Source organism: Stenotrophomonas sp. TWI809 (genome assembly GCF_039673205.1).
Lineage (GTDB): Bacteria > Pseudomonadota > Gammaproteobacteria > Xanthomonadales > Xanthomonadaceae > Stenotrophomonas.
In genome coordinates, this window is sequence record NZ_JBDJLE010000004.1 from 1 (window position 1) to 230,686 (window position 230,686).

188 protein-coding genes, 1 tRNA gene and 2 pseudogenes (1 of these 191 cut by a window edge) are annotated in these 230,686 nt (G+C 67.3%); 127 read left to right on the forward strand and 64 right to left on the reverse strand.

Annotated features, from left to right (window positions below; genetic code table 11):
* Nucleotides 1-85: 85 nt before the first annotated feature.
* Nucleotides 86-979, forward strand: a complete 894-nt coding sequence (locus ABE472_RS04305; RefSeq protein ID WP_346465795.1) for a D-2-hydroxyacid dehydrogenase family protein — start codon at nucleotides 86-88, stop codon at nucleotides 977-979.
* Between the two features lie 6 nt (nucleotides 980-985).
* Here ABE472_RS04305 and ABE472_RS04310 read toward each other — a convergent pair whose 3' ends face one another.
* From ABE472_RS04310 to hemH, 3 genes are all read right to left on the reverse strand, one after another.
* On the reverse strand, nucleotides 986-2,722 hold the full coding sequence (locus ABE472_RS04310) for a methyl-accepting chemotaxis protein (RefSeq protein WP_346465621.1): 1,737 nt from the start codon (nucleotides 2,720-2,722) through the stop codon (nucleotides 986-988).
* Between the two features lie 364 nt (nucleotides 2,723-3,086).
* Nucleotides 3,087-3,935 (reverse strand): alpha/beta hydrolase, encoded by an 849-nt coding sequence (locus ABE472_RS04315; protein ID WP_313211937.1) that lies wholly within the window; start codon nucleotides 3,933-3,935, stop codon nucleotides 3,087-3,089.
* The gene (gene hemH / locus ABE472_RS04320; RefSeq protein WP_313211936.1) at nucleotides 3,932-4,894 is read right to left on the reverse strand and encodes a ferrochelatase; all 963 of its coding nucleotides are present in this window, start codon (nucleotides 4,892-4,894) and stop codon (nucleotides 3,932-3,934) included. Before hemH ends, ABE472_RS04315 begins: the two co-directional genes overlap by 4 nt.
* Before the next feature lie 187 nt (nucleotides 4,895-5,081).
* Between hemH and ABE472_RS04325 the strand changes: the two genes are divergently transcribed.
* From ABE472_RS04325 to tatC, 4 genes are all read left to right on the forward strand, one after another.
* The gene (locus tag ABE472_RS04325) at nucleotides 5,082-5,978 is read left to right on the forward strand and encodes a YSC84-related protein (protein ID WP_313211935.1); all 897 of its coding nucleotides are present in this window, start codon (nucleotides 5,082-5,084) and stop codon (nucleotides 5,976-5,978) included.
* Nucleotides 5,979-6,053: 75 nt separating this feature from the next.
* Nucleotides 6,054-6,281: a Sec-independent protein translocase subunit TatA gene (gene tatA / locus ABE472_RS04330; protein WP_019185586.1), complete on the forward strand. Its 228-nt coding sequence runs from the start codon at nucleotides 6,054-6,056 to the stop codon at nucleotides 6,279-6,281.
* Nucleotides 6,282-6,296: 15 nt separating this feature from the next.
* The gene (gene tatB, locus ABE472_RS04335; RefSeq protein ID WP_346465624.1) at nucleotides 6,297-6,839 is read left to right on the forward strand and encodes a Sec-independent protein translocase protein TatB; all 543 of its coding nucleotides are present in this window, start codon (nucleotides 6,297-6,299) and stop codon (nucleotides 6,837-6,839) included.
* Nucleotides 6,836-7,585 carry a twin-arginine translocase subunit TatC gene (gene tatC / locus ABE472_RS04340; protein WP_102788725.1) on the forward strand — a complete coding sequence of 250 codons (750 nt, stop codon included), beginning with the start codon at nucleotides 6,836-6,838 and terminating at the stop codon, nucleotides 7,583-7,585. The genes tatB and tatC overlap by 4 nt, the downstream gene beginning before the upstream one ends.
* 44 nt (nucleotides 7,586-7,629) lie before the next feature.
* Here tatC and ABE472_RS04345 read toward each other — a convergent pair whose 3' ends face one another.
* The 3 genes from ABE472_RS04345 to ABE472_RS04355 all read right to left on the reverse strand — a co-directional run bounded on the left by ABE472_RS04345 (nucleotide 7,630) and on the right by ABE472_RS04355 (nucleotide 11,194).
* Nucleotides 7,630-8,529 (reverse strand): BPSS1780 family membrane protein, encoded by a 900-nt coding sequence (locus ABE472_RS04345; RefSeq protein ID WP_313219253.1) that lies wholly within the window; start codon nucleotides 8,527-8,529, stop codon nucleotides 7,630-7,632.
* Between the two features lie 135 nt (nucleotides 8,530-8,664).
* Nucleotides 8,665-9,384 (reverse strand): glutamine amidotransferase, encoded by a 720-nt coding sequence (locus tag ABE472_RS04350; RefSeq protein ID WP_313211932.1) that lies wholly within the window; start codon nucleotides 9,382-9,384, stop codon nucleotides 8,665-8,667.
* A complete protein-coding gene (locus tag ABE472_RS04355) occupies nucleotides 9,356-11,194 on the reverse strand; it encodes an ATPase, T2SS/T4P/T4SS family (RefSeq protein WP_313211931.1) in 1,839 nt (612 codons plus the stop codon). The genes ABE472_RS04350 and ABE472_RS04355 overlap by 29 nt, the downstream gene beginning before the upstream one ends.
* Before the next feature lie 81 nt (nucleotides 11,195-11,275).
* Here ABE472_RS04355 and glyQ point away from each other — a divergent pair, with 81 nt between their 5' ends.
* From glyQ to ABE472_RS04385, 6 genes are all read left to right on the forward strand, one after another.
* On the forward strand, nucleotides 11,276-12,187 hold the full coding sequence (gene glyQ, locus ABE472_RS04360; protein ID WP_102788722.1) for a glycine--tRNA ligase subunit alpha: 912 nt from the start codon (nucleotides 11,276-11,278) through the stop codon (nucleotides 12,185-12,187).
* On the forward strand, nucleotides 12,184-14,280 hold the full coding sequence (glyS, locus tag ABE472_RS04365; protein WP_313211928.1) for a glycine--tRNA ligase subunit beta: 2,097 nt from the start codon (nucleotides 12,184-12,186) through the stop codon (nucleotides 14,278-14,280). Before glyQ ends, glyS begins: the two co-directional genes overlap by 4 nt.
* Nucleotides 14,281-14,543: 263 nt before the next feature.
* Nucleotides 14,544-16,349: an autotransporter assembly complex family protein gene (locus tag ABE472_RS04370; protein WP_346465626.1), complete on the forward strand. Its 1,806-nt coding sequence runs from the start codon at nucleotides 14,544-14,546 to the stop codon at nucleotides 16,347-16,349.
* Nucleotides 16,346-20,191, forward strand: coding sequence for a translocation/assembly module TamB domain-containing protein (locus tag ABE472_RS04375; RefSeq protein WP_346465628.1), 3,846 nt, complete (start codon nucleotides 16,346-16,348; stop codon nucleotides 20,189-20,191). The genes ABE472_RS04370 and ABE472_RS04375 overlap by 4 nt, the downstream gene beginning before the upstream one ends.
* A 107-nt stretch (nucleotides 20,192-20,298) precedes the next feature.
* Nucleotides 20,299-22,446 carry a S46 family peptidase gene (locus tag ABE472_RS04380; protein WP_346464592.1) on the forward strand — a complete coding sequence of 716 codons (2,148 nt, stop codon included), beginning with the start codon at nucleotides 20,299-20,301 and terminating at the stop codon, nucleotides 22,444-22,446.
* A 78-nt stretch (nucleotides 22,447-22,524) separates the two neighbouring features.
* A complete protein-coding gene (locus ABE472_RS04385; protein ID WP_346464591.1) occupies nucleotides 22,525-25,974 on the forward strand; it encodes a PAS domain-containing hybrid sensor histidine kinase/response regulator in 3,450 nt (1,149 codons plus the stop codon).
* Between the two features lie 24 nt (nucleotides 25,975-25,998).
* Here ABE472_RS04385 and ABE472_RS04390 read toward each other — a convergent pair whose 3' ends face one another.
* The 3 genes from ABE472_RS04390 to acs form a co-directional block, all read right to left on the reverse strand.
* On the reverse strand, nucleotides 25,999-26,577 hold the full coding sequence (locus ABE472_RS04390; protein ID WP_313211923.1) for a manganese efflux pump MntP family protein: 579 nt from the start codon (nucleotides 26,575-26,577) through the stop codon (nucleotides 25,999-26,001).
* 365 nt (nucleotides 26,578-26,942) lie between these two features.
* Nucleotides 26,943-27,608, reverse strand: coding sequence for a response regulator transcription factor (locus ABE472_RS04395; protein ID WP_121040978.1), 666 nt, complete (start codon nucleotides 27,606-27,608; stop codon nucleotides 26,943-26,945).
* A gap of 205 nt (nucleotides 27,609-27,813) precedes the next feature.
* Entirely contained in the window at nucleotides 27,814-29,757 is a 1,944-nt protein-coding gene (acs, locus tag ABE472_RS04400) for an acetate--CoA ligase (RefSeq protein ID WP_346464590.1), read from the reverse strand.
* 519 nt (nucleotides 29,758-30,276) lie between these two features.
* Here acs and ABE472_RS04405 point away from each other — a divergent pair.
* The 3 genes from ABE472_RS04405 to ABE472_RS04415 all read left to right on the forward strand — a co-directional run bounded on the left by ABE472_RS04405 (nucleotide 30,277) and on the right by ABE472_RS04415 (nucleotide 35,023).
* Complete coding sequence (locus ABE472_RS04405; RefSeq protein ID WP_313211921.1) at nucleotides 30,277-31,704, forward strand: DcaP family trimeric outer membrane transporter; 1,428 nt, start codon at nucleotides 30,277-30,279, stop codon at nucleotides 31,702-31,704.
* Between the two features lie 66 nt (nucleotides 31,705-31,770).
* On the forward strand, nucleotides 31,771-33,426 hold the full coding sequence (locus ABE472_RS04410; protein WP_313219263.1) for an MFS transporter: 1,656 nt from the start codon (nucleotides 31,771-31,773) through the stop codon (nucleotides 33,424-33,426).
* A gap of 181 nt (nucleotides 33,427-33,607) precedes the next feature.
* Nucleotides 33,608-35,023, forward strand: a complete 1,416-nt coding sequence (locus tag ABE472_RS04415) for a coniferyl aldehyde dehydrogenase (RefSeq protein ID WP_346465630.1) — start codon at nucleotides 33,608-33,610, stop codon at nucleotides 35,021-35,023.
* A 163-nt stretch (nucleotides 35,024-35,186) separates the two neighbouring features.
* Here ABE472_RS04415 and ABE472_RS04420 read toward each other — a convergent pair whose 3' ends face one another.
* Complete coding sequence (locus ABE472_RS04420) at nucleotides 35,187-35,522, reverse strand: hypothetical protein (RefSeq protein ID WP_346465632.1); 336 nt, start codon at nucleotides 35,520-35,522, stop codon at nucleotides 35,187-35,189.
* 156 nt (nucleotides 35,523-35,678) lie between these two features.
* Here ABE472_RS04420 and xth point away from each other — a divergent pair, with 156 nt between their 5' ends.
* A complete protein-coding gene (gene xth, locus ABE472_RS04425) occupies nucleotides 35,679-36,446 on the forward strand; it encodes an exodeoxyribonuclease III (RefSeq protein ID WP_313211915.1) in 768 nt (255 codons plus the stop codon).
* A gap of 63 nt (nucleotides 36,447-36,509) precedes the next feature.
* Here xth and ABE472_RS04430 read toward each other — a convergent pair whose 3' ends face one another.
* Nucleotides 36,510-36,761, reverse strand: a complete 252-nt coding sequence (locus ABE472_RS04430) for a GlsB/YeaQ/YmgE family stress response membrane protein (protein WP_123729793.1) — start codon at nucleotides 36,759-36,761, stop codon at nucleotides 36,510-36,512.
* Nucleotides 36,762-36,851: 90 nt separating this feature from the next.
* On the opposite strand from ABE472_RS04430, the gene ABE472_RS04435 reads away from it, so the two are divergent.
* From ABE472_RS04435 to ABE472_RS04495, 13 genes are all read left to right on the forward strand, one after another.
* Nucleotides 36,852-37,451: a 4'-phosphopantetheinyl transferase superfamily protein gene (locus tag ABE472_RS04435; protein ID WP_346465634.1), complete on the forward strand. Its 600-nt coding sequence runs from the start codon at nucleotides 36,852-36,854 to the stop codon at nucleotides 37,449-37,451.
* 50 nt (nucleotides 37,452-37,501) lie between these two features.
* Entirely contained in the window at nucleotides 37,502-38,140 is a 639-nt protein-coding gene (rsmG, locus tag ABE472_RS04440) for a 16S rRNA (guanine(527)-N(7))-methyltransferase RsmG (RefSeq protein WP_346465636.1), read from the forward strand.
* 201 nt (nucleotides 38,141-38,341) lie between these two features.
* Nucleotides 38,342-39,139, forward strand: a complete 798-nt coding sequence (locus ABE472_RS04445; RefSeq protein WP_019185613.1) for a ParA family protein — start codon at nucleotides 38,342-38,344, stop codon at nucleotides 39,137-39,139.
* Nucleotides 39,139-40,062: a ParB/RepB/Spo0J family partition protein gene (locus ABE472_RS04450; RefSeq protein WP_313211910.1), complete on the forward strand. Its 924-nt coding sequence runs from the start codon at nucleotides 39,139-39,141 to the stop codon at nucleotides 40,060-40,062. Before ABE472_RS04445 ends, ABE472_RS04450 begins: the two co-directional genes overlap by 1 nt.
* 35 nt (nucleotides 40,063-40,097) lie before the next feature.
* Nucleotides 40,098-40,406, forward strand: coding sequence for a helix-hairpin-helix domain-containing protein (locus tag ABE472_RS04455; RefSeq protein WP_019185615.1), 309 nt, complete (start codon nucleotides 40,098-40,100; stop codon nucleotides 40,404-40,406).
* 87 nt (nucleotides 40,407-40,493) lie between these two features.
* Nucleotides 40,494-41,459, forward strand: a complete 966-nt coding sequence (locus ABE472_RS04460) for an SDR family NAD(P)-dependent oxidoreductase (protein ID WP_313211909.1) — start codon at nucleotides 40,494-40,496, stop codon at nucleotides 41,457-41,459.
* A gap of 87 nt (nucleotides 41,460-41,546) precedes the next feature.
* Nucleotides 41,547-42,269 (forward strand): glycosyltransferase family 2 protein, encoded by a 723-nt coding sequence (locus ABE472_RS04465; protein ID WP_313211908.1) that lies wholly within the window; start codon nucleotides 41,547-41,549, stop codon nucleotides 42,267-42,269.
* Nucleotides 42,269-42,610: a lipid-A-disaccharide synthase N-terminal domain-containing protein gene (locus ABE472_RS04470; protein ID WP_088432293.1), complete on the forward strand. Its 342-nt coding sequence runs from the start codon at nucleotides 42,269-42,271 to the stop codon at nucleotides 42,608-42,610. Before ABE472_RS04465 ends, ABE472_RS04470 begins: the two co-directional genes overlap by 1 nt.
* Nucleotides 42,611-42,783: 173 nt before the next feature.
* Complete coding sequence (locus ABE472_RS04475; RefSeq protein ID WP_346464277.1) at nucleotides 42,784-44,571, forward strand: DUF885 family protein; 1,788 nt, start codon at nucleotides 42,784-42,786, stop codon at nucleotides 44,569-44,571.
* 99 nt (nucleotides 44,572-44,670) lie between these two features.
* A complete protein-coding gene (locus ABE472_RS04480) occupies nucleotides 44,671-45,051 on the forward strand; it encodes a DUF2946 family protein (RefSeq protein ID WP_346465638.1) in 381 nt (126 codons plus the stop codon).
* Between the two features lie 55 nt (nucleotides 45,052-45,106).
* Nucleotides 45,107-46,387 (forward strand): TolC family protein, encoded by a 1,281-nt coding sequence (locus ABE472_RS04485; RefSeq protein WP_346465639.1) that lies wholly within the window; start codon nucleotides 45,107-45,109, stop codon nucleotides 46,385-46,387.
* On the forward strand, nucleotides 46,384-47,361 hold the full coding sequence (locus ABE472_RS04490; RefSeq protein ID WP_346465641.1) for an efflux RND transporter periplasmic adaptor subunit: 978 nt from the start codon (nucleotides 46,384-46,386) through the stop codon (nucleotides 47,359-47,361). Before ABE472_RS04485 ends, ABE472_RS04490 begins: the two co-directional genes overlap by 4 nt.
* Nucleotides 47,362-47,396: 35 nt before the next feature.
* Complete coding sequence (locus tag ABE472_RS04495; RefSeq protein WP_346465642.1) at nucleotides 47,397-50,570, forward strand: CusA/CzcA family heavy metal efflux RND transporter; 3,174 nt, start codon at nucleotides 47,397-47,399, stop codon at nucleotides 50,568-50,570.
* Nucleotides 50,571-50,831: 261 nt separating this feature from the next.
* Here the strand turns inward: ABE472_RS04495 and ABE472_RS04500 are convergent, their stop codons facing one another.
* Nucleotides 50,832-52,049 (reverse strand): glycosyltransferase, encoded by a 1,218-nt coding sequence (locus ABE472_RS04500; RefSeq protein ID WP_346465644.1) that lies wholly within the window; start codon nucleotides 52,047-52,049, stop codon nucleotides 50,832-50,834.
* Nucleotides 52,050-52,355: 306 nt separating this feature from the next.
* On the opposite strand from ABE472_RS04500, the gene rpmB reads away from it, so the two are divergent.
* The 7 genes from rpmB to ABE472_RS04535 all read left to right on the forward strand — a co-directional run bounded on the left by rpmB (nucleotide 52,356) and on the right by ABE472_RS04535 (nucleotide 59,945).
* Nucleotides 52,356-52,592 carry a 50S ribosomal protein L28 gene (gene rpmB / locus ABE472_RS04505; RefSeq protein WP_019185625.1) on the forward strand — a complete coding sequence of 79 codons (237 nt, stop codon included), beginning with the start codon at nucleotides 52,356-52,358 and terminating at the stop codon, nucleotides 52,590-52,592.
* Nucleotides 52,593-52,602: 10 nt separating this feature from the next.
* Nucleotides 52,603-52,770: a 50S ribosomal protein L33 gene (gene rpmG, locus ABE472_RS04510; RefSeq protein ID WP_172407465.1), complete on the forward strand. Its 168-nt coding sequence runs from the start codon at nucleotides 52,603-52,605 to the stop codon at nucleotides 52,768-52,770.
* Between the two features lie 155 nt (nucleotides 52,771-52,925).
* Entirely contained in the window at nucleotides 52,926-54,344 is a 1,419-nt protein-coding gene (cls, locus tag ABE472_RS04515; protein WP_313212587.1) for a cardiolipin synthase, read from the forward strand.
* A gap of 54 nt (nucleotides 54,345-54,398) precedes the next feature.
* The gene (locus ABE472_RS04520; protein WP_346465646.1) at nucleotides 54,399-55,781 is read left to right on the forward strand and encodes an FAD/NAD(P)-binding protein; all 1,383 of its coding nucleotides are present in this window, start codon (nucleotides 54,399-54,401) and stop codon (nucleotides 55,779-55,781) included.
* A 125-nt stretch (nucleotides 55,782-55,906) separates the two neighbouring features.
* A complete protein-coding gene (gene bla / locus ABE472_RS04525) occupies nucleotides 55,907-56,908 on the forward strand; it encodes a subclass B3 metallo-beta-lactamase (RefSeq protein ID WP_346465648.1) in 1,002 nt (333 codons plus the stop codon).
* A gap of 34 nt (nucleotides 56,909-56,942) precedes the next feature.
* Nucleotides 56,943-59,132 carry a DNA helicase II gene (uvrD, locus tag ABE472_RS04530; protein ID WP_313212581.1) on the forward strand — a complete coding sequence of 730 codons (2,190 nt, stop codon included), beginning with the start codon at nucleotides 56,943-56,945 and terminating at the stop codon, nucleotides 59,130-59,132.
* Nucleotides 59,133-59,390: 258 nt separating this feature from the next.
* Complete coding sequence (locus tag ABE472_RS04535) at nucleotides 59,391-59,945, forward strand: hypothetical protein (RefSeq protein WP_346465651.1); 555 nt, start codon at nucleotides 59,391-59,393, stop codon at nucleotides 59,943-59,945.
* On the opposite strand, the gene ABE472_RS04540 is transcribed toward ABE472_RS04535, so the two are convergent.
* Complete coding sequence (locus ABE472_RS04540; RefSeq protein ID WP_346465652.1) at nucleotides 59,946-60,677, reverse strand: ThuA domain-containing protein; 732 nt, start codon at nucleotides 60,675-60,677, stop codon at nucleotides 59,946-59,948.
* Between the two features lie 223 nt (nucleotides 60,678-60,900).
* Here ABE472_RS04540 and ABE472_RS04545 point away from each other — a divergent pair, with 223 nt between their 5' ends.
* The 3 genes from ABE472_RS04545 to ABE472_RS04555 all read left to right on the forward strand — a co-directional run bounded on the left by ABE472_RS04545 (nucleotide 60,901) and on the right by ABE472_RS04555 (nucleotide 62,299).
* Complete coding sequence (locus ABE472_RS04545; protein WP_313212579.1) at nucleotides 60,901-61,158, forward strand: hypothetical protein; 258 nt, start codon at nucleotides 60,901-60,903, stop codon at nucleotides 61,156-61,158.
* Between the two features lie 49 nt (nucleotides 61,159-61,207).
* Nucleotides 61,208-61,777, forward strand: coding sequence for a sugar O-acetyltransferase (locus ABE472_RS04550; protein WP_346465654.1), 570 nt, complete (start codon nucleotides 61,208-61,210; stop codon nucleotides 61,775-61,777).
* A 75-nt stretch (nucleotides 61,778-61,852) separates the two neighbouring features.
* Nucleotides 61,853-62,299 (forward strand): universal stress protein, encoded by a 447-nt coding sequence (locus ABE472_RS04555; RefSeq protein WP_313212577.1) that lies wholly within the window; start codon nucleotides 61,853-61,855, stop codon nucleotides 62,297-62,299.
* 50 nt (nucleotides 62,300-62,349) lie between these two features.
* Here ABE472_RS04555 and ABE472_RS04560 read toward each other — a convergent pair whose 3' ends face one another.
* The gene (locus ABE472_RS04560) at nucleotides 62,350-62,589 is read right to left on the reverse strand and encodes a hypothetical protein (protein ID WP_121040913.1); all 240 of its coding nucleotides are present in this window, start codon (nucleotides 62,587-62,589) and stop codon (nucleotides 62,350-62,352) included.
* A gap of 83 nt (nucleotides 62,590-62,672) precedes the next feature.
* Nucleotides 62,673-62,954, reverse strand: coding sequence for a DUF2782 domain-containing protein (locus ABE472_RS04565; RefSeq protein WP_070470027.1), 282 nt, complete (start codon nucleotides 62,952-62,954; stop codon nucleotides 62,673-62,675).
* Nucleotides 62,955-63,051: 97 nt separating this feature from the next.
* Between ABE472_RS04565 and polA the strand changes: the two genes are divergently transcribed.
* Together polA and ABE472_RS04575 are read left to right on the forward strand one after the other, a co-directional pair.
* A complete protein-coding gene (gene polA, locus ABE472_RS04570; RefSeq protein WP_346465656.1) occupies nucleotides 63,052-65,823 on the forward strand; it encodes a DNA polymerase I in 2,772 nt (923 codons plus the stop codon).
* A gap of 375 nt (nucleotides 65,824-66,198) precedes the next feature.
* On the forward strand, nucleotides 66,199-66,675 hold the full coding sequence (locus ABE472_RS04575; protein WP_313212574.1) for a YetF domain-containing protein: 477 nt from the start codon (nucleotides 66,199-66,201) through the stop codon (nucleotides 66,673-66,675).
* An 87-nt stretch (nucleotides 66,676-66,762) separates the two neighbouring features.
* Here the strand turns inward: ABE472_RS04575 and hemF are convergent, their stop codons facing one another.
* From hemF to ABE472_RS04600, 5 genes are all read right to left on the reverse strand, one after another.
* Entirely contained in the window at nucleotides 66,763-67,659 is an 897-nt protein-coding gene (gene hemF, locus ABE472_RS04580; protein ID WP_313212573.1) for an oxygen-dependent coproporphyrinogen oxidase, read from the reverse strand.
* 52 nt (nucleotides 67,660-67,711) lie between these two features.
* Nucleotides 67,712-69,343: a hypothetical protein gene (locus ABE472_RS04585; protein ID WP_346464257.1), complete on the reverse strand. Its 1,632-nt coding sequence runs from the start codon at nucleotides 69,341-69,343 to the stop codon at nucleotides 67,712-67,714.
* A gap of 51 nt (nucleotides 69,344-69,394) precedes the next feature.
* On the reverse strand, nucleotides 69,395-69,901 hold the full coding sequence (locus tag ABE472_RS04590; protein ID WP_346465658.1) for a hypothetical protein: 507 nt from the start codon (nucleotides 69,899-69,901) through the stop codon (nucleotides 69,395-69,397).
* 123 nt (nucleotides 69,902-70,024) lie between these two features.
* Nucleotides 70,025-70,444: an NUDIX domain-containing protein gene (locus ABE472_RS04595; RefSeq protein WP_313212585.1), complete on the reverse strand. Its 420-nt coding sequence runs from the start codon at nucleotides 70,442-70,444 to the stop codon at nucleotides 70,025-70,027.
* 28 nt (nucleotides 70,445-70,472) lie between these two features.
* A complete protein-coding gene (locus tag ABE472_RS04600; RefSeq protein WP_346465659.1) occupies nucleotides 70,473-72,839 on the reverse strand; it encodes a S9 family peptidase in 2,367 nt (788 codons plus the stop codon).
* A 392-nt stretch (nucleotides 72,840-73,231) separates the two neighbouring features.
* On the opposite strand from ABE472_RS04600, the gene ABE472_RS04605 reads away from it, so the two are divergent.
* On the forward strand, nucleotides 73,232-74,629 hold the full coding sequence (locus tag ABE472_RS04605) for a cytochrome ubiquinol oxidase subunit I (protein ID WP_346465661.1): 1,398 nt from the start codon (nucleotides 73,232-73,234) through the stop codon (nucleotides 74,627-74,629).
* A gap of 1 nt (nucleotide 74,630) precedes the next feature.
* A complete protein-coding gene (cydB, locus tag ABE472_RS04610) occupies nucleotides 74,631-75,644 on the forward strand; it encodes a cytochrome d ubiquinol oxidase subunit II (RefSeq protein ID WP_313212568.1) in 1,014 nt (337 codons plus the stop codon).
* A 463-nt stretch (nucleotides 75,645-76,107) separates the two neighbouring features.
* Here the strand turns inward: cydB and ABE472_RS04615 are convergent, their stop codons facing one another.
* Entirely contained in the window at nucleotides 76,108-77,130 is a 1,023-nt protein-coding gene (locus ABE472_RS04615; RefSeq protein WP_346465663.1) for a pteridine-dependent deoxygenase, read from the reverse strand.
* Between the two features lie 180 nt (nucleotides 77,131-77,310).
* On the opposite strand from ABE472_RS04615, the gene ABE472_RS04620 reads away from it, so the two are divergent.
* The 21 genes from ABE472_RS04620 (at nucleotide 77,311) to ABE472_RS04720 (ending at nucleotide 98,046) form a co-directional block, all read left to right on the forward strand.
* Nucleotides 77,311-78,045, forward strand: a complete 735-nt coding sequence (locus ABE472_RS04620) for a beta-ketoacyl synthase chain length factor (RefSeq protein WP_313209528.1) — start codon at nucleotides 77,311-77,313, stop codon at nucleotides 78,043-78,045.
* Nucleotides 78,038-78,841 carry a lysophospholipid acyltransferase family protein gene (locus ABE472_RS04625; protein WP_313209526.1) on the forward strand — a complete coding sequence of 268 codons (804 nt, stop codon included), beginning with the start codon at nucleotides 78,038-78,040 and terminating at the stop codon, nucleotides 78,839-78,841. Before ABE472_RS04620 ends, ABE472_RS04625 begins: the two co-directional genes overlap by 8 nt.
* A complete protein-coding gene (locus ABE472_RS04630) occupies nucleotides 78,828-79,088 on the forward strand; it encodes a phosphopantetheine-binding protein (protein ID WP_019185497.1) in 261 nt (86 codons plus the stop codon). Before ABE472_RS04625 ends, ABE472_RS04630 begins: the two co-directional genes overlap by 14 nt.
* Before the next feature lie 20 nt (nucleotides 79,089-79,108).
* Nucleotides 79,109-79,366, forward strand: coding sequence for an acyl carrier protein (locus tag ABE472_RS04635; protein WP_019185496.1), 258 nt, complete (start codon nucleotides 79,109-79,111; stop codon nucleotides 79,364-79,366).
* A 22-nt stretch (nucleotides 79,367-79,388) separates the two neighbouring features.
* Nucleotides 79,389-79,940: a membrane protein gene (locus ABE472_RS04640; RefSeq protein WP_019185495.1), complete on the forward strand. Its 552-nt coding sequence runs from the start codon at nucleotides 79,389-79,391 to the stop codon at nucleotides 79,938-79,940.
* Nucleotides 79,933-81,618: an AMP-binding protein gene (locus tag ABE472_RS04645; RefSeq protein WP_346465665.1), complete on the forward strand. Its 1,686-nt coding sequence runs from the start codon at nucleotides 79,933-79,935 to the stop codon at nucleotides 81,616-81,618. The genes ABE472_RS04640 and ABE472_RS04645 overlap by 8 nt, the downstream gene beginning before the upstream one ends.
* A complete protein-coding gene (locus tag ABE472_RS04650; protein ID WP_346465667.1) occupies nucleotides 81,611-82,396 on the forward strand; it encodes a glycosyltransferase family 2 protein in 786 nt (261 codons plus the stop codon). The genes ABE472_RS04645 and ABE472_RS04650 overlap by 8 nt, the downstream gene beginning before the upstream one ends.
* On the forward strand, nucleotides 82,393-83,340 hold the full coding sequence (locus ABE472_RS04655) for an acyltransferase (protein ID WP_313209506.1): 948 nt from the start codon (nucleotides 82,393-82,395) through the stop codon (nucleotides 83,338-83,340). Before ABE472_RS04650 ends, ABE472_RS04655 begins: the two co-directional genes overlap by 4 nt.
* The gene (locus ABE472_RS04660; RefSeq protein ID WP_346465669.1) at nucleotides 83,330-84,886 is read left to right on the forward strand and encodes an aromatic amino acid ammonia-lyase; all 1,557 of its coding nucleotides are present in this window, start codon (nucleotides 83,330-83,332) and stop codon (nucleotides 84,884-84,886) included. Before ABE472_RS04655 ends, ABE472_RS04660 begins: the two co-directional genes overlap by 11 nt.
* A complete protein-coding gene (locus ABE472_RS04665) occupies nucleotides 84,873-85,295 on the forward strand; it encodes a thioesterase family protein (RefSeq protein WP_313219306.1) in 423 nt (140 codons plus the stop codon). The genes ABE472_RS04660 and ABE472_RS04665 overlap by 14 nt, the downstream gene beginning before the upstream one ends.
* The gene (locus ABE472_RS04670) at nucleotides 85,292-85,912 is read left to right on the forward strand and encodes an outer membrane lipoprotein carrier protein LolA (protein ID WP_346463428.1); all 621 of its coding nucleotides are present in this window, start codon (nucleotides 85,292-85,294) and stop codon (nucleotides 85,910-85,912) included. Before ABE472_RS04665 ends, ABE472_RS04670 begins: the two co-directional genes overlap by 4 nt.
* Complete coding sequence (locus ABE472_RS04675) at nucleotides 85,905-88,250, forward strand: MMPL family transporter (RefSeq protein ID WP_346465671.1); 2,346 nt, start codon at nucleotides 85,905-85,907, stop codon at nucleotides 88,248-88,250. Before ABE472_RS04670 ends, ABE472_RS04675 begins: the two co-directional genes overlap by 8 nt.
* Nucleotides 88,251-88,293: 43 nt before the next feature.
* On the forward strand, nucleotides 88,294-89,535 hold the full coding sequence (locus ABE472_RS04680; RefSeq protein ID WP_313209496.1) for an NAD(P)/FAD-dependent oxidoreductase: 1,242 nt from the start codon (nucleotides 88,294-88,296) through the stop codon (nucleotides 89,533-89,535).
* The gene (locus ABE472_RS04685; protein ID WP_313219313.1) at nucleotides 89,523-90,074 is read left to right on the forward strand and encodes a DUF3261 domain-containing protein; all 552 of its coding nucleotides are present in this window, start codon (nucleotides 89,523-89,525) and stop codon (nucleotides 90,072-90,074) included. The genes ABE472_RS04680 and ABE472_RS04685 overlap by 13 nt, the downstream gene beginning before the upstream one ends.
* A complete protein-coding gene (locus tag ABE472_RS04690; RefSeq protein ID WP_346465673.1) occupies nucleotides 90,071-91,258 on the forward strand; it encodes a beta-ketoacyl-[acyl-carrier-protein] synthase family protein in 1,188 nt (395 codons plus the stop codon). Before ABE472_RS04685 ends, ABE472_RS04690 begins: the two co-directional genes overlap by 4 nt.
* Nucleotides 91,259-91,260: 2 nt before the next feature.
* Nucleotides 91,261-91,716 carry a hotdog family protein gene (locus ABE472_RS04695; protein ID WP_313209488.1) on the forward strand — a complete coding sequence of 152 codons (456 nt, stop codon included), beginning with the start codon at nucleotides 91,261-91,263 and terminating at the stop codon, nucleotides 91,714-91,716.
* Nucleotides 91,713-92,444: a 3-ketoacyl-ACP reductase FabG2 gene (locus tag ABE472_RS04700; RefSeq protein WP_313209486.1), complete on the forward strand. Its 732-nt coding sequence runs from the start codon at nucleotides 91,713-91,715 to the stop codon at nucleotides 92,442-92,444. The genes ABE472_RS04695 and ABE472_RS04700 overlap by 4 nt, the downstream gene beginning before the upstream one ends.
* Nucleotides 92,444-93,685, forward strand: a complete 1,242-nt coding sequence (locus ABE472_RS04705; RefSeq protein ID WP_313219317.1) for a beta-ketoacyl-ACP synthase — start codon at nucleotides 92,444-92,446, stop codon at nucleotides 93,683-93,685. The genes ABE472_RS04700 and ABE472_RS04705 overlap by 1 nt, the downstream gene beginning before the upstream one ends.
* Nucleotides 93,686-93,761: 76 nt before the next feature.
* Nucleotides 93,762-94,205 (forward strand): excinuclease ATPase subunit, encoded by a 444-nt coding sequence (locus tag ABE472_RS04710; protein WP_346465675.1) that lies wholly within the window; start codon nucleotides 93,762-93,764, stop codon nucleotides 94,203-94,205.
* Between the two features lie 246 nt (nucleotides 94,206-94,451).
* Nucleotides 94,452-94,718 carry a YcgL domain-containing protein gene (locus ABE472_RS04715; RefSeq protein WP_019185480.1) on the forward strand — a complete coding sequence of 89 codons (267 nt, stop codon included), beginning with the start codon at nucleotides 94,452-94,454 and terminating at the stop codon, nucleotides 94,716-94,718.
* Complete coding sequence (locus ABE472_RS04720) at nucleotides 94,711-98,046, forward strand: ankyrin repeat domain-containing protein (RefSeq protein ID WP_346465677.1); 3,336 nt, start codon at nucleotides 94,711-94,713, stop codon at nucleotides 98,044-98,046. Before ABE472_RS04715 ends, ABE472_RS04720 begins: the two co-directional genes overlap by 8 nt.
* Before the next feature lie 72 nt (nucleotides 98,047-98,118).
* Here ABE472_RS04720 and ABE472_RS04725 read toward each other — a convergent pair whose 3' ends face one another.
* Nucleotides 98,119-99,924: a monovalent cation:proton antiporter-2 (CPA2) family protein gene (locus ABE472_RS04725; protein ID WP_313209476.1), complete on the reverse strand. Its 1,806-nt coding sequence runs from the start codon at nucleotides 99,922-99,924 to the stop codon at nucleotides 98,119-98,121.
* Nucleotides 99,925-100,269: 345 nt separating this feature from the next.
* Between ABE472_RS04725 and mgtE the strand changes: the two genes are divergently transcribed.
* Genes mgtE through ABE472_RS04740 form a run of 3 tightly spaced genes read left to right on the forward strand, consistent with a single transcriptional unit; the run spans nucleotide 100,270 to nucleotide 105,169 of the window.
* Nucleotides 100,270-101,640: a magnesium transporter gene (gene mgtE, locus ABE472_RS04730; protein WP_070469987.1), complete on the forward strand. Its 1,371-nt coding sequence runs from the start codon at nucleotides 100,270-100,272 to the stop codon at nucleotides 101,638-101,640.
* A 53-nt stretch (nucleotides 101,641-101,693) separates the two neighbouring features.
* Nucleotides 101,694-104,423 carry a bifunctional acetate--CoA ligase family protein/GNAT family N-acetyltransferase gene (locus tag ABE472_RS04735; RefSeq protein WP_346463416.1) on the forward strand — a complete coding sequence of 910 codons (2,730 nt, stop codon included), beginning with the start codon at nucleotides 101,694-101,696 and terminating at the stop codon, nucleotides 104,421-104,423.
* A gap of 47 nt (nucleotides 104,424-104,470) precedes the next feature.
* The gene (locus ABE472_RS04740) at nucleotides 104,471-105,169 is read left to right on the forward strand and encodes an alpha/beta hydrolase (RefSeq protein WP_313209471.1); all 699 of its coding nucleotides are present in this window, start codon (nucleotides 104,471-104,473) and stop codon (nucleotides 105,167-105,169) included.
* Between the two features lie 57 nt (nucleotides 105,170-105,226).
* On the opposite strand, the gene dkgB is transcribed toward ABE472_RS04740, so the two are convergent.
* Nucleotides 105,227-106,030, reverse strand: a complete 804-nt coding sequence (gene dkgB / locus ABE472_RS04745) for a 2,5-didehydrogluconate reductase DkgB (protein ID WP_346465679.1) — start codon at nucleotides 106,028-106,030, stop codon at nucleotides 105,227-105,229.
* Nucleotides 106,031-106,166: 136 nt separating this feature from the next.
* Nucleotides 106,167-107,381: an MFS transporter gene (locus ABE472_RS04750; RefSeq protein WP_313219325.1), complete on the reverse strand. Its 1,215-nt coding sequence runs from the start codon at nucleotides 107,379-107,381 to the stop codon at nucleotides 106,167-106,169.
* 126 nt (nucleotides 107,382-107,507) lie between these two features.
* Here ABE472_RS04750 and ABE472_RS04755 point away from each other — a divergent pair, with 126 nt between their 5' ends.
* Nucleotides 107,508-108,410 (forward strand): LysR family transcriptional regulator, encoded by a 903-nt coding sequence (locus ABE472_RS04755; RefSeq protein ID WP_102788681.1) that lies wholly within the window; start codon nucleotides 107,508-107,510, stop codon nucleotides 108,408-108,410.
* A 75-nt stretch (nucleotides 108,411-108,485) separates the two neighbouring features.
* Here the strand turns inward: ABE472_RS04755 and ABE472_RS04760 are convergent, their stop codons facing one another.
* Complete coding sequence (locus tag ABE472_RS04760; protein WP_346463412.1) at nucleotides 108,486-110,618, reverse strand: methyl-accepting chemotaxis protein; 2,133 nt, start codon at nucleotides 110,616-110,618, stop codon at nucleotides 108,486-108,488.
* A gap of 181 nt (nucleotides 110,619-110,799) precedes the next feature.
* On the opposite strand from ABE472_RS04760, the gene ABE472_RS04765 reads away from it, so the two are divergent.
* Together ABE472_RS04765 and ABE472_RS04770 are read left to right on the forward strand one after the other, a co-directional pair.
* Nucleotides 110,800-111,252 carry an Rrf2 family transcriptional regulator gene (locus ABE472_RS04765; RefSeq protein WP_313219329.1) on the forward strand — a complete coding sequence of 151 codons (453 nt, stop codon included), beginning with the start codon at nucleotides 110,800-110,802 and terminating at the stop codon, nucleotides 111,250-111,252.
* On the forward strand, nucleotides 111,242-112,150 hold the full coding sequence (locus ABE472_RS04770; RefSeq protein ID WP_346465681.1) for an NAD(P)/FAD-dependent oxidoreductase: 909 nt from the start codon (nucleotides 111,242-111,244) through the stop codon (nucleotides 112,148-112,150). Before ABE472_RS04765 ends, ABE472_RS04770 begins: the two co-directional genes overlap by 11 nt.
* Nucleotides 112,151-112,243: 93 nt before the next feature.
* On the opposite strand, the gene ABE472_RS04775 is transcribed toward ABE472_RS04770, so the two are convergent.
* Nucleotides 112,244-113,203, reverse strand: coding sequence for an aldo/keto reductase (locus tag ABE472_RS04775; RefSeq protein WP_313209455.1), 960 nt, complete (start codon nucleotides 113,201-113,203; stop codon nucleotides 112,244-112,246).
* Between the two features lie 225 nt (nucleotides 113,204-113,428).
* On the opposite strand from ABE472_RS04775, the gene ABE472_RS04780 reads away from it, so the two are divergent.
* Both ABE472_RS04780 and ABE472_RS04785 read left to right on the forward strand, forming a co-directional pair.
* A complete protein-coding gene (locus ABE472_RS04780) occupies nucleotides 113,429-114,238 on the forward strand; it encodes a methyltransferase (protein ID WP_313209539.1) in 810 nt (269 codons plus the stop codon).
* Between the two features lie 139 nt (nucleotides 114,239-114,377).
* Nucleotides 114,378-114,917 (forward strand): pseudouridine synthase, encoded by a 540-nt coding sequence (locus ABE472_RS04785; protein WP_102788674.1) that lies wholly within the window; start codon nucleotides 114,378-114,380, stop codon nucleotides 114,915-114,917.
* Between the two features lie 59 nt (nucleotides 114,918-114,976).
* Here the strand turns inward: ABE472_RS04785 and ABE472_RS04790 are convergent, their stop codons facing one another.
* Together ABE472_RS04790 and hrpB are read right to left on the reverse strand one after the other, a co-directional pair.
* Nucleotides 114,977-115,366, reverse strand: coding sequence for a hypothetical protein (locus ABE472_RS04790; protein ID WP_102788673.1), 390 nt, complete (start codon nucleotides 115,364-115,366; stop codon nucleotides 114,977-114,979).
* A 182-nt stretch (nucleotides 115,367-115,548) separates the two neighbouring features.
* On the reverse strand, nucleotides 115,549-118,053 hold the full coding sequence (gene hrpB, locus ABE472_RS04795) for an ATP-dependent helicase HrpB (RefSeq protein WP_346465683.1): 2,505 nt from the start codon (nucleotides 118,051-118,053) through the stop codon (nucleotides 115,549-115,551).
* A gap of 89 nt (nucleotides 118,054-118,142) precedes the next feature.
* On the opposite strand from hrpB, the gene ABE472_RS04800 reads away from it, so the two are divergent.
* Together ABE472_RS04800 and ABE472_RS04805 are read left to right on the forward strand one after the other, a co-directional pair.
* Nucleotides 118,143-118,664 carry a hypothetical protein gene (locus ABE472_RS04800; RefSeq protein WP_346465685.1) on the forward strand — a complete coding sequence of 174 codons (522 nt, stop codon included), beginning with the start codon at nucleotides 118,143-118,145 and terminating at the stop codon, nucleotides 118,662-118,664.
* Between the two features lie 52 nt (nucleotides 118,665-118,716).
* On the forward strand, nucleotides 118,717-119,514 hold the full coding sequence (locus ABE472_RS04805; protein ID WP_313219337.1) for a TatD family hydrolase: 798 nt from the start codon (nucleotides 118,717-118,719) through the stop codon (nucleotides 119,512-119,514).
* Nucleotides 119,515-119,594: 80 nt separating this feature from the next.
* Here ABE472_RS04805 and ABE472_RS04810 read toward each other — a convergent pair whose 3' ends face one another.
* Genes ABE472_RS04810 through ABE472_RS04825 form a run of 4 tightly spaced genes read right to left on the reverse strand, consistent with a single transcriptional unit; the run spans nucleotide 119,595 to nucleotide 123,191 of the window.
* Nucleotides 119,595-120,491 carry an NAD-dependent epimerase/dehydratase family protein gene (locus ABE472_RS04810; RefSeq protein ID WP_346465687.1) on the reverse strand — a complete coding sequence of 299 codons (897 nt, stop codon included), beginning with the start codon at nucleotides 120,489-120,491 and terminating at the stop codon, nucleotides 119,595-119,597.
* A 5-nt stretch (nucleotides 120,492-120,496) separates the two neighbouring features.
* On the reverse strand, nucleotides 120,497-121,435 hold the full coding sequence (gene panE / locus ABE472_RS04815; RefSeq protein ID WP_346465688.1) for a 2-dehydropantoate 2-reductase: 939 nt from the start codon (nucleotides 121,433-121,435) through the stop codon (nucleotides 120,497-120,499).
* Nucleotides 121,435-122,235, reverse strand: coding sequence for an ABC transporter permease (locus ABE472_RS04820; protein WP_259261992.1), 801 nt, complete (start codon nucleotides 122,233-122,235; stop codon nucleotides 121,435-121,437). Before ABE472_RS04820 ends, panE begins: the two co-directional genes overlap by 1 nt.
* The gene (locus ABE472_RS04825) at nucleotides 122,232-123,191 is read right to left on the reverse strand and encodes an ABC transporter ATP-binding protein (protein WP_121040818.1); all 960 of its coding nucleotides are present in this window, start codon (nucleotides 123,189-123,191) and stop codon (nucleotides 122,232-122,234) included. The genes ABE472_RS04820 and ABE472_RS04825 overlap by 4 nt, the downstream gene beginning before the upstream one ends.
* Nucleotides 123,192-123,295: 104 nt before the next feature.
* On the opposite strand from ABE472_RS04825, the gene ABE472_RS04830 reads away from it, so the two are divergent.
* From ABE472_RS04830 to ABE472_RS04855, 6 genes are all read left to right on the forward strand, one after another.
* Nucleotides 123,296-124,045, forward strand: coding sequence for a ferredoxin--NADP reductase (locus tag ABE472_RS04830; RefSeq protein WP_313209440.1), 750 nt, complete (start codon nucleotides 123,296-123,298; stop codon nucleotides 124,043-124,045).
* Nucleotides 124,046-124,174: 129 nt separating this feature from the next.
* A complete protein-coding gene (locus tag ABE472_RS04835) occupies nucleotides 124,175-125,344 on the forward strand; it encodes a GGDEF domain-containing protein (RefSeq protein ID WP_346465691.1) in 1,170 nt (389 codons plus the stop codon).
* Nucleotides 125,345-125,460: 116 nt separating this feature from the next.
* Nucleotides 125,461-126,978: an alpha/beta hydrolase gene (locus tag ABE472_RS04840; protein ID WP_346463394.1), complete on the forward strand. Its 1,518-nt coding sequence runs from the start codon at nucleotides 125,461-125,463 to the stop codon at nucleotides 126,976-126,978.
* 34 nt (nucleotides 126,979-127,012) lie between these two features.
* Complete coding sequence (locus ABE472_RS04845; protein WP_313209434.1) at nucleotides 127,013-127,759, forward strand: ATP-binding cassette domain-containing protein; 747 nt, start codon at nucleotides 127,013-127,015, stop codon at nucleotides 127,757-127,759.
* On the forward strand, nucleotides 127,756-128,940 hold the full coding sequence (locus ABE472_RS04850; protein ID WP_121040808.1) for an ABC transporter permease: 1,185 nt from the start codon (nucleotides 127,756-127,758) through the stop codon (nucleotides 128,938-128,940). The genes ABE472_RS04845 and ABE472_RS04850 overlap by 4 nt, the downstream gene beginning before the upstream one ends.
* Nucleotides 128,941-129,155: 215 nt before the next feature.
* Entirely contained in the window at nucleotides 129,156-129,821 is a 666-nt protein-coding gene (locus ABE472_RS04855) for a LysE family translocator (protein ID WP_070469951.1), read from the forward strand.
* A gap of 82 nt (nucleotides 129,822-129,903) precedes the next feature.
* On the opposite strand, the gene ABE472_RS04860 is transcribed toward ABE472_RS04855, so the two are convergent.
* Both ABE472_RS04860 and ABE472_RS04865 read right to left on the reverse strand, forming a co-directional pair.
* Nucleotides 129,904-130,899, reverse strand: coding sequence for an energy transducer TonB (locus ABE472_RS04860; protein ID WP_313209428.1), 996 nt, complete (start codon nucleotides 130,897-130,899; stop codon nucleotides 129,904-129,906).
* 187 nt (nucleotides 130,900-131,086) lie between these two features.
* Nucleotides 131,087-131,722: a TIGR00645 family protein gene (locus ABE472_RS04865; protein WP_346463390.1), complete on the reverse strand. Its 636-nt coding sequence runs from the start codon at nucleotides 131,720-131,722 to the stop codon at nucleotides 131,087-131,089.
* A 106-nt stretch (nucleotides 131,723-131,828) separates the two neighbouring features.
* Here ABE472_RS04865 and ABE472_RS04870 point away from each other — a divergent pair, with 106 nt between their 5' ends.
* The 5 genes from ABE472_RS04870 (at nucleotide 131,829) to ABE472_RS04890 (ending at nucleotide 138,800) form a co-directional block, all read left to right on the forward strand.
* Nucleotides 131,829-132,518: a glutathione binding-like protein gene (locus tag ABE472_RS04870; RefSeq protein WP_313219347.1), complete on the forward strand. Its 690-nt coding sequence runs from the start codon at nucleotides 131,829-131,831 to the stop codon at nucleotides 132,516-132,518.
* 170 nt (nucleotides 132,519-132,688) lie between these two features.
* Nucleotides 132,689-134,917: a S9 family peptidase gene (locus tag ABE472_RS04875; RefSeq protein ID WP_346465694.1), complete on the forward strand. Its 2,229-nt coding sequence runs from the start codon at nucleotides 132,689-132,691 to the stop codon at nucleotides 134,915-134,917.
* Between the two features lie 39 nt (nucleotides 134,918-134,956).
* Nucleotides 134,957-135,457, forward strand: coding sequence for a cytochrome c oxidase assembly factor Coa1 family protein (locus tag ABE472_RS04880; RefSeq protein WP_346463386.1), 501 nt, complete (start codon nucleotides 134,957-134,959; stop codon nucleotides 135,455-135,457).
* Between the two features lie 159 nt (nucleotides 135,458-135,616).
* Nucleotides 135,617-136,879: a M12 family metallo-peptidase gene (locus tag ABE472_RS04885; protein WP_313209418.1), complete on the forward strand. Its 1,263-nt coding sequence runs from the start codon at nucleotides 135,617-135,619 to the stop codon at nucleotides 136,877-136,879.
* Nucleotides 136,880-136,988: 109 nt separating this feature from the next.
* Nucleotides 136,989-138,800: a DUF885 domain-containing protein gene (locus ABE472_RS04890; RefSeq protein WP_346465696.1), complete on the forward strand. Its 1,812-nt coding sequence runs from the start codon at nucleotides 136,989-136,991 to the stop codon at nucleotides 138,798-138,800.
* Nucleotides 138,801-138,883: 83 nt separating this feature from the next.
* On the opposite strand, the gene ABE472_RS04895 is transcribed toward ABE472_RS04890, so the two are convergent.
* Nucleotides 138,884-139,342, reverse strand: coding sequence for a hypothetical protein (locus ABE472_RS04895; RefSeq protein WP_019185443.1), 459 nt, complete (start codon nucleotides 139,340-139,342; stop codon nucleotides 138,884-138,886).
* Nucleotides 139,343-139,523: 181 nt separating this feature from the next.
* Here ABE472_RS04895 and ABE472_RS04900 point away from each other — a divergent pair, with 181 nt between their 5' ends.
* From ABE472_RS04900 to ABE472_RS04915, 4 genes are all read left to right on the forward strand, one after another.
* Entirely contained in the window at nucleotides 139,524-139,772 is a 249-nt protein-coding gene (locus tag ABE472_RS04900; RefSeq protein WP_019185442.1) for a hypothetical protein, read from the forward strand.
* 134 nt (nucleotides 139,773-139,906) lie between these two features.
* Complete coding sequence (locus ABE472_RS04905; RefSeq protein WP_313219351.1) at nucleotides 139,907-140,824, forward strand: bestrophin family ion channel; 918 nt, start codon at nucleotides 139,907-139,909, stop codon at nucleotides 140,822-140,824.
* Between the two features lie 39 nt (nucleotides 140,825-140,863).
* Nucleotides 140,864-141,853 carry a porphobilinogen synthase gene (hemB, locus tag ABE472_RS04910; RefSeq protein ID WP_313209399.1) on the forward strand — a complete coding sequence of 330 codons (990 nt, stop codon included), beginning with the start codon at nucleotides 140,864-140,866 and terminating at the stop codon, nucleotides 141,851-141,853.
* A 34-nt stretch (nucleotides 141,854-141,887) separates the two neighbouring features.
* On the forward strand, nucleotides 141,888-142,157 hold the full coding sequence (locus ABE472_RS04915) for an SHOCT domain-containing protein (RefSeq protein WP_284128632.1): 270 nt from the start codon (nucleotides 141,888-141,890) through the stop codon (nucleotides 142,155-142,157).
* A gap of 67 nt (nucleotides 142,158-142,224) precedes the next feature.
* On the opposite strand, the gene ABE472_RS04920 is transcribed toward ABE472_RS04915, so the two are convergent.
* On the reverse strand, nucleotides 142,225-143,097 hold the full coding sequence (locus tag ABE472_RS04920) for a TolB-like protein (protein WP_346465698.1): 873 nt from the start codon (nucleotides 143,095-143,097) through the stop codon (nucleotides 142,225-142,227).
* Nucleotides 143,098-143,149: 52 nt separating this feature from the next.
* Between ABE472_RS04920 and aroE the strand changes: the two genes are divergently transcribed.
* From aroE to dinG, 3 genes are all read left to right on the forward strand, one after another.
* The gene (gene aroE / locus ABE472_RS04925) at nucleotides 143,150-143,995 is read left to right on the forward strand and encodes a shikimate dehydrogenase (protein ID WP_152152162.1); all 846 of its coding nucleotides are present in this window, start codon (nucleotides 143,150-143,152) and stop codon (nucleotides 143,993-143,995) included.
* 10 nt (nucleotides 143,996-144,005) lie between these two features.
* Complete coding sequence (locus ABE472_RS04930; RefSeq protein WP_313209390.1) at nucleotides 144,006-144,368, forward strand: hypothetical protein; 363 nt, start codon at nucleotides 144,006-144,008, stop codon at nucleotides 144,366-144,368.
* A gap of 141 nt (nucleotides 144,369-144,509) precedes the next feature.
* Complete coding sequence (gene dinG / locus ABE472_RS04935) at nucleotides 144,510-146,612, forward strand: ATP-dependent DNA helicase DinG (protein ID WP_346465699.1); 2,103 nt, start codon at nucleotides 144,510-144,512, stop codon at nucleotides 146,610-146,612.
* A 122-nt stretch (nucleotides 146,613-146,734) separates the two neighbouring features.
* Here the strand turns inward: dinG and ilvD are convergent, their stop codons facing one another.
* The gene (gene ilvD / locus ABE472_RS04940; RefSeq protein ID WP_313209533.1) at nucleotides 146,735-148,573 is read right to left on the reverse strand and encodes a dihydroxy-acid dehydratase; all 1,839 of its coding nucleotides are present in this window, start codon (nucleotides 148,571-148,573) and stop codon (nucleotides 146,735-146,737) included.
* 204 nt (nucleotides 148,574-148,777) lie between these two features.
* On the opposite strand from ilvD, the gene ABE472_RS04945 reads away from it, so the two are divergent.
* Both ABE472_RS04945 and ABE472_RS04950 read left to right on the forward strand, forming a co-directional pair.
* Nucleotides 148,778-149,341: a DUF1190 domain-containing protein gene (locus ABE472_RS04945; RefSeq protein ID WP_259262015.1), complete on the forward strand. Its 564-nt coding sequence runs from the start codon at nucleotides 148,778-148,780 to the stop codon at nucleotides 149,339-149,341.
* A gap of 3 nt (nucleotides 149,342-149,344) precedes the next feature.
* The gene (locus ABE472_RS04950) at nucleotides 149,345-150,523 is read left to right on the forward strand and encodes a glutathionylspermidine synthase family protein (RefSeq protein ID WP_313219357.1); all 1,179 of its coding nucleotides are present in this window, start codon (nucleotides 149,345-149,347) and stop codon (nucleotides 150,521-150,523) included.
* Between the two features lie 3 nt (nucleotides 150,524-150,526).
* Here ABE472_RS04950 and ABE472_RS04955 read toward each other — a convergent pair whose 3' ends face one another.
* From ABE472_RS04955 to ABE472_RS04995, 9 genes are all read right to left on the reverse strand, one after another.
* Nucleotides 150,527-151,825, reverse strand: coding sequence for a DUF58 domain-containing protein (locus ABE472_RS04955; protein WP_346463382.1), 1,299 nt, complete (start codon nucleotides 151,823-151,825; stop codon nucleotides 150,527-150,529).
* Between the two features lie 31 nt (nucleotides 151,826-151,856).
* Entirely contained in the window at nucleotides 151,857-152,864 is a 1,008-nt protein-coding gene (locus ABE472_RS04960) for a MoxR family ATPase (protein ID WP_313209381.1), read from the reverse strand.
* Nucleotides 152,861-154,039 carry a DUF4350 domain-containing protein gene (locus ABE472_RS04965; RefSeq protein WP_346465700.1) on the reverse strand — a complete coding sequence of 393 codons (1,179 nt, stop codon included), beginning with the start codon at nucleotides 154,037-154,039 and terminating at the stop codon, nucleotides 152,861-152,863. Before ABE472_RS04965 ends, ABE472_RS04960 begins: the two co-directional genes overlap by 4 nt.
* Nucleotides 154,036-155,730, reverse strand: a complete 1,695-nt coding sequence (locus tag ABE472_RS04970) for a DUF4129 domain-containing protein (protein WP_346465702.1) — start codon at nucleotides 155,728-155,730, stop codon at nucleotides 154,036-154,038. The genes ABE472_RS04965 and ABE472_RS04970 overlap by 4 nt, the downstream gene beginning before the upstream one ends.
* Complete coding sequence (locus ABE472_RS04975) at nucleotides 155,720-156,712, reverse strand: stage II sporulation protein M (protein WP_313209374.1); 993 nt, start codon at nucleotides 156,710-156,712, stop codon at nucleotides 155,720-155,722. Before ABE472_RS04975 ends, ABE472_RS04970 begins: the two co-directional genes overlap by 11 nt.
* Nucleotides 156,709-157,398 (reverse strand): RDD family protein, encoded by a 690-nt coding sequence (locus ABE472_RS04980; RefSeq protein WP_346465704.1) that lies wholly within the window; start codon nucleotides 157,396-157,398, stop codon nucleotides 156,709-156,711. The genes ABE472_RS04975 and ABE472_RS04980 overlap by 4 nt, the downstream gene beginning before the upstream one ends.
* Before the next feature lie 121 nt (nucleotides 157,399-157,519).
* Entirely contained in the window at nucleotides 157,520-158,050 is a 531-nt protein-coding gene (locus ABE472_RS04985) for a gamma carbonic anhydrase family protein (protein ID WP_313209370.1), read from the reverse strand.
* Nucleotides 158,051-158,185: 135 nt separating this feature from the next.
* Nucleotides 158,186-160,075, reverse strand: coding sequence for a tRNA uridine-5-carboxymethylaminomethyl(34) synthesis enzyme MnmG (gene mnmG, locus ABE472_RS04990; RefSeq protein ID WP_346465706.1), 1,890 nt, complete (start codon nucleotides 160,073-160,075; stop codon nucleotides 158,186-158,188).
* Between the two features lie 492 nt (nucleotides 160,076-160,567).
* A complete protein-coding gene (locus ABE472_RS04995; RefSeq protein WP_346465708.1) occupies nucleotides 160,568-161,095 on the reverse strand; it encodes a hypothetical protein in 528 nt (175 codons plus the stop codon).
* A 148-nt stretch (nucleotides 161,096-161,243) separates the two neighbouring features.
* On the opposite strand from ABE472_RS04995, the gene ABE472_RS05000 reads away from it, so the two are divergent.
* Together ABE472_RS05000 and ABE472_RS05005 are read left to right on the forward strand one after the other, a co-directional pair.
* Entirely contained in the window at nucleotides 161,244-162,203 is a 960-nt protein-coding gene (locus ABE472_RS05000; RefSeq protein WP_346465710.1) for a pyridoxal-phosphate dependent enzyme, read from the forward strand.
* Complete coding sequence (locus ABE472_RS05005) at nucleotides 162,188-162,799, forward strand: YdcF family protein (protein WP_313209362.1); 612 nt, start codon at nucleotides 162,188-162,190, stop codon at nucleotides 162,797-162,799. The genes ABE472_RS05000 and ABE472_RS05005 overlap by 16 nt, the downstream gene beginning before the upstream one ends.
* 84 nt (nucleotides 162,800-162,883) lie before the next feature.
* Here ABE472_RS05005 and bioC read toward each other — a convergent pair whose 3' ends face one another.
* From bioC to bioB, 5 genes are all read right to left on the reverse strand, one after another.
* Complete coding sequence (gene bioC / locus ABE472_RS05010; protein WP_346465712.1) at nucleotides 162,884-163,768, reverse strand: malonyl-ACP O-methyltransferase BioC; 885 nt, start codon at nucleotides 163,766-163,768, stop codon at nucleotides 162,884-162,886.
* Between the two features lie 37 nt (nucleotides 163,769-163,805).
* Entirely contained in the window at nucleotides 163,806-164,588 is a 783-nt protein-coding gene (locus tag ABE472_RS05015) for an SDR family oxidoreductase (RefSeq protein WP_313209358.1), read from the reverse strand.
* A gap of 60 nt (nucleotides 164,589-164,648) precedes the next feature.
* Nucleotides 164,649-165,410 carry a pimeloyl-ACP methyl ester esterase BioH gene (gene bioH, locus ABE472_RS05020; protein ID WP_313209356.1) on the reverse strand — a complete coding sequence of 254 codons (762 nt, stop codon included), beginning with the start codon at nucleotides 165,408-165,410 and terminating at the stop codon, nucleotides 164,649-164,651.
* A gap of 16 nt (nucleotides 165,411-165,426) precedes the next feature.
* Complete coding sequence (gene bioF / locus ABE472_RS05025) at nucleotides 165,427-166,638, reverse strand: 8-amino-7-oxononanoate synthase (RefSeq protein WP_346465714.1); 1,212 nt, start codon at nucleotides 166,636-166,638, stop codon at nucleotides 165,427-165,429.
* 62 nt (nucleotides 166,639-166,700) lie between these two features.
* Nucleotides 166,701-167,735 carry a biotin synthase BioB gene (gene bioB / locus ABE472_RS05030; RefSeq protein WP_346465716.1) on the reverse strand — a complete coding sequence of 345 codons (1,035 nt, stop codon included), beginning with the start codon at nucleotides 167,733-167,735 and terminating at the stop codon, nucleotides 166,701-166,703.
* Nucleotides 167,736-167,805: 70 nt separating this feature from the next.
* Here bioB and ABE472_RS05035 point away from each other — a divergent pair, with 70 nt between their 5' ends.
* The 3 genes from ABE472_RS05035 to ABE472_RS05045 all read left to right on the forward strand — a co-directional run bounded on the left by ABE472_RS05035 (nucleotide 167,806) and on the right by ABE472_RS05045 (nucleotide 169,699).
* Entirely contained in the window at nucleotides 167,806-168,519 is a 714-nt protein-coding gene (locus ABE472_RS05035; protein WP_346465718.1) for a ComF family protein, read from the forward strand.
* A gap of 71 nt (nucleotides 168,520-168,590) precedes the next feature.
* Nucleotides 168,591-169,151, forward strand: coding sequence for an HdeD family acid-resistance protein (locus ABE472_RS05040; RefSeq protein ID WP_313209348.1), 561 nt, complete (start codon nucleotides 168,591-168,593; stop codon nucleotides 169,149-169,151).
* A 47-nt stretch (nucleotides 169,152-169,198) separates the two neighbouring features.
* Entirely contained in the window at nucleotides 169,199-169,699 is a 501-nt protein-coding gene (locus ABE472_RS05045; RefSeq protein ID WP_346463366.1) for a hypothetical protein, read from the forward strand.
* 23 nt (nucleotides 169,700-169,722) lie between these two features.
* Here the strand turns inward: ABE472_RS05045 and ABE472_RS05050 are convergent, their stop codons facing one another.
* The 6 genes from ABE472_RS05050 to ABE472_RS05075 are packed head-to-tail and all read right to left on the reverse strand — an operon-like array spanning nucleotide 169,723 to nucleotide 176,946.
* Nucleotides 169,723-171,528: an MFS transporter gene (locus tag ABE472_RS05050; protein ID WP_313209344.1), complete on the reverse strand. Its 1,806-nt coding sequence runs from the start codon at nucleotides 171,526-171,528 to the stop codon at nucleotides 169,723-169,725.
* Nucleotides 171,529-171,581: 53 nt separating this feature from the next.
* On the reverse strand, nucleotides 171,582-172,697 hold the full coding sequence (gene nagA / locus ABE472_RS05055) for an N-acetylglucosamine-6-phosphate deacetylase (RefSeq protein ID WP_346463362.1): 1,116 nt from the start codon (nucleotides 172,695-172,697) through the stop codon (nucleotides 171,582-171,584).
* Nucleotides 172,694-173,470 carry a DeoR family transcriptional regulator gene (locus ABE472_RS05060; protein WP_123729905.1) on the reverse strand — a complete coding sequence of 259 codons (777 nt, stop codon included), beginning with the start codon at nucleotides 173,468-173,470 and terminating at the stop codon, nucleotides 172,694-172,696. The genes nagA and ABE472_RS05060 overlap by 4 nt, the downstream gene beginning before the upstream one ends.
* Before the next feature lie 33 nt (nucleotides 173,471-173,503).
* Nucleotides 173,504-174,832: a D-tagatose-bisphosphate aldolase, class II, non-catalytic subunit gene (locus tag ABE472_RS05065; protein WP_346465720.1), complete on the reverse strand. Its 1,329-nt coding sequence runs from the start codon at nucleotides 174,830-174,832 to the stop codon at nucleotides 173,504-173,506.
* A gap of 23 nt (nucleotides 174,833-174,855) precedes the next feature.
* Nucleotides 174,856-175,782, reverse strand: a complete 927-nt coding sequence (locus tag ABE472_RS05070) for an ROK family protein (protein WP_346465722.1) — start codon at nucleotides 175,780-175,782, stop codon at nucleotides 174,856-174,858.
* A gap of 6 nt (nucleotides 175,783-175,788) precedes the next feature.
* The gene (locus ABE472_RS05075; RefSeq protein ID WP_313209334.1) at nucleotides 175,789-176,946 is read right to left on the reverse strand and encodes an SIS domain-containing protein; all 1,158 of its coding nucleotides are present in this window, start codon (nucleotides 176,944-176,946) and stop codon (nucleotides 175,789-175,791) included.
* 333 nt (nucleotides 176,947-177,279) lie between these two features.
* Between ABE472_RS05075 and ABE472_RS05080 the strand changes: the two are divergent.
* From ABE472_RS05080 to ABE472_RS05095, 4 genes and pseudogenes are all read left to right on the forward strand, one after another.
* Nucleotides 177,280-180,645, forward strand: a pseudogene (locus tag ABE472_RS05080) (TIM-barrel domain-containing protein).
* A gap of 138 nt (nucleotides 180,646-180,783) precedes the next feature.
* A complete protein-coding gene (locus ABE472_RS05085; protein ID WP_346465725.1) occupies nucleotides 180,784-183,756 on the forward strand; it encodes a TonB-dependent receptor in 2,973 nt (990 codons plus the stop codon).
* A 53-nt stretch (nucleotides 183,757-183,809) separates the two neighbouring features.
* Nucleotides 183,810-185,165 (forward strand): Gfo/Idh/MocA family oxidoreductase, encoded by a 1,356-nt coding sequence (locus ABE472_RS05090; protein ID WP_346465726.1) that lies wholly within the window; start codon nucleotides 183,810-183,812, stop codon nucleotides 185,163-185,165.
* A gap of 107 nt (nucleotides 185,166-185,272) precedes the next feature.
* Nucleotides 185,273-185,728 (forward strand): hypothetical protein, encoded by a 456-nt coding sequence (locus ABE472_RS05095; protein ID WP_346465729.1) that lies wholly within the window; start codon nucleotides 185,273-185,275, stop codon nucleotides 185,726-185,728.
* Between the two features lie 3 nt (nucleotides 185,729-185,731).
* Here ABE472_RS05095 and ABE472_RS05100 read toward each other — a convergent pair whose 3' ends face one another.
* A complete protein-coding gene (locus tag ABE472_RS05100; protein WP_346465730.1) occupies nucleotides 185,732-186,079 on the reverse strand; it encodes a hypothetical protein in 348 nt (115 codons plus the stop codon).
* Nucleotides 186,080-186,282: 203 nt separating this feature from the next.
* On the opposite strand from ABE472_RS05100, the gene ABE472_RS05105 reads away from it, so the two are divergent.
* The 10 genes from ABE472_RS05105 to ABE472_RS05150 all read left to right on the forward strand — a co-directional run bounded on the left by ABE472_RS05105 (nucleotide 186,283) and on the right by ABE472_RS05150 (nucleotide 209,682).
* Nucleotides 186,283-186,915, forward strand: coding sequence for an STN domain-containing protein (locus ABE472_RS05105; protein ID WP_346465736.1), 633 nt, complete (start codon nucleotides 186,283-186,285; stop codon nucleotides 186,913-186,915).
* The gene (locus ABE472_RS05110; RefSeq protein WP_346465738.1) at nucleotides 186,915-187,445 is read left to right on the forward strand and encodes a sigma-70 family RNA polymerase sigma factor; all 531 of its coding nucleotides are present in this window, start codon (nucleotides 186,915-186,917) and stop codon (nucleotides 187,443-187,445) included. Before ABE472_RS05105 ends, ABE472_RS05110 begins: the two co-directional genes overlap by 1 nt.
* Nucleotides 187,442-188,467, forward strand: coding sequence for a DUF4880 domain-containing protein (locus ABE472_RS05115; protein WP_346463345.1), 1,026 nt, complete (start codon nucleotides 187,442-187,444; stop codon nucleotides 188,465-188,467). The genes ABE472_RS05110 and ABE472_RS05115 overlap by 4 nt, the downstream gene beginning before the upstream one ends.
* A gap of 189 nt (nucleotides 188,468-188,656) precedes the next feature.
* A complete protein-coding gene (locus ABE472_RS05120; protein ID WP_346465740.1) occupies nucleotides 188,657-202,288 on the forward strand; it encodes a filamentous hemagglutinin family protein in 13,632 nt (4,543 codons plus the stop codon).
* Between the two features lie 151 nt (nucleotides 202,289-202,439).
* Nucleotides 202,440-204,068, forward strand: coding sequence for a ShlB/FhaC/HecB family hemolysin secretion/activation protein (locus ABE472_RS05125; protein WP_346465742.1), 1,629 nt, complete (start codon nucleotides 202,440-202,442; stop codon nucleotides 204,066-204,068).
* A gap of 37 nt (nucleotides 204,069-204,105) precedes the next feature.
* Nucleotides 204,106-205,917, forward strand: coding sequence for a DUF2341 domain-containing protein (locus ABE472_RS05130; RefSeq protein ID WP_346463339.1), 1,812 nt, complete (start codon nucleotides 204,106-204,108; stop codon nucleotides 205,915-205,917).
* A 10-nt stretch (nucleotides 205,918-205,927) separates the two neighbouring features.
* Nucleotides 205,928-206,341, forward strand: a complete 414-nt coding sequence (locus ABE472_RS05135; RefSeq protein ID WP_088433529.1) for a biopolymer transporter ExbD — start codon at nucleotides 205,928-205,930, stop codon at nucleotides 206,339-206,341.
* Nucleotides 206,342-206,345: 4 nt separating this feature from the next.
* Nucleotides 206,346-207,038 carry an energy transducer TonB gene (locus ABE472_RS05140; protein ID WP_346463337.1) on the forward strand — a complete coding sequence of 231 codons (693 nt, stop codon included), beginning with the start codon at nucleotides 206,346-206,348 and terminating at the stop codon, nucleotides 207,036-207,038.
* A 50-nt stretch (nucleotides 207,039-207,088) separates the two neighbouring features.
* A complete protein-coding gene (locus ABE472_RS05145) occupies nucleotides 207,089-208,819 on the forward strand; it encodes a putative porin (protein ID WP_346463335.1) in 1,731 nt (576 codons plus the stop codon).
* 68 nt (nucleotides 208,820-208,887) lie between these two features.
* Entirely contained in the window at nucleotides 208,888-209,682 is a 795-nt protein-coding gene (locus ABE472_RS05150) for a SapC family protein (RefSeq protein WP_346465744.1), read from the forward strand.
* A gap of 186 nt (nucleotides 209,683-209,868) precedes the next feature.
* Here the strand turns inward: ABE472_RS05150 and ABE472_RS05155 are convergent.
* Nucleotides 209,869-209,945: transfer RNA gene (locus tag ABE472_RS05155), tRNA-Arg, on the reverse strand.
* A 158-nt stretch (nucleotides 209,946-210,103) separates the two neighbouring features.
* Between ABE472_RS05155 and ubiA the strand changes: the two genes are divergently transcribed.
* The 3 genes from ubiA to ABE472_RS05170 all read left to right on the forward strand — a co-directional run bounded on the left by ubiA (nucleotide 210,104) and on the right by ABE472_RS05170 (nucleotide 213,017).
* Entirely contained in the window at nucleotides 210,104-210,997 is an 894-nt protein-coding gene (gene ubiA / locus ABE472_RS05160) for a 4-hydroxybenzoate octaprenyltransferase (protein ID WP_346465746.1), read from the forward strand.
* A 184-nt stretch (nucleotides 210,998-211,181) separates the two neighbouring features.
* Entirely contained in the window at nucleotides 211,182-212,606 is a 1,425-nt protein-coding gene (locus ABE472_RS05165) for a TIGR00366 family protein (protein ID WP_346463332.1), read from the forward strand.
* Between the two features lie 267 nt (nucleotides 212,607-212,873).
* Entirely contained in the window at nucleotides 212,874-213,017 is a 144-nt protein-coding gene (locus ABE472_RS05170; protein ID WP_019185247.1) for a hypothetical protein, read from the forward strand.
* Nucleotides 213,018-213,081: 64 nt separating this feature from the next.
* Here the strand turns inward: ABE472_RS05170 and ABE472_RS05175 are convergent, their stop codons facing one another.
* The gene (locus ABE472_RS05175; protein WP_346463330.1) at nucleotides 213,082-213,753 is read right to left on the reverse strand and encodes a VOC family protein; all 672 of its coding nucleotides are present in this window, start codon (nucleotides 213,751-213,753) and stop codon (nucleotides 213,082-213,084) included.
* Between the two features lie 766 nt (nucleotides 213,754-214,519).
* On the opposite strand from ABE472_RS05175, the gene lanKC reads away from it, so the two are divergent.
* Genes lanKC through ABE472_RS05200 form a run of 5 tightly spaced genes read left to right on the forward strand, consistent with a single transcriptional unit; the run spans nucleotide 214,520 to nucleotide 222,197 of the window.
* A complete protein-coding gene (gene lanKC / locus ABE472_RS05180) occupies nucleotides 214,520-217,228 on the forward strand; it encodes a class III lanthionine synthetase LanKC (protein ID WP_019185249.1) in 2,709 nt (902 codons plus the stop codon).
* A 16-nt stretch (nucleotides 217,229-217,244) separates the two neighbouring features.
* On the forward strand, nucleotides 217,245-218,906 hold the full coding sequence (locus tag ABE472_RS05185; protein ID WP_346463329.1) for an ABC transporter ATP-binding protein: 1,662 nt from the start codon (nucleotides 217,245-217,247) through the stop codon (nucleotides 218,904-218,906).
* Nucleotides 218,906-220,225, forward strand: coding sequence for an ABC transporter permease (locus tag ABE472_RS05190; RefSeq protein ID WP_346463441.1), 1,320 nt, complete (start codon nucleotides 218,906-218,908; stop codon nucleotides 220,223-220,225). The genes ABE472_RS05185 and ABE472_RS05190 overlap by 1 nt, the downstream gene beginning before the upstream one ends.
* Nucleotides 220,226-220,236: 11 nt before the next feature.
* Entirely contained in the window at nucleotides 220,237-221,451 is a 1,215-nt protein-coding gene (locus ABE472_RS05195; RefSeq protein ID WP_346463327.1) for an FtsX-like permease family protein, read from the forward strand.
* A 50-nt stretch (nucleotides 221,452-221,501) separates the two neighbouring features.
* Complete coding sequence (locus ABE472_RS05200) at nucleotides 221,502-222,197, forward strand: ABC transporter ATP-binding protein (RefSeq protein WP_346463325.1); 696 nt, start codon at nucleotides 221,502-221,504, stop codon at nucleotides 222,195-222,197.
* Nucleotides 222,198-222,285: 88 nt separating this feature from the next.
* Here ABE472_RS05200 and ABE472_RS05205 read toward each other — a convergent pair.
* Nucleotides 222,286-222,919: pseudogene (locus tag ABE472_RS05205) on the reverse strand (ATP-binding protein); the annotation flags it as partial.
* A 236-nt stretch (nucleotides 222,920-223,155) separates the two neighbouring features.
* Here ABE472_RS05205 and ABE472_RS05210 point away from each other — a divergent pair.
* The 4 genes from ABE472_RS05210 (at nucleotide 223,156) to ABE472_RS05225 (ending at nucleotide 226,241) form a co-directional block, all read left to right on the forward strand.
* Nucleotides 223,156-223,437 (forward strand): hypothetical protein, encoded by a 282-nt coding sequence (locus ABE472_RS05210; RefSeq protein ID WP_346465748.1) that lies wholly within the window; start codon nucleotides 223,156-223,158, stop codon nucleotides 223,435-223,437.
* Between the two features lie 358 nt (nucleotides 223,438-223,795).
* The gene (locus ABE472_RS05215) at nucleotides 223,796-224,812 is read left to right on the forward strand and encodes an ImmA/IrrE family metallo-endopeptidase (RefSeq protein ID WP_346465750.1); all 1,017 of its coding nucleotides are present in this window, start codon (nucleotides 223,796-223,798) and stop codon (nucleotides 224,810-224,812) included.
* Nucleotides 224,809-225,441: a C1 family peptidase gene (locus tag ABE472_RS05220; RefSeq protein WP_346465752.1), complete on the forward strand. Its 633-nt coding sequence runs from the start codon at nucleotides 224,809-224,811 to the stop codon at nucleotides 225,439-225,441. Before ABE472_RS05215 ends, ABE472_RS05220 begins: the two co-directional genes overlap by 4 nt.
* A gap of 2 nt (nucleotides 225,442-225,443) precedes the next feature.
* Nucleotides 225,444-226,241, forward strand: coding sequence for a hypothetical protein (locus ABE472_RS05225; RefSeq protein WP_346465754.1), 798 nt, complete (start codon nucleotides 225,444-225,446; stop codon nucleotides 226,239-226,241).
* An 11-nt stretch (nucleotides 226,242-226,252) separates the two neighbouring features.
* Here the strand turns inward: ABE472_RS05225 and ABE472_RS05230 are convergent, their stop codons facing one another.
* From ABE472_RS05230 to ABE472_RS05240, 3 genes are all read right to left on the reverse strand, one after another.
* The gene (locus ABE472_RS05230) at nucleotides 226,253-226,765 is read right to left on the reverse strand and encodes a uracil-DNA glycosylase (RefSeq protein ID WP_346465756.1); all 513 of its coding nucleotides are present in this window, start codon (nucleotides 226,763-226,765) and stop codon (nucleotides 226,253-226,255) included.
* A gap of 155 nt (nucleotides 226,766-226,920) precedes the next feature.
* Complete coding sequence (locus ABE472_RS05235) at nucleotides 226,921-228,129, reverse strand: nucleoside triphosphate pyrophosphohydrolase family protein (protein ID WP_346465758.1); 1,209 nt, start codon at nucleotides 228,127-228,129, stop codon at nucleotides 226,921-226,923.
* 27 nt (nucleotides 228,130-228,156) lie between these two features.
* Nucleotides 228,157-228,444, reverse strand: coding sequence for a DUF4031 domain-containing protein (locus tag ABE472_RS05240; protein WP_346465760.1), 288 nt, complete (start codon nucleotides 228,442-228,444; stop codon nucleotides 228,157-228,159).
* A 95-nt stretch (nucleotides 228,445-228,539) separates the two neighbouring features.
* On the opposite strand from ABE472_RS05240, the gene ABE472_RS05245 reads away from it, so the two are divergent.
* The 3 genes from ABE472_RS05245 to ABE472_RS05255 all read left to right on the forward strand — a co-directional run.
* Nucleotides 228,540-228,827, forward strand: coding sequence for a helix-turn-helix transcriptional regulator (locus ABE472_RS05245; RefSeq protein WP_346465762.1), 288 nt, complete (start codon nucleotides 228,540-228,542; stop codon nucleotides 228,825-228,827).
* 112 nt (nucleotides 228,828-228,939) lie between these two features.
* A complete protein-coding gene (locus tag ABE472_RS05250; RefSeq protein WP_346465764.1) occupies nucleotides 228,940-229,551 on the forward strand; it encodes an SLATT domain-containing protein in 612 nt (203 codons plus the stop codon).
* Nucleotides 229,552-229,883: 332 nt separating this feature from the next.
* Nucleotides 229,884-230,686, forward strand: partial view of a hypothetical protein gene (locus ABE472_RS05255; protein WP_346465766.1) — the 5' portion only. The gene runs 460 nt beyond the window's last position; only the first 803 of its 1,263 coding nucleotides appear in the window; it begins with the start codon at nucleotides 229,884-229,886; the stop codon falls past the right edge of the window.

The window sequence follows — 230,686 nt, forward strand, 5'->3', positions numbered from 1 at the left end:
AGTGAAACGCAGCTGCGCCGATGGTAGTGTGGCCTAAGCCATGCGAGAGTAGGTCATCGCCAGGGTTTTTACCCCGAAAACCCCGCTGCTCACGCAGCGGGGTTTTCTTTTTGTCTGCGTTTCAGCCCCTCCCACCACGGACGCACGGGTCGCCGCGCTCGGCGATGCCGACATCCTGGTGGCCATGCGCGAACGCACACCGATCACCGCGGCACTGTTGGCCCGCCGGCCCTGTCTACGCCTGCTGATCACCAGCGGCATGCGCCATGCGGCCATCCATGTCGCGGCAGCGAAAGCGCAGGGCGTCATCGTCTGCGGCACCGACAGCCATCCCGAGCCTGCCGTGGAGATCACCTGGGCGCTGATCCTCGGCCTGATGCGTCACCTGGTGCCTGAGGCCAATGCGTTGCGCAGCGACGGGCCGTGGCAGCAGACGGTCGGCCGCGACCTGCATGGTGCGCGGTTGGGACTGCTGGGAGTGGGGAATATCGGTCAGCGCGTGGCGCAGATCGGCCAGGCGTTCGGGATGCAGGTGAGTGCAGGGGGGCCGAATCTCCACGCGCCACGTGCGGCGGCGGCGGGGGGGCAATGGGCTACATCGCAGCAGGCCCTGTTCGCTGGCAGCGAGGTGGTGTCGCTGCACCGGGTCCTGGGCGAACGCAGCCCCGCGATCGTGGATGCCGACACGCTGGCCTGCATGCCGGCACACGCATGTCTGATCAATACCTTACGCGCGGGCCGGATCGATCAGCAGGCGTTGATCGACGCCCTGACTGACAAGCGCATCGCCGGTGCTGACCTGGATGTCTTCGACATCGAACCCCTCCCGGCCGGGCATCCGCTGCGCACATTGCCCAACGTATTGGCGACGCCCCCTCTGGGCTACGTCACCGCGCGCAATTACCGGGACTATTTCGGCCAGGCGGTCGAGACTATCGCCGCCTGGCTGCAGGGCGCGCCGAAACGCGTGCTGGACTGACGCCGGTCAGGCCACCGCGGCCGGGCGGTACGCCTGTTCCTGGTGACGGAACACGGCCACTGCCTGGGTCAGGTCGGCAGCCTGCGCCTCCAACAGGCGTGCCGCTGCACTCGCTTCTTCGACCAATGCCGCATTCTGCTGGGTGGCATCGTCCATCTGCGCCACCGTCCGGTTGACCTGATCGATGCCGGCGGCCTGCTCCTGCGAGGCCGAAGAGATCTCGGCCATGATGCCGCTGACACCGGCCACGCTGCTCACAATCTCGCCCATGGTCTGCCCGGCGTCCTGGACCAGGCGCGCGCCGTCGGCAACCTGTACCACGGAGGCATCGATCAGGCCCTTGATCTCCCTGGCGGCCTCGGCCGAACGCTGGGCCAGGCTGCGTACCTCGCTGGCCACCACCGCGAAGCCGCGGCCCTGCTCGCCTGCACGTGCTGCTTCCACGGCGGCGTTGAGGGCAAGAATATTGGTCTGGAAGGCGATCCCGTCGATGACGCGCGTGATGTCGCCGATGCGGTGAGAGGCGGTCTGGATGGCGTCCATGGTGGTCACCACCTCGCTCACCACCCGACTGCCGCGGGTGGCGACGTCATGCGCGCCGTGCGCCAACGCACTGGCCTGGCGCGCGTGTTCGGCATTCTGTCGCACGGTGGAGGTCAGCTCCTCCATCGAGGCGGCGGTTTCCTCCAGATGGGCAGCCTGGCGTTCGGTACGCTCGGACAGATCATCGTTGCCACTGGCGATCTCACTGGCGGCCAGCGAAATGGAGCCGGTGCACTGCTTGATCCGTTCGACCATCGCGGTCAGTTGCTCCGCCGTCGCATTGGCATCGCGCTGCATGGCCTGGAACGACCCGTGGAAGTCGCCCCGCATGCGCTGGTCCAGATCGCCATCGGCCAGTGCCGAGAGCATGCGGCGGATCTCACCGACCGTGCCACCCACGCTGTCCAGCAGCTGATTGATGCCGCCGGTCAGGCCGTTGAGGAAGCTCGCGCCTCCGTCCGTGGCCTGCAGCCGGCGATCAAGATCGCCCTTGCTGGCGGCCTCGACGATATCGGCCACGGCATGTTCCAGCAGCAGTTCGTGGGTGCGGTCATGCCATTCCACCGCGAAGCCCTGGCGCTGGCCCTTCGCATCGAATACCGGCGTGACAACCTGGGCGAAGTGCACCGGGCCGATCCGCACACGCCCGTGATGGGTGACCATCAGCGTATTGAGGATGGCGCGGATGCGGTCCGGATTGGCATGGAAACGGTGGATGCTGCTGCCGACCAGGCGCTCGGCGTCGAAGTCGGGGAAGGCCTCACGCAGGCTGGTCTGCTGGTTGCGCAGCAAGCTCACCACCGACTGGTTCACGTAGCGGATCACGTGGTCGTTGTCGGCGATCATCATTGCGGTGCGGGAGACATCCAGTGCCTGCCGGACCTGGGCATCGTGCGTATGTTCGACACTGTCGCGCGCCTGCGCGCGGGCTGCCTCCGCGGCCAGCGAGACCGACCGCACCTCTGCCTGCCGCAACGCCTGGCCCTGCTGCCGCACGCGCAGTGCCACCACGCCCAGCAGCAGCGCCGCGACTGCCACCGGAAGCAGCGCCCAAGGCTGCCGCTGCCAGATCGCGGCGGTTACCGCGGCGGCAAGCAGCACCCCGGCGGAGATCAGATAGGCGGCATCCGTGGACGGCCGGGACGTGCGCGTGCGCAGCAGATCGGGTGGGCGGGAGGTGGCATCGGGCATGGCGGACATGAGGGCTCCAGAATCAGCAGAAAACGGAAGGCCCGCGGCGTGATCGCGCGCAGGCGGATGCCACACCCGTCACCGGCGAAGCGGTGGGTGCAGCAGCGGAAGGAAGTAGGTGGGCACGCGCAGAGCAGGTGACGGCAGGTGCCGTGTCGGCGGTGGCGATCACCGCCGGCATGGCCCGGTCCTGTGGGCGATGGCACGGCCAATCCGGCATTGCGACGACGTTCCCTGGAAGCCTGGGTGATCCGCGGCTTCGCAACGGCGGAGCAAGCGACGACAGTGCGGCCGACGAAGATCGGCCTGCATCATCGGTATCGGTCGCTGCCGGGATAAGTTGAGTGCGACCGTGTGTCGCACCGTGCAGTGCTTACCCGGCGAGGAAGCCCTGGATCACCTCAGCGACCACCTGCGGATGCTCCATGTGCAGATGATGCGTGCCCGGGAACACCGCCAAGCGGCCTTCGCGCAGCAACGAGATGCGCTGGCTGCGCAACGGCTCCGGGTAATACGACTGCGCTGGCGTGGCGTAGATCACCTGGGTCGGGCATTCGATCGCGGCGAGCAGGTCGTCGATCTGCGCTTCGCTCAGGCGCATCGCGGTGGGCAGCATCAGGCGCTGATCGCTGCACCAGCTGAAACCCCCTTCAACCGGCTTGACGCCGCGTTCGACCAGCAGGCGCGCGCACGGCTCGCTGAGCTGGTTGGCCATCATGCGGGCGCGGATCGGCGCGGCCAGATCGGGGAACACGCGCAGTCTGCGGGTGGGCAGCGCCCGCGCGGCACGCACATGCTCACGCAGGCGCTGTGCGGTTTCATTCTCCGGGCCCCGCAGACCGCCGAGGGCCTCGATCGCGATCAGGCGTTCGACGCGTTCGGGTGCGGCCGCCGCGGTAAGGCTGGCAATGCCGGCGCCCATCGAGTGGCCGAGCAGCACGAAGCGGTCCCAGCCCAGCGCATCAGCGACGTCGAGCACGTGGCAGATCGCACCGGGCGTGTTGTATTGCGTGCCGGGCGGCAGATGCGCGCTGTGGCCGTGGCCGGGCAGATCGATCGCGACCAGCGCCAGATCCGGTAGTTGCGCGGCCAACGGTACGAAGCTGGCCGCGTTGTCGAGCCAGCCATGCAGCGCCAGGACGCGCGTGCCGCCGGTCTCACCCGACCGCAGGCCGGCCACGGTGCTGCCGGCCACCGGCAGCGAGAACGGCTGCAGCGTCATGCCAGCGCCGCGATGCTCAGCCGCGACAGGGCCAGTGCATGCGCGTGCGCGTCGTTGAGGCAGGGGATGTAGCGCATTGTCGCGCCGCGCTCGGCCACGGTCTCGGTAAAGCCCATCGCCACTTCTTCCAGGGTTTCCAGGCAGTCGGTGGCAAAGCCGGGGCAGACCACGTCCATGCTGCGCACGCCCTTCTCGGCCATCGCCCACAGGGTGGGTTCGGCGTAGGGCTGGAGCCACTTCTCACGGCCGAAACGCGATTGGTAGGTCAGCTGCCAGGCATCGTCGGCCAGCTCCAGCGCGTGGGCGATCGCGTGGGCGCTGGCTTCGCAGCGCTGCGGATACGGATCGCCGGCGTCGGCCAGGCGCTGTGGAATGCCGTGGAAGGAAAACACCAGTTTCTCGCCGCGCCCATGCTGCTCCCACCACTGGCGGATGCTGCCGGCGACGGCGGCGACCCAGTCCGGATCGACCGCGTAATCGCGCACCAGGGTCACGGTGACGCCGGGATGCTTCGGCTGCCACTCGCGCACCTGGTCCTCGATCGAGGCCGTGGTGGTGGTCGAATACTGCGGGTACAACGGCAGTACCACGATCCGTTTCATGCCTTCGGCGGCCAGCCGGTCCAGCTCGGCCGGCAGCGCCGGGGCGCCATAACGCATCGCATGGCGCACCCGCAGATCGGGCATCAGGCCCTGCATGGCCTCGGCCAGCCGGCGCGTGTAAACCATCAGCGGGGAGCCCTCCGGCAGCCAGACCTGGGCGTACTTGGCGGCCGAGCGACCACTGCGTAATGGCAGGATCAGCCCGAACAGCAAGGGTTTCCAGAACAGCGGCGGAATCGCGACCACGCGTGGATCGCTGAGGAACTCAGCCAGGTAGCGACGCACCGCCGGGGCGGTTGGCGTCTCGGGCGTGCCTAGATTGACCGCCAGCACGGCGGTGTCGGGTGCGTCGAGCATGCCGCCATTCTCGCAGGTCTGCGCGATTGGCGGGATGGATTTGGATGATGAACGCGATCCAGCGTGCATATCGATAGCCAGGAATACTCATTGCCGATTCATCGCCGGCCTTCTAACGTCGAGAAGCGTATCGACCCCGGTCGTACCTGCCGCTATCTTGTATGAATCGACTTTCTGGAGCCCACCCATGCGCCGCCTCAGCCTTGTTCTGCTGATCTCCGCCAGCCTGCTGTCGACCCAGGCCATGGCCGGGCCACAGGAGGACCAGCGCGCCCGCAATGCCGTGCGCGTCCTGAATGAAATCCAGGACATCCCCGAGCAGGGGATTCCCGACAAGCTGCTCGACGAAGGCCGAGCGGTCATCGTCATTCCCGATACGATCAAGGCCGGCCTGGTGATCGGCGGCCGTCGCGGCCATGGCTTGATGTCCGTCAAGACGCCCGATGGCAGCTGGTCCAACCCGGTGTTCGTGAAGCTCACCGGCGGCAGCATCGGCTTCCAGGCCGGCGTGCAGTCCTCCGATGTAGTGCTGGTGTTCCGCAACGACCGCAGCCTGGACAATCTCGTCAACGGCAAGTTCACCCTGGGCGCCGATGCCGGCGTCGCCGCCGGACCGGTCGGTCGCAACGCCGCCGCCGCCACCGATGGCCAGCTGAAGGCTGAGATCTGGTCCTGGTCGCGCGCCCGTGGCCTGTTCGCCGGTGTGGCGCTGGATGGCGCCGTGCTGCAGATCGACGATGCCGCCAACCTGGACGCCTACGGCAGCAACACCACGCCGCGCATGGTGTTCGAAGGCCGTGTCGGCGAGCCGCCCTCGGTGGACGTGGTCGCCTTCCGTGATCGCCTGGAGGAAGCCACCTATACCGCCCGCGAGAAGCGCGGCACTGCGGGCAATGCCCCAGCGCCGGCCGCTGCGCCGCGCGCCGCCGCCGTACCGGTTCGACCTGAACAGGCACCTGCCCCGGCCCCTGCTGGCGCGACCACGGCCCCGCTGCAGTCCGTGCCGGCGCAACCGGCCCCGCAGCAGGGCTTCCAGCCGGTTGGCGACGGTGAAGTCCGGACCGAATCGCTGGACGGCAACTGACTTTTGTCACGCGCGCCGGCTTACCGCCGGTGCGCTATGCTCAACCGTCTGATCACTACGTAACGCGAGCGAGTCATGGGCAGTTTCAGCATCTGGCATTGGTTGGTCGTGCTGGTCATCGTTCTGCTGGTGTTCGGCACCAAGAAACTGACCAGCGGCGCCAAGGACCTTGGCAGCGCCGTCAAGGAATTCAAGAAGGGCATGCGCGACGAGGACAAGCCGAACGCGCAGCTCAGCGACAGTTCGCGTCCGCAGGACTCGACGACGACGTCGCAGACCGAGCACGACCGCGACCCGCGCTGATCCGGGCGGCTTGGCGTGTTCGATATCGGTTTCAGTGAACTGCTGGTCATCGCGGTGGTGGCCTTGGTCGTCCTCGGCCCCGAGCGGCTGCCCAAGGCGGCCCGCTTTGCCGGGCTGTGGGTGCGCCGTGCCCGCAACCAGTGGGATTCGGTGAAGCAGGAGCTCGAGCGTGAACTGCACGCCGAAGAGATCAAGCGGCAGTTCGATGATGTGAAAACCTCGATGCGCGATACCGAGTCGCAGCTGCGCGCCAGTGGCGAAGCGGTGCGCCGCGAGGCCGAGCAGATGCGCCAAGACGTGGCACGGCAGGGCGATGACGTCGCCGCGGCTGCGGACGACGAACCGGTGATGACCGGCCCCGCACCAGGTTCCCCGGCCAGCGTGGCCCAGCATGTGGTGGCCCCCGAGGAGGCCGAGCCGCCGCGCGATGCGATGGCGCCGCCGGGCATCGATGGCAGCGCGCCGCGGGCGGACGTCCCGGCGGCTCTGCCGCCGTCGACTGACATCGCGCCACCGACGCCTGCGCCCACGCTGCCGAACGATGAGGCAACGCGATGAGCGAGCATGAGAGCAACGAGAGTTCGCTGGTTGAACACCTGATCGAGTTGCGTGCGCGCCTGGTGCGCGCGTTGATCGGGCTGGGCGTGGTGTTGCTGGGCCTGATGCCGTTCTCGCGGCAGATCTACACGATGATCGCCGAACCGCTGATCTCGCAGCTCCCGAACGGGCAGACGATGATCGCGACCAACCCGGCGGGCGCGTTTTTCGCGCCGTTGAAACTGACCTTCTTCGTGGCGGTGTTCATCGCCGTGCCGTGGCTGCTGTTCCAGCTGTGGTCGTTCGTGGCGCCGGGCCTGTATGCCCGCGAAAAACGCCTGGCGGTGCCGTTGCTGGCCTCGTCGGTGCTGCTGTTCTATCTGGGCTGCGCGTTCGCGTATTTCCTGGTGTTGCCGGCGGTGTTCCACTTCCTCACCACGTTCCGCCCGGAGGTGATTGCGATCACGCCGGATGCGACGGCGTACCTGGATTTCGTGCTGGCGATCTTCTTCGCCTTCGGCACCAGCTTCGAGCTGCCGGTGGCGATGGTGATCCTGGTGCTGCTGGGCTGGATCACGCCGCAGCAGTTCAAGGAAGGTCGCGGCTACGCGATCGTCGGCATCTTCGTGCTGGCCGCGGTGCTGACGCCGCCGGACGTGGTTTCGCAGCTGATGCTGGCCATTCCGATGTGCCTGCTCTACGAACTGGGCATCCACGCCGCGCGCTGGCTGGTGCCACGCCCGGGCGGGAAAGAGCAGCCGGAGTAAGGCACAAACAAAAACCCCGGCCAAGGCCGGGGTTTTTGTTTGGATCAGGCCGCGAACACGTTGTTCGGGCCCGGCATCGGCGGCGGGGTCTGCGGCCCCTGCTGGCCGAACATCTGCTTCCACGCCGTGTAGATGGCACCGGCGAAGACCGGCATCACCACGCCCATCAGCAGCAGCTGCGCAACGAACAGCGCGAGCATCGTGCCGCCGATCAGCTGCGCGATCAGGGCCACCAGCATCACGCCGAAATAGATCGCAAACACCGCCACGAAGGCGAGCAGGAAGAACACCAGCATCGCCAGCACGTTGTGCAGGCAGGCGCGCAGGCTCAGGCGCATCGCCTGCAGGCCGTTGCGATGCTCGAACATCACCTGCGGCGGCAGGGTGAACAGCGCCAGCGCCATGGCCAGGAAGGTGACCACCACCAGTGCCAGCCAGAGCAGGATGCGCATCGCCGGCAGGCTCGCCATCAGCTCTTCGATCTGCGCCGGGTCCGGCTGCGCGCCGGACTGGCTGATCGCGTTGAGCTGCACCATCACCTCGCTCAGGTGCTGCAGGCCACTGCTGCCGATCAGCACCAGCAACAACACGCCCAGGAACAGGCCGGCCACCAGCTGCGGCAGCAGCGAGGCGAGCAGGTTCAAGGCGCGGCCTTCCTGCAGGCCCTGCAGCAGGTGCGCAGGCTGCGCCACGCGACCCTGGTCGACTTCGCGCACGGCCCACACCAGGCCGCCGAAGAACAGCGGGCCGGCCAGCGCCATCAACAGCTGCGCCAGGGTACTCAGCGCCGGGCTGACCATCGCCAGCGACATCACCAGCAACGCGGCCACGGCCCAGATCACGCCGAGCAGGCCCAGCGCCAACGGCGCCTTGCGCAGCAGGGTGAAACCCGACACCAGCCATTCCGCGCCGGCGGAGGCCGGCAGCTTGCGAATCTCGCTCATAACATTCCGGGACAGGGGAGAAGGCGCGAACGCCCGATTGCGGTCGATTATCCCTGTTTTCCCGGCGCGTGACCTGAAGGCCGCCCTGCGCGGCGCGGACGCTGCGTTGCGTCCGGGGGCATGCCGGTGCAGCCCTCAGGCGTTGCGTGCCTGGCGGACGAAACGGCGCAGCAGCTGGCGGGCCAGCGGGGCGGCGCTGACGTCGCGGGCGACACTGCGCGCGCAACCGCCGTGCTGGCGGATGCACTCGGCGCGGGCGCGGACGTAGCCGCGCATGTGGTGGGTGGCGAACTCCGGATGGAACTGCACGCCCCAGGCATGTGCGCCCCAGCGGAAGGCGTGGCAGTTGTCCTGCGCCGAGCGTGCCAGGATCGCCGCGCCCTCGGGCGCGCGCAGCACGGTCTGCAGGTGGGTGGCGTGGGCCGGGAAGCGCGCCGGCAGGCCGCCGAACAGCGGATCGTCCACCGCCGAAGGATCCAGCGCCAGCTCGATCGTGCCGGACTCGCGGCCGGCCGGGTTGTAGGCCACTTCGCCGCCCAGCGCGTGGGCGAGCAGCTGGTGGCCATAGCAGATGCCGAACACCGGCCGGTCGTCGTGGGCGGCAGCGCGCAGCCACTGCGCGCTGCGTTCGCTCCACTCGGCGCGGTCGGTGACGTAGGCGGCCGAACCGCTGACGATCACCCCGGCAAAATCGCGGTGGCTGGGCAGGGTGCCGCCCTGCTCGACATCGACCACCACGGTCTCGTCGGCGTCCAGCCCGGCCGCGACCCGGATCCAGTGCGAAAACCGCCCGTAACGGCGCAGCGAGGCGACGGGTTGGCCGGTTTCAAGAATCAGGAATGGGGCGGAATTCATCCGGGGGAGGCAGGACCGAGAGGACTTCCTCGATTGTAGTCAGCCCTGCCGCTACCTTTTCAAGTCCCGCGCGACGCAGGGTTCGTACCCCTTCAGCACGTGCGGCACGGTTGAAGGCGGCCAGATCCATGTCCGCGCGGATGTGTCGGCGCAGGCTGGAACCCAATGGCAGCAACTCATACAGGCCCACGCGGCCCAGGAAACCGGTGCGTCGGCAGTCGATGCAGCCGACCGGTGCATATGGCGTGGGCGCCTCAGGTAATGCTGCATCGGCATCAGTCAGCACCGCCCATTGCTCGGCCGAGAGCACCGTGGGCACCTTGCAACTGCTGCACAGGGTGCGCACCAGGCGCTGGGCCAGCACCCCGTTGAGGGTGGAGGCGAGCAGGTAATGCGGCACGCCCAGGTCGAGCAGACGGGTGATCGCCGAGGGCGCATCGTTGGTGTGCAGGGTGGACAGCACCAGGTGGCCGGTGAGCGAGGCCTGGACCGCCATCTGCGCGGTCTCCAGATCGCGGATCTCGCCGATCATGATGATGTCCGGGTCCTGCCGCAGCAGGGTGCGCACGCCGCTGGCGAAATCCAGGTCGATGTTGGTCTGCACCTGCATCTGGTTGAACTCCGGTGCGATCATTTCGATCGGGTCTTCCACCGTGCAGACATTCACGTCCGGGGTGGCCAGCCGCTTCAGCGTGGAATACAGGGTGGTGGTCTTGCCCGAGCCGGTCGGCCCGGTGACCAGCACGATGCCGTGCGGGCGCTCGACCAGGGCGGTCCAGCCGGCCGCCTCCTGCGGGCTGAAGCCGAGCTGGTCGATGCTCTTGAAGGCGGCATCCGGGTCGAAGATGCGCATCACGCACTTTTCGCCGAACGCGGTGGGCATGGTCGACAGGCGCATTTCCACTTCGCGCCCACCCGGGGAGCGGGTCTTGATGCGGCCGTCCTGCGGGCGCCGGCGCTCGGCCAGGTCCATGCGGCCCAGCACCTTGATCCGGCTGACCACGGCGGTCATCACCGCCGGCGGCACCTCGAACACCTTGTGCAGCACGCCATCGATGCGGAAGCGCATGCGGCCCATGTCGCGGCGTGGCTCCAGATGAATGTCCGAGGCGCGCTGCTCGTAGGCGTACTGCAGCAGCCAATCCACGATGTGCACGATGTGCTGGTCGTCGGCGTTGACGTCGCCGGCGCGGCCCAGTTCGACCAGCTGCTCGAAGCTGGGCAGGGTGCTGCTGGTCTCGCCGCGGACATCGCCACGGGCGCCGCGCACCGAGCGCGTCACCCCGTAGAACTCCATGGTGTAGCGGTGCAGATCGAGCGGGTTCACCATCGCCAGCTCGATCCGGCGGCGGCTCAGGTGTTGCAGGTCGCGCAACCATTCCTGGGCCAGCGGCTCGCTGGTGGCGACCAGCACGCGCTCGCTGTCCACCGCCAGCGGCAGGAAGCGGTGGCGGCGGGCATAGGCGTGGGAAACCAGGGCGGTGACCGCCGAGACGTCGACCCGGGTCGGGTCCACCCGCAGGTAGCGCACGCCCGCGCGCTGGGCCAGCCACTCGCTCAGGCGCTCCAGGCCGAGCTCACCGCCTGCGCTGGCGCCCAGTTTAAGGTTGGCCAGCAGCACCAGCGGGTGGACCTCGCTGGCATTGCGTGCGCCCGGGGCGGAAAAGCGGATGCGCTCCAGATCGGCGGCGGCGACCAGGCCATCGGCAACCAGGGCCGCGGCGACCTGGTCGAAATCCAGCCGCCCGTGCGGCAGGGGCACGCCCCCGGCAGGGACGCTGGCATAAGCCGCTGGCAGGCGTGGATCCATCCTCCATTTCCCCAGGCACGGAAGGCCCGTGCGGTCGGTCGCTATACTAGCGCACCCCTTCTGCAGGCAAGAATCCGCCGCATGTCCGCGATCCCGAACGTTCCGATCACTTTCCAGGGCCTGATCCAGACCCTCAACCAGTATTGGGCGCAGCAGGGCTGCGTGCTGATCCAGCCGCTGGACCTGGAGGTCGGTGCGGGCACCTTCCACCCGGCCACGTTCCTGCGCTCGATCGGTCCGGAAAGCTGGAATGCCGCGTACGTGCAGCCTTCACGCCGCCCGACCGACGGCCGCTACGGCGAGAACCCCAACCGCCTGCAGCGCTACTACCAGTACCAGGTGGCGATGAAGCCGAGCCCGGACAACATCCAGCAGCTGTACCTGGATTCGCTCAAGGCGCTGGGCATCGATCCGCTGGTGCATGACCTGCGCTTCGTCGAGGACAACTGGGAATCGCCGACCCTCGGCGCCTGGGGCCTGGGCTGGGAAGTGTGGTTGAACGGGATGGAAGTCACCCAGTTCACCTATTTCCAGCAGGCCGGCGGCCTGGAGTGCAAGCCGGTGCTCGGCGAGATCACCTACGGTCTGGAGCGCCTGTGCATGTACCTGCAGAACTGCGACAACGTCTATGACCTGATCTGGACCTATGGTCCGGATGGCACCCCGGTGACCTACGGCGATGTGTACCTGCAGAACGAGATCGAGCAGAGCACCTACAACTTCGAATACGCCGACGTGGACGAAATGTTCCATCGCTTCGATGCCTGCGAAAAAGAGGCGCAGAAGCTGGTCGATGTCGGCCTGCCGCTGCCGGCCTATGAGCAGGTCTGCAAGGCCAGCCATGCCTTCAACCTGCTGGATGCGCGCCGCGCGATCAGCGTGACCGAGCGCCAGCGCTACATCCTGCGCGTGCGCGCGCTGGCCCAGGCCGTGGCCAGGCTCTACGAGGCCAAGCGCCTGGAAGCCGTGGCCGCCAAGGAGGTGCAGGCATGAGCACGATGCAGCCGCTGCTGATTGAACTGGGTACCGAAGAACTGCCGGTCAAGGCGCTGCCGGGCCTGGCCCAGGCCTTCTTCGATGGCGTCGTGGACGGCCTGACCAAGCGGGGCGTGACCATTGAACGCGGCGATGCCAAGCCGCTGTCGACCCCGCGTCGCCTGGCCGTGCTGCTGCCCGGCGTGGCGGTGGAACAGCCGGAACAGCACAGCGAAGTGCTGGGCCCGTACCTGAACATCGCGCTCGACGCCGAGGGTCAGCCGACCAAGGCGCTGCAGGGTTTCGCCGCCAAGGCCGGGATCGACTGGACCGCGCTGGAGCGCACCAGCGATGCCAAGGGCGAGCGCTTCGTACACCGCTCCACCACGCCGGGCGCGCGCACCGCGACGCTGCTGCCGGAGATCCTGCGCGAGGCGATCGCCGCGATGCCGATCCCCAAGCCGATGCGCTGGGGCAGCCACACCTATGGCTTCGCCCGCCCGGTGCATTGGCTGGTGCTGCTGCACGGCCCGGACATCATCGAGGCCGAGGTGCTGGGCCTGAAGGCTGACCGCATGAGCCGCGGCCATCGCTTCATGCATGACAAGACCGTGTGGCTGAGCGCGCCGGAGGACTACGTCGCCTCGCTGCAGGCCGCCTACGTGCTGGTCGATGCCGACGCGCGCCGTACCCGCATCGTCGAGCAGGTCAACGCGGCGGCCGCGCAGGCCGGTGGCCAGGCGCGCATCACCCCGGACAATCTCGAGCAGGTGGTCAACCTGGTCGAATGGCCGGCGCCGGTGCTGTGCAGTTTCGAGCGCGAGTTCCTGGCGGTGCCGCAGGAAGCGCTGATCGAGACGATGGAGATCAACCAGAAGTTCTTCCCGGTGCTCGATGCCAGCGGCAAGCTGACCGAGAAGTTCATCGGCATCGCCAACATTGACTCCAAGGACGTGGCTGAAGTGGCCAAGGGCTACGAGCGCGTGATCCGTCCGCGCTTCTCCGATGCCAAGTTCTTCTTCGACGAAGATCTGAAGCAGGGTCTGGAATCGATGGGCGACGGCCTGAAGACCGTCACCTACCAGGCCAAGCTGGGCTCGGTCGCCGACAAAGTGACCCGTGTGGCCGCCCTCGCCGAGGCCATCGCGCCGCAGGTGGGCGTCGAGCCGGTGCTGGCCAAGCGCGCCGCGGTGCTGGCCAAGAACGACCTGCAGTCGCGCATGGTCAACGAATTCCCGGAGTTGCAGGGCATCGCCGGCCGGCATTACGCCGTGGTCGGCGGGGAGTCGCCCGAGGTCGCGCTGGCCATCGACGAGGCCTACCAGCCGCGCTTCGGTGGGGATGACATCGCGCTGTCGCCGCTGGGCAAGGTGCTGGCCATCGCCGAGCGTCTGGATACGCTGGCCGGTGGTTTTGCCGCAGGCCTGAAGCCGACCGGCAACAAGGATCCGTTCGCGCTGCGCCGCAACGCGCTGGGCCTGGCCCGTACGGTGATCGAGAGCGGGTTCGACCTGGATCTGCGCGCGCTGATCGCGACCGCCGTGGCGGGCCTGCCGGCGGGCGTGCAGCCCAGTGCCGAACGCAAGACCGAGGCGCTGCCGCAGGAGCTGTATGACTTCATCATCGACCGCCTGCGCGGCTACTACGCCGACAAGGGCGTGCCGGCCACGCATTTCAACGCGGTGGCCGAGCTGAAGCCGGCCTCGCTGTACGATTTCGACCGCCGCATCGATGCCATCGGCACCTTCGCCGCGCTGCCGGAAGCCGAAGCGCTGGCCGCGGCCAACAAGCGCATCCGCAACATCCTGCGCAAGGCCGAGGGCGAGATCCCGGGCATGATCGACCCGGCGCTGCTGGCCGAGCCGGCCGAAAGCGAACTGGCCGAAGCCGTGGAAGCGGCCATCGATGACAGCAACGCCAGCCTGCACCAGAAGGACTACGTGAGCGTGTTGAACCGGCTGGCGCGCCTGCGCCCGCAGGTGGACGCGTTCTTCGATGCGGTGATGGTCAATGCCGAGGATCCCGCGCTGCGGGCCAATCGCCTGGCCCTGCTCAAGCGCCTGGGCGACCGCCTGGGCAGCGTGGCGGCGATCGAACACCTGTCCAACTGACGCGGCGGGGCCGCGCGCCCCACGGTGGACCGGAAGGCGCGACGGCTTCGGCTGTTCGCGCCTTCTGCGTTTCCGGGAGGGCGGCGCGCTCCGATACTCGTGCCGGAAGCGTCATATGGTGTCGCCCCGGTGTCGCGGACGCTTCTGTCCGATGACGTGTTGTCATCGATCTCGCCGCGTGTGATGCAAGCGACTTTCTCGCGGAATTTAACGGCTTCTTCACCGCCGTTCTGAAACAGCCACGCCGATTTCGCATGCTCGCGATGGCCCGTTATGCTGTCGCCATGCAGCCAACGAAATTCGCCCTTCCGCTGATGTTCCTGTCCCTTGCCACCGTCTCGGTGGCACATGCACGGGGGACCATCGAGAAAGTGGACATCAAAGGATTGGACAAGGGCGACGATGCCGAGATGATCGAGAACATCGAGGTCTCGCTGTCCCTGTACGACACCATCGGCAAGGTCCAGGGCGAGTCGCGGCTGGAATATCTGTTGTCCCAGGCAGAGCGCCAGACCCGCGAGGCGCTGGAGCCGTTCGGGTACTACAACCCGACCATCACCGTGGAAAGCCCGCGCGAAGGCGAGAACCTGCGCGTGGTGATCCAGGTCGAGAAAGGGCCGCCGACCCTGGTCCGCCGCGAGCACATCGACATCACCGGCCCGGCCCAGCTGGACCAGTACCTCCAGGAAGACCTCGAGAAATTCAAGCCGCGCAAGGGCCAGCGGTTCGAGCACACCGAGTACGAAGCCAGCAAGATCCGGGTCACCCGGCGCCTGGCCGAGCGTGGTTATTTCGATGCCGACTTCACCCAGCGCCAGGTGCAGATCACCCGCGCCGAGAACGCGGCCGATGTCGATCTGACCTGGGACAGTGGCCGCCGCTACAACATGGGCGAGATCCGCTTCCATCAGGATTACTTCGTCGACAAGCTGTTCGACCCGCTGGTGTACTGGGACGAAGGCAGTTACTTCCACGAAGGTAAACTGGACCGCCTGCGCGAATCGCTGACCAAGCTCGATTACTTCAGCGTGATCGACATCCAGCCGCGCCCGGACCAGGCCGATGACAACGGCGATGTGCCGGTGGACGTCAACCTGACCCGCGCCAAGCGCACGATCTACACCGCCGGCCTGAGCTACGGCAGCGAGAGTGGCGCCGGTGTGCGCGGTGGCCTGGAGCGGCGCTTCCTCAACAGCCGCGGCCACAAGATGAACACCCAGCTCGACTATGCGCAGAAGCGCAAGAGCCTGGTCACCAGCTACCGCATCCCGGGCTTTGCCTGGCTCGATGGCTGGTATGCGTTTACCGCCAGCGCCTATGACGAGCAGACCGATTACATCGACCTGCGCAACTTCAAGCTCTCGGCCAGCCGCAGCGGCGAGATCAACGAGTACTGGACCGCGATCGCTTCGATCAACGCCCTGCGTGAGCGCTGGCGCTACGCCTCGGGCACCGAGTTCACCGATGCGGTCTACAACACCTCCACGCTGGTCTACCCGCAGCTGGTCGCCGACTACGTCAACGTGGACGATGAGATGTTCCCGCGCCGTGGCCTCAGCGGCAGTGCCACCCTGCGTGGCGGCGTCGAAGGTGCGGGCTCGGACACCAGCTTCGTGCAGGCCAACATGGTGCTGCGCTGGTATGTGCCGATCGGCGACAGCGACCGCCTGATCCTGCGCGGCGAAGGTGGCACCACCTGGACCAGCGATCTGGTGGCGATGCCGCCGAGCCTGCGCTTCTTCGCCGGTGGCGACCGCAGCATCCGCGGCTATGCCTTCCGCGAAGTCGGCCCGCGTACCGCACCACCGGACAAGTACGCGCTCGGCGCGAAGAACCTGGTGGTCGGCTCGGCCGAGTATGAGCATTACTTCAAGGGCGGGCCGTGGGGCGCGGCGGTATTCGTCGATACCGGCAGCGCGTTCGACAACACCATCGACCTGCACACCGGCGTGGGCTTCGGCGTGCGCTGGAAATCGCCGGTGGGCCCGGTGCGCGTGGATATCGCGCACGGTCTGAACAACCCGGATTCGCAGTTCCAGCTGTACCTGAACATCGGAGCGGACCTGTGAGCACGCCGACGCCTTCCGCCCCCGCCACCCCGCCGCCCCCGCGCGTGCGTTTCTACCGCAAGCGCCGCTTCTGGGCGTGGTCCGGTTTCACCGTGCTCGGCCTGGTGCTGTTGACCTTGCTGCTGGTGTACTGGCTGCTGCAGACCGTGGCGGGCCGCGATGTGCTGCTGGCCCAGGTGGTCGCGCGGTTGCCGGTCGGCGCCTCGCTCACCTGGAGCAAGGTCGATGGCCCGGTCGCCGGGCCGCTGGTGCTGCACGATCTGGACTTCCGCTACGACGACATCCATTTCACCGCCGAACGCGCCTACCTGGATCCGGACATCCGGCCGCTGCTGGGCCGCAAGCTGCAGCTCGATGCACTGCAGATCAAGAACGCCACGTTGAACCTGGCCAAGAGCGATGAGCCGTTCGAGCTGCCCTCGTGGCCGGACTCGCTGCCGCAGATTGAAATGCCGCTGGCGATCCAGGCCGACACCATCATCATCGATGGCTTCCGGATCACCCAGGCGCAGCAGCCGCTGATCGACATCGCCAAGGTGCGCGGTGGGCTGGAGATCGCCAATGGCGAATTCCGCGCGCGCCAGCTGATCGTGGACAGCAGCTACGGCGATTTCCGCGTGGACGGGCATTACCTGCCGCGCAGCGATTACGACACCGACATCACCCTCGGCGCGCTGATGCCGGCGCCGCGCGGGCGTACCCCGGCGCGCCTGGGCCTGGTCGCCCGCGGTGACCTGGGCCATATGGAAGTGGCGATCGCCGGCAATGCACCGGCACCGCTGCAGGCCAGCCTCGTGTTCGATGGCCGCACCGACCCGGTGTGGAAACTCGCTGCGCGCAGCAAGGAACTGGACCTGGCCCTGCTGGTGCCGGGGATGGACGCGAGCACCAGCACGCCGATGGCGCTGGAGGTGCAGGCCGACGGCAAGGGTGGCCAGGCCAATCTGCAGGGCAGCTTCAAGCAGGGCGACATCGCGGTGGAACTGGCACCGTCCAAGGTCGGCCTGGCCGACCAGGTACTGACCGTGTCGCCGCTGCAGGTTAAGGGCTTTGGTGGGCAGGCGCGGCTGGAAGGCATCGCTGATTTCACCGACAAGGAAAACGCCAGCCTGCGCTTCTCCATCGTCGCCAACGACCTCACCTTCGTGCCCGCCGCCGATACCACCACCCCGGGCGCGGCTGCGCCGGTGCCGGTGACGTTGAAAGAAGCGCGCATGGGCCTGGCCGGCACGCGCAAGGCGTGGGCGGCGGTTGGCCGTGCCTCGGTGGAACGCGAGAAGCAGGTGGCCGATCTGCAGTTCGACGTGCGCGGCAATGACCAGGCCGCCGTGATCAAACAGCTGCAGGCCAGCACGCCGGGCGGTTCGCTCGACGTGACCGGGCAGGTGGCCTGGGCGCCGCAGTTGGATTGGGACGTGGCCGCCAAACTGGCCGGCTTCGATCCGGGCTACTTCGCGCCGGGCTGGGACGGCAAGCTGTCCGGTTCGTTTGCCTCGAAGGGCCGCCAGTTGCCGCCGCCCGCCGGCAGTCCGGCCGGTACCGCTGGCAGCTACGAAGCCACCGTCGATGTGCCCGGCATCAAGGGCACGCTGCGCAAGCGCGCGCTGGATGCACAGGGCAAGTTCGCGCTGCGCGGCGAGCAGGGCGAGGGCAACCTCCGGCTGGCGCTGGGCAACAGCCGCCTGACCGCCAAGGGCTCGGTCGGCGACCGCCTGGATATCGATGCGCAGCTGGAGCCGGTGCAGCTGGACGACCTGCTGCCCAACAGCAGCGGCAGCCTGCGCGGCCACGTGCTGATCAAGGGCGCGCGTACCGCGCCGGACATCACCGCCGATCTGGTCGGCAGTGGCCTGCGCTGGGACGACTGGAGCGCCGAGGCGATCAGCATCAAGGGGCGCCTGCCGTGGCAGGGCGACAGTGGCACGCTGGCGGTGCAGGGCAGCAAGGTCCAGGTCGGCATGCTGCTGGACACGCTCAACGTCAATGCACGCGGCAGCCTCTCCAATCTGCGCCTGGATGCACAGACGAAGAACGAGCTGGGTGCTGTCGCGCTGGAAGGCGGCGTGCGCCAGCAGGGCCAGACCTGGCGTGGCGATCTGACCGCGCTGCGCATCGCACCGATGAAGGGCGATGCCTGGAGCCTGCGCGCACCGGCCACCTTCAGCGTGCAGGGCAGCAACTTCACCCTGAGCGACGCCTGCCTGGGTGCCGCCACCGGCGGCGCGCTGTGCGCCAGCGCGAACTGGCCGCGCGAAGGGCTGCTGGTGCGCGGCGATGCCTTGCCGTTGTCGCTGGTGCAGCCGTGGCTGCCGCCGCAGTCCGGGCGCCGCATCTTCCTGCGCGGTGAAGTGAATCTGGATGGGCGCATCCGCCCCCGCGGCAACGCGTGGGAAGGCAGTGCCTCGGTCACCTCGCGCGAAGGCGGGGTACGCCTGGGCGACAACGCGCGTGGCGAGCTGGTGCGTTACGACCAGTTCTCGGTGAATCTGGAGATGACCCCGCAGCAGATCAACGCCAAGCTCGGTGTCGGTTTCCAGGGCGACGGCTTCGTCGATGCCAAGGTTCAGACCGGCTGGGATGCCAACGCGCCGCTGACCGGCGAGCTGTACATGAACATCGCGCGGCTGTACTGGCTGGAACTGTTCTCGCCCGACATCGTGCGCCCAACCGGCCTGATCGAAGGCCACGTGAGTCTGCGCGGCACCCGTGGTACGCCGTCGTTGGGCGGTGAGGCGACGCTGAGCAAGTTCAATGGCGAGTTCCCTGCGCTCGGCCTGACCTTCGCCGAAGGCAAGGGCAGCTTCACCGCGCAGCCGGACGGCTCGGCCAAGATCACCGCGCAGGCCAACTCCGGCAAGGGCACGCTGTACGTGGATGGCGGGCTGTCGTGGTTCGGCGATGCACAGCCGCTGCAGCTGCATATCCACGGCGAAAACGTGCTGCTGGCCAACACCAGCGAGCTGCGCGTGATCGCCAACCCGAACCTGGACTTCACGTTGGCCGGCAGCGCGATGCAGCTGCGTGGCACCGTGCACGTGCCCGAAGCGGATCTGGACCTGGAGCGCCTGGATCGTGGCACCTCGGTCTCCGAAGATGTGGTGGTGCTGGACCCGGTCGATCCGGAAGAGGGGCCCAGCTCGCCGCTGGACATGGACCTGACCGTGAGCCTGGGCGACAAGGTCAAGATGGCCGGGTTCGGCCTGAAGGGTGCGCTGACCGGCAAGATGCAGGTGTGGGCACGCCCGGGGCGTGAGATGACCGCCAACGGCGGGCTGGAAGTCAGTGGGCGCTACAAGGCCTACGGCCAGGACCTGACCATCACCCGCGGCAACTTGAACTGGAACTACAACGCGGTCTCCGATCCGCGCATCAACATCCGTGCCCAGCGCGCCGTCGGCGATGTCACCGCCGGCATCGACGTGACCGGGCGGGCGCAGTCGCCGCGCGTGGATGTGTGGTCGGAACCGGCGATGTCGCAGTCCGAAGCACTGGCCTACCTGGTGCTGGGACGCAGCCTCACCGGTGCCAGCAGCGATCAGGCCCAGCAGGTCAACGCGGCCTCGGCGGCGCTGTCGGCCGGCAGCGGCCTGCTCGCCTCGCAGCTGGGCGCCAAGCTTGGCCTGGACGACGCCGGCGTGAGCCAGTCGCGCGCGCTGGGTGGCTCGGTGATCGGCTTCGGCAAGTACATCTCGCCCAAGCTGTACATCGGCTACGGCGTCTCGCTGGTCGGCAGTGGCTCGGTGCTGACGCTGAAGTATCTGCTGCGCCGTGGCTTCGATGTGGAGCTGGAATCGAGCACGGTGGAAAACCGTGGGTCGCTGAACTGGCGAAAAGAAAAGTAGATCACGACCGTTGGTCGTGATGCGGGTGCTTGCCCAACCATCGGCCGTTGCCCCTGCCGGGCGCAGCGGCTAAGGTCTCGGGCTGTTCTGACGTACCGGATGTGCCCATGTCTTCACGCAAACCCCTCACCGCCGCGCTGGCGCTTGGCCTGACCCTCGCTGCCGGCGCCCATGCCGACGAAGGCATGTGGATGCCGACCCAGCTGCCGGACCTGGCCAAACCGCTGAAGGCGGCCGGCTTCAAGGGCAACCCGGGCGACCTGGCCAACGTCACCGCGCCGCCGCTGAGTGCGGTGGTGCGTGCCGGTGGCGGGACCGGTTCGTTCGTCTCCGACGACGGCCTGCTGCTGACCAACCACCATGTGGCCATGGGCGTGATCCAGTACAACACCTCGCCCGAGCACAACCTGATCAACGACGGCTTCATCGCCAAGGGCCGCAGCGATGAGCGCGCGGCCAACCCGGATTTCCGCGTGCTGGTCACGGTCGGGTTCGACAAGGTCACCGATGAAGTGCTGCGCGATGCGCGCGGCAAGACCGGACGGGCGTATTTCGATGCGGTCGACCGCGCCAGCAAGCAGCTGGTGGCCGAGTGCGAGAAAGAAGGCAACATCCGCTGCAGCGTGGCGGACATGTACTACGGCACCGATTTCTATCGCATCCGCCAGCTTGAGCTGAGCGATGTGCGCCTGGTCTACGCGCCGCCGCGCGCGATCGGCAATTATGGCGATGAGATCGACAACTTCATGTGGCCGCGCCACACCGGTGATTTCACCCTGCTGCGTGCCTACGTGGGCAAGGACGGCAAGCCCGCGCCGTACAGCGTGGACAACGTGCCGTACCACCCGCCGGCGCACCTGAAGATGGCGATCGACGGCCCGAAGACCGGCGACTACGCGATGCTGGCCGGTTACCCGGGCATCACCTACCGCCATCGCACCGCCGCGGAATTCGCCGGCCAGATCGATGCCGTGCTGCCACGCCGCGTGGCGGTGTTCCAGCAGATGATCGACACCATCGAAGCGGCCAGTGCGAAGGATGCGCAGGCACGCACCCGTTACGCCTCGCAGCTGCAGTCGCTGAAGAACAACCGCAAGCGCGCCGCTGGCGAGCTGGAAGGCCTGCTGCGCAGCGATGCCAAGGCGCAGCGTGCCGCCGATGAGGCAGCGATGCTGCAGGCCACCGACGCGACGTACCGGGGCGACATCCAGTCCCTGCTGAGCTCGCTGTCCAGCGGCGCATCAGTGGGCGAGCGCGATCTGCTGCTCGATCTGCTCGCGGCGCAGAGCCAGCTGCTGCGCTCGGCACTGACCCTGGAGCGCCTGCGCATCGAATCGGCCAAGCCCGATGCCGAGCGTGACACGGGCTACCAGCAGCGCGATCTGGCCTTGATCGAGGGCGTGCTCAAGCAGGTCCAGCGCCGCTACGATCCGGCCATCGAAAAAGCGCTGTTGACCACGCTGCTGACCCGCTACCAGCAGCTGCCCGACGCGCAGCGCGTGCCCGCGTTCGACGCGGCCTTCGGCCGCACCCCGGCCGCGCTGGCCAAGACCCTGGATACGCTGTACGCCACCACGCGCCTGGGCGACGAAGCCGAGCGGCTGTCGCGCTTTGCCGCGGCGAAAGAGGGCAAGGCGCTGGCACGCGATCCGCTGATCGATCTGGCCGGCCCGCTGGTCGCCGCGCAACTGCGCCTGGATGACGAGCGCAAGACCCGCGAAGGCGAGCAGCTGCGCCTGCGCCCGGCGTACATGCAGGCGCTGTTCGCCTGGCGTGCCAAGCAGGGCCGCGCGGTCTACCCGGATGCGAACCGTACCCTGCGCATCAGCTACGGCAAGGTCGAGGCGCTGTCGCCGCGCGATGCGGTGCATTTCGACCCGGTGACCACTGTGGCCGGCATCGTCGAGAAGAACACCAACGCCTACCCGTTCGATGCGCCCAAGCCGCTGCTGGACGCGATCGCCAAGGGTGATTTCGGCTCCACCGCCGATCCGGTGCTGAAGACCCAGACGGTCAACTTCCTGACCAACCTGGACACCACCGGCGGCAACTCCGGTTCGCCGGTGCTCAACGCACAGGGCGAACTGATCGGCCTGAACTTCGACAGCAATTGGGAGTCGGTCAGCGCCAGCTGGTGGTTCGATCCGCGCTTCAAGCGCGCGGTGCACGTGGACATGCGCTACCTGCGCTGGCTGCTGGCCAAGGTCTACCCGGCGCCGGAGCTGTTGAAGGAAATGGGCGTCCCGGCCGAATAAGGCACGGCGGCCCGCCCTGGAACGCCACGACCAACGGTCGTGGCCTACACTGCGGGCTGCTCTCACGGAAACACCCGCGTGGTCTCCAGCTGGATCCTGCTGTTGGTGTCAGTGGCCTATGCCGCGCTGCTGTTCGGCGTGGCGTGGTGGGGCGACCGTCGCCCGATGTACCCGGATCGCCCGTGGCTGCGCCCGGTGGTCTACAGCCTGGCACTGGCCGTGTACTGCTCGTCATGGACGTTCTACGGTGCGGTCGGCACGGCGGTGCGCAATGGCATCGGCTACCTGCCGATCTACCTGGGGCCCCTGCTGCTGTGGGTGTTCGGCTGGCGGATCATCGAGCGCCTGGCGCTGATCGCACGCAGCCAGAACGTGGTCTCCATCGCCGATTTCATCTCCTCGCGGTTCGGCCGCTCACGCCGCCTGGCCGCACTGGTGGCGGTGATCGCGTTGATCGGCATCGTGCCGTACCTGGCCCTGCAGTACAAAGCCGTCGCGATGAGCCTGCAGGTGCTGACCGGCAACGTCGGCCCGACTGGCTTCTTCACGGATCCCGCGTTGTACGTGGCGTTGCTGATGGCGCTGTTCGCCACGCTGTTCGGTACCCGCCAGGTGGATGCCACCGAGCACCACCACGGCATGATGCTGGCGATCGCGCTGGAATCGATGATCAAGCTGATCGCGATGGTCGCGCTGGGCCTGTTCGCCTACCTGTGGCTCAACGACCGCACCGATGCGGTGATCGAGTCGGCGCATACGCTGTTCACCGGCTTGCCACCGGTCGGGTTCATTTCCCAGACGCTGCTGAGTTTCCTGGCCATCATCTGCCTGCCGCGCCAGTTCCATGTGGCGGTGGTCGAGTGTGGCGATGTGCGTGATATCCGCCGCGCGCGCTGGATGTTCGGGGCCTACCTGGTGATCATCTCGGCGATGGTGATTCCGATCGCCACCGCCGGCGTGACCCTGTTCGGCACCGGTGGCAGCGTCGCCGACGACAGCATGGTGCTGGCCCTGCCGCTCGCCGAAGGCCGCAAGTTCCTGGCGCTGGTCGCCTATGTCGGCGGCTTCTCGGCCGCGACCGGCATGGTCATCGTGGCCTCCATCGCGCTGGCGACCATGGTCAGCAACGATCTGGTGATGCCGGTCCTCCTGCGCCGCAGTGGCGATCATCAAGAGGCGGCGGATGTCGCTTCGCGCGTGTTGTGGATTCGCCGTACCGCGATCCTGCTGCTGGCGCTGGTGGCCTACAGCTATTACCGCGGCAGCAGCAACGACAGTACCCTGGCCTCCTACGGCCTGATGGCCTTCGCTGCAGTCGCGCAGTTCGCCCCGGGGCTGATCGGCGGGCTGTACTGGCGCGGTGCCAGCCGCCGCGGCGTCGAAGTCGGCATGCTGCTCGGCTTCGGCACCTGGGTATACACGCTGCTGTTGCCGGCGCTGACCCAGGCCGGCTGGATGTCGTCGGCCTGGCTGGTGCAGGGCCCGTTCGGGATCGGCTGGCTGCAGCCGCAGCACCTGTTCGGCATGAGCGGCTGGGACCCGCTGACGCACGGCACGTTCTGGTCGCTGCTGGTCAATGTCGCGGCGATGGTGCTGGTCTCGGTGCGCTGGCGCCCGGGCGTGGATGAACGCCTGCGTGCGGCGCCGTTCCTGGATCCCTACGCGCAGCGCCCATCGGTGGCCGGTGCGTGGCCGGGAAACGTGCATGTCGGTGACCTGTTGGCGCTGGCCTCGCGCGTGGTGGGCGACCGTCATGCCCGTCGATCGTTCTTCGAGCAGGCGCAGTCCATGGACCGCGAGCTGCAGGCCTCCGCGCCGGCGGACCGTGCCTGGGTGCAGTTCACCGAGCGCCTGCTGGCGGCCTCGATCGGCGCGGCGTCGGCCCGCCTGCTGCTGACCAGTCTGCTGCGCGGTTCGGGCATGGACCTGGGCGAAGTGGTGGCGGTGCTCGACGAGGCAGGCCAGGAACTGCGCTTCAACCGCGAGATTCTCTCCACCACCCTGGAGAACATCAGCGCGGGGGTCAGCGTGGTCGATCCGGACATGCGCCTGACCGCCTGGAACCGCCGCTACCAGCAGATGTTCGGGTACCCCGACGGGATGCTCTACGTGGGCCGGCCGGTCGCCGACCTGATCCGCTACAACGCCGAGCGCGGTGAGCTCGGCGAGGGCGACATCGAGCTGCAGATCAACCGCCGCATCGGCTACATGCGAGCCGGCTCGCCGCACATCTTCGAGCGCACCCGCAGCGACGGCAAGGTGATCGAGATGCGCGGGCAGGCGCTGCCCGGCGGTGGCTACGTCACCAGTTACAACGACATCACCGACTACAAGCACGCCGAGCGCGCGCTGCTGGAAGCCAACGAAACGCTGGAACAGCGCGTGGCCGAGCGCTCGCATGAAGCCGAAGTGGCCCAGCAGTCCAAGACGCGCTTCCTGGCCGCGATCAGCCACGACGTGCTGCAGCCGCTCAATGCTGCCCGTCTGTTCGCTTCAGCGCTGCGTGAGAGCCACCACAACAACGAAGAGCAACGGCATCTGGCCGAGCGCGTGGATGCCTCGTTGCGTGCAGCCGAGGAACTGCTGGATGGCCTGCTGGATGTCTCCCGTCTGGATGCCGGTGGCCTGCATCCGGTGATCGGTGAATTCGATGTCAGCCTGCTGATGCGCGAGCTGGCGGCGCAGTACTCGCCCGTCGCAGCCGGCCGTGGGTTGCGCATGGATCTGTTCGCGCGGCCGGCCTGGGTGCGCAGCGATCGCCGCCTGCTGCGCCGCGTGCTGCAGAACTTCCTGGCCAATGCGCTGCGCTACACGCGCCAGGGCCGCATCGTGCTGGCCGTGCGCCATCGCGGGCCGGAAGTGGAACTGCAGGTATGGGATACCGGCCCGGGCATTCCCGAACACCACATGCAGCAGATCTTCGATGAGTTCCATCGCTACCAGCAGCCGTTCGACTGGGGCGAGCAGGGCCTGGGGCTGGGCCTGTCGATCTGCCAGCGTATCTCGCGCCTGCTCGATCACCGCCTCAACGCCCGCAGCCGGGTCGGCAGCGGCAGCATGTTCTCGATCCTGCTGCCTCTCGTGGCGGCCCCGGCCTTGCCGACCGCAGACGCACTGCCGGCACCGAGCCCGGTCACCCGCGCCGATTCACTGGCCGGCATGCGCGTGCTGTGCGTGGATAACGATCAGGAAATCCTGGATGGCATGCGGGCGCTGCTGGGCCGTTGGCAGGTGCAGGTGATCACCGCCAGCACCGTCGACCAGGCACTGGAGAAAGTGGTCGAACGGCCGGACGTGATGTTGGTGGATTACCACCTGCATGACCGCCTGGACGGGCTGGATACCTTGGTGGCGCTGGGCCAGAAGGCCGGGCGTGCGATTCCGGGGGCGCTGCTCACCGCCGACGGCCGCGACGAGCTCAAGCGGATGGCGCGTGACCGCGGCTATCGGTTGTTGACCAAACCGATCAAGCCGGCCTCGCTGCGGGCCTTCCTGGCCGCCTTCCACGACACCCGCGGCGATCTCTAGCCGTGGGGCGGGCGTGACCGCCGGTCAGGCCACGGCGCCGCTGAGATGTTCGTACAGGATGGTCGAGCCGATGATGATCAGGATCAGGCCGCCGATGATCTCGGCGCGCTTGCCGACCATGCCGCCCAGCACGCGGCCGAGCATGATGCCGGCGGTCACCATGGTGAGCGTGCACAGGCCGATGATCAGCGCCATCACACCGATATGCACGTCGAGGAAGGCCAGGCCGATGCCGACTGCCATCGCATCGATGCTGGTGGCGAAGCCGGTCATTGCCAGGCGCCAGAAGCCATGGTGCTTGCTGGTGTCTTCCTCGTCGCCGCCCTCGTCGGGGCGCAGGCCGTTGATGATCATGTGCACGCCCAGCGCACCGAGCAGGCCGAACGCGATCCAGTGATCGAAGGCCTCCACATACGCCAGCGCAGCGCGGCCGAGCAGCCAGCCGATCACCGGCGTGATGCCTTCGATGACACCGAAAATCAGGCCGGCGCGCAAGGCGTCGGAAAAGCGTGGCTTGCGCATGGCCGCGCCCTTGCCGATGGCAGCAGCGAAGGCATCGGTGGACATGGCAAAGCCGATCAGCAGGATCGAAATGGGGGACATTGGGATACGCGACAGGTCGGGCGAGAGCGAGCAACGGACCGCGGACGCGCCCAACCTGTCGTTGCGCACGCGGACCGCTGGTCTCGCCAACCAAGATGGTTGCCCGCACCACGGCGCACTGGCCGAGTATGTTGATACGGGCGATTCCTTCAGCAGGAATCCGGCTACTCCCCAAGGGGACGCGAAGCTTAGCACCGGGGTTGTGGCGTGGCGCGTTTACCGGCAATTGCGCAGGTAACGCTGGATTTCATAGCCCCGGCTATAAGCCGTGGCGGGTAGAGCCGACCGTTGGTCGGCTGCACGGCGTGATCGGGCTCTGCAGCCGACCAACGGTCGGCTCTACGCCACCGATCCGCGTGGTGCCCTCACTCCTCTTCGGGCGGCAACACGATCTGCTCGTCATCGATGGCCAGCTTGCCGGCCATCAGCACCGCCTGGGTGCGGTTGGTGACGCCCAGCTTGCGCAGGATCGCGGTGACGTGGGCTTTGATCGTCGCTTCGGAGACATTGAGGTCGTAGGCGATCTGCTTGTTGAGGCGGCCGGCGCCGAGCATCTGCAATACCCGGAACTGCTGCGGGGTCAGCTCGCGCAGGCGCTGGCCGATCTCGCGTTCCTCGCGCCCGGTCTGGGGCACGTTGTGCGCTTCCGGCGGTGCCCAGGTCTCACCATCCAGGATGGTGCCCAGTGCATGGCCGATCGTGTCCGAATCGGCGGATTTGGGGATGAAGCCGAAGGCGCCATGGTCGAGCGCGCGGCGCATCACCGTCGGCTCTTCGCGTGCGGACACCACCACCACCGGCAGCTGCGGGTGCAGGGCACGCATATGCACGAGCGCGTTGAAGCCCTGCGCACCGGGCATGTTGAGGTCCATCAGGACCAGGTCGGCGTCGGTGTGCTGGTCGGCCAGCTGGTACAGCGCTTCCACGCTGTCCGCTTCGTACAGCTGCACGCCGGGGATGACGCGTTGCACGGCCCCGCGAAGGGCTTCGCGGAACAGCGGATGGTCATCGGCAATCAGGAGGGTCGTCATGGTGGGGGCCATGTTGCGGAGGCGTGCAGCGACGCAACGAAAAGGTCTATCGAGATGACAGCCCCCTGAGTCAGGGGGCGGCCGCGAAGCGGCGGGGTGTGGGTGCTGGTGAGGCGGGGCCCACGATCCGCTTGCGGATCGTGGGAGCGACAGCGCGAAGGCGATGACGCGGCCCCATCCTGCGCCTGCACGGTGAAGGGTTACTTCACTTCACTTTGCGTTCTTCCACCAGCGAGGCCACGACCGACGGATCGGCCAGGGTCGAGGTGTCGCCGAGCTGGTCCGGGGCGTTCTCGGCGATCTTGCGCAGGATGCGGCGCATGATCTTGCCCGAGCGCGTCTTGGGCAGGCCCGGTGCCCACTGCAGATGGTCGGGCGCGGCGATCGGACCGATTTCCTTGCGCACCCAGGCCACCAGCTCCTTGTGCAGTACATCGCTCGGCGTCTCGTCGGCGATCAGGGTCACGTAGGCATAGATGCCCTGGCCCTTGATGTCGTGCGGGAAGCCGACCACGGCCGCTTCGGCCACCTTCGGGTGCGAGACCAGCGCGCTTTCCACCTCGGCGGTGCCGATGCGGTGGCCGGAAACGTTGATCACATCGTCCACGCGGCCGGTGATCCAGTAGTAGCCATCCTCGTCACGACGGCAGCCGTCTCCGGTGAAGTAGCTGCCCGGGTAGGTGCGGAAGTAGGTATCGATGAAACGCTGATGGTCGCCGTAGACGGTGCGCATCTGGCCCGGCCACGAATCGCGGATGATCAGGTTGCCTTCGGTGGCCCCCTCCTGGATCTCGCCATCGGCATTGACCAGCGCCGGCTGCACGCCGAAGAAGGGCAGGGTGGCCGAGCCCGGCTTGAGATCGACCGCGCCCGGCAGCGGGGAAATCAGGATGCCGCCGGTTTCGGTCTGCCACCAGGTATCCACGATCGGGCAGCGACTGTCGCCGACCACTTCGTAGTACCAGCGCCACGCTTCCGGATTGATCGGCTCGCCGACACTGCCGAGCAGGCGCAGCGAACTGCGCGAGGTGCGCTTGACCGGTGCATCGCCTTCGCGCATCAACGCGCGGATCGCGGTGGGGGCGGTGTAGAAGATGGTGACCTGGTGCTTGTCGATCACTTCCCAGAACCGCGAGGTGTTCGGGAAGTTCGGCACGCCTTCGAACATCACCGAGGTCGCGCCATTGGCCAGCGGACCGTACACGATGTAGCTGTGGCCGGTGACCCAGCCGACATCGGCGGTGCACCAGTAGATGTCGTCCTCGCGCAGGTCGAACACCGCTTCATGGGTGTAGGCCGCGTACAGCAGGTAACCGCCGGTGGTGTGCAGCACGCCCTTGGGCTTGCCGGTGGAGCCGGAGGTGTAGAGGATGAACAGCGGATCCTCGGCGTTCATGCGCTCGGGCTCGCACTGCGTCGGCTGCGGATCCACCACGTCGTGGAACCAGCGGTCGCGCGGGGCCTGCATGTCCACCGCGCCGCCGGTGTGGCGGACCACCAGCACCGTTTCCACGGTGGTGGTGCCGGGCAGCTTCAGCGCCGCATCGACGTTGGCCTTGAGCGGAATCTTCTTGCCGCCGCGCAGACCTTCGTCGGCGGTGATGATCAGCTTGCTGCCGCAGTCGATGACGCGGTCGGCGATCGAGTTCGGGGCAAAGCCGCCGAACACCACCGAGTGGATCGCACCGATACGCGCGCAGGCCAGCATGGCCACCGCGGCGTCGACGATCATCGGCAGGTAGATGGTGACCCGGTCGCCCTTCTTGACGCCGAGGTTGCGCAGCGCGTTGCCGAGGCGGCAGGTGCGCTCATACAGCTCGCGATAGGTGACGCCCTGCGACGGTGCATCGGGGCTGTCCGGTTCGAACAGCAGGGCGATCTTGTCGCCGCGTTTGTCGAGCTGGCGATCCAGGCAGTTGACGCTGGCGTTGAGCTCGCCGTCTTCGAACCACTTGATGCGGAAATCGTCGAGCTGGTAGCTGACGTTCTTGATGCGGGTCGGTTTCTTGAACCAGTCCAGGCGCTCGGCGGCCTTGCCCCAGAAGGCATCCGGATGCTCCACCGATTCGCGGTAGAGCTGCTGGTACGTGTTCTTGTCGATCCGCGATGCCGCGGCGAACGCGGCGTCGACGGGGTAAAGATCAGCCATGGCACCCTCACTTGCACGTTGACTTGGGGTTGTGCGGTCGCAACATAAGTGGCGACCTCTCCCCCTCAGTTTGCCGCATCCACCCGTCTGCGCGGTATCGGGGTGGTTAGACCATGGTCGAACGCCGACCACCCCGATATGACATGGCCGTTGACCCCGGTAGCCCACGACCGTTGGTCGTGAGGCTCACGGCCGTTCGCCCCGGTAGCTCACGACCGTTGGTCGTGAGGCACACGGCCGTTCGCCCCGGTAGCTCACGACCGTTGGTCGTGAGGCACACGGCCATTCGCCCCGGTAGCTCACGACCGTTGGTCGTGAGGCACTGCGTACCGACCAACGGTCGGTACCTACACGGTGCCTTCGGCACCTGCCGGCCGCCTGCCGGCGCCCGGGTCGTACTCGCCCCGCTGGGGCGAGTACGACTAATGGCCAATAGCTTCGGTGCGTCAACCCGCCGCACCCTCGGCTCGACCGTGCCCCATGCGCGGCATCACCTTGCCACCCGGGAGAGAGGGCAACATGAGCCACCGTTTGCTGAGGACGACACGCCGGCCGTTGGCCGCCGCCATGTTCGTCGCATTGATCGCGCCAGGCATGGCGTTCGCCGAAACCGCAAAAGAGAAAGCACTGGAAGCCCGCGTCGTGGAACTGGAGCGCCAGGTCCAGCTGCTGCTGAACAACCAGCAGCAACAGCAGGTCCAGATCAGCCAGGCCCAGACCGATGTCACCGCGGTGCGCACCGTGCAGGCGCAGCAACCGGTGGCGGCCACCGTGCCGGCCGGCAAGCAGCCGATCCAGGTCACCACCATCACCCCGGGCGCCGCGCCGGGGACCACGGTCAAGATCGGCGGCTTCATCAAGGCCGATTTCCTCGCCACCCAGACCGGCGACGGTCAGCTGGCCGACGATGCCACCGGTCGCGCGCTGTACCTGCCGGGCCAGACCCCGGTGGCCGGTGCCGGCGGCAGCGGCAAGCGTTCGGACGTGGACTACAACGCCCACGCCAAGTTCTCGCGCTTCAATCTTGGCATCGACAATGTCAGCGAGGCCGGCAACAAGTCCGGTGCGTTCTTCGAGATGGACTTCTTCGGCAACTCACTGGGCAACCAGACCGCGACCAATACCTACGGTGCGACCCTGCGTCACGCCTACATGTACTGGAACAACTGGATGGCCGGCCAGACCTGGTCGAACTTCATGGACGCCGCGTCGCTGCCGGAAGCGGCGGACTTCGTCGGCCCGACCGATGGTGTGATCTTCGTGCGCCAGGCACAGATCCGCTACACCCAGGGCGGCTTCAGCGTCGCGCTGGAAAACCCGGAAACCACGCTGCTCACCGGCACCCGCAACCCGGTCACCGGCGCGTGGACCAACGTGGCCAGCAACTCCGATCGCGGCGCGCTGCCGGATCTGACCCTGCGTTATGGCTGGAAGGGTGACTGGGGCACCTTCGGCGTCGGCGGCGTGGTCCGCCAGCTCAAGGTCGACAACCAGACCACCGGTGCCGATGCGGACAAGATCGCCGGCGGCCTCACCCTGGGCGGCAAGTGGGTGATGGGCCCGACCGATACGCTGCACTACCAGGTCACCGGTGGCGAAGGCATCGCACGTTACATCGGCCTGGGCGTCACCGCCGATACCGCGTATGACATCGCCCGCGACGAACTCAACCCGACCGGCGTGCTGGCCGGCTATGTGGGCTGGCGCCATGCCTTTACTCCGAAGCTGCGCACCAACCTGATCTACGCGCGCAGCGATTACGACAACGACGGCAGCCTTGGCCCGCTGGTCACCAAGAGCGTGCAGAGCATCCGCGGCAACGTGTTCTACACACCAATGCCCAAGGTCGATGTCGGCGCCGAGCTGATGTACGGCGTGCGCGAGATCGAGGATGGCCGCAAGGGCGATATCAGCCGCCTGCAGTTCACGACGAAATACAGCTTCTAAAAGAAAAAACGATTGCCGGTGTACAGCCGGCACAACACAACGATTGCTTCGGAGGGGAAGCGTCTTATGTCCACCACACCCGCACCAACAAAAGCCCAACTTACCCAGGGACACAAGAAGGTCATCTTCGCGTCCAGCCTGGGGACCGTCTTCGAGTGGTACGACTTCTTCCTGTACGGCTCGCTCGCCGCGATCATCGCCAAGCAGTTCTTCAGCGGCGTAAATGAAACCACGGGCATGATCTTCGCCCTGCTGGCGTTCGCGGCCGGCTTCTTCGTGCGCCCGTTCGGCGCGGCCTTCTTCGGCAGCCTCGGTGACCGGATCGGCCGTAAGTACACCTTCCTGGTCACGATCCTGATCATGGGCATCTCGACCTTCCTGGTCGGCGTGCTGCCCAACTATGCGTCGATCGGTTTCGCCGCCCCGGTGATCCTGATCATCCTGCGTCTGGCCCAGGGCCTGGCGATGGGTGGCGAATACGGTGGCGCGGCGACCTACGTCGCCGAGCACGCACCGGCCGACAAGCGTGGCCTGTACACCAGCTTCATCCAGTGCACCGCGACGCTTGGCCTGTTCATGTCGCTGCTGATCATCCTGGCCTGCCGTTACTTCCTGGGCAATGAAGCGTTCGAAGCCTGGGGCTGGCGTATTCCGTTCCTGGTCTCGATCGTGCTGCTGGGCATCTCGGTGTGGATCCGCCTGCAGCTGAGCGAATCCCCGCTGTTCCAGCAGATGAAGGCTGAAGGCAAGGGCTCCAAGACCCCGTTCCGTGACAGCCTCAAGGACGGCAACCTCAAGCTGATGCTGCTGGTCCTGCTCGGTGCCGCAGCCGGTCAGGCCGTGGTGTGGTACGGCGGCCAGTTCTACGCGCTGTTCTTCCTGAGCAGCATGCTCAAGGTCGACGCCACCACCTCCTATCTGCTGATCGCCGCAGCCTTGGCACTGGGCGTGCCGTTCTTCATCTTCTTCGGCTGGCTGTCCGACCGTATCGGCCGCAAGAAGATCATCCTGGCCGGCTGCCTGCTGGCCGCCATCACCTACATCCCGATCTTCAAGGGCCTGACCCACTTCGCCAACCCGGCCATCGAAGAAGCCCGCACCAACTCGCCGGCGCTGGTCAATGCCGACCCGAACACCTGCTCGTTCCAGTTCGATCCGGTCGGCCTGCGCAAGTTCACCAGCTCCTGCGACGTGGCCACCGCGGCCCTGACCAAAGCCGGTGTGCCCTATGAAGTGAAGCCGGCACCGGCCGGTACGCTGGCGACGGTCAACGTCGGGACCACCGCCGTGACCTCCTACGAGGCTGCAGGCCTGACCAAGGAAGAACTCAAGGCCAAGGGCGATGCCTTCGGCGGAGAGCTCAAGGGTGCGTTGGGTGCCGCCGGTTACCCGGCCAAGGCTGACAACGCGCGCATCAACATCCCCGGCACGATCTTCATGCTGTGGCTGCTGGTGCTGTACGTGACGATGGTCTATGGCCCGATCGCCGCCTACCTGGTCGAGCTGTTCCCGACGCGTATCCGCTACACCTCGATGTCGCTGCCGTACCACATCGGCAACGGCTGGTTCGGTGGCTTCCTGCCGGCGATTTCCTTCGCGCTGGTGGCCGGTACCGGCAACCTCTACTACGGCCTGTGGTACCCGATCATCATCGCGTTGATGACGGTCGTGGTGGGCGGCCTGTTCCTGCATGAAACCAAGGATGTGGACATCACCAAGTAGCGGTGCGCCACACGGTATGACCAAGGGGCCGCGATGCAGATCGCGGCCCTTTTTTGTGTCCTGGGTAGTGCCGGCCGCTGGCCGGCTCCCGATCAATCGACGGGCACGCGTGCGAGGCTGCCGGCCAGCGGCCGGCACTACCCTGACCCGCTCTCACGCAGCCTGCCGTTATAGTCGGGCCATGAGCGATGCCCACACCGATCCCGCCGCGCTTCCCGCGATCCTGCAGACCCTGCGCACCGCCTGGCAGGCCAACCGCCCGACGCTGGAACAGCGCCGCGACGACCTGCAGCGCCTGCGCGCGGCCCTCAAGGCGCGCCTGCCGGAAATGGCCGCGGCGATCTCGGCCGACTTCGGCCACCGCTCCACCCACGAATCGCTGATCGCCGATGGCATGACCGTGCTCGGCGACATCGATCATCTGTGCGGCCATCTGCGCGGCTGGATGCGGCCGCGCCGGGTCGGTGTCGGCTGGCGGTTCTGGCCGGCGCGCGCGCAGACCCGGCCGGTGCCGCTGGGCGTGGTCGGGGTGATCTCGCCGTGGAACTACCCGGTCAACCTGGCCCTGATTCCGCTGGCGACCGCGATCGCCGCCGGCAACCACGTGATCCTCAAGCCGTCCGAGCACACGCCGCGCACCAGCGCCTTCCTGCAGTCGCTGCTGGCCGAGGTTTTCCCCTCCGATCGCGTGGCGGTCGTGCAGGGCGATGGAGACCTCGCCAGCGCCCTGGCCGGCTCGCCGCTGGACCACCTGGTGTTCACTGGCTCCACCACCATCGGCCGCAAGGTCATGGCGGCCGCCGCCGAGCACCTGACCCCGCTCACGCTGGAACTGGGCGGCAAATCCCCCGCCATTGTCTGCAGCGACTACCCGCTGGAGAAGGCGGCGGCGCGCCTGGCCACCGGCAAGTTCTTCAATGCCGGCCAGACCTGCATCGCGCCGGACTACGTGCTGATCGACGGCCATCGCCAGCGCGAGCTGGTGCAGCAGCTGCAGACCCAGGTGCAGGCGCGCTACGGCGATTTCAGTGACACCGCCGATTACACCCGGATCATCCACGACGGCCAGTACCAGCGCCTGCGTGGCTATCTCGATGAAGCCCGCGCGCGGGGCGTGCCGGTGATCGAACTGGCGACGGTCGATCCCGAGCGTGCGCAGCGCGAGCGGCTGATCGTGCCGACCATCGTGCTCGATCCGCCGGCCGATCTGGCCCTGATGCGCGAGGAGATCTTCGGTCCGATCCTGCCGGTCTGCGCATATCCGGATCTGGACGCTGCCATCGCGGCCGTGCAGTCCCGTGACCGCCCGTTGGCGCTGTACGTCTTCAGTCACGAACATGTGCAGGTAGAACGGGTGCTGGCGCAGGTCGTGGCCGGCGGCGTCACCGTCAACGACACGCTGCTGCATTTCGCGGTCAATGGGCTGCCGTTCGGCGGTGTTGGCCCGAGTGGCATGGGCGCGTACCACGCGCGCGCCGGTTTCGATGCGATGAGCAAGCAACTGCCGATCCTGTGGCAGTCGCGCTGGGCCGCCAGCGATCTGCTCAAGCCGCCGTATTCGAAGATCGCCGGGATGTTGAAGATGATGGTGCGGTGAACCTTAGCGTGTTGCACGGTAACGTCGAGACTTGCTCGACTGCCCGGGTCCCGCGCAAAAAATCGAACCGATGCGCTGGTGAGCCGATTACCACGTCTATTCGGCTCACGCGGCCGTGCCTAAGCATCGGGCCTGCTCGAGCTTGACGTTGAGAAAAGAACGATCAACGCCCCGGCTGTGACGATCGGCCTTCGTGGAACCACGCATAGGCCGCAGCTTCAAGATCGCCCTCCTCGGCAATCACCGAACCGTCCTCGTCCAGCAGGGTGTAGTGGCGCTGGTCGCCGCCCAGCGCGGCGCTGCCATCCAACCCGAGCAGCAGGGTGTAGAGGGTGTCGGTGGTGAAGACGTCGAGCATCTCCCGCAACAGCTGGGTCTGCTCGGGCGACAGGTCCATCGCGGCAATCCTTGCTGCGCACGCCGTGCCTGGGGTCCATGCCATGGCGAGCAGGTTCGCTTTCTCCGCGTACCATTTTGCTACGAAGGCATCTGCGTTCATGGGATATCTGCGCTAGCGGGGGTGGGCCAGAGCCTAGCGGGAGACGCAGGCGTGCGGCAAAAATCTGCGTGCCCGGACGCGAGAGGCTGCCGGCCAGCGGCCGGCACTACCGGCTCCACCGACCAACGGTCGGTGGCTACCGGTAGAATGGCGCGCATGAAAATCGCCTCCTGGAACGTCAACTCGCTCAACGTGCGCCTGCCGCACCTGGAACAATGGCTCACGGCGTTCGCGCCGGACGTGGTCGGCATCCAGGAAACCAAGATGGAGGACCACAAGTTCCCCGACGCGGTGCTGGCCGGGCTGGGCTACCGCAGCGTGTTTGCCGGGCAGAAGACCTACAACGGCGTCGCGCTGCTCTCGCGCGAGCCGGCGCAGGACGTGCAGATCGGCATCCCCGGCTTCGAGGATGAGCAGAAGCGCGCCATCGCCGGCACCGTCAACGGTGTGCGCATCATCAACCTGTACGTGGTCAACGGCCAGGACGTGGGCACCGACAAGTACGCCTACAAGCTGCGCTGGCTGGAGGCCGTGCATGCCTGGGTCGAGGCCGAGTTGGCGAAGTACCCGGAGCTGGTGGTGATGGGCGACTTCAACATCGCGCCCGATGCCCGCGACGTGCACGACCCGCTGGTCTGGAACGAGAACCACATCCTGACCTCCACCGCCGAGCGCGGTGCCCTGAACAAGCTGCTGCAGCTCGGCCTGCACGATGCCTTCCGCCTGCACAGCGAGGAAGAGGGCGTGTTCAGCTGGTGGGACTACCGGGCGGCCGGCTTCCGGCGCAACCTGGGCCTGCGCATCGACCTGACCCTGGTCTCCGACGCGCTCAAGGCGCGCGCGCTGGCCTCGGGCATCGACCGTGAGCCGCGCACCTGGGAGCGCCCCAGCGACCATGCCCCGGCCTGGGTGCAGTTGGGCTGACCGCGGAAACAACAAGGCCCGGCAGTGCCGGGCCTTGTCGATCAAACCTTGTACGTGCGTTCGTTACCGCACGTTTCTGCGCGTAAACAGATTCACGATCGCGAGCAGGATCACTGCGCCGATCAACGAGAACAGGAACGTGCGGATGGTGATCGCTTCATTGATGCCACCGCCGAACAGCCAACCGGCCAGCAATGCGCCGACGATGCCGACCACGATGTTGAGGATGATGCCTTGCTGCGCGTCCCGCTTCATGATGATGCTGGCAAGCCAGCCCACGATGCCGCCGACGATCAACCAGATGATGATGCCCATAACGTTGACTCCCTCTGTGCGGTTGCAACCCCTGCAGTGGACGGCACACCCTGTGAAATCGTCGTGCAGCCGCGACGGCGGAGCCGTGGCGTGACCCTGCCGGCGACGCTGGACGGCCCTTGGCGCTTCGGCCCGGTCACGGTCTGGCGCCTGCCGCATGTGCCGGGCACCCGGGGCGAGCCCCAGGCCCGGGTGCTGCTGGCCGAGCAGCTGGGCGGGGCGCCGGAGGACGTGCCGTTGCAGCGCGACCCGCGCGGCCGGCCAGAGCTGCATGGCCCGTTGGCGCATATCGGGACCGGCTGGAGCCACAGCCATGGGCAGCTGCTGGTCGCCCTCGGTGAAGGCGTCCGCCTCGGCGTGGACCTGGAGCCGCTGCGCCCGAGGCCACGGATGCTGGAAATCGTGCAGCGCTTCTTCCACCCGGCCGAGATCGCCTGGCTGGAATCGCTGGACGAGAACGCCCGCAACCATTGGTTCTTCCGCGTGTGGTGCGCCAAGGAAGCGCTATTGAAGGCGCAGGGGCAGGGCATCTCCTTCGGTCTGCACCGGCTGCAGCTCGCGCCCGGCATCGACGGTGGCCTGCATCTGGCCTGGTGCGATCCGGAACTGGGGCCGGCCGGGCGCTGGCACCTGCATGAGTGGCAGGCAGCCGATGATTTCCGCGCGGCGCTGGCCTGGCATGCGATGTGAGATGGGGCGCCGACCAACGGTCGGCTCTACCGACCTGCGATAATGGTGCCATGACAGAACACACCCTCCCCGCTGGCGTGGCCGATGCGCTTGAGCGCGGCCTGGCCGCCCTGCAGCTGGATGCCGCGCTGGCACCGCCGTTGCTGACCTACCTGACCCTGCTCGACCGCTGGAACCGCACCTACAACCTGACCGCCATCCGCGACCCGCTGGAGATGGTCACCCGCCATCTGCTCGATTCGCTGGCGATGCAGCCGTACCTGGAGACCGGCACCCTGGCCGACCTGGGTACCGGCCCCGGGCTGCCGGGCATCCCGCTGGCGATCGCGCGCCCGCAGCTGCAGGTGACCCTGGTCGAGAGCAACGGCAAGAAGGCCCGCTTCATGCGCGAGGCTGTGCGCCAGATGGGCCTGGGCAACGCCCGCGTGGCCGAGTCGCGCGCCGAGGCGCTGGCCGAACCGGCCGCCTATGACCATTTGACCGCCCGCGCGATGGATACCCTGGCCGGGATCATCCGGGTCGGTGGGCATCTGCTGCGCCCGGGTGGCCGCCTGTTGGCGATGAAAGGCGTGTACCCGCACGACGAGATCGCGCAGCTGCCGGCCGGCTGGGCGGTGGAGAAGGTGGTGCCGCTGAGCGTCCCCGGATTGACCGGCGAGCGCCATCTGGTGGTGGTCACCGGCCCGTGAGCCGGTGATCTCACCGCCTGCATCGCCCGCCCCACGGTCGTCCCGCCCCCCTCCTGCGGTGGCCCCACGCGGCGCCATCGGCATGCCCGTGGGCGTCGCTGCGGTATTGCGGCGCGTGCCTTCCGCGCATCTCACAGTGCATGACACGCCCCATATACGCATAATGACCAGTCCCACTCCCTGCCGATGAGGCTCACCCGCATGGCCCGCATCATCGCCATCGCCAACCAGAAAGGTGGCGTCGGCAAGACCACGACCGCCGTCAATCTGGCCGCCTCCCTGGCTGCTGCACCCAAGCGCGTGCTTCTTGTCGACCTCGATTCCCAAGGCAATGCGACCATGGGCAGCGGCGTGGACAAGCGTGAAGTCGCCGCGTCCACCTGTGATCTGCTGCTGGGCGAAAGCACTGCGGCCGAGGTCCGGGTCAAGACCCCGGAAGGCTTCGACCTGCTCCCGGGCAACATCGACCTGACCGCCGCCGAGATCCAGCTGATGGACCAGAGCGAGCGCGAGCAGCGCCTCAAACGCGCGCTGGCCCCGATCCGCGACGAATACGACTACATCCTGATCGACTGCCCGCCGGCGCTGTCGCTGCTGACGCTCAACGCACTGGCCGCCGCCGATTCGGTGATCGTGCCGATGCAGTGCGAGTACTACGCGCTGGAAGGCCTGAGCGCGCTGGTGGAAACCATCGAAGCACTGCGTGCCAACCTCAATCCCGCGCTGGAGATCGAGGGCGTGCTGCGGACCATGTTCGATGTGCGCAACAACCTGGCCAATGCCGTGTCGGCCGAGCTGACCGAGCACTTCGGCGAGCAGGTGTTCCGCACCATCGTGCCGCGCAACGTGCGCCTGGCCGAGGCACCCAGCCATGGCCAGAGCATCGTCGGGTACGACCGTGCCTCGCGCGGTGGCGTTGCCTATCTCGGCCTGGCCGGCGAGATCATCCGTCGCAACAACCAACGCAAGAAGGCCGACAAGGCCATGGAGACCGCCTGATGAGCACCAAGCCTGCCCTCGGCAAGAAACGCGGCCTCGGCCGCGGCCTCGACGCGCTGTTGGGGCCCAAGGGGGCGGTGACACAGGTGCAGGCGGCGGCCGTGGTCGAACCGCTGCCGGGCGAACGCCTGCGCAAGCTGCCGGTCGGCCATCTGCAGCCGGGCAAGTACCAGCCACGCCGCGACATGGACGAGACCAAGCTTGCCGAGCTGGCCGAGTCGATCAAGGCGCAGGGCGTGATCCAGCCGATCCTGGTCCGCCAGCTGGGCCCGGACAGTTTCGAGATCGTGGCCGGCGAACGCCGTTGGCGCGCTTCGCAGCTGGCCGGCCTGGACGAAGTGCCGGTGGTGGTGCGCGAGCTGGAAGACCGCACCGTCATCGCGATGGCGCTGATCGAGAACATCCAGCGCGAAGACCTCAACCCGCTTGAGGAAGCCGAAGCGCTGCAGCGGCTGATCAGCGAGTTCGCCCTGACCCATGCCGAGGCCGCCCAGGCCGTTGGCCGCTCGCGTGCGGCGGTGTCCAACCTGCTGCGCCTGCTGGAGCTGCCGATCGCGATCCGCCTGCTGCTGGAAACCCGCCGGCTGGAAATGGGCCATGCCCGCGCGCTGCTCACCCTGGCGCCGGAACTGGCCAGCAAGCTGGCCCAGGAAGCGGCCGACCAGGGCTGGTCGGTGCGCGAAGTGGAACACCGCGCGCAGCAGTTCGCTGCTGGCAAAGTGCCCGGCGCGCTGCGCAAGAAGCCCACCGCCGCCGCGCCGCAGGCCGATATCGCGTCGCTGGAAACCGAGTTGTCCGAGTCGCTGGGCGCCCGCGTGGCGATTGCCCATGGCCGTGGCGGCAAGGGCAAGCTGATCATCCATTACACCGACCTGGACACGCTGGATGGCGTGCTCGACCGACTTCGCGCACAGAAGGGCTGAGTCCCCCGCAGGCGTCAGAGGATTTCCCCCAACCAATGAACCCCACCAAGGTCGACCGCAACCATCTGTTGCGTCTGACCGACCTGCCGAATGTCGGGCCGGCCTGTGAGAAAGATCTCCGTCTGATCGGCATCCGCGTGCCAGCGCATCTGCGCGGCCGCGATGCCTACGACATGTACGCGCAGCTGTGTCTGCGCACCGGGGTGATGCACGACCCCTGTGTGATCGATGTATTTTTGTCGGTGCTGCGTTTCATGCAGGGCGAAGCGCCGCGACCGTGGTGGGATTTCAGCAAGGAACGCAAGGCCACCCTGGCCAAGGAAGCGCCGCTCAGCCTCTGGTGAAGCGGACCATCGGGACGTGTGCAACGCCACGCGGGCGTCCCGGGAAAGCACTGTATTGATACGTGGCAAGTATGACGGACGGACCCCATGACGATTCTCGTGACCGGCGCAGCCGGTTTCATCGGTGCCAACACCTGCAAGGCCCTGCTCGCGCGCGGTGAGCGCGTCGTCGGCCTGGACAACTACAACGACTACTACGATCCGCAGATCAAGCGCGATCGCGTGGCCGCGCTGTGCCCGGACGCCGACATCCGCGTGCTCGACCTGACCGACCGCGACGGCCTGGCCGCGCTGTTCGACGAGGTCCAGCCGACCCGGGTCATCCATCTGGCCGCACAGGCCGGCGTGCGTTACTCGCTGGAGAACCCGCATGCCTACGTCGACAGCAACCTGACCGGCTTCGTCAACATGCTGGAGCTGTGCCGCCATCGCGGCGTGGCCCATCTGGTGTATGCCTCGAGCAGCTCGGTGTACGGCGATTCGGCGACCCCGCCGTTCTCCGAAGACCAGCGCATCGACAAGCCGCGCTCGCTGTACGCCGCGACCAAGGCCGCCAACGAGCTGATGGCCTACACCTACGCCCAGCTGTTCGGCCTGCATGCCACCGGCCTGCGCTTCTTCACCGTGTATGGCCCGTGGGGCCGCCCGGACATGGCACCGCTGCTGTTCTCGCGCGCGGTGCTGGCCGGCCGCCCGATCGACGTGTTCAACGACGGAAAAATGCAGCGCGACTTCACACATGTCTCCGACATCGTGGACGGTATCCTCGGCGCGCTGGCGCATCCGTCCAGCGAGGTCGTTCCGCATCGCGTCTTCAATCTCGGCAATCACACGCCGATCGAGCTGGAGCACTTCATCGGTGTCATCGAGGCCGCCGCCGGACGTCCAGCGCAGAAGGTCTACAAGCCGATGCAGCCGGGCGACATGGTCCGCACCATGGCCGATACCACGCGGGCGCATGACGCGTTCGGCTACGCGCCGGCCATGCCGATCGAGCGCGGTCTGCCGCCGGTGGTGGCCTGGTGCCGCGATTATTTCGGTGCTCACGCCTGACACACGCGGACCCATTCATCTTCGGATAACCTCGGGTGCGGAAAATGCGCGCTCTTTTTCGATCCTGGCCATTCGCAGAGTCCGACCATGAGCCAACCCCAGTTGTCGGTCGTCGTCCCGGTCTTCAATGAACGCGACAACGTCACGCCCCTGATCCACGAGATCACCACCGCGCTGCGCGGACGGATCGAGTTCGAAATCGTCTATGTCGACGACCATTCGCGCGACGACACCCTGGCGGTGCTGCAGGCCCTGAAGGCCACCACCTCGGAACTGCGGGTGCTGCACCATGTCACCCAGAGCGGGCAGAGCACCGCGGTGCGCAACGGCGTCAAGCACGCGCGCGCGCCGTGGATCGCCACCCTGGACGGTGACGGCCAGAACGATCCGGCCGACATCCCCGGGCTGCTCGCCGCGCGCGCTGCCGCCGCCAGCGAGGTAAAGCTGTTCGCTGGGTGGCGCGTCAATCGCCAGGATTCGGGCAGCAAGCGCTGGGCCAGCAAGTGGGCCAACGCGATCCGCGCGCGCATGCTGCGCGACGACACGCCCGATACCGGCTGCGGCATCAAGCTGTTCGAGCGTGCCGCGTTCATGGACCTGCCGTATTTCGACCACATGCACCGCTACCTGCCGGCGCTGATGCAGCGTGCCGGCTGGAAGACCATCAGCGTGCCGGTCAATCATCGGCATCGCACCGCGGGCGTATCCAAGTACAACAATCTCGGCCGCGCCCTGGTCGGCATCCGCGACCTGCGCGGGGTCGCCTGGCTGATCACGCGCAGCAAGCGCACCGCCGTGGAAGAACGCTGATGGAACTGCACTGGCTCGACCAGCCGCTGACCTGGCTGTACTGGACCGGCCTGCACGTCACCGGCTGGAAGCTGATCGGCTACACCGGCGCACTGATGTTCGGCGGGCGCTGGCTGGTCCAGTTCGTGGCCTCGCGCCGCGCCGGCAAGCCGGTGATCCCGCGCCTGTTCTGGTACATGAGCGTGGTCGGCAGCCTGATGACGCTGAGCTACTTCCTGTTCTCGGCCAAGCAGGACTCGGTGGGCGTGCTGCAGAACCTGTTCCCGGCCTTCACCGCGTTGTACAGCCTGAAGCTGGATATCGCGCACCGTGGTTGGAAGCGGGACAAGGCGGCGCATTGAGGGCGTGCCCACCGACCAACGGTCGGTGGCTACCTCGCGCCTTCGGCGCTGGGGTCCCAGCCTGCGGCCGGTCCCCGGTCCTGCCCGCGGGGCGGGCAGGACCTTTGATCCATGCGCAGCCCCTTCGCCGGGTGCCATGATCGGGGTTTGCCGCCCCTCGGGAACCCTTGACCGTGAAATCACCGCTCGTTGCTGCGCTGCTGCTCGCCCTGGCCCTTCCCGCCGGCACTGCCCTGGCTGTGCCTCCGGCCGCCCCGGCTGCCGCCCCGGCCAGCCTGGCCACTGAAAGCCCTGCCGACGCGCAGTTCCGTGCCATCTACGAGAAGGAATGGGCCTGGCGCGAAGCCGGCGGCGGTGAGGCCAGCGAAGACGGCGACGGCCCGGCCAACGCCACCCGCATGCCCGATGTCGGCGCGGCCGCGCAGCAGGGCCGGTTGAAGGTCTGGGACGACGTCCTGGCCCAGCTGGACAAGGTCGACACCCAGGCCCTCTCGGCCGAGAACCGCATCAACTACGCGATCTACCGCGACCAGGTGTTCAACCTGGCTGCCGATGTCCGCCTGCGCGCCTACGAAATGCCGTTCAACGCGGACTCCTCGTTCTGGTCCAACCTGTCCTTCATGGCCCGGCGCGAGATGAAGACCGTGCAGGACTATCGCAACTACATCGCGCGCCTGAACGATGTGCCGCGCTACTTCGAGCAGCAGACCGAGAACATGCGTGCCGGCCTCAAGCGCGGCTTCAGCGTGCCGCGTGCAGTGCTCGATGGCCGCGAGGTCTCGATCGCCACCGTGTCCGAACTGAAGGACCCGACCCAGTCGCCGCTGTACGCGCCATTCAAGAAGCTGCCGGCCAGCATCCCGGCCGCCGAGCAGGCGCAGCTGCAGGAACAGGCGCGCCAGGCCATCGGCGGCAGCGTGGTGCCGGCGTTCGGCACGTTGCGCACCTTCTTCGTCAGCGAGTACGTCCCGCAGGCGCGCACCACCCTGGCCGCCGAGGCGATGCCGGGCGGCAAGGCGTACTACAAGCAGCAGATCCACGAATACACCACGCTGGACCTGACCCCGCAGCAGATCCACGAGATCGGCCTGAAGGAAGTCGCACGTATCCAGGCCGAGATGAACGGCATCATCCAGCAGGTCGAGTTCAAGGGCAGCTTCGCCGAGTTCTTGACCTTCCTGCGTACCGATCCGCAGTTCTACGCCAAGACCCCGGATGAGCTGCTGCATCGTGCGGCGTGGATCTCCAAGCGCGTGGATGGCGTGATCGGCAAGTACATGACGCTGCCGCGTGCGCGCTTCACCATCGTGCCGGTGCCGCCGGACATCGCCCCGTTCTGGACCGCCGGCCGCGGTGGCATGGGCACCTACTGGCTCAACACCTACAACCTGCCGGCGCGGCCGCTGTACAACCTTCCCGCGCTGACCCTGCACGAGTCCGATCCGGGCCATGCCCTGCAGGGCGCGCTGGCGGCAGAGCAGGGCGAGCAGCCCGCGTTCCGCCGCAACAACTACATCTCCGCCTACGGCGAAGGCTGGGGCCTGTACTGCGAGAAGCTCGGCGTGGAGATGGGCATCTACGAAACCCCGTACGAGGATTTCGGCCGCCTGACCTACGAGATGTGGCGTGCCGCGCGCCTGGTGATCGATACCGGCGTGCACCACAAGGGCTGGACCCGCGAGCAGGCGCTGTCCTACCTGCGCGACCACACCGCGCTGAGCGAGCACGAAGTGACCACCGAAGTGGATCGCTACATTTCCTGGCCGGGCCAGGCGCTGAGCTACAAGCTCGGAGAGATCGCGATCGTGCGCCTGCGCGCGCAGGCCGAGCAGGAGCTGGGCGACCGCTTCGACGTCAAGGCCTTCCACGACGCGGTGCTCAGCCAGGGCTCGGTGCCGTTGCCGGTCCTGGAGGAACAGATCCAGGCCTTCATCGCCCAGCGCAAGGCTGCGGCCAGCTGAGGTGCGCGGGGCCGGCCATCGCGCCGGCCCCGGCCAACGTGAACCAAGCGGCCGGGCTGCGATTGTGTAACGGCTTCACGCCCGGCTACCCTGCGGGCCATGTTCCGTCGTGCCCGCCCGCGTCCGTCCCTGCTGCTCCGCCTGCTGATGCTGGTGGTGGTCGGTGTGGGCGTGTTCGGCAGCTCGCTGGCCTCGGCCCTGGCCGATATCCACCTGAGCGTGCATGCGGACAGCAGCGACGTGCATGGCAGCCTGGATGACGCCGCCGCCGATGTACCGGGCGATGACGACGGCAACGAAGACTGGCTGCATGCCCTGGTGCATTGCGGCCACTGCCATAGCCACGGCGGCGTGCTGCCGATGGCCGCGATGGCCTGGAGCCTGCCCGCCGCGCCCAGCCACGGCGTCCCTGCCGGGTTGATCGCGCAACTGCGCACCCAACCGCCCGAGAACCTGCTGCGTCCTCCGATAGCGATCTGATGCCCTGCGGCCGCGCGGCCGCCGTTTGCCCTCTGATCGCTTTCTGGAGACTCCCATGTGGATGCGTCTGGCAGCCTTGGCTGCCATTGCATTCGTGCCGTGCGTGTACGCACAGGGCACGACACCTGCTGCACCGTTGACCCTCGACGACGCCATCGCGCGCGTCGCCCAGTACCACCCCGACCTGCGCCTGGCGCAGGCGCAGCGCCCGGTGTGGGAAGCCCGCCGTGACGCGGCCGGCCTGTCGCCCCCGCTGACCCTTGGCGTGGAGCTGGAGAACGCACTCGGCAGCGGTGACACCCGTGGCTTCGATGCCGCCGAAGTCACCGTCACCCTGGCCGGCGTGCTGGAACGCGGCGGCAAGCTGGATGCCCGCCGCGCCGTGGCCCAGGCCAATCTGGACAGCCTGGCCCCGCAGCGCGAAACCGCGCGGCTGGATCTGATGGCCGAGGTCGCCCGCCGCTATCTGGCAGTGACCGACGCGCGCCAGCAGCTGCGCATCGCCGAGACCGATATCGAGCAGCGCCGGCGCGCCGTCGCCGCCGCGCGACTGCGCCTGCAGGCCGGTGCCTCGCCCGAGTCGGTGCTGCTGACCGCGCAGGCGATGCAGGCCCAGGCCGAGCTGGACCGCGATCGCGCCCGGCAGATGGATCAGTCCGCGCGTGCGGCGCTGTCCGCACTGTGGCGCCAGCGTGAGCCCGGTTTCGACGTGGTCACCGGCGACCCCCTGCAGCTGCCCGCGCTGCAGGACTTCGCCGTGCTCGCCGAGGAACTGCAGCGCACCCCGGAACTGGCGGTGCTGGCCGGTGAGCGTCGCATCCGCGAAGCGCAGGTGCAGCTGGCCCGCACCCAGGCACGGCCCGATGTCAGCTGGCAGGTGGGCGTGCGCAATTCGCGCGATACCCGCGACACCTCCCTGGTCGCCGGTTTCAGCCTGCCGCTGGGCAGCGTGCGCCGTGCCGACCCGGAGATCCGTGCGGCCGAGGCCGAACTGGCGCTCAACAGCGTGGAGCGCGACGCGCGCGCGCTGCAGCTGTACGCCACCCTCGCCGAAGCGCATGGCCGCTACCTGACCTCGCGGCTGGAAGTGACCCGCATGGCGCGCGACGTGCTGCCGCAGCTGCAGCGTGCCGAGAACGCTGCCGAGAAGGCCTGGCGTGCCGGCGCGATCAGTTACATGGAATGGGCCCAGCTGCAGGCGATGCGGATCGACGCACGCCAGCGCCAGCTCGACGCGGCCATCGCCGCACAGACCGCCCTGATCGAACTCCAGCGCCTGACCGGCCAGAGCATGGTCGCCGCCACCGACACCGTGTCCACGGAGGACCGCCGATGACCCTTTCCCAGACCCGTACCGCGCTGGCCGCCAGCCTGTTGATCGCGCTGATGGCGCTCACCGGCTGCGGCGGCGCTGAGCCCGCTGCGGCGCCGGCCAACGCCGCCGACGAGGACGCCGGCCATGGTGAGGCTGGGCACGACGATCACGACGCCCCGGAACGCACCACCATCGCCGCGGCCATGGCCGAGCAGGCGGGCATCCGCGTGGCACCTGTCGTCGCCGGCACCATCGCCGACGAACACGATGTGCAGGGGCTGCTGACCCCGGTCGATGGCCGCGTTGCCCAGGTGATGGCGCGCTTTCCCGGCCCGATCCGTTCGCTGCGCGCCAATGTGGGCGACCGCGTGCGCGCCGGCCAGGTAGTGGCCAGCATCGAGAGCAACCTCAGCCTCACCACCTACACCGTGACCGCACCGATCGGTGGCGTGGTGCTCGCGCGCCAGGCGCAGGTCGGTGGGGTGGCAGGCGAGGGCACGCCGTTGTTCGAGATCGGTGATCTGTCCACGTTGTGGGTGGACCTGCATATCTTCGGCAACGACACCCAGCACATCACCGCCGGCGTGCCGGTCACCGTGTCACGCATGACCGACGGCGTCAGCCAGGCCACCACGCTGGAACGCGTGCTGCCCGGCACCGCGACCGCCAGCCAGAGCACGGTCGCGCGCGCCACGCTGCGCAACGACGACGGCCAATGGCGGCCCGGTGCGGCCGTCAAGGCGCGCATCGTGGTGGCCACCACGCCGGCCGCGCAGGTGGTGCCGTTGAGCGCGCTGCAGACGATGGACGGCAAAGACGTGGTGTTCGTGCGCGAAGGGGACACCTACACCGCGCGTGCGGTGACCCTGGGGGCGCGCGATGCCGGCAAGGTCGAAGTGCTCAGTGGCCTGGCCGTCGGCGAAGACGTCGTGGTCGAGCAGAGCTACGTGGTCAAGGCCGACATCGGCAAGGCAGGGGCATCGCATGAACATTGATGCGTTGCCGCGCCCCGCACACGGAGGGCGCTCCCATGCTTGAGCGCATCCTCCGCGCCGCCATCGCCCATCGCTGGTTGATGATGGCCCTGACGTTGGTGCTGATCGTCATCGGCAGCTGGAGCTTCACCAAGCTGCCGATCGATGCCACCCCGGACATCACCAACGTCCAGGTGCAGATCAATACCGCGGCCCCCGGTTACTCGCCGCTGGAAACCGAACAGCGCATCACCTACCCGGTGGAGACGGTGATGGCCGGCCTGCCGGCGATGGAGCAGGCCCGCTCGCTGTCGCGCTACGGGCTCTCGCAGGTGACCGTGGTCTTCAAGGACGGCACCGACATCTACTTCGCCCGCCAGCAGGTCGCCGAACGCCTGCAGCAGGTCAAATCGCAGATTCCCGATGGCCTGGATCCGCAGCTGGGCCCGATCTCGACCGGCCTCGGCGAGATCTTCATGTACACCATCGACGCCGATCCCAAGGCGCGCAAGGCCGATGGCACGGCGTACACCGCCACCGACCTGCGCACCCTGCAGGACTGGGTGATCCGGCCGCAGCTGCGCAACGTGCCCGGCGTGACCGAGGTCAACACCATCGGTGGCTTCCAGCGTCAGGTGCACATCACCCCCGACCCGGCCCGCCTGCGCGCGCTGGGCTTCACGTTGGAGGACGTGGCACAGGCGGTGGAGACCAACAACCAGAACGTCGGCGCCGGCTACATCGAACGCAACGGCCAGCAGTTCCTGGTCCGCATTCCCGGCCAGGTCGCCAACCTGGAGGAGATCGGCAACATCGTGCTGGCCCGCCGTGAAGGCGTGCCGATCCACGTGCACGACGTCGCCCAGGTGCAGGACGGCCCGGAGCTGCGCAGTGGCGCGGCCACCCAGAACGGCCATGAAGTGGTGATGGGCACGGTGGTGATGCTGATCGGGGCCAACAGCCGCGATGTGGCCCAGGCCGCGGCGGCGCGTCTGCAGCAGGCGCAGGCCAGTCTGCCGGAGGGCGTCACCGTCACCGCCAGCTACGACCGCACCGCCCTGGTCGACCGCACCATCGCCACGGTCGCCAAGAACCTGATCGAAGGCGCCTTGCTGGTGATCGTGGTGCTGTTCCTGCTGCTCGGCAACTTCCGCGCGGCGTTGATCACCGCGGCGGTGATTCCACTGGCGATGCTGTTCACCCTGACCGGCATGGCCCGGGGCGGTGTGTCGGCCAACCTGATGAGCCTGGGCGCGCTGGACTTCGGCCTGATCGTCGATGGTGCGGTGATCATCATCGAGAACTGCCTGCGCCGCTTCGGCGAACGCCAGCACGCGCTCGGCCGCGACATGACCCGCGACGAACGCTTCGCCGAAACCGCCAGCGCCACCGCCGAGGTGATCCGCCCGAGCCTGTTCGGGCTGGGCATCATCACCGCGGTGTACCTGCCGATCTTCGCGCTCACCGGCGTGGAAGGAAAAATGTTCCACCCGATGGCGATCACCGTGGTGCTGGCCCTGACCGGTGCGATGGTGCTGGCACTGACCTTCGTGCCTGCCGCGATCGCGCTGTTCCTCGGTGGCCGTGTGCAGGAGAAGGAGAACCGCCTGATGGCCTGGGTGCGCCGGCGCTACGAGCCGATGCTGGCCTTTGCCCTGCGGCGCGGCCGCTGGATGGTCGCCGGTGCGCTGGTGCTGGTGATCGGTTGTGGTCTGCTGGCGACGCGGCTGGGCAGCGAGTTCGTACCAAACCTGGACGAAGGCGATGTCGCCATGCACGCCATGCGCATCCCCGGGACCAGCCTGACCCAGTCGATCGAGATGCAGAAGCAGATCGAGAACCGGCTGGTGCAGTTCGCCGAGGTGGACAAGGTGTTCTCCAAGATCGGCACGCCGGAAGTCGCCTCCGATCCGATGCCGCCCTCGGTCGCCGATACCTTCATCATGATGAAACCGCGCAAGGCCTGGCCGGATCCACGCAAATCGCGTGCCGCGCTGCTGGCCGAGCTGGAAGACGCGGTGGAGCAGCTGCCCGGCAACAACTACGAGTTCACCCAGCCGATCCAGATGCGTACCAACGAACTGATCTCCGGCGTGCGTGCCGACGTGGCGGTGATGCTGTTCGGCGATGACCTGGAGACGCTGCTGTCGGTCGGCAAGCGCATTGCCGCGGTAGCCGGCACGGTGCCGGGCGCGGCCGACGTGCGGGTGGAGGAAACCAGCGGCCTGCCGCTGCTGACTGTCACCCCCAACCGCACTGCGTTGGCCGGCTATGGCTTGAATCCCGGCCAGGTGCAATCGACCGTGGCCACCGCCGTGGGCGGGCAGGTGGCAGGGCAGTTGTTCGAGGGTGACCGCCGCTTCGACATCGTGGTGCGCCTGCCCGAAGCACTGCGCCAGGACCCGGCCGCACTGGCGGACCTGCCGGTGTCGCTGGAGACGGCGCTGGCCGACGACGCCGACGAGTCCAGCCGCACCGGCAGCTGGACCAGCGGCAGTGCACGCACCGTACCGCTGCGTGAGCTGGCGACGCTGAGCAACAGCGAAGGGCCGAACCAGATCAACCGCGAGAACGGCAAGCGCCGGATCGTGGTCACCGCCAACGTGCGCGACCGCGACCTGGGTGGATTTGTCGGCGATCTGCAGCAGGCGATCGGGCGCGATGTGCAGGTGCCCAACGGCTACTGGATCGAATACGGCGGCAGCTTCGAGCAGCTGATCTCGGCCAGCCAGCGCCTGTCGATCGTGGTGCCGGTGACGCTGGCGATCATCTTCGCCCTGCTGTTCTGGGCGTTCGGCTCGGTCAAGGATGCGGCCATCGTGTTCAGTGGCGTGCCGCTGGCGCTCACCGGCGGCGTGCTCGCGCTGGCCCTGCGGGGCATTCCGCTGTCGATCTCGGCCGGCGTGGGCTTCATCGCGCTGTCCGGTGTGGCGGTGCTCAACGGCCTGGTGATGATCAGCTTCGTGCGCAGCCTGCGCGAGCAGGGGATGCCGTTGCCGCAGGCGGTGCGCGAGGGCGCGCTGGGCCGTCTGCGCCCGGTCCTGATGACCGCGCTGGTGGCCTCGCTCGGCTTCGTGCCGATGGCCTTCAATGTCGGCGCCGGCTCGGAGGTGCAGCGCCCGCTGGCCACCGTGGTGATCGGCGGTATCGTCTCGTCCACGCTGCTGACGTTGCTGGTGCTGCCGGTGCTGTATCGGTGGTTGCACCGGAAGGGGCCTGACGCGGTTTGAAGGGTGGGTCCGCACGTGATGCCACGTGCGGACCTGGCTGCCTCACCAATGCGCTGGCTTGTCGATGGGCTTCTTCCCGGTCTGGATCCAGTGAGGCAACTGACATGAAAAAACCGCCGTTCGGCGGTTTTTTCGTCCCAAGCCGTTTAGCCAACTGAATGACGACGGCGAGGGCGGGGTCGTGTGGCCACTACAGCAGTCCGTTGCCATGGCGGTCAAATGACGGGGTCACACCTTGAGGTCGCCTCATCCACTTGGCGTTTATCGATTTCCTGCCAGCCATTGCTGGATCAGATCGGCTGCTTTGGCCACGCCAGTTTCCATGCCCATCGCCCTTCCCAGAGCAGCAGCCCGTTCACGCGTTCCGGCGTGTTCGACGAAGCCAATGGCCCGCGCCAGCGTGTTGGCATCCAACCGCTTCGGCGACAACGCCGCCGGCGCCACGCCCAACGCCTGCAACCGCGCCGCCCAGAAAAACTGGTCGGCCGCGAACGGCATCACCAGCGATGGCACCCCGGCCCGGCAGGCCGAATGCGTGGTGCCGCTGCCGCCGTGGTGGATCACCAGCGCGCAGCGCGGGAACAGCGCCTCGTGTGGGGTTGGCCCGACCACGAACACGCGGGCGGGCAGGGGGGTGCTGGGCAGCCCCGCCCAACCGGGGAACAGCAGCACCCGGCGGGGTGCCAGGGCGTCCAGCAGCGCTGGCAGCACGCGGTCGCGATCAAAGCCGGTCATGCTGCCAAAGCCCAGGTACACCGGGGCGGGCCCGGCATCGAGGAAGGCCTGCAGGTCCGGCGGTGGTTGCCAGGGGCTGTCCGGCAGGCGCCATTGGCCGCAGATGCGATGGTTGGCGGGCCAGTCCGCCGGTTGCGGCAGCAGGCTGGGCGAGATGCCGTAGAGCATCGGCAGGTCGCGCCAGAGGCTGCGTCGCGGCGACATGCCCAGCGCGTGCCGGGCCTGGTTGATCGGCTGCCGGAAGGTGCGCCAGACCGCCTGGTTGACCAGCCCGTAGCTGAGCCGGTTAAGCACACCCGGCAGGGGCAGCCGGGGCAGGAACGGGGACGGGAAGGCGGCCGTGGGCGTCAGCGGGATCATGCCCAGCCCGATCGCGGGCAGGCCATGCCGCTCGGCCACGGTCATACCCACGAAGGCGGCCAGCCCACCGGTCAGCACCGCATCGCACCCGGCGGCAGCCGCATCGGCCTGCCGGGTCCACGCCGGCACGTGCCGGCGCGCCATCCGGGCCAGTCCGCGCGAGGCGGCCAGCGTGTTGTTGCCACGCGACACCAGCGCCACCACCTCGTCGTGGATGTCGCCTTCCAGCGCGGCGTGCGGCACGCCCAGGGCGCGCGCGCTGCCCAGGGTGCCGCCCTCGGCCAGCAGCATGACCTCGTGTCCGGCGGCCATCAGGCCGTGGCAGAGCATGACCAGCGGGCGGGTGTCGCCTTCGGTGCCGTAGGTAAGTGCCAGCAGCCGCATCGAGGGGTCCAGGGGAAAAGGGGCGGCCAGTATCGCCATCGCCCGTGGGTGGCGATGCGAACACGGGAGGCCGTCCCGGCACTGACAGACCACCATGGCCCTGTGGACAACTTGCGCCAGCCACCGGCCTGCGGCATAATGCGCGGCTCGCTGTGTCCAGAAATCTCTGGATCGGCGGCCGGGAACACGTCATCCGGTCCGCCCTCGACAGCGTAACCCTTTGATTCTCATGACGTGTGGCGGGAAACCGTCGAGGCCGCCGTCGCCCGGGCTATGGGCTGACAACTACTTTTATCGAGGTGCGCAATGTCCCGCGTATGCCAAGTTTCCGGCAAGCGAGTGCAGACGGGTAACAACGTCTCGCACGCCAACAACAAGACCCGCCGTCGTTTCCTGCCCAACCTGCACGAGCGCCGCTTCTGGGTTGCCAGCGAAAACCGCTGGGTCAAGCTTCGTGTTTCCGCGCATGCCCTGCGCACCATCGACAAGAACGGTATCGACTCCGTTCTGGCTGAGCTGCGTTCGCGCGGCGAAAAGGTCTGAGGAGTAAACGATCATGGCAGGCAAGCGCGATAAGATCCGTCTGATTTCGACGGCCAACACTGGCCACTTCTACACGACGGACAAGAACAAGAAGAACACCCCCGGGAAGATGGAATTCCTGAAGTACGATCCGGTCGTGCGCAAGCACGTCCTGTACAAGGAAGGCAAGATCAAGTAATCCGCAAGGGTTCTTGAGCTTCCCGACGAAAAACCCGCCCTCGTGGCGGGTTTTTTTGTTGGGCCGGCGATACGTGGCGCCGGCCAGCGGCCGGCACGACCGGTTGCATGCAGCGGCCCATGGCAGAATGCGTTTCCCTCCCGACGGGCGACGCGATGCTGTTCGAGTGGCTGCTGGGTTCGTGGTTGTTGATGCTGGATTGGCTGATCCGGCTGGCCGCGCTGTTGTGGATTCCCAGCCGCACCACGCCCGGTGCCGCGCGCAGCTGGCTGCTGCTGGTCGGCTTCGTGCCGCTGCTCGGGCTGCCGCTGTATCTGCTGTTCGGCCACCCGTGGCTGTCGCGCCAGCGCGTGCAGCGCCAGGCCGAGGCCTCCCAGGTGATCCGCGAGGAGCAGGCGCTGCAGCCGCCGCTGCGCTGGACGCCGCCGCCGGAGACGGCCACCGCCGAGATCGTGCCGCTGATCGAGCGCCAGGGCGATTTCATGCCCATCCACGGCAACGCGGTGGATCTGCTCAATGACTACGACGCCTCGCTGCAGGCCCTGATCGAAGACATCGACCAGGCCCGTGAGCGCGTGCACCTGCTGTACTACCTGATGTTCGACGATGCCGTCGGCGAGGCCATCGTGGAGGCGCTGCAGCGGGCGGCCGCGCGCGGTGTGCATTGCCGCGTGCTGCTCGATGCAGTGGGGGCCAAGCGTGGGCTGCGCCACTATCGCCATCGCCTGCAGGCGATAGGTGTCGACGTGCGCGCGATGCTGCCCGGTGGTCTGCGCTGGCGGCGCAGTGGCCGCATGGACCTGCGCAACCACCGCAAGATCGCGGTGATCGACAACCGCGTCGGCTATATCGGCTCACAGAACCTGGCACGCGCGCAGTTCGTCGCCGGGTTCCCGAACAAGGAGCTGGTCGCGCGCGTGCGCGGGCCGGTGGTGGCGCACCTGGAAGCGGTGTTCGCCAGCGACTGGTACATGGAAACCGGGCAACGCCTGGATGTGCTCACCGCCGTGCCGGTGTGCTCGGCCGATGTGCCGACCCAGCTGCTGCCCAGTGGCCCGGCATACCCCTTCAGCAATGCGCGCGATGCGGTGAACGCGCTGATCCATCTGGCGCGCCGGCGCATCGTGCTGGTCACGCCGTACTTCGTTCCCGATGAAGCGACCTTGAGTGCGCTGCGCATCGCAGCGCTGTCCGGCGTGCAGGTGCAGCTGATCCTGTCGGCAAGCACCAACCAGCGGCTGACCTCCTGGGCGCAGGAGGCCTACTACGATGAGCTGCTGCGCAGCGGGGTGCGCATCGCGCTGTACGAACCGCATTTCCTGCATGCCAAGCACCTGACCGTCGATGAAGACATCGCCCTGGTCGGCTCGATCAACCTGGATATCCGCTCGTTCGCGCTCAATGCCGAGATCGGCATGCTCTGTTATGACCCCGGCATGGTGCGGCAGCTGGCGCAGATCGAAGCCGACTATCTCGAGCAGTCCCGTCAGCTCGATCTGGCGACGTGGCGCCAACGGCCGGCGTGGAAGCGCAGCCGCGAAGGCATCGCACGGCTGGCCGATGCCTTGATGTAGCCCGCTGTGACGCACGTGGACGGGCGGTCCACGCGCATCGCCTACAATCGAGGCATGACTGCGTCCGATACCCACCGCCAGTGTGATCTGGCCATCGTCGGCGGCGGCGCTGCCGGCGTCCTCGTTGCCCTGCAGGCCCTGCGCCATGCTGCGCGACCGTCACGCATCGTGCTGTTCGAGCCGGCTTCGGCGCTGGCCGAAGGCATCGCCTACGCCACGCCTTGGCCCGAGCACCTGCTCAACGTGCCGGCCGGCAAGATGAGCGCGCTGCCCGATCAGCCTGCGGATTTCCTCGACTACCTGATCGACAGCCAGGCGATTGCCGATGTGGCGCGCGAGGTGCTGGCGGACCAGTTCGTGCCGCGCCGCCATTACGCCGCCTACCTGCGTGAGCGCCTGGAACAGGCGTGCGAGCGCAGCGTGGCAGTGCTGGAGGTGGTCGAGCAGCCAGTGTTCGCGCTGGAGCCGACCGAACACGGTGTGCAGTTGCGGCTCGACGACGACGTGGTGTGGCGCGCGCAGCGCGTGGTGCTGGCCTGTGGCAACAGCATGCGACCACTGCCGGTGCCCGGTGCCGATGCCCTGCCGCCGGCGCAGGCGGTGGAGGCCTGGGATTACGACGGCGTGCGCGTGCTGGCCGGCGATGACGATCTGGCCATCATCGGCTCGGGCCTGAGCATGGCCGACAGCGTGGTGGCCCTGGCGGCCGCCGGACACCGCGGGCGCATCTTCGTGCTGTCGCGACATGCGCTGCTGCCATTGCCACAGGCGCACGGCGCAGCGGTCACCTTCGATCCGCAGCCCTTGTTGACGATGTCGCTGCGTCAGCGCGTGCGTGAACTGCGTGGGCAGGCCCGTGCCGCCGTGGCGCAGGGCATCCCTTGGCAAAGCGTCATGGACCGCATCCGGCCGATGGGCCAGGCATTGTGGTTGAGCCTGGGCGAGGCCGACCAGCGTCGTTTCCTGCGCCACGTGGTGCGCCATTGGGACGTGCACCGCCACCGCATCGCCGAATCGGTGCATGCCCAGGTCAGCGAGCTGGAGCGCAGCGGCCAGCTGCAGCGCCACCGCGCCCGGCTGGACACGCTGCTGGTGCAGGAAGGCGGGCTGCAGCTGCACGGGCACGGCCCGGCCGGCGGCCTGCCGCCACTGACGGTCAGCGCGGTGATCAATGCCACCGGCGTGGAAACCCGCGCGCTGTGCATGCGCAATCCACTGATCCAGCAGCTGCTGGCCGATGGGCATGCGCGGCCTGGTCCGCACGGGCTGGGGCTGGATACCTCGGTGGAGAACGGCGAACTGCTCGGTGCCGACGGCCAGTGTCAGACCCGCGTGCTGGTGGTGGGCAGCCTGCGCATCGGCACGCTCTGGGAAAGCCTGGCCATTCCCGAGTTGCGGATGCAGGCCCAGCAGGCCGCGCTGCGCGCGGTGGGCTGACTGCGACACCGTGCCTCGCGGCCGTGCGCGAGGCACACAAACACCTCATGCCTTCCCCTCGAACGGCTCGGTGGTGGCGGCATGACGACGGCACTAGGCTCGTGTCTTTCTCACAGGAAATGACCATGACGCTACGTCCCGACAGGACCGCCCCCCGTGTCACGGCGACGACCCCATGGCGCCCGCTCGTCGTGCTGGGCGCAACACTGGTTCTGGCCGCCTGCCAGCGCCACGCCCCGGTCGATCCCGCTGCCTCGACCGATGCGACGGTCGCGGCGCCCGTCGCCGTCACCGCACTGCGCGACATTCCCGCCTGCCCGGCGGGCGCCAGCGTGATGGAGGGATGGAACGACCGCGCCCCGCCGCGGCGCATTTTCGGCAACACATGGTATGTCGGCACCTGTGGGCTGGCTGCGGTGCTGGTGACCTCCGATCAGGGCCATGTGCTGATCGATGGCGGCACGACGCCTGCCGGCCCCCTGATCGAGGCCAATATCCGCACGCTTGGCTTCGATCCGCAGGACGTGAAGTATCTGCTGAACTCGCACGAGCATTACGATCACGCCGCCGGCCTGGCGCACCTGCAGGCGGCCACCGGCGCACCGCTGCTGGCACGCTCGCCCGCTGTGGCCACCCTGCGTAACGGCCGGAGCGATCGCAGCGATCCGCAGTTCCTTGAGGAAGGCTCGGCATTTCCAGCGGTGGCCGAGGTCATGGCCATCGGCGACGACGAGGTCGTCCGCGTCGGTCCGCTGGCGCTGACCGCCCATGCCACCCCGGGCCACGCGCCGGGCGGCACCAGTTGGACCTGGCGGTCCTGCGAGGCAGGGCGCTGCCTGGACATCGCCTACACCGACAGCGTGAGTGCGATCTCCGATGCCCAGTACCGCTATCTCGATCACCCGCAGATGGTGGAGGCCTTCCGGCGCGGTCTGGATACGCTGGCGGCGCTACCCTGCGACGTGCATGTGACGCCGCATCCCCTGGGCAGCAACCTGTTCATCCGTCTGCAGGGCGACGCAGCCACCCCGCTGGTCCAGCCAGGCGCCTGCCGTCGCTACGCGCAGATGGGGCACACCCAGCTGGACACACGGCTTGCCGAGGAAGCCGCCGGACGCGCGCCCTGACGCAGGGAGGGTGCAGAGGGCGTAAAATGGGGACATGGATGTTTCCCACTTGCTCGACGGGTTGAACCCCGCCCAGCGCGAAGCTGTGTCCGCCCCGCCCGGCCACCATCTGGTGCTTGCCGGTGCCGGTTCCGGCAAGACCCGCGTGCTTATCCACCGCATCGCCTGGCTCAATGAAGTCTGCGGCGTGCCGACCCATGGCATTTTTGCGGTGACCTTCACCAACAAGGCCGCCGGGGAGATGCGTCACCGCATCGACCTGCAGCTGTCGCAGGGCAGCCGTGGCGCCTGGATCGGCACCTTCCACGGCCTGGCCCATCGCCTGCTGCGCCTGCATTTCCAGGACGCCAAGCTGCCCGACAGCTTCCAGGTGATGGATTCGGACGACCAGCTGCGGCTGGTCAAGCGCGTGGTCCAGCAGCTGGAGATCGACGACGGCAAGTTCCCGCCGAAGCAGATCGCCTGGTGGATCAACGAGCAGAAGGACGAGGGCCGTCGCCCGCAGCATATCCAGCCCGAGCCGCATGACGCGTGGCTGGAAACCATGCGCCAGGCGTATATCGCCTACCAGGAGCGCTGCGATCGCGCCGGTCTGGTCGATTTCGCCGAACTGTTGCTGCGCGCGCATGAACTGCTGCGCGACAACCCGGCCTTGCTGGCTCACTACCGTTCGCGCTTCCGCGAAATCCTGGTGGACGAGTTCCAGGACACCAACGCCATCCAGTACGCCTTCGTGCGCGTACTCGCCGGCGATACCGGCCACGTGTTCGTGGTCGGCGACGACGACCAGGCCATCTATGGCTGGCGCGGCGCCAAGGTCGAGAACGTGCAGCGCTTCCTGAAGGATTTCCCGGGTGCGCAGACCGTCCGCCTGGAGCAGAACTACCGCTCCACCGCCAATATCCTCGGCGCGGCCAATGCAGTGATCGCGCACAACCCGGACCGTATCGGCAAAGAGTTGTGGACCGACAGCGGCGACGGCGATCCGATCGATCTGTATGCGGCCTACAACGAGATGGACGAGGCGCGTTACGTGGTCGAGCGCGCGCGCCAGTGGGTGCGTGATGGCGGCAGCTACGGCGATGTCGCCGTGCTCTACCGCAGCAATGCGCAGTCGCGTGCCTTCGAAGAATCCCTGCTCTCCGAGCAGGTGCCGTACCGCGTGTACGGCGGCATGCGCTTCTTCGAGCGTGCCGAAATCAAGGACGCGCTGGCGTACCTGCGGTTGATGACCAACCGCAACGATGACGCGGCCTTCGAGCGCGCGGTCAACACGCCGACGCGTGGCATCGGCGACCGCACCCTGGATGAAGTGCGCCGCTTGGCCCGTTCCCACGCGATTTCGCTGTGGGAGGCCACCATGCTGACCACCCAGGGCAATGAGCTCGCTGCACGTGCGCGCAACGCGCTGGCCGGCTTCCTGGTGCTGGTCAATCAGCTCCAGGCTGAAGCCGACACGATGACCCTCGCCGAACGCATCGACCATGTGCTGATGCGCTCGGGCCTGCGCGAGCACTGGTCCAAGGAAAGTCGCAACGCGCTGGATTCGGAATCGCGCGCGGACAACCTGGACGAACTGGTCTCGGTGGCCTCGCGCTTCGTGCGTCGCGAAGACGATGTCGAAGAAACCCAGGACATGAGCGAGCTGGTCGCCTTCCTCGCCTATGCCTCGCTGGAGGCCGGCGAAGGCCAGGCCCAGGCCGGCGAAGAGGGCGTGCAGTTGATGACGCTGCACGCCGCCAAGGGCCTGGAGTTCCCGCTGGTGTTCCTGGCCGGCATGGAAGACGGCCTGTTCCCGAGCGCGCGCTCGCTGGAAGAAAGCGGCCGGCTGGAAGAAGAACGGCGCCTGGCGTACGTGGGCATCACCCGCGCGCGCCAGAAGCTGGTGCTCTGCTACGCCGAATCACGTCGCATCCATGGCCAAGACAACTACAACGTGCCCTCGCGCTTCCTGCGCGAGATCCCGCGTGAGCTGGTCAATGAAGTGCGCCCGAAGGTGCAGGTCTCGCGTGGCACCTCGCTCGGTGCCAACCGGGTGATGGGCCACGCGGCGCTGGAAGCACCGCCACTCAAGCTGGGCGCGATGGTCAACCATCCCAAGTTCGGCGAAGGCATGGTCACCGACTACGAAGGCAGCGGCCAGCACGCCCGCGTGCAGGTCGAATTCATCGAGGCCGGCAGCAAGTGGCTGGTGATGGCGTATGCCAATTTGACGGTGCTCTGAGCAGCGCTCGTGATCCGGTAGTGCCGGCCGCTGGCCGGCTGCTCCTTGCCGCGGCGTTGTCGCGAGCCGGCCAGCGGCCGGCACTGCAACGGGCGGCATCCTTTGTCGGGAGCCGGCCAGCGGCCGGCACTACAATGGGCGGCATACCTTGTCGGGAGCCGGCCAGCGGCCGGCACTGCAATGGGCGGCATACCTTGTCGGGAGCCGGCCAGCGGCCGGCACTACAATGGCGGCATTCCTTTCGCGCAGGCCCCCGCCATGACCGATTCGCCGCTGCACCTCACCGTCAAATTGAACGCCAGGCTCCAGCCCGAGCATCGCCATGAGCTGTTCGAAGATCCGCTGGATGCGCTGCTGGGCAGTGCCGAGCTGGGCGAGATCACCGGCGGTGGCACCGCGCTGAGCGAAGAAGGCGAAGTGGATTACGGCGATATCGAGATCGCGTTGAACGATCCGGCCGCGCTACCTGGCGTGATCGAGCTGCTGGAGCAGCTGGGTGCGCCGAAGGGCTCGCTGATCCAGCGCGAAGGCGCCCCCGATCAACCGTTCGGCGTCACCGAAGGCCTGGCCTTGTATCTCAACGGCACCGACCTGCCCGATGAGGTCTATGAGCAGTGCGACTCGAACTATGTGTTCGAACAGATCGTCGAGCGCATCGAAGGCCACGGCGAGATCTGCAGCTGGTGGCAGGGCCCGACCGAGACGGCGCTGTATCTGTATGGCGCCTCGTTCGACACCCTGCACGCGCGCATCGCCGATCTGCTGGCGAGCTACCCGCTGTGCCAAGGCGCGCGCGTGGTGCGTACCGCCTGATCAGCAGTCCGGCGCGTGGCCTGCTGCATAGCGCAGGCCACGGCGCAGCTGCGCCCGCACATTCGGGTCGGCATACACCGCCGCGTCGTGGCCCAGCCCGGTGTACCAGCTGCGGCCGCCATCGAAGGGCCGGCACCAGGCGATGGGATGATCGGCGCCCATGGTGCCGCCGTCGTAACGCGATTCGTCCACTGTCGCGATGACCTTCACCATTCCACGCGGATTGCGCCGGTAGTTGTAAAGCTCATCGCGGATCGGCCACGCCGGGCCTGACGGCCTGCCGTCACGTTCGGGCTGCACAAGCGTCTCCTGCAGACCCTTGGGATGCTTGTGGAACCACGCGCCGACCAGTTCGCCGTACCACGGCCAGTCGTACTCGGTGTCGGCCGCGGCGTGCACGCCCATGAAGCCGCCGCCGTTGCGGATGAACTGTTCCATCGCCGCCTGCTGCGCGGCGTCGAGTACGTCGCCGGTGGTATTGGCGAAGACCACGGCGCGGTAGCGGGCGAGGTTGTCGGGGCGGAAATCGCGGGGATCGTCGCTCGGGTCCGCCGTCATGCCGGCCTCGGCACTCAGCTCGCGCAGCGTTGCCACGGCCACAGGAATCGAGTCGTGGTGGAACGTGGCGGTGCGGCTGAAGATCAGCACGCGGTCCGGACCCGGCGCGGCGGCAAGGCCGGGTAGCGGCAGCAGGGCCAGCGAGCACAGCAGGGCGATGAGCAGAGGGCGCATGCGCGAAGTCTGTCATGGGCGCTGCCCGTCTCCGTCCTGCGCTGCAGCACAGGCATCCCAGGCAGCGCATGCCTGCGCTATCCGTGTTGTGGTGGGCCAGGGCGCCTCGCTTCATCCCCGATCGCCCCCGGCTCATCCCGGATTTCACACAGTTCGTCGCGTGCCGCTTGTCGCTCCCCCGGCCGGCGCCCAGAGTCTGCCCCTGTCCGCTGGGAGCGCACTCGTGAACAAGGGAATTCCGTATCTGCTTGCTGCACTGGTTCTGCTGACATGGTCGGCAGGCTGGGCCGAGCCGGTGCTGGCCCTGTTCCAGCACGCGCAGACCTGCCTGGCCGACGGCGGCGACTTCGATCTGCTGCGCCTGCGCTGCCAGCCGCAGCCCAGTGGGTTGTGCATCGGCCAGGCAACGCTGTGGTTCTGGCTGAGCGGCATCGTCTTCGCACTGGTGGCGCTGCTGGGCACGCGACGCGGCACGCGCTGACACGCGAGCGGCCAACCGGCATCATCACCCTCTGTCTGAGGGAGGCCACATGGGTCCGAGCGAAAAAGAAAAGATGCTGTCCGGGCTGCCCTACCGCCCCGGTGATCCGGCGCTGCAGGCCGACATGGCCGCCGCCAAGGTCTGGATGGTCCGCTACAACGCCGCCCTGGCCGAAAGCCCGGCCGTGCGCCGCGCGCTGTTGCGCGAGCAGCTCGGCGCGGTCGGCGAAGGCGCGGTGATCCGGCCGCCATTCCATTGCGACTACGGCTACAACATCCGCCTGGGGCAGGGCGTGTTCCTCAACTACAACTGCGTGATCCTGGACGTGGCCGAGGTCAGCATCGGCGATGGCACCCAGATCGGTCCGTCAGTGCAGCTCTACGCCGCCGACCATCCGCGTGATCCCCAGGCGCGGGCGGAAGGCCTGGAGTCGGCCAGGCCGATCCGGATCGGGCGCAATGTCTGGATCGGGGGCGGCGCGATCGTGCTGCCCGGCGTCACCATCGGCGATGACGCGGTGGTGGGCGCGGGCAGTGTGGTCACCCGCGACGTGCCTGCGGGCGCGACCGTGGTGGGCAATCCGGCGCGGGCGGTGCCTGCCCGCGGCCACGGCGATTGATCCAGCTCAAGGCACTGCGTCCACACCGGGTGTGCAATGGTGATGTTCCCATTGCCCACCCCAAGGAGCTCTGCCATGTACAAGCGCATCCTGATTGCCACCGATGGTTCGGAGCTGGCCGAGAAAGGCCTGGCCAAGGGCCTGGAGCTGGCCAAGGACCTCGATGCCGAGGTCGATATCGTGACCGTCTCCGAGCCATGGGCCGTCGGTATGTACGACGCGATGGGCTGGAGCGTGGGCTACATGAACACGCCCGAATACAAAGCCGATCGCGAAGAGACCGCGCAGAAGGTGCTGCAGCCGGCCAAGGCCGCCGCAGAGGCGCAGGGCCTGCGCACTGAAACCGTGCATGTGCTGGACCGCTATGCCGCCGACGGCATCATCGATACCGCCACCGAGCGCGGCAGCGACCTGATCGTGATGACCTCGCATGGCCGCCGTGGTGTGACCCGCGTGCTGCTCGGCAGCCAGACCGCCGAAGTGCTGGCACGCAGCACGGTACCGGTGCTGGTCATCCGATAACGGAGAAGCGGTAGTGCCGGCCGCTGGCCGGCAGTGCCCCTCAGTGCCCGTCAATCGCGCAGTTTCAACGTCTGCGATTCATCCAGCGTGCCATCCGGCTGCAGCACCACATAACGCTCGCCGCTGCGGTCGAACAGCACCGGGATCGGGTCGCGGAACAGCGGGCGGCGCACGAAGCGCAGCTGCCAGCCGAAATGCTCCAGCGTCTCCACCGCCTGGCGTTGCTCTGCAGTAAGGCCGGCGCGCAGTTCAGCCGGATTTGGATCGTGGCGGCGTTCGGGTGTAGTCATCGAGCGTGGGCAAGCGGGGACGGGGGTCAGTGCCTTGCCGGCCCCGTGCGGTCACGGGGCGGCAGTGCGGTCGACGCCCGGAATCACCAGCTGTAGAGCTTCCAATACACCGGCGAGACGCCGTCCTTGTCGCTATCCATGCGGCCATCGCCGTTCTGGTCGTACATGTAGAACGGGGCACCGCGCGACGGGGTCACCTTGACCATCCGCAGCTGGCCGCCCACCCGGTATTCCTCGATGGTGTCGCCGTTGTCCTGCACCGTCTTGACCACATCGGCACCAGTGACATCAACCGGGGGCCTGCCGCCGCCACCGGTGGCACAGCCGGCCAGCGCGAGCACGCCTGCGAGCAACAGAATCTTCATGGGCCGGGAGTCCTTGGGCGAAGAGGGCCTGATTATGCCCGATGGATCGTGAGGCCGGTGCCGACGACGGTCAGGGCCGGGCGCGTAGAATCGCCCCATGAGCCGATTAGTCCTGATTGACGGGTCCAGTTACCTGTATCGCGCGTTCCACGCGCTTCCGCCGCTGACCAACGCACACGGTGAACCCACCGGCGCACTGTTCGGCGTGGTCAACATGCTGCGCGCCACCTTGAAGGAGCGCCCCGAGTACGTCGCCTTCGTGGTCGATGCGCCCGGCAAGACCTTCCGTGACGACCTGTATGCCGACTACAAGGCCAACCGCCCGCCGATGCCCGACGACCTGCGCCCGCAGATCGAGCCGATGTGCCGCATCGTCGAGGCGCTGGGCCTGAGCATCCTGCGCATCCCCGGCGTGGAAGCCGATGATGTGATCGGCACGCTGGCCCTGCAGGGCCACCGCGATGGCCTGCAGGTGACCATTTCCACCGGCGACAAGGACTTCGCCCAGCTGGTCCGCCCGGGTATCGAGCTGGTCAACACCATGACCGGCAGCCGCATGGATTCGGACGCGGCGGTCATGGAGAAGTTCGGCGTGCGCGCCGACCAGATCGTCGACCTGCTGGCACTGATGGGCGACGCCGTGGACAACGTGCCCGGCGTGGAAAAGTGCGGTCCCAAGACCGCCGCCAAGTGGCTGGCCGAGTACCAGCACCTGGATGGGGTGATGGCGGCGGCCCCGACCATGAAGGGCAAGATCGGCGAGAACCTGCGCGCGGCGCTGGGGCGCCTGCCGCTCAACCGCGAGCTGGTCACGATCCGCACCGATGTGCCGCTGGAGGTAACGGCGCAGACCCTGCCACTGCGCGAGCCGGACGTGCCGTCGCTGAGCGAGCTGTACCTGCGTTACGGCTTCACCCAGGCGCTCAAGGAGCTGGGCGGTCCCGTGCCGGCCCCGGCCGCTGCCAGCGAGGCCCCGGTCAGCCTGCGTGGCACCGCGGCCGGCTACGCCCGTGCCACGCCGGAGGCGGCGGTGGTGCCGGTCGACCCGGCGCTCTCCGCCCCCGGCGAGTACGAGATGGTGCTGACCACCGAGCAGCTCGACGCCTGGGTGCAGCGCCTGGCCGATGCCGAGCTGATCTCGTTCGATACCGAGACCGACGCGCTGGACGCCATGCGCGCCAATCTGGTCGGCATCAGCCTGGCGGTCGAGCCGGGCCGGGCCGCCTATATCCCGGTCGGCCATGATTACCCCGGCGCGCCGGCCCAGCTGCCACGCGAGCAGGTGCTGGCCGCGCTGCGTCCTGCCCTGGAAGACCCCTCCAAGAAGAAGCTTGGCCAGCACGGCAAGTACGACCTGCACGTGCTGCGCCGCCACGGCGTGAACCTGCAGGGGTACCACGACGACACCATGCTGGAGAGCTTCGTGCTCAATTCCACCGCCACGCGCCATGACATGGACTCGCTGGCGATGCGCTACCTGGGCTACACCACGATCAAGTTCGAGGAGGTGGCCGGCAAGGGTGCCAAGCAGATCTCGTTCTCGCAGGTGGGCCTGGACGAAGCCTGCCGCTACGCCGCCGAAGATGCCGACGTGACCCTGCGCCTGCACCACGCCCTGCAGCCACAACTACAGGCCACGCCCTCGCTGGACAGCGTCTACCGCGACATCGAGATGCCGCTGGTGCCGGTGCTGACGCGCATCGAAGCCAATGGCGTGCACATCGACATGGCCGAACTGCGCCGGCAGAGCCAGGACCTGGGCTCGCGCATGCTGGCTGCCCAGCAGAAGGCCACCGAGCTGGCCGGGCGCACCTTCAACCTGGATTCGCCCAAGCAGCTGCAGGCCGTGCTGTTCGACGAACTGCAGCTGCCGGCACTGGTGAAGACCCCCAAGGGCCAGCCCAGCACCAACGAAGAGGCGCTGGAGGCGATCGCCGAGCAGCATGAACTGCCGCGGGTGATCCTGGAGTACCGCGGGCTGGCCAAGCTGCGCAGCACCTACACCGACAAGCTGCCGGAGATGATCAACCAGGACACCGGGCGGGTACACACCAGCTACCACCAGTCCGGCGCCGCCACCGGTCGGCTGTCCTCGTCCGACCCGAACCTGCAGAACATCCCGATCCGCACCGAGGATGGCCGCCGCATCCGCCGCGCCTTCGTGGCCCCGCCGGGCCGCAAGATCCTGGCCTGCGATTACTCGCAGATCGAACTGCGGATCATGGCCCACCTCTCCGAGGACCCCGGCCTGGTGCGGGCCTTCGAGCAGGGCGTGGACGTGCACCGGGCGACGGCGGCGGAAGTCTTCAGCCGCCGCCTGGAAGAGGTGACCTCCAACGAGCGCCGGGCCGCCAAGGCGATCAACTTCGGCCTGATGTACGGCATGAGCGCGTTCGGCCTGGCCCGCAACCTGGGCATCGACCGCGGCCAGGCCCAGGATTACGTGGCGCTGTACTTCAGCCGCTACCCGGGCGTGCGCGATTTCATGGAGCGGATGCGCCAGCAGGCCCGCGACCAGGGCTATGTGGAAACCCTGTTCGGCCGCCGTCTGTACCTGAACGACATCAACGCCCGCAACCAGGGCCTGCGCGCCGGTGCTGAACGGGCCGCGATCAATGCCCCGATGCAGGGCACCGCGGCGGACATCATCAAGCGCGCCATGGTCAAGGTGGACAGCTGGCTGGAGGATCACGGCGACCAGGCCAAGATGATTCTGCAGGTGCACGATGAACTGGTCTTTGAAACCGAAAGTAGTTTCCTCGATACCTTGCGTTTGAAAGTCGTGGAACTGATGTCCTCGGCCGCCGAACTGCGTGTACCGCTGGTGGTGGATGCGGGCGTGGGCGACAACTGGGATGAGGCCCATTGAGGCCTGAATCACAGTCAAAAGGCTGAATTGGTTCAGTACGCCACGATAATCTGACTGTTGGATGAATGTTTCTGGGAGGAGGCCCGAATTAATTGGGCCCCTTCACGAACTATCAATGTTCGGAGTGCTTTGATAGACCTCGACAGGCGCAATGCCTGTTGTGGATCTCTCCCATCCCCTGGAGCAGATCTCGGAACGGGGGCTCCTCCCCAAGCACCCGTTCCCCGGCCCCGCTAACCTCCCCCTGGTTGGCGGGGCTTTTTATTTGTGGCGCCGAAAACCCCGCGCGGCCCGCCGCACGAGAGACCCCGCGCTGCCGATTGCCGTTTGCCCTGCGCGCGGCCCATGCTGTGGGCTGGACCCGGGGAGAACCGCATGAGCGACCTGTTTGCATTGGCCATGCCGTGGTGGGAATTCATCCTGCGCGCGGTGGTGGTGTACGCGGTGGTACTGGGCATGGTCCGGCTCTCCGGCAAGCGCGCGCTGGGCCAGATCACCCCGTTCGATGTCTTGCTGATCGTGCTGCTCGGCAACGCGGTGCAGAACGCGCTGCTCGGCGAAGACACCTCCCTGGGCGGCGGCCTGCTGCTGGCGGCGACCCTGATCTCGATCAACTACGGCGTGGGCTGGCTCAGCACGCGCAGTCGGCGCGTGGAAACGCTGGTCGAAGGCGAGCCGATCCTGATCGCCCGTGATGGCAAGGTGCTCGATTCCGTGCTCAAGCGCGAGCTCGTGACCCCGGCCGATCTGGACGCAGCGATGCGTCAGCAGGGCTGCCTGTCCATCGACGATGTCGCCCTGGCGGTGCTGGAGATCAACGGGCACATCACCATCGTGCCGAAGAAGGCGTAGAGCCACCCCATGGGTGGCTCTACCCGACGGGTGCCACCCATGCACCGCATGCGAAATCCATGCCGGCCCATGCGGTGGCGCGCTGGGTTACACCCAGTCGCGCGGAACCAGGTAGTCGGCCAGGCGGGCTTCGTCGCTGCCGGTTTCAGGTTGGAAACCGTATTCCCAGCGCACGCGCGGGGGCAGGCTCATCAGGATGCTCTCGCTGCGCCCGCCGCTCTGCAGGCCGAACAGCGTGCCGCGGTCATAGACCAGGTTGAACTCCACGTAGCGGCCACGGCGGTAAAGCTGGAACTCGCGTTCGCGCTCGCCATACGGCGTGTCCTTGCGGCGCTCGACCAGCGGCAGATAGGCATCCAGGAAACCATCGCCGACCGCCCGCAGATACGCAAAATCGCGCTCGAAGTCGCCATGCAGGTCGTCGAAGAACAACCCGCCCACGCCGCGCGTTTCATTGCGGTGGCGCAGGAAGAAATACTCATCGCACCAGCGCTTGTGCGCCGCATAGCGCTCTTCGCCGAAGGGCGCGCACAGATCGTGCGCAACCTGGTGCCAGTGCCGCACGTCTTCGTCGATGGGGTAGAACGGAGTGAGGTCAAAGCCGCCTCCGAACCACGAGGCCACCGCCACGCCATCACGCTCGGCGCGGAAGTAGCGCACGTTGGCGTGCGTCGTCGGCAGGTAGGGATTGGCGGGATGGAAGACCAGCGAGACGCCGGTCGCGCGCCATGACGCGCCGGCCAACTCTGGCCGGTTCGCCGAGGCCGATGGCGGCAGGCGCGTGCCGGCCACATCGGAGAACCCGATCCCGGCCTGCTCGAACACCGCCCCATCGCGCAGGATGCGGGTCCGGCCACCGCCGCCCTCCGCGCGCTGCCAGAGATCTTCGGTGAAGCGGGCCTGGCCGTCGGCGGTTTCAATCGCCGCACAGATGCGGTCCTGCAGGTCGGTCAGATACGCGCGGACGCGGTCGAAGTCGTTCATGGGCGCTACTTTACCGCAGGCCGGTGCACGGCCTGCGTGTGCTCACTGGCGCTCAGTGACCGCTTTTGCGGGTGCTGCTCTTGCTGTTCTTCGCCGCGGCGGGCGCCTCGGCCGGTGCGGCGTCGTCTGCCTCGGCATCGGGCTCGGTCGCCATGCGCTCGGCGATCTGTTCCAGCCCGGCACTGACCCGCATCAGGCCCCAGTTGCGGGTCGCGTGCACATCGCAGGCCACGTGCGTGCCGTTTCCATCCTTGGCGCAGATCGAGGCCATCTGCTCGGGCAGCGCCTCGTCACCGGTGTGTTCGTAGACGCTGGCCAGGTTCTCGCAGCCCTCGCGTACCCCGGCGGCGCAGAGCTTGAGATAGAACGGCGCCGCCTCGGCCCAGCGGTTGCGCAGCGCCAGCTGGTGACCGGCGGCATTGCAGCCCTGCAGCTTGCCGGCCGCGCAGCACGCCTGCGCACCGCCCTCGCGGCCCAAGGTCGGGCAATCCTGCGGCAGCGGGGTTTCGACGAAGACCACCGGCGCGCTGCACTGCTGCGCCTCGCCGGTGCGCTCGTAATAGCTGAAGCGGTTCCAGCTGTCCATGCCGATCAGGTTGCCGTTGGCCAGGCGCTTGAACACGAAGTCGTCGCCCTGGTCATGGCGCACACGGATGTCGCCATCGACCAGCCGCGCGCGCAGCTTGCCGCCGAAGCCGCTGTCGAGCATGCCGCCATCGCCGAACGGCAGATGGTCCATCAGGCCCTGGCTGGCGACATAGCTGCCGCAGGGCAGGGCGGTGGCTGCCACCGGGGTCAGTGCCTTGGCCTCCAGCGTGGCCAGCGGCGCCGCACGCTCGCAGGCGCGCGGGTCCTTGCCCAGGGTGCACGCCCGCTGCAGTGCATCGCGGGCCGGGATCAGGCGGCCGGCGTCCCACAACGCCTCGGCAGCGTTGGCGCAGAACGTGCCGCCGGTCTGTGCCCGGCACAGGGTGGTGATCTCATCGAGCTGTATGGCCGGCAGCGGTGACGCCTTGGCTGCGCTGAGCCCGCCAAGCAGCGCCTTGGCCAGCGCTTGCCCCATCGCGTCGCGCGCGGCCTCCAGACAGGCAGCCTGGTCGTACTGCGTGGACGCAGGTTTGCAGACCTCCGGCTCGGGCAGCTCCGGCGCATCGTCCCGGGTCGCCGCCAGCGTCCTGGCCTCGCGCGCTTCGGTCTGGAAGTTGGCCAGCAGGCGCTTGCAGGCGGCCGGCACATCCTCCCGACACCATTGACGCAGGCGGTCGTTGCTGGCGAAGAGCGTGTCGTTCAGGCAGGTGCCGATCTCGGCCCGGCACGATGCCGCCGGAAAGACCGTCGCGCGGCGGCAGGTGGCCGCCTTCTGCAAGCGGTAGTCGTTGAAGCGGTCACTGAGCAGGCGACCGCCCTCCTGCACGTTCAGCGAGCTGACGCCGCCGTTGTCCAGGTCGGCCAGCTTCAGCTCGTCGCCGAGGCGGCTGAGGAGGTAAGGCTCGGGCGCTTGGCCGGGAATCTGCCGCACCCCCTCGTTCGCACTGTGCAGGGTCAACGTGGTGCCGCTGTCCTTGGCAACGAACGTGCCACAGACCATGGCCTGGGCCGCCGCCGGCAGGCTGACCGCCGTGAGCAGGGTGAACAGGGTCGCGCGCCAGCCGTGGCGGCGCAGAAGGGGGAGGGAAACAGTCACACGATCATCCTTGCAGGTCGTGCAGCGCACCGTGGCGCTGCGGGAAACAGGTCAGCGGCGGAACAGCGCACGTACATCGGCCGCGCACAGGCGCACGATCAGCCAGCCCTGCAGCACCGCGAACGCCAGTGCGGTCACGCCGGCGAGGCCGCTGCAGATCACGCGCTGTACGCGCAGCTCACTGCGCAGCTTGAGCAGTTCGATCGACAGGGTGTCACCGGGTATCTGCGCCAGCAGGTGGCGGAACGCATCGTCCAGCAGCCACGCGGCGACCACGTTGAGCACGGCGGTGACCGCCAGCAGCACGATGAACAGTGCCCATGCCCAGCGCCAGCGACGCAGCATGCCCCAGCATGCGGCAACGCCCAAGAGGCTCGACACGCACAGCAGCACGTTGGCCAGCACCGGGTGGGTGAGCAGCCAGCGCAGCGAGCCAGGCAGCCAGTGCAGGTCCTCATCGGCCAGCAGCGCCTGCAGCGCCTCCGAGCCCGACAGAGGTATCGCAATCAGGGCCAGTACCCCCCACATCGCGGCCGTGACCAGGCAGACCAGCAGCACGGACTTGAGCAGGGGGGCGAGAAACGCAGGCGCACCCTCCCTGCTGGGGCGGGGCGTGCAGGAAGGCAATTGCGGGGGAAGCGAGGCTGACATCCGGTGTCCTGGTTGGGCAGGCCGCGACGTCTAGGTCCCAGCCACCGCGTTCGCGGCCGCGGGCAGGATATGGTCTGCGCTCAGCGGTGCCAAGCAAACGCCATGCGGCGGGCGCAGCGGCACCCAGGCCAGTTCGGCGATTTCCGCCTGTGCGCGGGGCGAACCGGTCACCGTCACCAGATAGGCGTGGGCCCGTACGCGGTGTCCGGCTTCGTGCACCGCCCAGGCCTCGAACCGGCCCAACGGCACGGCACTGGCGGGGTCCACCGTGACCCCGAGTTCTTCTTCCAGCTCGCGCGCCAGCGCGGCCAAGGGCGCTTCGCCGGGCTCGGGTTTGCCGCCGGGCTGGATGAAGGTGTCCGAGCCGTGCTTGCGCACCACCAGTACGCGGCCGTCGGGATCGAAAACGACCGCGGCGACGATATCGATCGTCGCCGCGGCGTGCTGCACGTCAGTGGGCACCGACGTCATCGCTGGATTACTTCAGGTTCTCTTCGAACAGCTTGAGGATGCGCTTGTACTGGTCCAGCCAGGAATCGGCACGCACATAGCCGTGGCGTTCCAGCGGGTACGGCGCGATCGACCAGTTGTCCTTGTGCAGTTCGATCAGCTTCTGGGTGAGGTTGACCGAATCCTGGAAGAACACGTTGTCATCCATCATCCCGTGCGCGATCAGCAGGTGGTCCTGCAGCCCGTCGGCGTACTCGATCGGCGACGATTTGCGGTACGCCTCCGGGTCGATGTCCGGGGTATTGAGGATGTTGGCGGTGTAGCCGTGGTTGTACTGGTGCCAGTCGACCACCGGGCGCAGCGCGGCACCGGCCTTGAACGTGCCCGGCGAGCGGAACAGCGCCATGAAGGTCATGAAGCCGCCGTAGGAGCCGCCGTAGATGCCGGCGTGGTCGCGGTCGCCCTGCTTGGTGGCCACCAGCCAATCCAGGCCGTCCTTGTAGTCTTCCAGTTCCGGGTGGCCCATGTTGCGGTAGATCGCCGTGCGCCAGTCGCGGCCGTAGCCGGCGCTGCCGCGGTAATCCATGTCCAGCACCACGTAGCCCTTCTGCACCAGCAGGTTGTGGAACATCTGCTCACGGAAGTAGGCCGGGTACTGCTGGTGCACGTTCTGCAGATAGCCGGCGCCGTGCACGAACATGGCGATCGGGTACTGCTTGCCCGGCTCGAAGGTCTCCGGTCCGTAGTACTTGGCCCAGACCACGCCCGCGCCGTGCTTGGACGGCACCTGTACCAGCTTGGGCTGGATCCACTCGCGCGCCTTGAACTCGGCCGTGCGGGTGTCGGTCAGCACCTTGGCCTGGCCACCGGCAGCGGGCACCACGGCCAGCTGGGTCGGCAGGTAGGCGCCGGAGTAACGCACCAGCAGCTGCTGGCCATCCGGGGACAGCGAGAAGTCTTCCACGCCGTTGAGCGAGGTCAGCTCACGCACCTGCTTGCTGGCGGTGTCGACCGCGCACACTTCGTAGTCGCCCGGCGACTGCTGGTTGCACAGGAAGTAGAAGCCGCGGCCGTCGGCGCTGGGCACCGGCATCGAGCTTTCCCACTTGCCGCCGGTCAGTGCCTGAGGCTTGGCCGTGCCCTGCTGGGTGTACAGGTGCGAATAGCCGGATTCTTCGGACAGCAGCCACAGCGTGCGGTTGTCGTTGGACCAGCCGAAATCGTTGAAGCTCCAGTTGATCCAGGCGCTGTCGGTCAGGCGATGACGCGTCTCCAGCTTGGCGCTGGCCGGGGTCACGCTGGCGATCCAGCGGTCCTTGTTGTCGTTGGCGCGCAGCATGATCGCGGCCTGCTGGCCATCGGCGCTCCAGCGGATGCCGGGCGTGCCGGGGCCACCGAGTACTTCCACCGGGCGGTTGCCCTTCAGGGCGTCCTTGCCGGCGGCCTTGCGCAGCGCGGCCAGCGGGTCGGTGCCGATGCCCGGCAGGCCGTCCAGCGACAGCGGCTTGACCGTGCCGGCGACGGCATCGACCAGCCACAGCGCGTTCGGCTCCGGATCGTTGCGGCCCACGCGGGTGCGGGTCTCTTCGAACTCTTCGTAACCCGACTCGGTCACGTACTTGGGCATCTTGCCGCCGCGGCCTTCATCGAAGCTCTTCGGCTTGGTGACCACGATCAGCGTGCGCGCATCCGGCGAGAGCACACTGTCGACGATCTCCACATCCGCGCCCAGATACACCGGGCCCGGTGCGCGGGTGCCATCGGCGCGACGCCAGCTGGCTTCCTGCGCCTTGAGTGCCTCGCGCTGGGCGCGATCGTTACGCAGCGTGGCCAGGGTGCGCAGCTGCTGCTCGCGCAGGGTATCGGCCTTGGGCGCGTCGTCCGGATTCTTCTCGGCCTTCAGGCTGGCGACCTGCTGCACGCCGGCGGCGGCGGTCCAATGGAACCAGTTCTGGCCGGTGCGCCAGATCACGCCGCCGTCGCGGGCGAAATTGACCGCGCCGGACTTCTCGGTGCTGCGGGTCAGCTGGGTCAGCGCGCCGCTGCGCAGGTCGCGCACGAACACATCGCCATTGCGCACGAAGGCCGAGCGCTGGCGCGCGCTGTCGTAGACCGGGCTGTCCACATCCAGGGTGCCGCGCTGGTCATCGCCAACCTGTGCGGCCACGCCGCCGGCCACCGGCTGGCGGAAGGTGTCGCGCACCGGGCTGCCGTTGCGCTTGAGCTGGTACTCGACCTGCTGGCTGTTCCAGGACCACCACGCGCTTTCGACCGGCGGGCCGATCCAGTCGGGGTCGGCCATGGCCTGCTCGATGGTGATCGGCGTGGGCGCCGCGTGGGCGGTCCCGCCGAGGGCGGCGAGCAGCAGCAGGGACAAAGGCAGCGTTCTGGGCATTGCGGGCGGCACCGTAGTAGAAAACCCGGCAAGCGTAGCAGCCGCAAGGACCGCAGGAAGGGGCCACAGGTCATGGGCGTGCGCTCGCGCGGAAGGCAAGCGGTGGTCGGTGGGTTGGGCGCTGGGGCCCCATACCCTTTCCGGCGAATGTCCCCCGGCGTCGGCCTGCGGCCGACCCCTCCTCCTTTATTTCGCCTCCAAGGGTATGGCGCCCCAGCGCCCAACCCACCGACAGGCCCTGAAAAGCCTGGCTTCCCCTACCGGCCGCTAAGGGGCTCGGCTTGCGGTAGCCCCTGCGACAAAGTGAAGCAGCGCGTCACCGGGTCGCATGTGCCTTTCACGGATACAGGCCCAGACTGGTGCGGATTTCAGAAGCCAGTCGGAGGCGTCTCTTGGACGCGTTGTTGTTGTCCCGGATCCAGTTCGGGTTCGTCATCAGTTTCCACGTGCTGTTCCCGGCCTTCACGATCGGTACCGCCAGCTGGCTGGCCTTTGTCGAATCGCGCTGGCTGCGCACCGGCAATCCGGTCTGGCGCGAGCTGTATTTCTTCTGGCAGAAGATCTTCGCGGTCTCCTTCGGCATGGGGGTGGTCAGCGGCATCGTCATGGCCTTCCAGTTCGGCACCAACTGGCCCCGGCTGAGCGAGGTCGCCGGCACGGTGATCGGCCCGCTGCTGACCTATGAAGTGCTCACGGCGTTCTTCCTGGAAGCCAGCTTCCTGGGCGTGATGATGTTCGGCTGGGGCAAGGTCTCGACGCGCCTGCATTTCTTCTCCACCTGCATGGTGGCGCTGGGCACGCTGGTCTCCACGTTCTGGATCCTGTCCTCCAACAGCTGGCTGCAGACGCCGGCCGGTTACGCGATGGTCGATGGCATCGTGCACCCGCAGAACTGGTGGCAGATCGTCTTCAACCCGTCGTTCCCGTACCGCTTGGCGCACATGGCCCTGGGCTCGTTCATCACCACGTGCTTCGTGATCGGCGGCGTGGGGGCGTGGTACCTGCGCAAGGACGTGCACCGCGAAGCCGGCCGCAAGATGCTGCTGGCGGCGGTGGGCTTCGCCGCGCTGACGGTGCCGGTACAGATCTTCGTCGGCGACATGCATGGCCTGAATACCCTCAAGCACCAGCCGATGAAGATCGCGGCGATGGAGGCGCACTGGCATTCCGAAGGCGAGGGCAAGGGCGTGCCGCTGGTGGTGTTCGCGGTGCCCAATGAAAAGGCAGAGCGCAACGATTACGAAATCGCGATCCCGCGCCTGGGCAGCCTGATCCTCACCCATTCGCTGGAGGGCACGTTCGATCCGCTGACCTCGGTGCCAGCCAGCGACCGGCCGCCGGTGGTGCCGGTGTTCTTTGCGTTCCGGGTGATGGTCGGGCTGGGCACGCTGATGCTGCTGCTGGCCTGGGTCTCGGCGTTCCAGTGGTGGCGCGGCAAACTGCTGCAGTCGCGTTGGCTGATCCGCGGCTGGAACTGGATGCTGCCCAGTGGCTTCATCGCGCTGATCTCCGGCTGGTTCGTGACCGAGATGGGGCGGCAACCGTGGGTGGTCTATGGCGTGCTTCGCACCGCCGATGCCGTGGGTCCGCAGAGCGCATGGATGACGGCGCTCTCGCTGGGCGTGTACATCGTCGGCTATGCGTTCGTGTTCGGCTGGGGTGTCTGGTACCTGGTGAAGATCATCCGCACCGGTCCCAAGCCGCATGACCCGGCCCCGGCCCTGGATGCCGGCAGCCACACCCCGGCGCGGCCGCTGTCCGGTGCCGATGAACCGCTGGAGGAGCGCTGAGATGGAGATGACGACCTGGCTGCCGGTGGCATGGTTCGCGGTGATCGGCTTTGGTGTGCTGATGTACGTGGTGCTGGATGGCTTCGTGCTTGGCATCGGGATCCTCGCGCCGATGGCCGAGGATGAAGAACAGCTCGACATCATGATGAACACCGCCGCCCCGATCTGGGACGGCAACGAAACCTGGCTGGTGCTGGGCGGGGCCGGGCTGATGGCGGCCTTCCCGAAGGCCTACGCGGCGCTGCTGTCGGCGCTGTACCTGCCGGTCCTGTTGCTGGTGGTCGCGCTGGTGTTCCGCGGCGTGGCCTTCGAATTCCGCTTCAAGGCGCACCGCTCGCGCAAGCTGTGGAGCGTGGCATTCGGCCTGGGCTCGCTGCTGGCCGCCTTCGCGCAGGGCGTGATCCTCGGCGCACTCGTGCAGGGCCTGCAGGTCGTGGATGGCCGCTATGTCGGCGGCGCCTTCAGCTGGTTCAGCCCGTTCTCGATGCTGACCGGCGCAGCCGTGGTGTTCGGTTACGCGCTGCTCGGCAGCACCTGGTTGATCCTCAAGACCGAAGGCCGCGAGCAGACCTTCGCACGCACCTTGACCCGCCCGCTGGTGGTGGCGGTGATCGTGTTCATGGGCTTGGTGAGCGCGTGGCTGCCGTTCCTGGATTCGCGCCTCATGGCGCGCTGGTTCAGCGATGGCAACTTCTGGTGGCTCTCGCCGGTGCCGTTGCTGACGTTGGCGGTCGCCACCGCGCTGTGGCGCAGCGCGATGCATCCCAAGCGCGATCTGCCGCCGTTCCTGTTGACGCTGGCCCTGTTCATCCTCGGCTTCATCGGCCTGGTGCTGGGCATGTGGCCGTACCTGCTGCCGCCGAGCATGACGTTGTGGCAGGCCGCGGCGCCGGCCTCGTCGCTGAGCTTCAGCCTGGTCGGGCTGGTGATCCTGCTGCCGGTGATCCTGGGCTATACGGCCTGGTCGTACCGGGTGTTCCGCGGCAAGGTGCGGGCGGATGTGGGGTATCACTGAGGAAAGCACGGTGGCTATTCCCGGTTCCGTGTGCGCGAGGGCGGTCAGACCCTGCCGGGACGCGCCGTAAACCCATCCCTGGGGGCTCGACGGGCGCCATCCATGGCGCCCGACGGTCCCGGCAGGGTCCGACCGCCCTCGCCCTGAAAGGTCTGCGTCGTCGGTGGGAAGAGTCAACCGCATAAAAACGGGTCAAGAGCAGCCGACCAACGGTCGGCTCTACCCCAGCATGAAAGCTGCTTGATTGATCAAGAAGAAACGTCAGGCGGCCGATTCGACCTGCCGTTGATCTTTCCGATGCGCACCAGCCAACTGTCGAAGGGGCGGTGTGGGTGGGGTGGCGGGACCATGTGTTGCCATGGATGGCAACACATGAGCTTACAAGTACGTACTTGCAGCGGGTCCCGACACCCCACCCACACCGACCCAGGCCAGGCGCGCCCGGCAAACCAAGGCTGTTGACTCAGCCGTGCAGCCCCTCGATCTCCACCAGCAACTCCGCCCGGCACACCTCTGCATGCAACACCACGAACGGCGGGGCCGTCGGCAGCGCCGCCATCTGCGCCGCCACCGCCGCCATATCCTCCGCGCGCCGCACATACACCTTCAGCACCGACGTCGACCCCAACGCCGGTGACAGCGACGGCCGCTGACCGCGCGCCGTATCCACCAGACTCTGCAGATTCGTCAACGTCTCCCGCAACTGCTCATCCACCGCCCCCGTGTGCTGCGACACATGCCCCACGATCGCCGCCGTCCCGGACTGCAGCAACGGCAACCCCGTTGCCAACGGCGGCAACAGCGCCCGCGAAAAACTCGGCGACTGCGGCCCGTACTGGCGTGGATAACGGAACGCGCTCACCTGACGCGGATTCTCCAGCGGCAGGCCCGGCTCGCGGGCTGCCAGCCAATACACCTGCAGCCGGCGCTCACCGTCGAAGCGGCCAATGCAGGTTGCCGCCGGCAGTGCGGCTTCATCCAGTTTCCGCAGGCCCCGCACGCGGCCCACGCAGAAACGTCGGTAGCGTTCATCGTCGCCATCGCCCTCGGTCACTGCGTCCAGATAGTTCCAGGTGCGCAGCAGATGCGGATAGCCGCAGCGCGACAGGAACGCGCTCATCCGCGCATAGGCCTCGGCTGCGGCGGACTCGATATCGCTGTCGACCTCGTCAATCTCCAGCACCCCGAACAGCAGGCTGTCGGTGTGCGACCAGCGCACCCCATCGGTGGTGCCGTGCGCGACCGGCGTGCCGCCACGCCAGACCTCGATCTGCGCCGGACCCTGTTCGGCCAGCGGGACCTGCAGCCAGCGCGGGTCGTCCAGCGCGGCGTGGCGCAGGCCGAAGCCGAACACCGCCAGCGTCTGCGGGTCGGCCAGCGCGGCATCACGGTGCGCCGCCGGGGCGTAGGCGACATGGAACCACGCAGGTCCGGAGGAAGGGAAAGCGATTGCCGGGGACGTTGCGTGGTCGATCGTGTTGCTCATTTCAGAATGTGAATGCTGCCAGTGCCGAGAGTGTCATGATAGCGTGCGCTCCTTTCTCGGCACCGCGTCCGGCGCCGGACGATGTCGATGACAGGCGCGGTCCGGCTGGCATGGGGAGCCGATCCGCGTGGCCACCCTGGCTCGTGCCCGTCCTGGTACCCATCCATCATGTTGGCGTGAATGATCGAGTTTTCAGTAGTGGATTGGTCGGCCTGGGCGCCAGGCATCACCACCCGGGAGCAGTGGCAGGCGTGGGCAGAGGCCCCTTGGCTGCCGACCGGTGAGGACACGCCGGCGCTGTCCGAAGTGCCGGCCATGCAGCGCCGCCGGATCGAGCGGCTGGGGCGCATGGCGATCCAGACCGCGTGCTGGTGCGAGCAGCCCGACGACGGTGGCCAGGTGCCGCTGGTGTTCGCCTCGCGGCATGGCGACGTGGCCCGTTCGATGGAACTGCTCAATACCCTGAGCGCAGACCAGCCGATGTCGCCAACCGGCTTCGGGCTGTCGGTGCACAACGCGATCGCCGCGCTGTATTCGATCGCCCGCGGCCATCGCGGCAACTATCTGGCCCTCGCGGCCGGCCGGGCCACGGTCGAGACCGCCTGCATGGAGGCCTTCGGCCTGCTCGCCGATGGCGCGCCCGAGGTGCGACTGGTGGTCTATGAATCGCCCTTGCCACCGATCTACGCCGGCTTCGCCGACGAGCCCGATCCGTTCTTCGCCTGGTGCTGGCGGCTGGGACCGGCCGACGGTCCGGGCACCCGGCTGTCGCTGGGTTGGGGGGCAGGCGGCGAGGATCGCCCCTCCGACGGTCTGCCGCATGGCCTGGAAGCCTTGCGTTTCCTGCTGGCCGGTGCGCCTTCGCTGGGGCTGGAGGCCGATGGCCAACGCTGGACCTGGCAACGCCATGGCTGAGCGCTGGCCGGCCCGGATCAACCATGCCTGGCGGGTGCTGGGCACGGGGCTGAGCTTTGCCGCCTTCGGGCTCGGCGGGCTGGTGCTGGGCGGGCTGCTGTTCCTGTCGCTGCTGCTGATCCGCGACCCGGTGCGCCGGCGCGTGCTGGCGCGGCGCCTGGTCCAGGGCAGCTTCGCCACGCACGTCGGCCTGATGCGCCGGCTCGGGCTGATGACCTATGAGATCCGCGGGGGGGAGCGCCTGCAACGCAACGGCCTGCTGATCCTGGCCAACCACCCGACCCTGATCGACGTGGTGCTGCTGATCGCCCAGCTGCCCAATGCCGATTGCGTGGTCAAGCAGGCCGTGGCGCGCAACCCGTTCATGCGCGGCCCGGTCCGCGCGGCCGGCTATGTCTCCAACGACGACGGAGCGGGCCTGATCGATGACTGCATCGCGGCGGTCCAGGCCGGCGGCAACCTGGTCATCTTCCCGGAGGGCACCCGCACCGTGCCGGGACAGCCGCTGCGCCTGCAGCGCGGGGCGGCCAACATCGCGGTGCGGGGCCGGCTGGACATCACCCCGGTGCGGATCACCTGCACCCCGCTGACCCTGACAAAGGGCCAGAAATGGTATCGTGTGCCATCACGGCGATTTCACGTTCAGCTGGAAGTCGGGGAGGATCTCCCGATTGCCCCGTTTCTGAACGAGACCGGCGATGCGCCCAGGGGGGATGCCTTGGCCGCCAGGCGTGTGACCGATCATCTTGCCCATTACTTCGACTTCGCTGGAGACCCGACCCGTGCAGGCACTTGAGCACGAGATCAAGGAATTGATCATTTCATCGCTTTCACTGGAAGACATCACTCCCGAAGACATCGATTCCGCCGCGCCCTTGTTTGTAGAGGGGTTGGGCCTGGATTCGATCGACGCGCTGGAACTTGGATTGGCCCTGCAGAAAAAGTACGGTGTCAGCCTGTCAGCCGATTCGGAAGAGACCCGTCGCCATTTCTCCAGCGTGCGTGCCCTGAGCGAGTTTGTCGCCGCACGCCAGCCGTCCTAACGGCGCGTCAGGATTTACCCATGACCAAGAACGAACTTTTCGAGCGCATCGTCAAGATCCTCAAGGACAGCTTTGAGATCGAGCCGAGCCGTATCACGCCCGCCGCGCGGCTGTATGACGACCTGGACATCGACAGCATCGACGCGGTCGACCTGATCGTGCAGCTCAAGCCGCTGCTCGGCCGCAATCTGCAGCCGGAAGCGTTCAAGCAGGTGCGCACCGTGCAGGACATCGTGGATGTGGTGCACGGGCTGTTGCCTGGTCAAGCGGCCGCCTGACGGCCATCGCTGAAGACTGACCATGGTCCGGGTACGCGTCGCGGCGTTTGCGTTGCTGTCGCTGGCATACCCGCTGGTGGTCTACCTGTCGCTGGGCCGGTTCGAGCCGCGCTGGTTGTCGCTGCTGCTGTTCACCCTGGCCGCGCTGCGCGCGCTGACCACCCGCCAGGCGGTGTGGTGGGTGGCCGCACTCGGCACCGGTGTGCTCGCCCTGGTGGCTACGGCCTTCAACCAGGCCCTGCCGCTGAAGCTGTACCCGGCGCTGGTGAACGCGGTGATGCTGGTCATCTTCGCCACCAGCCTGCGCTTCGGGCCCAGTGCCGTGGAGCGCCTGGCGCGGCTGAGCGAGCCGGACCTGCCGCCGTTCGCCGTGATCTATACCCGTCGCGTCACGTGGATCTGGTGCGGCTTCTTTGTTCTCAACGGAAGTCTGGCCCTGGCCACGGCGCTGTGGGCGTCCAACCAGGTCTGGGCGTTCTACAACGGATTGTTGGCCTACGTGATGATGGGTGCTCTGTTTGGCGGGGAATGGCTGGTCCGGCGACGGGTCAAGGCGGCGCATGCCCATGGCTGAGTGGATCGCACTGGACCGGTTGGCGCTGGCCCCGCGCCCGGGCCGCATCGTCGGCATCGCCGGCGACACCGTGGTGGAGCACCCGCAGTTCCGCGCGCAGGTACTGTGCTGGCAGCAGGTGTTCGCGCGTGCCCCCGGCACCGACTGGGCGCTGTATTTCGATGACACGCTGACCTTCGCCGCCGCCCTGTTGGGGGCCTGGCATGCCGGCAAGCGTGTGTTCCTGGGCGGTGACAACCTGCCGGCCACGCTGGAAGGACTGAGCCCGCGCGTGGCCGGGTTCGCCGGCGACGTGCCGGCCCGGTATGCGCCGCTGCAGCCCGATGCGGCGGCCGATCCGGAGCAGGTGCTGCAGCCGTTGGACGACGCGGCGCTGGAACTGGTGGTGTTCACCTCCGGCAGCACCGGCGCGCCGAGCGCCATCGTCAAACGCATGCGCCAGCTGACCCGCGAGGTGGATGCGCTGCAGGCCGCCTTCGGCGAGCAGTTCGACGGCGCCCAGGTGCAGGGCACGGTCTCGCACCAGCACATCTACGGGCTGCTGTTCCGGGTGCTGTGGCCGCTGGTGGCCGGACGCGCGATCCAACCGCGCCGGTTCTTCCACGAAGACCTGGTCAGCGCGCTGGGCGGCCAGCCGTCGGTGCTGGTGGCCACCCCGGCCCATCTCAAACGCCTGCCCGAGCAGCTGGACTGGTCCTCGCTGGGCGGTCAGCTGCGCGCGGTGTTCTCCTCTGGCGGTCCGCTGCCGACCGAGGCGGCGCTGCAGGTGCGCGCCTTGATGGGCGTGGCCCCGACCGAAGTCTTCGGCAGCAGCGAAACCGGTGGCGTTGCGTGGCGGCGCTGGAGTGCAACGCGGCCGCAGTGGCATCCGTTGCCCGGCGTCGCCTGGCGGATCGAGGAGGGCTGCCTGGCGGTCCGCTCGCCGCACCTGGCGAGCGAAGACTGGTGGCTGACCCAGGACCGTGCCGTGGCCGATGACGGCCACAGCTTCCGCCTGCTCGGCCGCGCCGATCGCATCGTCAAGATCGAAGAGCGGCGCGTCTCGCTGGATGCCCTCGAGCAGCAGCTGCGCGCGCACCCGGCCGTGCAGGAGGTGCGCGTGCTGGTGTTGCCGGGCGCGCGCGAACAGCTGGCCGCCGTGGTGGTGCCGCAGGCGACGGGCGCCGCGCAGTGGGATGACGCCGAGCGCCGCCGCCAGGCGCAGCAGCTCAGCGCGCATCTGGCCCGCAGCCATGACGCGGTGACCCGGCCGCGCCGCTGGCGCTTCATCGACGAACTTCCCTTCAATGCGCAGGGCAAGGTCACCGCCGCGGCACTGGCGGCGCTGTTCCGCCCGTTGATGCCGATGGCCGAGTGGCAGCAGCGCGATGACACCACCGCGTCGCTGCAGTTCGTTCTGGATCCTGACCTGGTCGCGTTCGACGGGCATTTCCCGCAGGCGAAGATCCTGCCCGGCGTGGTCCAGCTGGACTGGGCAATCCACTACGGCCGTAGCGCCTTCACGATGCCGCCGCGGTTCGTACGGATGGATGCGGTGAAGTTCCAGCACGTGGCGCGGCCGGGCGACTGCCTGCAGCTGAGCCTGGGTTGGGACGCGGCCAAATCGGCGATGAGCTTCCGATACGTCTCCGACCATGGCGTGCATGCCAGCGGCCGGGTGGTGTTCGGCGATGCATGATGACACCGGTAGTGGCGTGAGCAGGCCGGCCTTCGCCCCGTTGGTGGTGATCCCGGTATACGACCACGCGCATGCGATCGGCGCGGTGGTGCAGGGCGTGCTCGCCAGTGGCCTGCCGTGCCTGCTGGTGGACGATGGTTCGCATCTGGACTGCGCACGGGTGCTCGATGCCCTGGCGCACGCGCACGCACCGCAGGTGACGCTGCTGCGGCTGCCGGTCAACCAGGGCAAGGGCGGCGCGATGGTGGCCGGCTTCGCCGAGGCCGCGCGTCTGGATTACAGCCACGTGCTGCAGATCGATGCCGATGGCCAGCACAACACCGGTGACCTCCCGCGCTTCGTCGCGTTGTCGCAGGCGCAGCCGGACGCGGTGATCTGCGGCACGCCCGCCTACGATGCCAGCGTGCCCAAGGCGCGCCTGTACGGCCGTTATGCCACGCATATCTGGGTCTGGATCAACACACTGTCGCTGCAGATCCGCGACTCGATGTGCGGCTTCCGCCTGTATCCGCTGGCGCCGGTGACGCGCCTGATCGGTGAGGAAACCATCGGCCGTCGCATGGATTTCGACAGCGAGATCCTGGTGCGGTTGTTCTGGCGCGGGGTCAAGGTGATCAACGTGCCGACGGCCGTCACCTATCCCAGCGATGGCGTCTCGCACTTTGATGTGTGGCGCGACAACGTACGCATCAGCCGCATGCACGCGCGCCTGTTCTTCGGGATGCTGTGGCGCGCGCCGCGGCTGCTGTGGCAACGCCTCGCAGGTCCTCGCCCATGACCACGCCTGCACCTGGGAGCGCCCCGCACTGGGCCGACATCGGCGAGTCGACCTCGGCCGCCGGCGTGCTGTTCCTGTGCTGGGTACACCGCTGGTTCGGGCGTTGGCCGTTCCGCCTGTGCGTGTATCCGGTGGTGCTGTGCCACTGGCTGACCAACCGGCTCGCGCGCGAGTCTTCGTTGCAGTATCTGCAGCGTCTGCAGGCGCACACCGGCGTGTTTGCCACGCCGCCGGGCCGCTGGCAGAGCCTGAAGCACTTCGCGCTGTTTGCCGACACCATGCTCGACAAGCTGCTGGGCCTGGGCGGCCGCTATCCGCCCGAGCGCATCTATCTGCAGCGTGACCTGGTGCTGGACAGGATCGCGCGCCGCGAAGGTGGCCTGATCCTCACCGCGCATATCGGCTGCCTGGAGTTGTGCCAGGTGCTGGCCGAGCAGGTGCCCGGCTTCCACATCACCGTGCTGGTGCACACCGCGCACGCGCAGCGTTTCAACCGGCTGATGCAGCGGCTCGATCCACTGGCTTCGGTGGAACTGCTGCAGGTGACCGACATGGGCCCGGCCACCGCCGTCGAGCTGCAGCGCCGGGTCGAGGCGGGGGGCTTTGTGGCCATCGTCGGCGATCGCGTGCCGCTGCGCGGCGGGCGCACGGTACCGGCCTCGTTCCTCGGCCACACCGCGCAGTTCCCGATCGGCGCCTATGTGCTCGCTGCGGCGCTGGCCTGTCCGGTCTACACCATGGCCTGCCTGCATCATGGCCGCGGCTACCAGGTGCGCTTTGAACAGTTCACCGATCGCATCGTATTGCCGCGCGGTTCGCGTGACGCCGCGCTGACCGCGCAGGCTGAACATTTCGCCCGGTGGCTGGAAGTTCAGGTCACCCAGGCACCCTTGGACTGGTTCAATTTCTTCCCCTTCTGGGATCAGGCATCTCATGGCAAGTAAGGCCGATCAGGCACCCTCCGTCCGCTTCGGCGATGCGCCGCTGACCATCGAAGACGTGGTCGCGCTGTCGCAGCGCCACGCCCAGGCCGTCGTCACCGACGATGCGGCATTCACCGCGCGCATCCAGCGCGGCGCGGATTTCCTTGATCGCCTGCTGCGCGAGGATGGCGTCATCTACGGGGTGACCACCGGCTACGGCGATTCGTGCACGGTGAACATTCCGCCGGCGCTGGTGGCCGAGCTGCCGCACCACCTGTTCACCTACCACGGCTGTGGCCTGGGCCGTTTCCTGGATCCGCAGGAGACCCGTGCGGTGATCGCAGCACGCCTGGCCTCGCTGGTGCGTGGCATGTCCGGCGTCAGCCATCCGCTGCTGCAGGGCCTGGCCACGCTGCTGCGCCACGACGTGCTGCCGCTGATCCCGGCCGAGGGTTCGGTCGGTGCCAGTGGCGATCTGACCCCGCTGTCCTACGTGGCTGCGGTGCTGTGTGGCGAGCGCGAGGTGATGTACCAGGGCGCGCGCCGCGCGGCGGCCGAGGTGCTGGCCGAGATCGGCATGACCCCGCTCCGGCTGCGCCCCAAGGAAGGCCTGGCGATCATGAACGGCACCGCCGTGATGACCGCGCTGGCCTGCCTGGCCTATGACCGTGCCGATTACCTGACCAGGCTGGCCACGCGCCTGACCGCGTTCAACGTGCTGGCCAGCGACGGCAACGCGCACCACTTCGATGAAATGCTGTTCGCCGCCAAACCGCACCCGGGGCAGACGCAGATCGCCGCGCGTCTGCGCCAGGACCTGCACAGCGACCGCCCGCCGCGCAACGAACAGCGCCTGCAGGACCGGTACTCGCTGCGCTGCGCGCCGCACGTGATCGGCGTGGTGCAGGACGCACTGCCGTTCTTCCGCCAGCTGATCGAAACCGAACTCAACAGCGCCAACGACAACCCGCTGATCGATGTCGAGGGCGAGCGCATCCTGCACGGTGGCCATTTCTACGGCGGCCATATCGCCTTTGCGATGGATGCGCTGAAGAACACCATCGCCAACCTGGCCGATCTGCTGGATCGGCAGATGGCGCTGGTGGTGGATGCGCGCTTCAACCACGGCCTGCCGGCCAATCTGTCGGCGGCCACCGGTGAGCGTGCGGCGATCAACCACGGCTTGAAGGCGCTGCAGATCAGTGTCTCGGCGTGGACCGCCGAAGCGCTCAAGCAGACCATGCCGGCCTCGGTGTTCTCGCGTTCCACCGAATGCCACAACCAGGACAAGGTCAGCATGGGCACCATCGCCGCGCGCGATTGCCTGCGCGTGATCGAACTGACCGAACAGGTCGTCGCCGCGCTGCTGATCACTGCCCGCCAGGGCGTGGCCCTGCGCGAGCGTGTCGGCATGAAAGCGACGTTGCACGGCGATCTGGCCGCGATGTACCAGGACCTGTCCGAGCGCATCGCGCTGATCGAGGAAGACCGCGCGCTGGATGGCGAGCTGCGCGCCCTGCTGGACGATATCCGCGCACAGCGCTGGGAGTTGTATGTCCACGCCTGATCTGAGCTTCGAGGTGACGCTGTCGCCGGCGTTCCATGACTGCGACGCCATGGAAGTGGTCTGGCATGGCAATTACTTCAAGTATTTCGAGATCGCGCGCTGCGCACTGCTGCAGCGCCACGATTACGACTACCCGCAGATGCGCGATTCGGGCTACCTGTGGCCGGTGGTCGATGCGCGGGTCAAGTACATCCGGCCGTTGCTGTACGGCCAGGCGCTGCGCGTGCGCGCCACGATCACCGAGTGGGAAAACCGCCTGAAGATCGCCTACGACATCGTGGATGCGGAAAGCGGTACCACGCTGACCCGCGCCCACACCATCCAGGTCGCGGTCGACGCGGCCACCAATGAAATGCTCTACCTGTGCCCGCCGGTGCTGTGGGAGCGTCTGGGAGTGCAACCGCAATGAACCGTTTGCTGCGCACGCTGTGCGTGCTGGTGATGCTGGCCGTGGTCGCCCCGGCGCTTGCCGCCACCGATGTGGAGGCCGTCAAACAGCGCGTGGCCAAGGTCGACGTGCTGCGTGGCGAGTTCACCCAGGAGAAACAGGTCGCCGGCTTCAAGAACCCGCTGCGCTCGCAGGGCCGCTTCGTGCTGGCCCAGGACCACGGGGTGATCTGGACCACGCTCAAGCCGTTCCCGTCCGAGGTGGTGGTCACCCGTGACCGCATCCTCAGCCGGCAAAGCGATGGCAGCAGCCGGGTCGAACTCGATGGCCGCCAGCAACCGGCGATGCGCTCGGTCAACGCGATCATGTTCGCGCTGATGAGCGGCGATGCGCAGGCGCTGTCGGCGCAGTTCACGGTCAAGGTCGAGGTGCTGCCCGGCAACGCCTGGAAAATGCAGCTGACCCCGCGCTCGGCGATGCTCGGCAAGGTGTTCGCGCAGCTCACCCTGAGCGGCGACCGTTACGTGCGCGAGGTCCAGATCAACGAGGCCAACCAGGATGTCACCCGCATCCATTTTGCCGGCATGAGCGATACGCCGGCCACGCTGAGCACCGACGAGGGTCGCAGGTTTGAATGACGTGCTGACCTCGAACGGCCGCCTGCAGCGCCTCTGGCGCTGGCTGGCCATCGTTTGGCTGCTGGTGCTGGTCGGCCTGGGCGTGCAGCAGTGGCAGCTGTGGAAGAGCGAATCGCGGATCGACACCGACATCCTCGCGCTGCTGCCGCAGGACGCGCATGATCGCCTGCTGTCCGATGTCACCCGGCGCATCGCCGATGCCAATGCGCGCCAGATCGTAGTGCTGCTGGGCAGTACCGATGCGGTGCAGACCAAGGCGGCCGAGGCGGCCTTCCGCACCACCCTGCGCGACAGCGCCGACGGCAAGGCGCTGCTCCACGAGAGCGGCTCGATCGAAGGCTGGTTCGATCAGGCGCGTGCGTTCTACGCTCCCTACCGCGACCGTCTGCTGACCAGCGCACAGCGCGAGCGGCTGCAGAACGAACCCACCCAAGGCCTGGCCGAGTCGGCACTGGCGGCGCTGTACGGTCCGATGGGCGCACCGCGCCTGACCGAGTGGCGCCAGGATCCGCTCTCGCTGTGGCCGCAGTGGTGGCAGGAACGCGCGCTGGGCTCGGGCCTGCAGATGGGCGACGACGGCCTGCTGGAGGCCGATGGCAAGCATTGGTCGATCGTGCAGTACGACACGGTCGGTTCGGCGTTCCAGCTCGATGGTGAGCGCCATATCGATCTGCTGCTGGACACCGCTGCCGAAGCCGCCGCCAGGCAGGCGCCGGGGTTGGAGGTGCTGCGTGCCGGTGTGCCGCTGCATGCCGAGGCCGCTGCGGTGCAGGCCAATTGGGAAATCAACACGATCGGCTGGGGCTCGCTGGCCGCGGTGCTGCTGCTGGTGTGGCTGGCATTCCGCTCGCTGCGCCCGATCCTGCTGGTGGCCGCCTCGCTGCTGATCGGCTGCGGTGTCGCGCTGGCGGTGACGGTGCTGGTGTTCGGCAAGGTGCATGTGCTGACGCTGGTGTTTGGTGCGTCACTGGTCGGTGTTGCCGAGGACTACGGCATCCACTGGTTCGCCTCGCGCCAGGCCGAGCCGGCTGACCGTCGCTGGAAGCTGCTGCGGCATCTGCTGCCGGGCCTGTGGCTGGCGTTGCTGACCAGCGCGCTGGCGTATCTCGCGCTGGGGCTGGCCCCGTTCCCGGGGCTGCGCCAGATGGCGCTGTTCTCGGTGGTGGGCCTGGCCGCCGCCTTCCTGACCGTGATCTTCTGGTTCCCGTGGCTGGATGGCGGCGAAATCCGTCGTACCGGCTTCGCCCGCTGGCTCGGCGCCACGCTGGAGCGCTGGCCGCGCCTGCATGGGCGCAAGGCCGCGATGTTCCTGGGCGTGGTGACGCTGCTCTCGGCGATCGGCATCGCGCGCCTGCAGACCAACGATGACCTGCGCAGCCTGCAGTCGTCGCCACCGGAGCTGATCGCCCAGCAGATCCGCATCAGCCAGATGCTGGGCATGCCCAGCCCGGCGCAGTTCTATCTGGTCCAGGGTGATACCGCCGAGCAGGTGCTCGAGCGCGAAGAAGCGCTGATCGACCGCCTGCGCGTGCTGGAAGCAGACAAGCAGATCGGCGGCTACCGCGCGATCAGCGATTGGCTGCCTTCGCAGAAGCGCCAGCATGCTGATGCCGCGCTGACGGCCAAGGTCGAGCCGCAGGTGCTGGCCCGGGTCGGAGAGGCCGTGGGCGAGCCATTGCTGCGCCCGGCCTATGCCGCGCAGGATCTGCAGGCCGAGGCCTTCCTCGCATCGCCGGCGGCGATGCCGTTCCGCCACCTGTGGCTGGGGACGGTCGGGCAGGGCGTGGCCTCGGTGGTGATGGTCGATGACCTCTCCCGCGCCGATGCACTGGCTGTGCTGGAAGCACAGGCCAAGGGCATTGATGGGGTGCGCTGGGTCGACCGTACCGCCGATTTCTCGCAGCTGCTCAAGCACTATCGCAAGCTGATGAGCGGCTTGCTGCTGATCGGCATCGCGCTGGTGTTCGCGGTGCTGTACTGGCGCTACCGCGGGCAGGCCTGGCGCGTGCTCGCCCCGACCCTGGTTGCCGGTGCGCTGACGCTGGCCCTGCTGGGCCTGTTCGGGCAACCGCTGCAGCTGTTCAACGTGCTCGCGCTCATGCTGCTGCTGGGCATGGGCATCGACTACGGCATCTTCCTGATCGAGCACCGCGGCGATGCCAGTGCCTGGCTGGCCGTGTGCGTCGGCGCGGCCAGTACCTGGCTGTCGTTCGGCCTGCTCGGGCTGTCGGCCACGCCGGCGCTGCGCGCGTTCGGTCTGACCCTGTTGTTCGGCATCGGCCTGGTCTGGCTGATTTCGCCGCTGTTCCGCCCACCACCGCACGACGCCCCGCACTGAGCGACCGCGTTTTTCCTTTCATGCACTGATCAAGGATGTATCGATGAACCCGCAGGTGGAACGTACTGAAATCCTGGTCATCGGCGCCGGCCCGGCCGGCTCCGTGGCCGCCGCGATGCTGCGCAGGCAGGGCCGCCAGGTGCTGATCCTGGAGCGCCAGCAGTTTCCGCGCTTCTCGATCGGCGAGAGCCTGCTGCCGCAGAGCATGGAGTACATCGAGGCCGCCGGGCTGCTGCAGGATGTGGTGCAGGCCGGGTTCCAGTACAAGAACGGCGCCGCGTTCGTGCGCGGCGAAGCGACCACCGAGTTCGACTTCCGCGACAAGTTCTCGCCGGGCTGGGGCACCACCTACCAGGTGCAGCGCGCCGACTTCGATGATGTGCTGGCGCGCGGTGCCGAGCGCATGGGTGCCACGCTGCGCTTCGGCGATGAAGTGCTCTCGGTGCAGCCCGGCCGCCCGGCACAGGTGCAGGTGCGCCGCCCGGATGGCAGCGAGTACACCATCGAGGCCGGTTTCATCCTCGACGCCAGCGGTTTCGCCCGGCTGCTGCCGCGCCTGCTGAAGCTGGAGTCGCCGTCGAACTTCCCGGTGCGCGGCGCGATCTTCTGCCACGTGCGTGACCACATTCCGGCCGGCGCGGGGTTTGACCGCAACAAGATCCTGATCACCACCCATCCCGAGCACGTGGACGTGTGGTACTGGACGATTCCGTTCTCCAATGGGTGCTGCTCGCTGGGCGTGGTCGCCGAGCCGAGTTTCTTCGAGCGCTACCCCGGTACCGATCTGGAGAAGCTGCAGGCCATCGTCGGCGAAGACCCGAACCTGACCCGCCTGCTCAGCAACGCCGAATGGGCGGTGCTGCCGGTGCGCACCATCACCGGGTACTCGGCCAACGTCTCCTCGTTGTGGGGCGAGGGCTATGCGCTGCTGGGCAATGCCGGCGAGTTCCTGGACCCGGTGTTCTCCTCGGGCGTGACCATTGCCTTCAAGTCGGCGCAGCTGGCCAGCGAGTGCCTGGCGCGCGAGCATGCCGGTGAGACGGTGGATTGGGAGCAGGCGTTCTCGGTGCCGCTGCGCGCCGGGGTGAAGACCTTCCGTCGCTTTGTCGAAGCCTGGTACGCCGGTGGCTTCCAGAAGATCATCTACCATCCCGATCCGCAGCCGGAGGTACGCCGCATGATCTCCTCGATCCTGGCCGGCTACGCCTGGGACACGCAGAACCCGTATGTTGCCGATGCCAGCGGCCGGCGCCTGCGCGTGCTGGAGGAACTGTGCAGCGCCTGATCCTGACCCTGTTGCTGAGCCTGCTGCTGGCCGCGTGTGCCAGCACCCGCATGCCCACACCGCTGGTGCAGCTGCCCACGCTGCAGCTGGCGCCGTCGGCATTGCCGCAACCGGTGCAGCTGCAGCAGCGCCTGCAGTTCCGCTTCGGCAGCCACCAGCGAGAGCTGGATGCGCTGCTGGAAGTGGATGCCGAGCAGGTGCGGCTGGCGGTGCAGGCGATGGGCCAGACCGGCGTGCGCATGGTCTGGGACGGGCAGCATCTTGAACAGACCCGTGCCCCATGGCTGCCGCCGCAGGTGCGCGGCGAGCGCGTGCTGGACGACCTGCAGTTCGCGTTGTGGCCGGCGGCGGCGATCCGTGCCGCGCTGCCCGCCGGCTGGACCCTGCAGGAGACCGATGGCGTGCGCAGCCTGGAGCAGGGCGGCAAACCCTGGCTGGTGCGCGACAGCCTCCCCGACGGCCGCGTGCGCCTGCGCAACTTGGCCGAGGGCTATGAACTGGTGATCGAATCGATGGACATGGGGCAGGGCCAAGAGTGAGCAGTAGCGCGGTCTATCTGAACGAGCTGGGGGTGATCTGCGCGCTGGGTGCCGACCGCGCCCAAGTACGCGACGGCCTGTTCGCGGCGCAGCCCGGTGGTTTGCGCGACAACGCTGAGATCCTCCCCGGGCGCACGCTGGCGCTGGGCGAAGTGCATGCGCCGCTGCCGGACCTGGCCGCCTTGCCGGTGGCCCTGCGTGGCCGCAACAACGGCCTGCTGGAGGCCGCACTGGAGCAGATCCGCGAGGGCATCGCTGCCGCCGTGGCCCGTTTCGGTGCCGATCGCGTGGCGGTGATCATCGGCACCAGCACCTCCGGCATCGGCGAATCGGAGAATGCACTGCGTACGCATCACCGCGATGGTGTGTGGCCGGCCGATTTCCATTACGCCCAGCAGGAAATGGGCACCGCCGCGCGCTTCGTGCGCGAGCGGATCGGCAGCACCGGCCCGGCGTGGACGATCTCCACCGCATGCTCGTCCAGCGCCAAGGCGCTGATGTCGGCCGCGCGCCTGCTGCAGGCCGGCGTGGTCGATGCGGTGGTGGCCGGTGGCGCCGATTCGATGTGCCGGTTCACCGTGGCCGGGTTCAGCGCATTGGAGTCGGTCTCGGCGGCGCGCTGCAATCCGTTCTCCGTCAACCGCAACGGCATCAACATCGGTGAGGGCGCGGCGCTGTTCCTGATGACCCGCGAGCCGGGCCCGGTGCGGCTCTCCGGCTGGGGGGAATCCTCCGATGCGCACCACATGTCCGCGCCGGATCCGCAGGCACGCGGGGCGATCGATGCGATGCAGCAGGCGCTGGACCGGGCCGGCCTGACGCCCGCGCAGATCGACTACGTGAACCTGCACGGCACCGCCACCGGCCACAACGATGCGATGGAAAGCCAGGCGGTCGCCGCTGTGCTTGGCACGCAGGTGCCGGCCAGCTCAACCAAGCCGCTGACCGGGCACACGCTGGGTGCCTCCGGCGCGATCGAAGCGGCGCTGTGCTGGATGACGCTGGCCGACAACCCCGACCAACAGTTGCCCACCCACTGGTGGGATGGACAGGCCGATGACGCCTTGCCGGCACTGGCGCTGGTGGCGCCGGGGACGCGTGCCGCGCAGCCGCTGCAGCACGTGCTCAGTCACTCATTTGCCTTTGGCGGCAGCAATGCCGTGCTGGCACTGGCCAAGGGATGAGCATGCCGCTGCCCCCCGACATCGACGCCGTGCTTCCGCACCGCGACAGCATGCGCCTGATCCACCGCGTGGTGGCCTGGCAGGACGAATCCATCGCGGTCGAGGTGGACGTCCCGACGCAGGGTCTGTTCTGCACCCCCGACGGCGTGCCCGCCTGGGTCGGGGTTGAATACATGGCCCAGGCGATCGCCGCCTGGGCCGGGTGCCGCGCCTGGCAGACCGGTGCGGAACCCTCGATCGGCTTCCTGCTCGGCAGCCGTCGTTACACCGCCCACCGGCCATACTTTGCCGCCGGCAGCTGCCTGCGGGTGGAGGCGAACTGCGAGCTGTTGGGCGAGAATGGCCTGGGCATGTTCGCCTGCCGGATCCTGGCGGACGATATCGAAGTGGCAGTTGCCAACGTTTCCGTGTTCCAACCCACGGATGCAGCGGCTTATCTGGAGAGTGGAGAGGCATGACAGGGAATTTGACCGTGCTGGTGACCGGCGCCAGCCGTGGCATCGGCCGTGCCGTGGCGCTGCGTTGCGCGCGCGACGGCTTCGACGTGGTGGTGCATTGCCGCAGCCGCATCGAAGACGCACAGGCCGTGGTGACCGAGATCCAGGCGCTGGGCCGGCAGGCCCGGGTGCTGATGTTCGATGTGGCCGACCGCGATGCCGCGCGCACCGCGCTGGAAGCGGACATCGCCGAGCACGGCACCTATTACGGGGTGGTCTGCAATGCCGGCATCGCCCGCGACGGTGCCTTCCCGGCGATGCCGGCCGAGGATTGGGATGCGGTCATCCACACCAACCTGGACAGCTTCTACAACGTGCTGCACCCACTGGTGATGCCGTTGGTGCGCCGGCGCAAACCGGGCCGCATCGTGACCTTGTCCTCGGTGTCCGGCCTGGTCGGCAACCGCGGCCAGACCAACTACAGTGCGGCCAAAGCCGGCATCATCGGCGCCACCAAGGCGCTGGCGCTGGAGCTGGCCAGCCGCGCGATCACCGTCAACTGCGTGGCCCCCGGGCTGATCGAGACCGAGATGGTCAATGAAGAAGTGGTCGAGCACGCGCTCAAGCTGATTCCCGCCAACCGCCTGGGCCAGCCGGAAGAGGTCGCTGCGGCCGTGTCCTTCCTGCTCTCCGAGTCGGCCGGCTACATCACCCGCCAGGTGATCTCGGTCAACGGAGGCATGGTCTGATGGCCGGCTCCGATCGTCGCGTGGTGGTGACCGGCGCCGCTGCCATCAGCCCGCTCGGGCAGGATTGGGCGAGCATCCGCGCGCGCCTGCAGGCGCGGACCAACGCGGTGCGCTACATCCCCGAGTGGGAAGTGTTTGATGGCCTCAATACCCGCCTGGCCGCGCCAGCCGAGGATTTCGAGCTCCCGGCCAACTACAACCGCAAGACCACCCGCAGCATGGGCAAGGTGGCGGTGATGTCGGTGCGTGCCACCGAGCTGGCGCTGGAGGCAGCAGGTCTGCTCGGCCACCCTGTGCTGCGCAGTGGCATGGCCGGCGTGGCCTACGGCTCGTCCTCGGGCAGCCACGAGGCCACCGCCGAGTTCGGCCGCATGCTCCATGAGCACACCACCGAAGGCATCAGCGCCACCACCTACCTGAAGATGATGAGCCACACCTCGCCGGTGAACATCGGCGTGTTCTTCGGCTTGTCCGGCCGCGTCTACACCACCTCCAGCGCCTGTACCTCGGGCAGCCAGGGCGTGGGTTCGGGCTATGAAGCGATCCGCAGCGGCAAGCAGACGGTGATGGTCACCGGTGGTGCCGAGCAGCTTGATGCCACCGCCGCGGCGGTGTTCGACACCCTGTTCGCCACCAGCGTGCGCAATGACGCGCCGCAGACCACGCCCAGCCCGTTCGATGCGCACCGCGATGGCCTGGTGCTGGGCGAGGGCGCCTGCACGCTGATCCTGGAAGAGCTGGAGCATGCACAGGCGCGTGGTGCCACGATCCTGGCCGAAGTGGTCGGCTACGGCACCAACAGCGACGGCCAGCACGTCACCCAGCCCAGCGCCGGCACCATGGCCCAGGCGATGCGGCTGGCATTGGAAGACGCCGACCTGGCCGCCGATCGGATCGGCTACGTCAACGCGCACGGTACCGCCACCGAGCACGGCGACATCGCCGAAACCCAGGCCACCCACCAGGTGTTCGGCCCGGGCATGCCGATCAGTTCGCTCAAGAGCTACGTCGGCCACATGCTCGGTGCCTGCGGCGCGTTCGAGGCCTGGCTGAGCATCGAGATGATGCGTGACGGCTGGTTCGCCCCGACCCTGAATCTGCACGAGGTCGATCCGCGCTGCGGCGTGCTGGATTACATCGATGGCGAAGGCCGCGCGTTGCAGACCGACTACGTCATGAGCAACAACTTCGCCTTCGGTGGCATCAACACCTCGTTGATCTTCCGCCGCTGGCAGGACTGACCGCTGTTTCCGGCCTGCCGTGCGGGCCGGCCGTTTCCGTAGACCCCTCGCGTCCCACCAACAAGGAGAAAGTTGAATGCGTCGTTTTGCCCTGATGGCCGCCACCGCCCTGCTCGCCGTCGCCGTCGCCGGCACCGCCCAGGCCCGCGATACCCGCGTGGAGCAGTCGCTGCATGAGCTGGTCAATTCCGCCGAAGCCCGCAACGTCGGCATCGACGGCAGCGTGAAGTTCTATCTGGCCGGCGAGAAAGTCAGCGTGCTGCAGCGCCTGGGCGAGGATGTGACCAACAAGAAGACCAACGCCGCCAACAAGAGCGATGCCGACGCTTGCCGCTGGGTGGCCCTGTCGGCGCTGCGCGCGCTGCAGGACGGTGCCAAGTCGCGCGGTGCCAATGCGGTGGTCGACATCGTCAGCTATTACAAGAAGAACGAGTTCAAGAGCACCACCAACTACGAATGCTATGCGGGCGCGATCCTGGCCGGCGTGGCACTGAAGGGCACCTACGCCAAGGTGAAGTAAGCAGACACGGCCACCGCCTCACCCGGCGGTGGTCGGCTGCCCCTGCCAAAGCCGCCGCAGATACGCATTCATCACGGCGGCGCGGGCAGACTGCAGCGGCGCCCAGCTGAACGACATCGCGACATTGATGAACCTGACGCTGTCGCGCGACGGAAAACCGACGGTGGACAGTGCACGCGGCTTTCACCTGTGTCGGCTTTCCTCCACAATCATTGTCATTCACTACCCTGGGCAAAGCCCTGCGGCATGCAAGCCTACGTCTATAAAAGCCAACGCAAGCAGGACAGCTTCGTCTATCTCGCCGTTCGTGATGACTTCTCGGTCATCCCTGACGCGGTAAAGGCCTCGCTGGCGCCGTTCCAGTTCGTTCTCGAAGTGGCCCTGACTCCCGACCGTCGCCTTGCCCAGGTCGATGCCGCACAAGTGCGCCAGAACCTGACCGAGCGTGGATTCCACCTGCAGCTGCCGCCGCCCCCGTTGGCGCCGGTCCGGTTCCCGCGACGCAATGACTGACTCCCAACGCCCTCGCGCTGTTGCCTCCGCTGCCGCGCTCGGTGTGCTGCTGGCCCTGGCCGCGGCCGTCGGTGGCGTGCCCGGTGCGGTGTGCGCCGCGCTGGCCCAGCCGGCGTTCGCGCTGGCGGTATCGTGGTGGCGCCGGACGCGCCCGCTGCAGCCATTGCCCCAGGTGGCCCGCCACGACGCGCCCGCGCTGTTGGCGCTGTGGTCCCTTGGCCCGCTGCTGCTGACCCTGCTGGTGGCCTGGCCGCTGAGCGCACTGCACGACAGCGGCAGCCTGGCCGCCGTGCTTGGCCTGAGCGTGGCGGTCAGTGCCGCGCTGCTCGGGGTCTGGCGAACCTGGCCGTTGTGGAATGACGTGGAACGCAGCGAGGGCAGTCTGGCCCGGCATTGGCAGACCCTGGCCGGGCGCGACCTGACCGCCTGGCGCGGCTTGGCCGTGGCCGCACTGGTGGTGCTGGTGTGCGCGCTGGTGGTGCTACCGGCGTGGCCGGGCCTGGTGTCGGACGCGCTGCATTGGCCGATCGCCGCTGCGGTCGTGCTGCTCTCGCCCTTGGCGCACGTGCTGCTGCAGGCGATCTCGCCGGCGACGAGCCTGGGTGCGCCGGTGCCGGCCGAGACGCGCGGCGACCGCGCCGATCCCTTTGCCGAGCCATACCCCGAGTCCAAGCCGCTCGAATCGATCGGCCTGCACGAACAACAGCCGGCGCTGTATGACGCCGCGCGCAGCGGCCGGGTCGACCGCGCCCTGCAGCTGCTGCAGGCCGGCGCCGATCCGCACGGCCTGCCCGACCCGGCCTGGCGCGACCAGCGCAGCCTGGCGGTGCTCGCCGCGGTGCTGCCTGACCTGCGGCTGCTGCGTGAACTGATTGCCCGCGGCGTCGGGGTCAATGCGCCGCACCGCGGCATGACCCCGCTGCTGGCCGCCACCCGCGACAGCTGGCACGGCCGCCCCGAGGCGGTGATGACCCTGCTCGCCAACGGCGCCGACCCGCGTGCAGTGGACAGCGAAGGCAACACCCCCCTGCACCACGCCGCGCGCAGCTCCGATCCCGGCGTCGCCGCGTTGCTGCGCGACGCCGCTGCCGAAGTGGACGCGCTGAACGACGATGGCTGGTCACCGCTGGCGGTGGCCTGCCAGGTGGGCAACTGGCGCCTGGCCAAGTTCCTGCTGGAACGCGGGGCCAAGACCGAGCCGGCCGAGGGAACGCCCGTGCTGCTGGCGGCCGCGGGCACCGAAGAAGACGATCCCGCCGGTGTGCAGCTGCTGCTCAAGCACAAGGCCCGCGCCGATGCGCGCGACCGCCAGCGCCGCAGCGCGCTGCACGAAGCCGCGTTGGCCGGCCATGTCGACATCATCGATGTGCTGCTCGCCGCCGGCGCCAATCTGGAAGCCCGCGACGGACTGGCGCGCACGCCGTGGCTGGAAGCCGCGCGCGGTGGTCGGGCCGGCGTGGTCGAACACCTGCTGCCGCACCACCCCGATCTCAATGCGGTTGATGGCGAAGGCCGCAACGCGGTGCTGCTGGCCTGCATGGCCGACAACGTCTCGCCACTGCTGGTGCGCCGCCTGCGTGATCTGGGCATCGCCGTGGACGTGGCCGACCCGCAGGGCCGCCGTGCCGTGGATATCGCCGCCGGTGCCGGGCGCTGGGCGATCGTCTCGCTGCTGGATCCCGCCTATCCGCTGCCGTCCGCGGTCAGCGATGGGCTGGTGATGTCCGGCGACGGGGACACAGCCTCGCCCTCGCTGCCGGACCGTCCGCCACTGGAACTGCTGCGTGAAGCGCTGAGCTTCGGCAACGTGGAGGGCATGGCCGCGCTGGCCCGCCTGTGCGCGCCGGAGGAACTGGGTGCGCTGCTGCACGACGCCGAACTGGCGCTGGATCCGCAGGCGCTGGACTGGCTGCTCGCGCACGGCGCGGCGCCGGAAGTGCTGGATGCGTGCGGTGATACCCCGATGTTCGCGCTGCTGGCGCGGGGCATCGACGCGGTGCCGGCGCTGCAGGTGCTGCTGCGCCGTGGCGTGTCCCCGGCCGGTCGCGGTGGCCTGGCGCGTCTGCTGAGCGCCTGCGCCCAGCACGACCACGCCTCACGCGGGCTGGAACAGCTTGCACTTGAACTGCTGGAACGCGGCGCGGATCCGTTCGCGCCATCGCCGGCCGGCGATCCGCCGCTGTCGCTGGCCGTGCGGCTGGGCTGGCTGCGGCTGCAGCAGGCGCTGCTCACTCAAGGCGTGGACCGCGAAGCGCGCGACAGCCATGGCATGACCGCCCTGCATCTGGCCACCGCGCTCGCGCGCGAAGGCTCGATCAAGCTGCTGGTGCAGCAGGGCGCCTCACCCGAAGCCCGCGCCGCCGACGGCCAGACCCCGCTGGGCGTGGCGCTGTCGATCGGCCGCCGCGATCTGGCCGACTGGCTGGACTGGCGGGTGTGGCCGCTGCCGCGCCGCGCGTTGCGCGACGGCGACCTGCCGGCGGCCGCGATGGCCGGTGACGCCGATGCCGTGCGTCGCCTGATCGATCTCGGTTTCGCCGTGGATGTGGTCGACGCCCAAGGCTGCACCGCGCTGCTGCGTGCCGCCGGTGGCGGGCACCTGGCCGTGGTCGACCTGCTGCTCACCCGTGGTGCGAATCCGCAGCACGCCGCGGCCAGCGGTGCGACGCCGCTGTCGGCGGCGGTCAGCATGCGCCAGATCGATATCGTCTCGGCCCTGCTCGATGCCGGTGCCGAACTGGAATACCGCCTGCCGGGCGGGGTCACCGTGCTGATGCTGGCCTCGGCGCTGGGCCTGCCGGACATTGTTTCGCGTCTGCTCACCGCCGGTGCCAACGTCCATGCGGGCGATGCCCAGCAGCTCGGCCCGCTGCACTGCGCCGCGCTATACGGTTTCAGTGCGCGCGACCGCTCGCGTCTGCTGGCCCTGCTCGACACCCTGCTGCTGGCCGGCGCCGAACCGGACCAGGCCGCCGCCGGCTCGGTCACGCCGTTGCTGCTGCTGCTCGGCGCCCGCGCCGAACCGGGCACCGCCTGCGACGAGCAGATCGTGCTCGCCGCGGTGGAGCGCCTGCTGGACGAAGAGGTCTCGCTGGACGTGCGGGATCCGCGTGGCTTCGGCCCGCTGCATCTGGCGGCCCTGCACGGCCTGCCGCTGCTGGTGCAGCGCCTGCTGCGTGCCGGCGCCGACCCGGACGTGCGCGACGCACTCAACCGCAGCCCGCGCGAGATCGCGGTGATGCGTGGTTTCATCGACGTCGCCGGCGAATTCGAACCGCTGGTACCGGGCGTGTCCTCGATGGCCCGGTTCCTGCGCGATAACGGCTGAGCCCCGCCTGGTAGTGCCGGCCGCTGGCCGGCAGCGCTCAATGAGGCACGGGCAGGTGCACCTGCAGGTTCATCAACGCGGCGGGTTGCCGTCCACACCCTTCCCATCACTCTCCGCATCCGCCTCGAACAGATGCATCAGGTCCGCGCGCGCATCGCGCGAGGTCTGGATCACCGCCGCTTCGTCGTCGTAGACCAGGTACTGATCGCGCAGCAGCTTCTCGTCATGCTCGCGGAAGCGCTGCACATGGCTGCGTGCGGTCTCCACCGACATGCCGAGCGCGATCAGCATCCGTTCGCTCAGTTCCAGGCTGGTGCCGAACACCTCGCGGAACGGCTCGGCGGACATGTCCATCAGCCGCCACGCATGCTGGCGGTTGCGTGCGCGCACCAGCACCACCGCATCGGGATACATGCGCCGGATAAGCCGCGTGGCCCGCATGTTGGCGTCCGGATCATCCAGTGTGACCACGTATACGCGGATGTGCTCGCCGCCGGCGGCGCGCAGCATCTCCGGCCGGGTGGGGTCGCCGTAATAGAGTTTGTTGCCGAAGCGGCGCAGGTCCGAGACCGTATCCGGATTGGACTCCAGCGCCACGAACGGGATCTTCTGCGCGGTCAGCAGGCGCGCCACCACCTGGCCGAAGCGGCCCATGCCGGCGATCATCACCTGCGGCTGTACATCGGTGATGTCGACCTTGTCGGCGGGCTGGGCCGGCGCCTTGGGACCGTCATCGCGGCCCAGCAGGCGGATCAGGCCGATCATCAACAGCGGCGTGATCGCCATCGACAGGCCGACGATCGCCACCAGCCGATCATGGTTGGCACTGCCAAGCAGGTGCGCGCGCTGGGCTTCGTTGAACACCACGAAGGCGAACTCGCCGCCCAGCCACAGCACGCTGCCCAGCAGCACCGCGTGGCGCGTGCGCAGCTTGGCCAGCTTGCCGATGCCGAACAGCAGGCCGAACTTGACCACCAGCAGGATCGCCACGCCGGCGGCGATCATCATCGGCTCGGCGACGATGCGGTCCAGGTCGATGCCCATGCCCACGGCGATGAAGAACAGGCCGAGCAGCAGGCCCTTGAACGGTTCGATCTGCGATTCCAGCTCGTGGCGGAATTCCGAATCGGACAACAGCACACCGGCCAGGAACGCGCCCAGGCTCGGGCTCAGCCCGGCCTCCTGCATGAACCATGCGGTGCCGAGCACGACCAGCAGCGCGGTGGCGGTGAACACCTCCGGGCTGCGCGTGCGCGCGATGATGTTGAACAGCCGGCGCAGCACCGGCCGTCCGCACAGGATCACCACCGCCAGCGCGCCGATCGCGATCGCCACGTCGTTCCACTGCAGAGTGTCGTTGCGCGCACCGCCGAGCAGCGGAATCGCCGCCAGCAACGGGATCGCGATCAGATCCTGGAAGAGCAGGATGGCGAAGCCCAGGCGCCCGTAATCGCTGTTGATCGCTTTGTGTTCGGACAGCAGCTGCAGCCCGACCGCCGTGGAGGACAGTGCCAGCGCGATGCCGACGATCAACGCGCTCTTCCACTGGAAGTGATCCAGCATCAGCAGGCTGCCCAGCACGAGGGCACTCAGCGCGACCTGCAGTGCGCCGGCACCGAACACCGAGCGGCGCATCACCTTCAGGCGGGCGGGCGACAGCTCCAGGCCGATCACGAACAGCAGCATCACCACGCCGATCTCGGCGGCGCTGAGGATGCGGTCGGCGTCCTGCACGAAACCCAGGCCATCCGGGCCGAGCACCACGCCAGCCGCCAGATAGCCAAGCACCGCGCCCAGGCCGAGTTTTTTGAACACCGGCACCGCGATCACCGCGGCCAGCAGCAGCACCAGGGCCAGCTCGAGCGCGCCGCTATGCATGGGGGAACCTGCTCATGGGGTCGTGTGCCGTGCGGGTGGAAAGCCTCCCCGGGCGGACCGGGGCCTGTGGCCGGGGCCACGCGCCATTATGCGACCGCGATGGGTGCGGAAGGCGACTCCCACCGGAACGGCGTCCCGCACAAGGGTTGACCTGCGTCACACCCGGGTCCAGACTGCCCGCCGCTGCTGGCGTCCGCCGTCGGCAGTAAACCCTTCCGGAGTCCCCAACCCATGTCCAGCGACAGTAGAAGTCGACCTTGCTCGACGCCAGCGATGGCCACCGCCTGACACGGGTCGGTTCGCCAGCGTTGGCGTCGCGCAATGCGATACCCACAGGCGAATACGATGAACCAGAAAGACCTGCTGCGCCCGGTGGCCGATGCCGCCTCGTTGAGCGCACCCCTCGATAATTTCAACACCGCCGATGCGGTGGAATTCCTCAACACGCTGAGCCTGTCGCGCGCCGCCGACACGCTGGCCGCGTTGCCGTTGCCGCGCGCGGTGAAGATGCTCGAGCAGCCCGAGCTCAACCGCGGCGGCGATCTCGTGGCGGCCATGCCGGTGGCCCGCGCCGCCGCCCTGCTCGGGCTGATGGCCGATGACCGCGCCACCGATATCGTCCACGAGCTGGACGAGGACGAGCGCGCGCGCCTGATCCCGCTGCTCAGCCCGGAGGCGCGCAAGGCGATCCAGCAGTTGCTGAGCTACCCGGCGCACACCGCCGGCGCGCTGATGACCACCGAGTTCGTCAGCGTGCCCTCGGACTGGACGGTCGGCCGCACCCTGCAGCACATCCGCGAGGTCGAGCGCACCCGCGAGACCGTCTACGCGATCTATGTGCTGGACCCGCACACCCGCGCGCTGGTGCAGGTGGTGACCATGCGCCGGCTGATCACCGGGCTGCCCGAGGAACCCATCCTCGACGTTGCCCAGGTCAACCCGCCGGTAACGGTGGAGGTGCAGCTGGATCAGGAAGAGGTGGCGCAGCTGATCCGCCGCCACGACCTGCTCGCGATTCCGGTGGTCGACGCGCAGCACCATGTGCTTGGCATCGTTACGGTGGATGACATCCTCGATGCCCTGATCGAAGAATCCACCGAGGACGTGCACAAGTTCGGCGGTATGGAGGCGCTGGAAAAGCCGTACATGCAGATCGGCTTCTTCGAGATGCTGCGCAAGCGGGCCGGCTGGCTGAGCGTGCTGTTCCTCGGCGAAATGTTGACCGCCAGCGCGATGCAGCACTACGAGGACGAGCTGGCACGCGCGGTGGTGCTGACGCTGTTCATCCCGCTGATAATGAGCTCGGGCGGCAACTCCGGCTCGCAGGCCACTTCGCTGCTGATCCGCAGCCTGGCCCTGCGCGAGCTGCGCCTGCGTGACTGGTGGAAGGTGGCGCTGCGCGAGGTGCCGACCGGCATCACCCTGGGCGCGATCCTGGGCGTGCTGGCGATCATCCGCATCGTGTCCTGGCAGCTGCTGGGCCTGCACGACTACGGCGAGCACTGGCAGCTGCTGGCACTGACCATCGGCGCGGCCCTGGTCGGCATCGTCACCTTCGGCTCGCTGTCCGGCTCGATGCTGCCCTTCATCCTCAAGCGCCTGGGCTTCGACCCGGCCAGCGCCTCGGCCCCGTTCGTGGCCACGCTGGTCGATGTTACCGGCCTGGTCATCTACTTCAGCATCGCCGCGATGATCCTGCGCGGCACCCTCCTTTGACAGGGACGGGGGGTGGTTAATAACCACCCCCGTCCCTGTTACTGTCTGATCGCATGAGCACCTACCACCTGCAAGCCGTCTTCCGCCCGCAGTCGGTCGCCGTGATCGGCGGCAGCCCACGTGAACGCTCCGCTGGCCGCGCAGTGATGCGCAATCTGCGCGGCACCGGCTTCACCGGCAAGGTGGCCTGGATCAATCCGCGTTACAGCGAGATCGACGGCATCCGCACCGTGAAGCGGCTCAAGGATCTGGACTGGGTGCCCGAGCTGGTGGTGATCACCGCCCCGGCCAGCATCGTGCCGCAGGTGGTGGCCACGGCCGCCGAGCGCGGTGTCAGCGCGGCGATCATTCTGACGGCCAACCTGGGCGAAGGCCCGGGCTCGCTGGCCGCGCAGGTGGAGGCCGCCGCCCGGCCCAAGGGCCTGCGTATTCTCGGCCCGCACTGCCTGGGCGTGATCGCGCCGCATGCACGCTTGAACGCCAGCATCGCCGCGCACTTCCCGCAGGCCGGCGATCTGGCCCTGATCTCCGAATCCAGTGCGATTGCCGCGGCCCTGGTGGAGTGGGGCGTGGCGCGCTCGGTCGGTTTCTCCGCCGTGGTCTCGCTCGGCGACACCCTGGATGTCGACTTCGGCGATCTGCTCGACTACTTCGCCACCGATTACCGCACCCGCGCGATCCTGCTGTACGTCGAGCACATCCGCGATGCGCGCAAGTTCATGTCCGCCGCGCGTGCCGCTGCGCGCGCCAAGCCGGTGGTGGTGGTCAAATCCGGCCGCCACATCCGCATCAATCCCGATGCCGATACCCACGTGCAGGCGCTGGCCAGCGCCGATGCGGTGTACGGTGCGGCATTCAACCGTGCGGGCCTGCTGCGCGTCAGCGCGCTGGATGAGCTGTTCACCGCGGCCGAAACACTGGGCCGGCTCGGCACCTTCCCGGGCCGTCGCCTGGCGATCCTGAGCAACGGCGGTGGGGTGGGGCGGCTGGCGGTGGACCAGCTGCTGGCCCTGCGCGGCAGCCTGGCCGAGCTGTCGCCGGCCACCGTCGCCCAGCTCGATGCGGTGCTGCCGCAAGGCTGGTCGCGCAGCAATCCGGTCGACATCGTGGTCGATGCCGATGGCGACCGCTACGCCGCGGCGATCGAAGCGCTGATGTCCGATACCGAGAACGACGCCGTGCTGGTGGTCAACGTGCCGACCGCGTTCACCTCCTCGGCCGATGCCGCGCAGGCCCTGACCCGCACGCTCGGCCTGCGCCCGCGCCACCACCGCGACAAGCCGGTGTTCGCGGTGTGGCTGGGCAACGACGATCGTGCCACCGCCACGCTCAATGCCGCGCGCGTGCCGACCTACCCGACCGAAGCCGAGGCCGTGCGCGGCTTCCAGCATCTGGTGCGCTACCGCGACGCGCAGGCCGCGTTGATGGAAACCCCGCCCAGCCTGCCCGAGGATTTCGTGGTCGATACCGCCGGCGCGCGCGCGCTGGTGGAGACCGCACTGGCCGCCGGCCAGCAGTGGCTGGACCCGATCGCCACCCACCAGCTGCTCAGCGCCTACGGCATTCCGTCCGCGCCGGTGATGCAGGCCAGTGATGCCCACGAGGCGATGGACCTGGCCCAGCCATTGCTGGAGCAGGGCGCCACGGTGGCGATCAAGGTGTTCTCGGCCGACATCCCGCACAAGTCCGATGTCGACGGCGTGCGTCTGAACCTCGGTACCCTGCAATCCGTGCATGCGGCGGCGACCTCGATCATCGCGCGCGCGCATGAAAAGCGGCCCGATGCGCGTATCGATGGCGTGCTGGTGCAGCCGACCATCGTGCGGCCCAAGGCGCGCGAGTTGATCGCGGGTATTGCCGATGACCCGACCTTCGGCCCGGTGATCGTATTCGGCCGTGGCGGCACTGCGGTCGAAGTGATCGACGACAAGGCGATCGCCCTGCCACCGCTGGACCTGCGCCTGTCGCATGAACTGATCGGCCGCACGCGGGTCTCGCGCATCCTCAAGGCGTACCGCGATGTTCCGGCCGCCGACGAACGCGCGGTTGCGCTGATCCTGGTCAAGCTCGCCCAGCTTGCCGCCGACATCCCCGAGATCCGCACGCTCGACATCAATCCGCTGCTGGCCGACCGCGACGGGGTGATTGCACTCGATGCGCGCGTGGCGATCGAACCGTCGCGCAAGCTGCACAAGGGCCGCGGCCACCCCCGTTTCGCGGTGTTTCCGTACCCGAAGGAGTGGGAGCGCACCATCACCCTGTCCGACGGCGCCCCCGCCTTTGTACGCCCGGTCCGCCCCGAGGACGACGCGCTGTTCCGTGCCTTCTTCGCGCGCGTCACCGATGACGACCTGCGGCTGCGCTTCTTCCAGTCGGTGAAGCACTTCAGCCACGAGTTCATCGCGCGCCTGACCCAGCTCGACTACGCGCGTTCCATCGCGCTGGTGGCCATCGACCCGCGCAGCGGCGACATGCTCGGCGCGGTGCGCCTGCACGCCGATGCGGACTACGACCGTGGCGAGTACGGCATCCTGATCCGCTCCGACCTCAAGGGCCACGGCATCGGTTGGCGGTTGATGGCGATCATGATCGAGTACGCCCAGTGGCTGGGCCTGAACATCATCGAAGGCCAGGTGCTGCGCGAGAACAGCACCATGCTGGCGATGTGCCAGAGCCTGGGCTTCAAGACCCGGCTCGACCCGGACGATTCGACGGTGATGGTGGTGACCCTGCCGGTGCAGGACGTACAGGTGCCGCAGGCGCCCGATCCTGCAACGCACTGAGCCGATCGCGGTACGGCGCGTGCACGTGGGCGGGGCGACAATACGGGATGACCGACCGCCTCCCCCTGCTGCTGCTCCCCGGCCTGCTCAACGACGCTGAACTCTGGCGTGCGCAGATCGCCGACCTGTCCGATATCGCCGACTGCATCGTGGGCGACCAGACCCGCGGCGAGACGATGCAGGCTGTGGTCGATGACGTGCTGGCGCAGGCACCGGCGCGCTTTGCCCTGGCCGGGTTCTCCCTCGGCGGTTTCGTCGCCCAGCAGATTCTGCGCACCGCGCCGGAGCGGGTGCTGCGGCTGGCCCTGATCGATACCTCGATCCATGCCGACTCGCCCGAGCGCGCCGCGCAACGGAGGACGCAGCAGGCAAGCGTGCGGCTGCCCGGAAAATTCCACGGCTTCGGTGACACGTTGATGCGCAGCTACATCGATGCCTCGCGGCTGGATGACGATGTGCTGGTGCAGCGCGTACGCGACATGACCGCGCGGCTGGGCGCGGAGGTGTTCCTGCGCCAGAGCGCACTGGACCGGGTGGATGGCCATGACGTGCTGGCCGGATACCGCGATCCGCTGTTGATCGTATGCGGTGCGAACGACCGCATCACCCCGCTGGCGATCAGCGAGGCGATGCATGCGCTGGTGCCGGATTCAACCCTGGTGGTGCTGCCCGATTGTGGCCATCTGGCCCCGATGGAGAAGCCCGACGAGGTCAGCGCGGCACTGCGCGCGTGGTTGCAGGGGTAGGTGCCGACCGTTGGTCGGCATGCCCACCACGCCCGACCAACGGTCGGGCGCTACCGGTCAATCCCAGGCTGGCGCAATCGCCTCAGGGTTCGCCAGGCGATGCCCGCGATCCAGCGTGGCGATCTGCGCCATGTCCTCATCGCTCAAGCGCAGATCGGCGGCCAACAGGTTGCCGGCCAGGTTGTCGCGCTTGGTCGAGGACGGAATCACCGCAAAGCCCTGCTGCAACGCCCACGCCAACGCGACCTGGGCCGGGGTGGCCTGGTGGCGCGCGGCGATGGCCTGGATCACCGGGTCCTTGAGCACTTCGCCGTAGGCCAGGCTCATGTAGGCGGTGACAGCGATGCCCTGTTCCTTCAGGAACGCGATCAGCGCGCGGTTCTGCAGGTAGGGGTGGACTTCGATCTGGTTGGTCGCGATCGCATCGGCACCGAGGATCTCGATGGCCTGGCGGGTCTGGGCGATGGTGAAGTTGGAGATGCCGATCTGGCGGGTCAGGCCCTGCGACTTGGCCTCGGCCAGTGCACCGAGATACTCGGCCATCGGCACCGCATCCTTCGGCGACGGCCAGTGGATCAAGGTCAGCTCGACGTGGTCGGTGCGCAGCTTGCGCAGGCTCTCGTGCAGGCTCTCCAGCAGCGCGTCGTGGTGGAAGTTGGCGATCCAGATCTTGGTGGTCAGGAACAGAGCTTCGCGCGCCACGCCGGACTCGGCGATGGCCTGGCCGACCTCGGCTTCGTTCTCGTAGATCTGTGCGGTATCGATGGCGCGGTAGCCGACGTCCAGTGCGTTGCGCACCGAGTCGATCACGGTCTGGCCCTTCAGGCGGAAGGTGCCGAGGCCGAAGGCGGGAATGCTCATGGAAACTCCTTCATGGGGTGAGGTGCAGGCTACGCCGTGCACCGTAAAGCGACGGTAGAGCCGACCGTTGGTCGGCTGTGGTTGCGTGGAACGAATCGTTGGTCGGCTGCTGTCACGGGTCCGCGACCGGGATCCCTCAATGCGCACTCACGGCGATGCCTTCGGCGCGGTCGGCCACCCCATCGCGGCGGTCCAGGCGGCCGCTCAACGCGGTCAGGCCAAAGGCGCCCATCACCACCAGCGCGCCCAGCCACGGGGTATGCATCAGGCCGAAGTGGTCGACCACCAGGCCCCCCAGCGAAGCACCGAGCGCGATGCCGACGTTGAAGGCGGCGATGTTCAGGCCCGACGCCACGTCGGCGGCCTGCGGGGCGAACCGCTGTGCCTGCTTGACCACGTACACCTGCAGGCCCGGCACGTTGCCGAACGCCACCGCACCCAGCGCGAGCACGGTCAGCAGCACCAACCAGGTGTTGTAGGCGGTGAAGGTAAGCAAGAACAGCACGGCGGCCAGCAACGCGAAGATCAGCTTCAGGGCCGGGATCGGGCCGCGGCGGTCGGCCAGGCGGCCGCCCCACAGGTTGCCGATCGCCACCGACACGCCGTAGACCAGCAGCACGCCACTGACCGCATTGGCCGAGAAACCGGTCACGTCCTGCAGGATCGAGGCCAGGTAGGTGAAGGAGAGGAAGGTGCCGCCGTAGCCGAGTGCGGTGATCGCATACACCAGCAGCAGGCGCGGCTGTGCGAGCACGGCGAGCTGCTGGCCGAACGTGGCCGGCGCGCTGCGCTGCAGGTTGCGCGGCACGAACAGCAGGCTGCCGATCAGCGCGATCACGCCGAGCGCGGCCACGGCCAGGAAGGTGGCCCGCCAGCCCAGGTGCTGGCCGATGAAGGTGCCCAGCGGCACGCCGGTGACCAGCGCCACGGTGAGGCCGGTGAACATGATCGCGATCGCGCTGGCGGCCTTTTCCTTGGGCACCACCGAGGTGGCGATGATCGAGCCGATCGAGAAGAACACACCGTGCGCCAGGCCGGTCAGCACGCGCGCCACGATCAGCGAGCCGTAGCCCGGAGCCATCCAGGCGATCACATTGCCGAGGGTGAACAGCAGCATCAGCGCGACCAGCAGGGTCTTGCGTGGCACCCGGCCGGTCAGCGCGGTGAGCACCGGCGCACCGACCGCCACGCCAAGCGCATACAGCGACACCAGCAGGCCGGCCGAGGGCAGGGTGACGCCGAGGTCGGCGGCGATCGTCGGGATCAGGCCGACGATGACGAATTCAGTCGTGCCGATGGCGTACGCACCCAGCGTCAACGCCAACAAGGCCAAGGGGATACCGCGGGACATGGACGGATACCGGTGGGGAGTGAGGCTGCGCAGTCTGCGCGCCGCACTCTTGCGGAAAAAGCGGCCTTCACGCCAATCACTGTTGCTCCATGGTCAATAATGGAGCCTCTCCGCCGGGCCGCCGCCATGAAAACCACCCTCGATGAGATGCAGGCCTTCATCGCCGTGATCGACAGCGGGTCGATCACCGCCGCCGCCGAACAGCTGGGCCAGACCACCTCCGGGGTCAGCCGCGCGCTGGGTCGGCTGGAAGAAAAGCTCGGCACCACCCTGCTCACGCGGACGACCCGTCGCCTGCAGCTGACCGAGGAGGGCGACGCTTTCCTGGCCCAGGCCCGCGCGATCGTGGCCTCGGTGGAAGCGGCCGAAGAGCAGATCGCCGCACGCCGTCAGCGACCGGCCGGGCGCCTGCGCGTGGATGCGGCGATGCCGTTCGTCCTGCACGTGATCGCCCCGCTGGTGGCCAGCTACCGCGCGCGCTATCCCGAGGTGGCGCTGGAGCTCAACAGCAGCGAGCGCTACATCGATCTGCTGGAGCGGCGCACCGATGTGGCCATCCGTATCGGGCCATTGGCCGATTCCACCCTGCATGCGCGGCCGCTGGCCCACAGCCGGCTGCGCGTGATGGCCAGCCCGGCGTATCTGGAGCAGCACGGCACCCCGCGCGACGTGGCGGCACTGACCGAGCACACCCTGCTCGGCTTCAACGAGCCTGACTCGCTCAACCACTGGCCGCTGCCCGGCGCGACCGACGCGCTGCTGCACGTGCGCCCGGCGGTGGCGGTCTCCAGCGGCGAAACACTGCGCCGGCTGGCGCTGGAAGGGGTCGGGATCGTCAGCCTGTCTGATTTCATGACCCACCGCGACCGCGAAGCCGGCGCCCTGGTGCAGGTGCTGCCGGATATCACCGTGGAGGTCCGCCAGCCGATCCACGCCGTGTACTACCGCAACACGGCGGTCTCGGCGCGGATCAGCTCCTTCCTCGATCACCTGGCCGAGGCCATGGTGGGTACCCCCTACGTCCGGTAGTGCCGGCCGCTGGCCGGCGCCATTCCGATGCGTGCTGCGTGCGGTTGCCGGCCAGCGGCCGGCACTACCGCTGCATCACGCCGCGCGGGCCAATCCGCTCACCACACCGCGCCCGGCATCCAGCACGAACACATCCACCGCCGCATTCAAGGCGACGGCCTGCTCTTCCATGCTGCGCGCTGCCGCCGAAGCTTCTTCCACCAGCGCTGCGTTCTGCTGCGTGGTCTCGTCCATCTGCACCACGGTCTGGTTGACCTGCTCGATCCCGGCGGACTGTTCCTGCGAGGCCGCTGCGATGTCGGCCATGATGTCGGTGACGCGCTGCACACTGCCGACGATCTCGCCCATGGTCTGCCCGGCCTGCTGCACCAGCGCGGCACCGCTGTCGACATCGGCGACGGATTGATCGATCAGCCCCTTGATCTCCTTGGCCGCGCTGGCCGAGCGCTGCGCCAGCGTGCGCACTTCGCTGGCGACCACCGCAAAGCCGCGGCCCTGCTCGCCGGCGCGCGCCGCTTCCACGGCAGCGTTGAGCGCCAGGATGTTGGTCTGGAACGCGATGCCGTCGATGACGCTGATGATCTCGGCGATCTGCCGCGACGAGGCCTGGATCGCCCCCATCGTCGTGACCACCTGGCCGACCACCTCACCGCCTTGCGAGGCGACCGAGGCGGCGTTGAGCGAAAGCTGGTTGGCCTGGCGCGCGTGCTCGGCGTTCTGGCGCACGGTGGAGGTGAGTTCCTCCATCGAGGCGGCGGTTTCTTCCAGGTTGGCGGCCTGCTGTTCGGTACGGCGCGACAGGTCGCTGTTGCCCGCGGCGATCTCGCCGGCGGCGGTCTGGATCGATTGCGCGGCGTGCTTGATGTCGCCGACGATGGTGGTCAGCTGACCGGTGGTACGCGCCATGTCATCGCGCATGCGCGCGAACACCCCGTGGAAGTCGCCGCGCATGCGCGCGCTGAGATCACCCCCGGCGATCGCCTGCAGCACGCGCGAGACCTCGCCCAGATCCTGCTCGGTGGTCTGCATCAGGCGGTTGAGACCGCCGACCATCTCGCCGAAGTCGTGCTGGTAGCGTGCCTCATCGCCGCGCTGGCTGAAATCGCCCACGGCCGCTGCCGCCGCCAATCGTTTGATCTCGGCATTGATGGCACCGAGGTTGGCCTTGGCGGTATCCAGCGCCTGGGTGATCACCGCCTTCTCGCCGGGCAGGCGTTCCATGTCCACCGATAGATCACCGACCGCGTAGTGGCCCATGATCTCGATCGCCCGCAGCTTCACCTGGATGTGGTTGGCGACCAGGGTGTTGGTGTCGCTGACCATCTGCCCATAGCCGCCCGGGAATGCCGTGGCGTCCATGCGGTAGCTGATCTCACCGGCGTCGTGGCGCTGCGCCATCGTCGCCTGCGCGGCCAGCACGCCCTTCAGGGTCTGGGTAACCTCGCGCATCGCGGTGCCAAGGCGACCGATCTCATCGCCGCTGCGCACCACCACCACATGCTCCAGATCGCCGCGTGCCACCGCGCGGGCTGCGGCTTCGACCGCGACCACCGGGGCGATCACCGCGCGCCGCAGCCACAGGGTGAGCACGGCCAGCAGCACCAGCGCCGCCAGCGCCGTGACCATGGCCGAGGCGACCAGCGCGGCGCGGGCGCGCTCGGCCGTTGCACCGGTCTCGTACTCGGCTCGTTCGCTGGCGCGCGCGGCCAAGGCATCCAGCGTGGCGCCCACGGCGCGGTCGGCGCCGCGCACCAGCGCGTCGCCGGCCTGGGTGTCATAGCCACTGGCCGCGAATGCCTCCAACGCGCCGCGGTAGCGGGCCTCCAATGCGCGGTGCTCGGCCAGGAACCGGTTGGCCAGCGTGCGTGTCTGTTCATCGCGGCTGGTCGCCAGCGTGCCGGCCAGGGCTTCAATGCGGCGTCCTTCCGCATCGAACGCCGCCAGGTGGCGCTCGCGCAGCGCCTCATCGGCGCCCCGGATCAACACGTTCTTCCACTCCTGCACCTGCAGCCGGAACTCGCGCTGCAGCAGCTCGGCCTGCGCTTTGCGGGCGACCTCGACGGGCACCTCGGCCGACAGGTTCCGCCAGGCCGACCCCAGCCCGGCCAGGGCCGCCAGCACGATGATGACCAGGCCGAGCGACAGCGCGCCCAGCAGTTTGAATTGAAGACTCAGGGCGCGTGGACGCGCCGGTGCGGAGGACGTCATGGGAAATGAAAAGTGGGGAAGGGCAATGCGGTATCGGTCTGCCTAAAGCAGGCTGAAGTGCGACGCCAATCACGGTTGCCGTTCCATTAAACGTTGTGACGATGGCGTGTAGATTAATTTTGGTCGCATATGGAACGAAACAGGACTGGACACGCAACCAATATGTAACTAATGTAGTTACATGAAATCCAGCAACCAGTTCTCAGACGCCTTGCACGTGATGGCCCATCTGGTCGGCCAGGACGGTCCGCGCACCTCCGAGCAGCTCGCCACCTGCCTGCCGACCCATCCCGTGGTGATCCGCCGTCTGCTGTCGGCCCTGAACAAAGGCGGCCTGGTGACCACCGTGCGTGGCCACGGGGGCGGCGCCCAACTCGCCCGGGAGCCGGCGCAGATCACCCTGCACGACGTGTATGTCGCCATCGGTGCGCCCGCCCTGCTGCACACCGGCGCGCGCGAGACTGGGCGCGGCTGCCCGGTGCAGCGCGTGGTCAACGAGGCGCTGGACGACAGTTACCGCCAGGCCCAGGCGCTGCTCGAGGCCCGCCTGCGTGACACCACCCTGGCCACGCTGGGCGAGGAATTCGCCCGCCACCTGGCCCACCATGCTGCAGGAGTTCCCCATGAGGTTTGATGCGATTGTCGTCGGCGGCAGCTTCGCCGGCCTGTCCGCTGCCCTGATCCTGGCGCGTGCGCGCCGCGAGATCCTGGTGATCGACAGCGGCCTGCCCCGCAACCGCTTCGCCGCCCATTCCCAGGGCGTGCTGGGCCAGGATGGCATCGCCGGTGCCGAGCTGCTGCGCAACGCCAAGGCGCAGCTGTTGGACTACCCGACGGTGCGCTGGGTCAACGATACGGTCAGCACGGCCGAGCCGACCGTGGATGGTTTCGTGGTCGGCACCGCGAACGGTGACACCTGGGGCACGCGCAAGCTGCTGCTGGCCACCGGCATCGCCGATGAACTGCCCGAACTGCCCGGCCTGGCCGAGCGCTGGGGCCACAGCGTGGTGCACTGCCCGTACTGCCATGGCTATGAAATCGGCGGCGGCGCGATCGGCCTGCTGGGCGGGCATGAGAAATCCGCGACGATGGCCGCGTTGCTCGCGGACTGGGGCAACGTCACCCTGTTCGCGCACGGCATGACACTGGCACCGGAAGAACGCGCTGCCCTGCAGCACCGCGGGGTCAGCATCGAGCACGAGGCTGTGATCGGTCTCGAAGGCGAGGCACCGGCGCTGAGCGCTGCCGTGCTCGCCGATGGCCGCCGGCTTGAACTGCGCGCGCTGTTCGTCACCGCGCGCCAGCACATGGCGACACCCCTGGTGGAACAGCTGGGCTGCGTGCTGGAGAACAGCCCGATCGGCGTGCTGGTCCAGGTCGACCCGGGCAAGCAGACCAGCGTGCCCGGCATCTATGCCGCAGGCGATGCAACGCTGGTCGGCAACATCAGCCTGGCCAGTGCCGAAGGCGTGCGCGCCGGCGTCAGCCTGCACCACGCGCTGGTCGCCGAAGACAGCCGGGCCAGCCGATAAGGCGAGGGCGCTCGGCCGGGCCGGAAACCGAGCGCCCGCCCCACACGGAAACAGCCGCCCTGCGGCGGCTGTCCGTCATACGTGGCGGTGGGCTCAGGCCTGTTCGGCGCTCGCCGCATCCAGCTGCTGCACATCCTGCGCCGACAGCGCGACCTTCGCGGCGGCCAGCACATCGTGCAACTGCTCGACACTGGTGGCGCTGACGATCGGCGCGGTGATGCCTGGACGGGCGATCAACCACGCGATCGCGATCTGCGACGGGCTCACGCCATGCGTGCTGGCGATGTCGTCCAGTGCGCCCAGGATGCGCAGGCCACGCGGATTGACGTACTTGTCCACCACGCTCTGGCCGCGCGCGCTGCTCTTGCCCGCATCGGCGGCACTGCGGTACTTGCCGCTGAGGAAGCCGCTGGCCAGCGAGTAGTAGCTGATCACGCCGAGCTGCGCTTCGCGCACTACCGCTTCCAGCCCGGCTTCGTAACCGGCGCGGTCGTACAGGTTGTACTCCGGCTGCAGCGTTTCATAGCGCGGCAGTTTGTAGTCGGCCGAGACCCTCAAGGCATCGCGCAGGCGCTCGGCGCTGTAGTTGGAGGCACCGATCGCGCGCACCTTGCCCTGTTCGATCAGGCGACCGAAGGCGGCCAGCGTGGATTCCAGCGGGGTGGATTCATCATCTTCGTGCGCCTGGTACAGATCGATCACGTCGGTCTGCAGGCGGCGCAGCGAATCCTCCACGGCGGCGGTGATGTTGTCGGCCGACAGGCCCGGGTGTTCGGACCACTTGGCCACCTTGGTCGCCAGCACCACCTTGTCGCGCTTGCCGCTGTGCTTGAACCAGCGGCCCAGAATGGTTTCCGACTCGCCCCCCTGGTTACCGGGCACCCATGCCGAATAGACATCGGCGGTATCGACCAGGTTGAAGCCGGCCTCGACGAAGGCATCGAGCAGGGCGAAGGAGGTCTTCTCGTCCGCACTCCAGCCGAAGACATTGCCGCCGAAGGCGATGGGGGCGACATGGAGGCCGGAACGACCGAGTTCGCGCGTAGCAGTCATGGGTGATGTTCTCCCTGGGAATCGTTTCCACAGAATACGGCCGGGGGGGTGACAGCGTTGCGGCAGCAGGCACAAAACAGTGTTCTGGATTGCTGCGTCGCACTAACGCTTTGTGAACACCTGTGCACGCTTGGCTGCTAGTCTCGCCGCATCCCGTTACTGGAAGCCCCGCCGATGAAAGCCCGTTCGTTGACCTGTGCCTGCCTGTTCACTGTCTCCACCCTGATGCTTGCCGCGCCCGCGATGGCGATCAAGCCCGCCGGCCCGAACGCGCAGGTCGCGATCACCCCGGCCGTGCAGAAGGCCGTGCAGGACAATCGCCGCGATCCGGCCAACGTCAAACGCGACGCGTACCGCCATCCGGCGCAGACGCTGTCGTTCTTCGGTGTCGCGCCGGGCCAGACCGTCATCGAAGTCACTCCGGGCAGCGGCTGGTATTCGGAAATCCTCGCGCCGCTGCTGCACGACAAGGGCCAGTACGTCGCCGCCGTGGTCGACCCGATGGCCGTGGCGGAGGGACGTGGCCGCGACTACCAGCAGCGCAGCCGAGATGGGCTGGACAAGAAGTTCGCCGGCAACGCTGCTGTGTTCGGCAAGAGCCGCGTGGTCGCCTATGACCCGAAGGCCCCGGTCTTTGGCCCGGCCAACTCGGCGGACGTGGTGCTGACCTTCCGCAACGTGCACAACTGGCGCAGCAGCGGCCAGGCCGAAGGCATGTTCAAGGGCTTCTTCTCGGTGCTCAAGCCGGGCGGCGTGCTCGGCGTGGTGGAACACCGTGCCAAGGCCGATGTACCGGCAGACGACAAGACCGGTTACGTGGGCCAGCAGCAGGTGATCGCGATGGCCAAGGCCGCCGGTTTCGAACTGGCCGGCAGCAGCGAGATCAACACCAACCCGCGCGACACCAAGGATTATCCGAACGGCGTGTGGACGCTGCCGCCGACCAACCAGCATGACGCGGCCGATGAGGCCAAGTACCAGGCGATCGGCGAAAGCGACCGCATGACGCTGCGCTTCGTGAAGCCGGGCAAGTAAGCGACCCGCATAAGACACCGCGCGCGGGCCATGGCCTGCGCGTCCTGTTCGAGATGAAGACCATCGGCTGACGCCGTCTGGATCGCGGCGGCGGCACGGGGATGGGACAATGGGCCATCCCCGTGCCGCTGTTGCCCCGATGCTGATCGCCTTCAACAAACCGTTCAACGTGCTGTGTCAGTTCACCGACCGCAGCCAGCCGCCGCGCGCGACCCTGGCCGGTTTCGGGCTGCCACCGGCGGTATACGCGGCTGGCCGGCTGGATTACGACAGCGAAGGCCTGCTGTTGCTCACTGATGACGGCGGCCTGGCACACCAGTTGACCGATCCGCGTCACAAGGCGGACAAGACCTATTGGGTGCAGGTGGAAGGCACAGTGACCGATGCGCAGCTCCAGGCGCTGCGCCGTGGCGTGCTGCTCAACGATGGCCCCACATTGCCGGCCGGTGTCGAGCGCTTGGAGCCGCCACCTGAACTGTGGCCGCGCACGCCGCCGGTGCGCTTCCGCAAGACGGTGCCCGATGCGTGGCTGGCGATCACGCTGCGCGAGGGCCGCAACCGGCAGGTGCGACGCATGACCGCGGCGGTCGGCCTGCCCACGTTGCGCCTGGTGCGTATCTCGATGGGCGCGCATGCGATCGGCGATCTGCAACCCGGCCAATGGCGGCAGATCGGATAATAAAAAACCGCCGGCAGAGACCGGCGGTTTCGATGCACGTGCGGTAACGCGTCAGCGGATCAGGCGTCGCTGCCGATATCGCTGGTTTCGTCCACCACGGTGTCGTTGCGGCGGTTGCGGGCGCTGATGCGCTGCGCCTGGCCGTTCACCACCCCACCGTTGGCGAGCTTCTTCTTCTGCTGCTTGCGGTACAGCGCATAGCCCAGCAGGCCCACGCCGACAGCGGCGGCGGCGATGGTCACGGCCGGATTGCGGCGCACCACCTTGGCGGCGACCTTGCTGCCGGTCTTGACCGCGCCGAGTGCGGCACCGGTCTTGATCCAGTCGGTCGCCTGCGGCCCGAAGTGACGCAGGTTGCTGCCGGCATGCTTGAGGCCGTCACCAGCGCTGCTGGCAATGTCCAGGGCACGCTCGAGGGCGCGGTCGGTAATCACAGTCAATCTGCTCATGGGGGGTCCTTGCCTAAAGGTTCTGATCCAGTGTCGCGCGGTGGCCGTGTAGGGCGTGTTATCCATTTGCTACGGCCGGATCACGACTGTAGCCGGTTCCCCGCGCTGCGCGCGCCACGTGCCAGGCGATGGTCAGGTGACAGCCATGAATGCGCGCATCGGGTGAGGAATGGGCGGCCTGCTCACGTGCCGCGCGGCTTGGCGCGGTGTGTTGCGTTCGCCGTCCAAGGATCGTCCGGCCACGGATGCCGGGGATACCGCCCCTTCATTTCCTTCTTCACCTCGGCGTAGGTGTTCGCCCAGAAATTGCGCAGGTCCTGGGTGACCTGCAGCGGGCGGCCGCCCGGGGAGAGCAGATGCAGCGTCAGCGGGATGCGGCCATCGGCGATGCGCGGGGTGTCGCTCAGGCCGAACAGTTCCTGCAGCTTGACCGCCAGCACCGGCGCCTGCGGCGTGACGCCATCGGCATCGAGCGTGTAGTGGATCGGGCGCTCCATCCCCGAAGGCACGGTGATGCGGACCGGGGCATGGCGATCGATCAGCTGGCGTTGCGCCCACGGCAGCGGTGACTTCAGCGCTTCACCCAAGCTGGATTCGTCGAGCGCGTCCAGGCGGGTCCTGCCGTTGAATGCGGGAGTCAGCCAGGTCGGCAGCGTCGCCAACAGCGCTGCGTCGGAGACATCCGGCAGTTCCAGCGCCGGCATCCATGCGCGCACCGCCAGTGCACGGGCCTGCCACTGGCGCAGCCCTTCGGTCCACGGCAATGCGTCCAGCCCCAGTTCGGCAACCGCATCGGTCAGCGCCTGCGCGGCGTGCGCAGGATCCACGCGACCGGCCGAGCGGCTGTCCAGCACGATGCGATCGAATCGAGTCTCGCGTCGCGCGACCAGCGCACGCTTCTCAGCATCCCAGCGGACCACGTCTTCCTGTTTGAAGCGATCGGGGAAATCACGGCGCAGGCGGTTCTCGTCCACCGGCGCGGCGCGCAGCAGCAACGCGTCGCGTGCTTCGTAGCGCAGCTCCACCGCGACCAGCCACGGCTCGCCACGCAGATCGCTGGGATCGAACAGGCGCGCGCTGCGGCCATTGGCCAGCAGATAGCGCAGCGGATCGGTCGGATGGCGGGCAGCAATCCGGTCCGGAAATGCATGGGCGAGCAGGTCACCGAGTTGATGCGCCTCGACCGACGCAGGGGGCGCGGCCTCACAGCGCAGGCGTCGCCGCCATTGCTTGCTGGCCGCATCGATCGCAGCCAGGCCCCCGCGGTTGGCATCGTGCGGCACGCGCCCCTGGCGGAACGCCGCCAGCGCACGCCACCGCGCAGCGAGTGCATCCCCCCCTTGCCGCAGCGGGTCGCGCGCTTCCACCAGCGCGGCCAGATCGCAGGCCAACGCCTGTTCGACACCCGCGCCGGCCGCCATCAGCATCGCGGCCAGCCGCGGGTGCGTACCGAGGGTCAGCATGCGCCGGCCCAGCGGGGTCAGCGTGCCGCTGCCGCTGAGCGCGCCCAGGCGCTGCAGCAGTTCACGGGCGGCGGCCAATGCACCGGCCGGCGGGATATCGACGAAGCGCAGGTCGTCACTGCCCCAGGCGGCCAGCTCCAATGCCAGCGAAGCCAGTTCCACCTGCGCGATCTCGGGCCGCCGCTGCGTCTCCAGGCGTTGCGACTGTGGCCACAGCCGCCATGCCCAACCCTCCGCAACGCGGCCGGCGCGGCCGGCACGCTGATCGGCCGAGGCCTGCGCGATGTTCACCACATCCAGACGCGCAAAGCCGCTGTTGGGGTCGTAGCGCGGCTCGCGTGCCAGACCCGCGTCGATCACCACCCGCACGCCGGGCAGGGTCACCGATGACTCGGCCACGTTGGTGGCCAGCACCACACGCCGGCGACCGCCGGGATCGGGCTGCAGCACCTGCGATTGCTGGTCCACCGGCAGTTCCCCATGCAGCGGCAGTACCTGCACGGCCGAATCCAGCACGGCCTGCAGCGCAGTCTGCACGCGCGCGATCTCGCGCTGCCCGGGCAGGAACACCAGCACGTCGCCAGGATGTTCGGCCAAGGCCTGCTCCACCGCGCGCCGTGCCTGCGGTTCCAGTGCCTCGTCGCGACGGGCGGGGAAATGCGCGATCGTCACCGGGAAGCTGCGGCCTTCGCTGCTCAATCGGGGCGCATCGAGGAACTGCGCCAGCCGCTCGCCATCCAGCGTGGCCGACATCACCACGATGCGCAGGTCCTCGCGCAGCTGCGACTGCACATCCAGCGCCAGGGCAAGGCCGAGATCGGCGGCCAGATGGCGCTCGTGGAATTCATCGAACAGCAGCGCCCCCACGCCTTCCAGCAACGGGTCGTCCTGCAGCATCCGGGTCAGGATGCCTTCGGTCACCACCTCGATGCGGGTTCGCGCCGAGATCTTGTTCTCGAAGCGGATGCGGTAACCGACGGTCTCACCGACGTCCTCGCCCCGCTGGCGCGCCATGAACTGCGCGGCGCTGCGGGCCGCCACGCGGCGCGGCTCCAGCATGAGGATCTTGCGGCCTTCCAGCCACGGCGCTTCCAGCAGGGCCAGCGGTACCTGGGTGGTCTTGCCGGCGCCAGGTGGCGCTTCCAGCACCAGTCGGGTGCCGCGCTCCAGCGTGGTCAGGATCTGCGGCAGCAGTGTGGAGATGGGAAACATCGGGGTACGCATGACACAAGGATACGGCGTCCGCCGCGCGCGCATTGCCAGCGGGCGTTCGGCGTGTTCCCCTGTGCCGCCCTGGAACCCTGGAGACCCGGATGCGCTGCGCGGTAGGTGTGCTGTTGTGGTTGACCGCAGGCGCGATGGCGTCGTTCACGGCCCTCGCTGCCGCGCCTGCCGCCACGGAGGCGGATACGGCGCTGCACGCGCCGTACGATGGCAATCACTGGGCGGTGCTGGCGCGGGCGCAGATCCAGGCGCGCTACCTGCCGGCGGGGTTGAGCGATGACGGCGCGATCCTGCGCGCCGTGGCCGATGGCACGTTGCGCGAAGCGGTGTACCCGAGTCTGCAGTTGGCCGACGATGTTGCCTTCATCACCTTGAAGGCACTGGCGCGCAGCACCTTGGACCGGCGCAAGGACATTCTGGGGCTGTGCCGGCGGACGGTCGGTTTCCATCTGCTGCTCGACGACACCGGTGACTGTGCTGACGATGCCGCGCGCCGCCTGCGGTTCGAGGCCGCCGCCGGCGGAGCGGTGACGTGCCGTGACTGCGCAGCGCTCGGCCTGCCCACGCGGTGGGAGCGCCATGATCGCCCCACGCGCGGGGCGTCCGATTGAGCCTGCCGGGGCGCAGGTACAATGGCCGGGTTTCCCGTCCTGCAGCAGCCCCATGCAACTGATCGATATCGGCGCCAACCTCACCCATGATTCCTTCGATCGCGACCGCGACGCCGTGCTGGCGCGTGCGCGCGAGGCCGGGGTGGTGCAGATGGTGATCACCGGCGCCAGCCGCGAGCACTCGCCGATGGCGCTGGATCTGGCCCGCCAGCATCCGGGGTTCCTGTACGCGACCGCGGGCGTGCACCCGCACCATGCGGTGGAATACACCGACGAATGCGATGCAGAAATGCGCGCGCTGCACGCCCATGCCGAGGTGGTGGCGGTAGGTGAGTGCGGGCTGGATTACTTCCGTGATTTCTCCCCGCGCCCGGCGCAGCACCGTGCCTTCGAGCGTCAGCTGCAGCTCGCCGCCGAGAACGGCAAGCCGCTGTTCCTGCACCAGCGCGACGCGCATGCCGATTTCATGGCGCAGATGAAGAATTTCGAGGGCCGGCTTGGCCCGGCGGTGGTGCACTGCTTCACCGGCGAGCGCCAGGAGCTGTTCGATTACCTGGACCAGGACTGGTACATCGGCATCACCGGCTGGTTGTGCGATGAACGCCGTGGCGCGCACCTGCGCGAGCTGGTCAAGCACATCCCGGCCAACCGGCTGATGATCGAGACCGATGCACCGTACCTGCTGCCGCGTACGCTCAAGCCATTGCCGAAGGACCGTCGCAACGAGCCGATGTTCCTGTCGCACATCGTCGAGGAACTGGCACGTGATCGGGGCGAAGACGTGGAGACCACGGCCGCCAACGCGACGGCGGCTACGCGCGCCTTCTTCCGGTTGCCTGACGCGGCCTGAGCGGGCAGGTACCGACCGTTGGTCGGTACGCGTGTCGGACCCCGCATTGGTACACCGCACCCACGACCGACGGTCGTGGGCTACCGCAGCGCGGAGCGTCCGTCGCCGTGAACCCAGGCGTCGTCCAGCCCTTCGCGATAGGTCGTGAAGCGCGGCTGCCACCGCAATGCGGCGCGCGTGGTGCGGCCGTCGATGCGCTTGTGGCTGGTGTAGAAGCGGCGCAGTGAGGCGGCCACCGCCGGTGCGTCCCACGCCTGCGCGGCGGGCGGCGGCAGCCCACTCAGCGTTGCGGCGTAGCCCAGCACGTCCTGCGGCGGCGCCGGTTCGTCATCGCTCAGCAGGTATAGCGCATGGCCGTCGGCCCGCTGCATCGCCGCCAGCACGCCGCTGGCCAGATCCTCCACATGCAGCCGGTTGAACACCAGCCCCGGCCGTACCACGTGCTTCGCCTTGCCCTGCGCCAGCTGGACCAGCGCATTGCGCCCGCGCCCATACAGGCCAGGCAGCCGGAACACGGCCGAGGCGAGGCCGCGGGCCTGCGCGAGGGCCTGCCACTGCTGTTCGGCATGCAGCCGTTTCAGGGCGGTCTCATCAGTCGCATCGGCGATGGACGTCTCAGTGACCCGGCCGCCAGCGCGGTCGGCGTACACCGCCGTCGAGGAGAGATAGCCGACCCAGCGCAGGGCAGGGCTGTCACTCAGCGCCTCGGTGAGCAGGCGCAAGGCCGGGTCGCCCTCGGCATCCGGTGGCACGGTGCAGACAAGGGCCTCGGCCGTGCGGATCGCCTCGCGCAGGTCCGCGCTGATCGGTTCGCCGGCGACGAGGCGGTGGCGGACCCATCCATCGTCCGGCGCATTCGCAGGATCACGCACGGTGCCGCTGCAGGCCACGCCGTGCGCGTGCAGCAGCGCGGCCAGATGCCGGCCGCTGTAGCCCAGGCCCAGCACCAGCACGCGGGAGGGCAGCGTGGCAGGCATGGTGCTCAGGCGCTGCGCAGGCGCTGGTAGGCCTGCAGGTGCGCATAGGCCACCGCCAGCAGCGGCGCCGCCTGTCCGGCTGCGCGTGCACGCACCAGCATGTCGCCGACGATATGCTCGGCCTCCACCTGCTGGCCGGCCTCCAGATCGCGCAGCATCGAGGCCTTCAAGGCCGAGCCGGCCTGGGTGGTCGCCGTCAGCGCGATCTCGCGTGCCTTGGCCGGAATCGGCTCGCCAGCCGCCTCGGCAACGGCCACGCATTCGTCGTACAGGCCGCGCACGATCGCCGCACCGTCATCGGTGGCCACGATCGTGCCGACATCGGCGCGCATCAGGCACGTCGCCGCCGCCAACGTGGTCAGGAAGGTGTACTTGATCCACTGCTCCTGCCCGATGGCATCGGTGGCGACGTGGTCCACCCCGGCCTGCACACAGGCTGCCGCCAACGCCAGCACGCGCGCGCTGCTGCCGGTGCCGTCGCGCTCGCCGAAGGTCAGCTTGGCCGCCGGCGCCAGGTGCAGCACCGCACCATCGGCGGCCTTGGTCGCGCTGATGAAGCACAGCCCGCCCAGCACCGCGTCGCGGCCGAAGCGCGCGTCGAGATCGGCGTAATGGCGCAGCCCGTTGAGGATCGGCAGCACCGTGGTGCGCGGGCCGACCGCCTGGGCGATCGCCTCGATCGAACTGGCCAGGTCGTAAGCCTTGCAGCTCAGGATCACCAGATCGAACGGCTCGGCGCTCGCCAGTGCGGGCAGCGCCTCGGCGGTGACGTGCTTGACCGGGAACGTCGCATCGCCCAGCGGGCTGCGCAGCACCAGGCCCTCGCGCGCCAGCTGCGCCGCACGCGCGGGACGCACAAGAAACGTCACATCCACACCGGCCTGGGCCAGCCGACCACCGAAGTAACCACCGGTTCCGCCGGCGCCGAGGATCAGGAGGCGCATCAGCTGCGCATCCCCACGCCCCGCTTCAACAACCACAGCGCCAGCGCGGTCAATGCGACCACGAAGCCGATCATCAGCGCGTAGGCCACCCACAGCGGCACGTCGCTGGTGCCCAGCAGCCCGTAGCGGAACGCGTTGACCATGTAGAAGATCGGGTTGGCGTGCGTGGCCGCTTCGGCCCAGGTCGGCAGCAGCTTCACCGAATAGAACACGCCGCCCAGGTAGGTCAGCGGGGTCAGGATGAAGGTCGGCACGATCGCCACATCGTCGAACTTCTTCGCGTACACCGCATTGATGAAGCCGGCCAGCGAGAAGATCGTCGCGCCCAGCAGCACCGTGGTCAGCGTCACCAGCGGATGCGGGATGCGCACGGGGGTGAAGAACATGGCGATGATCAGCACGATCACGCCGACCATCAGCCCGCGCAGCACCGCACCGGACACATAGCCCCACAGGATCACCCAGTTCGGCATCGGGCTGACCAGCAGCTCTTCCACGTGGCGGCCGAACTTGGCGCCGAAGAACGAGGAGCTGATGTTGCCGTAGCTGTTCTGGATCACGCTCATCATCACCAGGCCCGGCACGATGAACTGCATGTAGCTGTAGCCGCCCATCTCGCCCACGCGCGAGCCGATCAGCCCGCCGAAGATCAGGAAGTACAGCGTCATGGTGATCGCCGGCGGCACCAGGGTCTGGCCCCAGATGCGCAGGATGCGCGCCACTTCGCGGCGCACGATGGTCATCAGGGCGATGCGGTTGCGCTGGCCGTCGGTGATGACCGGGGTCGGGGTGCTGCTCATGCCACGTTCTCCTGGTTGCCGGTGAGGCGCACGAACAGCTCCTCCAGGCGGTTGCTCTTGGTGCGCATCGAACGCACGCGGATGCCAGCGGCGTTCAAGGCGTCGAACACGCGGTTGAGGTCCATCGCACGCGGCATGTCCACATCCAGCGTGTGGCTGTCGGTGGCGATCAGGATCGCGCCGTCGATCTCCGGCAGCTGGGCCGGCAGGCTGCCGTCGATGTCGAACAGGAAGCCCTCCACGTCCAGCTTGGCCAGCAGCTCACGCATCGGGCCCTGGGTGACGATCTGGCCGTGATTGATGATGGCCAGGTTCCGGCACAGGTGCTCGGCTTCTTCCAGGTAATGCGTGGTGAGGATGATCGTGGTGCCGGCGGCATTGATCTCCTTGAGCACCCGCCACATGTCGCGGCGGATCTCGATGTCCACCCCGGCGGTCGGCTCATCCAGGATCAGCAGGCGCGGGCGGGTCATCATCGCGCGGGCGATCATCAGCCGGCGCTTCATGCCGCCGGACAGCGTGCGGCTCATCACCTGCGCCTTCTCCCACAGGTGGGCGCGCTTGAGCTCCTCTTCGGCCATCTTCTCGGCCTCGGCACGGGCCACGCCATAGAAACCGGCGTAGTTGACCAGGATGTCGAAGGGCTTTTCGAACAGGTTGAAGTTGATCTCCTGGGGGACCAGGCCGATCAGGCGCATGGTGGCGCTGCGGTTGCGCACCAGGTCGCTGCCGAACACCTCGACCTGGCCCTCGCTGAGGTTCACCAGCGAGCTGATGATGCCGATCAGGGTCGACTTGCCGGCGCCGTTGGGGCCCAGCAGGGCGAAGAAGTCGCCCGGGGCCACGTCCAGCGAGACGCCCTTCAGCGCCTGGGTGCCGTTGTCATAGGTTTTGCGGAGGTCACGCACCCGCAGGGCGGGCGCGGCGGTGGGCGCGGGAGTGTTCTGGGAAGCCAAGCTCTTGCCTTCGCGCCCATGGGCTGGCGCTGGATAGGGGCGGGGAGGGGCTATTATAGAAGACCCCGAGGGCTTGCCCCGGCTACACACTGTCCCGAAAAGCCGTGCCTGTTCAATTCCCCCTCAAACTGGTCGACCGGCGCATGCTCGCCCCGACCGTCGGCCACTACCAGTTCCTGCGTGATGACGGCCAGCCGCTGGATTTCCAGCCCGGCCAGTTCATCCAGGTCCATTTCGAGTACGCCGACGGCACCGCCACCAAGCGCAGTTACTCGCTGGCCACCATTCACAACCACGCCCTTGGCGCGGGCGAAGCGGTCGATATCGCGGTCAGCTTCGTCCCCGGCGGCGCCGCCACGGCCCTGTTCGAGGGCCTGGACATCGGCGGCCACGTCAGCGCCAGCGGCCCGTTCGGCCGGTTCTGCCTGCAGCCGGGCGACCACAACGCCCGCTACCTGCTGATCGCCACCGGCACCGGGGTCACCCCGTACCGGTCGATGCTGCCGCTGCTGGCCACCGCCATGGCCGAGCGTGGCGTGGAGGTGGTCCTGCTGCAGGGCGCGCGCACCCCCGCCGAGCTGCTCTACAGCGACGACTTCTATGCCTTCGCGGCCGCCCACCCGGGCTTCCGCTATGTGCCGTGCCTGTCCCGCGAGCTGCCGGAGAACCCGCATCCTGACGTGCGCCACGGCTACGTGCAGCAGCATCTGGCCGAGTTCGCCCCGAACCCGGCCACCGACATCGCCTACCTGTGCGGCAACCCGGACATGGTCGATGCGACCTTCGAGGCGCTGAAAGAGGCCGGCCTGCCCACACCGCAGGTGCGGCGCGAGAAGTACGTCAGCAGCAAGTAACCCCGCTTCCCGGCGCGCCGCTGGCCGGTGCGCGGCAGCCAGGTGCCGCTGCCCGGTCCCGGACCGGGCAGCGGAGCGTCGTGGCGAGCGGTAAGATGCGCCGCGCGCCGCTTCCGCCTGGCTGACTCGATGCCCCTGCATTTCCCCACCATTGCCGTGCTCGGCTTCCTGCTGTGCCTGGGCATCGCCATGGGTTTTTCGTTGCTGCTGCTAGTGCTGCGTCGGCAGCCGGCGCTGCGGCTGTGGACGGCCAGCCTGTGGATGCTGTCGGTCAGCCTGACCCTGGTCGCGCTGCGGCCTTACCTGCCGCAGGTTGCCGGAATCCTGTCGGGCAACGTCGCGGTCGCGCTGTCCGGCGTGCTGATGCTGTACGGCGTGGCGCGCCATCTTGGCCGCCGACTGCCGGCGTGGCAGCCGGTGGCATTGACGGCCACCTATCTTGGCGCGATCGCATTCTTCCTGGTGGTCCATCCCAGCCTGGTCATCCGGCTGCACGTGTTCAGCGTGTTCGCGGTACTGCTCAACGGCTGGATGACCTGGCTGCTGCTGCGCCACGCACCGCCGGCGCAGCGCACCAGCTGCCGGCTGGCGGCGGCGGTGTTCGCCGCGCAGACGCTGCTGTACCTGGCCCGCCTGTTCCTGCCGGTGGCCCCGGATGCGGGTGACGACCTCCTGCGCGCGGGTGCGCCGGTCTTTGCCACGTATCTGGTCGGGCTGATCCTGGAGCTGGCGCGGTGCTTCGCGCTGGTGCTGCTGCTGGTGGAACGCATGCTGGTGGACCTGCAGCGACTGGCACGCACCGACGTGCTGACCGGCCTGCTCAACCGCGGGGCGGTGCTGGCCGACGGTGCCAGCCTGCTGGAGCTCAACCGCCGCCCCGGCCGGCCACTGGCGTTGCTGCTGCTGGACGTGGATCACTTCAAGCAGATCAATGACCGCTGGGGACATCTGGCCGGCGATGCGGTACTGCGGCATGTCGCCGACGTGCTGAGCAGCTGCGTCGCCGATCGCGAGCACCTGCTGGGCCGCTATGGCGGGGAGGAGTTCGTCCTGCTGCTGCCGGGGGCCGATCAGGCCCAGGCGCGGCAGTGCGCCGATCGCCTGCGCCAGGCGCTGCGTGAGTCGTCCGCGCGGCTGGACGGCATGCCGGTGCCGGTGACGGCGAGCATCGGCCTGGCGATCGATCAGGGCACAGGCGACATGGCGCGCCTGCTCGGTGCAGCCGATGCCGCGTTGTACCGGGCCAAGGCCGAGGGCCGCGACCGCACCATCAGCGCGGCGGCCTTGACGGTGCAGTGAGGTGCGCGGCGACGCCGCCGCCTTCCCCGGCACGGGGCCAGCCGTGTAAGTTGGGTCACATCGGCCACGCCCGCGCGTCGTGGTGGCATGACCTTCAACAAGGGGAAGTAAGGAAGATGTCTACACACCACCTGAGGCTGGCCGGTGCGCTGGTCGCCGCCCTGTGTGCCGGCTGTGCGCCGGTACCGGAAGATGCATCCGGCGCCGCCGCCGCTCAACGCCTTTTCGGCACGCTCGCGTTCCAGCCCTGCACCCTGACCAGCGCGCAGGCCAGCGCGAACGTGGAGGCACAGTGCGCCACGCTGCAGGTGCCTGAAAATCCGGCCGAACCCGACGGCCGCCGGATCGGGTTGAACATCGCCTGGCTGGAGGCCGGCAATGACGGCGCTGGCAAGGCCGACCCGGTCTTCTTCCTCGCCGGTGGCCCCGGCCAGGCCGCGACCGAGGTCGCCGCACCGGTGAACATGGCACTTCGCGATGTGCGCAAGCAGCGCGACATTTTCCTGATCGATCAACGCGGCACCGGCAAATCCAATCCGCTCACCTGCCTGGATGCCCAGGGCAAGGAGCTGCCGCTGGATGAGAACGCGGCGCCGAGCGCGCGCCTGATCGAAGACTATGCCCGCCGCTGCGCGCAGTCGCTGACCGGTCGCGCCGATACCCGCTTCTACACCACCACCGAAGCCATCGGCGACCTCGATACGGTGCGCAAGGCACTGGGCGTGGACAAGATCAACGTGATCGGTGGCTCCTACGGCACGCGCGTGGCACAGCAGTACGCCGCGCACTATCCGCAGCACACCCGCACCGTCGTGATCGATGGCGTGGTGCCGAACGACCTGGTGGTCGGTGGCGACTTCGCCAACACCTTCGAAGATGCGATCACCCTGCAGTCGGCGCAGTGCCGCCAGGATCCGATCTGCGCCAAGCGCTTCCCGGTGGACACCCGCACCCAGCTGCGCAACGTCATGGCCACGCTGGCCAGGGCGCCGGTCGAGGTCGAGTACCGCAATCCCGGCACCGGCCAGGCCGAGCGTGATGTGCTGACCGCCGATTCGGTGACCGGACTGGCCTTCATGTTCTCGTACATGCCCGAGCTGTCCTCGCTGCTGCCGGTGATGCTTGATGAGGCCGCGCAGGGTCGCTATGCGCCGCTGATGTCGCTGAGCAAGATGGCCAGCCGCACGCTCGGGGTGCAGATGAACCGTGGCATGCAGTGGTCGGTGCTGTGCGCCGAAGATGCCGATCGCTACCAGGAAGGCGCCCAGGGCGACCGTGTGCTCGGCCCGGAAGTGGCGCGCATGTTCTTCGCCGCCTGCCCGGCCTGGAACGCCGGTTCGCGACCGAAGGATTTCACCGCGCCGTTCGCCTCGACGCTGCCGGTGCTGCTGCTGTCGGGCCAGTTCGATCCGGTCACGCCGCCGCGCTACGCCGAGCAGGTGCTCAAGCAGCTGCCCAACGGGCGTCACCTGCTCGCCAAGGGGCAGGGCCACGGCACGATCAACGCCGGCTGCATGCCGCGCATCCTCGGCCAGTTCATCGACACGGCGGATGCCAAATCCCTCGACGCCACCTGCCTGGATACCCTCAGCCCGGTGCCCGCCTTCACCTCGTTCAACGGATGGGCCCCATGAACCGTTTCTCCCACCGCACCGGGGAGGTGCGCGCATGATCGTCGCCGAGAACCTGCATAAAGCGTTCAAGACCAAGACCGGCCTGATCCAGGCCGTCCAGAACGTCGGCTTCCAGGCCGAAGACGGCCGCATCACCGGCCTGCTCGGGCCGAACGGTGCCGGCAAGACCACCACCATGCGCATGCTGTACACGCTGATGAAGCCCGACCAGGGCCGCGTGCTGGTGGATGGCATCGACGCGGCGGTGGACCCGGTCGCGGTGCGTCGCCAGCTGGCGGTCCTGCCGGACGCGCGCGGGGTGTACAAGCGCCTGACCGCGCGCGAGAACATCGCCTACTTCGGCCAGCTGCACGGCATGAGTGCCGCGCGGATCCGCGAGCGCACCAAGGTGTTGTGCACGGCGCTGGAGATGGAGGACATCCTCGACCGCCAGACCGAAGGCTTCTCGCAAGGCCAGCGCACCAAGACCGCGATCGCCCGCGCCCTGGTGCACGACCCGCGCAACGTGATCCTGGATGAGCCCACCAACGGGCTGGACGTGATGACCACGCGCGCGCTGCGCGGGTTCCTGCGCGGGCTGCGTGACGAAGGTCGCTGCGTGATTTTCTCGAGCCACATCATGCAGGAGGTGGCCGCGCTGTGTGACCACGTGGTGATCATCGCGCAGGGCACGGTGATGGCCGCCGGCAGTGCCGATGAGCTGCGCGCACAGACCGGGGAAAGCAACCTGGAAGATGCCTTCGTCAAGGCAATCGGTACCGAAGAAGGATTGCACGCATGAGTTCGTTCGCCACGCTGTTGACCGTGATGCGCAAGGAACTGCGCGATCTCTCCCGTGACCGCCGCACGCTCGCGCTGACGCTGCTGCTGGGGCCGCTGTTGTACCCGGTACTGATCCTGGGCATGAGCAAACTGGCCGAAAGCCGGGTCAAGACGCAGATCGAGCAGCCGCTGGAAATCCCGATGATCGGCGGCGAGCATGCCCCCAATCTGGTGCGTTTCCTGGCATCGCAGGGTCTGAATGCGACCGAGGCACCGAAAGACCTCACCGAGGCGATCCGCAGCCAGCGCATTGATGTGGCGCTGCGCATCAGCCCGGACTTCGGCAAGGACTGGGCCGACGGCCGCCCGGCGCTGGTCGAGATCATCAAGGACAGCACCCGCCGCGCCGCCGATATTCCCAGCAGTCGCCTGGAGGCGGCACTGGGCGGCTACAGCCAGCAGGTCGGTGCGCTGCGCCTGCTGGCGCGCGGTATCGATGCACAGGTGGCGCGACCGCTGGACGTCGCCGCACAGGATCTGGCCACCGCCGAAGCCAAGCGCGGCATGATGCTGTCAGTGCTGTTGCCGATCCTGCTGACCATCACCTCGTTCCTGGGCGGCGCCTACCTGGTGATGGACACCACGGCCGGCGAGCGTGAGCGGCAATCGCTGGAGCCGCTGCTCGCCACCCCCGCACCGCGCAGTGCGATCGTCAGCGGCAAGATCGCCGCAGCCTGCGCTGTCGGTGTGGCATCGCTGTTGCTGACCCTGGCGGCCTTCAAGATCAGCGCGCAGCTTTCCTCGGGCGGGGTAGGCCGGCAGCTCAACATGGGTTTCCTGCCGATGCTGCAGATGCTGCTGATCATGCTGCCGATGCTGTTCATCGGTACGTCGCTGCTGACCTTCCTCTCGGCCGCCGCCAAAAGCATGAAAGAAGCCCAGAGCCACATGACCTGGCTGATGCTGCTGCCGATGCTGCCGGGGTATGCGCTGATGGTGTACCCGATCAAGAGTGAGCTGTGGCAGTTCGCGGTGCCGTTCCTGGCACAGAACCAGATGCTGCTCAAGATCATCCGCCACGAAGCGATCAGCCCACAGATGTGGGCGGTCTACCTCGGTGCGGGCTTCGGGCTGGCGGCGCTGTTCTGGTATGCCGCGGTGCGCCGCTACCATCAGGAGCGGTTGGCGATTTCGGGTTGATCCACGAAGAGCTCCGAAAGGGGCCCTTCTTCAGGGGTGGATTCGCATGACGACAGCGCGCCTCAGCGCTTGACCGGTGAGGCGCGGTCCGTGTTGGATACGACACATGGGATCACTGGTAGAGGCTGCACTCGCAGGCGATCTGCGCTTACCGCGATGCTGTCCGGCTAGATTGATGGGTGACGAGCTTTCGGAGATGGAGAGCGAGCCCGCCCATGCATATCGATGCCAATCTTGTCGTGTTGTACGTTTTCAGCGTGGTCGTGATGATCGCCATGCCAGGCCCTGTTGCGGTGTTCGTGGCAGGCACCGGCATCGTCGGTGGACCGAAGCTGGCGCTTCGGGCGATTGCCGGCACCAACGCTGGCTCCCTCGTACTGATCGTGCTGTCGATGCTGGTCGTCCAAGGGCTGCTGTCCATCAATGAGACGGTGTTTACCTTGCTCAAAGGCGGCGGCGCCCTCTACATCGGCTATCTCGGCTACCAGATGCTGCACGATGCCGGAAGGGCGGCGGCGGCCACGCCGGTGGCGACGCACGGGAGTTTCACAAAGGGCTTCGTGATGTCGATCTCGAACCCTAAAGACATCATCTTCTTCGCATCGTTCTTTCCGCAGTTCCTCGAGATCACGCCTCAGCCAACGGTGAGCCTGGGGCTGCTGACCGGACTGTGGATCGTGCTGGACTTCGCCACCCTGATGACGGTCTGCCTGTTGGTCCGGCGGTTGGTGAAACCAAACGTGCACCGGGGGATGCTGCGCGTCTCAGGCGTCTTGCTGATGCTGATTGCCCTGCTCGGCGTGGGGATGGCAGGGCGTGATCTCGTCAGCGCTGGGTTGCCCGCCACCATGGCGTTGCAAGAACCTTCGACTGCCCTATAGCGGCAGTGCTGCATGCGCCACTGAAATCAGAAAAAAGGCCCGGATCACTCCGGGCCTTTCGTCATACCAGCTTACGTCGCGATCAGCCGCCTTCCGGCGCGAAGGCAAGCGTGCGTCGGGTCGTAACCGGTGCGCCGACCGGCTCGAACTTCCAGCGTTTGACGGCATTGAGTGCTTCGCGGTCGAACACGCGGGCCGGGGTGGCGCGCAGCACGCGGGCGGCGGTCACCGAGCCGTCGGTGCCGACGGTGAGTTCGACCAGGACTTCGCCGGAGGTGCCCGAACGCAGCGCGTCGGCCGGGTAGCGCGGGGCGGGCGTGCTGACCGGGCGCAGGCTTGGTGCGGCGGCGGCCTGGCGGGTCGCCGCAGCCTGCTGGGCGGCCGCCTGCTGCTGGCGCTGTTCGGCCTCGCGACGGGCGTTGGCCTGGCGCTCGGCATCCTGCGTATCACGGCGCGCGGCTTCCTGCTGGGCAGCAATCTGGCGCGCGGCCTCGGCTTCGGTGGTCTGCTGCTGCGCCAGGCGCTGTTGTTCCACCAGCTGCTTGGCGCGGGTCTCGGCGTCCTTCTTGACCTTGTCGGTCTCTTCCTGGGTGCGCTTGAGCGCAGTCTGCATGCTGCCGCTGATGCCCTGCTTCAGGCGGGGCAACGCCGGGGCGGTCGGGTCGACTTTCTCGATCAGCGCGACCAGGCGCTGGGTCTCAGCGAAGTCTTCGCGGCCCAGGTTCTGCTCGGCGGCAATCAGGGTGTACGGCAGCAGATCGGTCAACGCGCTCTTGACCGAGGCATCATCCGGGGTCTTGTCACGCAGCGCCAGGTAATACTCGATGGCGTTGTCGCCGGCCGGGGCGTACATGCGGTTCTCGCGCAGCGCCTTGCCGGCCAGCTCGCGCAGTTCTTCGGTGCCCAACGATTGGACCTTGGCCGACACCGCCGGTGCGGCCGGCGCAGCAGTGGGGGCTGCCGGTGCCGCAGGCGCGGCCGGTACGGTTTCGTCCTTGCCCGAGCAGGCGGACAGGGCCACCAGCAGGATCATCGGCGCGAACAGCCGCGCCGGGCCATGAGTCTTGACGTGCGACATCCAACTCCCCTTTGAAGACGACGATACGTAGGGCCTGATGCGGTCAGGCCGACCGAAGGCCATGGACGTTTCCCGACGTCCACGGCGGACCCGCAGGTGTGCAATCTAGCATCACCCCGCCCGGCCCGGGGGCCGGGCGGCCAGGGCAGGGGGCATCCTCACCGATGCCGCTGCTGCCGGGCAAGCCTCAGTGAGACAACGTCTTGCTCGGCGTCCCGTTCATCAGCTTGTCGGTGTAGGCGATACCGATCGCCGACAGGATGAAGGCGGCATGGATGATGGTCTGCCACATCACGCCGGTGGAGGTCATGGCCGAGCACTTGAAGGCTACGGCGGCCGTGGGCCCGGCGGCTGCGACAGCGGCCGAAACGGCCTGCAGGTACGCGTCGCTGTTGCACGATGGCAGCCCATCCAGATTGCCAGCTGCAATGAAGGTCTTCAGCAGGTGGATCGAGGAGATGCCGATGATCGACAGCGCCAGCTTCACCTTCAACACGCTCGCATTGACGTGGCTCAGCCACTCCGGCTGGTCGGGGTGGTTCTCCAGGCGCAGGCGCGATACGAAGGTCTCGTAGCCGCCCACGATCACCATCACCAGCAGGTTGGAGATCATCACCACGTCGATCAGGCCCAGCACCAGCAGCATGATCTCCTGCTCGCCCATGCTGTTGGCCTTGTGCAGCAGGTGCCAGAGTTCCTTGCCGAACAGGAACACGTAGACGCATTGCGCCAGGATCAGGCCCAGGTACAGCGGCAGCTGCAGCCAGCGCGAGGCGAAGATCAGGGAGGACAGGGGACTGATGGGGGTCTGGGTCGAGCTCATGCTGGAATGCTGCGTTGCGGGGACGGCGCAGCGTAACGGTCCGGCTTGACCCTGCCAAGCCGAATGACGGACTAGACTCGGTATTCCCAATCCGCGAGCCGTCGCCATGATCGACCTGTACTACTGGCCTACCCCGAATGGCCACAAAGTCACGCTGATGCTGGAGGAGACCGGCCTGCCGTACCGGATCCAGCCGGTGAACATCGGCGCCGGGGACCAGTTCACGCCCGACTTCCTGGCGATCTCACCCAACAACAAGATGCCGGCGCTGGTCGACCACCAGCCCACCGACGGCGGCGCGGCGCAGAGCGTGTTCGAGTCCGGCGCCATCCTGCTGTACCTGGCCGAAAAGACCGGCCGCTTCCTGCCGGCCGACAGCCGCGGCCGGGTGGCGGTGCTGGAATGGCTGTTCTGGCAGATGGCCGGCCTTGGCCCGATGAGCGGTCAGATGGGCCATTTCAACGTCTACGCGCCCGAAAAGATTCCCTATGCGATCGAGCGCTACAACAACGAAGTGCGCCGCCTGCACGGCGTGATGGACAAGCGCCTGGCGCAGAGTGCCTACCTCGGCGGCGATGACTACAGCATCGCCGACATGGCCAGCTACCCGTGGATCGGGGCCTACGACACGCTTCCGGTCGATTTCAGCGCCTTCCCGAACCTCAAGCGCTGGCATGACGCGATCGCTGCGCGCCCGGCCACCCAGCGGGCCTACGCCCTGCGCGAGAAGGTGAACCCGCAGGCCGGCAAGCCGCTCAGCGAAGAAGAGCGCAAGCACCTGTTCGGCCAGCGTTGAAGCGGTGCTCACCTGCCAGGTCGTGCCGGCCGCTGGCCGGCTCCCCGCAGCGGTGGGCGCGCCCGGACGCCCGCCATCCCCGGCACGACCGGAACGGTTTTGGTTAGGATGAAGCGTTCCCCGTGCCGTTTTCCTGGCCGGGGACTGCCCAGACGCTCCCGGAACCCTCCATGCGCCACCTGTTTGCTTCGCTCGCCCTGATGCTCGCCTCGACCTCGATCGCCCACGCTGAAAAACTGACCCTGAATGCCATCACCGGCCCGCTGCCGTTGTCCGGCCCGACCCTGATGAAACCCAAGGTGGCCCCGGATGGCTCGCAGGTCAGCTTCCTGCGCGGCAAGGATGCGGACCGCAACCAGCTGGACCTGTGGGCGTACGACATCGCCAGCGGCCAGACCCATCTGCTGGTGGATTCCAAGGTGGTGCTGCCCGGCACGGAAACCCTGAGCGACGCCGAGAAGGCCCGCCGCGAGCGCCAGCGCATCGCCGCGATGACCGGCATCGTTGATTACCAGTGGTCGCCGGATGCACGCACGTTGCTGTTCCCGCTCGGCGGCGAGCTGTACCTGTACGACCTGAGCAAACAGGGCAAGGCCGCGGTGCGCCAGCTCACCCATGGGGAAGGCTTCGCCACCGATGCCAAGCTCTCGCCCAAGGGCGGCTTCGTCAGCTTCGTGCGCGCCCGCAACCTGTGGGTGATCGATCTGGCCAGTGGCCAGCAGATCCAGCTCACCGGCGATGGCAGCGACACCATCGGCAACGGCGTGGCCGAGTTCGTCGCCGATGAGGAAATGGATCGCCACACCGGCTACTGGTGGGCGCCGGATGACTCGGCGATCGCCTTCGCCCGCATCGACGAATCGCCGGTGCCGGTGCAGAAGCGCTACGAGATGTATGCCGACCGCACCGAGATGATCGAGCAGCGCTACCCGGCCGCCGGCGATCACAACGTCACCGTGAAGCTGGCCGTGATCGCGCCGCGCCGGAACGCCACGCCGCGCTGGATCGACCTGGGCCGCAACCCCGATATCTACCTGGCCCGCGTCGATTGGCGCGACCCGAAGCACCTGACCTTCCAGCGCCAGTCGCGCGACCAGAAGACGCTCGAACTGATCCAGACCGAACTGGCCAGCGGCCAGCAGCGCACGCTGGTGACCGAAACCTCGCCGACCTGGGTGCCACTGCACAACAGCCTGCGCTTCCTCAAGCAGGGCGGCTTTGTGTGGTCGTCCGAGCGTAGTGGCTTCGAGCACCTGTACCGCATCTCCGATGACGGCAAGACCGTCACCGCACTGACCGCCGGTAACTGGCCGGTGGACGAACTGCTGGCCGTGGACGAAGATGCTGGCAAGGTCTACTTCCGCGCCGGCATGGACAGCCCGCGCGAAAGCCAGCTGTACGCCGTGTCGCTGCAGGGTGGGGTGCCGCAGCGCCTCTCCCAGGCCCCGGGCATGCACACCGCCAGCTTCGCGCGCAACGCCAGCGTCTATGTGGACAGCTGGTCCAACACCACCACGCCGCCGCAGATCGCGCTGCACCGTGCCAACGGCGAGAAGATCGCCACCCTGGTCGAGAACAATCTTGAAGACCCGGCGCATCCGTACGCACGCTATCTCGATGCGCAGCGCCCGGTCGAGTTCGGCGCCCTGACCGCCGCCGACGGCAAGACAGAACTGAACTACAGCCTGATCAAGCCGACCGGTTTCGATCCGGCCAAGCGCTATCCGGTCGTGGTGTACGTCTATGGCGGCCCGGCCTCGCAGACGGTCACCAACAGCTGGCCCGGCCGTGGCGATCACCTGTTCAACCAGTACCTGGCCCAGCAGGGCTACGTGGTGTTTTCGCTGGACAACCGCGGTACCCCACGCCGTGGCCGTGATTTCGGCGGTGCGCTGTACGGCGTGCAGGGCACGGTGGAAGTGGCTGACCAGCTGCGCGGCGTGGCCTGGCTGAAGCAGCAGGCCTGGGTTGATCCGGCGCGCATCGGTGTGCAGGGCTGGTCCAATGGCGGCTACATGACCCTGATGCTGCTGGCCAAGGCCTCGGACAGCTATGCCTGCGGCGTGGCCGGTGCACCGGTGACCGATTGGGGCCTGTACGACACCCACTACACCGAGCGCTACATGAACCTGCCGGGCAACAACCCGAAGGGCTATGAAGAAGCGCGCGTGCTGGCGCATATCGACGGCCTGCGCTCGCGCTTGCTGCTGATCCACGGCATGGCCGATGACAACGTGCTGTTCACCAACTCCACGGTGCTGATGAGCGCCCTGCAGAAACGCGGCCAGCCGTTTGAACTGATGACCTATCCCGGCGCCAAGCACGGCCTGTCGGGCAGCAACGCGCTGCACCGCTACCGCCTGGCCGAGGACTTCCTGGGGCGCTGCCTGGCGCCCTGATCCGCCGTTGCTGCCACCGGCCTGACAAGGAGTTTGCCGATGACATTGCCGCCCGCACTTCCTGGTACCACCGTGCGCACCGGTTGGTGGCGCCGTCACTGGCGCTGGGCCATGCCAGTGGCGGTGGTGGTCGGCATGGCGGCGGCAGCGGGCGCGGTGTGGTTCGCGCTGTCCCAGTGGGCGTACTGGAGCAAATCCAGCACGCCCTACCAGGAGGCCATGCGACGCGCGCGCTGCAACGTCGAGCTGGTTGAAGCGCTGGGTGAGCCCCTGCGCGATGGCTACCTGCCGGCCGGCTCGATGCATTCCAATGGCCAGAGCCAGTTCGTGATCGGGGTGAGCGGTCCACAAGGGAAGGGCCGCCTGTTCCTCAATGCCAAGCGCAGTGGCGAGCACTGGGACTACCCGATGCTGTATGTGGTCACCGATGCCAACGACGCCATCGATCTGACCGCGCTGGATGATGCCGAGGCCGCCGAGCGCTGTGCGTTGGCTGAGTGCCGCGCCAAGGGCGAGTGTCCGCCGTCGCTCAGTCTTTGAGAGGCGAAGCTGACGTTGCTGCCTTCTGGATTCGCAATGACTGCTGTTTTCGTTGATACCGTGATGCCACGCTGGGTTCTGCGTACCCGCGGTCTCTAGTCTCGATGCACCTGCCCGTTTGGGCAATGCTGCGGGCGAGGTGGAGCGGTGGAACGAATCTTGAGTGGCTTGATGGCTGTGTTGTGTGGTTTGTTTTTAGCGCCGACAACCTTTGCGGCGCTACCGTTCATCGAGGTTCCCACTGGTGGGTGGGATCCCGGGCTGGAGGCGCGCAAGCACTATGCCGGCGGAATGTATGACTGGGTGCGCCGGGTCAAGGTAGATCGCACGGCACTGGCGTCCGATCGGATCCAGGTCGATCTGTTCGACGACGTGTTCATTATCGAGCGCACGCCCCTGATCGCCAGAGAGCCGGAGGATGTTCCTCTATATGTGGCGGATGTCAGCACGCATGATGTCCAGCGCTCGCCCACGTCGCGGCAACTGTGGGCAGGGACGATCATCGGCGTGCGGGGGCCTGGGGGAATGTCGAGCACTGTCGAAATCACCGAGCTGGGCAACGGCGACCTCATGTCCAGTTTTTCACGTGGCCATTTGCTGTATCAGCTGTTTGGGGATCTACTGGTGCGCATCGATCTGCGCCGGGTTCCCAATGAAGCACCCACGGTGCGTGATCCCTATCCGGCGGACCCGCTCATCCTGGATAAGGCTGCTTCCCCATCAACCGCGGTATCGACGATACGCGTGGCTTTTGGGTACGGAAATGGTGCGCTTGCCAACGGTAGGGAGCAGGTTTTCAGAATGATGGAGGGAGCGGTCGAACACGCAACTGCTGGCTTCCTCGCTAGCGGTATTCGGGTTGAACTACAGCGGGCTGGAAATGCGCTGCCCGGCTACGCTGAATCCAGCGTGGTACAGACGCTGGATGACCTTGTTCTGGGCTCTAACGGCCCGCTCTGGCTGGTGCATAGGATGAGGCATCTCGAAAAGGCGGATTTGATGCTGATGATCATCGACACGAAAGATCCGGAATCCGTCTGCGGTCAAGCACAACGGCTTCTGGCAACGAAGGAAACGGCATTTGCGGTGGTTGAACGTCGCTGCCTTCCTAATGAGATCAACAGCCTCGCCCATGAAATCGGCCACCTCTTGGGCGCCGACCATGATCCTGCACACGCGTCCATCAGCCCTCCAAAATTCCAATACGGGCATGGCTATCAATCACCATTGAATACACCTGACCGGTGGAGGACAGTGATGGCTTACGATTGCAGTGATCGTGCATGCGGACGGGTCAACCGCTGGTCATCTCCGCGGGTGAGCCACAACGGATTGCCGGCTGGAACGGCGCGTCTGCATGACAACGTCCGCGTGTTGAATGAGACACGAGCCACAATAGCTGCATTCTATCCAGACCCGTGAGCAGACTGACCCGGGCCGGGAGGTTAACAATCAAGCCATGACCTCCGGCCAATTGCCCCCGACCCGCCAAGTGCGTAGGGTCGCAGGCATCCTGCCCTGGAGTTCCTGCATGAAGCCGCTTGTCCTTGCTGTTGCGTTGGCCCTGTCCGTTCCCGCCGCGCTGTCGGCCCCGCCGGCGTTGGCCGCCCCGGCTGCCGCCAAGCCCGCCGCTTCGCCCGCATGGGTCACCCGCAGCAACCAGCTGGCGCAGATCCTGCTGGATGCGCAGGGCCCGTTCCAGCCGGAAGAGACTGGCTTCTTCGGCGTGCCGGGCTATGACGACAAGGTGGCCGACTTCGGCCCCGACAACGGTGCCCGCTACCGCGCGGCGATGGCCAAGGCGCGCAGTGAACTGCAGGCCAAGCTTGCCACCGAGCGCGATCCCAACGTCCGCCAGGACCTAGCGATCATGATCGCCGCCGCCAACCAGAACATCGAAGGCAGCGAACTCAACGAGAAGTACCTGCTGCCGTGGAGCGACACCCCGCAGACCGTGTTCAGCGGCCTCAACCTGCTGCTGTCCGACCAGGTGCCCACCGAGCGCCGGGCCAAGGCGCTGGATCGCCTGAAGGCCTACGCCGGGCTTGCCCCGGGCACGCAGCCGGTGACCACCCTGTCGCGCCAGCGCTATGAAGAACGCCTGGGCGACAAGACCCTGCTGCAGCCGACGAAGATCGAAGTCGAGCAGTCGCTGGCCAACGTGGACACCTACATCACCGGCATCGAACAGCTGTTCGGCAAGTACAAGGTGGCCGGCGCCGAGCAGGCGCTGCAGACCATCGCCAGCCAGCTGCGCGAGTACCGTGATTGGACCCGCCGTGAAGTGCTGCCCAAAGCCCGCACCGATGCGCGCCTGCCCGAGCCGCTGTATGCCTACCAGCTCAAGCGCGTGGGCATCGACATCGCCCCGGCGCTGCTGATGCAGCGTGCCCAGCTGGAGTTCATGGAGACCCGCTCGGCGATGCGCCAGCTGGCGCCGCTGGTGGTGCAGGCCAAAGGCCTGAAGGTCGCCGACAGCACCGATCCGGTGGCGGTGGTGCGTGCGCTCAAGGGCGACAAGATTCCCGACGATCAGCTCGAGCACCACTACCGCGGCGTGATCGATGCGATCGACCCGATCATCCGCAAGGAAAAGATCGTCGACGTGCCGCAGCGTCCGATGCAGATGCGCCTGGGCTCGGCCGCCGAAAGCGCCGCCTCGCCGGCACCGCATTTCCTGCCGGCGCCGCTGGTCGGCAATACCGGGCAGCAGGGCACCTTCGTGTTGCCGCTGGGCAACCCGGCCGCCGGCGACAAGGCCGCGCAGTACGACGATTTCAACTTCGGCTCGGCCGCCTGGACGCTGAGCGCGCATGAAGGCCGCCCGGGCCACGAACTGCAGTTCACCGCGATGGTCGAGCGCGGCATCTCGCTGGCCCGCACGATGTTCGCCTTCAATTCGGTCAACGTGGAAGGCTGGGCGCTGTATGCCGAAGCGGAGATGGTGCCGTACGAGCCGCTGGACGGTCAGCTGATCGCGCTGCAGTTCCGCCTGCTGCGGGCCGCGCGCGCGATGCTGGACCCGATGCTCAACCTGGGTCAGATCGACCGGGCCAACGCCGAGCGCGTGCTGATCGATGAGGTTGGCCTGTCCAAGGCGATGGCCACGCAGGAGCTGGACCGCTACATGGTGCGCATGCCCGGCCAGGCCGGCAGCTACTTCTACGGCTACACCCGGATTCTTGAGCTGCGCATGCAGACCGAGCTGGCGCTGGGCGATCGCTTCGACCGGCTGGCGTTCAACAACTTCCTGCTCGACCAGGGTCTGCTGCCGCCGGACCAGCTGGCCAAGGCCGTCAATGACGTGTTCGTGCCGAAGTACAAAAGCGCGGCCAAGCGCTGACGCGTTTGCGGTAGGCACCGACCGTTGGTCGGTGCGCTATCCCAGCAGCCACGACCAACGGTCGTGGCCTACCGCGGCCTTCGTTAGCGCTGCGGCGTGATCGTCTGCGTCGGCAGACGCGGCGCCGGCGGCGGATTCGGTACCCAGATCGCCACACCGGCCGCGCGCTTCTGCGTGGTCGGGATGCCGATGCCCACACCACCGCCCACGTGCGAGCCGTAGCTGCCCGCACCGACGGACATGCCGACTGGCGAGCCGCTGGAACCCACGCCCATCAGGATCACGCCGTTGGCCCCGAGGGCGGCGGCCTCACGCTTGAGCCGCATGACCGCGGCATCGGTCTGGCCCTGCGTGCCGAAACCCACCGCGCTGGCCGATTCGAGCTGGGCGATTTCCTGCGACCCGGCCGGCGGAGTGGAGTAGATCTGCACCGTGGCCGGATCGACCGGCGCACGCGCCTGGCCGAGCATGACCTTGGAGGTACTGGCGCAGCCGGCGCTGAGCAGCGCCAGGCCCAGCAATGCAGCGCATCGGATGTTCATGGCGTTACCCCTGTGTGTGATGGCTGGGATGATCGGCGCTGGCGACTGAATCGGTCCCAACCCCTGCCAGCGCACCCTAGCACCGGCCCGGTGAGGCCCCCGCCAACGGCGTCTCGCTGCCGCTTGCGCCTGCGCCGGGAACCGCTATGGTGGGCCACGCATTCACCTCAAGGAGCCGGGCATGGGATTGATCAGTCTGTTGTGGGGCATCGTCGCGCTGCTCTGGATGATTGTGGCCCTGATCCCGCTGCTGGGGTGGGGCAACTGGTTCCTGATCCCGTTCGCGGCGGTGGGCGCGGTCATCGCCGCGATCGGCATCCTGTTCACCCACGCCAGCAAGCGCGGCCGGGCCTGGACCGGGCTGGTGCTCAACGGCATCGTGGTGGTGGTGGGCATCGTCCGGCTGGGGCTGGGTGGCGGCATCATCTGAGCGGCCCGTGCGCGGCCCGGGTGCGACCGACCGTCGCAGCTCACGGCCGCCCGGTACCATCGGCGTAGAATGACCGGCTGCCGCATCCGGCTCTGCCGGCGGTCCACGCCCGTCCGGGCGCTCTCCCTGCACCGATGATCATTCGTCCTCGTCCCCACGGCTGGCAACTGCTCTACATCCTGCGCGGCTCCATCGTTCCGGCGGTGGCCCCGAAGGTGGTGGCGATCCTGCTGCTGTCGATCGCGGTGGCTGCCCTGGCCGAGCTGTGGCACCCGCCGGGCATCGAGCGCGTCTCGGTGGCACCGTTCACGCTGCTGGGCCTGGTGCTGTCGATCTTCCTGAGCTTCCGCAACAACGCCTGCTTCGAGCGCTGGTGGGAAGGCCGCAAGCTGTGGGGCCAGCTGATCTATGAATCCCGCAGCCTGGCCCGCCTGTGCCAGGCGCTGCTGGTCGACGATCCTGCGCTGCGCGACCGCGTGTGCCGGCTGTGCATCGGCTTCGCGCATGCGTTGGCCGCCCGCCTGCGTGGCCGCGACATGGCGCTGGCGGCGCTGCCGTGGGTGCCCGAGGCCGATCGCGCGCGGTTCGGCCAGCGCCTCAACGCGCCCGACCAGCTGCTGGCGATGATCGCCGCCGATCTCGCCCAGGCGCTGCGCGCCGGCCAGCTTGATCCGTTCCTGTACACCCAGTTCGAAACGCGCCTGCATGCACTGTCCAGCATCCAGGCCGGTTGCGAGCGCATCCTGACCACGCCGCTGCCGTTCGCCTACACGCTGCTGCTGCACCGCTGCGCATGGCTGTTCTGCGTGCTGCTGCCCTTCGGCCTGGCCAGCTCGCTGGGCTGGGCCACTCCCGTGGTCTCGGCCGTGCTCGCCTATGCGTTCTTCGGCCTGGACCAGCTCGGCGAGGAGATGGAAGAACCCTTCGGGCTGGAATCCAACGACCTGCCGCTGGATGCCATGGTGCGCATCATCGAGATCGACCTGCTCGACAGCCTGGGCGTCCAGCCGCTGCCCGAGCCGCTGCAACCGCGGCACTACCTGCTGCAGTAGTTCCTGCACTCCTTCCTGCATTCCGTTCCGGAGTTCCTCATGGCACACCCCGACTACCGCCCCCGCCGCATGCGTCACGACGAGTTCTCGCGCCGTCTGATGCGCGAGAACACGCTGACCACCGACGACCTGATCTATCCGGTGTTCGTGCACGAGCTGGCCGGCCGCGCGCCGGTGGCCTCGATGCCGGGCGTGGAACGGCTGTCGATCGACGAGCTGCTGAAAGTGGCGGAAGAAGCGCTGGAGCTGGGCATTCCGGTGATCGACCTGTTCCCGGTGATCGATCCGGCCGGCAAGTCGCTCGATGCCGCGGCGGCATGGGACGAGAACGGCCTGGCACAGCGCGCCATCCGCGCATTGAAGTCGCGCTTCCCCGAGCTGGGCGTGATGACCGATGTCGCGCTGGATCCGTACACCACGCACGGCCAGGACGGCATCATCGATGACAAGGGCTATGTGCTCAACGACATCACGGTGGAGGCGCTGGTCAAGCAGTCGCTGTCGCATGCCGAAGCGGGCGTGGACATCATTTCGCCCTCGGACATGATGGACGGCCGCATCGGTGCGATCCGCCGTGCGCTCGATGCCGCCGGCCACGTCAATGTGCGGATCATGGCCTACTCGGCCAAGTACGCCTCGGCGTTCTACGGCCCGTTCCGCGACGCGGTCGGCAGCTCCACCGGCCTCGGCAAGGCGGACAAGAAGACCTACCAGATGGACCCGGCCAACGGCGACGAGGCCATGCGTGAGATCGCGCTGGATCTGGAAGAAGGGGCGGACATGGTGATGGTCAAGCCGGGCATGCCCTACCTGGACCTGGTGCGCCGGGTGAAGCAGCAGTTCGGCGTGCCGACCTTCGCCTATCAGGTCAGTGGCGAGTACGCGATGATGAAGGCGGCCTTCGCCAATGGCTGGCTGGACGAGCGGGCGTGCGTGATGGAGTCGCTGATCGGCTTCAAGCGTGCCGGCGCCGATGGCGTGCTGACCTATTTCGCCCCGCAGGTGGCGCGTTGGCTGCGCGAACGCTGACAATACGCGCCCACCCCGATACAGGACGACGATGATGCAGACGATGGGATGGCTACAGTGGGTGACCTGGACGGCTGGCGTGCTGGCCTTTGCCGTGGTGATCGGGCTGGTGATCCGTGGCGTGCGCCGCGCCGCGCGGCAGGCACCGGAGCAACCCTCCGCCGCGGCCCGCATCGCCCGTGAGGCGCAGCTGTCGCCCGCCTTGCAGGCACAGCTGGCCGCGTTGAACCAGCGCAAGGATCACGGCGAGATCAGCGAAGCGCAGTACGAGCAGCTGCGCGCGGAGCTGCTGCAGGGCCATTGACCCTGGGCGGCGCCGCCTCCACGGGTAGAGCCACGCCACGCGTGGCTGCCTTGCGGCAACCGCAGCATCAACCGCAGCCGGTACCTCGCGGCGCTGACGGCGCCTTGATCCGGTACAGATCCAGCCCGCCGGCACGCGGTGCGCGTGCCATGCCAGCCAGGACCATCTCCGACGGCTTCGACGCGTCCACCACCGGCGCACCGGTCTGGCCGTCGGCGGTATTGAAGGACAGCATCAGCGGCACCGCCGCCTGGCGGTGATCGCAGCTCGCCAGCAAGACCTGCGAATGCCCGTCGCTCGCGCGGGTGAACGCCAGTGCGCCGTCATTGTCCAGCCACGCCGCCCCAAGTTCGGCGGCGGCCGTGTTGAGCGGGGCCGGCAGGGCCTGCGCGGTACCGAATCCCTCGCCCTGCACGGGCGCCAGATACAGATCGAAGCCGCCCTGGGTCTGCCTGCCGTTGCGTGAGAACAGCAGCGTGCGCCCATCCGGACGCAGCGCGGGCGCCCGTTCGTCGTCGCGCGTGTTGAGCGCCGGCAGGGCCTGCACGGCCTCGATGGTGCCGTCGGCGGTCACCGGGGCACGGTACAGATCGAAGCCGCCTTTTCCGCCGCTGCGGTCGGAGGCGAAGTACAGCCAGCGGCCATCGTGGCTGAAGTACGGGTCGCGCTCGTCATTGGCGCTGTTGAGCGCGAGCGGGGCAGGGTCCTGCCAGCGCCCCTCGCGCAGCACCGCCTGCCACAGGTCCCAGCCCCCCTTTCCGCCGGGTCGGTCGCTGGCCCAGACGATGCGCTGGCCATCCGCTGCGATCGTGGCCTGCGCCTCGTTGGCCTTGGTGGAGACCACGCCCATGCCCTCGATGCCGAATTCGGAAAGCGCCATCGCGGCGGGTGTGCAGAGTAAACTGGCGCTCAGCGCGAGCAGAGACAATGGAATGCGCATCATCGCGTCCGTTGGGGTTTGCGTTCCATTCTAGGCCCGGAGCAGGAAACCCATGACCGACCGTTACGCCGTATTCGGCCAGCCCATCGCGCATTCGCAGTCGCCGCACATCCATGCCACGTTCGGCCGGCAGGAAGGCCTGGCGCTGGACTACCGTGCGATCGAGGCATCGCCGGGCGAGTTCCTGGCGGCCCTGGAGGCCTTTGCCGCCGAGGGTGGCGTGGGCGCCAACATCACCGCGCCGCACAAGGAAGCCGCCTTCGCGCTGTGCACCACGCTGACCTCGCGCGCGCGCCGCGCCGGTGCGGTCAACACGCTGCTGCGCAAGGGCGATCGCTGGCATGGCGATACCACCGATGGTATCGGCCTGGTCCGGGATCTCACCGACCGTCACGGCCTGGACCTGCGTGGCCGCCGCACCCTGTTGATCGGCGCCGGTGGCTCGGCCCGCAGCGTGGCCCCGGCCCTGCTGGATGCCGGCATCCTGGAGCTGGTGGTGGTCAACCGCACCCCCGAGCGCGCCGACGCGCTGATCGATGCGATGGGTGAGCCGGGTCGCGCCATCACCCGCTACTGGGAAGACATCCGCGAGCTGGGCGATTTCGAGCTGATCATCAATGCCACCTCGGCCGGCCGCGACCGCGCCGCGGAGTTCAAGCTGCCGCTGTCGCTGGTCAACAGCATGACCACCGCGGTCGACCTCAACTACGGCGAGGCCGCGATTGCCTTCACTGCGTGGGCGCGCTCGGCCAGCTGCCGCAACATCGTTGATGGCTTGGGCATGCTGGTCGAACAGGCGGCGGAGAGCTTCCTGCAGTGGCACGCCGTGCGCCCGCAGACCGATGCGGTCTACACCGAGCTGCGGACCCAACTGGCCCCGCTGGCCGGCGAGGACTGAGCCGGTGGACATGGATCTGCTGATCTCGATGCTGACCATGGTGGGCGTGCGCCTGCCGGTACTGATCGCGCTGGCGATCGCGGTGGTCTGGGTGGTGGATACCCCGCGCGGCGCGATCCGCAGCGTGGCCTTGGCTGCGCTGGGCGTGATGGCGCTGACCACCCTGGCCGGCCTGGTGCTGAACCTGGTGCCGATGTGGATGGTGCAGCAGGGCAACTACGAGAATCTGCAGCTGATGTCCAAGCTGCTCGGTGCCGGCCACTTCGCGCTCAATCTGTTCGAGGCGCTCGCGCTGGTGCTGCTGGTCTGGGCGATGACGCGCGCGCTGCGCGGCCGCGCCGTTCCCCCCGCTGCGCCGCTGCCGCCACGCTGAGCGGGTGCAGCAGGCTGTCGCAGTCCACCGTGTTGACGTGGGCCGCGTCACGGATATGAACCGGCGCGGAAAATGGCGCCGGTCACGGCCCCCGGGTCGTGAGAAAATGGGGGCCGTGATCCAGTCAGGCAGTCCCCCGGCGTGACCGAAAAAGTTGAAGCTCCCCGCGCCCTGAACGACGAGCTCAAGGCCGGCATCCGCGATGCCTACGCCAAGCTGCAGGCCAATACGCCCGGCTTCAGCACCCGGCGTTCGCAGAGCCAGATGATCGGCGTGGTGTCGCGTGCGCTCTCGCACAGCGGCGGCGTCGGCGTGGTCGAAGCACCCACCGGCGTCGGCAAGTCGCTGGGCTACTTGACCGCCGGCGTGCCGATCGCACTGGCGACCAAGAAGAAACTGGTGATCAGCACCGGCACCGTGGCGCTGCAGTCGCAGTTGGTCGAGCGCGACATCCCCAATTTCCTCAAGGCCACCGGCATTGAAGCCACCGTGGCGCTGGCCAAGGGCCGCACCCGCTACCTGTGCACCCGCAACGCGGCCGAGGCGCATGGCGATGGCGCGCAGGAAGGCATGTTCGACGACGAACAGCCTTTGTTCGACCGGCCGTTGGCGCCGATCGAGATGGACCTGGCGCAGTCGCTGAGCAAGGCCTTCCTGGAAGGCCGCTGGAACGGTGACCTGGACAACGCGCCGGAAACGATCAGCAACACCCTGCGCTCGCGCATCACCACGCCGGCCTCCGGCTGCGCCGGGCGCAAGTGCGCCTACTCGGCGCAGTGCGCGGTGCTGCGCTCGCGCAACACCGTGCGCGAGGCGCAGATCGTGGTGACCAATCACGCGCTGCTGTTGTCGGCGCTGTCGATCGGCGAGAGCGACAACGGCCAGCCGCTGATCGCCCCGCCCTCGGACATGCTGCTGGTGCTTGATGAAGGGCATCACATCGGCAACGTCGCCATCGACCAGGGCGCGGCCAGCCTCGCGCTGGACGAAATGGCCAAGCGCACCGGCCGCCTGCAGGTGCTGATCGCCGCGTCCTACCGCGCGGTGGACAAGGACAAGCTGGGCAACCTGCTGCCCAACGAGGCCATCGAAGCCGCCGCCAAGGTCAGCAAGCAGCTCAAGGCCTTCCGCGATGTGATCGACCGCAGCTGGCGGCCGGATCCTTCCGCACAGGAGCCGATGTGGCGCGCTCCGAATGGCCGCTTGCCGGACATCTGGATGCCGGATATCGAGGCCATCGCCGACGACACCCGCGCGCTGTTCAACTGGGCGCACGCCGCGCTGACGCAGGTGGCCAAAGGCAAGCCCGAGGATGCCGCGCGCGAGCGCCTGCAGCGCAACCTCGGCATGGCGCTGGAGATGATCGAGCAGCAGCACAACCTGTGGACCGGCTGGCGCCGCGAGGACAAGGAGGGCCAGCCGCCGACCGCGCGCTGGATCACCCTCTCGCGCGATGGCGATCTGATTCTGCATGGCTCACCGGTCTCGGCCGCGAACGTGCTGCGCAAGCTGCTCTGGGACGAAGTGGACTCGGTGGTGATGACCTCGGCCACGCTCACCGGCGGTGGCGATTTCCAGGCGCTGGCGATCGACAACGGCATTCCGGCCGAGGCCGAGATGGTCTCGCTGGCCTCGCCGTTCGATCTGCCGAACCAAGCGCAGCTGATCGTGCCGGCATTCCCGGTCACCCCGGATGACAAGGAAGGTCACCCCAAGGAAATCGCGAAGTACCTGGTCAAGGAGCTGGACTGGGGCAAGGGCAGCATCGTGCTGTTCACCTCGCGCTGGAAAATGGAAAAGGTGGCCGAGCTGATGCCGGCCGCGCAGCGCAAGCAGGTGCTGGTGCAGGGCGAAACGGCCAAGCAGAAGATGATCGACGAGCACCTGCGGCGCACCTCGGCCGGGGAGGGCTCGGTGCTGTTCGGGCTCAATTCCTTCGGCGAGGGCCTCGATCTGCCCGGCGAAGCCTGCACCACGGTGGTGATCACCCAGGTGCCGTTCGCGGTGCCGACCGATCCGCAGACCTCCACCCTGAGCGAGTGGTTCGAAAGCCGCGGCCTGAATGCCTTCAACCTGATCGCGATCCCGCATGCGCTGCGCACGCTGACCCAGTTCTCCGGCCGGTTGATCCGCACCTCCACCGATACCGGCCGCGTGATCATCCTCGACTCGCGGCTGCTGACCCGCCGCTATGGCAAGCGCATCATCGATTCACTGCCGCCGTTCAAGCGGGTGATCGGGTAGGGATGCATCAGACAGCCACGTGGCCGTGGCGTTCACAACGGTAGAGCCACGCCATGCGTGGCTGCTCTCCGATGAGAACGCGCCGCAGCCTGACACTGCACGCATCCACGCATGGCGTGGGCCTACTCTTCCAGCTTCGCCAAGTCCCGCACCGCACCCTTGTCGGCACTGGTGGCCAGCAACGCATAGGCCTTCAGCGCGCCGGTGACCTTGCGCGGGCGCGCCTCGCGCGGCTTCCAGCCCAGTGCATCCTGCTCGGCGCGGCGTGCGGCCAGCGTGGCGTCATCCAGCAGCAGATCGATGCGCCGTGCGGGGATGTCGATGCGGATGCGATCGCCGTTTCGGACGAGGCCAATGGTGCCGCCCGAGGCCGCTTCCGGCGAGGCATGCCCGATCGACAGGCCCGAGGTGCCGCCGGAGAAACGGCCGTCGGTGAGCAGGGCGCAGTGCTTGCCCAGCCCCTTGGATTTCAGATAACTGGTCGGGTACAGCATCTCCTGCATGCCCGGGCCACCGCGCGGGCCTTCGTAGCGGATCACCACCACGTCGCCGGCCACCACGTCATCGGCGAGGATGCCGGCCACGGCGGCGTCCTGGCTCTCGAACACGCGCGCGTTGCCTTCGAACACGTGGATGGATTCGTCGACGCCGGCGGTCTTCACCACACAGCCATCGACGGCCAGATTGCCGCGCAGCACCGCCAGCCCGCCTTCGGCCGAATAGGCATGCGCGACGGCGCGGATGCAGCCCTCGGCACGGTCCACGTCCAGCGTCGGCCAGCGCGTGGCCTGGCTGAAGGCGACCTGGGTCGGGATGCCGGCGGGGCCGGCACGGAAGAAATCGTGCACCTTTTCATCGGTGCTCACCGCGACATCCCAGCGTGCGATCGCCTCGGCCAGGGTGCGGCTGTGCACGGTCGGCACGTCGGTATGCAGCAGGCCACCGCGCGCGAGTTCGCCGAGGATGCCGAACACACCGCCAGCGCGATGCACATCCTCCATGTGGTACTTCGGCGTGTTCGGGGCGACCTTGCACAGCTGCGGCACACGGCGCGAGAGTTCGTCGATGGCATGCAGGTCGAAGTCCACCTCCGCTTCCTGCGCCGCGGCCAGCAGATGCAGGATGGTGTTGGTGGAGCCGCCCATGGCGATATCCAGCGTCATCGCGTTCTCGAACGCTTCGCGGGTGGCGATGCCGCGTGGCAATGCACCCACGTCTTCGCCGCCGTACCAGCGGTGGCACAGTTCCACGACCACGCGGCCGGCGCGGCGGAACAGCTGCTCGCGGTCGGCGTGGGTGGCCAGCGTGGAGCCGTTGCCGGGCAGCGACAGCCCCAGCGCTTCGGTCAGGCAGTTCATCGAGTTGGCGGTGAACATGCCCGAGCACGAGCCGCAGGTCGGGCACGCGCTGCGCTCGTACTCGGCGACCTTCTCGTCGCTGGCGCTTTCATCGGCGGCGATCACCATCGCATCCACCAGATCCAGCTTGTGCTCGGACAAGCGCGTCTTGCCCGCTTCCATCGGCCCACCGGAGACGAACACCACCGGGATGTTCAACCGCAGCGCGGCCATCAGCATGCCGGGGGTGATCTTGTCGCAGTTGGAAATGCACACCAGCGCATCGGCGCAATGCGCGTTGACCATGTACTCCACCGAGTCGGCGATGATCTCGCGGCTGGGCAGCGAATACAGCATGCCGTCGTGGCCCATCGCGATGCCGTCATCCACCGCGATCGTATTGAACTCCTTGGCCACGCCGCCGACCTGCTCGATCTCGCGCGCCACCAGTTGCCCCAGGTCCTTGAGGTGCACGTGGCCGGGCACGAACTGGGTGAACGAGTTGGCGATGGCGATGATCGGCTTGTGGAAGTCGCCATCGGTCATGCCGGTGGCGCGCCACAGGGCGCGGGCGCCGGCCATGTTGCGGCCGGCGGTGGAGGTGCGGGAGCGGTATTCAGGCATGGTGGCTGGCAGGATCTGGCGGGCCGTGGGGGCGCGTTTCACCTCGATTCTGCCGAAAAATTCCGGTTGCGTTTGCAACCGTTGCCACCGGTGTTTTCCGGGCAAAACCTGAAACCGCGTTCAGCTGGGCGACTTTGCCGGTTTTGGTTGTTCGCCCCGATCAGGCATGATTGGGGAGATAACCGTACTAGGGGGCATGACGCCATGAAACGTTCCAGGACCACTGCGCTGCTGCTGATGAGCGCCGCGCCGCTGCTGTTCACCGCCTGCCAGAAGAACGAGGCCGTGCAGGTGCAGGAAGGGCTCTACACCTCGGTGCAGGCCTGTACCGAAGCCACCGGCGATCCGTCCAGCTGCCGCACTGCCTTCGCCGAGGCGCAGAAGCAGTCGGCCGATGCCGCCCCCAAGTACGCCACGCGTGAAGCCTGCGAGGCCGAATACAACGCCGAGCAGTGCGTGGAACAGAAGACCTCCACCGGCCATTCGTTCATCGGCCCGATGATGATGGGCTTCTTCATGTCGCAGATGCTGAGCAACCGTGGCGGCGCAGGCCTGGCCCAGCAGCCGGCCGCGAGCCCGGCCTACCAGGACAAGGCCAAGGGCTGGGCACGCCCGGGTCCGTCGACCGGTGGCATGAACACCGCCAGCGGCATCGGCGCCGGCAAGGCCGGCCTGGCCCCGGTCAATGCCACCCCGAACCGGGCGGTCACCGCCAGCCGCGGTGGCTTCGGCAACACCAGCAGCAACCGCAGCAGCGTCGGCGGCTGATCGATGCAGCGCGTGCGTATCGCCGAGCGCAGCCAATGGCGCGCCCGGGCCGAAGAGTCGGGCTTCCGTTTCCACACCATCGATGGCCTGCCGTACTGGGATGAAACCGCGTACTACGCCTTCACCCTGCGCCAGATCGAACAGGACATCGAAGATCCCAGCGCCGAGCTGCATGCGATGGCGATGGACCTGGTGGACGAGGTGGTGGGCAGCCAGCAGCTGATGGACCAGCTGGCGATCCCGCCGCCGTTCCGCGACTGGATCGCTGACAGCTGGCGTCGCCGCGAGCCGCACCTGTATGGGCGGCTGGATTTTGCCTACGACGGCACCGGCCCGGCCAAACTCTACGAGCTGAATTACGACACGCCCACCTCGCTGTTTGAAGCCTCGTTCTTCCAGTGGCAGTGGCTGGAGGACCAGCGCAACCAGAACCGGCTGCCGCCGGATGCCGATCAGTTCAACGCGATCCATGAGGCGCTGGTCGAACGCTTCGGCGAACTGGCCGCGCAGCTGCCGCCGCCGCTGTATTTCAGCGCGGTGGGTGCGTCGGACGAAGACCAGGGCACGGTCGCCTACCTGCGCGACTGCGCGGCCCAGGCCGGCCTGCGCGGCGAAGCGATCGCGATCGAGGATATCGGCCTGTCCGAGGACGGGCGCTTCACTGCGCTCGACGACACCGTGATCGGCAGCCTGTTCAAGCTGTACCCGCTGGAAGACCTGATGACCGAGTCGTTCGGCCAGGCGCTGCCCGCCTCGGGCGTGCAGCTGCTGGAACCGGCGTGGAAGGCGATCCTCAGCAACAAGGGCGTGCTGCCGCTGCTGTGGCAGCGTCACCGTGGCCACCCGAACCTGCTCGCCGCCGAGTTCGACGATGGCAGCGAGCTGCCGCGTGGCTGGGTGCGCAAGCCGCTGTTTTCACGCGAGGGCGCCAATGTGGCCATGCACCTGGCCGATGGCAGCTGGCAGGAAAGCGAAGGCCCGTACACCGGCCCGGCGATCCGCCAGGCCGCGCATCCGCTCACCGCGTTCGATGGCGGCTATCCGCTGATCGGCAGCTGGGTGGTGGGTGACCACGCCTGTGGCATGGGCATCCGCGAAGACAATAGCCGGATCACCCGCGACAGCGCCCGCTTCGTACCGCACGCGATCATCGACGAAGCGCCGACGCGCATCTATCTCTGAGCGTTACAGCAACCCATCCCGCTTGACCGCCAGGTAGCGTTCCACCAGCGCGCCGGGCAGTGCTTCGGCGGTGACATCCAGCACCATCACCCGGTGGCTGCGCAGCGCGTCATGTGCGTCGCTGCGCTGCTGCAGGTAACGCGCGATCGCGCCGGCTTGGGTGGCGTCCTGCAGGGTCTCCACCGGCTGGGCCAGCGCATCGTCCAGCGCGCGTTCGCGCAGGCTGGCCACGCACACCAGGTGCTGGCGTTGCAGCAGGCGCACTGCGGCGAGCAGGTCTTCGATGTCCTCATCGCGCACGTTGGTGACCAGCATCACCAGCGAGCGCCGGCGCTGACGCAGCGACAGCTCGGTGGCAGCGGCGAGGTAATCGGTGGCCACCGGCTGCGCCTGCAGATCGTAGCTGGCGCGCAGCAGGGTATCGATGGTGCCCATGCCGCGTCTGGGCGCGACCCAGCGGCTGTCGCCCCCGGCCGCAAACAGGCCCACACCGTCGCCCTGGCGCAGCGCAAGGTAGGACACCACCAGCGCCGCGTTGAGCACATGATCGAAGTGCGACAGGCCACCTTCGCTGGCCATCATGCGCCGGCCGGTGTCGATCATCAGCACCAGCTGCTGGTTCTTCTCGTCCTGGTATTCGCGGGAGATCAGCTTGCGCGCCCGCGCGGTCGCCTTCCAGTCGATCTGGCGCAGGCTGTCGCCGACGCGGTACTCGCGCATCTGGTGGAAGTCGGTGCCTTCGCCGCGGCGGCGCTTGAGGTGCGCGCCGACCAGGCGCGAGGCCTGTTCGGCACTGAACAGCGCGAAGCGGGTGAGCGGCGCGAAGTTGGGATACACGCGCACCGTCATCGCTGGCGGCAGCTGCCGCCGCTGATGCCACAGCCGCCACGCGCTGTGCATGCGCAGGTGCACGCCCTCGAACACGAAACGGCCACGCGCGGTCGGGGTCAGTCGGTACGCCACGCTGCTGGTGACCATCGGTTTGAGCGCCAGCGACCGCGGCAGGCCCTGCAGGCTCCAGCCGCCGGGCACCAGATCGAACACGTCCACGCGCTGGTGCCGGCTCGATTCCAGCCGCAGCGTCGCCTCGCGTTCAACGTTCAGTGCCAGCGACTCCGGCAGCTCGCGGTGCACACTCGGCGAGGGCTGGCGGCGCAGGCGCAGCAGGTCCACCAGCGCAATCAGCGCCACGCCGCCACCGATCGCCCACCAGACCGCCTGCGGCCAGGCACCGAGCACCACCGGCACGCCGAGCAGGCCCCAGCCGGCCAGCAATGCCAGCAGCAGCGCGCCCGGCCTCATGCCGATCGCTCGCGATGGAGGACGCGCGCCCTCATTTGCGCGGTGCGTCCACCTTGGCCAGCAGCGCGGTCAAGGCATCGTCGGCGCTTTGTCCTTCGATCTGCAGTTCCGGTGCCAAGGCGATGCGGTGGCGCAACGCCGGCTTGGCGATGTCGCGTACGTCATCGGGGGTGACGAAATCACGGCCGGACAGCACCGCCTGCGCACGCGCCGCACGCACCAGCGCGATGCTGCCGCGCGGCCCGGCGCCGAGGGCGATACCCGGCCACTGCCGGGTGGCAGCCACGATCCGCACCGCGTAGTCGATCACTTCCGGATCGACCGTGATCGCCGCGGTCGCCTGCTGCAGCGCGACCACGTCGGCCCCGCTCAGCACGCGTGGTACCTGCGAGAGATCGAAGTCGGCCGCGCTGCGGCCGGTGGTGATCGCATCGACCATGCGCTTCTCGTCGTCCAGCGTCGGGTAATCGATCAGCACCTTGAGCAGGAAGCGGTCCAGCTGTGCTTCGGGCAGCGGGTAGGTGCCTTCCTGCTCGACCGGGTTCTGCGTGGCCAGGGTCAGGAAGGGCGGGGACAGCGCGAACGCCTTGCCTTCGATGGTGACCTGGCCTTCCTGCATCACTTCCAGCAGGGCCGACTGGGTCTTGGCCGGGGCCCGATTGATTTCATCGGCGAGCAGCAGGTTGGTGAACACCGGGCCGCGACGGATCTTGAAGCTCTCGGTCTTCGGGTCGTACACCGCATGGCCGCTGACATCGCTGGGCATCAGGTCCGGGGTGAACTGCACGCGGCCATAGTCCAGCTCCAACGCCTGGGCGAGGGCGCGCACCAGCAGGGTCTTGCCCAGCCCGGGCACGCCTTCGATCAGCACGTGGCCGCCGGCCAGCAGCGCGATCAGGATCTGGTCGAGCACCTCGGGCTGGCCGATGAAGGCGCGGCCCACGGCCTCGCGCACCGCATCGACGCGCTCGGACAACGGCGATGGGGATGGCGTCACGGCAGGCGGGGACAACGGCGGCGGAAGCGTCGGCTCGGTCATAGCAGGTTTCTCATCTGGATCAGCAGGCGGATGCGGTCGCGCAGGCCGGCGACGTCGTGGGAAGCGGGTGGGGTCAAGGCGGTCTGCACGCGCTCGTGCGACCACTGCAGCAAGGTGGCGACGGCCTGTACCCGGGCCTCGCCGGTCAGTGCGGCCGCACTCGGCGAACGCCGCCGCAGACGCGCCAGGAACGCGCGGCGGACCGCGTCATACAACAGCGGTGCCTTGCCAAAGCGCAACAGGTGGTCGCCGCTGGCGCGGATGTGTTCGAGCAGCGAGCGGCGTTCCGCGGCAGGCGAGGGCAATTCACTGCCCAGGCGCTGGGTGCGCTGCCACAGCCAGCCGAGCAGGGCCAGCAGCAACGGCGCCCACACCGGCCAGCCGAGGTAGAACACGCGGTTCCACAACGACGGCGGGCGCGAAGCGTAGACCAGCCACATCGTGCCCTTGCCGTAGTTGGGCGCCAGCACGTAGCGGGTGAGATCGCGGTGGGCTTTGTCGTGCAGGCCATCAACGAGGGCGTTGGCAGCGTTTGGCGGAACAGTCGGGTTGGGCCGGCCCTTGCCCTGCATGAAGGCCATGTCGGCCAGCACATCGATGCGCCCCTGGCCGTGGCGCAGGCGGGCGAAGACCCGATTGGCCGCGTTGCCCCACTCGCGCTCGAGCCCCATGCCCGGGGGTGGCTCCACCGCGAAGCGGCGGCCAGTGCAGAACTCCACATGCTGCGGGTCATCGCGCACGTGGAACTGCTGGCAATAGCTTCCGCGGTCCGCGCTGTCCACGCCGAGCGCGTCCAGCAGCGGGCCATTGCGGGCGGTGTCCTTGCCCACCGGTGGCGTGCGCACGATCAGGTGCCCACCACGCTCCACCCAGGCCATCAGCGTTGCTACGGCAGGTGCGGGCACTTCCGCGCTGTCCTGCAGCAGCACCAGGGTATCGCCCGGCGCCAGCGGCATCCGGGTCAGGTCCAGGCGTGGCCGCGACTGCACGGTCAGCCCGTCCGCACGCAGCGCCTGGCCGAGGACGTACAGCGGGTTGTAGCTGGCTTCGCCCTGTGGCGGCAGGTGCTCTGTGTGCGTCACCCGCTCGTGGGTGCGCAGGAACAGGATCGCCAGCGGTACGCCGATCACCAGCAGGCCCAGGCCGACCAGCAGCCAGCGCAGGCGGGCGCTCACGCGCGCCACCCGAACTGGGCCTGCAGAATCGTCGCCAGCGCATCGAAGTCATCATCGCTGGGCAGTCGGCCGGCATAGGCCGCGTATTGCCAGACCCGCACGATGCGCGCGAACAGGCTGCGGTCGGCCTCGGCCGGCATCCGTCGCGAGGCCCGCAGACATTGTGCCTCGGTCGCACCCGGGGGCAGGTTGATCTGCGCCTGTTCGCTCATCGACTCCACACTCGCGCGGTACAGCAGCGCCAGCGCCTGGCGTGGGCGGCCCTCCTGCCACAGGGCACGCGCACGCGCGGCGGGATCGGGCGGCGCCACGTCCGGTACCCGGATCGGCTCTTCCACCACGGCCGCCGCCTTTGCCCGGCGGCGCTGGCCGGAGCCGCGCAGCCACGGCAGCCAGCGCGGTGCGGTGGCCAGCAGCAGCAACACCAGGACCCCGACCACCGCCCACAGCGTCCATTCGGCGATCCGGGCCGGCAACAGCGGCCCCTTGCTGCCGCGTTGGCCATTGGCCTTGGCCGCGGCCTCACGTTTCGCCTTCTCCGCCTCGGTTGCATCGCGCTCGATGCGCGTCCACTCGGTGACCTCACGGGTCGGACTCTGCAGCGGGTCTTCATACGCGCGCTGCACGGCCTGGCGGAAGCCAGCCGTATCCACCGCTTCAGCGCCAAAGATGACCGGGGGCGTGTTGTCCGGATCATTGTCGTACGTACGCGGCGGGTCATCGGCGTCATCGTCGTCGCCACCGTCGCCACCGTCGGCATCCGCGACCGCGTCCGCGTCCGAAGCCGTATCGGCGTCCTGCGCAGGCGACGGAGCGTCATCGGCCGGCGTCGGCAACGCACCCTTGGTGTTCGACTGCGCCGGTGCCTGTTGGGCGTGCAGTGCCGCGCCCGGCCAGACCAGCACAAGGGCCAGCACCAGCAGTGGCGCAGCGCGCTGCAACCGTGCATGCAGGCGCCGGAAGGCGATCTCCAGGTCCCATGCTTCCATCTGCGTACGCCGGTCCAGATACAGGCCGAAGCCGGCACCGACATAGAACGGCCCGATCAGTGTGGCGGCCAACCAGAACAGCAGGTTCACGCCCAGCTGCATCCACGCCGGCATGTCCTGCTTGGCCAGTTCCCACGCCGCGCGCCAGGACTCGGACAACAGGTCCACCGGGATGAACAGGAACACCGCGGCGATGCCGCCGACCACCAGCACGATCTCGAAGACCATGCACACCAGCGTCAGCAGTACGGCATGGCCCATCGCGCCACCGGCGATGGCGCGCCGACGTTGGCGACGATGCGCGGCGTCGGTGCCCTCCAGCAGATTCACCGGCAGCAGCACCGAGCGCAGCGGACTCAGGCGCCGCCAGCCCAGATAGCCCCAGAAGCCCTCCCAGCCCCACGTGCGCTGCGCGCGCAATGTCTGCGGGGTGGTGGATGCATCGCCGAACACCCCGCGCGAGATCACATACAACGCGATGCGCTCGAACAACGGCTTGAGCCACCACATCGCCAACCAGGACCAGCCGAAACTGTCGGTCCACCAGGCCAGCGCGTTGAGCAACACGAACACCGGCAGCGACACGACGACCCACGGCGCCCAGATCGCCGCGGCATGCCGACGCACCAGGGCCATGCCCAGCTCCATGGCTTCCCAGCCGGAGCGTGCGCGAAGGACGATGTTGAGCCGGTCAATCTGCATCGGCCCCTCCGCGTCCGCCGCGCCACAACCACACCAACACCGCGGTCCACAGCACGGCCGCCACGCTGTATTTGCCCCAGGCCGGAATCGCCGCGATAGAGGACCAGAACGCTTCGATGAAGGCGGCGATCAGCAACATCGCCGCGACCCCAACGCACAGCTTGGCCCCGATCACACCGCCCTCGACCAGCGCATCGATGCGACGCCGGCGGCCGGGCGCGAGCAGTTTCATGCCCAGCTGCAATCCAGCGCCGCCGGCGATCACGATCGCGGTCAGTTCGAACGCGCCGTGGCCCGCCACGAAGCGCCAGAACGGATCGCCGTGGCCGACGTGCTGCAGATGGCCGGCGACCGATCCGATGCCGACGCCGTTGAACAGCATCACCAACACCGTGCCGACGCCGGCGATCAGCCCGAAGGCGAACGTGCGCAGGCCGATGCTGATGTTGTTCATGATGTAGTAGCCGAACATCGTCCAGTTGGTGCCGCTGTCGCGGCCCAGGTTCGGCGAGGCCGGGTCGTACATGCGTTCGAATTCGGCGATGCGCGCGTTGTCCATCAGCAGATGGATCAGCTCGGGGCGCCACAGGATCAGCGCGAAGCTGCCCACCAGCGGCACCACGAACAACGCTGCGGCTACCCACATGCTGCGCGCCTGGCTGCGCACCAGCTGCGGGAAATCGGCGAACAGGAAGGCGAGTGCACGCTGCCACTGCGGACGCGGGGTGCGGTAGAGCAACGTGTGGCCCTGCTGCATCAACTGCTGCAGGCGTGCCACCAGCTGCGGGCTGTAACCGCGCCGACGCGCCAGTGCCAGCTGTTGGCACAGGCGGCGGTAGCGTTGCGGGAAATCACCATCGTCCAGGCCCTCGTGGACCGGCTGCCGGCGCGCCTGCCGCGGGCGCTCACCGCGCTGGGCCAGCCACTCCTCCAGCGCCTGCCATTCGGCCTGGTAGCGGGCGACGAACTGCTCCTGTCTCATCGCCGCCCCAGCAGCCAGTTGGCCATCGCATACAGGCGCAGCACGCCGACCTGGCCGTGGCTGCCGGTGAGTGGCGACGCGATGTCGGCCAGCTCCTGCTGGCGCGGGGCCGATAGCCGCGGCGCGCGTTCGGCGAAGGCGACCACGGCAGCCTGTTCGGCCGGCTGCAGGGGCTGCGGCGGGGGCAGCACGCTGCCGACCGGCACGGTACCCCCCAGCGGCGCTGCGCCCTGGTGGATCACCACGGTGCCGGCGACCAGATCGCCAAGGCGGCGGCCATGCGCATCGAACAGACTCGACAGCAGTCCCAGCGCGTAGCCGAACGGCAGCATGTCCACGGTGCGTAGCAGGTTGCGGGTGATCGCGCTCATCCAGCCGATCGGTCCACCATCGCGCGCCACCACACGCAGACCCATCGCGCGCTTGCCCAGCGTGCGGCCCCAGCAGGCTTCCTGGACGATGGTGTAGGCCCACATCAGCAGGAACATCAGGCCGAGGTAGAGCCCTTGGCCGAACCCGCCGAGGAAGGCCAGCGGAATGCTCAGCATCATCAATGCGCCGACCCGGATCACGAAGTCGATCGCCCACGCCAGCGCACGCGGCAACGGCCCGGCGACCGGCAGGTGCAGGGGCACGCCTTCAGGGGTGATGACCTCCCGGTAGGTATCCAGCATGGGTGCGCTCATCGGTGGCGCTTCACGGTGGATCGTACGGAAGGCCACGGGGGACGCCGGATTCCTCTCCGGTCTGCCAGCGGGGGCATGCGGTTCTCGACTGCTTCCTGGTCGGCTGAGGACTTTACCGCAATCAACCCCGGTACTGGTCCTTCAGGCGCACGTAGTGATCGGCCGAGTAATGCAGCGACTCGATCTCCTTGTCGCTGAGCGTGCGCGCCAGCCGTGCCGGGTTGCCCAGCCACAGTTCGCCTTCGCCGACCACCTTGCCCGGGCCGAGCACCGCGCCGGCGCCGAGGAAGCCATGGGTGCTCACCGTCGCGCCGTCCAGGATGCAGGCGCCCATGCCGATCAGGCAGTAATCGCCGATCGTGCAGGCATGGATGATGGTGCCGTGGCCGACCGTGACGCCCTCACCGATGATCGTCGGGTAGCCGCCCTTGTTGAACGGGCTGTGGTGGCTGACGTGGATGATGGTGCCGTCCTGGATGTTGCTGCGCGCACCGATCCGCACGTGGTTCACATCGCCGCGGATCACCGTACCCGGCCACACCGAGACGTCATCGCCCAGCACCACATCGCCGATGATCGTGCAGGCCGGATCGATGTAGACGCGCTCGCCGAGCACGGGCAGTTTGTCGAGGAAGGGGCGGATCGGGGACATGCGCAAACTCCGGCAACGCAGGGGCTGGGACGCCGCCTGCAGCGTTGTCCCGGCCCCCGATGATAGCGCGGGGGCGCCCGCCACCCGCCGATACCCGTACACCAACGGTCGGCTCTACCGGCGGTGGGTGCTGTGTTACGCGGCGCGGGTGCGGCGCGCGCGCTCCAGATGCACCAGCAGCAGCGAGATCGCCGCCGGGGTCATGCCGGGGATGCGCTGGGCCTGGCCGAGGGTCTGCGGCCGCACGCGTTCGAGTTTCTGCTGCACTTCCGCCGAGAGGCCGCGCACGCCGGCGTAATCGAAATCGGCCGCGATCGCGGTGTTCTCGTGGCGCTGCTGGCGTTCGATCTCGTCGCGCTGGCGGTCCAGGTAGCCGGCGTACTTCACCCCGATCTCGACCTGCTCGGCGACCTTGGCATCGGCCACGGCCGGGCCAAGCGAGGGCACCTGCATGAGCGTGGCGTAGTCCAGTTCCGGGCGCTTGATCAGATCCAGCACATTGGTTTCGCGGCTGACCGCCACGCCCAGCGTGGCCTCCACTTCGCGGCCCAGCGCATTGCCCGGCGTGGCCCACAGCGCACGCAGCCGTGCGGTTTCCTGCGTCACGGCGTCCTGCTTGGTCTGGAAGGCGGCCCAGCGGCGGTCGTCGACCAGGCCCAGCTCGCGGCCGAGGCCGGTCAGGCGCACATCGGCGTTGTCCTCGCGCAGCTGCAGCCGGTACTCGGCGCGGCTGGTGAACATGCGATACGGCTCGTTGGTGCCGTGGGTGATCAGATCGTCGACCAGCACGCCCAGGTAGGCCTCATCGCGGCGCGGGCACCAGCCGGCGTCGTCACGGGTGAAGCGCGCGGCGTTGAGCCCGGCCAGCAGGCCCTGCGCGGCGGCTTCTTCATAGCCGGTGGTGCCGTTGATCTGGCCCGCGAAGAACAGGCCGCTGACGGTCTTGGTCTCCAACGTGTTCTTCAGCCCGCGCGGATCGAAGAAGTCGTATTCGATCGCGTAGCCGGGGCGGGTGATGTGCGCGTTCTCGAAGCCACGCATGCTGCGCACCAGTTCCAGCTGCACATCGAAGGGCAGCGAGGTGGAGATGCCGTTGGGGTAGATTTCGACCACATCCAGCCCTTCGGGCTCGACGAAGATCTGGTGACTGGCCTTTTCGGCGAAACGCACCACCTTGTCCTCGATGGAGGGGCAGTAGCGCGGGCCGATGCCTTCGATCTGGCCGCTGTACAGCGGCGAGCGGTGCAGGGCGTTGCGGATGATCTCGTGGGTGCGCTCGCTGGTGTGGGTGATCCAGCAGCTCACCTGCGCCGGGTGCTCGTCCACGCTGCCGAGGAAGGACATCACCGGGCGCGGATCGTCGCCGGGCTGTTCTTCCATCACGGTGTAATCCAGCGAACGGCCGTCGATCCGTGGCGGCGTGCCGGTCTTGAGGCGGTCGATCACGAACGGGCGCTCGCGCAGGCGCGCGGCCAGCGTGGTTGCCGGCGGGTCGCCCATGCGACCGGCGGCGTACTGGGTTTCACCGACGTGGATCTTGCCCGCCAGGAAGGTGCCGGCGGTAAGCACCACCGCGGCCGCGCTGAAGCGCAGCCCGGTCTGGGTGATCGCACCGCGCACGGCATCGCCTTCGATGATCAGGTCATCGACCGCCGCCTGGAAGACCGTCAGGTTGGGCTGGGCTTCGACGATCTGGCGGATCGCCATCCGGTACAGATTGCGGTCGGCTTGGCAGCGCGTGGCGCGCACGGCCGGGCCTTTGGAGGCATTGAGCGTGCGCCACTGGATACCGGCGCGGTCGGCGGCATGCGCCATCGCGCCGCCCAGGGCGTCGATTTCCTTGACCAGGTGGCCCTTGCCGATCCCGCCGATGGCCGGGTTGCAGCTCATCGCGCCGATCGTTTCCACGTTGTGGGTCAGCAGCAGGGTGCGCGCACCGCTGCGCGCGGCCGCCAGCGCGGCCTCGGTGCCGGCGTGGCCGCCGCCGATGACGATCACGTCGTAGCGGTAGAAGGTGTCAGTCATGGCGGAGGAACTCGGGACGGGGCCGGGCAGCCCGGATCAGCCCTGGAGGCAGGGCGCGGGTGGCGATTTTAGCGCCATTCGTCGGGGGCCATGACATCCACCCTCAAGTTGGCACGTTTTCTGCAGATAACCCAATAGCACCCAGGATGGCATGCGCCTTGTGCGTAACGGACCGGAATTGGAACAGGGGCCGGTCCAAGCGCATCGTGGGGAAGCAGAGGGGCCGGTAGTCGGGGGACTGCCGGCCCTGTTTTTTTGAAGGCCCGCGCCGGTTTCATGGGCGCCAGATACAAAAGGCCCCGCCATTGGCGGGGCCTTCTGCGCTGTAGGTGCCGACATCCGACAGGGCCGGAACAGGGGGGATCCAGATGTTCCTGGCGGATATCGACATAGAGCCGAATGTGACGCCACTTGTCGCTTTTGGCACTTTGTGACCGTGACTGTCACCGCCCGGCTAGAGTGAACTGCCGGGCGCGTGAAAATCAAGCCATCTCAAGGCTCAACTGTGCGTTGGTTCGCATTGTTGAGATTCCGCCACGGGGAACCGTTCATCCTCGGCGCAGACGGACGCGGTGCCTGGGCCGGGCGTGCCTGGGGCGGCGGCGACGGGCGCTGCTGTTGGCGCTGCTGCGGGCGGCGCGGGCCACCGACCGAATCCATGTTCCGCCACGGCGAGCCGCCGTTGTTCGGACGCGGGCGATCCGGCGGACGGGTGGGGTTGCCGTTGCCGTTGCCGGGGCGCGGCGGCGGCCGATGATTGTGCGGCGGGCGATAGTTCGGGTACGGGCGATACACCGGATAGCCGTAGCCACCGCCATACCCACCGCCGTAACCGTAGTAGCCACCCCCGTAGTAGCCGCTGCCGTATCCGTAGGGATACCCGGCCGGGTAGCGATACTCGACCGAAGGTGCGCCGTGGTAGTAGCCATTGCCGCCGCCGCCACCGCCGACATAGTCGTACGTCGCGCAGCCGGACAGGGCCAATAACAGGCCACCGGCAAGAACAAGGCGCATTTTCATGATGGGGTCCCCCCAAAGGGCTGTAGGGCCAGCTTCCGCCCAGGGCATTGAATCGGCCCTTAACTCGGCCCGATCCGAATGAATGGTTGCCATGCTGACACGTTCATCCAGGCGGGTGTGGACGTGGGGCATACGTTAATCTTGCGTCATGAGCGATTCACCCTTGCCCTGTGTTGACGACGTGCTGGCGGCGGCGGCGCGCATTGCCGTGCACGCCTGCGTGACGCCGGTACTGCGCTCGCGCACGCTGGATGCGATGACCGGCGCCACCGTGTTCTTCAAGGCCGAGCATCTGCAGCGCAGCGGGGCGTTCAAGTTCCGCGGTGCCTGCAATGCCGTCTGGGCGCTGGAGGAGGCGCAGGCGCGGCGCGGGGTGGTCACCCACTCCTCCGGCAACCATGGCGCGGCCTTGGCGCTGGCCGCCCGCACCCGCGGCATCGCCTGCCACGTGGTCGTGCCCGACGGCGCGGTGGCCGCCAAGCTGGCCAACATCGGCCGTCACGGGGCCACGCTGTGGCGCTGCGATGCCTCGATCGCCGCGCGCGAAGCGATGTGCGCCCAGGTCCAGGCCGAAACCGGGGCGACCCTGGTGCATCCGTATACCGACCCCCAGGTCATTGCCGGCCAGGGCACGGCTGCGCTGGAGCTGCTGCACGCCAGCGAGGGCCTGGACATGATGGTGGTGCCGGTGGGCGGCGGTGGCCTGGCCTCGGGCACGCGGCTGGCCCTGCAGGCGGTCGCCCCGGCGACCGGGCTGGTGCTGGCCGAACCGCTGGGCGCGGCCGATACCGCGCGCTCGCTGGCGGCTGGCGAGCGCCGCATCGACTTCACCCCCGACACCGTCTGCGATGGCCTGCGCGGGACGCTCGGCGCGCCCAACTTCGCCCTGCTGCAGGGCGCGGCGCAGGTCATCACCGTCGCCGATGCGGCCACCGTGGCCGCAATGCGGCAGATCTGGCAGGTGCTCAAGCAGGTGGTGGAGCCATCCTCGGCCATCGCCCTGGCGGCGATCCTCGCCGAACCGGCGCGCTTTGCCGGCAAACGGGTCGGCGTGGTGCTGTCCGGTGGCAATGTCGATCTGGATGCCCTGCCGTGGGGCGCGGCATGAGCCGGCGCACGCGGGTGGGGTTGTTCGGGTGGCTGTGGCGGCTGTGCATCGTGCTGGCGGTGTGGCTGCTTGGGGTCACCGCGTGGATCGTCTGGATCGGCGAGCGCGATCAGGCGCAGAAGGCCGATGCGATCATCGTGCTCGGCGCCGCGGCCTATGACGCCAAGCCGTCGCCGGTGTTCGAAGAGCGCATCCGGCACGGGCTGGACCTGTACCAGCAGGGCTATGCGCCGCTGCTTATCTTCACCGGCGGCTACGGCGGCACCGGCGCACGCTTTTCCGAATCGCAGGTGGCGCGCCGCTACGCGCTCAAGCAGGGCGTCCCCGACGATGCGATCCTGATCGAGACCGCTTCACGCACCACGCGACAGAACCTGATCGAGGCGCGGCGCTTGATGGATCAGCGCAAGCTGCACCGCGTGATCATCGTCAGCGACCCGCTGCACATGGCCCGCGCGCTGCGCCTGTGCCGCGAGCTGGGCATCGATGCGCTGGCCTCGTCCACGCCGAGCACGCGCTTCCGCAGCTTCCACACCAGCTGGCGGTTCCTGGCGCAGGAAATCTACTTCTTCCATCGCGATCTGTTCCCGTCGTAGCGCCGACCGTTGGTCGGCTGGACGCATGGTGGCTCAGCGGTCCAGCCGACCAACGGTCGGCTCTACGCGATCAGCTTGGTCGGCTCAGGGCGTTTTGCGGCGGATCGGAATCGCCGAGATCGGCACCGTGGCGACATCGTGCCCCCGCTCGCGGATCGGCGCGCCGCCTTCCGGCGCCCACGCGTGTGCGTAGATCACTTCCCAGCTGCTGGGCAGCTTGCCGTCTTCGCGCCGCAGCGGCTCGTAGGCTGCGCGCGTGGCATCGAAGCGCCCGCGCCCGGTCAGCGTGTGGCGGCGGTCCTGGCGCGCGTTGGTGGCGCCGATCGCCTGCAGTTCGCGCATCAGCGCGGTCAGGTCGTCGTAGGTCAGGGTGAACAGGTCGCGGTCCAGGACCGGATCGCGGAAGCCGGACATCATCAGCGCATCGCCGAACTGTGCGATCGGTGCGAAGCGACTGACGTGCGGTACGTCGTCGGCGGCGGCGAACGCATCGCGCAGCTCGATCAGGGTTTCCGGCCCGAACGTGGAGACCAGCAGCAGGCCCCCGGGCTTGAGCGCGCGGCGGAACCCGGCGAACACCGCCGGCAGATCCTCCACCCACTGCAGGCACAGGTTGCTGAAGATCACATCCACGCTCTGGTCCAGCACCGGCAACGCCTGCGCATCGCCGCACACCCGCGAGAACGGCTTCCACCAGCCGGCCTGCTTCTTCGCCTCGCGCAGCATCGGCTGGGCCAGGTCCAGCGCGATCACCTGTGCCTTCGGCCAGCGCTTCTTCATGAGCGCGCTGGCATGGCCGGTGCCGCTGCCGACATCGAGCACCACCTGCGGCTGGCGGCTTTCCAGGTAATCCAGCGATTCGAGCAGGCGCTTTTCCACCTCGCGCTGCAGCGCCGCGGCGGCGTCGTAACTGCTGGCGGCGCGCGAGAAGGCGCGGCGGACATGATGGGGATCGAAGCTGGACGTCATGGGGTACTCACGGCTCAAAACGGTGGTGCGGGTGGACTCAGAAGGTGCCGGGGTAGGCGCCGCCATCGATCAGCAGGTTCTGCCCGGTGATATAGCCGGCCTGTGCGCTGCACAGGAAGGCGCAGGCGGCACCGAACTCATCGGCGGTGCCGAAGCGGCCGGCGGGAATATGCGTGCGTTTGCGCTCGGCCAGCTGGCCGGCATCGATGCCCTGCTGCTGCGCCAGGTACGCGAAGTTGCCGCGCAGGCGATCGGTATCGAACTGGCCCGGCAGCAGATTGTTGAGGGTGACGTTGTGGGCGACGGTCTTGCGTGCCAGCCCGGCCACGAACCCGGTCAGCCCGGAGCGCGCCCCGTTGGAGAGCCCGAGGATGTCGATCGGGGCCTTCACCGAAGAAGAGGTGATGTTGACCACGCGGCCGAAACCACGCTCGATCATGCCATCCACCGTGGTGCGGATCAGCTCGATCGGGGCCAGCATGTTGGCATCCAGCGCGGCGATCCAGTCCTCGCGGGTGAACTGGCGGAAATCGCCCGCCGGCGGGCCCCCCGCGTTGTTGACCAGGATGTCGACCTGCGGGCACGCGGCCAGCGCGGCGGTACGGCCTTCCGGCGTGGTGATGTCGGCAACCACGCCGATCACCCTGCGTGCGCCCGGCAGGGCCTGCAGTTCGAGCACGGCGCGTTCCAGGGCCGCTTCACCGCGCGCGGCGATGACCACGTTGACGCCCTCGCGGGCGAGTGCGCGTGCACAGCCCAGCCCGAGGCCTTTGCTGGCGGCGCAGACCAGGGCCCAGCGGCCGGCGATTCCAAGATCCATGGGGTCAGTCCTGTGGGGAAAGGCAGGCGTACATGATCGGCGATGCGCGGCCGGAACAGGTCAAGGCAGCGCGGCAACAAAGTGTTGCAGCTGCGCGGCCACTTCGTCGGTATGGCCGAGGAAGGGCGCATGCCCGCCCTGGGCGATCACATGCGCCTGCGCGCCCGGCGCCAGCGCGGCGGCAGCCTGCATGGCCCGCGCCGAGACCAGCCGATCGCGCTGGCCGGCCAGCCACAGGCTGGGCTTGCCCAGCTGGGCCAGGGCGCCCCGCAGATCGGTGTTCTCCAGCAGGCGCAGGCCCTCCTGCAACGCACGTGGGGCCGGCGCACCGCGCGCGACCAGCATCTCGCGCAGCGTGCGCAGTTCCTGGCGGGCGTGTTCGGAGCCCATCGCATCCAGCGCGAGGAAGCGCTCCAGCGTGCCGCGATAGTCCTGCGCGAGGTCCTGACCGAACTGTTCGAACACCGCCGGCTCCACCGCATGCGGCCAATCGTCGCCGCGCACGAAACGCGGCGTGGCGGCGATCATCGCCAGGGCACGCACCTGGGGCAGGGTCGCGGCCGCATGCAGCGCGAACAGCCCGCCGAGCGACCAGCCGCACCAGACCGCCGGCGGCGTGGCGGCGGCAATGGCGTTGACCACGTACGGCAGGCGCAGCGGCGTGGTGTCATCGCGGCTGGCGCCGTGGCCGGGCAGATCCACCAGGTGCAGCTGCAGGTGCGCCGACAGGCGGTCCACCAACGGCGCGAACACGCCGCCGTGCAGGGCCCAGCCGTGGATCAGGACCAGCGCGGGGCCTTGGCCGATGACATCGATCTGCATGCTCAACCCAGCGCTGTCACGCGGTCAGGGCAGTCAGCGATGGCGGCTGCACCACGGTGTCGCGGGCGTGCGCGATCGCATCGACCAGTGCGCGCACCTCGGCGGGTGCGTGCAGGGCGGACAGGGTCACCCGCAGGCGCGCCTTGCCCTCCGGTACGGTGGGCGGACGGATCGCGCTGACCAGGAAACCGGCGGCTTCCAGCGCGGCCGACATGCCCATCACCGTCGATTCGGCGCCGCACAGCAGGGGCTGGATCGGGGTATCCGATGGCATCAGTTCCAGGCCGTGCTGGCGGGCGCCGGTGCGGAAGATGCCAATCAGTTCGGTGAGCTTTTCGCGGCGCCAGTCGTCGCGGCGGGCCAGCTTCACCGCGGCCAGGGCGGCGGCGGCCTGCGCCGGCGGCACGGCGGTGGTGTAGATGTAGGGGCGCGCGGTGTCGGCCAGGTGCTGGATCATCGCCTCGTCGCCGAGCACGACCGCACCGCTGCCCCCAAGCGCCTTGCCGAGCGTGGCCAGCTGCAGCGGCACATCGTTCACACCCAGGCCCGCATCGGCCACGCAGCCGCGGCCGTGTTCGCCGACCACGCCGATGCCGTGCGCGTCATCGACGTAGAGCAGCGCTTCCTGCATGCGCGCCACCAGCGTCAGGGATCGCAGCGGGGCGATGTCGCCGTCCATGCTGAAGACGCCGTCGGTGGCCAGCATCGCCGCGCCGTTGGGCGCGTGCTTGAGTTGGCGCAGCGCGCCTTCGGTATCCAGATGCGGGTAGCGGCGCAGGCGGCAACCGGCCAGGCGCGATGCATCGAGCAGGCTGGCGTGGTTGAGCCGGTCCTGCACGCAGACATCGTCTTCTTCGCTGAGCAGCGCCTGCTGCACCGCGAGGTTGGCGGCGAAACCACTGCCGAACAGCAGCGCACGGGGATAGCCGAGCCAATCGGCCATTTCCCGTTCAAGCGCGTCATGCAGCGCGTGGTGGCCGCAGATCAGGTGCGATCCGGTGGCGCCGGTGCCTTCGCGCGCGGCAGCATCCTGCAATGCGCTGACCACGCCGAACTGCTGCGACAGGCCCAGATAGTCATTGCTGCAGAAACCGGTGAGCCACTGGCCATCGACGTCCAGCCGCACGCCATCGCGCCGGTTCACCACGCGGCGCACGCGAAGGCGCCCCTGCGCGTCGCGGAGCTTGCGCTGGGCCTGGATGCGGTCGTGCAGGTCAGGGCGGGCCATGGTCGTCAGGGGGTCCGGGTGGGCCGTTAGCGTACCCGGTTGCCGGGCCCGCTGCTCGGGGCTCAGGCCGCCCGCCCGCCGCGGCCGCCGGCGGTGATGTCGGCGTGGACCGTGCCTGGGTGGTCGTGCCCGTCGGCATCCACCGTGACCGGCATCGGGCGCAGGCCCAGCCGCGCGAACAGGGCCAGGTCGCGTTCGGTGTCCGGGTTGCCGGTGGTGAGCAGCTTTTCGCCGTAGAAGATGGAGTTGGCCCCGGCCAGGAAGCACAGCGCCTGCAGCTCGTCGCTCATCGCCTCGCGCCCGGCCGAGAGCCGCACCATCGCGCGGGGCATGGCGATGCGGGCCACCGCGACCATCCGCACGAACTCGAACGGGTCCAGTTCGGCGGTGCCGTGCAGGGGCGTGCCGGCCACCTGCACCAGCCGGTTGATCGGCACCGAATCCGGGTGCGCGGGCAGGGTGGCCAGCGCCAGCAGCAGGCCGGCGCGGTGCTCGCGGGTCTCGCCCATGCCGACGATGCCACCGCAGCAGGTCTTCAGCCCGGCATCGCGCACGTGCGCCAACGTGTCCAGGCGGTCCTGGTACTGGCGCGTGTGAATGATCGAATCGTAGTAATCCGGCGCGGTATCCAGGTTGTGGTTGTAGTAGTCCAGCCCGGCGTCGCGCAGGGCGGTGGCCTGTTCGCCGCTGAGCATCCCCAGCGTGGCGCAGGTCTCCAGGCCGAGTGCCTTCACCTCGCGGATCATCGCCGCCACCTTGGGGATATCGCGGTCTTTGGGCGAACGCCAGGCCGCGCCCATGCAGAACCGCGAGGCGCCCGCCGCCTTGGCCTGGCGGGCCTTGGCGACCACGTCGTCGGTGGCCATCAGCTTCTGTGCATCCAACCCGGTGCTGTAGCGCTGCGCCTGCGGGCAGTACGCGCAGTCTTCCGGGCAGCCGCCGGTCTTGACCGACAGCAGGGTCGAGACCTGCACTTCCGCCGGATCGAACTGCTCGCGGTGCACGCTGGCCGCGCGGTGCAGCAGCACCGGGAAGGGCAGCGCGAACAGCGCCAGCAGTTCCTCGCGGTGCCAGTCGTGTCGGATGACAGAAGCCATGGGGGTGTCCTGACAGATAGTGGAACGAAAGGGCGGCAGTCTGGTGAGGCTGCCTGCATCTGTCAACCATATGGCCTTATCAAAAGTTTACGGAGCCCTGGGCTGGCTCGGCTGGCAGATCCTGCCGCTGCGCTGCCTGGTCTGCGAGCGCCCGGGCGAGGACGGGATGGATCTGTGCCGCGCCTGTCATCAGGCGCTACCGTGGAACGACCGTGCCTGCCGTCGCTGCGCACTGCCGTTGATGGCGAACGATCCCGGTGATGCAGCGGGGGATCACTGCGAGCGTTGCGTGGACGAGTATCCCCGCCAGGCGGCGGCCAGTGCCGCGTTCCTGTACGCGCCGCCGATCGACCGGTTGCTGATCCGGTTCAAATTCCACCAGGACCTGGCCGCGGGACGGTTGCTCTCGCAGCTCATGCTGCAGCGCGTGCCGCCGTTTCTGGCCGGGCCGCTGCAGCCGATGCCACTGCACCGCCGCCGGTTGCGCCAGCGCGGTTACAACCAGGCGCTGGAACTGAGCAAGCCGCTGGCGCGCGGGCTGTGCTGCCCGCTCTGGAACGGGCTGCAGCGTACCCGCGAGACCGTGGCGCAATCGAACCTGGATGCGGATGCCCGGCGCTGCAATCTGCGCGATGCGTTCGCAGTACGCGGCCATCCACCCGCCGGGCTGACGATCCTCGACGATGTGATGACCACCGGGGCAACCACCGATGCCGCGTTGCGCGCGCTGCAGTACGCCGGTGCCGGCCCGATGCAGGTCTGGGTCTGTGCGCGGGTGCCGTAAGCGCCGTTGCCGCGCCTTGCACGCTGCCAGGACGTACCATCGGGCGGTCATCACCCTCGCAAGGACGTCCCATGAACCTGCCGCCGGATCCGCGCACCTCACCGCTTCTCACTGCCATCGGCCGCAGCTGGTGGGTGCTGATGCTGTACGGCGCGGTCGCCGTGGTCTTCGGCCTGATCGCGATTGCACGGCCGCTCTCGGCCGCGACCGCACTGGCCTGGGCGATCGGCGTGATGGCCCTGGTGGAAGGCCTGATCAGCCTGTTCGCGCTGTTTGGCCGCAGTGGCGTGCCGCGCGGGTGGCTGCTGGTCTACGCGCTGGCCTCGGTGGCATTCGGTGTGCTGGCCGTGCTCAACCCGCTGGCCACGGCCAGTGTGCTGATCCTGTTGCTGGCCGCCTGGCTGATCGTCGCCGGCATCTACCGCATCGTGTTCGCGATCCGGGTGCGCAAGGAAATCCAGGGCGAGTGGCTGCTGATCCTCAGCGGCGTGCTGGCGATCGTGCTCGGCGCGATGATGGTGGCCAATCCGATGGCAGGCATTGCCGTCACCACGCTGTGGGTCGGCATCGGCAGCCTGCTCTACGGCGTGCTGCAGATCATGGTCGCCTGGCGCATCCGCCGCCTGCGCTGAGCACGCGCAGCGGCGATACTCGTGCCCGTCCTGATGGAGAGACACGCATGCGCAGCAGTCTGTTGATCGTAACGATGGCGCTGGGGGCCGGCCTCAGCGCCTGCACCCAGGCGCCGCCCGCACCCGCCGCGTCCGAGACGCCGGCGGGCGTCGCACCGCTGGCGAACGCACGCATCCAGATGCGTGAGGTGGCCGAGGATGCCCGCCACCCCGGCGTCACCACGCTCAAGGACCGCGACGGCAACGCGCTTTCCTTGATCGAGCCGGCCTTCATCACCACGGCCGACATCGCCACGGTGGCCGTGGGCAGCGACGGGTCTACCGGACACGGGACCCTGATCCTGCGTTTCACGGAGGCCGCGGCACCGCGCATCCTCGCCGCGACCGAAGCGCGCGTCGCCAAGCGTGTGGCATTTACCGTCGGCGATCAGGTCCTCAATGTCGCCGTCATCGCCGGCCCCTTCGCGCAGTCCATGCAGGTGACCGGGCTGGACAGCACCGCCGACGCCCACCGGCTGTATACCGAGGTCACCGGCAAGGCGCCTTGAGTGCCTCGCCGCTGTTGACGGCCTCAGCGGAAATTCGCTTCGATCTGCTCCAGCGATTTGCCCTTGGTTTCCGGCAGCCAGAACGCGGCGATCAGGAAATACAGCAACGTGCAGCCGGCCCAGAAGAAGAACATGCTGGCGTAACCGTGATGGCCGACCGTGGGCAGGAAGATCGCGGCGATCACGGTGGACACGAACTGGTTGATCAGCAGCGCGATGCTCATGCCGTTGGAGCGGATGCGGGTCGGCATCAGCTCGGACAGCGCCAGCCACACGCACACGCCCGGGCCCACCGCGAAGAACGCGACGAACAGCAGAATGCAGCCGGCGACCAGCCAGCCGTGGGTGGGCGAGGGCACCGGGCCGATCACCGCACGTTCGATCACCAGCGGCGCATTGGCGGCCTGGGCGGGATCCGGGAAGGGATTGAGATGCAGCGTGCGGAAGAAGCGGCCGATCACGCTGTCGGCCGACACCGCGTCTTCGCGACGGATCTGCAGCGTGGCGTCGATCGGGTTGTCGCTGCGCAGTGAGCGCACGTTGCTGAAGCCACCGTAGGCATACGACACGGTCAGCTGCTGCGGCGCGCCGCCGGCGTTGCCCTCCAGCCGCTGCCATTGCGCGGCATCCAGCGGCAGCAACAGGGTGGTGCCGCTCACCTGCTGCTGCAGCGCGGCCTGCACATCCAGCCGCCCGCGCTCGCTCTGCACGAACAACAACGCAGCCGCCAGCAGCGACAGCGTGATGCCACCACTGCCCAGCATCAGCAGGAACTTGCGGCCCTTGCGGTCGACCAGCACCAGTGCGACCACGGTCATCACCGCGTTGAGCAGCTTGATCGCCACATCGGCGCCGTTGGCCACCGAGCCGGGCAGGCCGGCCTGGTTGAGGATGTTGACCGCGTAGGCCAGCACCGAGTTGATGCCGGTGGCCTGGGTGAAGGCCAGCACCAGGCAGGCCAGCACGAACGGCCACACGTACCGGCGGCTGAGCAGCGGGTCGCGCTTGCCGTTGCGGCCGATCTGGAGCTCCTCCGGCGCCTGCATGCGCTGCAGGGTCGGCTCCACGTCGCTCGCGGCGACGGTACGCTGCAGGGCGTGGCGCGCTGTCTCGATGCGGCCACGGCGCACCAGCCAGCGTGGGGATTCACTGATCAGCAGCACGCCGCCGGTGAACACCAGGCCGGGCAGCAGGCAGCTCCAGAAAATGGTGCGCCAGGCATGGTCCTTGACGTCGAACAGCAGGCGCTGCTGCTCCGCACCGGGCAGATGGCGCACCGCGGCGGTCGCGGCATCCACGGCATGCGCGTGGTACAGCCCGATCACCGCAGCCAGCACCAGGCCGATGGTCAGCAGCAGCTGGAACATCGCCGCGCCGCGCCCGCGTCGTTCCGGGCTGAGCACTTCGGCCAGATACAGCGGCACCACCACGCCGATCAGCCCGCCACTGATGCCCTGCAGCAGGCGTCCCATCAACAGCGCGCCATAGCCATCGGACAGGGCCATCACCGGAATGCTGGCGGTGAACAGCACGCCGGCCAGCAGCATCGCGCCACGGCGGCCGATCAGGTCGGCGACCATCCCGGCAAACAGCGAAGACAGCACACTGCCCAGCAGCACCGCGGCCACCACGAAACCCAGCTGCTGGCTGGTCAGGTGCCAGCTCGCGGTGGCGGTGGCCTCCAGATAGGGCAGGGCGCCGGCGATGATGCCGATGTCGATGCCGTAGAGCAGCCCCCCCATGCCGCCGATGAACAACAGATAGCGTACCGGCCAGCGCGGCGCGGAGGCGCCGGCGTGCACGGGCATGGCTGCGGAAACGTCGTTCATCGTGCCGGTCCTGTCTGCAAGTGCGTGCGCCATGGCGGCGCGGGAGTCCACGCTCAGTCGAGCGCGATGTCGTCGCCTTCCACCACCACGCCGCGCACGCGCAGGTCGTGGTCGAGCACCACCAGGTCCGCCCAGGCGCCGGTCGCGATGCGGCCGCGGTCGTCGATGCCGAGGTAGTCGGCCGGGTAGCGCGACAGCCGGTGGGAGGCATCGGCGATGTCCAGGCCGAGCGAGACCAGGTTGCGCAGCGCCTGGTCCATGGTCAGCGCACTGCCGGCCAGCGAGCCGCTCGACAGCCGTACGCAACCCAGGCATTTGTGCACACGCTGTACGCCGAGCGCGTACTCGCCATCGGGCATGCCGGTCGCCGCGGTCGCATCGGTGACGCAGTACAGACGCGGGATCGCGCGCAGGGCGGTGCGGATCGCGCCGGGATGCACGTGCTGCAGATCGGGAATGAGTTCGGCGTACTGCGCGTGCGCGAGCGCGGCGGTGGCGATGCCGGGTTGGTAGTGGTCCACGCCGGTCATGCCGTTGAACAGATGCGTGAAGCCGGCCGCACCGGCGTTCAATGCGGCGACGCCGTCTTCGTAGCTGCCGGCGCTGTGGCCGAGCTGCACGCGGATGCCGAGCGCACTGAGCGCGGGAATCAGCGCGAGGTGCTGGCCGATTTCCGGGGCGAGAGTGAGTACCTTGATCGGGGCGATCGCATGCAGGCGCTGCACGTCGGCCAGGGTGGCCTCCACCACCAGCGGTGGCTGCGCGCCCAGGCGCTGCGCACTGATGAAGGGGCCTTCCAGATGCACACCGAGTACGCGGGCCATGCCGGGTGCGCGCGTGGCGATCGCGGTGGACAGGCCTTCAAGCGCGCGCGTGATGTCGTCTTCCTGCGCGGTCATGGTGGTGCCCAGCAGCGCGGTGGTGCCGTGCCGGGCGTGCGCGCGGGCCACCGTCTGCGCGGTCGTGCCGCCCTGCATGATGTCCACCCCGGCACCGCCATGCACATGCAGGTCGATGAAGCCGGGCAGGATCAGCGGCACCTCATTGTCGCCGCGCGGATCGGCGTGCACCGTATCGATGGCGGTGATGCGCTGGTCGAAATGGATATCGCCGCGGACCCAACCGGTGTCGGTGAGCAGGCGGCCGTGCAGGGAGCGGGACTCGGTCAAGGCGGGGACTCGGCGATGATCACTTCGACGCCCAGCCGCTGCAGCCCTTCCAGGTACTCGGGCTCGATGCTGCCGTCGGTGATGATGGTATGGACCTGGTCCAGCCGCGCGATGCGGTGCAGGCTGACCCGGCCAAACTTGGAGGCGTCGGTCAGCACCACGATGCGGCGCGCGCGCTCGACCATGCGGTGGTTGAGGCTGGCTTCGGCCTCATGGTGGGTGGTGAGGCCGAACTGCAGGTCCAGGCCATCCACGCCCAGGAACAGGGTGTCGAAGCTGTAGGTGTTGAGGCTCGCCTCGGCCTGGCTGCCATGCAGCGAGAGCGACTGCTTGCGCAGCAACCCGCCGGTGAGCAGCAGCTCCACGCCGGGCGCATTGGCCAGCTCCCAGGCGATGTTGAGCCCGTTGGTCATGACCGTGACGTCGCGATGCCCGCGCAGGTGCCGCGCCAGGGTCATCGTGGTCGAGCCGGAGTCGATGATGATGTTGTCGCCGGCCTTGACCAGCTTGGCCGCCTCGATACCGATCCGGTCCTTCATCGGCAGGTTCAAGGCATCCTTCTCGTGGATGTCCTGTTCCTGTGGCGGCGTGCGCACCAGCGTCGCGCCCCCATGGGTGCGCGTGGCCAGCCCCTGCGACTCGATGTGGGTCAGGTCGGCGCGGATGGTGACCGCCGAGACCGCAAAGCGCGCCACCAGCTCGCTGACCTGCACGTTGCCGTGCTCGACCAGGGTCTGGAGGATCTGTTGGCGGCGCTGCCGGGTGTTTCGCATGGGGCGATTCCGTTCGAAAGGGAAAGCCGAAGCTTACCGTTCCGAAAGCTCCTTGGCCTGTCGGGTTTCGTTATCCGCCCCTGAGCAGTTGCGATTGCAGGCCCGGGCATACTCGGCCAGGCGCAGCGCCACCTTGTGCTGGATCAGCGCCAACGGCGCCGGCCGCAGCTCACCGGCCTCGATCGCCTTGAGCTGTTCGGGCATGAACTGGCTGAGCAGCATCTGCGGCGGCGCGTGCGCGGTGAGATTGGCAACCAGCGTGTCCAGCGCAGCCTGTACCGCTGGCTCGCCCCAGTAATATCGGCTGCGATCGCTGAGCGAGTACGCGCGCAGCAGGCGCAGTTCGTGCTCGTCGCCCTGGTAGTAGCTGCGCCAGCTGCCCGGTGCGTCGACCATGCAGCGGTCCAGCACCTCGATCAGGTTCGAGCATTGCGCGGCGGGCAGCAGTTCGGATTCGATCATCGCCAGCGCGAACACCGCCTCGCGGAAGGCATAGGTCGCCGCCGGGCCGACTTTCAGGATCGCGAAATGATCGCGGACCAGCGCGTGCAGGCCGGCTTCGGTCTGGTAATCGGTGGAGTGCGCTTCGAACACGATGCCCGGCTGCTGCTCGACAAAGGCAGACAGCGCGGTGGCGGCGGCCGGATCGTAGTAGTGCACGCTGCTGTGGTCGAAATCCACGCCGGGCTGGACGACCATCGCGATCACGCGCTCCCAGGCCGGCAGCAGGTCCGGGGCGGAGAACGCCTCACGGTGGATCGCCAGGGTGGTCGCTGCGGCCGCCGGCGTGGTCACCTGCAGGCCGCCGGCCAGCGAGGCTTCACCGCCGGGAATCGGTACCTCGGTGCCGATCACGTAGACCGGTGGTGGCAGCCCGTGCTCGGCGGCCGTGCGCTCGGCGATGCGCGCCAGTTGGGCCGAGCGCGCGGCGACGATGGCGTCCGGCAACGGGGTCGGGTCGTCGGCGCAGGACATGCTGCAGTCCAGGTGGATCTTGTGGAAACCGGCGGCGACGTAGGCGGCGATCAGTTCGCGCGCGTTTGCCATTGCAGCTTGTGCCGGGCCCTTCTGCCAGGCGTTCGGACCGAGGTGGTCGCCACCGAGCACCAGCCGCTCGGCCGGGAAATCGGCATCGCGTGCCAGCTGCAGCACGTAGTCGCGGTACTGCGGCGGGGTCATGCCGGTATAGCCGCCGAACTGATCGACCTGGTTGGAGGTCGCCTCGATCAGCAGCAGGGTGTCGTAACGCTGCGCGACCTGCATCGCCGCCAGCAGCACCTGCGCGTTGCTGCAGCAGACGCTGTACAGCCCGACGGGGTGGCCCTGGCGATGGGCGGCGATCAACGATTGGACGGCGGACATGGCAACTCCAGTAACAACAGTGTTCAGGGGGAGGGGAAGTGCTGGCGCGCGAGCAGTGCCGCGCCCCGCGCACCGCCGGCATCGCCGAAGGTGGGCGGCAGGATCGGGGGGACCCGCACACCGGCAAACAGGTAGGGCGCGATCGAGGCAGGCAGGTCGCGGTAGAGCTGTTCCAGCTTGGACAGGCCACCGCCGAGCACGATCACGTGCGGGTCCAGCGCGAGGATCAGGCTGGCGAAGCTGTAGCCGAGCAGGTCGCGGTGGATGGCCAGCGCCTGCTGCGCGACCGCATCGCCGGCCTGGGCCCGTGCGACCACCTCGGCGGCATCCAGCGCGTGGCCACCACGGCGTTCATGGATCATCGCCAGGCCGCTGCCGGACACGTAACGCTCCAGGCAGCCGCGCAGGCCGCAACCACAGTCCAGCACGGGCAGGTCGTGGCGCTGCTGCAGCGTGGCGGGCAGGCTCCAGTGGCCCCACTCGCCGGCGATGCCATTGTGACCGGCGATCAGCCGGCCGCCGACGCAGAAGCCACCGCCCGCCCCTGTGCCGAGGATCGCCCCGAACATGCTGGGGTAGCCGGCGGCGGCGCCGTCATGGGCCTCGGACAAGGCAAAACACTGCAGGTCATTGCCGAGCTGCAGCGGGCGCTGCAGGCGTGCCTGCAGGTCCGTACCGACGGTCTGACCGGTCAGGCTGGGCACGTTGGCACTGAGCTGGCGGCCGCTGACGCGATCGCGCACGCCGGGCAGGCCGATGCCGACCCCCAGGCCGCGCTGGCCGAGCGCGGCATCCGCCGCGGCGACCAGATCGACGATCGCCTGCAGGAACGCGGCGTAGTCGCGGGTCGGCGTCGCCACGCGTTGGCGGTGGTGCACCCTCAGCGTGGCGTCGCACGCGACCAGTTCGATCTTGGTGCCGCCGATGTCGATGCCATACCAGGTCTGCATGCGTGCTCAGCCGTGGGGGTGGATGGTCACGCCCTGCACCACACGGTTGACCGTGCCGTCGGGGAAGGGATTGTCCGGGGTCATGCCGAGCGCGGCCGAACGCTGCAGCGCATAGCACTGCGGCACCAGCAGCCACAGCGGGGCCAGCCACGGATCGGGCAGTGCAGGTGCGGCCAGGACGAAGTCGCCGTCGGCGCGGTCCGCGTCGTCCGGCCCGATCGACAGCACCCGCCCGGCGATGCCGTCGCGGCGCAGTTCGTGCAACAGGTCCTGCTCGTAGCGGCGGGCCAGCGGCTGCGCGCTGCGCAGCATCACCACCAGCGTTTCACCGTTGAGGGTGGACTTGGGCCCATGGCGGAACCCCAGCGGTGTATTGGCCAGTGCCAGCACGCGGCCGGCGGTGAGTTCGAGCACCTTCAGCGCGGCCTCGCGGGCGACGGCTTCCAGAGGACCGCTGCCGAGATAGATGACGCGCGAATACGGCGCTTGGGCCAAGGCCGCCACCGCGGCATCCCAGGCATCCAGCGCACGCTCGCCATGGCTGGCCAACGTGCGAAGACGCTCCAGGCGCGCTGCCCACGGGGCGCTGTCGAACGCACTCAGCGCGGCCAGCAGCATGCAGCTCAGGCTGCTGGTCATGGCGAAGGCGCGATCACAGCTGGCCGGCGGCATCAGCAGCGACAGCGTATCGCTGCGGCCGTGGCCACGTTTGGCGAGTTCGCCTTCGGCATTGCAGGTGATATCGACGAAGCGCGCGTGCTCGACCTGGTCGCGGACCAGATCCACCGCGGCCACGCTCTCCGGGCTGGAGCCGCTGCGCCCGAACGACACCAGCAGGGTCGGGCGCTCGCGGCGCAGGTACAGCGCCGGATGGGTCAGCAGGCTGGTGGTATGCACAGCGCGCACCTCGGCCGGCCACTGCGCATTGATCTGGTCGGCCACCATCTCGGCAATGAAGCCCGAGCTGCCGGCGCCGGTGAAGATCACCAACTGGTCGGGATCGCGCAGGGCCTCCCCGAGGAAGCCATTGATGCGTACCTGCGCAGCGTCCAGCAGGCTCGCCAGCGCGGCCCACAAGCGGGGCTGCTGGGCGATTTCTTCGGCGGTATAGGCGCCACCGAGGCGCTGCCACGTGGGCAAATCAGGGAGCAGAGAAGCGTCCATTCGCAATTCCTGTTGGGCGACCGCACCTTCTGCGTTTTCTTTCGAAATGTCAAATATCGAAAGATAAAGAAAAGGTCTGTCGGTCACAGTTTTCGTCTTTCATTCGGGGTTGACCGGCGGGAGATGCGCGCGAATGCCGCGTTGCACCACAGTTTCAGTACTCTAAAAATGCGTATTCAGGTGGGGTTTGGAAAGCGCGGCGTTGCCGAATCTTTCGTTTATACCAAAATATCCTTTCTTTTTCTTTGCAATTTGTTGACATCTTTCGAGACCGTGCCCTAGAGTCGGCCGCACTGGTTTCAGTTTCCCGCTGACCGCGGGCTTGGGGGCAAGGTGGACTTCCGGTTTCGACGCACTGGTCTGACGATCACACTGCTCACCGCAGTGGCTCTGGCTGCCACCGCCCACGCTGAGCCGGTGGGCAACCTCCGTGCGATCACCGCCGCCCCCGCCAAAGACGGCACCGCCGGCTGGACACTCAGCACGGATACCGGCGCCACGCTGCGCGTGGACCTGCTGCGCGATGACGTCCTGCGCGTGCGCGCCGGCCGCAACGGCGCGCTGACCGGTGCCGGCGACAAGGCCGCCCCGATCGTGCTGCCGCAGCCGCCCGCGAAGGTCGCCGTCCAACTGGAAGAGGATGCCAACGAGGTGCGCATCCGCACCGATGCGCTGGTCCTGCACATCCAGCGCCAACCATTGCGCCTGTCGCTGGTCCGCCGCGAGGGCGACCGCGACGTCGCGCTGTGGCGCGAACTGCAGCCGCTGGACCTGGACAAGGACAAGGACCAGAGCGTGCAGGTGCTCTCCAGCGAAAGCGATGAGCACTTCTACGGTGGTGGCCAGCAGAACGGGCGCTTCGAGTTCAAGGGCCGCGAACTGGAGGTGTCGTACTCCGGTGGCTGGGAAGAAGGCGATCGCCCCAACCCGGCGCCGATGCTGTTGAGCTCGCGGGGCTGGGGCATGCTGCGCAATACCTGGAGCGACGGCACCTACGATCTGCGCCAGGCCGACCAGGCCACGCTGCTGCACCGCGAGGACCGCTTCGATGCGTACTACTTCGTCGGGCCGAGCCTGCATACGTTGCTGGACCGTTACACCACGCTGACCGGCCGCGCCGGCCTGCTGCCGCGCTGGGCGTTCTCCTATGGCGACGCCGACTGCTACAACGATGGCAACAACATCAAAAAGCCGGGCAGCGTGCCCGACGGCTGGAGCGACGGCCCGACCGGCACCACGCCCGACGTGGTGGACAGCGTGGCCAGGCAGTACCGCGAGCACGACATGCCCGGCGGCTGGATCCTCCCCAACGATGGTTACGGCTGCGGCTACAAAAAGCTGCCCGAGACCGTGCAGGGGCTGGCGAAGTACGGCTTCAGGACCGGCCTGTGGACCGAGAACGGCGTCGACAAGATCGCCTGGGAAGTCGGCACCGCCGGCAGCCGCGTGCAGAAGCTGGACGTGGCCTGGACCGGCAAGGGCTATCAGTTCGCCATGGATGCCAACCAGTCCGCGTTCAACGGCATCATGGACAACTCCGATTCGCGCCCGTTCCTGTGGACGGTGATGGGCTGGGGCGGCATCCAGCGTTATGCGGTGGCCTGGACCGGCGACCAGAGCAGCAGCTGGGATTACATCCGCTGGCACATCCCGACCCTGATCGGCTCGGGCCTGTCCGGCATGGCCTACGCCAGTGGCGACGTGGACGCGATCTTCGGCGGCAGCGCCGAGACCTTCACCCGCGACCTGCAGTGGAAAAGCTTCACCCCCGTGCTGATGGGAATGTCCGGCTGGTCGGGCAATGCACGCAAGCACCCGTGGTGGTTCGATGAACCCTACCGCAGCGTCAACCGCGACTACCTCAAGTTGAAAATGCGCATGACCCCGTACATGTACGGACTGGCGCATGACGCGGCCACCACCGGCGCACCGCTGCTGCGCGCGCTGATGTGGGATTACCCGCAGGACCCGCAGGCCTACACTGAGGCGCACAAGTACCAGTTCCTGCTCGGCCGCGAACTGCTGATCGCGCCGGTGTACCGCAGCCAGGCCGCGAGCCGTAGCTGACGCCGCGACATCCACCTGCCGCAGGGCCGCTGGATCGACTACTGGGATGGCCGCCAGCTGCAGGCCGGGGCCGAGGGACGTTCGCTGGACCGCCCGGTCGACCTGGCCACGATCCCGGTGTTCGTGCGCGCCGGCGCGATCATCCCGATGTACCCGGCGATGCTCTACGACGGTGAGAAGCCGCTCGATGAAGTGACCTTCGACCTGTACCCGCAGGGCACCTCGCAGTACACGCTGTACGAAGACGATGGCGCCACCCGCCGTTACGAGAAAGGCGAATCGAGCACGCAGGCGATCACGGTGCAGGCCCCGGCGCAGGGCAGTGGCCCGGTGCAGGTGCGCATCGATCCGGTGCAGGGCCAGTACGCCGGCCAGCTGCCGCAGCGGCGCTATGCGCTGCGCGTGCTCAGCCGCCAGCGCCCCGCCGCAGTGATGCTGGACGGCCGTGCGCTGCCGATGCTGGCCGACCAGGCAGCATGGCAGGGCGCCAACGAAGGCTGGTACTTCGACGCGGCCGAACGCCGCGGCACCCTGCACGTACGCACCGCGCCGACCGACATCCGCCAGCCACTGGCACTCCAGCTGGACCTGCCGCTTGCCGCCGCGCCGGCCGACGATGCCTTCCCGGCCGCACCGGAACTGGGCCGCGCGCTGCCGTCGGACAGCCTGCTGGTGGTGAACCGCCCGGCCGAGGAGCAGGGCTATGAGATGGAGAAGGCGTTCGACGACGATCCGGCGACGTGGTTCCGCACCGTGCGCAACCAGGCGGTCAAGACCGGCGCGCACGAATGGGTGCTCGGCTTCGGCGAACGCAAGCTGATCGACGGCATCGAACTGGCGCCGCGCAACGACCAGCACTGGAAGAACGGCCAGATCCGCGACTACGAGATCTACATGGCCGACAGCAATGGCGAGTGGGGCGAACCGATCAAGCGCGGTCGCCTGACCCTGCAGCAGGGCATGCAGCAGATCGACTTCCCCGCCCATGCCGGCCGCCTGCTGCGCTTCCGCGTGCTGAGCACGCAGAACCCGGAAGGCGACGGTGCCAGCGCTGCCGACCCGATGGTGACCGCGGCGCAGGGCAGCGTGGCGCGTGCGGTGGATGCGCTGCAGCCGCGCGATGTCGGCCCGATCGTGCTGTCCACGTTCCACGTGCTGGAGCATCCGCAGCCGGAAGGCCCGGCGCAGCAGCTGTATCTCTCCGCGCTGCCCATGCCGACCCCGTTGAAGGCCAGCGTCGCTGCCGACCACGCATTGGGTGGGCAGGCCGAGATGCGCATGAACGGTCTGCATTTCCGCCGCGGCCTGGGCGTCAATGCCAGCAGCCGGATCGATCTGGAACTCACGGGCAGCTGGCGCCTGCTGCGCGCCGACCTGGGCATCGATGATCAGTGCCGCACCGCGGGCGGCATGCAGTTCCAGGTGTGGGGTGACGGTCGGCTGCTGTACGACAGCGGCCTGGTCAACGCACCCGGCGTGGTCAAACCGGAGCTGGACGTACGCGGCCTGCAGCGGCTGAGCCTGCGCACGCTCGGGGCGCAGGGCGATCGACCCGCGCAGGTCTGTGGCAACTGGGCCAATGCCGCCCTGATCGGACAGGAGGGCGATACCGCCAGCATCGTGTCGCCGTAACCGAAGAAACACGCTTTCAGAAAAACAGCTCTCTCCCGTTTCCCGTCTGCGGCCGTCTGGCCGCGGCACGGGGGACGTTTGCCCGAAAACACCCATCCACCGCCAGCCCCACGCTGCGGATCGAACAAGGAGCCAAAGATGTTGACCGAACGCCATCGCCATCGCCGCATCACCGCCACCCCCTTGTCCATCGCACTCGGCCTGGCCGTCGCGGTGGTCGGCAGTGCCAGCGCCCAGGACGCAACGCCCGATACCAAGGCCACCGAGCTGTCGCGCATCGAGGTGACCGGCTCCAACATCCGCCGCAGTGATGTGGAAACCGCCTCGCCGGTGCAGGTGATCAGCAAGCAGGACATCGAGAACATGGGTGCGCGCACCCTGCTGCAGGTGCTCGACAACCTGCCGGCGGCACGCCCGGGCCAGCAGGATGCGCGCTCGCTGTTCACCGGTTCGGATGGCGCCTCGCAGGCCAACCTGCGCGGCCTCGGCGCACAGGGTACGCTGGTGCTGCTCAATGGCCGCCGCCTGTCCTACTACGGCGCGCCGGCCGGCTTCCAGACCCAGTTCGTCAACATCGATGCGATCCCCGCTGCAGCGATCGAACGCATGGAAGTGCTGACCGACGGGGCTTCGGCGGTGTACGGCACCGATGCGGTGGCCGGTGTGATCAACGTGATCACCAAGCGCTCCTACCAGGGCGCGGAGATCAATCTCACCACCGACAAATCCTCGCGGATCAGCTCCTACGGCGAACACCAGGGCAGCATCACCGCCGGCTTCGGCGACCTGGATGAAGACCGCTACAACGTCTACGCCTCGGTGAACCTGTACCGGCGCGATGCGATTCCGCTGAGCGACTTCTACGACAAGCGGCCCGACCAGTACTACGTCAACAACCCGAACTACCTGCCCAACCTGCGCCTGGGGACCGGCAGCAAGCCGGGCGAGTTCAACCCGGGCAGCTACTTCGCCTTCGATCCGGTCACCGGACGCCGCGTGCAGGAAGCCGCCCCGGGCTGCAACAACGTACTCACCAGCGAAGCGGCCGGCCCGCGCTGTATCTGGGAGACGTGGATGAACAACGAGATCGACGCCGGCGCCAAGTCCGAGCGCAACACCGCCTACGTCAACGCCCACTTCCTGATCGGCGACAGCACCGAAGCCTTCGCCGAAGCCACGTACACCGACATCGACCTGACCGCCAACGGCGGTACGCCGCGTGCCTACGGCACCACCACCGGCAACCCGACCAGCTGGTTCTCGCGCAATACCGGCACCACGGTCAACCAGTTCCTGTATCCGTACCTGGGCCCGAACAACGAATACAACAACGCCTCGCCCGAACTGAAGGCACTGATGGGCGGCGTGGTCGGCCTGCAGTACCTGTTGCAGGACGTGGGCGCCAACCACTTCGGCCAGCGCAACACCGATCAGAGCTATCGGGTGGTGGCCGGAATGCGCGGTGACATCGGCGACTGGAACTGGGAAACCGCCTTCGCCACCGCCGGCAGCCACTCGGTCACCTACCAGACCACCAACGTGAATCTGGCCGGCTTCGAAAAGGCCTTCGGCCCGTACTCCGTCGATCCGGGTACCGGCCGCGTCATCATCTCCGACCACCCGGCCTACAAGTTCGGCGAGATCAGCGAGGCCAACGCCGCGCTGATCCGCGAAGCGTTCCCGACCTTCGACATCCAGTCCTGGACCCGCCTGCATACCCTGGACGGCAAGATCGAAGGCCCGTTGTTCCAGATGCCCGCCGGCGAAGTGCGTGCGGCCTTCGGCTTCAACGCCAGCCGCGAAACTTTCTATACCCCGGGCAACCCGGATGCGGCAAACGGCCTGATCACCCAGCAGGGCGGCTCGTGGTTCGACGGCAAGCGCAACACCTATGCGCTGTTCGCCGAGACGGTGGCGCCGCTCACCGAGAAGCTGGAACTGGACGCCGCACTGCGCGTGGACAAGTACCCGGACTTCAGCGCCAACCTGGCCCCGAAGATCGGCCTGAAGTACCAGATGTTCGATCAGCTGATGCTGCGCGGCACCTACTCCACCGGCTTCCGCGCGCCCAGCCTGGCCGAGTCCGGCAACGGCGGCGTGTTCGCCCAGTTGGGGGGCTACCGCGATGAAGTGCGCTGCAACGAGACCAACGCGATCGCCAACCTGCTGTTGCGGTCGCAGCGCGGCGGTGACGTGGACCTGGGCAAGTCCCTGCTCAATACCGACTGCAGCCGCACCGTGGCGCGCATGACCCAGCCGAACCCGGACCTGAAGCCGGAAAAAGCCAAGATCACCACGCTGGGCTTCGTCTACGAGCCGACGCAGTGGCTCTCGGTGTCGGCCGATTACTGGTTCATCTACCGCAGCAATGAAATCGTTGCCCCGGATTTCACCCGCGACGAAGACATCATCTCTTCCACCCGTTCGCCGATCACCGAAAGCGACCGCGCCAACCTGGCCGCGCTGGCGGCGATGTGCGCCGACCCGGCCAGCGGCGTCGCCTGTCCCGGTACGCTGCCCGGCTACAGCGTGGGCAACGTGGCCAGCGTGGTGGGCCAGTACAAGAACCGTGGTAAGACCCTGATCGACGGCTTCGACATCGACGCCCGCAGCCGCTTCTCGCTGGGTGAGTGGGGCAACCTCAACATCGGCGTGGCCGCCACCATCGCCAACCGCAACCGTTCCTACCTGGATGATGAAAGCGGCTGGTACTACGGCGACCTGGTCGGCTATTACAACAACCCGCGCCTGCGCGCCACGTTGAACGCGGACTGGAGCTACAAGCAGGTCACCACCAGCGTCTTCGTCAATTACGTGGGCGGCACCAAGTGGGCGCTGCAGCAGATCGACGAGGAAGACAACAACCCGCAGACCTGCACCGCCGGCTACCTGCCGGTGGAGCAGAGCAAGTGCGATGGCGCCCCGTCGTGGTGGACCGCGAACCTGAGCGTGGCCTGGCGCCCGGATGCCCACTGGAACGTCGGTTTCACCATCAAGAACCTCTTCGACCGCCTGCCGTTCTATGACCCGAACAGCTTCCTCGGCGATTCCAGCGATTACGCCACCATCTTCGGTCGCGGCTACAGTCTGACCGTCGGCTACAAGTTCTGATGCTCCCCTCGCGCCGGTCCTGGCCGGCGCGATCTTCACACGAGGTACTGTCCATGAAACGCAGAGAATTCATCGCCGCCAGCGCGGCCGTCGCCGCCACCAGCCTGCTGCCGAACACGCCCGCCTGGGCGCGCGGTCGCAAGGTACGGCTGGGCCTGATCGGCACCGGCATGCGCGGCCAGGTATTGCTGAAGGAACTGGTCCGCCGCGATGACGTGGAGGTGGTCGCGCTGTGCGACATCGAGCCGATCATGCTCAAGCGCGGCATGGACATGGTCGCCAAGGCCGGCAAGCCGGCGCCCAAGGCGTATGGTCAGGACGGCGACGTCAACGCCTGGAAGCGGCTGATCGAGCAGCGCGGCCTGGATGGCGTGGTCATCGCCACGCCCTGGGAATACCACGCGCCGATGGCGATCGCGGCCATGCAGGCCAAGGTCGCGGTGGGCTGCGAAGTGGTCGCCGGCATCACCCTGCAGGACCACTGGGACGTGCTCAAGACCCAGCTGTCCACCGGCACGCCGTACATGCTGCTGGAAAACGTCTGCTACCGCCGCGACGTGATGGCCGCGCTGCAGATGGTGCGCCAGGGACTGTTCGGGGAACTGGTGCACCTGCAGGGCGGCTACCAGCACGACCTGCGCGGGGTGAAGTTCAATTCCGGCGACCCCAGCCAGCCCTACGACAGCGGCGTGGAGTTCGGTGCCAAGGGCTGGTCCGAGGCACGCTGGCGCACCGAGCATTCGGTGAAGCGCAACGGTGAGCTGTACCCCAGCCACGGCATCGGCCCGTGCGCGATGTACACCGGCATCAATCGCGGCAACCGTTTCACCCACATCAACGCGTTTGCCAGCAAGGCGCGTGGCCTGCACGAATACACCGTGGCCAAGAGCGGTGGCACCACCCACCCGAGCACCAAGGTAGCCTTCAAGCTCGGCGACATCGTCACCACCACCCTGGCCTGCGAAAACGGCGAGACCATCCTGCTGCAGCACGACACCTCGCTGCCGCGCCCGTACTCGATGGGCTTCCGCGTGCAGGGCACCAAGGGCCTGTGGATGGATGTGAACCAGTCCATCCACATCGAAGGCCGCAGCCCGCCGCACAAGTGGGAACCGTTCCAGGCCTATCAGGACCAGTATGAGCACCCGCTGTGGAAGCAGCATGCCGATACCGCTGCCAGCGCCGGCCACGGTGGCATGGACTGGTTCGTCATCCATGCCTTCGTGGAGGCTCTCAAGGCCAGGGCACCGATGCCGATCGACATCTACGACGCGATCACCTGGAGCGCGATCACGCCGCTGTCGGAGCAGTCCATCGCCAACAGTTTTCAGACGCTGGAATTCCCGGATTTCACCGCCGGGCTGTGGAAACAGCGCAAGCCGATCTTCGCCTTCGACGGATCGTACTGAGCGGCATCGCCCGCCATCGTCCTGTCACGGACGGGTCGCACAGTAATCGCCCACCGGGCCGCCCTGCGCGGCCCGGTTCCATTTCGGGGACGGGCAGCATGACGGCAGTGGCGGAACATACGTATGGGTGGAAAGAGCGGCTGCACCGATGGTGGCAGCGGGCCCGCCGCTGGAGCGTGTTGGGTGGGCTGGTCGTTGCTGGCGCCGCGACGGCCGCCGATGCCGCGCCTGCGCACTGGATGGCCTATGCCGCGCAGTCGGGTGAGGCGCTCTCGCAGCGCCTGAGCAACACCGGCGATCCGCGCGTGGAGCGGTTGCAGGCCCGTCTTGCCGAGCGCAAGGATCCGGGTGCCGCGTTGACCGTGTCGTTGTGGATCGATGCCACCGGCAACATCATCGATAGCCGCTTCGCGTCACTGGGCGATGCCGCGGCAGATGCCGAGCTGCGTGCGCTGCTCAGTGCTGCGCCGTTGCCCGTCGCACCACCGCCGGACATGCGCCAGCCGTTGAATCTGGGGCTCTCACTCATCCCCACTGCGGCCGGCGACACGCCCATCCCCTGAGCGTCATCGTCCTGGCCTGACCGCTGGTGGCGGCGGGGGCGGACGCTGTGGTTGGGTGGATATGCCGAAGGTGTTGCCCATGCGTTGCTGGGTGGCCGCGCGATGGGCCAGCCCCAGCGCCGATGGCGGCTGGCGGACGATCAACAGCGAGCCGGGTGCCTGTACGGGTGCCGCCGAGGCCGGCGCAGGCGCGAGCAGCCGGCTGAAGCAATCGTAATCACGGATGCGCTCGCCGTTGACCTCCACCTCGATGCAGGCCGGCGCTGGGTCTGCCTGCGCGCGGGCGACCCAGGGCACGGCCAGCAGGGCGATGCACAGGCCCGCTGCGGTAAGTGATCGAAGGTCCGGCATGGCTGTCACCGCTCTGCAATGAAACCGACCTAACGTGACCGGCTTGGCGTTGTGATGCTGGCGCGTCTTGCATGCAGTTTGATGACACCGGGGCGCATGACCAACAGGGGCGGGCAGGCAAACGCATCGGCGGCCGGCGCAGGAACTCTCTGCGCCCGTGTGGCTGGCTGTTTCTCCTGCTCGCGATGACCTGGCCGCCGGCGATGGCGCTGGCCCAGGACGCCATCGATGCCGCGCACACGCAGTACACGTTCGATGTTCCGGCGCAGCCGCTGCCGGAGGCCTTGCAGTTGTATGGGGAGATCACCGGGGTGGCGGTACTGATCGATGCCCGCTTGTTGGGTGGCCTGCGTTCGACCGCGCTGTCGGGGCGGTACGCCCGGCGCGACGCGTTGCAGCGGATGCTGGGCGGTACCGGACTCGTTCCGCATTTCGTGGAGAACGGTGCGTTCACGCTGGTGCCGGTGGGATCCGTGGCCGCCGACGAGCTGCTGCCCGATGCCACACCCATGCGTGCACCGTCCCTGCCCGAGCGGACCCGCCAGCGCGGTGCCCGGGTGATCCAGCACTCGCTGGAGCAGGCGCTGTGCGGCACGGCATTGACGCGGCCGGGTGACTACCGGGCGAGCGTGCGCTTCTGGCTGACCGAACGGGATCAACGCATCCGCGCACCGGAGCTGCTGGAATCCACCGGTGACCTGGCACGCGACACGGCGATCGTCAGTCGCCTGCGCGACCTGCCGTTACCGGGCCTTCCGGCTGGCCTGCCACAACCCATCACGCTGCTGTTGCTGCCTGAAACACCGGGCGCGACGCCGCCGTGCCGGGCCCGCTGATGACCGGTCTGCGCACCCTGTTCCTGGATCACTACGAAGCCTTCCGCAAACGCCTGCGGCGCCGGCTGGGCTCGGATGACCTGGCCATGGACGCGCTGCAGGAGACCTGGCTGCGGGTGGAGCGCATGGGCAGTACGCAGCCGCAGCGCAATCCGGTGGCCTACCTGTTCCGCATGGCGGTCAACGCCGCCACCGACCAGCGCATCGCCCACGGCAGGGTGCTGACCGGTGCCGAGGTGGAGGCGCTGATGGACGAATCCCCGGACTATCTGGACCCGTCCGACGTGGCCCACGGCCGGTCTGAGATCGCTGCACTGGCCGATGCCCTGCGTGAGCTGCCCGAGCGCCAGCGCGCCATCCTGATCGCCGCGCGCATCGACCAGCAGCCGATCGATACCATCGCCGACCAGCACGGGGTCTCCTCGCGGATGGTCGGCAAGGACCTCAAGAAAGCCCTGCAGCATTGCGCAGGACGGCTGGACCGGCCGCTGGTGCAGCGTTTCGGTCCCGGGGCGGGAAAACCGTCATGACTGATATGAAGACCTCCGTATCCCCATCGCCTGCTGATGTGCAGGCGCAAGCGCATGACTGGCTGCTGCGCTTGCAGACCGGCCCGGTGACGGCTGCCGACGCGGACGCGTTCCGACGCTGGCGTGCGCTGGATCCCCGTCATGCCGTGGCCTTCGCCCGGGCGCGCCGACTGTGGTCGGCGCTGGCGCCGGCGCTGCAGGCCAGTACGGGTCCGGCCGAGGCCACGGTGCCGAACGCCGGCGTGCCGCTGCCCGCATCCGCAACCGTCCTCCCGGTACGGCAGCGCCCCCGTCGTTTCAATCCAGGCCGACGTGCGTTTTTGGGCGGCGCTGCCGCTGCCGCCGCGGTCGGCTGGGTAGCGGTGCAGTCGCCGCTGGGGCTGTGGCCGGCGCTGGACGCGCTGGGTGCCGACTACCGCACCGCGACCGGCGAGCGCCGCGACCTCAGCATCGGCAGCGTGGCCGTGGCCATGGCCGCGCGCACCACGATGCGCCGTCCCGCCGATGGCTCGGCCGGGATCGTGGTGAGCCAGGGCGAAGCCCAGTTCGCGGTGCCGGCCTCGGCCGCTGCCAGCTTCGTGATCGGTGTCGACGGTGCGCGACTGATGCCGGCCCCGGGTGCGCGGGTGAACGTGCGCTGCGTCGGTGGCGACATCCGCATCACCTGCCTGGCCGGGCGAGCCGAACTGGTGCGGGGCGCGCGTACCGTGGTGCTGCAGCCCTCCTGGCAGGCACGCCTGACGGCGGACCGGATCGCTTCCGTGGCGCCGGTCGCGGCCGACACCATCGACGCCTGGCGGCGCGGCTGGCTGGTCTTCGATGATCAGCCGCTGCAGGACGTGGTGGACGAAATCAACCGCTACCGCACCGGCCGTATCGTGCTGACCGGCAGCGCATTGCCGGCACGGCGCGTACAGGCGCGCATCCCTTTGGCGCGCATCGATACCTTCATCGATCTGGTGCGCGATGCCTATGGTGCAAAGGTGGTGAGCATGCCCGGTGGCGTCGTGCTGTTGAGCTGAGCGGCGCGTGCGCAGATGAATTTTTTGTTGCAACGGTTCAGTCGTTGTCACCTGCCCCCGTCTTATCCCTCGTAACAAGCGCAACGCATTGCACTGCCACGCTCGCTCCTGCCATGGACGGGATCGCGCTGCAGGACGGCAGCACGCGCTTGCCCTTATCAGCGAACGATATTGCGACGGGTGACAGCGATGGTGAAGCAGCAGAGCGGTTCGATCGGATGCACGGCCCCGCAGGTGCCGCAGGTGCCGCAGGTGCGCGCGCTGTCGCAGGCCATCGCGGTGTTGCTGATGGCCGGTGGCGTCGCGGCGGGCGTCAACGCGCAGCAGGCCTTCAGTCCGGCATGGTTCGCCAACAAGGGCGTGCAGCAGCAGACCGCCGCGCAGACCGGCCGCCTGCCGAACGGCATGCCGTCCAACCTGGTGCGTACCGACCAGCAGGCGCAGCAGGCCCGCGACACGCTGAAGACCTCGCTGGAGAACCTCAACACTGCCGCGCAGGCGATCGCCATGCAGCAGCGCATGCAGCAGACCGCCCGCGATGCCGCGCGGCTGCGCGCCGGCCAGGTGCCCGATGGGCTGGGCGAGGGCGGGCTGAAGATCGATGACGACACCCTGACGCGCGGCTGGTTCAACGCCAGCGCTCCGACCCAGAGCAGCAAGGACGGCACCACCACCGTCAGCATCGCGCAGACCGGCGACAAGGCCATCCTCAACTGGGAGACCTTCAACGTCGGCCGCAACACCGTGGTCGATTTCGACCAGCAGGCGAGCTGGTCGCTGCTCAACCGGGTCAATGATCCCAACGCGCTCCCGTCGCAGATCCTCGGCCGCATCCAGGGCCAGGGCACGGTGATGCTGGTCAACCGCAATGGCGTGGTGTTCGACGGCAGCAGCCAGGTCAACGTCAAGAACCTGGCCGCCTCGGCGGTCAACATCAGTGATGCGCAGTTCCGCAAGGGTCTGTACAGCGACGCGCAGGGCAATGCCTTCATCCCGACCTTCGGCAACGAACTGACCACCACCACCAACGGCTTCGCCCATGGTGCGGCGACCGGTGACGTGGTGGTGGAGCGCGGTGCGCAGATCACCACGGCGGTGCCCACCTCGGTCACCGAAGGCGGCGGCTACGTGCTGCTGCTCGGCCGCCAGGTGCACAACCACGGCCAGATCACCACCGCCAATGGCCAGACCACGCTGGCCGCCGGCGATGCGTTCGTGATCCGCAAGGGCATGGGCACCGACCAGAACCAGACCTCCACCACCCGTGGCAACGTCGTCACCACGCTGCGCAAGCCGGTGGCAGCCGATGCCGTCGTGGCCATCGCCAGTGGCGTGGTCAGCAACAGCGGCCTGATCCAGGCCAGCACCGGCGACATCACCCTGGCCGGCCATGACGTGCGGCAGCAGGGTGCAGTGGTGTCGACCAGCTCGGTGCATACCCGCGGCACCGTGCATCTGCAGAACGAACGTGCCGATACCACCGGCAGCGTCCTGCTGGACCAGGGCAGCACCACCGCGATCGTGCTCGATGCCAGCGCCACCACCGCGCTGGACGTCCAGCGCGAAACGCTGGTGCAGGAATCGGACAAGGTCGGCGACGGTATCGCCCATCGCCGCGACCAGTCGCTGGTGCAGATCAGTACCGGCGGCAAGGTCGCCTTCGATGACGACAGCCTGACGCTGGCGACGGGCGGGCAGATCTTCGTCGACGCCGCCGACAGCGAGGTCCGCCAGGGCGCGCGCCTGGACGTGGCCGGCTACGTCGGGGTCAAGATCGCGATGGAGGCCAACAACGTCCAGATCAACGTGCAGGGCAACGAGCAGCGTGACGCCGCGCTCAACCGTGACGACAAATCGCTCAACAGCAGGAACATCTGGCTTGACCGCCGCGACCTGGTCCTGGTTCCGGCCGGCACCAACGGCTATGAGACCGATCGCTGGTACACCGCCGGTGGCCTGCTGGAAGTCGGCGGCTACCTCGGGGTGACCGGCCACGGCATCGGTGAGTGGTCGGCGCAGGGCGGGACCGTGCAGTTCTCCGGCGGCAACGTGACCACGCAGCGTGGCTCGAACATCAACCTCTCCGGTGGCGCGCTGGACGTGCAGACCGGCTACGTCAACCTGACCCACCTCAAGGGCGCCGACGGCAAGCTCTACAACGCCTCCACCGCGCCGGGCGATCTGCTCTACAGCGGGCTGTACCGCGGGTTCGAAGATACCCATGCACGCTGGGGCAATACCGAGTTCTACTACAACCCGCTGATCGCACCGCAGCGCAGGCTGGAGAACGGCTACACCGTCGGCCGCGATGCCGGCCGGCTGATCGTCGCCACCCGTGCAGCGCAGCTGCAGGGCGACGTGGACACCACGACCTTCCAGGGCGACCGCCAGCAACGCGCCCGCGATGCCGCGCTGGATGGCTACCAGCAGGGACAGACCAGCGTTGCACGCCAGGGTCAGCTGGTGATCGGCAGCTACCTGCCGTACTACGACAAAAACAGCGGCCAGCAGCGTTTCGGCCCGGCCGCATTGGCCGAACATGTGGCCATCGGTGGCGATGCAGCCAGTGTCTCCGGCATCGGTGTCATCGGTCTGGACGCGGCCTGGCTCAACGCGCAGCGCTTCGGCGGCGTGGAGGTGTACGCGCACGCCGGCATCGATGTCGACCAGGCGCTCGAGGTTGCGCTGGGCGGCACGATCGCCCTGCATGCCAGCGATGTCCGCATCAACGCCGACCTGCGCGCCAGGGGCGGCAGCATCGCACTGGGTGACATGGTCGTGCAGCGCACCTCGAGCGGCATCGAGTGGCAGGATCTGCCGATCAGCGCGCGTCCAGGCGATACCCTGCTGCACCAGGTGCTGGTCGGCGATGGCGTGACCCTCGATGCGCGTGGCCTGTGGACCAACCAGGCGCAGGACCCGGCGGCCATCGGCGGACTGCCGTTCCTCGACGGCGGCAGCGTGGCGGTGCGCAGCACCGGCAACGTGGCCCTGGGCAAGGGCAGCGTGATCGACGTGTCCTCCGGTGCGGCCATGGGCGAGGAGGGCGATGTAACCGGGGGCAAGGGCGGCAGCGTCACCCTGGCCGCAGGGCAGAACATGGGGAGCGGCGTGCTGTCGCTGGATGGCAGCATCCGAGCCCACGGCATGAAGGGCGGCGGGGCGCTCAACATCGAGAACGGCACGATGGTCAGCATCGGCGGCGACGTGCCGGATGCGATCGAGCAGCTGGCCGCCGGCCAGGCCAGCACGCTGCCGGTACGCCTGGCCGCCGACGTCACGCTCCAGCCGGGCGACGTGATCCCGCTGAGCTTCTCCATCACCATTACCCATGTGGCCGGCGGCAAACCGATGCCGCTCACGATCCGGCCCGAGGTCAGCAGCACCAAGCCGGTGACCACCCAGGCACCGTGGCTGTTGCCGGCTGCCGTGCAGCTGGCCGACTACGGCCCGGTCCGGTCCGCCGGCGAGATCCTGCCGGCAGGCACCACCCTGTGGACCATCACCGACCTGCCGGCCGGCTATGTGGTGCCGGCCAATGTATTCCCCGGTGGTCTGCCGATTCCGGCACAGACCTCCCGTTATGTCGCCGGTACCGTGGCCACTGCCGCGGTCACGGTCCCGGCCGGCACCCGCCTGCCGGTCGGCACGGTCTGGCAGCGCGATGTGCCGGTGCAGTCGTTCCTGGCGCTGGACACCGGTCTGTTCCAGAGCGGCTTCAAGCAGTACAACGTGGTGGGCCGCGATGGCGTCAAGGTGGTCGAGGGGGCGCACCTGGACGTGGCGATGCCGATGCTGCAGGTCGACCTCGCTGCCGCGCGTGCGCTGGCCACCGGTGCCGATCCTGCCGATGCCCTGTCGGTCTGGCTGCCACCGCTGCAGCAGGACGATCCGAAAAGCGGCGAGGTCATTCTGCGCAAGGGCGCCGGGCTGTCACTGACCGCCGGCACGCCGCAGAACGCGGCCGACCTGGAGATCGGCCGCAACAGCCGGATCAACGTCGATCCCGGCCAGGCCATCACCCTGACCGGCAACGCACAGGTCACCCTCGACGGTGCCCTGCAGGCCCGCGGTGGACGCATCACGGTACTTGGCGGTGACCTGGGCGAAGGCAGTCTGCTCAACCTGCCCAAGGGCACGCCCAACGCGCGCTCGATCTGGATCGGTGAGCAGGCCGTGCTGGACGTGTCCGGCATGGCCTATACGGCCCTGGATGAAGCCGGCGGTCGGCACGGCCAGGTGCTGGCGGGCGGCACGATCGAGATCGGCGCACGGCATGACCTCGCATCGCGCAACCTCCCGGCGATCGATGCATTCGTGGTGGTGCGCGAGGGCGCCCGCCTGGACGCCTCCGGTGCGCAGGCGGTGCTGGACCTGCCCGATCTCGGCACGACCCCCATTGCCAGCCACGGCGGCATCATCGCGCTGAGTGCCAGCAATGGGCTGTTCGTCGACGGCACCCTGCATGCGGCCGCCGGTGGCAGTGGCGCGCGCGGTGGCACGTTGGCGCTGAATCTTGAAACGCCGATCTACGGGCCGGTCGAGCGCTTCAGCGGCAAGGGCATCGAGGTCGCTGACGGCGTGCGCGTCCCGCGTGAGCTGGTGATCGAACAGCACTACAGCGGCAGCGGCCTGGGCACGGAGGCCGTCGCCGGCGAGCTCGATCCAACCCTGGTCTATGGCAAGGCCCGCTACGGCGTGGACGCGATCCAGGCCGGTGGCTTCGATACCGCTTCGCTGTACGTCAATGGCCTGCTGAGCTTCGATGGCGATGTAGCGCTCGACATGCGCCAGGCGTTGTACCTCACGGCCAGCGCTCTGGGGCTCTCCACGGATGCCACGCGCGACAGCCAGGTGCATTTGGCCGCACCGTACCTGCGCCTGGCCGGCTCGGCGCGCCGCCAGCCGGACAACACCATCATGCCCAACCCGGTCACCGGCTCGCGCAATATCAGCCCGGCGTCCGGTTCGCTGGGCGTGGCCGCGCTCGCCGACGCGGCGTCGATCACGCTCGCAGGCAGTCTGGTCGATGTGGTGGGCATGGTCGGCTTCGGCGCGAACGGTGAAATCGTGCAGAACGCGGTCGACCCGCTGGCGGTCAAGCGCGACGCGTTCGGCGCGGTGCGCATCGAAAGTCAGGGCGACCTGCGCCTGCGCGAGGCCGACCTGTTCTCGCCCGGCGACACCACCCTGGCGGCGGCGCAGATCTACGGCAGCGGCAATGTCACGGTGGGCCTGCGGACCCTGCTGAACGAATGGGGCACCCTCACGACGGAGTTGGATCCGGACCGCATGCTGGACATCCAGCGCATCGGCAATACCTTGCCGCCGCAGCCCTACAGCGTGTTCGGCACGATGCGTTTCAGTGCCGCCACCATCAACCAGGGCGGGGTACTGCGCGCACCGCTGGGCAACATCATTCTGGGGCGCGCCGATGGCACCGGCTACACCGGCGTGGTCAACCTGCTGCCGGGCAGCGTCACCTCGGTCAGCGCCAACGGCCTGGTGATGCCCTACGGCGGCACGGTCGACGGGCTGGTCTACAACTACAACGGCGTCGACGTGGCTTACCAGGGCGTGGGCGGTGAACCGGCGGTGGAGTTCCGCTCGCACGCGGTGAACGCCCAGGCCGGCGCGGTGCTGGATCTGTCCGGCGGCGGCGAGCTGACCGGCGCGGCGTTCCTCTCCGGTCGCGGTGGCTCCACCGATGCGCGCCTCAACCCGCTGGTGCAGATGGACCGCGATGGGTTCACGCTGCCGGGCCTGTCCACCAACCCGGTATACGCCATCCTGCCCGGGGTACAGGCTGGGCAGGCTCCGCTCGATGCCGAGCGCGGTGCCGGCGATCCGGCCATCGGCCAGCAGATCACCCTCGGCGCCGGCATCCCCGGGCTGCCGGCAGGCACCTATACGCTGCTGCCGTCCAGCTATGCACTGCTGCCGGGTGCCTTCCGCGTGGAACGCAACGGCCTTGCCGGCAGTGCCACCGCGTTCGGCACTACCCAGGCCATGCGCAACGGCTCGTGGAGCACCTCGGCGCGGCAGAGCATCGCCAACACCGGCAGCAGCGACACGCTCCCCACGCAGTGGGTGGTGACCGCCGCCGACACCCTGCGCACCTATTCGCAGTACAACGAAACCAGCTACGCCACCTTCGCGCTGCAGCAGGCCATGCGCGAGGGGGCGCCGCGCCCGCTGCTCGAACGCGACGCCAAGGCGGTCAATTTCATGGTGACCAGCCCGGATGTGGCCGGCTCGCTGGACCTGCCTTCGCTGCGGTTCAACGCCACGGTGCTGGATGTTCCCGCCACGGCGGGCACCGGTTCGGTCGCGCGTCTGTTCAATGCAACGAACTACGAAATTCTCGCCGACGGCACGGAAGCGACCGAGGACTTCGCGGGTATTTCCATGCATGCCAGCGAGCTGAACCGGGTCGGCGCAGCGCGCCTGGAAATCGGCGGCCGCCTGCGCAGCACCTACGCCAATCCGGCCAACGGCTCGCTGCAGTCGGCCAACGTGATCAACATCGATGGCGGCGGGTCCAGCAACAGCATCGTGATGCGTGCCGGTGCGCAGCTGGAGGCGGCGGAGGTCTTCCTGATGACTGGCCGCCAGGCGGGTGGCATCACCCTGGAACAGGGCGCGGGCATCAACACGCTGGGCCAGGGCGCCGCCGCCTATGACGCCGCGCAGGGTTACATCTATACGCCGGGCCGCTCTGCGCTGCTGGCCGTCTCCAACGGCCAGATCAACCTGCTGGCGCCGGAAGCGGTCGACGGCCAGGGCAACGGCGCCGGCGCGATCGAGATCGGCGCCTGCGCCGTGCTCAGCGGATGCGCGGGCACGACCCGTCTGTACTCCGAAGGCACCATCGCCACCGCGACCGACAACCGCTTCGTGCTGGGCGATGCGGTGCGCTATGGCACCCGCAACCTGGCACTGGCGGTCGGTGGCATCAACGTCGGCAGTGCCGAGGCGATCGCCGACGCCACCGCGCGCGGCACGCTGCCGGCCGGCATGACGCTCAACCAGGACGTGCTCAGTCGGCTGTTGCTGGGCGACACCAGCGTCGGCGCGCCGGCACTGGAAGCGCTGTCGCTGACCGCACGCGAGTCGGTCAACTTTTACGGCGATGTATCGCTGTCCACCTACGATGCAGTCACCGGCAAATCGGCGTTGCAGCAGCTGGTGCTGGGGACGCCGGCCATCTACGGTTATGGCGATGCCGATGCCGTGGCCCGCATCCACACCGATACCCTGATCTGGAGCGGTGCACTTGCGCCGGCCGGCAGCATCGTCGCCGACGGCCCGGGCACCGGCCACGGCCAGCTGGTGGTGGATGCCCGCGACATCGTGTTCGGCTACGGCCCGCGTACCCAGCCGGATACCGTACGCACGCAGGACCGCCTTGCGCTGGGCTTCGCCGGCGTGCACCTCAACGCCAGCGGCCGCGTGACCGCCAACCAGAAGGGCAGCCTGAGCATCTTCGAGACCCAGGGTGACTGGAATGCGGATACCCGCTCCTATGCCCGCAGTGGCGGCGAGCTGTTCCTCAACACGCCGCTGCTGACCGGCGCAGCCGGGTCGGTCAACACGATCACCACCGGGGGCAACCTGCATGTCACCGGCAACGGCGCGCCCGTCGCGCCCGACAACGCGACCCTGGCCGCCGCGCTGGGCGCGGAGATCGCGCTGGACAGCCGCGACGGCAGCCTGCTGCTGGACACCGCCGTGCTGCTGCCCAGCGGCAAACTGCGCCTCGCGGCGCAGGGCGACGTGCGCCTCGCCGATGGCGCGCAGCTGGACCTCGCCGGCCGCCGCATCGCTTTCTTCGACACCGCCAAGTACAGCTGGGGCGGTGACGTGCTGATCGACAGCCGGCAGGGCGACGTGCAGCAGGACAGCGGCGCGAAGATCAGCCTGGCCGCGCAGAACAACCGCGCCGGCACGTTCACTGCACACGCCGCCGCAGGCACCCTCGATCTGGCCGGCCAGCTGCTGGGCAGCAGCAGTGGGCATTACGACGCCGGTGGAACCGAGGTGCCGTACAGCGCCGGGCGCATCGACCTGCACGGCCAGGGGATCAACGATTTCAGTGGGCTCAATTCGCGCTTGACCCGCGATGGCGTCACCGGCGGGCGCAGCTTCCGCATCGGCGAGGGTGATCTTGCGCTGGGCGACGAAGTGGTGGCGCGTGAGGTGAACATCGCGTTGGACAACGGTCAGCTGTGGGTCAACGGCACCGTCGATGCCAGTGGCGAACAGGCCGGCAGCATCCGTCTGGCCGCGCGCAATGGCGTCACCCTGGGCAGCGCGGCCGTGCTGGATGCCAGCGCGAGCGTACTGCGCCGCGACAGCTACGGGGCGGCGATCGATGCGCCCAACCGCGCCACCATCGAGATCGATTCGGGGCGTGGCACGTTGGCCATCGCCAGTGGCGCACGCATGGACCTGCGCGTGGCCGGCAGCAGCAGGAATGTCGGCACGGTGGCGCTGAACGCGCCGCGCGTGGGCGGCAACGACGTGGCGATCGCGACCGGCGGCCCGATCAGCATCGACGGTGCGAAGACGATCCAGCTCAATGCCTTCATCACCGACAACAGCGCAGCGGCAGGCACGGAGGCCAGCACCCGCGGCGAGAGCTACCAGGTCATCGACCAGGCGTACCTGGACCGCCTGCATGCCCAGAGCACCACCTTCATCGACGCCGCACTCGCCAACAGCGCACTGGTCGACCAGCGCCTGGCGGGCCTGCGCGCGTACGGCGACGCGTTCCACCTGCGCCCGGGCGTGGAGGTCGTGGCCGACCTGGCGGTGAATGCAGACGGCAATCTGCACGTGGATGGCGATCTGGATCTGTCCGCGCACCGTTACGCCAGCCTCAACCCCGGCAGCCAGCGCACCGGCGTGCGCGGCTCCGGTGAGGCCGGTGCGCTGGTGCTGCGCGCGCAGGGCGACCTGGAGGTGTTCGGCAGCATCAGCGATGGTTTCGATGGCAGTCGCCTGGGCACCACGTTCGACGACAACGGCTGGTACCTCACCGCCGGCCGCCAGCTGTTCGGCAGCGACGTGGTGGTTCCGCATGGCGGCTTGGTCACGCTCGCTGCCGGCACCGTGTTCAATTCGGGCAAGGTGCTCAACTACGACCTGCCCATCGGCGACATGCAGATGGCCGCCGGCACCCTGTTGCCCGCCGACGCCCGTCTCGCCCTGCCGCTGGCGCTGGCCAAGGGCACCGTACTGGGCGCGGCCGTCCACGATGCCTCCGGTGCGCTGCTGTATGCGGCAGGCACGGTCCTGGCCGATGCGGTCACGCTGCCGCAGGGCGCGCGTCTGTCGGCCGGCCTGCGCCTGCCGCTGGCCGCCCGCATCGCGGCGATGACCTGGCCGGCCGGGGTGGCCCTGCCGGCGTCGCCACTCGGCAATCTGGTCACCCTGGCCGCTGACCTGGGCCTGGCCAAGGGCGCCTTCATTCCCAGCGACACCGAGGTCAAGCTGCCTGGCGACGCCACCACGGTGAACCTGCGACCGGTGGACGCCGATGGCAACCAGGGTCGCATCTGGGCACTGGCGCCGATGCTGGCGGCCGGGTCGCAATCGTGGGACATCAGCCTGGTGGCGGGCGCCGATATGGCCGCCGCGGATCGCCTGACGGTGGATCCTGCCGGCACCGGCAGCCTGCGCCTGTCCGATCCGCATTACGGCCAGGGTGGCGCCGTGGTGGAGATTCCCGGGACCGGCTCGCCGGCGACGTACATGTGGGGAGATGTGGCCACGTTTGAACAGATGGTGATGGGATTCTTCGGCGAGTACATCCTCAGCTTCGTGCCGGTCGCGGGTGCGACATTCACCGCCGATGAAATCTCCGAGCTGATGATGTGGGGCTTGATCTGGAGTGGTCCGGAGAACCTCAACGACCTTGGATTCGACGGTCTGGCTGCCATCGACTCGCCAGAGGTTCCGCCGGACACCGAGTTCAGGACACTGCCCGGGCGTGAACAGTTGCCCAGCGTGGTGCGCACTGGTACCGGCGACCTGCGTCTGGTCTCCGGCAAGGACATCGCCACCACCTCGCTGTATGGCGTCTACACCGCCGGTACTCCGTCGGCTGCCTTGGCCGGCAACGGGGGCGATCCGTACAACCAGGCGCGCGCGCGCGTCGCACCCGGCAATGCCAATCCGCTTGGAAACAGCGTGCTGGGAGATGCCGGCGAGGTGTTCGAGCACCTTGTCGATGGCGGCAGCCAGAGCCTGTACCAGGCGTGGTATCCCGAAGCAGGTGGCAACCTGCTGCTGCGCGCCGGTGGCAATATCTCGGGCGACAGCATCGGGCGTCATGGAGCGCTGACGCGTACGGAAGCGCTGGGAATCGCCACACCGCGATTGAGCACCAGCGCATCGGTGGGCAACTGGCTGTGGCGACAGGGTACCGGCAGCGTGCAGACCGGTGCGGAAGGCCTGCCGACCGCATGGTGGATCAACTTCGGCACGTACGTTGCCGCACCCGACAACGCGAACTACGACAACAATTTCGTCAACATGCCGCAGCTGATCGGGTTCACCGGCTTCGGCACGCTCGGCGGTGGCAACCTGCTGCTGGAGGCGGGCGGCGATGCGGGCATGCTGCAAAGCCGCGGCGACCATGGCGCGGCGTACATCACCCGCAGCGCGGGCCTGAACCTGACCGTTGCCAGCACCGGCAGGGTCAGCGCCGATGGCGCGCTGGTACAGACCGGCGGCGGCGATCTGGACATCCGCATCGGCGGCGGCCTCAACGCCGACCCCGCGCTGCGCTCGTTCACGGGCAGCAACAGCGCCCCGGTGGCCAACGAGATCACCGTCAACGACGCGCAGCGACTGGACGTCAATGGCAGCTTCACCAACCTGCGCGGTGCACTGCGGCTGGAAGCCGGGTCGGTGGGCGGCGTGGAACTGCGCTACGGCAACCGCCAGGACGCCAAGGAGTCGCGTCCCTACGACGTGTATACCGCAACGGCCGCTACCGCAGCCGGTGGTCCGGTGCTGGTGCTCGGCGATGCCGGCGCCCGTCTGGATGCGCGTGGCGACCTGGTGCTGGGCACCGTCTCCGATCCGGGGCGGGTCGCCCAGTTCAACAATGGCACGCCCTTCAGCGTGGGCGGCAACGCTTACCAGGACGGCGGCTGGAGCTGGTTCTCGCTGTGGACCCCCTCCACCGCGGTGGACCTGATGGCCGCCGGCGGCAACCTGACGCCGTCGCTGGCGATGCAGGACCGCAACGCTGGCACCGACGCCCGGGCGACCGACGGCAATCACGTGTATCCCTCGGTCCTGCGCGCGGTGGCTGCCAGCGGCAGCATCTACTACGGTCGCGCCCGCACGGCCCCGACCGCCGGCACCAACAACGAGGACTTCGTGGCGGGCGTGGTACTGGCGCCGTCGCCGGTGAACGGGCAGTTCGACGCACAGGGCACCGGTCAACTGGAACTGCTCGCGGCCGGCTCGATCTATGCCAACGGCACCGGCTTCGGCACCTCCGGCGCAGACCCGACCGCGTTGCCCAATCCGTGGAATCCTGGCTTCGTCGGGCTGGGGCAGGAGATGTGGTACGGGCGTCAATTCCTGCACAACGTCAGTACCGGCGCCCTGGCGCCCAGCGTGCTGATCTCAGGCGACCGCCCCAACGGCTCCCTGCAGATCTATCCGCTGTTCTCCTTCACTTCGCCGACCGCGTCCGGTTACGTGCACGTTGGCCAGACGCCTTCGCGCTACTACGCGCTCCACGGCGACCTGGTCGGGCTGCGCAGCGGCAGCGTGGTCGATACCCAGTACGGCGTCTTCAACAACGGGGTCACCACCAATATCACCAGCACCTGGTACGACGGTGGCGGTGCCGTCGCCATCCGTGCCGGCCGGGATATCGTGAACTCGGGCACTCCGCTGGGTGCCTTTGACAACGTCGGCACGGTGTTTGGCAATGCCGATGGTGCGCTGGGCTGGATGGGCACCATCAACCGCGGCGATCCTGCCGCCGAGCCCCGGCCCACGGCGATCGCCAGCGGTACCGCACGCGGCAACCTGATCGTGCATACCAGTGCCGACGACGTGTCGGTCGTGCAGGCCGGGCGCGACATCCGCTTCAGCACGTTCTACGTCGCCGGCCCCGGGTTGCTCGACATCAGCGCCGGGCGCGACGTGTACATGGCTGACAAGGGCGAACTGCGCAGCCTGGGACCGGTCACCGGCGCCACGCCCGGCGACCGCAGCAGCGGCGCCAGCATCGCGGTGGCGGCCGGTCTTGGCGAGCGCGGCGCGGATTGGAACGCCTTTGCCGCGCGCTATCTGGATGCGGCCAACCTCGCCGATCCCGGCCGCGCACTGGGCGATCAGGATGGCAAGGTCGTCCGTGTCTATGGCGGCGCGGTGTCGCTGGCGCAGTGGCTGCAGGCGCAGTTCGGCTACGGCGGCGATGAGGCCGGTGCCGCCGCGTTCCTGGCACAACAGCAGCAGGCCCTGGACCAGGCGCACGCAACGGCGGTGGCCAGCGGCGGCACGGCCGCCAGCCGCGATCTCGCCCGGGAGTTCAAGCTGGAGAGCCAACTGCACCTGGTCAATTGGCTGACCGGCCGCTTCGGGGGCGCCAACGGACGCGGCCTGCACTTCGACGCCGCCAGCATGGACGCGCAGGCGTTCTTCGCCGCGCTGCCCGCCGAGCAGCAGAGCGCGTTCCTGCGCAACGTGTACTACGCGGAGCTGAAGGCTGCGGGGCGTGAGTACACCGCGGTCGATGGCCCACGCGAGGGCAGCTACCTGCGCGGCCGCGAGGCGATCGCCACGCTGCTGCCGACCAAGGATGCCAAGGGGGGCGAGATCGCCTACCAGGGCGACCTGACCATGTTCAGCAGTGCGCTGTATTACGAGGGCGTGCTCGAATCGGCGGCGGGCCGCCGCCCGAAGCCGGGTCAGACCTACCTGAGCGAAGCGGACTGGATTGCCGCCGGTCGCCCCACCACCGGGGTGCGCTACTACCGTGTCAACGACGCCGGTATCCACACCGATTTCGGCGGCGACATCCATCTGCTGGTGCCCGGCGGTCGCACCCTGGTGGGCGTGGATGGTGGCTTCCTGCCGGGGGCCGGTTCCGGTGTGCTCACCCAGGGCGAGGGTGACATCAACATCTACTCGCGCGGCAGCCTGCTGCTCGGGCAGAGCCGCATCTTCACCACCTTCGGCGGCAACATCCTGGCGTGGTCGGCCGAGGGCGACATCAATGCCGGCCGCGGCAGCAAGACCACGGTGGTCTACACCCCGCAGCGCCGCGTCTACGACACCGTCGGCAACGTCGCGCTGTCGCCGAACACCCCCAATACCGGTGCGGGCATCGCCACCCTCAACCCGATCGCGGAGATTCCGCCGGGTGACATCGACCTGATCGCGCCGCTGGGCACCATCGATGCAGGCGAGGCCGGCATCCGCGTCTCCGGAAACGTCAACCTGGCCGCGCTGCAGGTGCTCAATGCCGACAACATCCAGGTACAGGGCAAGGCAGTGGGCATTCCGGTGGTCGCGGCGGTCAACGTCAGTGCGCTGACCTCGGCCAGCGCGGCGGCGAACACCGCAGTGCAGGCGGCGCAGGAGATGGTCAAGCGCCAGACCCAGCAGACCCGCCCCTCCACGATCAGCGTGCAGGTGCTGGGCTTCGGCAGCGAAACCAGCAGCGTGGCACCGCCGAAGCACGAGGACCGCTACGACCCGGACAGCGTGGTGCAGGTGGTCGGCATGGGCGAGTTGAGCATCGAGCAGCGCGCCCGCCTCGATGCTGCGACGACGAAGCGACAGTGATGACGACGTCTTTCCTGCCTCTGGCCAGCGCGCGTGGCCAACGCCATGCGCGCGCACGCAACTGGCTTGCCGGTGCAACGGCGCTGTTACCGCCGTTGCGCACGCTCACCTCCTGCGCATCTGAATCCCTTTCCGCATTGAGAAGCCACTGATGTCTTCAATCTCCCCGGCGCTGGCACGGGCATCCCTGCCACTGGGCCTGCTCTGCGCGATCTCGCTGGCCAACGCGCAGACCGCGCCTGCCGATGCCGACGCCGTCGCTGCCCCGATGGCGGCCGCGGCCGCCCCGGCTGCCCGCGTCAACATCAACGAGTACCTGGTGCGCGGCAACACCGTGCTCGGCGCGCGCGATATCGAGCAGGCGGTCTCCCCGCATCTCGGCCCGGACCGCACCCTGCAGGATGTCGAAGCGGCGCGCGTGGCGCTGCAGTCGGCCTATCAGGGCAAGGGCTACCAGTCTGTCTATGTGGATCTGCCCGAGCAGCAGGTCAGCGGCGGCGTGGTGATCCTGCAGGTCACCGAGACCCGCATCGGCCAGGTCAAGGTGGTCGGCGCCGAGCACAACGATCCCGCGCGCCTGGCCGAGCGCGTGCCGGCGCTGCAGGCAGGCGCCGTGCCGGACTTCGAACGCGCGCAGGCGCAGCTGACCGAACTCAACCGAGGCGGCAAGCGTCAGGTGGTGCCGCTGGTCAAGCCCGGCGCCGCTGAGGGCACGATGGATGTGGAGCTCAAGGTCGATGACACGTCCCCCTGGCGCTACAGCGCCACGCTCAACAACGACCACAGCGTGGACACCGAGCCACTGCGCAGCATCCTCACGGTCGGCCACGACAACCTCTGGCAGCGCGAGCACACCGCTTCGCTGACGTTCTTCGCCGCGCCGCAGGACCTGGACCAGGCCAACGTGTGGTCCGGTGCCTACGGTCTGCCGCTGGGCAGCCCGGACTGGATGCTGGATTTCTCCGGCTACCGCTCCGACAGCAACGTGGTGTCCACCGGCCAGACCAATGTCACCGGCAAGGGCCACGCGGTCGGCGTCAAGCTCAGCCGCACCTTCCCGATGACGGGCGCCTGGTGGCACCAGCTCTCGGCCGGTGTCGACTTCAAGGACCTGGACGAATCGGTCGCGATGGTCGGCCAGGCCTCGGATTTCGCCCCGCTCAAGTACGCGCCCGTGACCGTGGCTTACAGCGGCTTCCGCCAGGGCACCAGGCACCAGCTCAATGTCGGCGTGCAGGCGGTGTTCGGTGCGCGCAGCCTGTTCGGCTACGGCAGTACCGATGATGAGTTCGACTGGAAGCGCGCCTACGCCGATCCCAGCTTCTTCGCGCTCAAGCTGGAACTGAGCGACACCTACACGCTGGAGAGTGGTGCGCAGTGGTTCGCGCGGCTGTCGGCGCAGATGACCGACCAGCCGCTGGTCTCCGGCGAGCAGTTCGCCGCCGGCGGCATGTTCACCACCCGTGGCTACCGCTCGGCCGAAGGCATCGGCGATTACGGCGCGCTGGCCACGCTGGAATGGCGCACGCGCCCGCTCGGCCTGTGGGGCCTGCAGGACTGGCGCTTCTACGGCTTCCTCGATGGCGCCTGGCTGGGCCTGCGCCGGCCGCTGCCCGAGCAGGCCGACAGCGCCGCGATGAGTGCCATCGGCGTGGGCAGCAGCCTGCGCATCGGCGAGCACTACAACCTCCGCTTCGACTACGGCCGGACGCTGCGCGACGGCCCGACCACGACCAAAGATGCCAACCGCCTGCACCTGAGCGTCGGCGCCAGCTACTGAGCCTGACTTTCCCAAGCATTTTCCGGAGATACCGTCCATGCAACGCCTTCTTGCCCTCTTGTTGTTCTGTCTGAGCATGTCCACGCTCGGCGTCGCCCACGCCGAGACCGCGTGGTGGCAGGCCGACTGGAAGTACCGCAAACCGATCACGCTCGATGCCAGCCCCAACGGGGCCGCGCTGGGCGGCAATCTCGGCCGTACGCCCGTGCTGATCCGCCTGCACACCGGCAACTTCGCGTTCGATGGTGTTGCCGAGGGCGGCAACGACCTGCGCTTCATCGGTGCCGATGGCCACACCGTGCTCAACCACCAGGTGGAGCAGTACGACGCGGCGCTGGGCATGGCCCTGATCTGGGTGGATGTGCCTACGCTCAGTGGCACTGCAGCGCAGACGATCTGGATGTACTACGGCAACGCCGGTGCGCCGGCGGCGGCCAATGGCCAGCGCGTGTTCGATCCAGACTACAGCGCGGTCTACCACTTCGCCGACAGCGGCACCGAGGCACGTGACACCACGGCGTACGTCAACACGCTCACCGGTGAGTTCAAGCCCGCAGACGGCGCGATCATCGGCCGCGGTGCCCAGCTGGCCGGTGCGCCGCTGCATCTGCCCGGTGCGCCGTCACTCGCCGTTGCCGCCAACGGTGCGATGACCGTCTCTGCCTGGATCAAACCGGACCAGCTCGGCCCGGACCAGGCGATCTACGCCCGCCGCGAGGGCGGCAACGTCTTCCTCGTTGGCCTCGACAACGGCGTGCCTTACGTGCGCGTCAACGACCAGCGCAGCCAGCCGATTCCGGCGCTGGTGGCGGGCCAGTGGGCACACGTGGCGGTGACCAGCACCGAGAATGCGGTGATCCTGTACGTCGCCGGCCGCGAAGCAGTGCGTCTGGCCACCGGCCTGCCGGCCTTCACCGGTGAGGCCTTGCTCGGTGGCGATGCACCCGCCGCGGGTGCGGCGGGCGATGCGGCTGCCATTCCGGCCGCGCAGCCGTTCCTCGGTGTAATCGATGAAGTGCGTGTGTCCAAGGTGGCACGCCCGGCCACTGCACTGCTGGCCGATGCCACCGCGCAGGGTGCCGAATCGCGCCTGATCGCCTTCGGCGAAGACGAGCAGTCGGCGGGTGTGAGCCACTTCGGTTTCATCCTCAAGGCGATGCCGGTCGATGCCTGGGTGGTGGTGATCGTGCTGGGCCTGATGCTGCTGCTGTCGTGGGCGATCATGATCGCCAAGAGCCGCTATTTTGGCACCGTGGCCAAGGCCAACGAGGCCTTCACCGCCCAGTACAAGAAGGTCACCGGTGCACCGGTCGCCTCGCTGCAGGCGCTGGAACGTACCGGCAGCCTGGCCCCGCAGATCCGCGACAACTCCACGCTGTGGCGGCTGTACCGCATCGCCATGGACGAAATGGACGGGCGCGGCTCGCACCACCATGGCCTTACCGCCGCGGCGATCACCTCGATCCGCGCCTCGATGGACGCCGAAGTCACGCGCGAGACCGAGCGCATGTCCAAGCGCATGAACTGGCTCTCCACCACGATCGAAGGCGCCCCGTACATCGGCCTGTTCGGCACCGTGATCGGCATCATGCTGGTGTTTGCGGTGGCGGCGATGGCCGGCGCGGTGGACATCAACTCGGTGGCCCCGGGCATGGCAGCCGCCCTGCTGTGCACGGCTGCCGGCCTGGGCGTCGCGATCCCGGCGCTGTTTGGCTACAACTGGCTGGCCTCGCGCGCTGAAGCGATCGCGGCGGACATGTCGGTGTTCGTCGATGAGTTCACCGCGCGCCTGGCCGAAGAGTTCGATCGCACCGCACCGGCCGCCGCAGCGCGCCCGGCGCTGGCCTGAGGAGACCACCATGGCCAGGGCAAAGCGGTTCGGCATCAAGAAACGCGAGAAAGGCATCAACGTCACCCCGTTCGTGGACGTGCTGCTGGTGGTGCTGGTGATCTTCATCCTCACCAGCAACGCCACCATTCCCGGGATCGAGGTCAACCTGCCGAAGGCCAGTTCCAGCATGGCGCTGGAGAAGCCCAAGACCAAGGCGATCACGGTGGACAACGCCGGCCAGATCTTCCTGGACGCCTACCCGGTCAGCCTGGCCGAGCTGGAGGATCGCCTGCGCACGGAGAAGGCACTGAACCCGGATATCCCGGTGATCGTGCGCGGCGATGCGCAGGTGCAGTACGCGCGTGTGGTCGAAGTGCTCGACCTGCTGCGCAAGATCGAGCTGACCCAGGTCGGCCTGGTCACCGGCAAAGTGCAGGGGTGAGGGCGTGACTTCCCTCCACTCCCGCAGCGGTGACAGCGTGCCCGCGTGGCGCCGCTGGTGGCCCGTGGCGGCGTTGCTCGTCGGCCTGGCGGCCGTGGCGTTGCTCCTCTGGTACCTGCTGTTCAAGGACACCGCCAGTACGCGCCGGCCCGTGGCCGAGATCCCAATGGTGATGTTGCCGCCGCCACCGCCGCCGCCCCCACCGGAGCCCGAGCCCGAGCCGGAGGTGACCCCTGAAGAGGTCATGCCCGAGCCCGAGCCGCTGGACGAGGTGCCCAAGCCCACCGAAGAAGCGCCGACGCCCGACACCGCCGACCCGGTGACGATGGATGCCGACGCGCAGGCCGGCGGCGACAGCTTCGGCATCCAGTCCGGCTCGGGGGGCGGGCGCAGCGGTACCGGTGCCGGCGGCGCCGGCAATGCGAGCTACGGCCGTTACCTGGGCTACGTGCTGCAACAGGCCGTGGCACGCGACGCCAAGGTGCAGCGCCTGGCCTTCCAGCTGACCGTCAACGTCTGGCTGGACGAGGCCGGGCAGGTGACCCGCGTCGAGCTCGCGCGCGGCAGCGGCAACACCGAAGCCGATGAAGCGGTGCTGCAGGCGATCCGCGCGATCGGCCGCATCGACGAGCGGCCACCGGCGTCGTTGAGCTTCCCCGCGCGCGTGCTGGTGCAGGGCCGTCGTCCGGCCGGATGAGCTGCGCTGTCTTTCTTCTTCCCTGATCTTTCCTTTCTGCGAGCAAGCCGATGACCCGTTCAACCCTCCACTCCGCGCTGCTGGGACTCCGCAGCACCGCCATCGCCACCGGTGTCGCCCTGGTCCTGGTCAGCGGCGGTGCCCACGCCCAGGCCACGGGCGGCGAGAGCACCATGATCAAGCTGATCCGCGGTCTGATGGACAGCGGTGCGCTCAAGCCCGAGGCCGGCCAGGCGCTGTTGCTGGAGGCGCAGCGCGAATCGGCCGCAGCTCCCGCAGCGCCGGCGTCCACCGCGATCGCCGCGCAGCCCGGTGACGTGCGCGTGCCCTACATCCCGCAGACCGTGCGCGATGAGATCCGCGAAGAGGTCAAGGCCAGCGTCATGGCCGAGGCCAAGGCCGAGCGTTGGGCGGCGCCGGACCAGGTGCCCGAGTGGACCCAGCGCCTGCGCGTGCAGGGTGACGTGCGCGTGCGCAACGAGAGCCGCCTGTATTCCGAGCGCAACAGCGACATCGAAGTGGACTGGGCGCGGATCAACGCCGGCAACGGCTACGACGTCAACGGCAACACCAACCTGGATCTGCCGCCGCTGCGCAATACCCGCCAGGACCGCAACAATTCCTGGCGGATCCGCGCACGCCTGGGCGTGATCGCCGAGCTGGGCGAGCACACCCGTGCCGGCGTGCGCCTGGCGACCGGCAACGACAACGGCCCGGTGTCCTCCACCCAGACGCTGGGCGGTGGCCTGGCCAAGAAAGACGCCTGGCTCGACCAGGCATGGCTGTCGTGGTCGCCGGTGGCGGGCCTGGACATCCTCGGTGGCCGCTTCGGCAATCCGTACTGGTCCACCGACACGCTGTTCTCCAACGACCTCAACTTCGATGGCCTGGCGTTCAAGTACGCGCAGCCGATCGGCGATGACGGCCTGTCCTTGTTCGCCACGCTGGGCCTGACGCCGTTGGAGTACTCCTCCGACAGCTTCCCGAACACCAGCCAGGACAAGATGAAGAGCGACAACAAGTGGCTCAACGGCGCGCAGGTCGGCGCCGAGTGGCAGTTCGGCGATGCGCAGAAACTGCGTGCGGCGGTCGGCTACTACGATTTCCGCAACACCGCCGGCGAGTACTCGCAGCCGTGCGCGCTGTATGCCGGCGCGGACTTCTGCAGCAGCGACTGGTCGCGCCCTGCATTCATGCAGAAGGGCAATACGCTGATGCTGCTGCGGAACATCGCGCTCAATCCGCTCGACCCGGCCAACACCCCGATGCCGCAATACGTTGGCCTGGCCTCGGAGTTCGAACTGCTCGACCTCAACCTGGCCTGGGAAACGCCGTTGTTCGCGGGCAATGCCCTGCGCCTGGAAGGGCACGCGATCAAGAACCTGGCCTACGATCCCAACCGCATGTGGGAACGCGCGCAGGGCGGCATCGTCACCAACCTGGGCACTGCCGCCAACGGCGTGGCCGGGCCGCAGGACATCCAGAGCGGTGACATGGCGTACATGGCGCAGGCGACCTTCGGCCAGCTGGTGATGAAGCAGGCCGGCGACTGGAACCTGGCGGTGGGCTACAAACGCCTGGAAGGCGATGCGCTGCCCGATGCCTACAACGATTCCAACTTCCACCTCGGTGGCACCAATGCCAAGGGCTACTACCTGAGCAGCTCCTACATGTTCGACCGGAACGTGTGGCTGACCGGGCGCTGGATGGCCGCCAAGGAGGTCACCGGCGCCCCGTTGTCGATCGACGTCTTCCAGCTGGAAGTCAACGCAGGCTTCTGACCGACGCAACGCCTGTCTCCGGGAGGCGGCGTGCCGCCTCCCTTGCTGCCCCACATTGGATTTTCACCATGAACACCGACACTTCCCTCGCGCCGGATGCCGGCGACGACGTCGATGCCGATGCCGATGCCGTCTCGGCAGCGGCCGACAGCATCACGCCGCCGGCCAGCTGGCCCATGCTCTACCGCCGCCCGGTCGTGCTGTCGTCGCAGCTTCATGCCCACTGGCGCGTGCGCCAGACCGGCGCCGCGTTCGCCGCCGGCAGTCACTCGATTCCAGTGATGATCGGGGAATTCGCCGCGGCCTCGCGCGCGTATCCGCTGGTCTTCGCCGGTCCCGATCATCTGCCGATCGCCGTGCTCGGCCTGGAGGCGGAGCAGAACCGCTTCGTCATCGCCGACCAATGGCAGGCCGGCGCCTACATTCCCGCCTACATGCGGCGCTACCCGTTCGTGTTCGCGCGCACCAGCGAGCCGGACGGCTACGTGCTGGCCATCGATGCCGATGCGGACATGATCGTGCAGGAGGGCGAGGAAGGGCTGCCGCTGTTCGAGGGCGACCAGCCTTCGGCGATGACGCGTCATGCCCTGCAGTTCTGCGAAGCCTTCACCCGCGAAGACATCGCCACCCGCGCCTTCAGTGCCGCCCTGGCCGAGGCCGGCGTGCTGATCGAGCGCCAGGCTGACGTGGTCCTCGCCGATGGCCGCCGCCACAGCCTGCAGGGCTTCCATGTCGTCGATCCCGCGCGTCTGGATGCGCTGCCGGATGCCACCCTCGTGCACTGGCATCGCCAGGGCTGGCTGGCGCCAGTGTATTTCCACCTGGCTTCGCTGGGTCGCTTCGCCGACCTCGCCACAGGCTGACCTGTTCTACCGGGGCGCCGTGCAGGTGCCGTCACTCCAGGCCGGTGGGAAGACCAGCCCTTCGAGTGGCGTCATCTGTGCGGCACCCGATCCGGTGCGTTCGCGCGCGGCAGCCGGCACGGCACTCCGTCCGAGCGCACAAAAGCGCGCCGCAGCGGAAATACCTGCAAGGGAAGATGGCGAGGATGGTGCGCCCGGAGGGATTCGAACCCCCGACCAATGGCTTCGGAAGCCACTACTCTATCCGGCTGAGCTACGAGCGCGTTGTATCCTGCATCCCGCCGGGCCGCCTGATGGGGCCACGGACCGCCGAAGCGGCGCGGGAGGAGCATTCTATCCGTAAACGCCGCGCAGGTCTGCCCCCTGCATCGATGCACCGGGCGGCGGCGCGCCCGGCCAGCCCAGGCGGTATCCTTTACCGATGGCTTACGAACGTTTTGAAGCGCCCGAAGCGGCGCCCCCGTCGCGCTGGCGGCACTACTGGAAGTTGATGCGCGCCGACCGCCCGATCGGCACCCTGCTGCTGCTCTGGCCCACCTGGTGGGCCCTGTGGCTGGCCTCCGGCGGGCTGCCCCCGCTGTGGACGCTGTTCGTGTTCACCGCCGGCGTCTGGCTGACCCGCTCGGCCGGCTGCGTGATCAACGATTACGCCGACCGCTGGCTGGACCCACACGTCAAGCGCACCAAGGACCGCCCGCTGGCCAGCGGCGCCGTCTCCGGCCGCGAGGCGCTGGCCCTGTTCGCCGGGCTGATGATCGTCGCCTTCGCGCTGGTGTTGACCCTGAACTGGCTCACCATCGGCATGAGCTTCATCGGTGTCTTCCTGGCCGCCAGCTACCCCTACCTGAAGCGCTACACCCACCTGCCGCAGGTCTACCTCGGCATGGCCTTCGGCTGGGGCATCCCGATGGCCTTCGCCGCGGTGCAGGGCGAGGTGCCGGTGATCGGCTGGCTGCTCTACTGCGCCAACATCCTGTGGTCGACCGCGTATGACACCTGGTACGCCATGGTTGACCGCGATGACGACCTGAAGATGGGCTCGCACTCCACCGCGATCCTGTTCGGGGATCTGGACCTGGTGATCCAGGGGATTCTCTACGCGCTGTTCCTGGGCACGATGGCGCTGGTCGGCCTGCGCGCCGGGCTGGGCGTCTATTACGGCCTCGGCGTCGGCGTGGCCGCCGGCCTGATCGCCTACGAGTTCTGGATCGCCCGCAAGCGCGAACGCGATCCGTGCTTCAAGGCCTTCCTGCACAACAACTGGGTCGGCGCCGCGCTGTTCGCCGGCATCGCGGTGTCGCTGGCGCTGCGCTGAGGGGGCACCCGACCAACGGTCGGGTGCTACCGGTAACGCGCACATGGGTAGTGCCGGCCGCTGGCCGGCACCCGACCACCTCGCGGAGCCGGGCAGCCCCCGGCACTACGACCATTAGGCGACTGACAGCGCCGTGGCCAGCGCCCAGAATCCCTCCCATTGAATGATCGGGGAGGGCGGGGCAATGAACACGTCGACGGTGGTACAGGACGGCTGGATGGCGCGCGCGGCGTTGCGCTCAGCCGCCTGGGCGGAAAAATGGTTCCCTGATGCGTACGTGTTCGCGGTGCTCGGCGTGGTCATCGTCGCGGCCGCCGCGATGGGCTTCGGCGCCACCCCGCAGGCCACCGCTACGGCATTCGGCGAGGGCTTCTGGAGCCTGATCCCCTTCACCATGCAGATGGCCTTCGTGGTCATCGGCGGCTACGCGGTGGCCACCGCGCCGATCGTCGCGCGTTTCATCGATCTGCTGGCCCGCGTCCCGAAAACCGGCCGTGGCGCGGTGGTCTACGTCGGCCTGATCAGTATGCTGGCCTCGCTGCTCAGCTGGGGCTTCTCGCTGGTGTTCGGTGGGCTGCTGGTCCGCGCGCTGGCCCGCCGCGAAGCACTCCACATGGACTACCGCGCCGCCGGCGCCTCGGCGTATCTCGGCCTCGGCGCGGTCTGGGCGATGGGGCTGAGCTCCTCGGCCGCCCAGCTGCAGGCCAACCCGGCCAGCATGCCGCCCGGACTAGTGGAAATCACCGGCGTGCTGCCCTTCACCGAAACCATCTTCCTGTGGCAGTCGATCGCGCTGACATCCGCACTGATCCTGGTGTCGCTGCTGATCGCTTGGCTGACCGCGCCCGGCGCCGCCACTGCGCGCACCGCCAAGGACTTCGAAGGCGCTGCCCGCGCCGAGGCCGAGCCGCTGCAGCCGCGCACCCGCCCCGGCGAGTGGCTGGAGTACAGCCCGCTGCTGACGGTGTTGCTCTCGCTGCTCGCGTTCGGCTGGTTGTTCGGCGAGTTCGCCAGCAAGCCGGTGGTGACCGCCATCGCCAACCTCAACACCTACAACTTCCTGTTCATCTCGCTCGGCCTGCTGCTGCACTGGCGCCCGCGCAGCTTCCTCAACGCCGTGGCCAAGGCCGTCCCCAGCACCACCGGCGTGCTGATCCAGTTCCCGCTGTATGGCGGCATCGCGATGATCCTCACCCACGCCACCGGCAGTGGCGATGAGACCCTCGCCCATCGCCTCTCCACCCTGTTCGTGCATATCGCCACCACCGACACCTTCGCGCTGGTGATGGGCGTGTACTCGGCCGTGCTCGGCTTCTTCGTGCCCTCCGGCGGCGGCAAGTGGATCATCGAAGCGCCGTACGTCATGCAGGCGGCCAACGAACTGAAGGCCCATCTGGGGTGGGCGGTACAGGTCTACAACGCGGCCGAGGCGTTGCCGAACCTGATCAACCCGTTCTGGATGCTGCCGCTGCTGGGCGTGCTCGGCCTGAAGGCGCGCGACATCGTCGGCTTCACCTTCATCCAGCTGCTGGTGCACATCCCGCTGGTGCTCGGCCTGCTGTGGCTGCTCGGCATGACGCTGACCTACGTGCCGCCGGTGATGCCGTGATCGTCATCTGCGCGTCATCTGCAGACGTTGGCTCAGCGATGCCCTGTTCAGTCGCACGGCGAGGCATTCTGTGGGAAGCGGAATAAGGGCATTCGAACCGTTCATATGCGGGTCAACGCCTACTGCGACATGGGGTCTGCACTCGCTGAAAAGGCGGGCGTGGAGACGTTGACGAATTCGTATACAAACCCCCACACGTCGTTAACCTCGCGCTGCAGAGGATGGCCCGGACCGCGACATTCCGTTTGCGGCAACCGGAGAATCGAGATGGCTCAGCAGAACCAGCAGAACCCGAATCAGCGCGGTGAGCAGCAGGAAGGTGGTCGCGGCCAGCAGCAGCAACAGCAGCAGGAACAGCAGCAGCGCAACCAGAACCAGCAGCAGGGCGGCCAGCAGGACGAGGAAGAGTGAGCCCAGCTGGCTGCTGTGTGAACTGAAGCCCCGCTCCGGCGGGGCTTCGTTCGTCCGGGCCTGCTCAGGCCGAGCGCAGGTGCCAGCCCAGTGCTGCGTCTTCGACCACCGCACCCGGTACCACGTCATGCAGCACCACGCGGATGCCGCGCGCATTCGGCAGCACCTTCTGCTCGGGGAACCAGCGGCGGGTGGCATCGACCACGATCAACAGGCCTTCGTCATCGCCCAGTGGTGCGAAGTGCGGCGTGGGCTGTGACAGAGGCTCCAGCCCGAAGGCGTTCTGTGCGTTTGCCTGCACTTCACCGACGTGTTCAGCGGGCAGGCCGACCTCGCTGATGCAGGTCATCTCGCTGCCGTGGAACCCGCCCTGGCACTCGCCCGCAGGCAAGCGTCGCCGCGCGATCAATTCCAGGATCAGGCCGTCCGGCCCGGTGAAATAGATCGATTCCGAATCCCAGCGGCCATCGAAGGTGAAGTGGTCATGGCCTTTCAGATCGCGCTGCAGGGTGGCGCGTGCTTTGAGCCAGTCGGTGGCCGCCTCGAAGCGATTGGCGGGCACGTTGAACGCCAGGTGCACACCGCCGACCGGGTTCGATCCTGCGGGTTGCAACTGCAGAGTGCTCCAGCCGATGCGCACGGCTGAGCCCTCGACCGGCAGCTGAAGTTCATCGCGGAAGTACGCCACGGTGGCGGCGACATCGGACACAGGGAGATCGATCTGATGGATGCGCATGGTGCGGGAGGCCTCGCGTAGATACGTCGAGATTCTGCTGGATAACCGAGGCGCGCGCTATGCGTTGATCTGATCAAATGGACACCGTCACAAGGGCATTTCCTACTTCATTACGCGGAGAAGACCGGCTACTCGCTTGGCTACGAAAGGCGTTGAATGTTCGACAACGCCTTCGCCCCTTCGCGGACATTTATCGGCAGGAGAATCAACCGCAATCCGCGGCGCTACACGGTCCATTACGGTTGTTGCTGTTTCGTAATGCCCATTTATCTGCGCAACTGAAATGCCAGTGCGCAGTGTCACCGACTGATTCGATAGACAATCAAGTCAGATCGGATTCTTCGTTTCATAATAAGGAGGTATCTCATGAATCGCGTACTCAATCTGCAGCGCCTAGCCCTGGACACCAATGCCGGCACGATGGGAAACAGCTCGGGTAGCTCGACGCACACCTGCTGCGGCGCCGGGAGCGTGGATCGTTAACCACCGCCTGTGACTGATGTGAATAATCGTGGGTGTGGAACGCACCCACGATTCAGACCTTCAGTGATCGGCGTCCAAGCTGGAGATCCTGCCTGACGGTGGGCAAGGTGAGAGGAGGAGCTCTCATCCCGGCGTCCTACCTGCGACGTGCGTCTCAGGATCGCTAGCCGGCGTATCCAGCCGGAGAGGGGACCGCTGCCCGATGTCCTTCCCGCAGCAGTGTTGGACACCGCTTGGCTCAATACATGGGTCAAGCGCCGAGCCCATTCAAGGAGCGCGCGCCATGGCATCTGAAAATCTGACACTGCGGGAACTTCGGCACGTAGACAAGATCACGTTCATCAATAGCGATGATCGCTTCTATGAGCCGGATTACGACCATTACACGCCGGGCGATGAGCTCGCCGCAATCGTGCGACCACTACTGGCAGCGCATGGGCGTGGTTGGGAAATTCGCCGGAAGAATGTTTGGTCGCACGTGACGCCTGGTGGCGATGCTCAGGTGCGCTCTCTTCCCATCCAAGGGTGGAAGATTCACCTGTCGGCGATCGAGGACAATTGCCGCGCCATGCTGGCTGACGCTGCGGCGCTGTTGCTGGAGCAGGATGTCCAGTTCAAGTTCGCGAACGATTGCCGGACGATGAGGATGATGACATCCAAGCGATGGCCCCGGGGAGGGTCCGGAAAGTTCATCACCGTCTATCCGCACACGGAGGGCGAATTCATCCAGGTGATCGAGGCGCTTTACCAGGCGCTTGGCGCCCGGACCGGCTCCTACATTCTGTCCGACAGACGCTACAAGGACAGCCGCTGCCTGTACTACCGCTATGGCGGCATCATTCAGGTGAGCCACCTGGACATCATGGGTAAGCGGATACCGATGCTAGTGGGGCCATCGGGAGAGCACATGCCTGACCGCCGGAACCCATACTTCGAGAGTCCGCCGTGGGCTCAGGATCCGTTCCCGAGTGATGAGGATGAAACTGACGACCGATCACTCAATGGGGGACGATATCTCGTCGAAAGCGCGCTGGGCTTCTCCAACACGGGAGGTGTCTATCTGTCGATCGAGCGCGCTACCGGCCGACAGGTGGTCATCAAGGAGGCGCGTCCTCATGTCGAGCTCTACGAGAACGGCGGGGATGCGACTACCCGTCTCAAGCGCGAGATGGAGAACCTGAGCATCCTGAGTTCCTTGGGTATCGCGCCAGCGGTCCTCGATACCTTCTGGGACTGGGAAAACCTCTACATGGTCGAAGAGTACGTCGATGCCCATGACATGCGTCAGGTCATGCTGCAGTTCTCTCCACTGATGAAAGTACGCCCGACGCTGGCGGATAGTGATGCGTTCTACGCGATGTACAGGGACATCTTCGTCAACATCATGCGTGCAGTTGATCTAGCTCATGGGGCGGGCATGGTGATCGGTGACTTGTCTCCTCCCAATATCCTTGTTGCCAAGAACAGTCTGGCAGTCCGCCTGATCGATCTTGAGGCCGCGTTTCGACCCGAGCTCGGAGAGTCAGAGGACATCCACACACCTGGCTTCCGGAGCAAGCTTAAGAGCCGGGCAAGGATCAGCAGCTACGAAGATGACAACTATGCCGTGGCTGCCATCATGATGTACGCCATGTTCCCGATCGTCGCCATGGCCTACATCAGAGATGATCTGTTCGATACAGTGCTGCCTGAGATTGTGTGGGATATCGGCTGGGAGGACACGCCCGTCATGGGGGTCATCCGTGACCTCGCACGAGGCAAGGTCAGCCTGAAAGAGGCGGAGGAACGGCTGCTGCAGCCGGTGAGCATTCGCCAGCCCTATGCCTCCAGAGCTGGTAGACGCCTTCCCGCTGACAGCGTGCTGAAGAGGCTGGCCGCCTTCATCCAAGTCAATTATCGCCTCGACCCGAATCACACGCTCTTCCCGTGCGATCCATTCGCGCTGGCGACAAACGGTAGCAGCCTTGGTTTTGGGTCATCAGGGGTGATCTACGCGCTCATCCGTGCCGGAGTGGAGGTGCCCCAAGCGGCATGGGATCGGCATCTCGCCGAGGTCTCTAGCCTGAACAGCCAGAATGCGGCGCCGGGATTCCTGACCGGCCTCGCGGGGATCGGTTGGGCGCACCTGGCAATGGGAGAGGCCGCCATTGGCCTCAGCTTTGTGGACCAAGCCAACAGGAGTGCGCAGAACATCACACATCCTTCCCTGTACTACGGGATGGCAGGCCTGGGCTTGGCCGATTTGGCCGCCTACGTGGTCTCTGGTCACCATCGCTATCTTGACCTGGCCCTGGAGCTCGCGGCACAGCTCGAGTCCTCCGCGCTTCGGAGCAACGACGGGCTGTATTGGGAAGACGATGGAGTCGTCCGAATCGGCTTTGGCTATGGACAATCCGGAATCGCTCTTTTCTTCCTTCGACTGTCACAGGCCGCCGGAGACCAGCGCTGGCGAACTCTGGGCAAGGCTGCCCTGTGCTACGACCTCGCTCATGGCCATGAGCTGGAGGCAGGGGTGACGACATTTGCCGCTGCTCCGGCAGGGATCACGACTTATGAGCATTACATTGAGCAAGGCACCGCCGGCATCGTCAAGGTGGCCATCCGGTACGGACTTTGGGAGACGGTGGATCAGCTCGTACTAGATCTGCACAGAAAGTACGCCGGCTTCGCAGGCCTCATGTATGGCTTGGCTGGCCTCATCGACACGCTGGTTGATGCCCACGTGTACTCCGGCAACCCCAAGTATCTGGAAATGGCCCAGCGTGCCTACCAAGGCCTTACCGATCTCTATGTTTTCGGAGACGACGACATGGCTGCGGTGCCTGGAGAGAACCTCTTCCGCATATCGTGTGATTATGCAACTGGAATGGCCGGGGTCATACGCGCCGTCCAGAGGCTCAGTGCTCCTGATGGCGATGACTTCTGCTTGGATGTCATGGACGGGCCACTGCTGAAGCGCATCGGTGCGCACGCTGTCCAAGCGTCTGCGTGATCGCGAGGAGCGCGCAATGAAATTCGCAGCCCGAGGACAAGGAGTGCAGGCTGCCTCCACTGCCAAGACTAGCGTGAGAGACTTCGCTTGTCTGTTGGGCGGCGATCGACGTGAATACATCGGCGTGACTGCTGCAGGTGTGCTGATCGGCGCTGCCGAAGGCCTGATTCACCCCTTGCTGATCAAGGCAATTCTTGATCATGCGTCGTCCAGCGGCGAAGTTGAAAGGGTGATTATCTTGGTGCTCGGCTATCTGGTGCTTGGCATATCCCTGAATGCTGGCGCCTACGCCACCTCGTTGTGGCAGCAACGCCTGGATAACAGGATCGTGAGGCGAATCAGTGCGGATCTGCTTGGAGCGTTCTACACCGAAAACTACCGTTGTTTCCTCCGCAATGGGGTCGGGCACTACGTATCGCGCATACGAGCGGATGTAAAGGATGGGTTGGTTCCGATGCTTGCGTTGGTGCGAGTGCTTGCGACGAAGATCTCCATGTTGCTGGCCCTGGTCTCCGCATTGATCCTCATCTCCTGGCAAGCATTTGCCGTGCTGGTGGTCATCATTCCCGTGGCGACAGTCGTGAGCTTGTCTGTCGGCAACAGAATCCGCCACCTGACATCGACCGAGCGGGAAAATGAAGCCGACGTGCTCGGTCTGCTGACCAAGGCCGTTGGAAGCATCAAGATGGTTTGCGGCTTTGGGCTTGTGAACAAGACGGTCAAGGAATTCGATAACGGTATGGGCGTATTGCTTGATACCGGCTACAAGCGATTCAAGGCCGTCCGCACCCTGCAGGGTGCCAGTGACCTGACCATGGTGCTGTCGGATGTCTGCTCGATCTTTGTTGGCGCATTGTTCGTCCTTCAGAGAAAGATGACGTTCGGCTCATTCATTGCCTTCATGAATTCATTCTGGCGGGCCGCGACGACATTGATCGCGATCTTCAAGCACTGGGCCGAGCTCCAGAGCCATGGCGCAACCGTTCATCGGATCACCCAATTCCTTCATGGTCACGAGACGCCTAATTTCGACGTCAGCGACGGCGTGATCGCCATGGATGTTGGCTTCTCCTACAACGCGGCCGACGTGCTGCGGAATGTATCGGTGGCCTGGAAGGCCGGGCGCCGCGTTCTGATCACGGGCGACAACGGATCCGGGAAGACAACGTTTGCCAACATTCTGGCAAGATGCCTGTACCCGACGCAGGGGGGCGTTTCGCTTCCTTCCCGGATCAGTGCCGCTACGCTGCCACTTGCATTTCCACCGCTGAGGGTTGGACAGCTTGACGTCGAGCAGCGCCTGCTCCAGTCCTTTAGCCTGGACTGTCCGGAAATCCTAACGGCCTATCCCGACCAGCTGTCAGCCGGGCAGCAGCAGAAGCTCGCATTGGCCATGGTGCTCAGCAAAGCAGCGGATCTTTATGTGCTGGATGAGCCCCTCGCAAACCTGGATACCAGCGCTCAGGACGTCGCGATGCGAGAGATCATGGCATGGACCGAAGGCGGAACCCTAGTGATGATCATGCATGGCGGCAGCCGGTTCCGAGACCTCTTCGACGAATGTCACCACCTTGGGTCGCTGGAGCAGCCCTCACCGAGTGTGTTCAGCCCCGACCAACCGCGGGCGACGTCAGGAAGGCAGAGAACCTTAGTGGCGAACCACGGAAATGCTTCATGATGATTTTCTACTACGTCAAGGTCGCTCTGCGCAACGCAGCGAGAAGCAAGGTCGTCACCGGATTGATGGTTCTGGCGATCGCCGTCGGTATTGGTGCCTGCATGGCTACGCTGACCGTCATGCGCCTGCTGTCGGGCGATCCACTTCCGGGAAAGAGTGCCCGCATCTTCTACCCTCAGGTCGATGTGAACCCTGCTTCCAGAGGACGCGAGCCGTACGACGTACTGGATTACCGGACTGCCCACGATCTGTGGTCGTCCAGCCAGGCCGACAGGCAGACGATGGTCGTGTCGAGCCCGGTGAAAGTACGATCAGATCTGACCGGTACCGTTCCATTGATGGTGTCTTCGACCTCGACCACAGCGGACTTTTTCCCGATGTTCGAGGTGCCGATTCAGTACGGGCGAGCGTGGACGCAGGAGGACGATAGGCGGCGCAGCCGGGTAGTTGTCATATCCGATCGCCTGAATCGGCAACTGTTCGGAGGTCGTGACAGCGTCGGTCAGACCCTCAGTGTCAAAGATGCGAAGCTGCAAGTGATAGGCGTGCTCAAGCCATGGCGCCCTGCGCCCCTGTTTTACAAAATCCGAGGGGGGCGCTTCTCTGGTGGCAAGACCTCAGGATTCTATGGCGCAGCCGATGATGTCCTTCTCCCGATGTCAGCGAGCCTTGAGATAAACGAAGGGGACTTCCAGCCCTTTACGTGCTGGGCCGCCCCAGAGCGCAGCGGCGTCCTGCAGGGGTCACCGTGCGTGGCGGTCGGTGTATGGGTGGAGCTTGGCAGTCGGGAGAAGGTCGCAAACTACCGTCGCTATCTCGCCAACTATGCCAGCGAGCAGAAGCGCCTGGGTCGTATTGCGCATGACCAGAACACTCGTATGCCATCGCTGATGGAGTGGCTGGACTTCAATCGCGTCGTACCCAGTGATGTGAAGGTTCAGGCCGTTCTGTCATTCGCATTTCTCATCATCTGCCTGGCGAATGTCGTGGGCCTGTTGCTGGCCAAGTTCATGAGGCATGGCGGAGAGATTGGACTGCGGCGGGCGTTGGGAGCGAGCAGGACAGCGGTGTTTACGCAGTGCCTTGTGGAGGCGGGGGTCATTGGCATCATTGGTGGGGTCGCTGGCCTGCTTCTGACTCTGTTCGCCTTATGGGCGATTCGCACCCAGCCGGTGGCATACGCAGACCTGATACGCCTGGACGTCACCATGTTCATCGCTACGTTTGTCCTGTCTTTGGTGAGCAGTTTGCTGGCCGGTGCCCTTCCGGCCTACCGGGCCAGCTCGATCCAGCCAGTGGCCCAATTGAAGCTGCTATAGCGGAGTCCATCATGCAAGTGGGAATCATCGTCGCCGCCCTGCGAAAGCATCGATTGGCCACGTTTCTGATAGCAGCGGAGATTGCACTGGCATGCGCAGTGCTCTGCAATGCAATCTTCATGTTTATGGAAAGACGTCGGGCACTGAATTTGGACAGCGGGATCCAGGAGTCTGCGCTTGGTGTCGTTCAACTCTCTGGTTTCAGCTCGGACAACGCCAATGACATCAATGCCCGTGTGACGAGTGCCCTCAGGGCGATTCCCGGTGTCGAGTCGGTGGGGGTGATAAGCGCTGTGCCTTTTGGAGAGCCGGGAATCCGGGCCGGCGTGAGCACCGACGAGGAGCTGGAGCAACCTGGTGGCGTGCTGGATTTCTACCTGGGAGACTCCGCTGCGCTCCAGGCGTTGAGCTTGAGGCTTGTCGCGGGCAGGATGCCAGAGCCGGCGGAGTACACGCCTGTTGCTCAGTACGTCCCTTCGAATGCGCCCGTGCTGATTACCCAACAATTGGCGGAGCGCTATTGGCCCGGCCAGAGCGCCGTGGGGCGGAGCCTGTGGGCGTTGGATACGCGATTCACTGTCATCGGCGTCGTCGAGCATCTCATCATCTCGCAACCCGGCGGTGGCGAGGCCTTGGGAAATGATTGGTCCCTCTTCGTGCCAGCAAGTCCTGGGCCATACCTTGCAGGACGTTACATCGTTCGAGCAATGCCCGACGATCTCCCGCGGGTATTTGGCCAAGTAGCAAGGGTGGTGTCATCTGCCGCCCCTGATGTGGTCTTCGATCAATCCGCCAGTCGAATGTTGACTGAGCTCCGTACAGAGTTCTTCCATGACGCAACGGTAATGATGGGACTTCTGGCGGGCGTCATCGCCGCGCTCCTCGGTGCTACTGCACTCGGCATCGGCGGGTTGGCGAGCTACTGGGTGGAGCAGCGCCGCAAGCAGATCGGGATCCGCCGCGCATTGGGAGCAACACGATGGGACGTGCTTCGCTACTTCCAGATCGAAAATTTCATGATCGTGAGCGTCGGCGTCGCCGCAGGCCTGGTGCTGGCCTACGGACTGAATCTGGCGCTGATGCGCTTCTATGAATTGCCCCGGCTGCCCGCGATGTACTTGCCACTTGGCGCCGCGGCGCTATGGATACTCGGCCAGTTCGCAGTACTTGCGCCGGCGCTGAAGGCATCGATGATCACGCCTGTTCAGGCGATCCGGTCGTTCTGAATTGATCTAAGGGCGCCTGAAAGGCGTCTCCCTAAAGCGCGAGGCGGAAAATGTTGAGAATGCAGGGATTGAGCAAGATCTTTCAGGTCGAACATGTGCGAACGCATGCCTTGAGGGAGGTTGACCTTCACGTAGGCGAAGGGGAGTTCCTCGCTGTTACCGGTCCCTCGGGCTCTGGCAAGTCCACATTGCTCAACATTGCTGGTCTTTTGGAGGATGTGACGACGGGTACGTACACACTGGATGGCCGGGATGTGTCCAGACTCAGTGACGGCAATCGAAGTCGGATCAGGAATGAAAAGGTTGGTTTCATCTTCCAGGGCTTTAATCTGATCCCTGATCTGACACTCTACGACAATGTCGATGTGCCCTTGAGGTATCGCGGACTCGGCGTGAAAGAGCGCACTGAAAGAATCATCCGCGTACTGCAGCGTGTCGGCCTCGGCTCCCGAATGCATCACTTTCCACGAGCACTGTCTGGTGGACAGCAGCAGCGCGCAGCCATCGCGCGAGCGTTGGCTGGCCGCCCGCGGCTCCTGTTGGCGGATGAGCCGACAGGCAATCTGGACGGCGAAATGGCGGGAACTGTCATGGAGCTGCTGCAGGAGATCAACGCTGGCGGCGCCACGATCATCATGGTCACCCATGATCCTGATCTCGCCCTGAAGGCGACCAGAAACGTGCACATTGTGGACGGTACCCTCAGTGACAGATTCAGGCCCGATGTGAATCTTGTGGTCGCTTAGCCGCTTAGCCGCTTAGCCGCTTAGCCGCCTGACGGCTTTGCCGGCTACCGGCAAGCTGACGGATCGGACTCCGCCGGCTTGTGCCGCATCACGTCCCCCCACCCCGATCCAACTGCCGATACCCGATCGCCTCCGCCACATGCGCGGTCTTGATCTCCTCCTGATGTCCCAGATCCGCCAACGTCCGCGCCACTCGCAGGATGCGATGCATCGAGCGCGCCGACAGCTGCAACCGTTCCACAGCATCCTCCAACAGCTGCTGATCCTCCCGCGACAACCGGCAATGCGCGCTCAGCTCGAACGGCAGTAGCTGGGCATTGGCCTTTCCGCTGCGCAGCAGCTGCACCTCCCGCGCGGCCACCACCCGGGCGCGAACACTCGCGCTGTCTTCGCCCAGCGGCGCGTCATCGCGCAGCTCGCGCGGGTCCAGCCGCGGCACCTCGACGTGCAGGTCGATGCGGTCCATCAACGGCCCGGAAACCCGCCCCCGGTAACGCTGGATCACCTCTTCGCTGCAGAGGCATCGGCCACTGCGATCGCCGGCCCAGCCGCACGGGCAGGGGTTCATCGCCGCAACCAGCTGAAACCGCGCGGGAAAGCGCTCCGTCCTTGCCGCGCGGCTGACCACGGCCACCCCGGATTCGATCGGCTCGCGCATGACCTCCAGCGCGTGCCGGCTCCACTCCGGGACTTAGTGTTTGTCAACCGTTCTTGGCGATGTTGTCACGGGTCAGTGGGAGGAGCGTTGGCTATGCAGTTGGGCCCAGCAGCAGACGCTGGGCAGAATTCGGTCAAGACAAGCAACACCCAGGGGGCGGCACTCGATCGACGCGGATCAGCGTTCTCGGGAAATTGCCTCTGCCCTGCCGTTTGTCGGAAACCTCGGCTAGGGGTCTTTTTACAGAAGTTGAACGGTGGTACGGTTTTCGTACATCCATGATGCGATTCCGGGGGGAGCATGAACGACAAAAAGCAGGAGATCGAAGCGTGTCTTGAGAAATTCTGGGACGATATGGCGATTGATGTGGGTGAGGATCCTCAAGACACTGGCTCCCTGATCGGTGCGCCCTTGGATTCCTTGACCGTGATGGAGGTGATGCTGGAAATCGACAAGTTGCTCAATCGAAAGATTCCAGCGGACATCGTGATCCGCAAAGGTGGATATGAATCGCGGGAGCAATTCGTCGAACAATTGACCGCGGAGGTTCTAAAGTACGTGGCAGAGCATGCCGATGACTAGTCTCGAAAGGGATGCTCAGCGGGCAGGGATGGCGGAGCGGCTGCGGCAGTCTCGGGAGTATGTAGGTCTATCTCAAGAGGAAGTTGCCATCGCCCTTGGGATTTCGCGCCCAGCGGTGACTCATATCGAATCGGGCAGTCGAAAAGTGGAGGCGACTGAACTAAGCATCTTGGCGCGCTTGTACCGAAGGACGCTTGAATACTTGCTCACCGGGAGGGAGCCGCCGCCGCAAGGGCCGGAGCAGCTGGCTTTCCTGGCGCGGGCAATCAAGGGTCTCTCAGGGCGTGACCTCGATGAGGTGGCGCGCTTCGCCGAGTTTTTGAAGCAATCAACCAAGGTCAGTCGAAAGGAGTAAGGAATGCTCCCTCACATCAAGAACGCCGCCAGGCGAGCCGCTGAGATCTATCAAGACTCCGGTGCCAAGGCCCGTGTGGAGCACGATGGCTATACGCGTGTAGATCCCTTCTTAATCGCGGGGGGGGAAGGCGTTCCTGTACTTCTGCGACCCATGGACAAGCTTCTCGGAGCGTTCATCCGAGACGAGGTGTCCGGCATCCTCGTCAATTCCGAGCGGTCGGCGGGACTGATCCACCTGACGTGTGCCCACGAGCTCGGACATTACTTCATGGGTCACGGCACTACAGCCGACGATTCGATGGAATTTGGGACCAAAGTGGAACGTCAGGAACAGGAGGCGGATTGGTTCGCGTACCAACTGTTGGCCTCCCGCAGTCTGCTCGCCACTATCATGCGCCGAAAGGGCTGGAGCATTCAGTCGCTGAAGCACCCGGTTACACTTTACCAGCTGTCTCTGAGGCTCGGAATTAGCTATACGGCGACGGCTTGGTCTCTCGCGCGCCAAAAACTCTTGCATACTGGTGAGGTCAAGGAACTCCTGAAGATCCAGCCGATCGACATCAAACAGGCGCTGCTCAAAGGGCAGAATTTTGAATCTCGTAGGGAGGTATGGCTCCTCGACGAAAGTGATCGTGCGAGCGTGCTGGAGCCGCGTGCGGATGACCAGGTCCTGGTTCGTTTGAGAAGCAACGCCTCATCGGGCTACCTCTGGTCGTTGAGTGAGCTAGCATCGGAAGGTTTCCAGATTCGCCCGATATCGTGTCTATCCGAAGAGGTGGTCGATCCGAGGCAAATCGTTTTCGGCACCGCCACCGCGGAATTTCTACTGACCTACGACGACCCTGCGAGTCTTCCAGACGGCGAAACGCGTGCTTTTTCTATGCAAGAGCAGCGGCCTTGGTTGAAGGGGGGCGAAGCTATCGCGACGTTCGAAACGAGGGCTAAGTTTGAGCAAATCGGGCCTGGTCTGACGCGAGTCGCAAAGCGGAAGTTGCTGAGCGAGGCCTCGATCGCTTGATCATCAAGGAAGAAATAGCGCTGCCGCAGGCAAACAATGCTGCACGTGACCAAGGGCAGCGCCCGACCTGCATTGCGTTCGCCCTATCGGAGCTAAATCTCCGATTCGCTCCGCAGAGTGAGGTGCTGAGTCCCGAGTACGTCTATCAAGCTGCGGCCACACTGACGTCCAATTGGGCCTCGGGTGATGGTGTCTCCTTAGGACTCGCGCTCCAAGTGGCATCGCCCGGGCAACCTACCGAGCAGGACTTCCCGTATCAGGCAACGGAGCCGTCACCGCCTGTTTCGTTGCCGCCAGTTGGTTTGTGCCTCTATGGAAGAGCGCTGGATCTGCTTCCGCACGATCCTGATTCAATTGCCGACGCGATTCGAAGGAATCTTCCCGTGGGCATCGGCATGAGGTTGACTCAGAGCTTCTTCATTCCGGCGAGCGGAGTGGTCACGTTTGAGCAGTTGCCCATGCCGAACGCACTACATGCAGTAGCGGTTGTTGGGCTTGGCAGGGCCGACGACGGCGCCGCCTTTTTCCGAATTCGCAACAGTTGGGGCGACAGGTGGGGAGCGCGCGGGCAGGCTTGGCTTCCCGAAATTTACATTCGCGAGCACGTTATCTGTGCGTTTGGAGGGTGAGAGTGGCTAAGGTATTTACTGGTGAAAGGCTAGTTCCTGTCTGGGTCTCCGCAGTGCGTAGCCTGAACGAAGCCCCTCAGAGGACGGATCGAAACTATGTCCTGGAGATAGACTCCTCGACCATCCTCGGCGGCGGCGACTTGGACGTCATCAACGAAGTTGACGCTGCGCTTAGAGCTCGGGGTGATGGCGGTGGCGTGTTCACAGTTGCCGGGACCATCTTTCCGCAAGGACCATATCTGCGTTTTGGCCGTCCCGACTTCTACAAGCGTTACCTTGAGCCCATGAAGTCAGGGAAGAAGCAGGGGACTTGGGGGACGTACGCGATGCGCATGATGGATCGCGCCCACCCCAAATCGGGAAAGACCAGTAATCCTCTGGAAACGATCGTTAGCAAGCTCCGGACAACCAAGGACGAGCGCAAAATTCTGTCCGCCTACGAGCTCGGCGTTCACGATGTGAACGACCTACTTGACGGCGAAGTGGGTTGCGAACTTCCCATCTACGAGCCGGCGATAGACGGAGGGCGCGCGACCAACATCCCCTGTCTCAGCCACTTGAGCTTTAAGCTCGCCCCTTCGAAGGGCACGGTCGATCTGACCGCAGTCTATCGATCCCACCACTACGCGAAAAGAGCCCTTGGCAACTTGGTCGGGCTGAGTCAGCTATTGCACTTTGTCAGCAAAGAGTCCGGCTACGACCCCGGGGTCTTGACCTGTGTGAGTACGCTGGCTCACTTGGATGTGAGTTCGTTCGGAGGTGCCGATGCTGCAACCGCGTTGATAAAACGGTGGCCTTAGAGCCCTCGGGATCAGAGCAGAGTCGCTTGATGGGCCCGGTCCAAGGCGTTGGCTGGCAGTCCATAGAAGCTACGCATGCCTTCTCGAAATTCCCGGACTCCGCCATAGCTAGGATGGCGTATGGTGATCACCTTGACGCCAAAACGCTGCGCATACGATGCAGCGTCCTGCCCGATCGCAACGATGTGCCGGATGTTCAACCAAGAGATCAGAACGCTATTCAACTCTTCAACTTGGGAGAGCTCGCGGGCTGTGAATCGACGATTGGTGAACGGGCTGTCGGGCTCGTGGGGGTGAAGCGGGAAAACGTTCCACAAGAGCGGGGGCGTTTCGATTGCTCTGAGTGCGGACCAAATCTCTGCTGCTGTACGTTCTGCCAGGGCTGGGCCTCTCGTAGCTTGGTGCGAATGGGAGCCGGGATAGCGCCTGGCCAGCTCCGGAAGATGGAACTCATCGGTCAAGGCAAGGCCAGTTCGGCGACCGCCGCGATAACCCAAGTCCCTGCCCATCCAGATCGTGTCCACGCCAATCTTTGACACCGCTGCTAGGTAGGTGCGTAGATTCCTTCTCCTGCACTCAGCAGCATCCATACGATCGTGCACAGGGCAAACGTCCGCATACGGATTGAAAACGTTGTCTAGGCTGAGGGCGGAGAGTGCTTTAACGAAGGCGATTGGGGTCATTGCGTTGCTTGGGAATCAATAGGTCGAAACGAAAGTTCGTGGTTAGCCATGTCAACTTTGACCACTCCGCCACGGTGGATTGTAAGTAGGCGAAACACTTCAAATCCCTTCAGGATAGCTAGCTCCCACTGCCACAGCTTGCATCGGGCCACCTCGTAGCCATCGACCATGCTCTGGATCTGCTTCAGAAGCCCGTAATCGAGTTTGCCGGCCTTCACGCCATTGTAGAACTCAAACTGCTTGGCGTGATTGAAGATCCAGGTGGCAATGCCTTCCTCGATGATCATGGCGCGCGCCCCGTCTTCGTTCTCATCAATCTTCCTGTCCGATTTTCGCTTGCGCTTAAGCAGCCCCCTCACAACGGGCGACCATCCAAGATAGGCAATGTAGGCAAGATGAAAAACATCATGAAAGCGGTAATCGTCCGCTTCATTGCTGTTATCGGTGAGGCGATCCCCGATAAATACGCCGTTGAGCATCTGGACCACATATCCATCACGTTCGACAAACTCGATCTCGAACTCCCTGGGGAACTGCTCGTGGGCACCGAACTTGGTGTCTGGGTCGAAGTAGGCTGGATAGATCTTCTCGTCACCCGGCCATCGGCTAGAAATCTTGGAGAGGTTGTCGCGTGCAACGCTCTCGACGCGCAGGTCGAAGCAGCCACAGGTGAGAACCCATTCTGCAAACAGGGTGCCAAAGTGCTCCCGCTGAGCTGGGGGGCTCAGCGCTCGAAGTTGAGTCAACGACGTGTCGGCCAAGCTCCCGGCGCTACTAGCAAGTTTGCCGAGCTGTCTGACTCTGTCCAGATCCCATCCTTCTTTGTGGGTATCAAGAAGTCCGTCAATCTGCCTGAAGCTTACGGGTTCAGACACGGGGCGATCGTTGTCTCCGAACCGTTTGCGCAGTCGACGGATGCAGTGTTCGCCAAGCTCATTGGGCGAAATGCCAAGAAAGGCCGCCGTGCTGAACAGGTACCAGAGTGCGTCGCCAAGCTCTTCGGCGGCTAGCGCGCTTTCCGGATTTGTCAGCTGATCGCGCACAGACTTCTTTACCGAGGCAAGCAGTCCTCCCGTCTCCCCAAAGTACCCGAACCGGAGGTTGTCGAACTCGTCGGGCGTGTTCTCGAAGCGATTAGTTCGCCGAGCCTTAAGAGCATACTCGGGCAACGAGAGTGGCGGTGGCTGGGGTAGCGCGCGTGTCATCTAGCAGTCCTTCGCTGAGAGGGGTCATCAGGGTAGTAACGCTTGCGTTCTCATCAGGAGTATATCGGCTCGCACGCGCCTACAGCAGGCGATAAGTGTGGCTCGGTCAGCATCAACCGCACCCATAAGCAAGGCGCGACTGCGAACCGTCATCGTCACATCGTAGTGGGGATAGCGCCCCTTATTCTGAAACCACCGGCGCCGCAGCCCGAGTCGTGCCGCAAAGTCGTGAAGTTCTTCTATGGAATCGGCTACTAGGTGGCACCATTCCTTGCCGCGCCAGCGAATGCCTTCTGAATCCACGTAGACGGCCATATGGGCTCGCAAATGTGCAAATAATATGCAAAACTTTAGCACATATGGCCGAGCGATTCCATACACGAGAGGATGCCCTGCAGCTAGGGGGGCGCATGCGCGAAGCCCGAAATAGGGCTGGAATGACGCTTTTTTTTGTATCGGAGCAGACCGGTGTCGATCCTGGGCAGATTTCCAAAATGGAGCGCGGGAAAATGGTCACGCTCTCCAAAAATGTTCAGAAAATTTGCAAATTTCTAAGATTGCCCGCTTTTCCGGGGCCGGCACCCAAGACTGAGCTTGGCGCGAGGGTTGATGCGTTGATAGCAGGAGTTCCGGGCAGCGAGGCCGGGGTTGCCAAACTTATCGGCGCAATCGAGGAGTTGGTCCGAAGCACGACCTAGCTCGGCGCCTGCGCACCTTTAGGCTGAGTGGCGCGACCTAGTCCTCAAGCCTCGTCGCAGCGGTATGCTACCGATACGCATACGCGCCGCGCGGCGACTCAGGGAGGGGAACATGGAAGGCGTTGAGAATCGCATCGACGAACTGATCCGGCGAACAAGGATCACCACCAGGTCGAGGTATCGAGCAAGCGAACGACTTGAGCGACACCACAAGTTCTCCCAGTGGACCGTCTCGCTGATATCTGCAGCGCTAGTATTTGTGCCCATGATGCAAGCATTTAATATCCAGCTTGGCGTAGACGCAATTTATCTTAATGCAACACAAGCCGTGCTTGCAGTACTCGTTCTGGTCTACTCCTTGCTTCTTGGTCAAGAGAACTTCATTTCGCGATCAGAGGCGATGCATCGAAATGGGGTAGAGCTAGGGCGGTTTGCTCGAAAGCTCGCGGGTATCAGTGGCTCTGTCAGGGATCAGTACTACATCGCACTTACCGAGGAGTACTACGATATCTTGGAGAAGTACGGAAACCACAAGCCTATTGACTACTTGCTCACACAGCTGACGGAGAAGCCGAGCACCGGGTCTGAATGGCTAACCTATGTGGCGCGGTGGCTCAAGGCTCGGGTCGTCACCATACTCATCTTCTCTCACTATTTCGTCGCGATGACCTTTGTGGGGTACGTTTTCTTTAAGCTCTTCCTGGCTATCAGAATGGTAGAATAAATAGGTAGATAGAGGCCTGAGCGGCCGCCGAAGCCTATCACCGAGCTAAAAGAGCGCGCATTCAAGACTGACATATGTGCGCTTCACAGCCTGAGTCTCCAAAGTTGCGTAACGATGGCCCATGGGGTGGTTAGATTGGGTGCCATATCCCGCGTGCCGCTCCCCGAACCATTAAGCAGATTGCAGTTCCAGTTAGCTCCAAACTGACTCCTCCAAGGGGACCTCAGCAGGGCGCTTGCTGGGCAGGGAAGCAACTGGCGATCGGCCACTTGATCCGCTCAGACTTAATGCGCTGTCCACGAATGTCCCCCAGCCCAGGCGACCGCATCGCAATGATTACCTTTGATCCCCCAGCGCTTGAAGCCGGTTTGCGTGACGCGATCACTCGATTAGGTACCGCTTTCGGAATCGATTGGGAAGGACGTGAACTGGACCCCAGTCTTGATCTGGATCTAGTCGATGACGCTGTTCTTTCTTTAGATACAATGGTCAGGCTGGATTTCCCCAGTTCAGAAGAGTCGGCTAACTTGCCGGTAAAAGAGTTGGTGGCCCTCGCGCTTGAGGTTACGGATCCGGCGACAACGTGCGACGGTCTCATCTACCACTCGAGTCTTCGGACAGTAATCAGAGTGAAGTCACAGGACCTTCGGTCTGAGGGATTCGTTGAAAAGATCAGCTCATTGGAATCCAGCGCCGGCAGGACCATCGCCGAGGTAGCCGGGCGTTCCGCATCAATTGCTCTGTTGTCGCTGTCGACACACTTCGGTGCAGCGGTTGTGGTAATGGATCACTTCTACGACAAATACAATCCCCCGTTGGGCTGGGATGAGGTTTTTGTCGAAGTACACCATCCGCAAGGGGCGACGAAAGAAGATGCCAATGCTCTAGTGCAGGCCTATCTTTTTGAGCTGCACGTCACCCTAGGCTTGGAATTCTCGGAGGCTCCCCGCCCAGTCGATTTTGACATCGAGTACCCCGAAGACGAGGAGATCGGGGACTTGGTCCAAAGGGCAGCCAGCATGAGGCCACTACTTACCGGGCCAGGCCTGTTAGAAGTACTTTCCGAGTTCAATAGCGCAAACGGCCTGCATGTCGACGCCGCCGCGCTACTCGTCTACGCAAAATGCATTGAGTA

Bases quoted from the DNA above. Each gene is read 5' to 3' on its own strand.
- ABE472_RS04310 (WP_346465621.1), bottom strand. From the start codon at position 2,722: ATGTCCGCCATGCCCGATGCCACCTCCCGCCCACCCGATCTGCTGCGC.
- ABE472_RS04315 (WP_313211937.1), bottom strand. From the start codon at position 3,935: ATGACGCTGCAGCCGTTCTCGCTGCCGGTGGCCGGCAGCACCGTGGCC.
- hemH (WP_313211936.1), bottom strand. From the start codon at position 4,894: ATGCTCGACGCACCCGACACCGCCGTGCTGGCGGTCAATCTAGGCACG.
- ABE472_RS04325 (WP_313211935.1), top strand. From the start codon at position 5,082: ATGCGCCGCCTCAGCCTTGTTCTGCTGATCTCCGCCAGCCTGCTGTCG.
- tatA (WP_019185586.1), top strand. From the start codon at position 6,054: ATGGGCAGTTTCAGCATCTGGCATTGGTTGGTCGTGCTGGTCATCGTT.
- tatC (WP_102788725.1), top strand. From the start codon at position 6,836: ATGAGCGAGCATGAGAGCAACGAGAGTTCGCTGGTTGAACACCTGATC.
- ABE472_RS04345 (WP_313219253.1), bottom strand. From the start codon at position 8,529: ATGAGCGAGATTCGCAAGCTGCCGGCCTCCGCCGGCGCGGAATGGCTG.
- ABE472_RS04350 (WP_313211932.1), bottom strand. From the start codon at position 9,384: ATGAATTCCGCCCCATTCCTGATTCTTGAAACCGGCCAACCCGTCGCC.
- ABE472_RS04355 (WP_313211931.1), bottom strand. From the start codon at position 11,194: ATGGATCCACGCCTGCCAGCGGCTTATGCCAGCGTCCCTGCCGGGGGC.
- glyQ (WP_102788722.1), top strand. From the start codon at position 11,276: ATGTCCGCGATCCCGAACGTTCCGATCACTTTCCAGGGCCTGATCCAG.
- glyS (WP_313211928.1), top strand. From the start codon at position 12,184: ATGAGCACGATGCAGCCGCTGCTGATTGAACTGGGTACCGAAGAACTG.
- ABE472_RS04370 (WP_346465626.1), top strand. From the start codon at position 14,544: ATGGCCCGTTATGCTGTCGCCATGCAGCCAACGAAATTCGCCCTTCCG.
- ABE472_RS04380 (WP_346464592.1), top strand. From the start codon at position 20,299: ATGTCTTCACGCAAACCCCTCACCGCCGCGCTGGCGCTTGGCCTGACC.
- ABE472_RS04390 (WP_313211923.1), bottom strand. From the start codon at position 26,577: ATGTCCCCCATTTCGATCCTGCTGATCGGCTTTGCCATGTCCACCGAT.
- ABE472_RS04395 (WP_121040978.1), bottom strand. From the start codon at position 27,608: ATGACGACCCTCCTGATTGCCGATGACCATCCGCTGTTCCGCGAAGCC.
- acs (WP_346464590.1), bottom strand. From the start codon at position 29,757: ATGGCTGATCTTTACCCCGTCGACGCCGCGTTCGCCGCGGCATCGCGG.
- ABE472_RS04405 (WP_313211921.1), top strand. From the start codon at position 30,277: ATGAGCCACCGTTTGCTGAGGACGACACGCCGGCCGTTGGCCGCCGCC.
- ABE472_RS04410 (WP_313219263.1), top strand. From the start codon at position 31,771: ATGTCCACCACACCCGCACCAACAAAAGCCCAACTTACCCAGGGACAC.
- ABE472_RS04415 (WP_346465630.1), top strand. From the start codon at position 33,608: ATGAGCGATGCCCACACCGATCCCGCCGCGCTTCCCGCGATCCTGCAG.
- ABE472_RS04420 (WP_346465632.1), bottom strand. From the start codon at position 35,522: ATGAACGCAGATGCCTTCGTAGCAAAATGGTACGCGGAGAAAGCGAAC.
- xth (WP_313211915.1), top strand. From the start codon at position 35,679: ATGAAAATCGCCTCCTGGAACGTCAACTCGCTCAACGTGCGCCTGCCG.
- ABE472_RS04430 (WP_123729793.1), bottom strand. From the start codon at position 36,761: ATGGGCATCATCATCTGGTTGATCGTCGGCGGCATCGTGGGCTGGCTT.
- rsmG (WP_346465636.1), top strand. From the start codon at position 37,502: ATGACAGAACACACCCTCCCCGCTGGCGTGGCCGATGCGCTTGAGCGC.
- ABE472_RS04445 (WP_019185613.1), top strand. From the start codon at position 38,342: ATGGCCCGCATCATCGCCATCGCCAACCAGAAAGGTGGCGTCGGCAAG.
- ABE472_RS04450 (WP_313211910.1), top strand. From the start codon at position 39,139: ATGAGCACCAAGCCTGCCCTCGGCAAGAAACGCGGCCTCGGCCGCGGC.
- ABE472_RS04455 (WP_019185615.1), top strand. From the start codon at position 40,098: ATGAACCCCACCAAGGTCGACCGCAACCATCTGTTGCGTCTGACCGAC.
- ABE472_RS04460 (WP_313211909.1), top strand. From the start codon at position 40,494: ATGACGATTCTCGTGACCGGCGCAGCCGGTTTCATCGGTGCCAACACC.
- ABE472_RS04465 (WP_313211908.1), top strand. From the start codon at position 41,547: ATGAGCCAACCCCAGTTGTCGGTCGTCGTCCCGGTCTTCAATGAACGC.
- ABE472_RS04470 (WP_088432293.1), top strand. From the start codon at position 42,269: ATGGAACTGCACTGGCTCGACCAGCCGCTGACCTGGCTGTACTGGACC.
- ABE472_RS04480 (WP_346465638.1), top strand. From the start codon at position 44,671: ATGTTCCGTCGTGCCCGCCCGCGTCCGTCCCTGCTGCTCCGCCTGCTG.
- ABE472_RS04485 (WP_346465639.1), top strand. From the start codon at position 45,107: ATGTGGATGCGTCTGGCAGCCTTGGCTGCCATTGCATTCGTGCCGTGC.
- ABE472_RS04490 (WP_346465641.1), top strand. From the start codon at position 46,384: ATGACCCTTTCCCAGACCCGTACCGCGCTGGCCGCCAGCCTGTTGATC.
- ABE472_RS04495 (WP_346465642.1), top strand. From the start codon at position 47,397: ATGCTTGAGCGCATCCTCCGCGCCGCCATCGCCCATCGCTGGTTGATG.
- ABE472_RS04500 (WP_346465644.1), bottom strand. From the start codon at position 52,049: ATGCGGCTGCTGGCACTTACCTACGGCACCGAAGGCGACACCCGCCCG.
- rpmB (WP_019185625.1), top strand. From the start codon at position 52,356: ATGTCCCGCGTATGCCAAGTTTCCGGCAAGCGAGTGCAGACGGGTAAC.
- cls (WP_313212587.1), top strand. From the start codon at position 52,926: ATGCTGTTCGAGTGGCTGCTGGGTTCGTGGTTGTTGATGCTGGATTGG.
- ABE472_RS04520 (WP_346465646.1), top strand. From the start codon at position 54,399: ATGACTGCGTCCGATACCCACCGCCAGTGTGATCTGGCCATCGTCGGC.
- bla (WP_346465648.1), top strand. From the start codon at position 55,907: ATGACGCTACGTCCCGACAGGACCGCCCCCCGTGTCACGGCGACGACC.
- uvrD (WP_313212581.1), top strand. From the start codon at position 56,943: ATGGATGTTTCCCACTTGCTCGACGGGTTGAACCCCGCCCAGCGCGAA.
- ABE472_RS04535 (WP_346465651.1), top strand. From the start codon at position 59,391: ATGACCGATTCGCCGCTGCACCTCACCGTCAAATTGAACGCCAGGCTC.
- ABE472_RS04540 (WP_346465652.1), bottom strand. From the start codon at position 60,677: ATGCGCCCTCTGCTCATCGCCCTGCTGTGCTCGCTGGCCCTGCTGCCG.
- ABE472_RS04550 (WP_346465654.1), top strand. From the start codon at position 61,208: ATGGGTCCGAGCGAAAAAGAAAAGATGCTGTCCGGGCTGCCCTACCGC.
- ABE472_RS04555 (WP_313212577.1), top strand. From the start codon at position 61,853: ATGTACAAGCGCATCCTGATTGCCACCGATGGTTCGGAGCTGGCCGAG.
- ABE472_RS04560 (WP_121040913.1), bottom strand. From the start codon at position 62,589: ATGACTACACCCGAACGCCGCCACGATCCAAATCCGGCTGAACTGCGC.
- ABE472_RS04565 (WP_070470027.1), bottom strand. From the start codon at position 62,954: ATGAAGATTCTGTTGCTCGCAGGCGTGCTCGCGCTGGCCGGCTGTGCC.
- polA (WP_346465656.1), top strand. From the start codon at position 63,052: ATGAGCCGATTAGTCCTGATTGACGGGTCCAGTTACCTGTATCGCGCG.
- ABE472_RS04575 (WP_313212574.1), top strand. From the start codon at position 66,199: ATGAGCGACCTGTTTGCATTGGCCATGCCGTGGTGGGAATTCATCCTG.
- hemF (WP_313212573.1), bottom strand. From the start codon at position 67,659: ATGAACGACTTCGACCGCGTCCGCGCGTATCTGACCGACCTGCAGGAC.
- ABE472_RS04600 (WP_346465659.1), bottom strand. From the start codon at position 72,839: ATGCCCAGAACGCTGCCTTTGTCCCTGCTGCTGCTCGCCGCCCTCGGC.
- cydB (WP_313212568.1), top strand. From the start codon at position 74,631: ATGGAGATGACGACCTGGCTGCCGGTGGCATGGTTCGCGGTGATCGGC.
- ABE472_RS04615 (WP_346465663.1), bottom strand. From the start codon at position 77,130: ATGAGCAACACGATCGACCACGCAACGTCCCCGGCAATCGCTTTCCCT.
- ABE472_RS04620 (WP_313209528.1), top strand. From the start codon at position 77,311: ATGATCGAGTTTTCAGTAGTGGATTGGTCGGCCTGGGCGCCAGGCATC.
- ABE472_RS04625 (WP_313209526.1), top strand. From the start codon at position 78,038: ATGGCTGAGCGCTGGCCGGCCCGGATCAACCATGCCTGGCGGGTGCTG.
- ABE472_RS04635 (WP_019185496.1), top strand. From the start codon at position 79,109: ATGACCAAGAACGAACTTTTCGAGCGCATCGTCAAGATCCTCAAGGAC.
- ABE472_RS04640 (WP_019185495.1), top strand. From the start codon at position 79,389: ATGGTCCGGGTACGCGTCGCGGCGTTTGCGTTGCTGTCGCTGGCATAC.
- ABE472_RS04645 (WP_346465665.1), top strand. From the start codon at position 79,933: ATGGCTGAGTGGATCGCACTGGACCGGTTGGCGCTGGCCCCGCGCCCG.
- ABE472_RS04650 (WP_346465667.1), top strand. From the start codon at position 81,611: ATGCATGATGACACCGGTAGTGGCGTGAGCAGGCCGGCCTTCGCCCCG.
- ABE472_RS04655 (WP_313209506.1), top strand. From the start codon at position 82,393: ATGACCACGCCTGCACCTGGGAGCGCCCCGCACTGGGCCGACATCGGC.
- ABE472_RS04660 (WP_346465669.1), top strand. From the start codon at position 83,330: ATGGCAAGTAAGGCCGATCAGGCACCCTCCGTCCGCTTCGGCGATGCG.
- ABE472_RS04665 (WP_313219306.1), top strand. From the start codon at position 84,873: ATGTCCACGCCTGATCTGAGCTTCGAGGTGACGCTGTCGCCGGCGTTC.
- ABE472_RS04670 (WP_346463428.1), top strand. From the start codon at position 85,292: ATGAACCGTTTGCTGCGCACGCTGTGCGTGCTGGTGATGCTGGCCGTG.
- ABE472_RS04680 (WP_313209496.1), top strand. From the start codon at position 88,294: ATGAACCCGCAGGTGGAACGTACTGAAATCCTGGTCATCGGCGCCGGC.
- ABE472_RS04695 (WP_313209488.1), top strand. From the start codon at position 91,261: ATGCCGCTGCCCCCCGACATCGACGCCGTGCTTCCGCACCGCGACAGC.
- ABE472_RS04700 (WP_313209486.1), top strand. From the start codon at position 91,713: ATGACAGGGAATTTGACCGTGCTGGTGACCGGCGCCAGCCGTGGCATC.
- ABE472_RS04705 (WP_313219317.1), top strand. From the start codon at position 92,444: ATGGCCGGCTCCGATCGTCGCGTGGTGGTGACCGGCGCCGCTGCCATC.
- ABE472_RS04710 (WP_346465675.1), top strand. From the start codon at position 93,762: ATGCGTCGTTTTGCCCTGATGGCCGCCACCGCCCTGCTCGCCGTCGCC.
- ABE472_RS04715 (WP_019185480.1), top strand. From the start codon at position 94,452: ATGCAAGCCTACGTCTATAAAAGCCAACGCAAGCAGGACAGCTTCGTC.
- ABE472_RS04720 (WP_346465677.1), top strand. From the start codon at position 94,711: ATGACTGACTCCCAACGCCCTCGCGCTGTTGCCTCCGCTGCCGCGCTC.
- ABE472_RS04725 (WP_313209476.1), bottom strand. From the start codon at position 99,924: ATGCATAGCGGCGCGCTCGAGCTGGCCCTGGTGCTGCTGCTGGCCGCG.
- mgtE (WP_070469987.1), top strand. From the start codon at position 100,270: ATGAACCAGAAAGACCTGCTGCGCCCGGTGGCCGATGCCGCCTCGTTG.
- ABE472_RS04735 (WP_346463416.1), top strand. From the start codon at position 101,694: ATGAGCACCTACCACCTGCAAGCCGTCTTCCGCCCGCAGTCGGTCGCC.
- ABE472_RS04740 (WP_313209471.1), top strand. From the start codon at position 104,471: ATGACCGACCGCCTCCCCCTGCTGCTGCTCCCCGGCCTGCTCAACGAC.
- dkgB (WP_346465679.1), bottom strand. From the start codon at position 106,030: ATGAGCATTCCCGCCTTCGGCCTCGGCACCTTCCGCCTGAAGGGCCAG.
- ABE472_RS04750 (WP_313219325.1), bottom strand. From the start codon at position 107,381: ATGTCCCGCGGTATCCCCTTGGCCTTGTTGGCGTTGACGCTGGGTGCG.
- ABE472_RS04755 (WP_102788681.1), top strand. From the start codon at position 107,508: ATGAAAACCACCCTCGATGAGATGCAGGCCTTCATCGCCGTGATCGAC.
- ABE472_RS04760 (WP_346463412.1), bottom strand. From the start codon at position 110,618: ATGACGTCCTCCGCACCGGCGCGTCCACGCGCCCTGAGTCTTCAATTC.
- ABE472_RS04765 (WP_313219329.1), top strand. From the start codon at position 110,800: ATGAAATCCAGCAACCAGTTCTCAGACGCCTTGCACGTGATGGCCCAT.
- ABE472_RS04770 (WP_346465681.1), top strand. From the start codon at position 111,242: ATGAGGTTTGATGCGATTGTCGTCGGCGGCAGCTTCGCCGGCCTGTCC.
- ABE472_RS04775 (WP_313209455.1), bottom strand. From the start codon at position 113,203: ATGACTGCTACGCGCGAACTCGGTCGTTCCGGCCTCCATGTCGCCCCC.
- ABE472_RS04780 (WP_313209539.1), top strand. From the start codon at position 113,429: ATGCTTGCCGCGCCCGCGATGGCGATCAAGCCCGCCGGCCCGAACGCG.
- ABE472_RS04785 (WP_102788674.1), top strand. From the start codon at position 114,378: ATGCTGATCGCCTTCAACAAACCGTTCAACGTGCTGTGTCAGTTCACC.
- ABE472_RS04790 (WP_102788673.1), bottom strand. From the start codon at position 115,366: ATGAGCAGATTGACTGTGATTACCGACCGCGCCCTCGAGCGTGCCCTG.
- hrpB (WP_346465683.1), bottom strand. From the start codon at position 118,053: ATGCGTACCCCGATGTTTCCCATCTCCACACTGCTGCCGCAGATCCTG.
- ABE472_RS04800 (WP_346465685.1), top strand. From the start codon at position 118,143: ATGCGCTGCGCGGTAGGTGTGCTGTTGTGGTTGACCGCAGGCGCGATG.
- ABE472_RS04805 (WP_313219337.1), top strand. From the start codon at position 118,717: ATGCAACTGATCGATATCGGCGCCAACCTCACCCATGATTCCTTCGAT.
- ABE472_RS04810 (WP_346465687.1), bottom strand. From the start codon at position 120,491: ATGCCTGCCACGCTGCCCTCCCGCGTGCTGGTGCTGGGCCTGGGCTAC.
- panE (WP_346465688.1), bottom strand. From the start codon at position 121,435: ATGCGCCTCCTGATCCTCGGCGCCGGCGGAACCGGTGGTTACTTCGGT.
- ABE472_RS04820 (WP_259261992.1), bottom strand. From the start codon at position 122,235: ATGAGCAGCACCCCGACCCCGGTCATCACCGACGGCCAGCGCAACCGC.
- ABE472_RS04835 (WP_346465691.1), top strand. From the start codon at position 124,175: ATGCCCCTGCATTTCCCCACCATTGCCGTGCTCGGCTTCCTGCTGTGC.
- ABE472_RS04840 (WP_346463394.1), top strand. From the start codon at position 125,461: ATGTCTACACACCACCTGAGGCTGGCCGGTGCGCTGGTCGCCGCCCTG.
- ABE472_RS04845 (WP_313209434.1), top strand. From the start codon at position 127,013: ATGATCGTCGCCGAGAACCTGCATAAAGCGTTCAAGACCAAGACCGGC.
- ABE472_RS04850 (WP_121040808.1), top strand. From the start codon at position 127,756: ATGAGTTCGTTCGCCACGCTGTTGACCGTGATGCGCAAGGAACTGCGC.
- ABE472_RS04855 (WP_070469951.1), top strand. From the start codon at position 129,156: ATGCATATCGATGCCAATCTTGTCGTGTTGTACGTTTTCAGCGTGGTC.
- ABE472_RS04860 (WP_313209428.1), bottom strand. From the start codon at position 130,899: ATGTCGCACGTCAAGACTCATGGCCCGGCGCGGCTGTTCGCGCCGATG.
- ABE472_RS04865 (WP_346463390.1), bottom strand. From the start codon at position 131,722: ATGAGCTCGACCCAGACCCCCATCAGTCCCCTGTCCTCCCTGATCTTC.
- ABE472_RS04870 (WP_313219347.1), top strand. From the start codon at position 131,829: ATGATCGACCTGTACTACTGGCCTACCCCGAATGGCCACAAAGTCACG.
- ABE472_RS04875 (WP_346465694.1), top strand. From the start codon at position 132,689: ATGCGCCACCTGTTTGCTTCGCTCGCCCTGATGCTCGCCTCGACCTCG.
- ABE472_RS04880 (WP_346463386.1), top strand. From the start codon at position 134,957: ATGACATTGCCGCCCGCACTTCCTGGTACCACCGTGCGCACCGGTTGG.
- ABE472_RS04890 (WP_346465696.1), top strand. From the start codon at position 136,989: ATGAAGCCGCTTGTCCTTGCTGTTGCGTTGGCCCTGTCCGTTCCCGCC.
- ABE472_RS04895 (WP_019185443.1), bottom strand. From the start codon at position 139,342: ATGAACATCCGATGCGCTGCATTGCTGGGCCTGGCGCTGCTCAGCGCC.
- ABE472_RS04900 (WP_019185442.1), top strand. From the start codon at position 139,524: ATGGGATTGATCAGTCTGTTGTGGGGCATCGTCGCGCTGCTCTGGATG.
- ABE472_RS04905 (WP_313219351.1), top strand. From the start codon at position 139,907: ATGATCATTCGTCCTCGTCCCCACGGCTGGCAACTGCTCTACATCCTG.
- hemB (WP_313209399.1), top strand. From the start codon at position 140,864: ATGGCACACCCCGACTACCGCCCCCGCCGCATGCGTCACGACGAGTTC.
- ABE472_RS04915 (WP_284128632.1), top strand. From the start codon at position 141,888: ATGCAGACGATGGGATGGCTACAGTGGGTGACCTGGACGGCTGGCGTG.
- ABE472_RS04920 (WP_346465698.1), bottom strand. From the start codon at position 143,097: ATGCGCATTCCATTGTCTCTGCTCGCGCTGAGCGCCAGTTTACTCTGC.
- aroE (WP_152152162.1), top strand. From the start codon at position 143,150: ATGACCGACCGTTACGCCGTATTCGGCCAGCCCATCGCGCATTCGCAG.
- ABE472_RS04930 (WP_313209390.1), top strand. From the start codon at position 144,006: ATGGATCTGCTGATCTCGATGCTGACCATGGTGGGCGTGCGCCTGCCG.
- ilvD (WP_313209533.1), bottom strand. From the start codon at position 148,573: ATGCCTGAATACCGCTCCCGCACCTCCACCGCCGGCCGCAACATGGCC.
- ABE472_RS04945 (WP_259262015.1), top strand. From the start codon at position 148,778: ATGAAACGTTCCAGGACCACTGCGCTGCTGCTGATGAGCGCCGCGCCG.
- ABE472_RS04950 (WP_313219357.1), top strand. From the start codon at position 149,345: ATGCAGCGCGTGCGTATCGCCGAGCGCAGCCAATGGCGCGCCCGGGCC.
- ABE472_RS04955 (WP_346463382.1), bottom strand. From the start codon at position 151,825: ATGAGGCCGGGCGCGCTGCTGCTGGCATTGCTGGCCGGCTGGGGCCTG.
- ABE472_RS04960 (WP_313209381.1), bottom strand. From the start codon at position 152,864: ATGACCGAGCCGACGCTTCCGCCGCCGTTGTCCCCGCCTGCCGTGACG.
- ABE472_RS04970 (WP_346465702.1), bottom strand. From the start codon at position 155,730: ATGCAGATTGACCGGCTCAACATCGTCCTTCGCGCACGCTCCGGCTGG.
- ABE472_RS04975 (WP_313209374.1), bottom strand. From the start codon at position 156,712: ATGAGACAGGAGCAGTTCGTCGCCCGCTACCAGGCCGAATGGCAGGCG.
- ABE472_RS04980 (WP_346465704.1), bottom strand. From the start codon at position 157,398: ATGAGCGCACCCATGCTGGATACCTACCGGGAGGTCATCACCCCTGAA.
- ABE472_RS04985 (WP_313209370.1), bottom strand. From the start codon at position 158,050: ATGTCCCCGATCCGCCCCTTCCTCGACAAACTGCCCGTGCTCGGCGAG.
- mnmG (WP_346465706.1), bottom strand. From the start codon at position 160,075: ATGACTGACACCTTCTACCGCTACGACGTGATCGTCATCGGCGGCGGC.
- ABE472_RS04995 (WP_346465708.1), bottom strand. From the start codon at position 161,095: ATGAAAATGCGCCTTGTTCTTGCCGGTGGCCTGTTATTGGCCCTGTCC.
- ABE472_RS05000 (WP_346465710.1), top strand. From the start codon at position 161,244: ATGAGCGATTCACCCTTGCCCTGTGTTGACGACGTGCTGGCGGCGGCG.
- bioC (WP_346465712.1), bottom strand. From the start codon at position 163,768: ATGACGTCCAGCTTCGATCCCCATCATGTCCGCCGCGCCTTCTCGCGC.
- ABE472_RS05015 (WP_313209358.1), bottom strand. From the start codon at position 164,588: ATGGATCTTGGAATCGCCGGCCGCTGGGCCCTGGTCTGCGCCGCCAGC.
- bioH (WP_313209356.1), bottom strand. From the start codon at position 165,410: ATGCAGATCGATGTCATCGGCCAAGGCCCCGCGCTGGTCCTGATCCAC.
- bioF (WP_346465714.1), bottom strand. From the start codon at position 166,638: ATGGCCCGCCCTGACCTGCACGACCGCATCCAGGCCCAGCGCAAGCTC.
- bioB (WP_346465716.1), bottom strand. From the start codon at position 167,735: ATGGCTTCTGTCATCCGACACGACTGGCACCGCGAGGAACTGCTGGCG.
- ABE472_RS05035 (WP_346465718.1), top strand. From the start codon at position 167,806: ATGGCCTTATCAAAAGTTTACGGAGCCCTGGGCTGGCTCGGCTGGCAG.
- ABE472_RS05040 (WP_313209348.1), top strand. From the start codon at position 168,591: ATGAACCTGCCGCCGGATCCGCGCACCTCACCGCTTCTCACTGCCATC.
- ABE472_RS05045 (WP_346463366.1), top strand. From the start codon at position 169,199: ATGCGCAGCAGTCTGTTGATCGTAACGATGGCGCTGGGGGCCGGCCTC.
- ABE472_RS05050 (WP_313209344.1), bottom strand. From the start codon at position 171,528: ATGAACGACGTTTCCGCAGCCATGCCCGTGCACGCCGGCGCCTCCGCG.
- ABE472_RS05060 (WP_123729905.1), bottom strand. From the start codon at position 173,470: ATGCGAAACACCCGGCAGCGCCGCCAACAGATCCTCCAGACCCTGGTC.
- ABE472_RS05065 (WP_346465720.1), bottom strand. From the start codon at position 174,832: ATGTCCGCCGTCCAATCGTTGATCGCCGCCCATCGCCAGGGCCACCCC.
- ABE472_RS05070 (WP_346465722.1), bottom strand. From the start codon at position 175,782: ATGCAGACCTGGTATGGCATCGACATCGGCGGCACCAAGATCGAACTG.
- ABE472_RS05075 (WP_313209334.1), bottom strand. From the start codon at position 176,946: ATGGACGCTTCTCTGCTCCCTGATTTGCCCACGTGGCAGCGCCTCGGT.
- ABE472_RS05085 (WP_346465725.1), top strand. From the start codon at position 180,784: ATGTTGACCGAACGCCATCGCCATCGCCGCATCACCGCCACCCCCTTG.
- ABE472_RS05090 (WP_346465726.1), top strand. From the start codon at position 183,810: ATGAAACGCAGAGAATTCATCGCCGCCAGCGCGGCCGTCGCCGCCACC.
- ABE472_RS05100 (WP_346465730.1), bottom strand. From the start codon at position 186,079: ATGCCGGACCTTCGATCACTTACCGCAGCGGGCCTGTGCATCGCCCTG.
- ABE472_RS05105 (WP_346465736.1), top strand. From the start codon at position 186,283: ATGGCGCTGGCCCAGGACGCCATCGATGCCGCGCACACGCAGTACACG.
- ABE472_RS05110 (WP_346465738.1), top strand. From the start codon at position 186,915: ATGACCGGTCTGCGCACCCTGTTCCTGGATCACTACGAAGCCTTCCGC.
- ABE472_RS05115 (WP_346463345.1), top strand. From the start codon at position 187,442: ATGACTGATATGAAGACCTCCGTATCCCCATCGCCTGCTGATGTGCAG.
- ABE472_RS05120 (WP_346465740.1), top strand. From the start codon at position 188,657: ATGGTGAAGCAGCAGAGCGGTTCGATCGGATGCACGGCCCCGCAGGTG.
- ABE472_RS05125 (WP_346465742.1), top strand. From the start codon at position 202,440: ATGTCTTCAATCTCCCCGGCGCTGGCACGGGCATCCCTGCCACTGGGC.
- ABE472_RS05130 (WP_346463339.1), top strand. From the start codon at position 204,106: ATGCAACGCCTTCTTGCCCTCTTGTTGTTCTGTCTGAGCATGTCCACG.
- ABE472_RS05135 (WP_088433529.1), top strand. From the start codon at position 205,928: ATGGCCAGGGCAAAGCGGTTCGGCATCAAGAAACGCGAGAAAGGCATC.
- ABE472_RS05145 (WP_346463335.1), top strand. From the start codon at position 207,089: ATGACCCGTTCAACCCTCCACTCCGCGCTGCTGGGACTCCGCAGCACC.
- ABE472_RS05150 (WP_346465744.1), top strand. From the start codon at position 208,888: ATGAACACCGACACTTCCCTCGCGCCGGATGCCGGCGACGACGTCGAT.
- ubiA (WP_346465746.1), top strand. From the start codon at position 210,104: ATGGCTTACGAACGTTTTGAAGCGCCCGAAGCGGCGCCCCCGTCGCGC.
- ABE472_RS05165 (WP_346463332.1), top strand. From the start codon at position 211,182: ATGAACACGTCGACGGTGGTACAGGACGGCTGGATGGCGCGCGCGGCG.
- ABE472_RS05170 (WP_019185247.1), top strand. From the start codon at position 212,874: ATGGCTCAGCAGAACCAGCAGAACCCGAATCAGCGCGGTGAGCAGCAG.
- ABE472_RS05175 (WP_346463330.1), bottom strand. From the start codon at position 213,753: ATGCGCATCCATCAGATCGATCTCCCTGTGTCCGATGTCGCCGCCACC.
- lanKC (WP_019185249.1), top strand. From the start codon at position 214,520: ATGGCATCTGAAAATCTGACACTGCGGGAACTTCGGCACGTAGACAAG.
- ABE472_RS05185 (WP_346463329.1), top strand. From the start codon at position 217,245: ATGAAATTCGCAGCCCGAGGACAAGGAGTGCAGGCTGCCTCCACTGCC.
- ABE472_RS05190 (WP_346463441.1), top strand. From the start codon at position 218,906: ATGATTTTCTACTACGTCAAGGTCGCTCTGCGCAACGCAGCGAGAAGC.
- ABE472_RS05195 (WP_346463327.1), top strand. From the start codon at position 220,237: ATGCAAGTGGGAATCATCGTCGCCGCCCTGCGAAAGCATCGATTGGCC.
- ABE472_RS05200 (WP_346463325.1), top strand. From the start codon at position 221,502: ATGTTGAGAATGCAGGGATTGAGCAAGATCTTTCAGGTCGAACATGTG.
- ABE472_RS05210 (WP_346465748.1), top strand. From the start codon at position 223,156: ATGAACGACAAAAAGCAGGAGATCGAAGCGTGTCTTGAGAAATTCTGG.
- ABE472_RS05215 (WP_346465750.1), top strand. From the start codon at position 223,796: ATGCTCCCTCACATCAAGAACGCCGCCAGGCGAGCCGCTGAGATCTAT.
- ABE472_RS05235 (WP_346465758.1), bottom strand. From the start codon at position 228,129: ATGACACGCGCGCTACCCCAGCCACCGCCACTCTCGTTGCCCGAGTAT.
- ABE472_RS05240 (WP_346465760.1), bottom strand. From the start codon at position 228,444: ATGGCCGTCTACGTGGATTCAGAAGGCATTCGCTGGCGCGGCAAGGAA.
- ABE472_RS05245 (WP_346465762.1), top strand. From the start codon at position 228,540: ATGCGCGAAGCCCGAAATAGGGCTGGAATGACGCTTTTTTTTGTATCG.
- ABE472_RS05250 (WP_346465764.1), top strand. From the start codon at position 228,940: ATGGAAGGCGTTGAGAATCGCATCGACGAACTGATCCGGCGAACAAGG.